At 67.3% G+C, this 223,745-nt stretch carries 206 protein-coding genes, 1 tRNA gene, 3 pseudogenes and 2 riboswitches (1 of these 212 running past the window's edge); of the genes and pseudogenes, 94 read left to right on the forward strand and 116 right to left on the reverse strand.

All coding sequences use genetic code 11. From position 1 onward, the window contains the following. Positions 1-426: 426 nt before the first annotated feature. The gene (tyrS, locus tag AC5P8J_RS10095; RefSeq protein ID WP_021203122.1) at positions 427-1,638 is read right to left on the reverse strand and encodes a tyrosine--tRNA ligase; all 1,212 of its coding nucleotides are present in this window, start codon (positions 1,636-1,638) and stop codon (positions 427-429) included. A 167-nt stretch (positions 1,639-1,805) separates the two neighbouring features. Here tyrS and AC5P8J_RS10100 point away from each other — a divergent pair, with 167 nt between their 5' ends. Further along, the gene (locus tag AC5P8J_RS10100) at positions 1,806-3,278 is read left to right on the forward strand and encodes a M23 family metallopeptidase (RefSeq protein WP_021203123.1); all 1,473 of its coding nucleotides are present in this window, start codon (positions 1,806-1,808) and stop codon (positions 3,276-3,278) included. A 65-nt stretch (positions 3,279-3,343) separates the two neighbouring features. Beyond that, positions 3,344-4,471, forward strand: a complete 1,128-nt coding sequence (locus AC5P8J_RS10105) for an anhydro-N-acetylmuramic acid kinase (RefSeq protein WP_180877591.1) — start codon at positions 3,344-3,346, stop codon at positions 4,469-4,471. Between the two features lie 79 nt (positions 4,472-4,550). On the opposite strand, the gene AC5P8J_RS10110 is transcribed toward AC5P8J_RS10105, so the two are convergent. The 3 genes from AC5P8J_RS10110 to AC5P8J_RS10120 all read right to left on the reverse strand — a co-directional run bounded on the left by AC5P8J_RS10110 (position 4,551) and on the right by AC5P8J_RS10120 (position 7,029). Continuing rightward, entirely contained in the window at positions 4,551-4,781 is a 231-nt protein-coding gene (locus tag AC5P8J_RS10110; RefSeq protein ID WP_005407775.1) for a hypothetical protein, read from the reverse strand. A gap of 77 nt (positions 4,782-4,858) precedes the next feature. Further along, positions 4,859-6,232: an AmpG family muropeptide MFS transporter gene (locus AC5P8J_RS10115; RefSeq protein WP_019661780.1), complete on the reverse strand. Its 1,374-nt coding sequence runs from the start codon at positions 6,230-6,232 to the stop codon at positions 4,859-4,861. Then, positions 6,229-7,029 (reverse strand): exodeoxyribonuclease III, encoded by an 801-nt coding sequence (locus AC5P8J_RS10120; RefSeq protein ID WP_005420469.1) that lies wholly within the window; start codon positions 7,027-7,029, stop codon positions 6,229-6,231. The genes AC5P8J_RS10115 and AC5P8J_RS10120 overlap by 4 nt, the downstream gene beginning before the upstream one ends. A 162-nt stretch (positions 7,030-7,191) precedes the next feature. On the opposite strand from AC5P8J_RS10120, the gene pyrE reads away from it, so the two are divergent. The 8 genes from pyrE (at position 7,192) to AC5P8J_RS10160 (ending at position 16,674) form a co-directional block, all read left to right on the forward strand. Next, the gene (gene pyrE, locus AC5P8J_RS10125; protein ID WP_005420471.1) at positions 7,192-7,851 is read left to right on the forward strand and encodes an orotate phosphoribosyltransferase; all 660 of its coding nucleotides are present in this window, start codon (positions 7,192-7,194) and stop codon (positions 7,849-7,851) included. A gap of 18 nt (positions 7,852-7,869) precedes the next feature. Then, positions 7,870-8,532 carry a hypothetical protein gene (locus AC5P8J_RS10130; protein WP_155028836.1) on the forward strand — a complete coding sequence of 221 codons (663 nt, stop codon included), beginning with the start codon at positions 7,870-7,872 and terminating at the stop codon, positions 8,530-8,532. Between the two features lie 221 nt (positions 8,533-8,753). Continuing rightward, on the forward strand, positions 8,754-8,846 hold the full coding sequence (locus tag AC5P8J_RS10135; RefSeq protein WP_005407770.1) for a potassium-transporting ATPase subunit F: 93 nt from the start codon (positions 8,754-8,756) through the stop codon (positions 8,844-8,846). A 12-nt stretch (positions 8,847-8,858) separates the two neighbouring features. Further along, positions 8,859-10,568: a potassium-transporting ATPase subunit KdpA gene (gene kdpA / locus AC5P8J_RS10140; RefSeq protein WP_021203127.1), complete on the forward strand. Its 1,710-nt coding sequence runs from the start codon at positions 8,859-8,861 to the stop codon at positions 10,566-10,568. 10 nt (positions 10,569-10,578) lie between these two features. Next, a complete protein-coding gene (kdpB, locus tag AC5P8J_RS10145; RefSeq protein ID WP_227854326.1) occupies positions 10,579-12,636 on the forward strand; it encodes a potassium-transporting ATPase subunit KdpB in 2,058 nt (685 codons plus the stop codon). Further along, entirely contained in the window at positions 12,633-13,283 is a 651-nt protein-coding gene (gene kdpC / locus AC5P8J_RS10150) for a potassium-transporting ATPase subunit KdpC (RefSeq protein ID WP_227854327.1), read from the forward strand. The genes kdpB and kdpC overlap by 4 nt, the downstream gene beginning before the upstream one ends. A 36-nt stretch (positions 13,284-13,319) precedes the next feature. Continuing rightward, on the forward strand, positions 13,320-15,980 hold the full coding sequence (locus tag AC5P8J_RS10155) for an ATP-binding protein (protein ID WP_021203130.1): 2,661 nt from the start codon (positions 13,320-13,322) through the stop codon (positions 15,978-15,980). Further along, positions 15,961-16,674, forward strand: a complete 714-nt coding sequence (locus tag AC5P8J_RS10160; protein ID WP_227854328.1) for a response regulator transcription factor — start codon at positions 15,961-15,963, stop codon at positions 16,672-16,674. The genes AC5P8J_RS10155 and AC5P8J_RS10160 overlap by 20 nt, the downstream gene beginning before the upstream one ends. Positions 16,675-16,989: 315 nt before the next feature. Here the strand turns inward: AC5P8J_RS10160 and AC5P8J_RS10165 are convergent, their stop codons facing one another. The 3 genes from AC5P8J_RS10165 to coaBC are packed head-to-tail and all read right to left on the reverse strand — an operon-like array spanning position 16,990 to position 21,080. Next, on the reverse strand, positions 16,990-19,335 hold the full coding sequence (locus AC5P8J_RS10165) for a phosphomannomutase/phosphoglucomutase (protein WP_478436162.1): 2,346 nt from the start codon (positions 19,333-19,335) through the stop codon (positions 16,990-16,992). Positions 19,336-19,347: 12 nt separating this feature from the next. After that, positions 19,348-19,821 (reverse strand): dUTP diphosphatase, encoded by a 474-nt coding sequence (dut, locus tag AC5P8J_RS10170; protein ID WP_478436161.1) that lies wholly within the window; start codon positions 19,819-19,821, stop codon positions 19,348-19,350. Next, positions 19,818-21,080 (reverse strand): bifunctional phosphopantothenoylcysteine decarboxylase/phosphopantothenate--cysteine ligase CoaBC, encoded by a 1,263-nt coding sequence (coaBC, locus tag AC5P8J_RS10175; RefSeq protein WP_111097663.1) that lies wholly within the window; start codon positions 21,078-21,080, stop codon positions 19,818-19,820. Before coaBC ends, dut begins: the two co-directional genes overlap by 4 nt. A 228-nt stretch (positions 21,081-21,308) precedes the next feature. Between coaBC and AC5P8J_RS10180 the strand changes: the two genes are divergently transcribed. The 4 genes from AC5P8J_RS10180 to AC5P8J_RS10195 all read left to right on the forward strand — a co-directional run bounded on the left by AC5P8J_RS10180 (position 21,309) and on the right by AC5P8J_RS10195 (position 25,434). Next, positions 21,309-21,935 (forward strand): response regulator, encoded by a 627-nt coding sequence (locus AC5P8J_RS10180; RefSeq protein ID WP_019661790.1) that lies wholly within the window; start codon positions 21,309-21,311, stop codon positions 21,933-21,935. Positions 21,936-22,005: 70 nt separating this feature from the next. Next, positions 22,006-22,710: a RadC family protein gene (gene radC, locus AC5P8J_RS10185; RefSeq protein WP_026347232.1), complete on the forward strand. Its 705-nt coding sequence runs from the start codon at positions 22,006-22,008 to the stop codon at positions 22,708-22,710. A gap of 114 nt (positions 22,711-22,824) precedes the next feature. After that, positions 22,825-24,513 (forward strand): arginine--tRNA ligase, encoded by a 1,689-nt coding sequence (argS, locus tag AC5P8J_RS10190; protein ID WP_021204748.1) that lies wholly within the window; start codon positions 22,825-22,827, stop codon positions 24,511-24,513. A gap of 21 nt (positions 24,514-24,534) precedes the next feature. Continuing rightward, entirely contained in the window at positions 24,535-25,434 is a 900-nt protein-coding gene (locus AC5P8J_RS10195) for an SPOR domain-containing protein (protein ID WP_021204747.1), read from the forward strand. Between the two features lie 128 nt (positions 25,435-25,562). Here AC5P8J_RS10195 and AC5P8J_RS10200 read toward each other — a convergent pair whose 3' ends face one another. Together AC5P8J_RS10200 and AC5P8J_RS10205 are read right to left on the reverse strand one after the other, a co-directional pair. After that, the gene (locus tag AC5P8J_RS10200) at positions 25,563-26,315 is read right to left on the reverse strand and encodes an SDR family NAD(P)-dependent oxidoreductase (RefSeq protein ID WP_478436160.1); all 753 of its coding nucleotides are present in this window, start codon (positions 26,313-26,315) and stop codon (positions 25,563-25,565) included. Positions 26,316-26,414: 99 nt separating this feature from the next. Next, positions 26,415-26,909 carry a hypothetical protein gene (locus AC5P8J_RS10205; protein ID WP_021204745.1) on the reverse strand — a complete coding sequence of 165 codons (495 nt, stop codon included), beginning with the start codon at positions 26,907-26,909 and terminating at the stop codon, positions 26,415-26,417. An 84-nt stretch (positions 26,910-26,993) separates the two neighbouring features. Here AC5P8J_RS10205 and AC5P8J_RS10210 point away from each other — a divergent pair, with 84 nt between their 5' ends. Beyond that, positions 26,994-27,461 carry a YehS family protein gene (locus AC5P8J_RS10210; RefSeq protein WP_019661796.1) on the forward strand — a complete coding sequence of 156 codons (468 nt, stop codon included), beginning with the start codon at positions 26,994-26,996 and terminating at the stop codon, positions 27,459-27,461. On the opposite strand, the gene AC5P8J_RS10215 is transcribed toward AC5P8J_RS10210, so the two are convergent. Further along, positions 27,430-28,317, reverse strand: coding sequence for a LysR substrate-binding domain-containing protein (locus AC5P8J_RS10215; RefSeq protein WP_428707766.1), 888 nt, complete (start codon positions 28,315-28,317; stop codon positions 27,430-27,432). The two genes, AC5P8J_RS10210 and AC5P8J_RS10215, sit on opposite strands and share 32 nt — an antisense overlap. 143 nt (positions 28,318-28,460) lie before the next feature. Between AC5P8J_RS10215 and AC5P8J_RS10220 the strand changes: the two genes are divergently transcribed. Beyond that, the gene (locus tag AC5P8J_RS10220; protein WP_329842601.1) at positions 28,461-29,609 is read left to right on the forward strand and encodes an MFS transporter; all 1,149 of its coding nucleotides are present in this window, start codon (positions 28,461-28,463) and stop codon (positions 29,607-29,609) included. Here AC5P8J_RS10220 and AC5P8J_RS10225 read toward each other — a convergent pair. Next, positions 29,606-30,304, reverse strand: coding sequence for a TorF family putative porin (locus AC5P8J_RS10225; protein ID WP_021204742.1), 699 nt, complete (start codon positions 30,302-30,304; stop codon positions 29,606-29,608). The genes AC5P8J_RS10220 and AC5P8J_RS10225 overlap by 4 nt on opposite strands. A 179-nt stretch (positions 30,305-30,483) precedes the next feature. Between AC5P8J_RS10225 and AC5P8J_RS10230 the strand changes: the two genes are divergently transcribed. Continuing rightward, positions 30,484-30,873 carry a DUF6165 family protein gene (locus AC5P8J_RS10230; RefSeq protein WP_031270855.1) on the forward strand — a complete coding sequence of 130 codons (390 nt, stop codon included), beginning with the start codon at positions 30,484-30,486 and terminating at the stop codon, positions 30,871-30,873. A 6-nt stretch (positions 30,874-30,879) separates the two neighbouring features. Here the strand turns inward: AC5P8J_RS10230 and AC5P8J_RS10235 are convergent, their stop codons facing one another. Beyond that, the gene (locus AC5P8J_RS10235) at positions 30,880-31,557 is read right to left on the reverse strand and encodes a response regulator transcription factor (protein ID WP_021204740.1); all 678 of its coding nucleotides are present in this window, start codon (positions 31,555-31,557) and stop codon (positions 30,880-30,882) included. Positions 31,558-31,747: 190 nt separating this feature from the next. After that, positions 31,748-32,320, reverse strand: coding sequence for an OmpO family porin (locus AC5P8J_RS10240; RefSeq protein ID WP_021204739.1), 573 nt, complete (start codon positions 32,318-32,320; stop codon positions 31,748-31,750). 281 nt (positions 32,321-32,601) lie between these two features. Here AC5P8J_RS10240 and AC5P8J_RS10245 point away from each other — a divergent pair, with 281 nt between their 5' ends. Continuing rightward, positions 32,602-32,961, forward strand: coding sequence for a DUF1428 domain-containing protein (locus tag AC5P8J_RS10245; protein ID WP_005407745.1), 360 nt, complete (start codon positions 32,602-32,604; stop codon positions 32,959-32,961). A gap of 15 nt (positions 32,962-32,976) precedes the next feature. Here the strand turns inward: AC5P8J_RS10245 and AC5P8J_RS10250 are convergent, their stop codons facing one another. Together AC5P8J_RS10250 and AC5P8J_RS10255 are read right to left on the reverse strand one after the other, a co-directional pair. Further along, positions 32,977-33,669, reverse strand: a complete 693-nt coding sequence (locus tag AC5P8J_RS10250; RefSeq protein WP_021204738.1) for a hypothetical protein — start codon at positions 33,667-33,669, stop codon at positions 32,977-32,979. A 106-nt stretch (positions 33,670-33,775) separates the two neighbouring features. Continuing rightward, positions 33,776-34,636, reverse strand: a complete 861-nt coding sequence (locus AC5P8J_RS10255; protein WP_134729671.1) for a histone — start codon at positions 34,634-34,636, stop codon at positions 33,776-33,778. A 490-nt stretch (positions 34,637-35,126) separates the two neighbouring features. Between AC5P8J_RS10255 and AC5P8J_RS10260 the strand changes: the two genes are divergently transcribed. The 9 genes from AC5P8J_RS10260 to AC5P8J_RS10300 all read left to right on the forward strand — a co-directional run bounded on the left by AC5P8J_RS10260 (position 35,127) and on the right by AC5P8J_RS10300 (position 43,040). After that, the gene (locus tag AC5P8J_RS10260) at positions 35,127-36,560 is read left to right on the forward strand and encodes a Do family serine endopeptidase (protein ID WP_019661805.1); all 1,434 of its coding nucleotides are present in this window, start codon (positions 35,127-35,129) and stop codon (positions 36,558-36,560) included. Between the two features lie 100 nt (positions 36,561-36,660). Continuing rightward, positions 36,661-37,026, forward strand: coding sequence for a hypothetical protein (locus tag AC5P8J_RS10265; protein WP_010486932.1), 366 nt, complete (start codon positions 36,661-36,663; stop codon positions 37,024-37,026). Between the two features lie 8 nt (positions 37,027-37,034). After that, on the forward strand, positions 37,035-37,505 hold the full coding sequence (locus tag AC5P8J_RS10270; protein ID WP_019661806.1) for a phage holin family protein: 471 nt from the start codon (positions 37,035-37,037) through the stop codon (positions 37,503-37,505). Next, positions 37,502-37,969, forward strand: coding sequence for a hypothetical protein (locus tag AC5P8J_RS10275; protein ID WP_021204736.1), 468 nt, complete (start codon positions 37,502-37,504; stop codon positions 37,967-37,969). Before AC5P8J_RS10270 ends, AC5P8J_RS10275 begins: the two co-directional genes overlap by 4 nt. A gap of 67 nt (positions 37,970-38,036) precedes the next feature. Then, positions 38,037-39,146: an AI-2E family transporter gene (locus AC5P8J_RS10280; RefSeq protein ID WP_019661808.1), complete on the forward strand. Its 1,110-nt coding sequence runs from the start codon at positions 38,037-38,039 to the stop codon at positions 39,144-39,146. Positions 39,147-39,177: 31 nt separating this feature from the next. Then, entirely contained in the window at positions 39,178-39,897 is a 720-nt protein-coding gene (locus AC5P8J_RS10285; RefSeq protein ID WP_005420554.1) for an HAD family hydrolase, read from the forward strand. A gap of 3 nt (positions 39,898-39,900) precedes the next feature. Further along, positions 39,901-41,268: a leucyl aminopeptidase family protein gene (locus tag AC5P8J_RS10290; RefSeq protein WP_053499499.1), complete on the forward strand. Its 1,368-nt coding sequence runs from the start codon at positions 39,901-39,903 to the stop codon at positions 41,266-41,268. 135 nt (positions 41,269-41,403) lie between these two features. Continuing rightward, positions 41,404-42,507, forward strand: coding sequence for a catalase family peroxidase (locus tag AC5P8J_RS10295; protein WP_478436158.1), 1,104 nt, complete (start codon positions 41,404-41,406; stop codon positions 42,505-42,507). After that, positions 42,504-43,040: a cytochrome b gene (locus tag AC5P8J_RS10300; RefSeq protein WP_019661813.1), complete on the forward strand. Its 537-nt coding sequence runs from the start codon at positions 42,504-42,506 to the stop codon at positions 43,038-43,040. Before AC5P8J_RS10295 ends, AC5P8J_RS10300 begins: the two co-directional genes overlap by 4 nt. 556 nt (positions 43,041-43,596) lie before the next feature. Here the strand turns inward: AC5P8J_RS10300 and AC5P8J_RS10305 are convergent. After that, positions 43,597-44,199, reverse strand: a complete 603-nt coding sequence (locus AC5P8J_RS10305; protein WP_058979816.1) for a response regulator transcription factor — start codon at positions 44,197-44,199, stop codon at positions 43,597-43,599. Then, a complete protein-coding gene (locus AC5P8J_RS10310; RefSeq protein ID WP_478436157.1) occupies positions 44,196-45,419 on the reverse strand; it encodes a sensor histidine kinase in 1,224 nt (407 codons plus the stop codon). Before AC5P8J_RS10310 ends, AC5P8J_RS10305 begins: the two co-directional genes overlap by 4 nt. A gap of 327 nt (positions 45,420-45,746) precedes the next feature. Between AC5P8J_RS10310 and AC5P8J_RS10315 the strand changes: the two genes are divergently transcribed. The 4 genes from AC5P8J_RS10315 to AC5P8J_RS10330 all read left to right on the forward strand — a co-directional run bounded on the left by AC5P8J_RS10315 (position 45,747) and on the right by AC5P8J_RS10330 (position 50,300). Further along, on the forward strand, positions 45,747-47,000 hold the full coding sequence (locus tag AC5P8J_RS10315) for an efflux RND transporter periplasmic adaptor subunit (protein WP_478436156.1): 1,254 nt from the start codon (positions 45,747-45,749) through the stop codon (positions 46,998-47,000). Between the two features lie 102 nt (positions 47,001-47,102). Then, entirely contained in the window at positions 47,103-47,792 is a 690-nt protein-coding gene (locus tag AC5P8J_RS10320) for an ABC transporter ATP-binding protein (RefSeq protein ID WP_005420572.1), read from the forward strand. A 14-nt stretch (positions 47,793-47,806) separates the two neighbouring features. Then, positions 47,807-48,964 (forward strand): ABC transporter permease, encoded by a 1,158-nt coding sequence (locus tag AC5P8J_RS10325; RefSeq protein WP_005420575.1) that lies wholly within the window; start codon positions 47,807-47,809, stop codon positions 48,962-48,964. A 13-nt stretch (positions 48,965-48,977) separates the two neighbouring features. Beyond that, positions 48,978-50,300 (forward strand): ABC transporter permease, encoded by a 1,323-nt coding sequence (locus AC5P8J_RS10330; RefSeq protein WP_005420576.1) that lies wholly within the window; start codon positions 48,978-48,980, stop codon positions 50,298-50,300. Positions 50,301-50,374: 74 nt separating this feature from the next. Here AC5P8J_RS10330 and AC5P8J_RS10335 read toward each other — a convergent pair whose 3' ends face one another. After that, positions 50,375-50,674: a YrhB domain-containing protein gene (locus tag AC5P8J_RS10335; protein WP_005420578.1), complete on the reverse strand. Its 300-nt coding sequence runs from the start codon at positions 50,672-50,674 to the stop codon at positions 50,375-50,377. A gap of 358 nt (positions 50,675-51,032) precedes the next feature. Here AC5P8J_RS10335 and AC5P8J_RS10340 point away from each other — a divergent pair, with 358 nt between their 5' ends. Next, positions 51,033-53,858: a TonB-dependent receptor plug domain-containing protein gene (locus AC5P8J_RS10340; RefSeq protein ID WP_494539902.1), complete on the forward strand. Its 2,826-nt coding sequence runs from the start codon at positions 51,033-51,035 to the stop codon at positions 53,856-53,858. Between the two features lie 116 nt (positions 53,859-53,974). Here AC5P8J_RS10340 and rarD read toward each other — a convergent pair whose 3' ends face one another. Together rarD and yedA are read right to left on the reverse strand one after the other, a co-directional pair. Then, the gene (rarD, locus tag AC5P8J_RS10345; RefSeq protein WP_019661822.1) at positions 53,975-54,871 is read right to left on the reverse strand and encodes an EamA family transporter RarD; all 897 of its coding nucleotides are present in this window, start codon (positions 54,869-54,871) and stop codon (positions 53,975-53,977) included. Next, complete coding sequence (gene yedA, locus AC5P8J_RS10350) at positions 54,868-55,773, reverse strand: drug/metabolite exporter YedA (RefSeq protein ID WP_019661823.1); 906 nt, start codon at positions 55,771-55,773, stop codon at positions 54,868-54,870. The genes rarD and yedA overlap by 4 nt, the downstream gene beginning before the upstream one ends. A 223-nt stretch (positions 55,774-55,996) precedes the next feature. Here yedA and AC5P8J_RS10355 point away from each other — a divergent pair, with 223 nt between their 5' ends. Both AC5P8J_RS10355 and AC5P8J_RS10360 read left to right on the forward strand, forming a co-directional pair. Further along, on the forward strand, positions 55,997-57,331 hold the full coding sequence (locus tag AC5P8J_RS10355) for an MFS transporter (RefSeq protein WP_021203842.1): 1,335 nt from the start codon (positions 55,997-55,999) through the stop codon (positions 57,329-57,331). A 67-nt stretch (positions 57,332-57,398) separates the two neighbouring features. Further along, the gene (locus AC5P8J_RS10360) at positions 57,399-57,698 is read left to right on the forward strand and encodes a hypothetical protein (RefSeq protein ID WP_111101777.1); all 300 of its coding nucleotides are present in this window, start codon (positions 57,399-57,401) and stop codon (positions 57,696-57,698) included. A gap of 170 nt (positions 57,699-57,868) precedes the next feature. On the opposite strand, the gene AC5P8J_RS10365 is transcribed toward AC5P8J_RS10360, so the two are convergent. From AC5P8J_RS10365 to AC5P8J_RS10380, 4 genes are all read right to left on the reverse strand, one after another. After that, positions 57,869-59,521 carry a M28 family metallopeptidase gene (locus tag AC5P8J_RS10365; RefSeq protein ID WP_111101776.1) on the reverse strand — a complete coding sequence of 551 codons (1,653 nt, stop codon included), beginning with the start codon at positions 59,519-59,521 and terminating at the stop codon, positions 57,869-57,871. 105 nt (positions 59,522-59,626) lie between these two features. Then, positions 59,627-60,559, reverse strand: a complete 933-nt coding sequence (locus AC5P8J_RS10370; protein ID WP_019661827.1) for an MBL fold metallo-hydrolase — start codon at positions 60,557-60,559, stop codon at positions 59,627-59,629. Positions 60,560-60,760: 201 nt separating this feature from the next. After that, a complete protein-coding gene (locus AC5P8J_RS10375) occupies positions 60,761-61,057 on the reverse strand; it encodes a hypothetical protein (RefSeq protein ID WP_134729806.1) in 297 nt (98 codons plus the stop codon). A gap of 168 nt (positions 61,058-61,225) precedes the next feature. Beyond that, positions 61,226-62,521: a tryptophan--tRNA ligase gene (locus AC5P8J_RS10380; protein WP_111101775.1), complete on the reverse strand. Its 1,296-nt coding sequence runs from the start codon at positions 62,519-62,521 to the stop codon at positions 61,226-61,228. 108 nt (positions 62,522-62,629) lie between these two features. Here AC5P8J_RS10380 and AC5P8J_RS10385 point away from each other — a divergent pair, with 108 nt between their 5' ends. Further along, positions 62,630-63,430 carry a hypothetical protein gene (locus tag AC5P8J_RS10385; protein WP_019661830.1) on the forward strand — a complete coding sequence of 267 codons (801 nt, stop codon included), beginning with the start codon at positions 62,630-62,632 and terminating at the stop codon, positions 63,428-63,430. Positions 63,431-63,500: 70 nt separating this feature from the next. On the opposite strand, the gene AC5P8J_RS10390 is transcribed toward AC5P8J_RS10385, so the two are convergent. The 3 genes from AC5P8J_RS10390 to rocF all read right to left on the reverse strand — a co-directional run bounded on the left by AC5P8J_RS10390 (position 63,501) and on the right by rocF (position 65,144). Continuing rightward, entirely contained in the window at positions 63,501-63,722 is a 222-nt protein-coding gene (locus AC5P8J_RS10390; RefSeq protein WP_019661831.1) for a CsbD family protein, read from the reverse strand. Positions 63,723-63,923: 201 nt separating this feature from the next. Continuing rightward, complete coding sequence (locus tag AC5P8J_RS10395; RefSeq protein ID WP_019661832.1) at positions 63,924-64,061, reverse strand: entericidin A/B family lipoprotein; 138 nt, start codon at positions 64,059-64,061, stop codon at positions 63,924-63,926. Between the two features lie 162 nt (positions 64,062-64,223). Then, entirely contained in the window at positions 64,224-65,144 is a 921-nt protein-coding gene (rocF, locus tag AC5P8J_RS10400; RefSeq protein WP_021203836.1) for an arginase, read from the reverse strand. 131 nt (positions 65,145-65,275) lie between these two features. On the opposite strand from rocF, the gene AC5P8J_RS10405 reads away from it, so the two are divergent. Continuing rightward, complete coding sequence (locus tag AC5P8J_RS10405) at positions 65,276-65,623, forward strand: hypothetical protein (protein ID WP_057503835.1); 348 nt, start codon at positions 65,276-65,278, stop codon at positions 65,621-65,623. A gap of 24 nt (positions 65,624-65,647) precedes the next feature. On the opposite strand, the gene AC5P8J_RS10410 is transcribed toward AC5P8J_RS10405, so the two are convergent. Continuing rightward, on the reverse strand, positions 65,648-66,418 hold the full coding sequence (locus AC5P8J_RS10410; RefSeq protein ID WP_227844241.1) for a DUF3011 domain-containing protein: 771 nt from the start codon (positions 66,416-66,418) through the stop codon (positions 65,648-65,650). A gap of 582 nt (positions 66,419-67,000) precedes the next feature. Between AC5P8J_RS10410 and AC5P8J_RS10415 the strand changes: the two genes are divergently transcribed. Further along, positions 67,001-67,402, forward strand: a complete 402-nt coding sequence (locus tag AC5P8J_RS10415; RefSeq protein WP_155028816.1) for a hypothetical protein — start codon at positions 67,001-67,003, stop codon at positions 67,400-67,402. Between the two features lie 168 nt (positions 67,403-67,570). Here AC5P8J_RS10415 and AC5P8J_RS10420 read toward each other — a convergent pair whose 3' ends face one another. The 6 genes from AC5P8J_RS10420 to birA form a co-directional block, all read right to left on the reverse strand. Next, positions 67,571-67,873, reverse strand: a complete 303-nt coding sequence (locus AC5P8J_RS10420; protein WP_058979789.1) for an addiction module antidote protein — start codon at positions 67,871-67,873, stop codon at positions 67,571-67,573. A 58-nt stretch (positions 67,874-67,931) separates the two neighbouring features. Then, positions 67,932-68,219: a type II toxin-antitoxin system RelE/ParE family toxin gene (locus AC5P8J_RS10425; protein WP_459389766.1), complete on the reverse strand. Its 288-nt coding sequence runs from the start codon at positions 68,217-68,219 to the stop codon at positions 67,932-67,934. 206 nt (positions 68,220-68,425) lie between these two features. Next, positions 68,426-68,501 (reverse strand) — tRNA-Thr (locus tag AC5P8J_RS10430). 40 nt (positions 68,502-68,541) lie between these two features. Beyond that, positions 68,542-69,390: an SPOR domain-containing protein gene (locus AC5P8J_RS10435; RefSeq protein WP_164144460.1), complete on the reverse strand. Its 849-nt coding sequence runs from the start codon at positions 69,388-69,390 to the stop codon at positions 68,542-68,544. Between the two features lie 9 nt (positions 69,391-69,399). Beyond that, on the reverse strand, positions 69,400-70,131 hold the full coding sequence (locus tag AC5P8J_RS10440) for a type III pantothenate kinase (RefSeq protein ID WP_164144458.1): 732 nt from the start codon (positions 70,129-70,131) through the stop codon (positions 69,400-69,402). Next, positions 70,128-71,096: a bifunctional biotin--[acetyl-CoA-carboxylase] ligase/biotin operon repressor BirA gene (gene birA, locus AC5P8J_RS10445; protein WP_459389767.1), complete on the reverse strand. Its 969-nt coding sequence runs from the start codon at positions 71,094-71,096 to the stop codon at positions 70,128-70,130. Before birA ends, AC5P8J_RS10440 begins: the two co-directional genes overlap by 4 nt. Before the next feature lie 144 nt (positions 71,097-71,240). On the opposite strand from birA, the gene AC5P8J_RS10450 reads away from it, so the two are divergent. Beyond that, positions 71,241-71,519, forward strand: a complete 279-nt coding sequence (locus tag AC5P8J_RS10450; protein ID WP_005411956.1) for a hypothetical protein — start codon at positions 71,241-71,243, stop codon at positions 71,517-71,519. Further along, positions 71,486-72,277, forward strand: a complete 792-nt coding sequence (locus AC5P8J_RS10455; RefSeq protein WP_459389768.1) for a M90 family metallopeptidase — start codon at positions 71,486-71,488, stop codon at positions 72,275-72,277. The genes AC5P8J_RS10450 and AC5P8J_RS10455 overlap by 34 nt, the downstream gene beginning before the upstream one ends. Before the next feature lie 127 nt (positions 72,278-72,404). Here AC5P8J_RS10455 and AC5P8J_RS10460 read toward each other — a convergent pair whose 3' ends face one another. The 4 genes from AC5P8J_RS10460 to dusA form a co-directional block, all read right to left on the reverse strand. After that, complete coding sequence (locus AC5P8J_RS10460) at positions 72,405-73,829, reverse strand: ATP-binding protein (RefSeq protein WP_032953760.1); 1,425 nt, start codon at positions 73,827-73,829, stop codon at positions 72,405-72,407. Between the two features lie 25 nt (positions 73,830-73,854). Further along, the gene (locus tag AC5P8J_RS10465; RefSeq protein WP_053520384.1) at positions 73,855-74,538 is read right to left on the reverse strand and encodes a response regulator transcription factor; all 684 of its coding nucleotides are present in this window, start codon (positions 74,536-74,538) and stop codon (positions 73,855-73,857) included. A gap of 73 nt (positions 74,539-74,611) precedes the next feature. Then, on the reverse strand, positions 74,612-74,986 hold the full coding sequence (locus tag AC5P8J_RS10470; protein ID WP_058979781.1) for a hypothetical protein: 375 nt from the start codon (positions 74,984-74,986) through the stop codon (positions 74,612-74,614). Positions 74,987-75,198: 212 nt separating this feature from the next. Next, on the reverse strand, positions 75,199-76,230 hold the full coding sequence (gene dusA / locus AC5P8J_RS10475) for a tRNA dihydrouridine(20/20a) synthase DusA (protein WP_111101768.1): 1,032 nt from the start codon (positions 76,228-76,230) through the stop codon (positions 75,199-75,201). A gap of 220 nt (positions 76,231-76,450) precedes the next feature. Between dusA and AC5P8J_RS10480 the strand changes: the two genes are divergently transcribed. Both AC5P8J_RS10480 and AC5P8J_RS10485 read left to right on the forward strand, forming a co-directional pair. After that, positions 76,451-76,870 carry a lysozyme inhibitor LprI family protein gene (locus AC5P8J_RS10480; RefSeq protein WP_024956209.1) on the forward strand — a complete coding sequence of 140 codons (420 nt, stop codon included), beginning with the start codon at positions 76,451-76,453 and terminating at the stop codon, positions 76,868-76,870. A 42-nt stretch (positions 76,871-76,912) separates the two neighbouring features. Then, on the forward strand, positions 76,913-78,694 hold the full coding sequence (locus AC5P8J_RS10485; protein ID WP_021203769.1) for a peptidoglycan-binding domain-containing protein: 1,782 nt from the start codon (positions 76,913-76,915) through the stop codon (positions 78,692-78,694). A gap of 222 nt (positions 78,695-78,916) precedes the next feature. Here the strand turns inward: AC5P8J_RS10485 and AC5P8J_RS10490 are convergent, their stop codons facing one another. Beyond that, positions 78,917-79,348 carry a hypothetical protein gene (locus tag AC5P8J_RS10490; RefSeq protein ID WP_146256770.1) on the reverse strand — a complete coding sequence of 144 codons (432 nt, stop codon included), beginning with the start codon at positions 79,346-79,348 and terminating at the stop codon, positions 78,917-78,919. Between the two features lie 1,000 nt (positions 79,349-80,348). Next, positions 80,349-80,528, reverse strand: coding sequence for a hypothetical protein (locus AC5P8J_RS10495; protein WP_021203768.1), 180 nt, complete (start codon positions 80,526-80,528; stop codon positions 80,349-80,351). Positions 80,529-80,632: 104 nt separating this feature from the next. On the opposite strand from AC5P8J_RS10495, the gene AC5P8J_RS10500 reads away from it, so the two are divergent. After that, complete coding sequence (locus AC5P8J_RS10500; protein WP_188250599.1) at positions 80,633-81,613, forward strand: cation efflux transmembrane domain-containing protein; 981 nt, start codon at positions 80,633-80,635, stop codon at positions 81,611-81,613. Positions 81,614-81,724: 111 nt separating this feature from the next. After that, positions 81,725-82,150 (forward strand): organic hydroperoxide resistance protein, encoded by a 426-nt coding sequence (locus AC5P8J_RS10505; protein WP_004153735.1) that lies wholly within the window; start codon positions 81,725-81,727, stop codon positions 82,148-82,150. A 229-nt stretch (positions 82,151-82,379) separates the two neighbouring features. Here the strand turns inward: AC5P8J_RS10505 and mmsB are convergent, their stop codons facing one another. Genes mmsB through AC5P8J_RS10530 form a run of 5 tightly spaced genes read right to left on the reverse strand, consistent with a single transcriptional unit; the run spans position 82,380 to position 87,919 of the window. Further along, positions 82,380-83,270, reverse strand: coding sequence for a 3-hydroxyisobutyrate dehydrogenase (mmsB, locus tag AC5P8J_RS10510; protein ID WP_021203766.1), 891 nt, complete (start codon positions 83,268-83,270; stop codon positions 82,380-82,382). Then, positions 83,267-84,442 (reverse strand): enoyl-CoA hydratase/isomerase family protein, encoded by a 1,176-nt coding sequence (locus tag AC5P8J_RS10515; RefSeq protein ID WP_021203765.1) that lies wholly within the window; start codon positions 84,440-84,442, stop codon positions 83,267-83,269. Before AC5P8J_RS10515 ends, mmsB begins: the two co-directional genes overlap by 4 nt. Next, on the reverse strand, positions 84,439-85,236 hold the full coding sequence (locus tag AC5P8J_RS10520) for an enoyl-CoA hydratase (RefSeq protein WP_021203764.1): 798 nt from the start codon (positions 85,234-85,236) through the stop codon (positions 84,439-84,441). Before AC5P8J_RS10520 ends, AC5P8J_RS10515 begins: the two co-directional genes overlap by 4 nt. Further along, on the reverse strand, positions 85,233-86,399 hold the full coding sequence (locus AC5P8J_RS10525) for an acyl-CoA dehydrogenase family protein (RefSeq protein ID WP_021203763.1): 1,167 nt from the start codon (positions 86,397-86,399) through the stop codon (positions 85,233-85,235). The genes AC5P8J_RS10520 and AC5P8J_RS10525 overlap by 4 nt, the downstream gene beginning before the upstream one ends. Before the next feature lie 14 nt (positions 86,400-86,413). Then, positions 86,414-87,919 carry a CoA-acylating methylmalonate-semialdehyde dehydrogenase gene (locus tag AC5P8J_RS10530; protein ID WP_019661851.1) on the reverse strand — a complete coding sequence of 502 codons (1,506 nt, stop codon included), beginning with the start codon at positions 87,917-87,919 and terminating at the stop codon, positions 86,414-86,416. Between the two features lie 114 nt (positions 87,920-88,033). Here AC5P8J_RS10530 and AC5P8J_RS10535 point away from each other — a divergent pair, with 114 nt between their 5' ends. Both AC5P8J_RS10535 and AC5P8J_RS10540 read left to right on the forward strand, forming a co-directional pair. Further along, complete coding sequence (locus AC5P8J_RS10535; RefSeq protein WP_019661852.1) at positions 88,034-89,401, forward strand: helix-turn-helix domain-containing protein; 1,368 nt, start codon at positions 88,034-88,036, stop codon at positions 89,399-89,401. Between the two features lie 382 nt (positions 89,402-89,783). Further along, positions 89,784-90,737 (forward strand): DUF1028 domain-containing protein, encoded by a 954-nt coding sequence (locus AC5P8J_RS10540; protein WP_019661853.1) that lies wholly within the window; start codon positions 89,784-89,786, stop codon positions 90,735-90,737. Between the two features lie 96 nt (positions 90,738-90,833). Here the strand turns inward: AC5P8J_RS10540 and AC5P8J_RS10545 are convergent, their stop codons facing one another. Then, entirely contained in the window at positions 90,834-92,708 is a 1,875-nt protein-coding gene (locus AC5P8J_RS10545) for a patatin-like phospholipase family protein (protein WP_276577079.1), read from the reverse strand. 127 nt (positions 92,709-92,835) lie between these two features. Continuing rightward, positions 92,836-93,050: riboswitch (cobalamin riboswitch) on the forward strand. A gap of 161 nt (positions 93,051-93,211) precedes the next feature. Between AC5P8J_RS10545 and AC5P8J_RS10550 the strand changes: the two genes are divergently transcribed. Next, positions 93,212-93,898 (forward strand): epoxyqueuosine reductase QueH, encoded by a 687-nt coding sequence (locus AC5P8J_RS10550; protein ID WP_494539901.1) that lies wholly within the window; start codon positions 93,212-93,214, stop codon positions 93,896-93,898. Between the two features lie 55 nt (positions 93,899-93,953). Further along, positions 93,954-94,580, forward strand: a complete 627-nt coding sequence (pncA, locus tag AC5P8J_RS10555; RefSeq protein WP_021203761.1) for a bifunctional nicotinamidase/pyrazinamidase — start codon at positions 93,954-93,956, stop codon at positions 94,578-94,580. 286 nt (positions 94,581-94,866) lie between these two features. Here the strand turns inward: pncA and purU are convergent, their stop codons facing one another. Then, complete coding sequence (purU, locus tag AC5P8J_RS10560; protein WP_026347242.1) at positions 94,867-95,718, reverse strand: formyltetrahydrofolate deformylase; 852 nt, start codon at positions 95,716-95,718, stop codon at positions 94,867-94,869. Between the two features lie 114 nt (positions 95,719-95,832). On the opposite strand from purU, the gene AC5P8J_RS10565 reads away from it, so the two are divergent. Continuing rightward, positions 95,833-96,744, forward strand: coding sequence for a LysR family transcriptional regulator (locus tag AC5P8J_RS10565; RefSeq protein ID WP_021203759.1), 912 nt, complete (start codon positions 95,833-95,835; stop codon positions 96,742-96,744). A gap of 3 nt (positions 96,745-96,747) precedes the next feature. Here AC5P8J_RS10565 and AC5P8J_RS10570 read toward each other — a convergent pair whose 3' ends face one another. The 3 genes from AC5P8J_RS10570 to AC5P8J_RS10580 all read right to left on the reverse strand — a co-directional run bounded on the left by AC5P8J_RS10570 (position 96,748) and on the right by AC5P8J_RS10580 (position 99,259). Further along, positions 96,748-97,848: an NADH:flavin oxidoreductase/NADH oxidase gene (locus AC5P8J_RS10570; RefSeq protein ID WP_494539900.1), complete on the reverse strand. Its 1,101-nt coding sequence runs from the start codon at positions 97,846-97,848 to the stop codon at positions 96,748-96,750. A gap of 159 nt (positions 97,849-98,007) precedes the next feature. Further along, entirely contained in the window at positions 98,008-98,814 is an 807-nt protein-coding gene (locus tag AC5P8J_RS10575; RefSeq protein WP_021203757.1) for an NAD-dependent protein deacetylase, read from the reverse strand. A gap of 43 nt (positions 98,815-98,857) precedes the next feature. Next, on the reverse strand, positions 98,858-99,259 hold the full coding sequence (locus tag AC5P8J_RS10580; protein ID WP_021203756.1) for an acyl-CoA thioesterase: 402 nt from the start codon (positions 99,257-99,259) through the stop codon (positions 98,858-98,860). A 90-nt stretch (positions 99,260-99,349) separates the two neighbouring features. Between AC5P8J_RS10580 and AC5P8J_RS10585 the strand changes: the two genes are divergently transcribed. Then, positions 99,350-99,985, forward strand: a complete 636-nt coding sequence (locus tag AC5P8J_RS10585; RefSeq protein ID WP_021203755.1) for a LysE family translocator — start codon at positions 99,350-99,352, stop codon at positions 99,983-99,985. Between the two features lie 134 nt (positions 99,986-100,119). Here AC5P8J_RS10585 and AC5P8J_RS10590 read toward each other — a convergent pair whose 3' ends face one another. From AC5P8J_RS10590 to AC5P8J_RS10605, 4 genes are all read right to left on the reverse strand, one after another. Beyond that, positions 100,120-101,139, reverse strand: coding sequence for a ribonucleotide-diphosphate reductase subunit beta (locus AC5P8J_RS10590; protein ID WP_005420683.1), 1,020 nt, complete (start codon positions 101,137-101,139; stop codon positions 100,120-100,122). Between the two features lie 147 nt (positions 101,140-101,286). Beyond that, a complete protein-coding gene (locus AC5P8J_RS10595) occupies positions 101,287-103,689 on the reverse strand; it encodes a ribonucleoside-diphosphate reductase subunit alpha (protein ID WP_019661866.1) in 2,403 nt (800 codons plus the stop codon). A 640-nt stretch (positions 103,690-104,329) separates the two neighbouring features. Then, positions 104,330-105,430 (reverse strand): cell division protein ZapE, encoded by a 1,101-nt coding sequence (gene zapE / locus AC5P8J_RS10600; protein ID WP_111097704.1) that lies wholly within the window; start codon positions 105,428-105,430, stop codon positions 104,330-104,332. Beyond that, positions 105,427-106,098, reverse strand: a complete 672-nt coding sequence (locus tag AC5P8J_RS10605) for an alpha/beta hydrolase (RefSeq protein WP_019661868.1) — start codon at positions 106,096-106,098, stop codon at positions 105,427-105,429. The genes zapE and AC5P8J_RS10605 overlap by 4 nt, the downstream gene beginning before the upstream one ends. A 43-nt stretch (positions 106,099-106,141) precedes the next feature. Between AC5P8J_RS10605 and AC5P8J_RS10610 the strand changes: the two genes are divergently transcribed. Continuing rightward, positions 106,142-106,999 carry an EamA family transporter gene (locus AC5P8J_RS10610; RefSeq protein ID WP_227854212.1) on the forward strand — a complete coding sequence of 286 codons (858 nt, stop codon included), beginning with the start codon at positions 106,142-106,144 and terminating at the stop codon, positions 106,997-106,999. A 301-nt stretch (positions 107,000-107,300) separates the two neighbouring features. On the opposite strand, the gene AC5P8J_RS10615 is transcribed toward AC5P8J_RS10610, so the two are convergent. The 3 genes from AC5P8J_RS10615 to AC5P8J_RS10625 form a co-directional block, all read right to left on the reverse strand. Further along, a complete protein-coding gene (locus AC5P8J_RS10615) occupies positions 107,301-108,746 on the reverse strand; it encodes an ExeM/NucH family extracellular endonuclease (protein ID WP_111101761.1) in 1,446 nt (481 codons plus the stop codon). A 210-nt stretch (positions 108,747-108,956) separates the two neighbouring features. Beyond that, positions 108,957-109,475, reverse strand: coding sequence for a c-type cytochrome (locus AC5P8J_RS10620; RefSeq protein ID WP_005407662.1), 519 nt, complete (start codon positions 109,473-109,475; stop codon positions 108,957-108,959). A gap of 218 nt (positions 109,476-109,693) precedes the next feature. Beyond that, positions 109,694-110,311 carry a TetR/AcrR family transcriptional regulator gene (locus AC5P8J_RS10625; protein WP_021203751.1) on the reverse strand — a complete coding sequence of 206 codons (618 nt, stop codon included), beginning with the start codon at positions 110,309-110,311 and terminating at the stop codon, positions 109,694-109,696. Between the two features lie 161 nt (positions 110,312-110,472). Here AC5P8J_RS10625 and AC5P8J_RS10630 point away from each other — a divergent pair, with 161 nt between their 5' ends. The 3 genes from AC5P8J_RS10630 to AC5P8J_RS10640 are packed head-to-tail and all read left to right on the forward strand — an operon-like array spanning position 110,473 to position 115,281. Continuing rightward, entirely contained in the window at positions 110,473-111,636 is a 1,164-nt protein-coding gene (locus tag AC5P8J_RS10630; protein WP_014035590.1) for an isovaleryl-CoA dehydrogenase, read from the forward strand. A 10-nt stretch (positions 111,637-111,646) separates the two neighbouring features. Further along, entirely contained in the window at positions 111,647-113,257 is a 1,611-nt protein-coding gene (locus AC5P8J_RS10635; protein ID WP_021203750.1) for a carboxyl transferase domain-containing protein, read from the forward strand. Positions 113,258-113,265: 8 nt separating this feature from the next. After that, a complete protein-coding gene (locus tag AC5P8J_RS10640; protein ID WP_425605142.1) occupies positions 113,266-115,281 on the forward strand; it encodes an acetyl/propionyl/methylcrotonyl-CoA carboxylase subunit alpha in 2,016 nt (671 codons plus the stop codon). Between the two features lie 19 nt (positions 115,282-115,300). Here the strand turns inward: AC5P8J_RS10640 and AC5P8J_RS10645 are convergent, their stop codons facing one another. After that, positions 115,301-116,467, reverse strand: coding sequence for a putative peptide maturation dehydrogenase (locus AC5P8J_RS10645; RefSeq protein ID WP_495216778.1), 1,167 nt, complete (start codon positions 116,465-116,467; stop codon positions 115,301-115,303). A gap of 138 nt (positions 116,468-116,605) precedes the next feature. Here AC5P8J_RS10645 and AC5P8J_RS10650 point away from each other — a divergent pair, with 138 nt between their 5' ends. Then, positions 116,606-116,902, forward strand: coding sequence for an NHLP-related RiPP peptide (locus AC5P8J_RS10650; protein WP_134735265.1), 297 nt, complete (start codon positions 116,606-116,608; stop codon positions 116,900-116,902). 7 nt (positions 116,903-116,909) lie between these two features. On the opposite strand, the gene AC5P8J_RS10655 is transcribed toward AC5P8J_RS10650, so the two are convergent. The 4 genes from AC5P8J_RS10655 to aceB form a co-directional block, all read right to left on the reverse strand. Further along, a complete protein-coding gene (locus AC5P8J_RS10655; RefSeq protein ID WP_495216779.1) occupies positions 116,910-119,402 on the reverse strand; it encodes a putative peptide modification system cyclase in 2,493 nt (830 codons plus the stop codon). 13 nt (positions 119,403-119,415) lie between these two features. After that, positions 119,416-120,456, reverse strand: a complete 1,041-nt coding sequence (locus AC5P8J_RS10660) for a GGDEF domain-containing protein (RefSeq protein WP_019661878.1) — start codon at positions 120,454-120,456, stop codon at positions 119,416-119,418. Between the two features lie 421 nt (positions 120,457-120,877). Further along, positions 120,878-122,179 carry an isocitrate lyase gene (gene aceA, locus AC5P8J_RS10665; RefSeq protein WP_019661879.1) on the reverse strand — a complete coding sequence of 434 codons (1,302 nt, stop codon included), beginning with the start codon at positions 122,177-122,179 and terminating at the stop codon, positions 120,878-120,880. A gap of 64 nt (positions 122,180-122,243) precedes the next feature. Beyond that, on the reverse strand, positions 122,244-123,866 hold the full coding sequence (gene aceB / locus AC5P8J_RS10670; RefSeq protein WP_021203746.1) for a malate synthase A: 1,623 nt from the start codon (positions 123,864-123,866) through the stop codon (positions 122,244-122,246). A 110-nt stretch (positions 123,867-123,976) separates the two neighbouring features. Between aceB and AC5P8J_RS10675 the strand changes: the two genes are divergently transcribed. Both AC5P8J_RS10675 and AC5P8J_RS10680 read left to right on the forward strand, forming a co-directional pair. Continuing rightward, complete coding sequence (locus AC5P8J_RS10675) at positions 123,977-124,945, forward strand: LysR family transcriptional regulator (protein WP_019661881.1); 969 nt, start codon at positions 123,977-123,979, stop codon at positions 124,943-124,945. Positions 124,946-125,240: 295 nt separating this feature from the next. Beyond that, positions 125,241-126,158, forward strand: coding sequence for a LysR family transcriptional regulator (locus AC5P8J_RS10680; protein WP_019661882.1), 918 nt, complete (start codon positions 125,241-125,243; stop codon positions 126,156-126,158). A gap of 128 nt (positions 126,159-126,286) precedes the next feature. Here AC5P8J_RS10680 and AC5P8J_RS10685 read toward each other — a convergent pair whose 3' ends face one another. After that, entirely contained in the window at positions 126,287-127,543 is a 1,257-nt protein-coding gene (locus AC5P8J_RS10685; RefSeq protein ID WP_188250590.1) for an MFS transporter, read from the reverse strand. 124 nt (positions 127,544-127,667) lie between these two features. Continuing rightward, complete coding sequence (lepB, locus tag AC5P8J_RS10690) at positions 127,668-128,294, reverse strand: signal peptidase I (protein WP_495216780.1); 627 nt, start codon at positions 128,292-128,294, stop codon at positions 127,668-127,670. Positions 128,295-128,551: 257 nt separating this feature from the next. Between lepB and AC5P8J_RS10695 the strand changes: the two genes are divergently transcribed. Both AC5P8J_RS10695 and AC5P8J_RS10700 read left to right on the forward strand, forming a co-directional pair. After that, positions 128,552-128,953 (forward strand): hypothetical protein, encoded by a 402-nt coding sequence (locus AC5P8J_RS10695; protein ID WP_021203742.1) that lies wholly within the window; start codon positions 128,552-128,554, stop codon positions 128,951-128,953. Positions 128,954-128,956: 3 nt separating this feature from the next. Continuing rightward, complete coding sequence (locus AC5P8J_RS10700) at positions 128,957-129,403, forward strand: 3-dehydroquinate dehydratase (protein ID WP_004153636.1); 447 nt, start codon at positions 128,957-128,959, stop codon at positions 129,401-129,403. Positions 129,404-129,520: 117 nt separating this feature from the next. Here AC5P8J_RS10700 and dcp read toward each other — a convergent pair whose 3' ends face one another. The 3 genes from dcp to arfB form a co-directional block, all read right to left on the reverse strand. Beyond that, on the reverse strand, positions 129,521-131,677 hold the full coding sequence (gene dcp / locus AC5P8J_RS10705; RefSeq protein WP_134735271.1) for a peptidyl-dipeptidase Dcp: 2,157 nt from the start codon (positions 131,675-131,677) through the stop codon (positions 129,521-129,523). A gap of 111 nt (positions 131,678-131,788) precedes the next feature. Continuing rightward, positions 131,789-132,391, reverse strand: coding sequence for a 1-acyl-sn-glycerol-3-phosphate acyltransferase (locus AC5P8J_RS10710; RefSeq protein ID WP_134735272.1), 603 nt, complete (start codon positions 132,389-132,391; stop codon positions 131,789-131,791). A gap of 4 nt (positions 132,392-132,395) precedes the next feature. Beyond that, positions 132,396-132,827 (reverse strand): alternative ribosome rescue aminoacyl-tRNA hydrolase ArfB, encoded by a 432-nt coding sequence (gene arfB, locus AC5P8J_RS10715; RefSeq protein WP_005420755.1) that lies wholly within the window; start codon positions 132,825-132,827, stop codon positions 132,396-132,398. A gap of 133 nt (positions 132,828-132,960) precedes the next feature. Here arfB and AC5P8J_RS10720 point away from each other — a divergent pair, with 133 nt between their 5' ends. Next, a complete protein-coding gene (locus AC5P8J_RS10720; protein ID WP_134735273.1) occupies positions 132,961-133,488 on the forward strand; it encodes a DUF2059 domain-containing protein in 528 nt (175 codons plus the stop codon). A 70-nt stretch (positions 133,489-133,558) separates the two neighbouring features. Here the strand turns inward: AC5P8J_RS10720 and AC5P8J_RS10725 are convergent, their stop codons facing one another. From AC5P8J_RS10725 to AC5P8J_RS10740, 4 genes are all read right to left on the reverse strand, one after another. Next, on the reverse strand, positions 133,559-134,302 hold the full coding sequence (locus AC5P8J_RS10725) for a pseudouridine synthase (protein ID WP_134735274.1): 744 nt from the start codon (positions 134,300-134,302) through the stop codon (positions 133,559-133,561). 155 nt (positions 134,303-134,457) lie between these two features. Continuing rightward, positions 134,458-135,036 (reverse strand): O-methyltransferase, encoded by a 579-nt coding sequence (locus AC5P8J_RS10730; protein ID WP_019661889.1) that lies wholly within the window; start codon positions 135,034-135,036, stop codon positions 134,458-134,460. Positions 135,037-135,041: 5 nt separating this feature from the next. Beyond that, on the reverse strand, positions 135,042-136,697 hold the full coding sequence (gene ubiB / locus AC5P8J_RS10735) for a ubiquinone biosynthesis regulatory protein kinase UbiB (RefSeq protein ID WP_495216781.1): 1,656 nt from the start codon (positions 136,695-136,697) through the stop codon (positions 135,042-135,044). Continuing rightward, positions 136,694-137,329, reverse strand: coding sequence for a ubiquinone biosynthesis accessory factor UbiJ (locus tag AC5P8J_RS10740; protein WP_021203737.1), 636 nt, complete (start codon positions 137,327-137,329; stop codon positions 136,694-136,696). Before AC5P8J_RS10740 ends, ubiB begins: the two co-directional genes overlap by 4 nt. A gap of 391 nt (positions 137,330-137,720) precedes the next feature. Between AC5P8J_RS10740 and ddlA the strand changes: the two genes are divergently transcribed. Then, positions 137,721-138,815: a D-alanine--D-alanine ligase gene (gene ddlA, locus AC5P8J_RS10745; RefSeq protein WP_031269342.1), complete on the forward strand. Its 1,095-nt coding sequence runs from the start codon at positions 137,721-137,723 to the stop codon at positions 138,813-138,815. 175 nt (positions 138,816-138,990) lie between these two features. Here the strand turns inward: ddlA and AC5P8J_RS10750 are convergent, their stop codons facing one another. From AC5P8J_RS10750 to oleC, 3 genes are all read right to left on the reverse strand, one after another. Next, on the reverse strand, positions 138,991-139,146 hold the full coding sequence (locus AC5P8J_RS10750; RefSeq protein ID WP_005407633.1) for a DUF1328 domain-containing protein: 156 nt from the start codon (positions 139,144-139,146) through the stop codon (positions 138,991-138,993). An 81-nt stretch (positions 139,147-139,227) separates the two neighbouring features. Beyond that, a complete protein-coding gene (gene oleD / locus AC5P8J_RS10755; protein ID WP_134735589.1) occupies positions 139,228-140,220 on the reverse strand; it encodes a 2-alkyl-3-oxoalkanoate reductase in 993 nt (330 codons plus the stop codon). Continuing rightward, entirely contained in the window at positions 140,217-141,875 is a 1,659-nt protein-coding gene (gene oleC / locus AC5P8J_RS10760; RefSeq protein WP_164144813.1) for an olefin beta-lactone synthetase, read from the reverse strand. Before oleC ends, oleD begins: the two co-directional genes overlap by 4 nt. 104 nt (positions 141,876-141,979) lie before the next feature. On the opposite strand from oleC, the gene AC5P8J_RS10765 reads away from it, so the two are divergent. Further along, positions 141,980-142,411 (forward strand): YkgJ family cysteine cluster protein, encoded by a 432-nt coding sequence (locus tag AC5P8J_RS10765; RefSeq protein WP_005407630.1) that lies wholly within the window; start codon positions 141,980-141,982, stop codon positions 142,409-142,411. A 114-nt stretch (positions 142,412-142,525) separates the two neighbouring features. Here AC5P8J_RS10765 and AC5P8J_RS10770 read toward each other — a convergent pair whose 3' ends face one another. The 4 genes from AC5P8J_RS10770 to AC5P8J_RS10785 form a co-directional block, all read right to left on the reverse strand. Next, positions 142,526-143,416: an alpha/beta fold hydrolase gene (locus tag AC5P8J_RS10770; protein ID WP_227844221.1), complete on the reverse strand. Its 891-nt coding sequence runs from the start codon at positions 143,414-143,416 to the stop codon at positions 142,526-142,528. A gap of 140 nt (positions 143,417-143,556) precedes the next feature. Next, on the reverse strand, positions 143,557-144,573 hold the full coding sequence (locus AC5P8J_RS10775; RefSeq protein ID WP_014035559.1) for a 3-oxoacyl-ACP synthase III: 1,017 nt from the start codon (positions 144,571-144,573) through the stop codon (positions 143,557-143,559). A gap of 103 nt (positions 144,574-144,676) precedes the next feature. Then, a complete protein-coding gene (locus AC5P8J_RS10780) occupies positions 144,677-144,994 on the reverse strand; it encodes a DUF4156 domain-containing protein (protein ID WP_019661896.1) in 318 nt (105 codons plus the stop codon). A gap of 194 nt (positions 144,995-145,188) precedes the next feature. Next, entirely contained in the window at positions 145,189-148,038 is a 2,850-nt protein-coding gene (locus AC5P8J_RS10785) for a M16 family metallopeptidase (protein WP_019661897.1), read from the reverse strand. Between the two features lie 415 nt (positions 148,039-148,453). On the opposite strand from AC5P8J_RS10785, the gene AC5P8J_RS10790 reads away from it, so the two are divergent. Further along, entirely contained in the window at positions 148,454-148,930 is a 477-nt protein-coding gene (locus tag AC5P8J_RS10790) for an XAC0231 family protein (protein ID WP_014035556.1), read from the forward strand. 69 nt (positions 148,931-148,999) lie between these two features. Continuing rightward, entirely contained in the window at positions 149,000-149,479 is a 480-nt protein-coding gene (locus tag AC5P8J_RS10795; protein WP_021202091.1) for a tRNA (cytidine(34)-2'-O)-methyltransferase, read from the forward strand. Positions 149,480-149,688: 209 nt separating this feature from the next. Here AC5P8J_RS10795 and AC5P8J_RS10800 read toward each other — a convergent pair whose 3' ends face one another. Both AC5P8J_RS10800 and AC5P8J_RS10805 read right to left on the reverse strand, forming a co-directional pair. Next, entirely contained in the window at positions 149,689-150,177 is a 489-nt protein-coding gene (locus tag AC5P8J_RS10800; protein ID WP_134729730.1) for a hypothetical protein, read from the reverse strand. Positions 150,178-150,259: 82 nt separating this feature from the next. Beyond that, positions 150,260-151,423: an acyl-CoA dehydrogenase family protein gene (locus AC5P8J_RS10805; RefSeq protein WP_021202093.1), complete on the reverse strand. Its 1,164-nt coding sequence runs from the start codon at positions 151,421-151,423 to the stop codon at positions 150,260-150,262. A 257-nt stretch (positions 151,424-151,680) separates the two neighbouring features. On the opposite strand from AC5P8J_RS10805, the gene AC5P8J_RS10810 reads away from it, so the two are divergent. Together AC5P8J_RS10810 and AC5P8J_RS10815 are read left to right on the forward strand one after the other, a co-directional pair. After that, complete coding sequence (locus AC5P8J_RS10810) at positions 151,681-153,357, forward strand: electron transfer flavoprotein-ubiquinone oxidoreductase (RefSeq protein ID WP_019661900.1); 1,677 nt, start codon at positions 151,681-151,683, stop codon at positions 153,355-153,357. Positions 153,358-153,421: 64 nt separating this feature from the next. Further along, positions 153,422-153,823 carry a c-type cytochrome gene (locus tag AC5P8J_RS10815; RefSeq protein WP_021202094.1) on the forward strand — a complete coding sequence of 134 codons (402 nt, stop codon included), beginning with the start codon at positions 153,422-153,424 and terminating at the stop codon, positions 153,821-153,823. Here the strand turns inward: AC5P8J_RS10815 and AC5P8J_RS10820 are convergent. After that, positions 153,817-157,416: an ATP-binding protein gene (locus tag AC5P8J_RS10820; protein ID WP_134729734.1), complete on the reverse strand. Its 3,600-nt coding sequence runs from the start codon at positions 157,414-157,416 to the stop codon at positions 153,817-153,819. The two genes, AC5P8J_RS10815 and AC5P8J_RS10820, sit on opposite strands and share 7 nt — an antisense overlap. Before the next feature lie 75 nt (positions 157,417-157,491). Between AC5P8J_RS10820 and AC5P8J_RS10825 the strand changes: the two genes are divergently transcribed. From AC5P8J_RS10825 to pnuC, 7 genes are all read left to right on the forward strand, one after another. Beyond that, positions 157,492-158,130 (forward strand): response regulator, encoded by a 639-nt coding sequence (locus AC5P8J_RS10825; protein WP_019661903.1) that lies wholly within the window; start codon positions 157,492-157,494, stop codon positions 158,128-158,130. Positions 158,131-158,508: 378 nt separating this feature from the next. Further along, positions 158,509-159,279 (forward strand): hypothetical protein, encoded by a 771-nt coding sequence (locus AC5P8J_RS10830; protein ID WP_134729736.1) that lies wholly within the window; start codon positions 158,509-158,511, stop codon positions 159,277-159,279. 112 nt (positions 159,280-159,391) lie between these two features. Beyond that, positions 159,392-161,377 (forward strand): XVIPCD domain-containing protein, encoded by a 1,986-nt coding sequence (locus tag AC5P8J_RS10835; RefSeq protein ID WP_494539898.1) that lies wholly within the window; start codon positions 159,392-159,394, stop codon positions 161,375-161,377. 246 nt (positions 161,378-161,623) lie between these two features. Beyond that, the gene (locus AC5P8J_RS10840) at positions 161,624-162,031 is read left to right on the forward strand and encodes a glycine zipper 2TM domain-containing protein (protein ID WP_021202098.1); all 408 of its coding nucleotides are present in this window, start codon (positions 161,624-161,626) and stop codon (positions 162,029-162,031) included. 125 nt (positions 162,032-162,156) lie between these two features. Continuing rightward, positions 162,157-163,281 carry a phosphotransferase enzyme family protein gene (locus AC5P8J_RS10845; RefSeq protein ID WP_111104927.1) on the forward strand — a complete coding sequence of 375 codons (1,125 nt, stop codon included), beginning with the start codon at positions 162,157-162,159 and terminating at the stop codon, positions 163,279-163,281. Between the two features lie 43 nt (positions 163,282-163,324). Then, positions 163,325-163,420, forward strand: a riboswitch (TPP riboswitch). A 70-nt stretch (positions 163,421-163,490) separates the two neighbouring features. Continuing rightward, a complete protein-coding gene (locus AC5P8J_RS10850) occupies positions 163,491-165,680 on the forward strand; it encodes a TonB-dependent receptor (protein WP_494539897.1) in 2,190 nt (729 codons plus the stop codon). 8 nt (positions 165,681-165,688) lie between these two features. Then, entirely contained in the window at positions 165,689-166,258 is a 570-nt protein-coding gene (pnuC, locus tag AC5P8J_RS10855; protein WP_031269344.1) for a nicotinamide riboside transporter PnuC, read from the forward strand. A gap of 105 nt (positions 166,259-166,363) precedes the next feature. On the opposite strand, the gene AC5P8J_RS10860 is transcribed toward pnuC, so the two are convergent. The 5 genes from AC5P8J_RS10860 to AC5P8J_RS10880 all read right to left on the reverse strand — a co-directional run bounded on the left by AC5P8J_RS10860 (position 166,364) and on the right by AC5P8J_RS10880 (position 169,874). Further along, positions 166,364-166,789, reverse strand: coding sequence for a TonB C-terminal domain-containing protein (locus AC5P8J_RS10860; protein ID WP_227854228.1), 426 nt, complete (start codon positions 166,787-166,789; stop codon positions 166,364-166,366). Between the two features lie 84 nt (positions 166,790-166,873). Further along, positions 166,874-167,848: a Dyp-type peroxidase gene (locus AC5P8J_RS10865; protein ID WP_058980203.1), complete on the reverse strand. Its 975-nt coding sequence runs from the start codon at positions 167,846-167,848 to the stop codon at positions 166,874-166,876. 121 nt (positions 167,849-167,969) lie between these two features. Continuing rightward, positions 167,970-168,338, reverse strand: a complete 369-nt coding sequence (locus AC5P8J_RS10870) for a VOC family protein (RefSeq protein ID WP_227854221.1) — start codon at positions 168,336-168,338, stop codon at positions 167,970-167,972. Positions 168,339-168,405: 67 nt separating this feature from the next. Beyond that, a complete protein-coding gene (locus AC5P8J_RS10875) occupies positions 168,406-169,173 on the reverse strand; it encodes a helix-turn-helix transcriptional regulator (protein WP_021202105.1) in 768 nt (255 codons plus the stop codon). A gap of 125 nt (positions 169,174-169,298) precedes the next feature. Continuing rightward, positions 169,299-169,874: an OmpO family porin gene (locus AC5P8J_RS10880; protein ID WP_004134798.1), complete on the reverse strand. Its 576-nt coding sequence runs from the start codon at positions 169,872-169,874 to the stop codon at positions 169,299-169,301. A gap of 215 nt (positions 169,875-170,089) precedes the next feature. Between AC5P8J_RS10880 and AC5P8J_RS10885 the strand changes: the two are divergent. The 3 genes and pseudogenes from AC5P8J_RS10885 to AC5P8J_RS10895 form a co-directional block, all read left to right on the forward strand. Then, positions 170,090-170,674: pseudogene (locus AC5P8J_RS10885) on the forward strand (DUF2268 domain-containing putative Zn-dependent protease); the annotation flags it as partial. A 274-nt stretch (positions 170,675-170,948) separates the two neighbouring features. Further along, positions 170,949-171,221 carry a hypothetical protein gene (locus AC5P8J_RS10890; protein WP_005407606.1) on the forward strand — a complete coding sequence of 91 codons (273 nt, stop codon included), beginning with the start codon at positions 170,949-170,951 and terminating at the stop codon, positions 171,219-171,221. Between the two features lie 157 nt (positions 171,222-171,378). Next, positions 171,379-172,071, forward strand: coding sequence for a L,D-transpeptidase (locus AC5P8J_RS10895; RefSeq protein WP_021204019.1), 693 nt, complete (start codon positions 171,379-171,381; stop codon positions 172,069-172,071). A 21-nt stretch (positions 172,072-172,092) separates the two neighbouring features. Here the strand turns inward: AC5P8J_RS10895 and arsH are convergent, their stop codons facing one another. Continuing rightward, the gene (gene arsH, locus AC5P8J_RS10900; protein WP_478432675.1) at positions 172,093-172,821 is read right to left on the reverse strand and encodes an arsenical resistance protein ArsH; all 729 of its coding nucleotides are present in this window, start codon (positions 172,819-172,821) and stop codon (positions 172,093-172,095) included. 17 nt (positions 172,822-172,838) lie between these two features. Between arsH and AC5P8J_RS10905 the strand changes: the two genes are divergently transcribed. The 5 genes and pseudogenes from AC5P8J_RS10905 to AC5P8J_RS10925 all read left to right on the forward strand — a co-directional run bounded on the left by AC5P8J_RS10905 (position 172,839) and on the right by AC5P8J_RS10925 (position 176,025). Next, positions 172,839-173,168, forward strand: coding sequence for an ArsR/SmtB family transcription factor (locus AC5P8J_RS10905; RefSeq protein WP_021204021.1), 330 nt, complete (start codon positions 172,839-172,841; stop codon positions 173,166-173,168). 1 nt (position 173,169) lies between these two features. Next, a pseudogene (gene arsN2 / locus AC5P8J_RS10910) lies at positions 173,170-173,589 on the forward strand (arsenic resistance N-acetyltransferase ArsN2); the annotation flags it as partial. A gap of 36 nt (positions 173,590-173,625) precedes the next feature. Beyond that, positions 173,626-174,129, forward strand: coding sequence for an arsenate reductase ArsC (locus tag AC5P8J_RS10915; protein WP_227852981.1), 504 nt, complete (start codon positions 173,626-173,628; stop codon positions 174,127-174,129). A gap of 8 nt (positions 174,130-174,137) precedes the next feature. Then, positions 174,138-175,169 carry an ACR3 family arsenite efflux transporter gene (gene arsB / locus AC5P8J_RS10920; protein ID WP_021204023.1) on the forward strand — a complete coding sequence of 344 codons (1,032 nt, stop codon included), beginning with the start codon at positions 174,138-174,140 and terminating at the stop codon, positions 175,167-175,169. A gap of 481 nt (positions 175,170-175,650) precedes the next feature. Continuing rightward, a complete protein-coding gene (locus tag AC5P8J_RS10925; RefSeq protein WP_494539905.1) occupies positions 175,651-176,025 on the forward strand; it encodes a hypothetical protein in 375 nt (124 codons plus the stop codon). Between the two features lie 60 nt (positions 176,026-176,085). Here AC5P8J_RS10925 and AC5P8J_RS10930 read toward each other — a convergent pair whose 3' ends face one another. Continuing rightward, the gene (locus tag AC5P8J_RS10930) at positions 176,086-176,760 is read right to left on the reverse strand and encodes an Ivy family c-type lysozyme inhibitor (protein ID WP_021204025.1); all 675 of its coding nucleotides are present in this window, start codon (positions 176,758-176,760) and stop codon (positions 176,086-176,088) included. A 59-nt stretch (positions 176,761-176,819) separates the two neighbouring features. On the opposite strand from AC5P8J_RS10930, the pseudogene AC5P8J_RS10935 reads away from it, so the two are divergent. Then, positions 176,820-177,107 (forward strand): annotated as a pseudogene (locus AC5P8J_RS10935) (YybH family protein); the annotation flags it as partial. 143 nt (positions 177,108-177,250) lie between these two features. Here AC5P8J_RS10935 and AC5P8J_RS10940 read toward each other — a convergent pair. The 5 genes from AC5P8J_RS10940 to AC5P8J_RS10960 form a co-directional block, all read right to left on the reverse strand. Then, entirely contained in the window at positions 177,251-178,276 is a 1,026-nt protein-coding gene (locus AC5P8J_RS10940) for an NAD(P)H-dependent glycerol-3-phosphate dehydrogenase (protein WP_021204061.1), read from the reverse strand. Positions 178,277-178,296: 20 nt separating this feature from the next. Beyond that, a complete protein-coding gene (gene secB / locus AC5P8J_RS10945) occupies positions 178,297-178,815 on the reverse strand; it encodes a protein-export chaperone SecB (RefSeq protein WP_005407596.1) in 519 nt (172 codons plus the stop codon). Positions 178,816-178,914: 99 nt separating this feature from the next. Further along, entirely contained in the window at positions 178,915-179,352 is a 438-nt protein-coding gene (locus tag AC5P8J_RS10950) for a rhodanese-like domain-containing protein (RefSeq protein WP_058980222.1), read from the reverse strand. Positions 179,353-179,409: 57 nt separating this feature from the next. Continuing rightward, positions 179,410-179,835 (reverse strand): hypothetical protein, encoded by a 426-nt coding sequence (locus tag AC5P8J_RS10955; RefSeq protein ID WP_058980224.1) that lies wholly within the window; start codon positions 179,833-179,835, stop codon positions 179,410-179,412. Between the two features lie 32 nt (positions 179,836-179,867). Beyond that, positions 179,868-180,335, reverse strand: coding sequence for a YiiD C-terminal domain-containing protein (locus tag AC5P8J_RS10960; RefSeq protein ID WP_227854224.1), 468 nt, complete (start codon positions 180,333-180,335; stop codon positions 179,868-179,870). A gap of 35 nt (positions 180,336-180,370) precedes the next feature. On the opposite strand from AC5P8J_RS10960, the gene AC5P8J_RS10965 reads away from it, so the two are divergent. The 3 genes from AC5P8J_RS10965 to AC5P8J_RS10975 all read left to right on the forward strand — a co-directional run bounded on the left by AC5P8J_RS10965 (position 180,371) and on the right by AC5P8J_RS10975 (position 183,564). Next, positions 180,371-181,180, forward strand: coding sequence for a uroporphyrinogen-III synthase (locus AC5P8J_RS10965; protein ID WP_021204065.1), 810 nt, complete (start codon positions 180,371-180,373; stop codon positions 181,178-181,180). Between the two features lie 104 nt (positions 181,181-181,284). Continuing rightward, positions 181,285-182,262 (forward strand): uroporphyrinogen-III C-methyltransferase, encoded by a 978-nt coding sequence (locus AC5P8J_RS10970; protein WP_207049749.1) that lies wholly within the window; start codon positions 181,285-181,287, stop codon positions 182,260-182,262. Between the two features lie 6 nt (positions 182,263-182,268). Beyond that, positions 182,269-183,564 (forward strand): heme biosynthesis HemY N-terminal domain-containing protein, encoded by a 1,296-nt coding sequence (locus tag AC5P8J_RS10975; protein ID WP_019661926.1) that lies wholly within the window; start codon positions 182,269-182,271, stop codon positions 183,562-183,564. A gap of 92 nt (positions 183,565-183,656) precedes the next feature. Here the strand turns inward: AC5P8J_RS10975 and AC5P8J_RS10980 are convergent, their stop codons facing one another. Next, a complete protein-coding gene (locus AC5P8J_RS10980) occupies positions 183,657-184,952 on the reverse strand; it encodes an acetyl-CoA C-acetyltransferase (RefSeq protein ID WP_099551602.1) in 1,296 nt (431 codons plus the stop codon). A gap of 93 nt (positions 184,953-185,045) precedes the next feature. Here AC5P8J_RS10980 and AC5P8J_RS10985 point away from each other — a divergent pair, with 93 nt between their 5' ends. Further along, positions 185,046-185,933, forward strand: coding sequence for a hypothetical protein (locus AC5P8J_RS10985; RefSeq protein ID WP_188250451.1), 888 nt, complete (start codon positions 185,046-185,048; stop codon positions 185,931-185,933). 213 nt (positions 185,934-186,146) lie between these two features. On the opposite strand, the gene AC5P8J_RS10990 is transcribed toward AC5P8J_RS10985, so the two are convergent. From AC5P8J_RS10990 to glnA, 11 genes are all read right to left on the reverse strand, one after another. Continuing rightward, entirely contained in the window at positions 186,147-186,773 is a 627-nt protein-coding gene (locus AC5P8J_RS10990) for a superoxide dismutase family protein (protein WP_134729766.1), read from the reverse strand. Positions 186,774-186,805: 32 nt separating this feature from the next. Further along, complete coding sequence (locus AC5P8J_RS10995; protein ID WP_019661930.1) at positions 186,806-187,375, reverse strand: superoxide dismutase family protein; 570 nt, start codon at positions 187,373-187,375, stop codon at positions 186,806-186,808. 93 nt (positions 187,376-187,468) lie between these two features. Beyond that, positions 187,469-188,917 carry a nitrogen regulation protein NR(I) gene (gene ntrC / locus AC5P8J_RS11000; RefSeq protein WP_495216782.1) on the reverse strand — a complete coding sequence of 483 codons (1,449 nt, stop codon included), beginning with the start codon at positions 188,915-188,917 and terminating at the stop codon, positions 187,469-187,471. Then, positions 188,910-189,971: a two-component system sensor histidine kinase NtrB gene (locus tag AC5P8J_RS11005; RefSeq protein WP_021204071.1), complete on the reverse strand. Its 1,062-nt coding sequence runs from the start codon at positions 189,969-189,971 to the stop codon at positions 188,910-188,912. The genes ntrC and AC5P8J_RS11005 overlap by 8 nt, the downstream gene beginning before the upstream one ends. 115 nt (positions 189,972-190,086) lie before the next feature. Next, positions 190,087-192,129 carry a TonB-dependent receptor gene (locus AC5P8J_RS11010; RefSeq protein WP_227852979.1) on the reverse strand — a complete coding sequence of 681 codons (2,043 nt, stop codon included), beginning with the start codon at positions 192,127-192,129 and terminating at the stop codon, positions 190,087-190,089. Between the two features lie 104 nt (positions 192,130-192,233). Beyond that, positions 192,234-192,548, reverse strand: coding sequence for a hypothetical protein (locus tag AC5P8J_RS11015; RefSeq protein ID WP_053461818.1), 315 nt, complete (start codon positions 192,546-192,548; stop codon positions 192,234-192,236). A gap of 84 nt (positions 192,549-192,632) precedes the next feature. Continuing rightward, positions 192,633-193,808, reverse strand: coding sequence for a murein transglycosylase A (gene mltA, locus AC5P8J_RS11020; RefSeq protein ID WP_155028772.1), 1,176 nt, complete (start codon positions 193,806-193,808; stop codon positions 192,633-192,635). A 67-nt stretch (positions 193,809-193,875) separates the two neighbouring features. Next, the gene (locus AC5P8J_RS11025) at positions 193,876-194,622 is read right to left on the reverse strand and encodes an N-acetylmuramoyl-L-alanine amidase (protein ID WP_494539896.1); all 747 of its coding nucleotides are present in this window, start codon (positions 194,620-194,622) and stop codon (positions 193,876-193,878) included. A gap of 221 nt (positions 194,623-194,843) precedes the next feature. Next, entirely contained in the window at positions 194,844-196,274 is a 1,431-nt protein-coding gene (gene amt / locus AC5P8J_RS11030) for an ammonium transporter (protein ID WP_180877367.1), read from the reverse strand. Positions 196,275-196,296: 22 nt separating this feature from the next. Then, positions 196,297-196,635, reverse strand: coding sequence for a P-II family nitrogen regulator (locus tag AC5P8J_RS11035; RefSeq protein WP_004134334.1), 339 nt, complete (start codon positions 196,633-196,635; stop codon positions 196,297-196,299). A 346-nt stretch (positions 196,636-196,981) separates the two neighbouring features. Then, positions 196,982-198,391: a type I glutamate--ammonia ligase gene (glnA, locus tag AC5P8J_RS11040; RefSeq protein WP_019661939.1), complete on the reverse strand. Its 1,410-nt coding sequence runs from the start codon at positions 198,389-198,391 to the stop codon at positions 196,982-196,984. 224 nt (positions 198,392-198,615) lie between these two features. Here glnA and AC5P8J_RS11045 point away from each other — a divergent pair, with 224 nt between their 5' ends. Next, complete coding sequence (locus AC5P8J_RS11045; protein WP_111097740.1) at positions 198,616-199,410, forward strand: undecaprenyl-diphosphate phosphatase; 795 nt, start codon at positions 198,616-198,618, stop codon at positions 199,408-199,410. A gap of 73 nt (positions 199,411-199,483) precedes the next feature. Beyond that, positions 199,484-200,311: an META and DUF4377 domain-containing protein gene (locus AC5P8J_RS11050; protein ID WP_155028770.1), complete on the forward strand. Its 828-nt coding sequence runs from the start codon at positions 199,484-199,486 to the stop codon at positions 200,309-200,311. Positions 200,312-200,466: 155 nt separating this feature from the next. Here AC5P8J_RS11050 and AC5P8J_RS11055 read toward each other — a convergent pair whose 3' ends face one another. The 9 genes from AC5P8J_RS11055 to AC5P8J_RS11095 all read right to left on the reverse strand — a co-directional run bounded on the left by AC5P8J_RS11055 (position 200,467) and on the right by AC5P8J_RS11095 (position 209,446). Further along, the gene (locus AC5P8J_RS11055) at positions 200,467-201,075 is read right to left on the reverse strand and encodes a YbhB/YbcL family Raf kinase inhibitor-like protein (RefSeq protein ID WP_058980253.1); all 609 of its coding nucleotides are present in this window, start codon (positions 201,073-201,075) and stop codon (positions 200,467-200,469) included. Positions 201,076-201,085: 10 nt separating this feature from the next. Next, positions 201,086-203,155, reverse strand: a complete 2,070-nt coding sequence (locus AC5P8J_RS11060) for a tetratricopeptide repeat protein (protein WP_111102907.1) — start codon at positions 203,153-203,155, stop codon at positions 201,086-201,088. 56 nt (positions 203,156-203,211) lie between these two features. Further along, positions 203,212-204,201 carry a YheT family hydrolase gene (locus AC5P8J_RS11065; RefSeq protein ID WP_026347255.1) on the reverse strand — a complete coding sequence of 330 codons (990 nt, stop codon included), beginning with the start codon at positions 204,199-204,201 and terminating at the stop codon, positions 203,212-203,214. 52 nt (positions 204,202-204,253) lie between these two features. Next, complete coding sequence (locus tag AC5P8J_RS11070; protein WP_134735569.1) at positions 204,254-205,045, reverse strand: lysophospholipid acyltransferase family protein; 792 nt, start codon at positions 205,043-205,045, stop codon at positions 204,254-204,256. A 121-nt stretch (positions 205,046-205,166) separates the two neighbouring features. Next, complete coding sequence (locus AC5P8J_RS11075; RefSeq protein ID WP_021204081.1) at positions 205,167-205,601, reverse strand: hotdog fold thioesterase; 435 nt, start codon at positions 205,599-205,601, stop codon at positions 205,167-205,169. Between the two features lie 10 nt (positions 205,602-205,611). Next, positions 205,612-207,663 carry a phospholipase D family protein gene (locus AC5P8J_RS11080; RefSeq protein ID WP_021204082.1) on the reverse strand — a complete coding sequence of 684 codons (2,052 nt, stop codon included), beginning with the start codon at positions 207,661-207,663 and terminating at the stop codon, positions 205,612-205,614. Beyond that, positions 207,660-208,286: a YceI family protein gene (locus tag AC5P8J_RS11085; RefSeq protein ID WP_019661947.1), complete on the reverse strand. Its 627-nt coding sequence runs from the start codon at positions 208,284-208,286 to the stop codon at positions 207,660-207,662. The genes AC5P8J_RS11080 and AC5P8J_RS11085 overlap by 4 nt, the downstream gene beginning before the upstream one ends. A gap of 4 nt (positions 208,287-208,290) precedes the next feature. Then, positions 208,291-208,767 carry a SixA phosphatase family protein gene (locus AC5P8J_RS11090; protein ID WP_019661948.1) on the reverse strand — a complete coding sequence of 159 codons (477 nt, stop codon included), beginning with the start codon at positions 208,765-208,767 and terminating at the stop codon, positions 208,291-208,293. Positions 208,768-208,816: 49 nt separating this feature from the next. Continuing rightward, positions 208,817-209,446 carry a nucleotide-binding protein gene (locus tag AC5P8J_RS11095; RefSeq protein ID WP_010487235.1) on the reverse strand — a complete coding sequence of 210 codons (630 nt, stop codon included), beginning with the start codon at positions 209,444-209,446 and terminating at the stop codon, positions 208,817-208,819. Between the two features lie 123 nt (positions 209,447-209,569). Between AC5P8J_RS11095 and AC5P8J_RS11100 the strand changes: the two genes are divergently transcribed. Next, on the forward strand, positions 209,570-211,054 hold the full coding sequence (locus tag AC5P8J_RS11100) for an AAA family ATPase (RefSeq protein ID WP_134735567.1): 1,485 nt from the start codon (positions 209,570-209,572) through the stop codon (positions 211,052-211,054). A 539-nt stretch (positions 211,055-211,593) separates the two neighbouring features. Here AC5P8J_RS11100 and AC5P8J_RS11105 read toward each other — a convergent pair. Next, positions 211,594-212,229 (reverse strand): tetratricopeptide repeat protein, encoded by a 636-nt coding sequence (locus AC5P8J_RS11105; protein ID WP_019661950.1) that lies wholly within the window; start codon positions 212,227-212,229, stop codon positions 211,594-211,596. A gap of 169 nt (positions 212,230-212,398) precedes the next feature. On the opposite strand from AC5P8J_RS11105, the gene AC5P8J_RS11110 reads away from it, so the two are divergent. Then, entirely contained in the window at positions 212,399-216,085 is a 3,687-nt protein-coding gene (locus tag AC5P8J_RS11110) for an indolepyruvate ferredoxin oxidoreductase family protein (protein WP_495216784.1), read from the forward strand. Between the two features lie 73 nt (positions 216,086-216,158). On the opposite strand, the gene AC5P8J_RS11115 is transcribed toward AC5P8J_RS11110, so the two are convergent. Then, the gene (locus AC5P8J_RS11115; protein ID WP_180832937.1) at positions 216,159-216,773 is read right to left on the reverse strand and encodes a DUF938 domain-containing protein; all 615 of its coding nucleotides are present in this window, start codon (positions 216,771-216,773) and stop codon (positions 216,159-216,161) included. Between the two features lie 668 nt (positions 216,774-217,441). Here AC5P8J_RS11115 and AC5P8J_RS11120 point away from each other — a divergent pair. The 5 genes in view from AC5P8J_RS11120 to AC5P8J_RS11140 are tightly spaced (at most 30 nt apart) and all read left to right on the forward strand, a layout consistent with a single transcriptional unit that may run on beyond the window. Beyond that, positions 217,442-219,073 (forward strand): TldD/PmbA family protein, encoded by a 1,632-nt coding sequence (locus AC5P8J_RS11120; RefSeq protein WP_167692751.1) that lies wholly within the window; start codon positions 217,442-217,444, stop codon positions 219,071-219,073. A 30-nt stretch (positions 219,074-219,103) separates the two neighbouring features. Beyond that, entirely contained in the window at positions 219,104-220,738 is a 1,635-nt protein-coding gene (locus tag AC5P8J_RS11125) for a TldD/PmbA family protein (protein WP_021203292.1), read from the forward strand. 21 nt (positions 220,739-220,759) lie between these two features. Then, the gene (locus AC5P8J_RS11130) at positions 220,760-222,094 is read left to right on the forward strand and encodes a TldD/PmbA family protein (RefSeq protein WP_019661955.1); all 1,335 of its coding nucleotides are present in this window, start codon (positions 220,760-220,762) and stop codon (positions 222,092-222,094) included. Then, positions 222,094-222,801, forward strand: a complete 708-nt coding sequence (locus AC5P8J_RS11135; RefSeq protein ID WP_019661956.1) for a DUF4159 domain-containing protein — start codon at positions 222,094-222,096, stop codon at positions 222,799-222,801. The genes AC5P8J_RS11130 and AC5P8J_RS11135 overlap by 1 nt, the downstream gene beginning before the upstream one ends. A gap of 16 nt (positions 222,802-222,817) precedes the next feature. Then, a protein-coding gene (locus AC5P8J_RS11140; RefSeq protein ID WP_019661957.1) for an AAA family ATPase crosses the window boundary here: on the forward strand, positions 222,818-223,745 show its 5' portion. It continues 56 nt past the right edge of the window; 928 of the gene's 984 nt are visible here — the first part of the coding sequence; the start codon lies at positions 222,818-222,820; its stop codon lies beyond the right edge, outside the window.

Here is a 223,745-nt window from a genome sequence, read left to right on the forward strand (position 1 = left end):
AAACGTCTGCAAGATGGACAATCATCCTTCCTGCAGGCGCCTTCACAAGATACCTGCGCATACTTTCAAAGATCCGGGGAAGTGGCCTCAGCGCCGTTCCCGTGTGCTGCGAAGTTTCCTTCGTAGCGAGCCGCCCATTATGCCAGACTTTTTCAGTCCGTCAACACCTTCGTTCGATCATCTCGTTCGGCGGTGGTGGGCGCCCTGTTGTCGCTGAAGCCCCTTGGTGGCGACCCCTGCGACGGGGGAGGAGAAGTATGTCCGCATTCCCATCATTTGTGAAGGGGGTGTGGCGATTTTTTTCACCGGATGTTGCATCTGTTCATGCGCCGCGCTGCGGTAGGAACCCGTGAAGAGCAGCCGAGCGTGGGCTTGGCTCTACAAGAGCATAAGGAAGGGCCGGCTGGCGCCGGCCCTTCCTTGATGTCAGCCAGCGATCAGGCGTACGCGGGCGAAGGTGCGCTTGCCTACCTGCAGCAGGCCTTCGAAGCCCGGCTGCAGCACCTGCTGGCCGTCTTCGACCACTTCGCCATCCACCTTCACCGCACGCTCCTTGAGCTTGCGGTTCGCTTCGGAGTTGCTCGGAGTCAGGCCGGCCGCGGTCAGCAACGCGGCGATGCGCAGGCCCTCGGCCGGAATCGCCACCTCCTGCAGGGGCAGCTGGGTGATGTCGCCCTGCCCGGTCACCGCCGCTTCCCAACCGGCGATCGCCTGTTCGGCCGCCGCGGCGTCATGGAAGCGGGTGGCTAGTTCACGCGCCAGGCGCAGCTTGACCACGCGCGGGTTCAGGCCGCCATTGGCCACCTGCTCGCGCAGCTGCACGGCCTCGGCCTGGCCGATGTCGAAGGACAGCAGCTCGATCCAGCGCCACATCAGGGTGTCGTCCACCTTCATTGTCTTGGTGACGATGTCGATGGCCGGCTCGCTGATGCCAATGTAGTTGCCCAGCGACTTGGACATCTTGTTGACGCCGTCCAGGCCTTCCAGCAGCGGCATGGTCAGCACCACCTGCGGCTTCTGGCCGTGGTGTTCCTGCAGGCCACGGCCCATCAGCAGGTTGAACTTCTGGTCGGTGCCGCCGAGTTCGACGTCGGCCTCCAGGGCCACCGAGTCGTAGCCCTGCACCAGCGGGTACAGGAACTCATGGATGGCGATGGACTGCTGGGCGGCATAGCGCTTGGCGAAATCGTCGCGCTCGAGCATGCGCGCCACGGTGTGCTGGCCGGCCAGACGGATCATGTCGGCCGCGCCCATCTTGCCGAACCACTCCGAGTTGAAGCGGACTTCGGTACGGCTGCGGTCCAGCACCTTGAAGACCTGCTCCTCGTAGGTGCGGGCGTTGGCCAGCACATCGTCGCGGCTGAGCGGCTTGCGGGTCAGGCTCTTGCCGGAAGGGTCGCCGATCATGCCGGTGAAGTCGCCGATCAGGAAAATGACCTGGTGGCCGAGGTCCTGGAACTGGCGCATCTTGTTCAGCAGCACCGTATGGCCCAGGTGCAGGTCGGGGGCGGTGGGGTCGAAGCCGGCCTTGATCCGTAGCGGGCGGCCTTCCTGCAGGCGCGCACGCAGATCCTCGAGCTTGAGGATCTCGTCGGCACCGCGGCCGATCAGGGCAAGGGCTTCTTCAATCGAGGACACGTGACTACTCCCGGCAACGCCGATTCTTGTGTGGGGTGTTAAAGCAAAGTTAACCCGATTGGCTTCACAAAAGCCAATGGGCACAAGGGTTTGACGCGCTTTTATCAGGTGTCTATGGTAACCGGCGATCAGGCCCGCGCTCCCGGGCTGCAAGGAAAGAACCGCCGATGCACAACTCCGAACAAGGGCGCGCACGCAAGCAGCGCTTCCAGGAACGCCTCCACGTCCTGCACGACAACGCCCTGCATCGGAAGCTCAGGCAACACCTTCCCGCGGCCTTCAATGAGCGCTGGACCCGCCGCCACTGGGTGCATGCCAGCCTGTTTGCCACCATCGGCGCACTGGTGGCGACGATCGTGCCGGGCTTCTCGCACACCATCGACGCCCCCTTTGCCGACAGCCATACCAGCCTGGCACTGCCGTTGCCGCCGCTGACCATGGCCCGCCAGCAGCAGGTGCCGGGCGACAGCTGGCAGGTGCTGCGCGTGCAGCGTGGCCAGACCCTGAGCGACCTGTTCGACAAGGCCGGCATTCCGGCCACCACCCTGCACCGGGTACTGGACCACCCGGGGGCGCGCGAGGCGCTGACCAAGCTGCGCCCCGGTGCCGAGATAGCCTTCGACATGCCGCTGTCCGGCGACCTGCGCAGCATCCGTTTCGACCGCGATGCCGACAACCGGGTGGAACTGAGCCTGGTTGGCGATGACATCAAGGAGAAGGTGACCCGACGCGAGACCTCCACGCGCACCGTGGTCACCAGCGGCGAGATCACCAGTTCGCTGTATGCCGCGGCCCGGCGGGCCGGGCTGTCGCCCTCGGCGATCGCGACGATGACCGACGAGATCTTCAAGTACGACATCGACTTCTCCAAGGACCTGCAGCCGGGCGACCGCTTCAGCGTGGTGATGGATGAAACCTGGCGCGAAGGCGAGAAGGTGGACACCAGCAAGATCCTGGCGGCGACCTTCACCACCGGCGGCAAGACCTATTCCGGCTTCCGTTTCGACCGCAACGGCAAGGCCGAGTACTACGACATCAACGGCCGTTCGTTGAAGAAGAGCTTCATCCGCATGCCGATTCCGTTCGCGCGGCTGAGCTCGACCTTCGGCGCGCGCAAGCACCCGGTGCTGGGCAAGATGCGCATGCACAAGGGGGTGGACTACGCCGCGCGCACCGGCACCCCGATCATGGCCGCCGGCGATGCCCGCGTGCAGTTCGCCGGCGTGCAGCGCGGCTATGGCAACGTGGTGATCCTCGATCACGGCCGCGGCCATACCACCCTGTACGGGCACATGTCGCGCTTTGCGAACATCAAGACCGGCCAGCGCGTGGCCCAGGGCACGGTGATCGGCTACGTCGGCTCGACCGGCCTGGCCACCGGCCCGCACCTGCACTACGAATTCCGCGTCAACGGCGAGCACCGCAACCCGCTGACCGTGACCATGCCGCCGCCGGAGCCGCTGAAGGGCGCCGAGCTGGTCGCCTTCCGCGCGCAGACCGCGCCGGCGATGGCCCGCATCCAGGGCATGGAGAAGCTGATCTACGCCGATGCCAGCCCGGCACCGACCAGCCGCGACGAGGCCGCCACCGAGGTTGCCAGCGCCAAGGACAAGCAGGCAACCGGCCGCAAGCGCGGCTGAGCCCCTTCGTTGACGAAGAAGGACGCGGCAGCACAAGCTTGCCGCGTCCTTTTTTTATGCCTGCCATGAACACACCTGCCGACGCTGACGCTCCCCTGTACCTTGGCCTGATGTCGGGCACCAGCGCCGACGGCATCGATGCCGCGCTGGTGCAGTTTCCCGCCGACGGTGGCTGCCGCTTCGTGCACGGGTTGACCGCCCGCTGGGAGCCGGTGCTGCGTGCGCGGCTGGTGGCGCTGGGTGAAGGCGGCCCGCTGGACTCGCTGGAGGAGCTCGGCGAGCTGGATGCGCGCATCGCGATCAACTTCGCCGAGTCGGCCAACCAGCTGCTGGCCGAAGCCGGCGTGGACCGCAGCCAGGTGCGCGCGATCGGCTCGCACGGCCAGACCGTGCGCCACCGCCCGCTGGCTGATCCGGCGTTCACCGTGCAGCTGGGCGACGGCAACCGCATCGCCGAGCTGACCGGAATCACCACGGTGTCCGACTTCCGCCGCCGCGACCTGGCAGCCGGTGGCCATGGCGCACCGCTGATGCCGGCCTTTCACCTGGGCATGCTGGGCACCGCCGATGAGGACCGCGCGGTGCTCAACCTGGGCGGCATCGCCAACCTGACCCTGATCCCGCGCGAAGGTGCGGTGCGTGGCTTCGATACCGGCCCGGCCAACGCGTTGATGGATGCCTGGTGCCAGCGCCATACCGGCCGCACCTTTGATGCCGACGGCGCCTACGCCGCCAGCGGCGCGGTGGACGAGGGCCTGCTTGCCGGCTGGCGTTCGGACCCGTGGTTCGCGCTGCCGCCGCCGAAGAGCACCGGGCGCGAGCAGTTCCACCTGACCTGGGCCGAGGCGCACATGGGGGAAGGCCAGTACGCCGCCGCCGATGTGCAGGCCACCCTGCTGGAGCTGACCGTGGCAACCGTGGCCGATGCGCTGCTGACGCAGCAGCCGCAGACCCGGCGCCTGCTGGTCTGTGGCGGCGGGGTACGCAACCGGCAGCTGATGACGCGCCTGGCGGCGCGGCTGCCGGGAGTGCAGGTGGAGTCCAGCGCGGTACACGGGCTGGACCCGGAATACGTGGAGGCGATGGGTTTTGCGTGGCTGGCGCAGCGGACCATGGAGGGACTGGCCGGCAACCTGCCGAGCGTGACCGGGGCCAAGGGGCCGCGGATCCTGGGGGCGATCCACCTGGCGTGAGGTGGCGCCATATACGCATGGCGTGGATCTACCGGGCAGCCGCGCGTGGGCTCGGCTCTACAGCGTTGCGGCGCGGCCGCTAATCGAAGCCCTGCCCTGCCGGCAGGGCCTGCAGGGCGGCGATGGCGTCGGAGAGTGCGTCCACTTCGGGATCGCCGAAGCCGGAGCGGACCTCCAGTTCACTGCTGAACAGGCCCTGCTCCAGCAAGGCGGCGCAGGTCTGTTCGTGAGTCCAGCCGCGGGCGACCGCGACGCGTTTGATGCGTTCCAGCAGCAGCGGGTCCAGGTCCCGCAGCACAACGTCGGCCATGCTCGCTTCCCCGTTCGCAAGGCACCGCCCCCTCGGCGCGTCGGGGCGATGATCCCGCAGACCGGACGGGCAGGCAATCAGGTCGAGCTGGCGGCCTGGCGACGACGCTGCTGCAGGATCAGCAGGGCGCACAGGATCACCACCGGGATCGCCACCAGCGCGGTACCGACGAAGAACAGCGCGTAGCCTTCCAGCAGCGTCCGGCCTTGTGCGAGCGCCTGTACCGACCACCCCGAGAGCCCCTTGAGCGCCTTGCCGGGCATCGCGTAGAACGAGCTCAGCAGCGCGTACTGGGTTGCCGTGTATCCGATGCTGGTCAGGCTGGACATATAGGCGATCAGCGCCGTACCGGCGAAACCGCTGGCGAAGTTGTCGATGGCCATGGCCACGGCGAAATGGGTTGTGTCCGGGCCGGAATAGGCCAGCCAGGCAAACGCCAGGTTGGAGGCCGGCCCCAGCACGGCGCCCACCATCAGCGCCGCCAGCACGCCCCAGCGCACCGAAACCAGGCCCGCCGCAGCAATGCCGACGAAGGTCGCGACCAGGCCCACCGAGCCACGCACGGCGCCCACGGTGTCCTCGTCCAGGCCGAGATCGACATAGAAGGGGTTGGCCATCGGCCCCATGACGAAGTCGGCCATGCGATAGATGCTGATGGCCACCAGGATCAGGATCGCGCCGCTGCGGTGTTCGCGGACGAAGGCGATGAACGGCCCGGCCACGGCGTCGAACAGACCGCGTGGCGTCCACAGCGAGGTCGCCTGTGCCTGCACGGCAGCCACTTCCCGCGCGGGCTCGCGGGCCATGAGCACGGCCACCACGCCAAGCGCCATCAGCACGGCCATGATCTCGTAGGAGACCTGCCAGCCGACACGGGCCGCGATGATCAGGATCAGCGCATCGGTGACCAGCAAGGCAGTGCGGTAGCCCAGCGCCGAGGATGAGGTCAGCAGGCCGAGCTGCTCGCTGTTGTCAGCGCTTTCGATGCGCCAGGCATCGATGACGATGTCCTGGGTGGCCGAAGCAAACGCCACGATCACGGCCATCACGCCGAATACGACGATGTGCTGCCAGTCGACACCCAGGAACTGGATCTGGCCGCCCTTGGGCTGGACCAGTGCCATGCCGACCAGCCCCACCACCACGACCAGCTGCGACAGCAGCATCCAGCCGCGGCGGCGGCCGAAACGACCGAACAGAGGCACGTCGGTCTTGTCGACGATCGGCGCCCACAGGAACTTCATGGTGTAGGCCAACCCGACCCATGACAGGAAACCGATCGTGCTCAGCTCGATGCCTTCCTTGCGCATCCAGAAGCCGAGCGTGTTGCCCACCAGATAGATGGGCAGGCCCGAACTGAAACCGAGCAGCAGCATCGCCAGCACCTTGCGCTGGCTCAGGTTGGACAACACCTGCTGCCACGGTCGGCGCGGCTTGGCGGCCTCGGTCACAGGTCGTAGTCCACGGTGAACGGGGCGTGGTCGGAGAAGCGCTCGTCGCGGTAGATCGAACAGCTACGCAGTTTGTCGCGCAGGCCCGGGGTGATGAACTGGTAGTCGATACGCCAACCGACATTGTTGGCACGGGCGGCGCCGCGGTTGCTCCACCAGGTGTAATCCTCGCCGGTGGGGTTGAGCAGGCGGTAGGCATCGGCCCAGCCACGGCCGGCGGCGACATCGGTGGCCTGGCCATGGTCGGCGCACAGGGCGTTGAGCCAGTCGCGCTCCTCCGGCAGGCAGCCGGAATTCTTCTGGTTGGACTTCCAGTTCTTGATGTCCAGCGCCGAACGCACGATGTTCCAGTCGCCGCACAGCACGTAGTCGCGGCCGCTGCGCGCCCACTCCTCCAGGATCGGCCGCAGCCATTCCATCACTTCGAACTTGAAGCCCTGGCGCAGGTCGCCCGAGCTGCCGGACGGGATGTAGAAGGAGACCACGCTGAGGTTGCCGTAGCGCGCCTCGATGTAGCGGCCTTCGTCGTCGAACGGCGCCCAGCCCAGCGAGGTGATGACCTGGTCCGGCTCGCGCTTGCTGTAGATCGCCACGCCGCTGTAGCCCTTCTTGGTGATGGCATCGCGATAGAAGCAGTGGTGCCCGTCCGGACGGAACATCGGGTCGGTCAGCTGGTCTTCCTGGGCCTTGGTCTCCTGGATGCACAGGACGTCGGCGTCCTGGGCACGGAACCAGTCGAGGAAGCCCTTGGTCGCGGCGGAACGGATGCCATTGGCGTTGAAACTGATGATGCGCATGCAAGGGACCTACGACAGGAAACCGGGCAAGCATACCGGTTGCCCGCGGGGCTGCGCAGTCTGCCCGGCCAGGCCGCGACGCCCTTCACACGGGTCCGGACGAGCGCGAAACGCCCAGCTGGATTAGGATTTATGCTCCAAATGAAGATGAATCGAGTTTTGATGAGCGACCACCGCCACCGTTTCCTGCAGCTGGCCCTGACCGCCGACGCCCTGCGCTTCGGCCAGTTCACCCTCAAGTCCGGCCGGCTGAGCCCCTATTTCTTCAACGCCGGTCGTTTCGACTCCGGTTCGCTGCTGTCGCAGCTCGGCGCCTGCTACGCCGATGCCATCGATGCCAGCGGGATCAAGTACGACGTGGTGTTCGGCCCGGCCTACAAGGGCATTCCGCTGGCCACCGCGATGGCCTGCGAGCTGGCCCAGCGTGGCCGTGACCTGCCGCTGTCGTTCAACCGCAAGGAAGCCAAGGACCATGGCGAAGGCGGCCAGCTGATCGGCGCGGACATGAATGGCAAGCGCGTGCTGATCGTCGATGACGTGATCACCGCCGGTACCGCGATCCGCGAAGCGCTGGGCATCATCCGCGCCGCCGGTGGCACCCCGGCCGGCATCGTGGTGGCGCTTGACCGCCAGGAGATCGCTTCGGAAACCGATCGCCGTTCGGCGGCGCAGTCGGTGGCCGAAGAGGCCGGCATTCCGGTGATTGCCGTGGCATCGCTGGCCGATCTGCTTGATTTCGCCTCCGGCAACCCGGAACTTGTGGGTTACCGTCAGCCGCTGGAAGCCTACCGGGCCCAGTACGGCGTTCGTTCGATCCGCTGACCGACCAGGGGAAAGGTCATGTCCCGAGTTCCTGCTGTTCTCCTTGCCGGCTTGCTGCTGGCCATGCCGTTCACGCTGCCGGCGCAGTCGCGGGGTGGCGACAAGGTGGAGAAGAAGCTGTACTGCTGGAACGAGGGCAAGGAGCGGATCTGCAGTGATTCGCTGCCGGCCGATGCGGTCAATCACGCCCGCGAAGAGTTCAACGCGAAGAGCGGCCTGCGCAATGCGCAGGTCCAGCGCGCGTTGACCGACGAAGAGCGTGCCGCCGCCAGCACGGTGGCCGCGCAGCAGCAGCTGGACCTGATGGCTGCGCAGACCCGCCAGCGCACCGAGCAGGCGATGCTGACCACCTATGGCAGCGAGGACGACCTGCGCCGGGTGTTCGCCGAACGCCAGGAAGTGCTGGACAACAACCTGAAGACAGCCGAGTACAACGTCACCAGCCTGCGCGAATCGCTGGTGGCGCTGCTGTCGGCCGCCGGTGACCGCGAACTGGCCGGTGGCAAGGTGGCCGACAAGCAGGCCGAGGCGATCCGCCAGCGGCATGTACAACTGCAGTCGCAGCAGCGCCTGCAGGCCGGGTTCCTGCAGCAGCAGCAGGCGTTGAAGGCCGAAATTGAAAGCACCCTCCAGCGCTATCGCGAGCTGAAGGGCGTGGCGCCGGCGAGCCAGGCCCCGTGATTCGCTTGTAGAGCCGAGCCCATGCTCGGCTCCGCGTGACCTTGGGAAAGAGCAGCCGAGCATGGGCTCGGCTCTACAGTAGTCGGCACCTGGTTACGGCTTGGCCCACGAAATTTATGCACTCTTTACGCGTCGACCCGGTCCGGCGCGTAGTGCGTTTATGGGCGGCAGGACGACGATGGCGGCCTGAGGTGGAGGGGTTCCACCAGGACGCTATTGCAATGTCCCCCTGGCTGTCGTTGTTGTGTGGCGTGCTGGTGCTGGTCGCCGCCGCCTATCTTCTTTATGTCGTGCTGCGGCCCGAGTCGTTCTGAGCGGAGCCGGCCATGACTGAGATGCTTGTGATTATTGCCGCCAGCCTGCTGCTGGCGTGGCCGCTGGGCCTGTACCTGGCCCGCGTGATGCGTGGCACGCCGATGAAGGTGGACGTGCTGTTCCACTGGATCGAGAAGCCGCTGTACAGGGTGTTCGGCGTCGATCCATCGCGCTCGATGTCCTGGCGCGGCTACGTGCTGGCCTTCGTGCTGAGCAACGTGGTGGTCGCGGTACTGACCCAGGCCGTGTTCATGACCCAGGCCTGGCTGCCGCTGAATCCGGACCAGATCCCGAACATGCGCTGGGACACCGCGCTGCATACGATGATCTCGTTCCTGACCAACACCAACCAGCAGCACTATTCGGGCCAGGCGCAGCTGTCCTACCTCTCGCAGATGACCGGCATCACCGGCCTGCAGGTGGTGACGCCGATGATGGGCCTGGCGCTGGCGGTGGCCACGCTGCGCGCGTTGTTCTCGCGCGCGCCGCAGGCTGCGGCGGCCACCGGTGCCGGCGACGACCGCCAAGTGGCGGTGGGCAACTACTATGTGGATGTGGTGCGCCTGTGCGTGCGCTTCCTGTTGCCGCTGTGCCTGGTGTGGACGCTGCTGCTGACCAGCCAGGGCGTGCCCTCGACGATGGCCGGTGGCCCGCAGGCCTCGCCGATCGATGCCAGCGCCGGCATGGCCCAGCAGAAACTGCCGCTGGGCCCGGTGGCAGCGATGGTCGCGGCAAAGCAGCTTGGCGCAAACGGTGGCGGCTGGTACGGCCCGAACAGCAGCTTCCCGCTGGAGAACCCCACCCCGCTGTCGAACGCGCTGGAGATCGTCGGCATCCTGCTGGTGCCGATGGCGGTGATCTTCATGATCGGTGCGTTCACCGGCCGGCGCCGGTTCGGCGCACTGGTGTTCAGCTGCATGCTGGGCATGTCGCTGCTGTCCACCGGCGCGATGATGTGGAGTGAAGGGCACAGTGCCAGCGCCGCCACGCCGCTGCTGATGGAAGGCAAGGAGGTGCGCTTCGGCGCCGACGGCACGGCGCTGTGGGCCGCGGTGACCACCCAGGTTTCCAACGGCTCGGTCAACGGCATGCATGACTCGCTGGCGCCGCTGAGTGGCGGCATCGCGATGGTCAACATGCTGGTCAGCGCGATCTGGGGTGGCATCGGCTGTGGCCTGCAGCAGTTCATCGTGTACCTGCTGCTGGGCGTGTTCCTGGCCGGGTTGATGACCGGGCGTACGCCGGAACTGTTCGGCCGCAAGCTGGAAACGCCACAGGTACGCCTGCTGGCCCTGCTGGTGTTGCTGCAGCCGATCACCCTGCTGGTGTTCACCGCGATCACCCTGGCCGTGCCCGGGCTGGCCGGTACCTCCAACCCTGGCTTCCATGGCATCAGCCAGGTGTTCTACGAGTACGTCTCGGCCTACGCCAACAACGGCTCGGGCTTCGAGGGGCTGGGCGACGCCACGCTGTGGTGGAACCTGAGCTGCTCGCTGGTGCTGCTGCTGGGCCGCTTCCCGCTGCTGATCATCCCGCTGGTGGTGGCCGCACAGCTGGCCGCCAAGCGCCAGGCGCCGGAGTCTGCCGGCAGCCTGCAGATCGAAACCCCGACCTTCGCCCTGACCCTGGTCTCGGTGATCGTCATCCTGACCGTGCTGCAGTTCATGCCGGCGCTGGTACTCGGCCCGATCGCCGACCACCTCAGCCTGGGACTGCACTGAGGACACCCCGATGAGTACCCACGCAAGTTCCACCCGTAGTTCCCTTGCCCCGCGCCCTGCGCTGCTTGATGGCGCCGGCCTGCGCCGTGCGTTGATCGAGGCGGTGCACAAGCTGTCGCCGATGCACCTGGTGCGCAGCCCGGTAATGGCGGTGGTGATGGCCGGTACGATCGTTGCCGCGATCGTCACCCTGACCGGCAATGCGCCGCTGGGCTTTGGCCTGGCGGTGACCGCGATCCTGCTGGTGACCGTGCTGTTCGGCAACTTCGCCGAAGCGGTGGCCGAAGCACGTGGCCGTGGCCAGGCCGCATCGCTGCGCCGCGCGCGCCAGGACCTGGTGGCGCGCCGCCTGGCCGCACCGCAGCCGGGGGCTGCCGAAACCCAGGTACCTGCCGCCGAGCTGCGCCCGGGCGACCATGTGATCGTCAGTGCCGGTGAGCTGGTGCCAGCCGATGGCGAGATCGTGCAGGGCCTGGCCACCATCAACGAGGCGGCGGTGACCGGCGAGTCCGCGCCGGTGCTGCGCGAGGCCGGTACCGACCGTTCCGGCGTGATCGGCGGCACCAAGGTGCTGTCCGACCAGATCATCGTGCGGGTGACCGCCGAGCCGGGCCACAGCTTCCTGGACCGGATGATTGCCCTGGTGGAGGGTGCCAACCGGCAGAAGACGCCGAACGAGATCGCGCTGACCCTGCTGCTGGCGGCGATGACGCTGACCTTCCTGGTGGTGGTGGCGACGCTTCCGGCGATCGGCGCGGCGGTAGGCGTGCAGGTCGATCCGCTGCTGCTGATCGCGCTGCTGGTCTGCCTGATCCCGACCACCATCGGCGGGCTGCTGCCGGCCATCGGCATCGCCGGCATGAACCGTGCGTTGGCCGCCAACGTGCTGGCCAAGTCGGGCAAGGCGGTGGAAGTCGCTGGAGACGTGGATGTGCTGCTGCTGGACAAGACCGGCACCATCACCTACGGCGACCGCCAGGCCAGCCATTTCCATCCGCTGGCCGGCATCGACGCCAGCCAGCTGCGCGAAGCGGCGCTGCTGTCTTCGCTGGCCGACCCGACCCCGGAAGGCAAGTCGATCGTGCGCCTGGCGCGCGAACAGGGCTGCGCCACCGCCGAGCCGGACCGTGCCGAGTACCTGGCCTTTACTGCCCAGACCCGGATGTCCGGCGTCGACCTGGAACATGGACGGCAGATCCGCAAGGGCGCCGCCGATGCGATCCGCGCCCACGTGAAGGCGCTGGGCGGCAACGTGCCCGCCGAGCTGGCCGGTCGCGTCGAGCAGGTGGCACGCAACGGCGCCACCCCGCTGGTGGTGGCCGAGGGTCGCCACGTGCTGGGCGTGATCGAGCTGTCGGACGTGGTCAAGCACGGCATGCGCGAGAAGTTCGCGCAGCTGCGAGCGATGGGCATCCGCACGGTGATGATCACCGGCGACAACCCGATGACCGCCGCCGCGATCGCTGCCGAGGCCGGCGTCGACGACTACATCGCCGAGGCCCGTCCGGAAGACAAGCTGGCACGCATCCGCCAGGAACAGGCCGGTGGCCGCCTGGTGGCGATGGTCGGCGATGGCACCAACGATGCTCCCGCGCTGGCCCAGGCCGACATCGGCCTGGCGATGAACTCCGGCACGCAGGCGGCGAAGGAGGCCGGCAACATGGTCGACCTCGATTCAGACCCGGCCAAGCTGCTGGCGGTCGTGGAAGTGGGCAAGCAGCAGCTGATCACCCGCGGTGCGCTGACCACCTTCTCGCTGGCCAACGACGTCTCCAAGTACTTCGCGATCCTGCCGGCGCTGTTCGCCGCGGCCGTTCCGACCATGGCCGCACTGAACGTGATGCAGCTGTCGAGCCCGCGCAACGCGGTGCTGGCGGCGCTGATCTTCAACGCCCTGGTGATTCCCGCCCTGATTCCGCTCGCCCTGCGTGGCGTGCGCTTCCGCCCGGCCACCGCAACGGCGCTGCTGCGCCGGAACATGCTGGTGTACGGCCTCGGCGGCGTGCTGCTGCCGTTCGCGGCAATCAAGGCAATCGACCTCCTTCTTGTCCTGGTATTCGGCGCATGAACCGTTCTGCTTCCACCTCTTCTTCCCTGTCCCGCGAACCGAAAGCCGAGGCCCGCGTGGCCAGCCTGCAGGACGGCGCCCGCTGGCGCCCGGCGATCGGCCTGGGCCTGGCCACCCTGCTGCTGGCCGGCGCGGTCTACGCCGGTATCGCCACCGGTTTCGCCGGCCTGGCCTACCCGACCCAGGCCGAGGGCAGCCTGCTGCGCGATGGCAACGGCCAGGTACGCGGCTCGGCATGGCTGTCGCAGCCGTTCATCGGTGACGGCTACTTCCAGGCGCGCCCGTCGGCCGCCAACTACGACCCGATGGCCGCGGCCGGCTCCAACATGGCGCGCAGCAACCCGGCGCTGGCCGAGCGCGTCGCCGCCAGCACCGCTGCGGTGGCCGCGCGCGAAGGCGTCGCCGCGGCGCAGGTACCGGCGGACCTGGTGACCCAGTCTGCCGGTGGCCTGGACCCGCAGCTGTCGCCGGCAGCGGCACAGCTGCAGGTGGCGCGCGTGGCGCGTACCCGTGGCCTGCCGGTGGAGCAGGTGCAGGCGCTGGTGCAGGCGCATACCGAAGGGCGCCAGTGGGGCCTGTTCGGCCAGCCGCGGGTGAACGTGGTGACGTTGAACTTCGCGCTGGACCATGCGGCCAAGGCACCGTGATGCCGGCCTGCACCGGCTGCGCGCACAATGGCACCCATGACTGATGCGCGTACCCGCCAGGCCGATGCCCTGGTCGAAGGCCTGCAACGCGAAGCCGGCGGCAAGCTGACCGTGTTCCTCGGCGCGGCGCCGGGCGTGGGCAAGACCTATGCCATGCTGACCCGCGCGCAGGAACAGCTGCGCCGCGGCGTGGACCTGGTGGTGGGGCTGGTGGAAACCCATGGCCGCGCCGACACCCAGGCCCTGCTGGAGGGCCTGCCGCAGCTGCCGCTGAAGGAAGTGGCCTACCACGGCCACACCCTGCAGGAGATGGACCTGGATGCCGTGCTGGCACGGCATCCAGCGCTGGTGCTGGTGGATGAACTGGCCCACCGCAATGCACCGGGCAGCCGCCATGAGCGGCGCTGGCAGGATGTGATGGAGCTGCTGGACGCCGGCATCGACGTCTGGACCACGGTCAACATCCAGCATCTGGAAAGCCTCAACGATGTGGTGATGCGGATCACCGGCGTGCGCGTCAGCGAGACCGTGCCGGATGGCGTGCTCGACCGGCTGCACGACATCGTGCTGGTCGATCTGCCGCCGCGCGAACTGATCGCTCGCCTGCAGCAGGGCAAGGTCTATGTGCCCGAACAGGCCGCGCAGGCACTGCAGGCATTCTTCTCGCCGGCCAACCTGACCGCGCTGCGCGAACTGGCCATGCAGGAAGCTGCCGACCGCGTCGACAGCAGCCTGCGCGAAGCACGCGCCGCACGCGGCGAGAGCAACCTGCCGCTGCGTCGCGGCGTGCTGGTGGCCATTGATGGCGGCGGCCAGAGTGAATACCTGGTGCGCGTGGCGAGGCGCATCGCCGAGCGGCGCGACGCACCGTGGACGGTGGTGACCGTGCAAGGGCGACGCCAGGACGAGGCGACCCGGCGCGAGATCGATGCTGCCTTCGCGCTGGCACGGCGCCTGGGCGGCGACGCCGAACTGCTGCACGGATCGAGCATCGCCGATGCCCTGCTCGACCATGCCGCGCACAATGGCGTATCGACCCTGGTGCTGGGCCGGACCCGCGAACGGCCGCTGGCGCGGATGTTCAACCGCACCCTGACCCAGCAGCTGATCCAGCGCGGCGCGCACTACGAGATCACCATCATCAGCACCCCGCAGGCACGTGCGCGCTCGCGCCGCGAGGGCCTGCTGCCGCCGATGCGCGGCATCAGCCATGAACCGGTGCAGGCACTGGTCGCCACCGCACTGGCCTGTGCGGTGGCGTGGCTGGCCGAACACTGGGTGGGCATGGCCGACCTGTCGATGGTGTTCATCGTGGCGGTGGTGCTGGTGGCCGCACGCACGCGCGCCAGCGTGGCGGTGATGGCGGCGATCCTGTGCTTCCTCGCCTACAACTTCCTGTTCATCGCGCCCCGCTTCACCTTCGCCATCGGTGCACGCCAGGGTGTGATCACCGTGTTCCTGTTCCTGGCTGCGGCACTGGTGGCCGGGCGCCTGGCCTCGCGCCTGCGCATGCAGGTCATCGCGCTGCGTGCGGCCAACCGGCATGCGCGTGCGCGCCAGCAGCTGGGGCGGCAGCTGGCCAGTGCGGCCGGCAATGGCGAGGTGGCACAGGCGGGTCGGCACGCACTGGAACAGGCCATGGACGTACCTGCGTGGCTGCGGATCGGCGCCGATACCGCAACCGGTGGCCGTTCGCAGCCGGGCGATACCGATCTGGCCGCCGCCGACTGGGCCCTGCGCCAGGGCCAGCCCAGCGGCCGCTTCACCGACACCCTGGCCGGTGCGCAGTGGTGGTTCCTGCCCCTGCTGGATGGCGAGGACCGCGCCATCGGCGTGGCTGGCCTGTACCTGCCCGGCGCGCAGGCGCGCCTGCTGCCCGAACAACGGCAGCTGGCCGAGGCGATGGTGGATGACATCGCGCAGGCCGCATTGCGCACCCGCCTGGTGGCCGAACTGGAGCAGGCGCATGTCAGCAACGAAACCGAGCGGCTGCGCTCGGCCCTGCTCTCTTCGGTATCGCACGACCTGCGCTCGCCGCTGGCGGCGATGATCGGTTCGGCCGACAGCCTGGCCAGCTATGGCGCGGCGATGGATACGGCCGATCGCCGTGCTCTGCTGGACACCATACTGATGGAAGGCGAACGGCTGGATCGCTACATCCAGAACCTGCTGGACATGACCCGCCTAGGCCACGAAGGGCTGAAAATCAACCGCGACTGGATCGGCGTGGACGAACTGATCGGCTCGGCGGCGCGGCGCCTGCAGCGCTACCAGCCGAAGGTGCGGCTGGAACTGGACATCCCGGCCACGCTGGCGCCGATCTGGGTGCACCCGGCGCTGGTCGAGCAGGCGGTGTTCAACGTGATGGAGAACGCGGCCAAGTTCTCGCCGCCCGATGCCGCCGTGCAGGTGCAGGCGCGCGAACTGGACGGCCAGCTGCGCATCGACGTGATCGATGCCGGCCCCGGCATTCCCGACGACGAACGCGCGCGCATCTTCGACATGTTCTACAGCGTCGAGCGCGGCGACCGCGGCCGCCACGGCACCGGCCTGGGCCTGACCATCTGCCAGGGCATGATCGGCGCACATGGCGGCAGCGTGCAGGCGCTGCCCGGACGCGACGGTCGCGGTACCCTGATCCGCATCACCCTGCCCCTGCTCAAGCCAGCCTCCCACGATGAGCCCGACCCCGATTGATGCCAGCGTGCCGGCCGCACGCGTGCTGGTGATCGATGATGAAACCCAGATCCGCCGGTTCCTGGACATCAGCCTGCGCGCGCAAGGCTACCAGGTGCGGCAGGCCGCCACCGGCCAGGAAGGCCTGCAGCTGGCCGCCAGCGAGGACATGGACTTGGTGATCCTGGATATCGGCCTGCCGGACATGGAAGGCCACGAGGTCCTGGAACAGCTGCGCCAGTGGAGCCAGGTGCCGGTGATCATGCTGACCGTGCGCGCCGGCGAAGCCGAGAAGGTGCGCGCACTGGATACCGGCGCCAACGACTACGTGACCAAGCCGTTCGGCACGCAGGAACTGATGGCGCGCGTGCGGGCGCTGCTGCGCACGCGCAGCGTACCGATTGATGGCACGCCACCGATTTTTGACGATGGCCACCTGCACGTGGATCTGGTGCGCCGCGAAGTGGCCCTGCAGGGTGAGCCGGTGGCGTTGACCCGCAAGGAATACGCGCTGCTGTCACTGCTGCTGCGCAACGCGGGCCGGGTGGTGACCCAGCCGCAGATCCTGCAGGAGATCTGGGGGCCGACCCACCAGCACGACACCCATTACCTGCGCATCCTGGTCGGCAAATTGCGGCACAAGCTGGGTGATTCAGCGCTGGATTCGCGCTACCTGTTCACCGAGCCGGGCGTGGGATTGCGGTTCAAGGGGTGAGGGTGTGCCGACCAACGGTCGGCACCTACCAAAGCAAATGCGGAAGAGCATCCACGCATGGCGTGGATCTCTGCTGTGTCGACCAAGGTCGACACCTACCAAGAGCAGTTCATGCGGTTCGGACAGATCGCGGGAATCTGTCGAAGGCGGGGTGGGTCCGGTTGCGGGGGCGTGAGCCGCATGGATGCGGCGACCGAGCTTACATGGACGTACTTGCAGCGTCCCCCGTAACCGGACCCACCCCGCATCCTACGGATAGCCGGCCTTTGACGTTGACGTTGATTCGGCGGGTGCCGGGCGCCGCCCGGCCCCACCTCAGAACCCCAGCGGGGTGTCGCCCAGCACCGGTTGCAGCTGGCTGCGGAACAGCGCCTGGATGCGTTCCAGTGCGGCCTCGTCGTTGCCCTCGAAGCGCAGCACCAGCACCGGCGTGGTGTTGGAGGCCCGCACCAGGCCCCAGCCATCGGGGAAGTCCACGCGCAGGCCGTCGATGGTCGACAGTCGGCCGCCGACATACGGGTTGTCCGGCGACTGTGCCGCCGCCACCAGCATCGCCACCAGCGCATGCGGCGTGCCGTCGGCCACCGGCACCTTCAGTTCCGGCGTGGCCACCATCTCCGGCAGCTCGGCCAGTACCTCGTCCGGGGTCTCCTCGCGCTGGGCCAGGATCTCCAGCAGGCGCGCCGCCGCATACAGGCCATCGTCGAAACCGAACCAGCGCTCCTTGAAGAAGAAGTGGCCGCTCATCTCGCCAGCCAGTTCGGCATCGGTCTCGCGCATCTTCGCCTTCATCAGCGAATGCCCGGTCTTCCACATCAGCGGGCTGCCACCATTGCGCAGCACGTGGTCGGACAGCTTGCCGGTGCACTTCACGTCGTAGATCACCATCGCGCCGGGGTTGCGCATCAGCACGTCGGCGGCGAACAGCATCAGCAGGCGGTCGGCATAGATGATTTTGCCGTCAGCACTGACCACGCCCAACCGGTCGCCATCGCCATCGAAGGCGACGCCGAGGTCGGCCCCGAAGCGCTTGACCGTCTGCACCAGGTCTTCCAGGTTGGCCGGTTCGCTCGGGTCGGGATGATGGTTGGGGAAGGTACCGTCGACATCGCAGTACAGCGGAATGACTTCAGCACCGATGGCTTCCAGCAGTTGCGGTGCCAGTGCGCCGGCCACGCCGTTGCCGGCATCGGCCACGACCTTCAGCGGACGGTCCAGCTGCAAGTCGTCGGCGATGCGCTGGATGTAGTCGGCACTGACATCGCGCTGCTGGTAATCGCCCGGCTCCGCAGCCTGTACCAGGCGGCCCTCGACGATGCGCGCGTAGAGATCGGTGATGGCATCGCCGGACAGCGTCTCGCCGCCGATGACCACCTTGAAACCGTTGTACTCGGGCGGGTTATGACTGCCGGTCACCGCCACGCAGGTGCCGGTACGCAGGTGGAAGGCGGCGTAGTACACCACCGGAGTCGGCGCCAGGCCGATGTCGATCACCGCACAACCGGCGCGGCGCAGGCCCTCGGCCAATCCTGCGGCCAGTTCCGGGCCGGACAGGCGGCCATCGCGACCGATCACCACCTCGCGCAGGCCCTGCTCCAGTGCCACGGTACCGATGGCCTGGCCGATCAGCGCGGCGGTCTTCGGCGTCAGTTGGCTGCCCACCACGCCGCGGATGTCGTAGGCGCGGAAGATACCGGCCGCCAGTTCCTCGGCCGGAACCGGCGGCGGGGGCGGCGGTGCACTTTCAGTGGTGCTGGCCCCGGCCACCGGCGGCGGCGCCATCTGCAGGCTCTCGCTCAGGGTTGGGCCATGATCCGCTTCCGCCACGGCCGCACGCCGCGGCAGCGGCAGCGTCTTCGGCAGGCGGCCGCGACCCACCACCAGCAGTACGGCGATGAACGCCAGCAGCAGCGCAACGATGGCGCTGACCAGCGAACCCAGGCCCAGCGGACCGGGTTCGATATTGGGTACCGCGGCCACCAGCCGCAACGGGGTACCCGGGATCGGCCGCGCCAGGACTTCGGCACTTTCGGCCAGGCTGGCATCGCCCAGGGCGACGAGGTCGTGCGCGCCCTGGCGCAGGCCAAGGAAACCGGCCGATGGCGCACTCACCTGGTCCAGCGGCGAGGTCAGGCGCAGCAATGGCTGGCGCACGTAGAGCACTGCCGGGCCCAGGCTGCCCAGCGGCACCGGTGCCGCCAGGCCAAGACGATTGCCACCCCCATCGCGGACCACGCGCAGGCTGGGGCCGGCCTCGGCAAGCGCTCCTTCCAGCAACGCCAGGCGGGCATAGCCGAACGTGGCCGGGTCGGCGTAGGCATTGGCCAGATCGGCGGTCAGCACTTCAGCATGCTCGACGCCGGTCCAGCTCTCGCGGACCGCGAGTGCCGCCGCAGCGGCATCGCCGGCCTGCAGCGCCTGCTGCACGCGCTCGTTCTTCAGCTGCTGCTGCAGCTGCTTCAGCTGGCCGGCGGCGGCCTCCTGCAGGCCCTGCACAGCCTGGTCGCGCGCAGCTTCCAGCGCCTGGCCGTTGGCCTCCTGGCGCCATTGCTGCACCGCGCTCCATCCGAACCAGCCGGCCAGCAGGACCAGCAGCACCCCCAGTAGTGGTGCACTGCGTCCCAACGACCGTCCCCGCTGTCCTTCCCCGATGCCGCTCATCGATGTCCCCTGTCAACGCACCCCGGTATGGCCGAATCCACCCGTTCCGCGCACGCTGTCGGTGAAAGTATCCACCACCTGCAGGCTGACGCGGGCAATCGGCACCACCACCAGCTGCGCGATGCGATCACCCGGCTCGATGGTGAATGCCTCGCGGCTGCGGTTCCAGACGCTGATCAGCAGCGGTCCCTGGTAGTCGGCGTCGATCAGGCCGGTGCCATTGCCGAGCACGATGCCGTGGCGGTGGCCGAGCCCCGAACGCGGCAGGATCACCGCGCACAGGTGCGGGTCGGCGATGTGGATGGCCAGGCCACTGGGCACCAGCGCGGTGTCGCCCGGCTGCAGGGTCAGCGCGGTATCCAGCGCCGCGCGCAGGTCCATGCCGGCGCTGGCTTCGGTGGCGTAGGCCGGCAGCGGCCAGCTGTCGCCAAAGCGCGGATCGAGCAGCTTGACCTGCAGGGGTTGGGAAGTGAAAGCCTGGGTCATGCCTGGAGTCTCCGCGCGATCAGCGCCAGCAGTTGTTCGGCCAGCTCGCGCTTGGAGGTGGCCGGGAATACCTGTTCACCGTCCTGCCAGAAGGCAGTGGCGGCATTGTTGTCGCTCTCGAAACCACCGCCGCTGATGCCGACTTGGTTGGCGATCACCAGGTCAAGGCGCTTGTCGACCAGCTTGCCACGCGCATACTTCTCCACGTCGTGGGTTTCGGCGGCAAAGCCGACCACCAGCTTCAGCGACTGCGTCTGCGCGGCAACTTCGGCCAGGATGTCCGGCGTGCGCACCAGCTCGATCACCAGCGACTGGCTCTCGGCGGTCTTCTTCAGCTTCTGCGGTGCAACCTGGCGCGGTGTGTAGTCGGACACCGCAGCGGCACCGATATAGATGTCGGCCGGCAACGACTTCAGCACGGCATCACGCATCTGCGCGGCCGAGCGCACGTCCACACGCTGCACGCCGGGAGGCGTCGGCAGCTGCACCGGGCCGCTGACCAGCACCACCTGGGCGCCCATCGTCGCGGCGGCCGCAGCCAGGGCAAAGCCCATCTTGCCGCTGCTGCGGTTGCCGACGTAGCGCACCGGATCGATGTCTTCATAGGTCGGGCCAGCGCTGATCAGCAGGCGCAGGCCCTGCAGCGCGTGGGTTTCCGGTGCGGCAACCGCCGCTGCAGCACTGCCATTGGCCGCCAGCGCGGCGACGATGTCGCCGGGCTCGGCCAGACGACCCGGACCGGATTCGCCTTCGGCCAGCGGACCGTCGACCGGGCCGATCACCTGCGCGCCGCGCTGGCGCAGCAGGGCGATGTTGGCCTGGGTGGCCGGATGCAGCCACATGCGGTGGTTCATCGCCGGGCAGATCGTCAGCGGCGCGGTGCTGGCCAGGCACAGCGTGCTGACCAGGTCATCGGCGTGGCCCTGGGCCAGCCGCGCGAGCAGATCGGCGGTACCTGGGGCGACCACGATGCGATCGGCCCAGCGCGCCAGTTCGATATGGCCCATGGCCTGTTCGGCGGCGCTGTCCCACAGCGTGGTGCGGGTCGGCTGCCCGGACAGCGCCTGGAAGCTGAGCGGAGTGACGAACTGCTGGGCACCGGCAGTCATCGCCACCTGCACCTGGGCACCGGCGTCGCGCAGGCGCCGCACCAGTTCCAGGGCCTTGTAGGCCGCGATCCCGCCTCCGACGCACAACAGCAGTTTCTGACCTTCCAGCGCGCGGGCCGGCGCGGGAGAAGCGTTGGGGGAGTCAGCCACCTGGAATTCCTGTGCAAACGAGGGCGCTAGCTTACCCGAAGGTCGGTAATGTCCCGGTGCCCGGTGCACATAGCGGGCGGCTATCAGCAGATGGAGCCCGCCTGCATTGACCCGGCATTCACCCGGTATCGGTTTCGGACCTTTCCTATACCTCCAGGGGCCTGCGCTTTTGCAGAATCAGGCATTGGCTGCCGCCCGCCGTGGCCTGTTCGATCTTCGAGGAACCGCGTGCGTCCACGCATCATCATTGCCGACGACCATCCCGTGGTCCTGCATGGCATCGCCATCGTGCTGCAGACCTACCTGATGGACATCGTCGGCAGTGCGCGTGACGGCGCCCAGCTGCTGGACCTGGTGGACCGCCACGACTGCGATGCAGTCCTGACCGACCTGTCGATGCCGGGTGCCGGCCCGGACGGTCCGGAGCTGATCGACGCGCTGCGCATGCGTCGCCCTGGCCTGCCGGTGGTGGTGCTCACCGGCGCCCGCCATCCCGGCCTGCTGGACGGCCTGCTGCGGGAGGGCATCAGTGGCCTGGTCGACAAGTGCGCCGATTTCGCCGAGCTGCCCCAGGCGCTGAACGCCGCACTGGCCGGGCACGTATTCGTCTCCCAGCAGCTGCGCCATCACCTGCAGGCCCGCGACCTGCTGTTCCCGCGCGAACCGGCACCGCTGTCGGCACGCGAGAAGGAAGTGCTGGATCTGCTGGCGACCGGGCTCAACGTGAACGAAGTCGCCAAGCGTTGTGGGCGCAGCCCGAAGACCATCAGCCGGCAGAAGGCCGAAGCCAAGCGCAAGCTGGGGCTGCAGAACAACCAGGAACTGTTCGACTACCTGCAGACCCGGCGCGACTGAGGTATCGACCGACCCGGGACCGCGGCAAGCCCCGATGGGAGACGCCGCCGAAGCTGGCGATGATGCAGGCATGCCCATCCACGACTGGCCCGAACAGGAACGTCCCCGCGAGAAGCTGATCGCGCGCGGGCCCACGGCACTTTCCGACGCCGAGCTGCTGGCCCTGTTCCTCGGCTCCGGCTTCGGCGGCCGTGATGCCGTGCAGACCGCGCGCGACCTGCTGCAGGCGCATGGCCCCTTGCGGGTGCTGCTCGACCGTCCCGCGGGCGAACTGGCCCGCTTGCCCGGGCTGGGCCCGGCGCGCAGCTGTACGCTGGCTGCCGGGCTGGAACTGGCCCATCGCTACCTGGCGGCTGAGCTGGAGCACGGCGAAGCGGTGGGTAACAACCCTGCCGCGGTCGGCCGCTATCTGCAGCACCGCCTGCGAGGGCAGGCGCGGGAAATCTTCATGGCCCTGTTCCTGGACAACCGCCACCGCCTGATCGCCTGCGAAGAGCTGTTCCACGGCACCATCAACGCCGCGCCGGTCTACCCCCGCGAGGTGGTCCGGCGTGCCCTGCTGCACAACGCGGCGGCGGTGATCCTCAGCCACAACCATCCTTCGGGCGACCCTGAACCGTCCAGCGCCGATACCCGCATCACCGATGAACTGCAGCAGGCGCTGGCGATGGTGGACGTGCGCCTGCTGGACCACTTCGTGGTCGGCGAGGGCCGTCCCGTTTCATTTGCTGAACGGGGCCTGCTGTCCCCGCCCCAGCCTCGGCTGTTCGGCTGAGCGCGCCCCCTTCAGGCGCCACCGGCCGCCCCCGCAGGCATGTTCTGGTCAGCGTGGGCGCGGGTACATGCGCTAAAATGGGCGATTCCGCCGCTCATTCTCACAGCAGGCCTCGTGAAAAATCTCCTCCGCGCCCTGATCAGCCAAGGCATCGAAGCCTTGCGCGCCAATGGCACCCTGCCCGCCGACTCCCTGCCGCCGGACTTCGTGGTCGAGCGCCCGAAGACCCGCGACCACGGCGACTTCGCCACCAACGCCGCGATGCTGCTGGCCAAGGCCGCGCGCAGCAATCCGCGCGCACTGGCGCAGGCGCTGGTCGAGGCGCTGCCGCGCAGCGAGGACCTCAGCAAGGTCGAGATCGCCGGCCCCGGCTTCATCAACTTCCACCTGGCCCCGGCCGCGTACCAGCGTGAAGCCGCGTCGGTCATCAAGGAAGCCCACGACTACGGCCGCAACCTGTCTGGCAATGGCCGCACGGTGGGCGTGGAGTACGTGTCGGCCAACCCGACCGGCCCGCTGCATGTCGGCCATGGCCGCGCGGCGGCCATTGGCGACTGCGTGGCGCGAGTGCTCGATGCCAACGGCTGGAACGCCAAGCGTGAGTTCTACTACAACGACGCCGGCGTGCAGATCGAGAACCTGGCGCTGTCCACCCAGGCACGGATCAAGGGCATCGCGCCGGACCAGGACGGCTGGCCGGAAGGTGGCTACCGCGGTGAGTACATCGCCGACGTCGCACGCGCCTACATGGCCGGCGCCAGCGTCGACCTGGAAGGCAGCACCGTGGTCGGCGCCAAGGACCCGGACGACATGCAGGCGATCCGCCGCTTCGCCGTGGCCTACCTGCGCAACGAGCAGAACCTGGACCTGGCCGCGTTCGGCGTCGACTTCGACATCTATTTCCTGGAAAGCTCGCTGTACGCCGACGGCAAGGTAGCCGAAGCGGTGGCCAAGCTGCAGGCGTCGGGTCATACCTATGAAGAAGGTGGCGCGCTGTGGCTGCGCAGCACCGACTTCGGTGACGACAAGGACCGCGTGATGCGCAAGTCCGACGGCACCTTCACCTACTTCGTGCCGGACGTGGCCTACCACCTGTCCAAGTGGCAGCGCGGCTACGAGCGCGCGATCACCGAACTCGGTGCCGACCACCACGGCTCGCTGGCGCGTGTGCGCGCCGGCCTGCAGGCGATGGAAGTGGGCATTCCGCAGGGCTGGCCGGAGTACGTGCTGCACCAGATGGTCACCGTCATGCGTGGCGGCGAGGAAGTGAAGCTGTCCAAGCGTGCCGGCAGCTACTTCACCCTGCGTGACCTGATCGAGGAAGCCGGCCGCGATGCCACCCGCTGGTTCCTGATCGCGCGCAAGCCCGATTCGCAGCTGACCTTCGACATCGACCTGGCCCGCCAGCAGAGCAACGACAACCCGGTGTTCTACGTGCAGTACGCGCATGCCCGCGTCTGCAGCCTGCTGCGCCAGGCGCAGGAGAAGGGGCTGGTGTATGAACAGGCTGATGGCCTGGCCAACCTCGGCCGCCTGGCCGACGACGCTTCGCTGCTGCTGATGAACGAGATCTCGCGGTACCCGGAAGTGGTGGAGGCGGCCGGCGTGGCGCTGGAGCCGCATCTGGTGGCGCAGTACCTGCGTGAATTGGCGCACGCGTTCCACACGTGGTATCACGGAACGCCGGTACTGGTGGAAGATGCCGCCGATCGCAACGCCAAGCTGACCCTGGCCTGCGCTGCCCGCCAGGTGCTGGCCAACGGCCTCGACCTCCTGGGCGTCAGCGCCCCGGAAAAAATGTAAGCATCAGGAGACGCAGTACCCATGGCAGCACGACGCGGCAAAAACCAGGCACGACGCAACAGCAGCAGCCAGGGCACACCCGGATGGGTGTGGCTGGTCGCTGGCGTGGCGATTGCGGCCGTGGTGTTCCTGGCGGCGCCGAACCTGTTCAAGGGCGAAGGCGATGGCTTCCTTCGTGCCGGACCGCAGCCGAACCCGAACGCGCAACCGGCCCCGGTCGCTGACGCCGACAGCGATGTCGGCACCCAGCCGGCCGCACAGCCGGCTACGCCGAAGCCGGCCGAGCCGGAAAAGCCGGCCGCGACCCAGTACGACTTCTACACCCTGCTGCCGGGCAAGGAAGTTGAAATGTCCGACGCCGAACTGGCCGCCAGCGCGCGTGCCGAAGACCAGCGCCGGGCCAGGGCCGAAGCGCAGCGCGCGCAGGCTGCACTGGAAGGCAAGCCGGTTCCGCCGCCCGCGGCGCCAGCACCCACAGCCACGGCCAGCGTGGCCAGCACCGCCCCGGTGACCGCGACCAGCCGTCCGCTGCCGGCACCGCTGAGCGAACGCCCGGCGGCGGCAACGCCTGCAGCCGGCACCCCAACGGCGTCGACCAGCAACGCCGCGGCCACGCCTGCAGCACGTGCGGAAGCCGCACCGGCAGCGACCGGTACTCCGGCAGCTGCTGCACCGGCTGCCGCCGACAACGCCCGCTACATCCTGCAGGCCGGTGCGTTCGGTGCCTCCGGCGATGCCGAGGCGACCAAGGCCAAGCTGGCGATGATGGGCCTGGCGGCACGCGTGGAATCGGCGCAGATCAACGGCAAGACCGTGTACCGCGTGCGCATGGGGCCGTATGGCAGCGCCGGCGAGTTGTCCGAAGCCAAGCAGAAGCTGGATGGCACCGGCCTGCAGGCGATGGCGATCAAGGCGCAGTAAGCCTGCCGCTGTGAACGAGGAAGCCGGGCATTGCCCGGCTTTTTTCGTTTCTGTAGAGCCGAGCCATGCTCGGCTGAATCCAGACGAAGCCGAGCATAGGCTCGGCTCTACGGGACCCGCGACGCAGGTCAGCCTTCGCGGGCGACCTGGAAACCGGCGAAGGACTGGCTGACCGGCATCAGCTCCAGGCGATTGATGTTCAGGTGCGGCGGCAGGCTGGCCACCCAGAACATCTGTTCGGCGATGTCTTCAGCGGTCATCGGGTTGGCGCCGGTATAGAGCTTGTCCGATGCCGCCTGGTCGCCATGGGTACGCACCACGGTGAACTCGGTTTCAGCCATACCCGGCTCGATCGTGGTCACGCGCACGCCGGTGCCGTGCAGGTCCGAACGCAGGCCCAGCGAGAACTGGCTGACGAACGCCTTGGTGCCACCGTAGGCGTTGCCACCCGGGTACGGGTAGACGCCGGCCACCGACGAGATGTTGATGATCGCGCCCTTGCGCTCCACCAGCTGCGGCAGCAGGCGATGGGTCAAGGTCACCAGCGCGGTGATGTTGGTGTCGATCATCGTGGTCCAGTCCGACAGCTTGGCGCTCTGTGCCGGCGCGGTACCCTGTGCCAGGCCCGCGTTGTTGACCAGCAGATCGATCTGGCCGAACGCAGGCGGCAGTGCCAGCAGGGCCGCCTCCATCGCCACCGGATCGCGGATGTCGAAGGCGGCGGCGTGAACCACGTCCTTGCCGTAGCGCTCGACCAGCGGCTGCAGGCGTTCGCCGCGGCGGCCGGTGGCGATCACCTTCCACCCGGCCTGGGCGAAGCGGTGGACGGCGGCGGCGCCGAAGCCGGACGTGGCGCCGGTAATCAGGACAGTTCGGGTCATCAGGCAACTCCAGGGGGAAAAACCGGACGCCCATTCTGGCACCGTCGGCCCGCCCCTGCGTTGCCGATGCCGGCTGACCACGCCCGAGGCGTGCGCGGCTCAGCGCACGCGGAATACCCGGGCCTTGGGCAGGTCTTCGTCGACCTGCAGGAACCAGCGCCCGGCAATTCCTGGAACAACGGCGATCTGCGGCGACTGCAGCACCTTGCGCAGCTTCATCTGCCCCTTCATCACCTGCCATTGCTGGCCGTTATCAAGGGTGAACAGCGTGCCGGGCTGCCAGCCTGCGACCTCTCCGACCACGCGTGCATTGACCGGTCCTTCTTCCAGGCCCAGATGCATTGCTGCCGGTGCCGGCACATTGGCAGGCAGCGGCGCAGCGGCGGGGGCCGGGGCCACCGCTGCCGTCGGCCCGGTGGCCGCGCGCTCTGCCTCGCGCAGTACCCGGTTCAGTGCCTGCAACTGCGCTGGACTGAGCCCGACCTCGGCCAGTTGGGATGCACTGAGGCGCCGCTCGACGGGTACGAAGCGGTCCTGGGCGAAGGCAGCGAAGCTGCTGGCGAGCAGCAGTGCGGAAAACAGATACCGGCGCATGCAAGGGTCTCAGCGAACGAGTGCCCACGATGCTGCAGTTCGATGACACTCCGGTGACACGCCAGGGGCCGCTACAATTGGACCATGATCAACAATGATGTCCTGCGCAGCGTGCGCTACTCCCTGGACCTGGGCGACCACCACGTGGTGGCCCTGTGCCAGATGGCCGACCCGGCCTTCGCCGTGGAGACCGAGCAGGTGAAGGCCTGGTTGCGCCGCGAGGACGAAGCCGGTTTCGAGGCGATGAGCGACAGCGCGCTGGCGCACTTCCTCGACGGCCTGATCGTGCACCTGCGCGGTCGCGACGAGAACCAGCCGCAGCGCGCGGTGGAGACCCGCATCGACAACAACCTGGTGCTGAAGAAGCTGCGCGTGGCGTTCCAGCTGCGCGACGTCGATCTGATGGAGATCTTCGCCAGCGCCGGTTTCAATGTCTCCAAGTCGGAAGTGGGCGCACTGTTCCGCCAACCCGGGCACGCCAACTACCGGCGTTGCCTGGACCAGATGCTGCGCAACTTCCTCAAGGGCCTGAGCCTGCGCCTGCGCGGCTGAGCACGGCCTCGACGAACGCCCGCGCCGCCGGTGTCGGCAGCCGCTGCCAGACCAGGTGCACGCGGCGGGTCGGGGTCGGCTGCAGCGGAATCCGCACCACGCCTTCAAAGCCTTCGGCGATCAACGCCGGCACGATGCCGACCGCCAGCCCATGGCGGACGAAGCGCTCGACCAGTTCCATCAGGTTGACCTCGAAGCGGACCGTGTGCGGCAGGCCGGCGGCGGCGAAGGCATCGTCGGTCTGCCGCCGCGCACCGGTGCCGCGCGGGAAGTCGACCAGCGCTTCATCCTGCAGTTCGGTCAAGGGCAGCCGCTTGCGCCGGGCCAAGCGGTGCGACGGCGCCAGCACCGCCACCAGGTCTTCTTCCTGCAGCATCTGGTGGCAGACCCCGTCCAGGCCGGCCGAGGGCGCCAACCCCACCAGTGCCACGTCCAATTCACGCGACTGCACCTGCGCGATCAGATCCTCGCTCTTGTCCACCCGCAGCTGGAACTCCACCTGCGGGTGCGCCTGCTGGAAGGCTGCCAGCATCGCCACCACGTCGATGCCGGTCAGCGAGGAAATCTGCCCGATCGCCAGCAGGCCACGCACCTCGCCACTCACCGCGGCCACGTCAGCGCGCAGGTGGCGCAGGCTGGCCAGCACCTGGCGTGCGTGCACCAGCAGCGCCTCACCGGCCGCCGTCGCCCGTACCTGGCGCGGCAGGCGTTCAAACAGCGGCGTGCCCAGTTCCTGCTCCAGGTAGGCAATCTGGTGGCTCAACGCGGACTGCACCACGTGGCAGCGTTCGGCGGCACGGGTGAAATTGCCCTCTTCGGCCAGGGCGACGGCAAATTCGAGCTGCTTGAGATTCATCCAGCTATCTCGTTTCCAGATGGCATGGATGATGATGATTCATTTCCATCATGGTCGCAGCAGGCGGACACTGTGCACCCCGCTTTGTGGAATACCGCGTGAGTCCGTCCCTCCCCCCCCTGCACCGCTGGCAGGTGCTGCTGATGTCGGTCGCCACCGGCGTGGCCGTGGCCAGCAACTACTATGCGCAGCCACTGCTGCATACCATTGCCGATGCCTTCGGTGTGCCGTTCGGCCAGGTCGGCATGGTGGTCACCGCCGCGCAGCTGAGCTATGCCGCCGGACTGATCCTGCTGGTGCCGCTGGGAGACCTGTTCGAACGCCGGCGCCTGATCGTGGTGATGAGCCTGTTGTCCGCCGGCGGGCTGGTGATCAGTGCCTGTGCGCCGTCGCTGGCCTGGCTGCTGGCGGGCACCGCGATCACCGGCCTGTTCTCCGTGGTCGCCCAGGTGCTGGTGCCGTTCGCGGCCACGCTGGCCGCGCCGGAACATCGCGGTCGCGTGGTCGGCACGTTGATGAGCGGCCTGCTGCTGGGCATCCTGCTGGCACGTACCGTGGCCGGCCTGCTTTCCAGCCTGGGCGACTGGCGCCTGGTGTACGCGATCGCCGCTGCCACCCTGGTGCTGACCGCACTGGCATTGCAGCGCGGCCTGCCGCGCTTCCACCACAGCGCCGGCCTTGGCTACTTCGCATTGCTGCGCTCGATCGGCGTGCTGTTCGTGCAGGAACCGGTGCTGCGCCAGCGCACCCTGCTGGGGGCCTGCAGCTTCGCCATGTTCGCGATCTTCTGGACGCCACTGGCGTTCCTGCTGGCACAGCCGCCGTATGCCTACAGCGACGCCACCATCGGCCTGTTCGGGCTGGTCGGCGCGGCCGGCACGCTGGCGGCCGGCCTGGCCGGCCGCATGTCCGACCGTGGCCAGACCGGGCGTGCCACCGCCATCGCGCTGGCGCTGCTGCTGCTCTCGTGGCTGCCACTGGGGCTGTCGGCCCACTCGTTGCTGGCGCTGCTGGTCGGCGTGGTGGTGCTGGACCTGGCCGCGCAGCTGCTGCACGTCAGTAACCAGAACCTGATCTATGCACTGCAACCGGCAGCGCGCAACCGCCTCAATGCCGGCTACATGACCGGCTACTTCATCGGCGGTTCGCTGGGTTCGCTGCTGTCGGCGCAGGTCTACCAGCGCTTCGGCTGGACCGGCGTCTGCGTAGCCGGTGCTGCGGTGGCGGTGCTGGCCCTGCTGCTGTGGCTGCCCGGCGCGCTGCATGCGCGCCAGGCCTCGGTGGCCGACTAGAAACTGCCCTGCAGCGCCAGCTCCCATCGTCCACCGGCATTGCCCGGGAACAGGCGCTTGGCCGCACTGTCGGTGTCATGCACGGTGGCACGCAGCTCCCATGCCGGGGCCAGCGTGGCAATGGCACTGAGCTGCCCATGCAGGTAGTCCGGGCCCTGCGCGGTGGCCAGCCAGTACTGGCCCACCGCTGCTTCCAGGCGGACGCGCTCGTGCAGCGGCACGCGCACGCCCAGCTGGGCATAGGTACCGCGATGGCCACCGGCCAACGCATCGTTGGAATGGGCGACCTGCAACCAGGCGCGCTGCTTCCAGCTCACCGTGGTGCTGAGTTCGGTCCAGTCCAGCGCGCGGCCGGTGCCCGGGTACATGTAGCGGGTCAGGTTGGCATCCAGTGTCCAGTCCGGGGCCAGCGCACCGGACCAGCCGGCCACCAGGTCGAACTCGCTGCGCGCGCCATTGTCCGGCTTGAACGAAACGTTGGAGCCCCACACGCTGGCGTACCAACCCGATGGGATCGAAACCTTCGCACCCGCCTGCACCGCCGGGTCGCCGTCGCTCTGCGAGCTGCCACGCCACACGTAGTCACTGGTCAACGCCGCACTGCCACTGACCTGTACCTGTGCCTGCGCGCTGCCGATCCCGAGCAGCCCTGCCAGGGCGGCCACCACCGCCGCCATCATCCCCTTGCTGTTCACTGCACTGTGTTCCTCGTCGAAGGCGGTTATGCCGCCGGGAACGCAGTGTCGAGGCGGTGGCCGTAACGGATCGAGGGTGCTGCCGGGGCCGCGGCGCAAATTCGGCGTAAATCCCGTGAATCGGGGCCACATGCCGGCAGCGCGGTATCATGGTGCCCTGTTTCCAGAGAACCAACCGCGTGGACGCCATCCTGACCCCGGTATCGATCGGCGAGCTGATCGACAAGATCACCATTCTCGAGATCAAGGCCGAACGCATCGACGATGCGGCCAAGCTGAGCAACGTGCGCACCGAGCTGGACGGCCTGCTGCCGTTGCTGCAGCAGCAGCTGCAGGCTCAGCCGGCGCTGGCCGTGCTGAAGCAGCAGTTGAAGGCAATCAACGAGCGCATGTGGGACATCCAGGACCAGCTGCGCGACAAGGAAGCGGCCCAGGTGTTCGACGATGGCTTCATCCAGCTGGCACGCGGTGTCTATGGCACCAATGGCGAGCGCGTGCAGGTGAAGAACGAGATCAACCGCGTGGCAGGTTCGGCCCTGGTGGAAGAGAAGCAGTACCAGGGCGAGTAAGCCCGCTCATCCGCATTCGAGCAGGTGCCGGATGCGGAACAGCTCACCATCGCTGTGAATGCCCAGCTTCTCGTACGCCGTCCGCTTCTGCGTGCTGACCGTACTGGCCGTGCGCCCGAAGCGCCGCGCCACCTCCCCGGTGGTGCAGCCCTGCAGGACCAGCCGGAGCACCTCGCGCTCACGTCGGCTCAAGGGCGTCAGCACCGGCGCCGGTGTGCGCCGCATGCGTGATCGGTTCAGCTGCGTGCGCAGCTCCGGGGGCACGAAGCGGCCGCCACGGGCCAGTACCTCCACCGCGCGCCGCAGCATCGCCGGCGTGGTTCCCTTTGACAGGAAGCCGCGCGCGCCGGCCTGCATCGCCATGGTCACCATGCTGGCATTGCAGTGCGCAGACAGCACCAGCACCGGCAGCAGCGGCCAGCGCCGCGACAACAGCCGCAACAGGGACAGGCCCTGTTCGGGACCATAGGGCGCCAGCAGGTCGATCAGCAGCAGGTCGATGCCATCCGGCTGGCGCTGCAGCAGATCGAGCAGATCAGCTTCGCGGGTGAAGCTGCCACAGACCTGCACGCCACCGTGCTGGCAAAGCACCACCTCCACCCCCAGACGCAGCACGGGATGCGGCGCCAGCATTGCCAGGCGGCGGGGCCGATCGAGGGGCAGAGCGGGAACGGCAGGCGGCATCACATGGATCCGACGATACGAAGTGCCCACCGTAGGGCCGCGCCGGGAGCAGCGGAATCCAATTTATTGCAACGCAGCAGCGGCCTCGGAACATGCTCAGCTGCGGTTTCGGGTCGTCACAACGCAACAGGCCCGGCATGAGCCGGGCCTGTCGAGGCATCTTCAGCGCGCAGGCGCGCCGAGGAAGCAATTACCAGCTGAAGCGCGGGCCGACGGTGTATTCCTTGTCGCCGTCGCGGTTCATCTTAAGCTCGCCGTTCAGGCCCCAGTTCTGGTTCAGCTTGACCTGACCACCCAGGCGGCCGTACCACTGGCCTTCCGGATTGATGCCGTGCTTCTTCGAGAAATCTTCGTAGCCGACCATGCCGTAGACTTCGGCGTGGGCACCGAAGGCGGTGCGGATACCGGCTTCAGCGCTGTAGCCGTTGAAGTCCAGGCCGTGCTTCTGGTCGCGCTTCTGGTAGGCAACGCGAGCAACGAAGTCGGTGGTCGGGGCGATTTCAACGTTGTAGCCGGCGCCGATCTTCCACTGGTCCAGCTTGATGTTGGTGTGGTCGATTTCCTGGCGGCTGTAATCACCGAAAGCGTGGAAGTTCGGCAGGAAGCCGTACGAGCCCTTCACGCCCCAGCCGTCGGCCTTGAACGCATCGATGTCGGTCTTGGCGTAGTCGGCTTCGGCATAGTTGTACGACAGGTTCTCAGCAGCCGAGGCGGTGAACGGCAGGGCAGCGGCCAGGGCCAGAGCAATCAGCGAATTCTTCATGGGGGTACACCTTTACTTTCTTATGGTGTGCAGCAGCGCCAAGGCGCCATCGCATCGGGAATGTAAATTCTCCGTTATTCGCCACAACGCTCCCTGAAAACAGCGGTCTTCGCATTGCTGAATTTTCTGGCTTGATTCAGGCTGTTTCTGGCATACGCGCGCGGCGCGCGTGCATTTCATCGGCACAACGACTGCCGGTTGCAGGATGTCGATCCACGACGCCCTGGTTCGTCGGGTACTTGAAGGCCGTGCATGCGGCACGGTCCATCCGGAGGCAGGCAATGAGCTACATCGATGGTTTCGTCCTGGCGGTGCCCACCGCCAACAAGGAGAAGTTCCTCGCCCACGCACGCACAGGAGATCCCGTTTTCATCGAATACGGCGCGCTGCGCGTGGTCGAGTGCTGGGGCGATGACGTGCCGCACGGCAAGACCACCGACTTCTTCGGCGCGGTGAAAGCCACGCCGGATGAGACGGTGGTGTTTTCCTGGATCGAATGGCCGGACAAGCCGACCCGCGACGCCGGCATGAAGAAGATGATGGAAGACCCAAGGTTTGATCCGGCGACGAATCCGATGCCGTTCGACGGCGCGCGGATGATCTACGGCGGCTTCGTGCCGATCTACGAACTGACGCGCTGAACCGGGCGGACGTGCTCAGCGCGCGTCCGTTTCATCGCTGGCAGCGGCATGGCCGGCGCCCAGTGCGGCGCCAGCGCCGAGGCCCACACCGCCCATCCCAGCGCCCATTCCGCCACCGCCACCTCCTCCACCCGCACGACCGCCCTTGGCGTCGCCGTCGTTGCGGCCCTTGCCGCCGACACTGGCGCCCCCCGGCCGGGTCGGCCCCTGCGGCGGTATCTGCAGGTCGGTCGGAATCGGCGCCAGATCCAGCGCTTCGCGCACGAAGTCGCGCAGCGAGACCACCAGTTCATGGGTATGTACCGGCCGCCCCTGTGCCAGTTCATTGGCGGCACGCGCGGCCAGCCGCACCTGTTCGTCGGTGCCCAGCAGCAGGATGTCCGACAACGCCGCTTCCACGGCATCACGGATGCGGCGCGCGCGATCCGAGCGGGGCTCGGCAATGCCCTCTGCATCCTCGCGCTGGCGAAGGTCACGGCGATGGCTGGGGTCCACACCCAGTTCGCCGGTGAACGAACCGCCCAGGGTCTTGTAGGCCGCCATCAGCGTGCGCAGCCGTTCGTTGATCTGCCGGTTCTCGCGCTCGCGGCGCTGCTGCAGGGTCTGCATCACCAGCAGGCGGATGCCCACGCCCAGCAGGGTGATCAGGACCAGGCCGGCCAAGGTGGACAGCACGCCCTGCCAGGAACTGAAGTCAATACCGCGCATGCCCCGGGCTCCAGCAGGAAGAACCTGCATCCTGCTCCATACCGCGTCCCTGAAACGCGAAAGGCCCCACCACCCGGGGGTGGCAGGGCCTTCGGTCACGGCGCGATTACTTGCGCTTGGCGACCTTGCGCACGGCCTTCTTGGCCGGAGCCTTCTTGGCGGCGACCTTCTTCAGCGGCGCAGCCTTCTTGGCAACCGTCTTGCGGGTGGCGGCAACCTTCTTGCCCACTGCCTTCTTGGCAACGGCGGTCTTCTTGCCGACGGCCTTCTTGGCGACGGCAGCCTTCTTGCCGACAGCCTTCTTGGCGGCCGTGGTCTTCCTGGTGGCGACCTTCCTGGTGGCGGCAACCTTCTTGCCGACGACCTTCTTCGCAGCCACGGCCTTCTTGCCAGCAACCTTCTTGGCGGCGACGGTCTTCTTGGCCACGGCCTTCTTGGCGGTAGCGACCTTCTTGCCAACTGCCTTCTTGGCAACAGCGGTCTTCTTGCCGACGGCCTTCTTGGCGACGGCAGCCTTCTTGGTGGCGGCCTTCTTCGCGGTGGCGACCTTCTTGCCGGCAGCCTTGGTGGCGGCCTTGGTGGTCTTCTTGGCAGCGGCGGCCTTCTTGGTCACAGCCTTGCCTGCAGCCGCCTTCTTCTTGGCCACTTCATTCTTCAGCGCAGCGGCTTCGGCCTTGGCGTTCTTCTTGGCGGCTTCCAGCTTCTTCTTGGCGTTGGCAACAGTCTTGCCGACCGACTTGGCAGCCTTCTCGGCCTTCTTGGCAACGGTCTTCTCGACCTTGGCCACGGCCTTCTTGGCCTTGGCAACGCGGGTACCGGCAGCCTTGGTGGCGCGCTTGACGGTCTTCTTGACCGACTGCACTGCGTCTTCGGCAGCGTGGGCGATGGTCTCGCCAACGTTGGTGGCGGTTTCTTTGACGTTCTCGACGGCGTCGGTCACGACCGACACACCATTACCGTTGCTCATGTTGCCCTCCTGGGGGCCTTAAGTATCAAAACGGGGCGATGCTATACCGACATTGACGATCGTGGAACGGGGCACGCACGAGCAATCGCATCTGATGCGACGGCAATGGTGTAGTCGGGTACCCTCGCGAGTACGATGTGTTGACGGGAAACCCCTTTTTTTCAGTGCTGCGCCGCACGATACGGGCAGCGGCAGGGGCTGCGTGCGCACACCCGCCCGGACGTAGCGAAAGGCATGCGATATGGCGCATCGCGGCATCGGGATGCGCAGAACTGCGCAAGCATCGGCCTGCATACCCACGCGCTTGGGCAGACGTCGGCACAGTGCGAGGAACCTCCGCCGTTGCCGCCTGCGGCCCACGGTAGCGATGTTGGCCCGGGTTCCGGGCATGGCGTTTTCATGGCGCATTTATCCAGATCGCGACACACTCATTCAGCTTGTTCTACCGTAGGGCCGTACCGCCCCCACCCACGCCAGCGAACCGACTCCCATGCGACCGCTTCCTACCCTGCTCACGCTCGCAATCGCCGCCGCCTTCGGTGGCTTCGTTGCCACCGGCATCAATGCCCACATGGACAACCGTGCCGACGCCGCGCCGCTGCCGGCGGTGTTGCCGACCACGGCGGCCTTGCCGGCTTCGGTGGCCGGTCAGGCGGTGCCGTCGCTGGCACCGATGCTGGAAAAGGCAATGCCGGCGGTGGTCAGTGTCAACACCAAGCAGGTGGTGCGCGTGCGCAACCCCTTCTTCAACGACCCGTTCTTCCGCCGCCTGTTCCCGGATATCCCACAGGAACGCATCAACGAATCGCTGGGCTCGGGCGTGATCATCGACGCCAAGGAGGGGCTGGTGCTGACCAACCACCATGTCATCGACAACGCCGATGACGTACAGGTGACACTGGCGGACGGGCGCACGGTCAAGGCCGAGTTCCTCGGCTCGGACCGCGATACCGACATCGCGCTGATCCGCATCCCGGCGCAGAACCTGACCGACATCAAGCTCGGCAACAGCGACCAGCTGCGCGTAGGCGACTTCGTGGTGGCCATCGGCAACCCGTTCGGCTTCAGCCAGACCGTTACCTCGGGTATCGTTTCGGCGGTGGGCCGCAGCGGCATCCGCGGGCTGGGCTACCAGAACTTCATCCAGACCGATGCGTCGATCAATCCGGGCAACTCCGGTGGCGCGCTGGTCGACCTGCAGGGCCAGCTGGTCGGCATCAATACCGCCAGCTTCAACCCGCAGGGCAGCATGGCCGGCAACATCGGCCTGGGCCTGGCGATTCCTTCCAACCTGGCGCGCAGCGTGGTCGACCAGCTGGTCAAGCACGGCGTGGTGGTGCGCGGCACGCTGGGCGTGGAAAGCCAGAACCTGACCGCGCAGATCGCGCAGGGCCTGGGCCTGGGCGAAACCCGCGGTGCGCTGATCACCCGCGTGCTGGCCGGCTCGGCCGCCGCCGCAGCCGGGCTGAAGCCGGGCGACGTGGTGGTGTCGGCCAACGGCCAGCGCGTGGACAGCGCCGAGGCCCTGCACAACGTGGAAGGCCTGGCGGCCGTCGGCAGCGCGATGACGCTGGACGTACGCCGCGAAGGCAAGCCACTGCAGATCAAGGCGACACTGAAGGAACAGGCGCGCGCGGTCACCGGTGAGAGCCTGGACCCGCGCCTGACCGGCGCGACCTTCGTCGACCTGCCCGAGTCACTGCGCCAATCCGGTGTCGGCGGCGTGCTGGTCAGCGAGGTCAAGCGCGGCAGCCGCGCTGCCAGCAACGGCCTGCAGCAGGGCGACATCATCACCGACGCCACCGTGGGCGAATTCGCCGACCTGGCCAGTTGGCGCGCCAACTTCCAGCAACGCCCGCCGACCCTGGTGGTGCGCGTGCTGCGCAACAACGGCCAGCAGCAGGGCCAGCTCGTGATGCGCTGATCGCCCTGCCGTAACACCCCCTATACCCCGGCAATGCTATTGCTGTCAGTCCAGGTCGGCACCGCCGACGCCGTTCCCCCATCGCAACAGGAGTGATTCGATGAGCCCCACCAATACCGAGAACCTGAAGGAACACCTGGGTGAAGCCGGTTCCCACCTGAAGCAGGCCGCCAGCGCCGCCGGCGGTGCGATCAAGGGCGCCACCGGTGCCGCGACCGACGAACTGCGCATCGGCAAGGCCAACGTCAAGGCTGAACTGTCCGACAGTGCACTGTCCGGCCTGGCCGCTGCCGAGTTTGGTGGTGCCGCCGCCAAGGAGCAGGTCGATGCGCTGATGGACAAGGGCAAGGACCTGATCGACAGCGCCGCCGAATTGATCCGTGAGCGTCCGCTGGCCTCGTTCGGTGTTGCCTTCGCGGCCGGCTGGATCATCGCCAAGCTGGCCCGCGGCAGCAGCGACAAGTAAGCCGCGGCGTGAGCGAAGACAACGCGCAAGCCCCTGATCCGGCGGCTACCCCGCCGCTGGATGAGAGCATCCGCCAGGTCGGCGCGGCCGGTCGTGCCGCTGCCGACTCGGCCAAGCACTCGCTGCGTTCGCTGCGCCGGTTGGCCTCGGCCGACTTCGCGCTGGCACGCAGTGCCTTCGGCCGCGCGCTGGCCTGGGCCGGCGTAGCGATCGTATTTGGTGCGTCGGCCTGGCTGCTGATGGCCGCCACCCTTATCGCGCTGCTGCAAAGCTGGGGCCTGAGCTGGCTGCAGGCACTGCTGATCACCTCGCTGCTGAGCCTGGCCGTCACCGGTTATGCGATCTGGCGGGTGTCCTACTTCTTCCACCACACCGGCATGCACGCCACCCGGCGCCAGCTGTCCCGCCTGGGCCTGTTCGACGAGCCCAGCGAAGACGACCCCGATGCCGATGTGGAGCTGCCAGAGGGCAAGCCATGAAGTTCGGTGCGCTGCAGCGTCGGGTGAAGCGCTGCGAACAGGTGGTAACCGTGCGTCTGGTCGAGACCCAGGACCACTGGTCCACGCTCGGCCAGGTCTGGCGCCAGGGCTGGTCGCCACTACGCATCGTGGTAGTGGGCCTGGCCGGTGGCTTCATTGCCGGCAAGCTGGAAATGCCGGGCAAGGTCAACGGTGCGCGCTGGCTGCAGATGGTGGGTTCGGTCTCGAACCTGTTCGCCAGTGCGCAGGCGGCGTTCGCCACGGCGATGGCGGCGCAGGCGGCGGCCACCGCCGACGATGCGGCCGAAGAAGCCGGCGATGCCAGCGAACAGGCACACGCAGCGGCCTCCGCCGCTGAAGCACGGCCCGCAGCGGCAGCGCGAGCTGTGCCGGAGCCGGAGCCGGAACCGGACCTGCGCGAACCGCGCCCGGCCGAGGCGGCCACCGAGCTGTCCGAACGTTGATCCCTGGAATCCGCCGCGCCGGTCGCGGCCGGCGGATAATGCGCTCCCCTTTCCGGCTGATGCGTCGATGAGCGAGTCCTCCCTGTCCCCGTCACCGGCCGGCCACGACGCATCCGAGGCACCGCTGCCGCCCCCGTCGCGCCCACGCGGACCGATGTCGCTGGTTGTGCTGGCGACCCTGGCCGTGGGCTATACGCTATGGGCGGCGCAGGACATCATCCTGCCGGTGCTGCTTGCGATGTTCTTCGCGCTGGTCGGCAATCCCATCCTGCGCCTGCTGCAGAAGCTGTGGATCCCGCGCGCGCTGGGCGCGCTGTTGATCCTCGGTGCGGGCCTGGGCGTGACCGGTTCGCTGGCCGTGCAGCTGATCGGACCGGCGATGGAATGGGCGCAGGAAGCACCGCAGCAGCTGCGCAAGGTCGCCCGCCAGGTGCAGAACCTGACCAAGCCGGTGCAGCAGGCCAACCAGGCGGCGGAAAACTTCGCCCGTGTGGCCGGCGGTGACAGCAACCACAAGGTGCAGGTGATCCGCACCCAGCTCGACGACCCCTACCGCATGCTGACCCGTGCACCGCGGCTGGCTGCCTCGGTGTTGGCCGTGGTGCTGCTGACGCTGTTCTTCATGATCTACGGGCAGAGCCTGCAGCGCGCGGCGATCGCCCTGTTCCCCAACCGCCAGCAGCAGCGCTTCACTACCGACATCCTGCGTTCGATCGAACGCGAGGTCTCGCGTTACGTGCTGACCATCAGCGTGATCAACACCTTGGTCGGGCTGGTGTTCGCCGGCGTGCTGATGCTGCTCGGTATCGGCCTGCAGGAAGCGCTGCTGTGGGGCACGGTGGCCGCGCTGCTGAATTTTGCGCCGTATGTGGGTCCGCTGATCGGCGTGGCGCTGATGCTGTTGATGGGCTTCGTCGAGTTCCGCGACCCGCTGCAGGCCCTGCTGCCCGCAGCCGCCTACCTGGGCCTGCACACACTGGAAGGGCAGATGGTGACCCCGATCGTGCTGGGCCGTCGGATGAAGCTGTCGCCGCTGGTGCTGATCCTGGCGCTGATGGTGTTCGGCTGGGCCTGGGGCATGATCGGGCTGCTGCTGGCGGTGCCGCTGCTGGTGTGCATCAAGCTGGTGCTGGCACGCCTGGACGGCATGCAGGGCTGGGCACGCCTGCTGGAATGAAAGCCCGCGCGGGCAGGGGTAGAATGGCGGGGTGAATTTCCCCGTCCAAGCCATCACCCTCGACCTTGACGACACGCTGTGGCCGTTCGCTCCGATCGGCGCCCGCATCGACCTGGTCCTGCACGAGTGGATGCGTGAAAACAGCCCCGCCACGGCCAAGATGTATCCGGTGGCGGCAATGCGCGAACTGCGCGAGCGCCTGTACCACGCCCATCCGCACCTCCATCACGACCTGAGCGCACTGCGCCGGCTGACCCTGCACGAAGCGCTGCACGCCAGTGGCGCCAGCCTCGATCTGCTGGAGCCAGCGTACGAAGCGTTCTACGCCGCACGCAATCAGGTCGAGTGCTATCCCGATGCGATCGATGCGCTGGCGCGGATTGCCGCGCGGGTGCCGGTGGCAGCGCTGAGCAACGGCAACGCCGATCTGGAGCGGATCGGCCTGGCGCATCATTTCGCCTTCCAGCTGGGCGCGCGCGAACACGGCGCGGCCAAGCCGGAGGCAAGCATTTTCCACGCCGCCTGCACCCGACTGGGTGTGGCGCCGGCACAGGTACTGCATGTCGGCGACCACGCCGAAATGGACGTGGCCGGGGCGATCGCCGCCGGCCTGCGCGGGTGCTGGATCAACCGCGAAGCAGCCACCTGGACCCATCCGAAACTGCAGCCGGACCTGCAGTTCGACACCCTCACCGGCCTGGCCGACTGGTTGGACGCCAACCTCGACGCCGCCGCATCCCGGAGTACCTGACGCATGAGCGAGATCACTGGTTTCACCGCCGACACCACCGCGGCGCTGCCGCTGTACGTGCTGGACCGCGAGCAGTTCGCCGCCTGGAAGGACGGCCAACCGGCCGCCACCCAGGCCTGGCTGGCCTCGCAGGGTTTCACTGCCGGTGCGCACAGCGTGGCCCTGCTGCCCGGCAGTGAGGGCCTGGCCGGCGCGGTGATCGGTGTCGGTGATCGCGCCGATGCCTACAGCTATGCGCATGCGCCGCACGCGCTGCCGGAAGGCAGTGTCTGGCAGCTGGCCAATGAACTGCCTGCCGCCGAACAGGCGCTGCTGCAGCTGGGCTGGGGCTTGGGCAGCTACCGCTTCGACCGTTACCGCAAGCGCAACCGCGCCCCGGCGCAGCTGGTGGCCGCACCGTCCGGCGAAGTGGCCGACCTGATCGCCGCCAGCCTGCGCGTGCGCGACTGGGTCAACACCCCGACCGAAGACATGGGGCCGCAGCAGCTGGAAGACGCCGCGCGTGCACTGGCCGATGCACATGGTGCGCAGGTCGAGGCGATCACCGGCGATGAACTGCTGAAGCAGAACTTCCCGGCCATCCACGCCGTGGGCCGCGCTTCGCACCGTGCGCCGCGCCTGGTGGTGCTGCGCTGGGGCAAGGAAACCGACCCGGCACTGGTGCTGGTCGGCAAGGGCGTGTGCTTCGATACCGGCGGCCTGGACATCAAGCCGGCCGACGGCATGCGCAACATGAAGAAGGACATGGGCGGCGCCGCGCACGCGCTGGCCCTGGCCGGCCTGGTGATGGCGCGCGGACTGCCGGTGCGGCTGACGCTGCTGGTGCCGGCGGTGGAAAATGCGATCGGTCCGGATGCGTTCCGCCCCGGCGAAGTGATCGCCACCCGCAAGGGGTTGAGCGTGGAGATCGACAACACCGATGCCGAAGGCCGCGTGATCCTGTGCGACGCGCTGACCTTCGCCGGTGAGCAGAAGCCGGACCTGGTGCTGGATTTCGCCACGCTCACCGGTGCCGCACGCATCGCGCTGGGTCCGGATCTGCCGGCGCTCTTCAGCAACGACGACACGGTGGCGCAGCAGTGGCTGCAGGCCGGCGACGCAACCCGTGACCCGGTCTGGCGCATGCCGCTGTGGCGGCCCTACCTGCGCTATCTGAGCAGCGGCATTGCCGACCTGGCCAATGCCGGTTCGCGCATGGCCGGCTCGGTGACCGCCGCGCTGTACCTGGAGCGCTTCCTCGAAGACGGCCAGCGCTGGGCGCACCTGGACGTGTACGCCTGGAACGACGGTGAACGCCCGGGCCGTCCGGCCGGTGGCGAAGCGCTGGCGCTGCGCTCGGCGTGGGCGATGTTGAAGGCGCGTTACAGCTGACCGGGTGGGTGCCGGCCTTGGTCGGCACGCCGTCCCCGGCAAACTTGACGAAAATTTGAATACCGGGCCTGGAAGGGTTCTGCGAGGATGTGTGGGTCGACCACCCACACGCTCCGTGAAGGCAGGACTCCGACCATGTCGCTCTTCGGCTACACCCGTGCCGGCCAGACGCCGGGCACACCGCGCAGGCATTCCCCCCTGCTCTGGATCGCGCTGATCGCGCTCATCCTGGGTGCCGTGGCGCTGGCCTTTGCCTGGCTGGCCGGCTGGATGGGCGACCGCCTCACCGCGCAGCACTTCACCGATACCATCGAGGCCACCGGCCCGGCCCACCCGGGCTTCCGCCGCGCGCACAGCAAGGGCATCTGCGTGAGCGGCTGGTTCGAACCCAGTGCGCAGGCCCGCACCCTGTCCAGTGCACGGGTGTTCTCGCAGCGCCGCGTGCCGGTGATGGGCCGCCTGTCGATCGGCGGCGGCGACCCGTACGGCGCCGACAACACTGCACGCGTGCGCAGCCTGGCGGTGCAGATGGTCAGCGATGATGGGCAGGAATGGCGCATGGCGATGAACAGCTTCCCGTTCTTCGCGGTGCCCAGCGCCGAGGCGTTCTACGAGCAGACCCGCGCTTCCATTCCCGACCCGGCCACCGGCAAGCCCGACCCGCAGAAGATGGCTGCGGTGCTGGCGAAGTACCCCAGTGCGCAGGCCTTCCAGCAGTGGGCCAAGACGGCGCCGTGGACCAGCAGCTGGGCCGACACCACCTTCAACAGCGTCAACAGCTTCTGGTTCGCCAATGCGCAGGGCCAGAAGCGCGCGGTGCGCTGGCGCTGGCAGCCGCAGGCGCCGGTGGTGGAGATGGATGCGGAAACGCGCAAGCAGGCCAGCGTCGATTTCCTCAGCCAGGAACTGCAGCAGCGCCTGGCCAACGGCCCGGTGCGCTGGAACCTGGTCGTGACCACCGCCGAGCCCGGCGATGCCATCGATGATCCGTCGGTGCCATGGCCCGAGTCGCGTGACCAGGTAGTGGCGGGCGTGCTCAGCCTGGACCGCATGCAGTCGCAGGAACAGGGCGCCTGCGGCCAGATCAACTTCGATCCGCTGATCCTGCCCAGCGGCGTGCGCGGCAGTGACGATCCGATCCTGGCCGCGCGCTCGGCCGTCTATTCGCAGTCCTTCAACCGCCGCGAACGCGAGCGCGCCACCGGCAACGTCGAACAACCGAAGGAGGCCGCACGATGAGCATCGGCAACGGCCACTTCAACCTGCTGGCGCGGGTGCTGCACTGGTCCATGGCACTGATGATCATCGCCATGCTGTTCATCGGCGTGACCATGGTCGCCTCACTGCACCTGCGGCCAATGCTGATCGACCTGCACCGCCCGCTGGGCATCGCCATCCTGGTGCTGGTGCTGCTGCGCCTGTACAACCGGCTGCGCCATCGCCCGCCGCCGCTGCCTTCCGACCTGCCCGCCTGGCAGGTGCTGGCGGCCAAGGCCTCGCACTGGATGTTGTATGCGCTGATGCTGGCGATGCCGTTGATCGGCTGGGCGATGCTGTCGGCAGGCGGTTACCCGATCGTGCTGTGGGGCGGCCTGCACCTGCCGCCGATCGTGCCACACACACCGGCGCTGTACGCCGCGTTGCGTAATGCGCACAGTCTGCTGGCCTACGTGCTGTTCGCAACGGTGCTGATGCACGTGGGTGCGGCGCTGTTCCACCTGTGGGTGCGGCGGGACGGGGTGTTCCAGGCGATGGCGCGCGGGAAGGATTGATCGGGTTCGCCGGGAATTCCCGGCGGATCGTTTCCGCGACTGCGGTGGGGTGTCACTTTTCTTTTCGCGCGAAAAGAAAAGTAACCAAAAGAAACGCGCCGCCAGAGCGCGAGCCGGTGCTGCGCACCGGTGCCCTGTGCTTCTCGGTGAATCAGGGGACGGCGCCGAACTCGCTACGCTCAAACACCGGCGCCTCTTCGCCCCTGATTCCCCTGCGATGCTCGGCTCGCTCAAGGCGGACCCAACATCAAGAGCGACAGCTGCACCCAGTAGATCCACGCCATGCGTGGATGCTGTTGCCGTTGATCTTGACCTTCCAGTCCGCCTTGAGCGAGCCGAGCACCGCAGGACCGGCGAGGGCGAAGAGGCGCGGGTGTCTGAGCGCAGCGAGTTCCGCGCCGTCCCTCGGCGGGCCGAGGAGCGCAGGGCACCGGCGTGCGCAGCACGTCGGCTCGCGGCCGGCGGAGCGTTTCTTTGGTTACTTTCTTTGCGCGCAAAGAAAGTGACACCCCTCCGCGGTCGCGGAAATGACATCACCGGGAAAAGCAGGCCGCCGCTACAACCACCCCTTCTGTCGCGCCAGCCGATAGGCCTCAATCCGGTTGGCCACACCCAGCTTGCCGATGCACTCGGACAGGTAATTGCGCACCGTACCGTGCGACAACCCCAGCTGCTCGGCAATCTCGCTGGCGGTTCGGCCCTCCCCTGCCAGACGCAGCACACGGCGCTCGCGGTCGGTCAGCGGATCGGCCTGCGACCACGCATCCAGCGCCAGCTGCGGGTCGATCGCACGGATGCCCTGTTTCACCTTGCGCAGTGCATCGGCCAGGTTCTCGGCCGGTGCGTCCTTCAGCAGGTAGCCCAGCACGCCCGCCTCCAGCGCGCGGCGCAGGAAACCGGCGCGGGCGAAGGTGGTCACGATCACCACCTTGATCGGCAGCTCATGGCGGGCGATGCGCTGCGCCAGCTCCAGCCCGGACAGGCCCGGCATCTCGATGTCGGTGACCAGGATGTCCGGCTTCAGCTGCTGCAGCATGCGCCACGCGGTTTCGCCGTCGGCGGCGCTGCCCAGCACCTCGATATCAGGCTCCAACCCCAGCAGCGCCGACAGTGCGCCGCGCACCATCGCCTGGTCCTCGGCCAGCAGGATGCGGATCATGCGGCACCGTCCTGCACCAGCGACGACGGCGTGCCTGGCGGCAACGGTGTGGTCGCGGCAGCCAGTGGCACGCGCACGGTCAGCAGCGTGCCCTCGCCCTTTGCGGACTGAACCTGAAGGTTGCCCCCCAGGGCGGCCACGCGTTCGCGCATGCCGCACAACCCGTTGCCCTCGGCCTGCACGCCGCCACGACCATCATCGCGGATCTGCATCGCCAGCATGCGTCCTTCCAGCATGAATTCCACCCGTGCCTGTGTCGCCTGTGCATGGCGCACGATGTTGGTCGCGGCCTCGCGCAGCACCAGCGCCAGACCGCGTTCGACATCCACCGGCATCGCCGGTGGTGGTGCGTATTGAAGGTGGACCTGCTGGCACTCCAGCAGCAGCCGCGCCGACGCCAACTCACCGGCCAGGTCACTGGCGCGGATACCGGTGACCGCGCTGCGCACCTGCGCCAGCGCTTCGCGGGCGATGGCCTCGGCCTCGCCGATTTCCTGCCGCGCCCGCGCGTCGCCACGATCGTGCAGCTTGCGGGCCAGTTCCAGCTTCAACGTGATCAACGACAGGGTATGGCCGAGCAGGTCGTGCAGGTCGCGGCCGATGCGTTCGCGCTCGGCGGTGGCTGCGAGCCGCCGCACCTCGTCCTGCGACAGCTGCAGTGCCGCATCCTTCTGCTGGTTGAGTGCCTCCACGTTCACGACCAACCCGACGATATAGGACACGGCGGGGATCCAGACCAGGCTCTGCCACGGGTACTGGAACAGCAGTGCGAGGCCGCAGAACAGGAGGTTCAGGCCAGTGAGCTGCAGCAGGTACTGCCACCAGCCACCGCGTCCGCTCACCCGCAGCAGCACGCAGCCGAACACGAAGTAGGTCAACCCGGACGGGTACCACGGCAGCAGCACCAGCGACATCCCGATCAGGCCCAGGGCATAGCGCGGCGCGTGATGGCGTGGCGCCACCATCACCTTGGCGTACAGCAGCAGGAACACCGGATAGCTGGCCACTGTAAGCAGCAGCCAGCGCAGGGTGAAGCCATGGCCGAGCAAGGGCGTCAGGAAGATCCACACCGACCACAGCAGGTGGATCGCCTCGCTCCAGGGTGATTTTCCCCGGCGCAGCGTCTCGGCCACCGCCGAGTCCGGCGCGGGGCGCAGCAGGGAGGCAAGCCAGGTGGACGGCACAGGCGGTTCCAGGCGGGGATGATCGCCGCCGATCATGCCAGTTCGGCTGGCTGCGCGCAGGCGCCACCGCCGGCAAGGTGGCACCGGCGCAACCCGCCGCAGATCACGGTACGCTTGGCGGTACCGCTGCAGCGGGCCAGCGATGGGGTGGTCGGATCCATGAGCGGTACCGGCAGCGGGGACGTTGCCATCCTGTGCCGCCGCGGTCACATTTCGCAGTTGCCGCCGTCAGTGTCATCGGGTGACAGCTGTCACTGCCGTCATCGCTGTGCCTGCCTTCATGCTGTGCCGCACGCTCCACCGCCGGAACCGCCGCCGTCCGCGCTTCCGGCCACACCCGCCCGAACGCCTGTGATGGAACGAATGAACGCTTCTGCCGAGCTGTTGAAGGAACTCCGTATCGACCGCAAGTCGCCGCCGCCCGCCTCCGGTGGTGGCAGCAACGGCGGTGGTCGCCGTTGGTTGTGGATCGCGACCATCGTGGTCGTGCTGCTGATCGCCGCTGCCGTGGCGTTCCTGTTCGGCCGTGCGCCGGCCGTGGAGGTGGAAACCGCGCCGGCCGTGGCCATCCAGCAGGGTAGCGCCAGCAGTTCGGTGCTCGACGCCAGTGGCTACGTGGTCGCCCGGCGCATGGCCACGGTCTCGGCCAAGATCACCGGCAAGGTGCGCGAGGTGATGATCGAAGAAGGCATGCGGGTCGAGGCCGGCCAGGTGATGGCCACGCTGGACCCGATCGATGCCGATGCGCAGCGCAGCCTGTATGCCTCGCAGCTGCAGGCCGCACGCAGCCAGGTGGCCGGGCTGGAGGCGCAGCAGAAGCAGGCCGCCGCCGAAGCCAGCCGCCTGCAGGCACTGGTCGGCCAGCAGCTGGTGTCACGTTCGCAGTACGACCAGGCCGTGGCCCAGCGCGACAGCCTGCGTGCGCAGCTGGAAACGGCTCAGCGCAACGTCAAGGTCGCCCACGACCAGCTGGCCATCGCCGACCTGGGTGTGGACAACAACATCGTGCGCGCGCCCTTCTCCGGCGTGGTCACCGCCAAGGCGGCGCAGCCCGGCGAGATCGTTTCGCCGCTGTCGGCGGGTGGTGGGTTCACCCGTACCGGCATCGGCACCATCGTGGACATGGACTCGCTGGAGATCGAAGTCGAGGTCGGCGAGGCTTTCATCGGCCGCGTGCAGCCGAAGATGCCGGTGGAAGCCACGCTCAACGCCTACCCGGAATGGAAGATTCCCGGCGAGGTGATCGCCATCATCCCCACCGCCGACCGCGGCAAGGCCACGGTGAAGGTGCGCGTGGCGCTGAAGGTGAAAGACCCGCGCATCGTGCCGGAGATGGGCGTGCGGGTCAGCTTCCTGGAACAGGCGCAGCCGCAGGCCGTGGCCAAGCCGCAGGGCGTGCGCGTGCCGGGCGGCGCCGTGGTCCAGCGCGACGGTGCCTCGGTGGCCTTCGTGCTGGGTGACGAGAGCCGCGTGCAGCAGCGCACGGTCGAGGCCGGCCAGGCGATGGGCAAGGACCGCCAGATCCTCAAGGGCGTGAGCGCAGGTGAATCGGTGGTGGTGAACCCGCCGGACACCCTGCGCGATGGCGCCAAGGTGCAACAGAAACAAGCGCAGTAACGGCCTGGCGCCCGTGGGCGCGGCCAGCAGCATCGCTCGACGCACGCCTGCGGCCGCCGCAGGTGCGCTTCCCCGTTTCCCGCCTCCCGTGGAGAACCACCCATGTCGACCCTGGTTTCACTGCGCAACATCACCAAGACCTACCAGCGTGGCCCCGAGCAAGTGCAGGTGTTGCATGGCATCGACCTGGACATCGCCAGCGGCGACTTCGTCGCGCTGATGGGCCCGTCCGGTTCGGGCAAGACCACCCTGCTCAACCTGATCGGCGGCCTGGACAGCCCCACTGGCGGCGAGATCAGCATCGAGGGCGAGCGCATCGACCAGATGAGTGGCGGCCAGCTGTCGACGTGGCGCAGCCACCATGTCGGCTTCGTATTCCAGTTCTACAACCTGATGCCGATGCTGACCGCGCAGAAGAACGTGGAACTGCCGCTGCTGCTGACCCACCTCAGTGCGGCGCAGCGCCGCCGCAATGCCGAAATCGCGCTCACCCTGGTCGGCCTGGCCGACCGTCGCAGCCACCGCCCGAATGAACTGTCCGGCGGCCAGCAGCAGCGCGTGGCGATCGCCCGCGCGATCGTCTCCGATCCGACCTTCCTGATCTGCGACGAACCAACCGGCGACCTCGACCGCCAATCGGCCGAGGAGATCCTCGGCCTGCTGCAGCAGCTCAACCGCGAGCACGGCAAGACCATCATCATGGTCACCCATGACCCGAAGGCCGCCGAGTACGCCACGCACACGGTGCACCTGGACAAGGGCGAGCTGGCCGACGCGCCGCTGGCCCACTGACGGAGGCCACAGCGATGAAATACTTCTCGTTGGTGTGGGCGCAGCTGTTCCGCAGCCGCACGCGCACCTTGCTGACCCTGCTGTCGGTGGTGGCCGCGTTCCTGCTGTTCGGCATGCTCGATTCGGTGCGCGTGGCGTTCTCGTCGGGTGGCAGCGTGGAAGGCGCCAACCGCCTGGTGGTGGCCTCGCGGCTGTCGATCACCCAGTCACTGCCGATCCGGCTGGAAGCACAGGTTCGGCAGGTGGCCGGCGTCCGTGACGTGGCTTATGGCATGTGGTTTGGTGGCATCTACCAGGACCCGAAGAACTTCTTCCCGAACTTCTCGGTGTCACCCAACTACTTCGATGTCTACCGCGAGCTGCAGATCGATCCGGCACAACTGGAGGACTGGAAGCAGACCCGCACCGGCGCCATCGTCGGCGAAACCCTGGCCAAGCAGTTCGGCTGGAAGATCGGCGATACCATCCCGCTGCAGGCGACGATCTTCCCGCGTGGCGGCAGCAACGACTGGCCGCTGGTGCTCAAGGGCATCTACCGTTCCAAGGACCGTGCGCTGGCCGCCAACGAAGAACGCCAGTTGATGATGAACTGGAAATACTTCGATGAATCCAACGACTACATCAAGAACCAGGTGAGCTGGTACACGGTGACGCTGGACAACCCGGACCATTCCTCGCGGGTGGCACAGGCGATCGATGCGATCTCGGCCAACTCCGACCACGAGACCAAGACCCAGACCGAATCGGCGTTCCAGCAGGCCTTCGTCAAGCAGTTCGCGGATATCGGCATGATCGTCACCTCGATCATGGGCGCGGTGTTCTTCACCCTGCTGCTGTTGACCGGCAACACCATGGCGCAGGCCGTGCGCGAGCGCGTGCCGGAGCTGGCCACGCTGAAAACGCTGGGCTTCAAGGACAGCACTGTGCTGACCCTGGTGATGGTGGAGTCGGTGCTGCTGATCGGCCTGGGCGGCCTGATCGGCATGGGCCTGGCCGCCCTGATCCTGCCGGCCATCGGCCCGAAGAGCATGGGCATGCTGCCGCCGCACGTGCCGACGCCAACCTGGCTGATGGGGCTGGGCCTGATCGTGGTGATCGGCATCATCGTCGGCCTGTTGCCAGCGCTGCGTGCCAAGCGCCTGAAGATCGTCGACGCACTGGCCGGTCGCTGAGGAGAACACAGACATGTTCAAGAGCAAACTCAAGAAGTGGCTGGGCAACGGCGTGACGGTGCTGCTGCTGGCGGTCGGCCTGGTGCTGTGGATCAGCCTGCCGTGGATCGGCGTGCTGGCCGTGGCCGTGCTGGTGGCCCTGTGGTTGCTGCTGACCCGCGGTGGACGGCTGGCGTTGGCCGCCACCCGCATCGGCGTTGCCAGCCTGCCGCAGCGCTGGGGCGCGTCCTCGGTGATCGTGGTCGGCATCGCTGGCGTGGTCGGCGTGCTGGTGGCGATGCTGGCGATGGGCGAAGGCTTCCAGGCCACGCTCAACAACACCGGCGATGACACCACTGCCATCGTGCTGCGCGGTGGCTCGCAGGCCGAGACCAACTCGGTGATCACCCGCGAACAGGTACCCATGCTGTCCACCCTGCCCGGCATCAGCCGCGATGCGCAGGGCCGGCCGTTGTTGTCACCGGAGCTGTCGCAGGTGGTCAACCTGGTGTCCAAGTCCGATGGCACCGACGTCAACGCGCAGTTCCGCGGCGTCGGCCCGCAGGCGTGGGCGGTGCATGACAAGGTCAAGATCGTTGAGGGCCGCAAGTTCGCCACCGGGCTGCGCGAGATCGTGGTCGGCCAGGGCGCCAAGGGCCAGTTCCGCGACATGGAGGTCGGCAGGACGCTGACGCTGGGCAACCAGACCTGGACCGTGGTCGGTGTGTTCGCCACTGGCGATGCGCATGATTCGGAACTGTGGACCGACGCCGATACGCTGGCCACCACCTACCAGCGCAGCGCCTGGCAGTCGATCAGCGTGCGTACCGATGGCAAGGCCGGCTTCGATCAGTTCAAGGCGGCCGTCGCTGCCGACCCACGCCTGAAGCTGGACGTGGAAACCACCCGCGTCTACTACAGCAAGCAGGGCGGCGGGCTGACCAAGCTGATCGACATCCTGGGCAAGGTGATCGGCACGATCATGGCGGTCGGTGCGGTGTTCGGCGCGCTCAACACCATGTATGCGGCCGTGGCCACGCGCGCCCGCGAAATCGCCACCATGCGTGCGATCGGCTTCCGCGGCCTGCCGGTGGTGACGGCCGTGATGCTGGAAACGATGCTGCTGGCGCTGCTCGGTGGCCTGCTCGGCTGTGCGGTTGCATGGCTGCTGTTCAATGGCTACAGCGTGTCCACCATCGGCAGCAACTTCAGCGCGGTGGTGTTCAAGTTCCACGTATCACCGGAACTGCTGTGGACCGGCCTGAAATGGGCACTGGGCATCGGCCTGGTCGGCGGCCTGTTCCCGGCGCTGCGCGCGGCGCGCTTGCCGATCACTACGGCGCTGCGCGAAACCTGAGCATCATGCAGCGGTGGACTGCGCATCACGCAGGGGGACGGAGCGAAGGCTTCGTCCCTTTTTCGTTGCTGAACTCAGGCATCCATCGCCGCAACATCGGATGGTGGGTGCCGCAGGGCCAAATGCCGGCGAACAGCCTCCTCCGGCGCGTACGCCGTGCCCAGCGCGTGCTGCTCACCCGTATGCCTGTCGACGAAGATCGGGCCATTGCCGGCCAGTGCGTCCGAGATCTCGCCGGATTGCAGGTAGCGCAGCGACTGGAAGCAGAACAGCCAGCCTTCGACCATCTCATGCTCGTGCGTGATGGCAACCGGCTCATCGTCGCTGGCAAGTGCAGCCTGCACGCGACGGCGTGCTTCGTCGAGCTGGATCATTCCTTCGTCTCTTGTTTTCGATGACAGCGCGAAGAGCATTTCATGCGGGTGGATGCATCGCAACGGATAGGCACCTGCGTACAAGTGCGCACTGCGGCGTGTTGTCACAACCGCTCAAGCGTGGCGGTTCTGTGCCGCTATCGATGCCTCTACTCATCGCAAACGCAGCGCGCGTGACGCTGCGCACAGTGCATCTGTGGATTGTTGGTTGCGATTCATCTTCGCGCACTTCCAGCGGCGTCGAGACAAACAGTTACGAATGGAAACATTCTAGAATCGCGCCCCCCACGTTGGTTTGCAGCACCTCACGCGCCCATAAAACGGGCGCATGTTTTTACTGAAACACGAGATTTCACGGATGTCCCTGAAAACCAATCCGCTGCGCAACGCGATCGTCATCGCGCTGGCCGCCAGCTGCACCACCCCCGCCTTCGCACAGAGCGCCGGCGATACCCCGACCAACCTCGACCGCATCGAAATCACCGGCTCGCGCATCCGCCAGGCCAGTGTCGAAACCGCACAGCCGGTGGTCGCGCTCAACCGCGCCGAGATCGAGAAGAAGGGTTACGTCAACGTCGCCGACATCCTGCAGGACATTCCTGCCGCCGGTGCGCCGAGCATGAGCCGCGCCTCGTCGCTGACTTCTTCGCGCGATTTCGGCGGCATGTACGTCAGCCTGCGCAACCTTGGCCCGGAACGCAGCCTGGTGCTGATCGACGGCCGCCGCATGGGCGTCAGCGCCGGCGGCTACTCCGACCTGGCCTCGATCCCGTCGTCCATCGTCGAGCGCGTGGAAGTGCTGACCGACGGCGCCTCCGCGCTGTACGGCTCCGATGCCATCGCCGGTGTGGTCAACATCATCACCCGCAAGAATTTCGATGGTGGCGAGGCCAGCGTCTATGTCGGCCAGTACGGCCAGGGTGACGGCCAGAAGCGCGCATACAGTGCAACCTTCGGCAAGACCTTCGAGCGCGGCTGGTTCAGCGTGGGCGCCGAGCGCACCAAGGAAGACGAGGTGCTGGGCAAGGACCGCGAGTTCAGCCGTTACACCAACGGCCCGCGCCACCCGAACGATGGCCTCAACGGCAACACGCCGTGGGGCTACGTCACCGTCGGTGGCAAGAACCTGACCGTGGGTCCGGGCGGCGACCCGAGCAAGGCCGGCAACTTCCATGCGCCGGACCCGGCCGATGGTGCCAACACCAAGTCGAACATGAGCCTGCTGACCGGCCTGGAGCGCACCTCGGTGTTCGCCAACGGTGGCTTCTCGATCACCGACAACCTGCGCATCGTCGCCGACGCGCTGTACAGCAAGCGCGAGTCGACCAAGCACCTGGCCGGCTACCCGTACTCGGTCAGCGCCGCGCAGGCCCGCAATGGCAGCCGTGCCGCCCTGTCCAAGGACAGCGCGTTCAACCTGTGGGGCCAGGATGCGCTGTTCGCGCACCGCACCGAGGAACTGCCGCGCGGCACCGAGAACAACCTGGAAACCAAGCGCGCCAGCATCGGCCTGGAAGGCAGCTTCGAAACCGGTTCGCGGTACTGGGACTGGAACATCAACTACATGTACAACCGCAACGAAGGCGAGCGCATCGGTACCGGCAGCATGTACCAGCCGCACGTCAACCTGGCCGTCGGCCCGTCCTTCATGGACGGCAACGTGGCCCGTTGCGGTGCGCCGGGCGCGGTGATCGCCGGCTGCGTGCCGTGGAACCCGGCTGCCCCGATGGGTTACACCGGCCCGGGCTCGCTGAGCAACCAGGACGTGCAGGACTACCTGTTCACCCGCTTCGTCGACAAGATGCAGAGCACCACCAAGGTCGCCAGCGGCAACATCTCCGGTTCGCTGTTCACCCTGCCGGCCGGCGACATCCTGGCCGCGATGGGCTTCGAGCACCGCAGCGAGGAGGCCAGCTACACGCCGGACATGAAGGTGCAGAAGGGCGAGATCGCCGGCACCAGCGGCCAGCCGACCCGCGGCAACTACTCGCTCAACGAGGCCTACCTGGAACTGCAGGTGCCGTTGCTGGCCGACCTGCCGTTCGCCCGCGAACTGTCGCTGGACGTGGCCGGTCGCTACTCGGACTACAACAACTTCGGTTCCACCACCAACAGCAAGTTCGGCGTGAAGTGGAAGCCGATCGACAGCCTGCTGGTGCGCGCCACCTACGGCACCGGCTTCCGTGCGCCGACCGTGGACGACCTGTACGGCGGCACTGTCAGCAGCCGTGACTCGTTCACCGACCCGTGCGATACCTCGTTCGGCACTGCCGCCACCAGCGCCGCCGTTGCCGCACGCTGCAAGGCCCTGAAGGTGCCGGCCAACTTCCGCCAGCTCAACAGCGACGGCAGCGTGGCCAGCAAGCCGGGCCAGCAGGCCACCACCGATTTCAACTCCGGTTCCAACCCGAACCTGAAGCCGGAAACCGCCAAGACCTGGACCGTGGGCCTGGTCTACAGCCCCGACTTCGTGCAGGGCCTGGACGTCAGCCTGGACTGGTGGAAGATCCGCATCGACAACGCCATCGTTGGCGAGTCGGCCACCAACATCCTGGAACAGTGCTACGTGCAGGGCTCGGACGCCGCCTGCGGCCGCTTCACCCGTAGCAGCAACGGCCAGGTCAACACGCTGGACCGTTCGCTGGTCAACGCCGGCTACCGCGAAACCGCCGGCTATGACATCAGCGCGCGCTACCGCCTGCCGGAAACCGCGTTCGGCAAGTTCGCCGTTACCTGGAACACCACCTATACCGACTATCTGGAGCAGCGCAACGACAACGCCGCGACCACGCCGGTGGAACAGCTGACCAGCTGGGGTGGCAACTTCCGTGTGCGCTCTACCCTCAACCTGGACTGGCAGTACGGCAACCTGGGCATCGGCTGGACTGCACGCTACTACTCCAGCATGAAGGAGAAGTGCTCCTACATGGACGAGTGCAACATGCCGGGCTTCAGCTCGGCCTACACCGATGCCTCGCCGACCAACAAGGTGGGTTCGAACACCTTCCACGACCTGCAGGTGCGTTACGCCCTGCCGTGGGACGGCACCGTCTCGCTGGGCCTGAACAACGTGTTCGACCACCAGGGTCCGATCATGTACAGCCAGCCCAACAGCAGCTTCGTCTACTACGGCGGCTTCGACATCGGTCGTTTCATGTACATGAAGTACCAGCAGCGCTTCTGAGCCTGCACCCGCGTTCCCGCCACCGCCATCTCTCTCCTGGCGGTGGATGGAAGCAGGGCGGCGCCCCCCGGGGCGCCGCTCTTTTTTTCATGCGTGCCAGTCGATCCGGCCCGGTGCTACCGCTTGGCGCGCATCGTGCGGATGTTGTCGCCGACGAACAGGATCAGGCCGGCCCAGATCGCGGCAAAGCCAATCGCCTTGCCGGCGTCGAAGGCTTCGTGGAAGAAGAACACGCCCAGCAGCAGCTGCAGGCTCGGCGCGATGTACTGCAGGATGCCGACCAGTGACAACGGAATGCGCTTCACGCCGTAGGCAAAGCCAATCAACGGTACCGCCGTCACCACACCGCCGAAGATCAGCAGCAGGTCGTTGCGCCAGCCCCAGCCGTGGAAGAACGCGCCACCATGACCATTTTCGGCCCAGATCGCGAAGCCCAGCGCCGGCAGGAACAGGTACATGCTCTCCACGCCAAGGCCCGCCACCGGGTCGACCGAAACCAGCTTGCGCAGCAGGCCGTACAGGCCGAACGAACAGGCCAGGCCCAGCGCGATCCATGGTGGTGTGCCGGCATCGATGGTCAGCCAGGCCACGCCCACTGCCGCCATCGCCACCGCCACCCATTGCAGGCGGCGCAGCCGCTCCTTCAGCACCAGCACGCCCAGCAGCACGTTCACCAGCGGGTTGATGAAATAGCCCAGGCTGGTCTCGATCACATGGCCGGCGTTGACCGCCCAGATGTACAGGCCCCAGTTGAAGGCGATGGTCAGGCTCGAGACCAGCAGGATCGGCAGCGCGCGCGGCTGCGCAGCGATCTTCCGCCACCAGCCCAGGCGTGCGCTGAGCAGCAGCCAGCCCAGCACCAGCACGGTGCTCCAGATGATGCGGTGGGCGATGATCTGGAACGATGGCACCTCATTGAGCAGGTGCCAGTACACCGGCACCAGACCCCAGATGACGAAGGTGGAAGCCGTGACCAGCAGGCCACGGCGCTGTTCTTTCTCGTCCATGCTCATTTCTTGCGCGTCCTTGCCATCGTCAGTACCACCACACCCAGGAGAATCACCGCCATCGCCAGCAGGTCGCGCCAGCCGAAGCGCTCACCGTTGAGCAGCGCGCCCAGCAGCACCGCAATGACCGGATTGACGTATGCATAGCTGCCAGCCAGCGCCGGGCGCACGTTCTGCAGCAGCCACACGTAGGCGGTGAACGCGACGATGGAGCCGAACACGCACAGGTAGGCCATCGCCAGCAGGCCACCGGTATCGGGCAGCGTGGTCGGGCGCTCGCCGACCGCCAGGCCGATCAGCACCAGCAGCACACCGCCACAGATCATCTGCCCGGCGGCGGTCATGAACGGGCCCGGCAGGTCCAGTCCGCGTGCCCACACCGAGCCGAATGCCCAGCCGACCGGCGCGATCAGCAGCAGCACCAGCCCGGTCGGCGAGGCGGTCAGGCTGCTGCCTGCGTTGAGCCAGACCACGCCGAGGAAGCCGATGGCGATGCCCAGCCACTCACCGCGGCTGGCGTGCTGGCCGCGCAGCGCCGAGAACAGCGCCATCCACAGCGGCACCGAGGCCACCGCAGTGGCTGCCAGTCCCGAGGACACCTCGCGCTCGGCCAGCACCACCATGCCGTTGCCCAGCACCAGCATGGTCACGCCCATGATGCCCAGGTTGCGCCACTGCCGCAGGGTCGGGTTCGGCATCTTCCAGAACAGGCGCAAGGCCAGGAACATCAGGCCACCGGCAATGATGAACCGGCTGCCGGACACCATCGTCAGCGGCAGCGCGCCCCCGTGCAGGGCCTTGGCGATGCCCAGGTAGGTCGACCCCCAGACCACGTAGACCAGCAGCAATGCCAGCGCAACAAGGCCACCCCGGGGGGCAGCCGCAGACGAAGAGGGGGGAGCCGACATGACACACCAGGGAGCCGGGGGAAGGCGGATTCTAGGACGTTTTGAGTATGGTCCGGGACCCCATACGGTGGCACGCTGTCATCCATCCATGCACCCTGCTCTGGTCTGCTACCCCGTGTTGACGGCCCATGCAGTACCAAGAGGGCTGTCCGGCCGCGCCGCCCCAAGGCCGGGCGCCGTTTTCCCTGCGCACGGACGCGCCGCATCGAGGATTCCCACCCAGATGAGCACCACGTCCCATCCTGCCGTACCCGCGAACGACCGTGCCGCCCTGCGGCGTTCGATCTCCAACACCCTCAAAGGCTCCGCCGGCAACCTGGTGGAGTGGTACGACGTCTACGTGTACTCGGTGTTCGCCGTGTACTTCGAATCGCAGTTCTTCTCGCCGGACGACAAGAACTCCACCCTGTACGTGTGGGCGATCTTCGCCGCGACCTTCCTGATGCGCCCGATTGGTGCCTGGTTCTTCGGCCGCTTCGCCGACCGCCATGGCCGTCGCCTGGCGCTGACGGTCTCGGTCACGCTGATGGCACTGTGTTCGTTCCTCATCGCCATCACCCCCACCGCCGCCAGCATCGGCATCTGGGCCGCCGTGATCCTGCTGTTCGCGCGCCTGCTGCAGGGCTTCGCCACCGGCGGCGAATATGGCGCCAGCGCCACCTACATGTCCGAGGCCGCCATCCCGGGCCGCCGCGGCTTCCTGTCCTCCTTCCACTACGTCACCCTGGTCGGCGGCCATGTGCTGGCCCAGCTGACCCTGCTGCTGATGCTGACCTTCTGGGGCAAGCCGGAGATCTCCGAGTGGGGCTGGCGCATCGCATTCGGCATCGGTGGCGTCGCCGCAGTGGTGGTGTTCTGGCTGCGCCGCGGCATGGACGAATCGCTGTCGGAGTCGTCCATCGAGGCCGCGCGCGAGGGCAAGGCACAGAAATCCGGTTCGATGTACGAACTGTTCGTGCACCAGTGGCGGCCGCTGCTGCTGTGCTTCCTGATCACCGCTGGTGGCACCGTGGCCTTCTACACCTACTCGGTGAACGGCCCGAAGATGATCCAGAGCGCCTTCGCCGGCAACGATCCGATGACCGGCACCCTGATCAACCTGGGCGTGCTGGCCTTCCTGATGGTGCTGCAGCCGGTCGGCGGCTGGCTGTCTGACATCATCGGCCGCAAGACCCTGCTGGTGTTCTTCGGCGCCGGCGGCGTGCTGTACAGCTGGTACCTGATCACCCAGCTACCGCACCAGCATGACGCCACCCTGGCCTTCCTGACCCTGGCACTGGCCTTCGTCATCCTCACCGGCTACACGTCTATCAACGCGGTGGTGAAGGCCGAGCTGTTCCCCACCCACGTGCGTGCGCTGGGCGTAGGCCTGGGTTACGCGCTGGCCAACTCGCTGTTCGGCGGCACCGCCCCGTTGCTGTACCAGGGCGCGCTGAAGACCGGCCACGTCGACTGGTTCGCCATCTACGTGACCGCAACGATCGCGGTATCGTTGGTGGTCTATGTGTTCTTCCTCACAAACAAGGGCCCGAACTGGCTCGACGGCACCCGCAAGTAAGCGCGTTGCCCTGATCGCGGCCACCGGTGCACTGCCGGTGGCCGCTGCGTCTCCCGCTCCTCCACTGATGTGGATCGCGGTGACGCTGGCCGCAGCCACGGCACTGGCCTGGCTGCTGCGCCGCCCCAGCGCACAGGCCGCATGGCCACGCATCGGTTTCGGGGTCGCCCTGCTGCTGTTCTGCGCCGCACTGGCGCTGCAGCTGGCAGTGGACCTGGGCAGCGGCCACAGCTCGCTGCAGCTGCGCCTGCATCGCGGCGTCAACGGCGGATCGCTGGTCGGCCTGCGCACGATGGTGGCGTGCTATCTGGCAGCGCTCGCCACCGGCGGCTGGGGCGCATGGAAGCTGTTGCGCCGGCGCAGGTAGTGCCGGCCGCTGATCGGCAATCGGTAATCGGCAATCGGCAATCGGTAGAGTCGACTGTTAGTCGACTGCTCTCTCGGTCGGCACCGAAAAACCCGCGCTGCGCGCGATAGTCGACTATCAGTCGACTCTACCCGCGGCGGAATGACATGACACCCCGCCGATCCCGATCCTCAACGGCGGGCCGCTTCGCTCTTGTCGCGCGCGCCGCGGAACTCCGATTCCTTTTCCCACGTCGGCCAGCGGCGGCTGTTGGCCAGCTCGGCGCCCAGGTCGTAGACCAGCAGCGTGTCGGCAGCGTGGCCGCTCGGGTCCCAGCTCGGCGTCCAGGCATCGCAGGCCTGGTGGTAGCAGTCGGCGAAGTACTTCTCGCGCAGCGCGCGCCCGGCTTCAACCCCACCTTCCAGCTTGTCCAGGCCCGGGCCGATGGTGATCGCTGGCACGCCCAGGCGGGCAAAGGCGAAGTGGTCGGCGCGGTAGAAGAAGCCGGCTTCCAGGTTCGGATCCGGGCTGTAGCTGCGGCCGCGGGCCTTGGCCACGCGTTCCAGGTCGCCTTCCAGCGACACCCGGCCCTTGCCCCACGAGGCGATGTCGCGGGTCGGGCCATCCGGGCTGAACATTTCGATGTTCAGCACCGCAGCGGTCTTGTCCAGCGGCGCCAGCGGATGCGCGGCGTAGTAGCTGGCGCCCAGCAGGCCCTTCTCTTCGGCGGTCAGTGCTACGAAGTACAGCGTGCGCTGCGGCTGCGGGCCAGCGGCGAACACGCGGCCCAGTTCCAGCACCGTGGCCACGCCGGTGGCATTGTCGATCGCACCACGACGGATGCGGTCACCCTTGGCGTCGGGCTGGCCGACACCGAACGCATCCCAGTGCGCGGAGAAGATCACCGCCTCGTCGCCATGCTCGCCACCGGGCAGCTTGGCCACCACGTTGCGGGTCACCACCTGCTCGCGCTTGAGCGCGAAATCCACGCTCAGCTTGGCGTTGTCCAGCGCCACCGGGCGAAAGTCGGCACGCATTGCCTTGCGCTTCTCCGCATCGAAGTCGAGGCCGGCGTCGGCGAAGATCGCCTCGGCCAGCTCGCGCTGCATCCAGCCGCGCAGCGGCGTGTGCTGCGCCATCGCCTCGGCCTGGCTGCGTTCGATGTCGAACAGCGGCGAGGTACCCGAGCTCTTCACCGTGGCCCAGCCATAGGCGGCTGGCGCGGTCTCGTGCACGATCAGCACGCCCTCGGCGCCACGGCGTGCGGCTTCCTCGAACTTGTAGGTCCAGCGGCCGTAGTAGGTCACCGCCTTGCCGTCGAACGCGCCCGGCGCATCGGCTTCGAAATCGGCGTCGTTGATCAGCACCACGGCGATCTTGCCGTGCAGGTCCACGTCCTTGTAGTCGTTCCAGTGGCGTTCCGGCGCATCAATGCCGTAACCGACGAACACCAACGGTGCATCCTTGATCTGCACGCGCTTGCGCGGCTGCAGGCTCTGCAGGGTTACGTCCACGCCATTGGCCAGCGCACGCTTGCCCTGCTTCAGCGACAGGCTGGCCTTGGCCGCGCCCTCCAGCTGCGCGCGCACCAGCGGCACCGGCTGCACCCAGCTGCCGTCCACGCCGCCCGGCTGCAGGCCATAGCTGCGGAACTGCTCGATCAGGTACTGCACCGTGCGCTCTTCGCCCTCGGTGGCCGGTGCGCGGCCCTCGAACTCATCCGACGCCAGCACGCGCACGTGCCGCGACAGTGCCTGCGGATCGATGCCGCCACCGGGAAGGTCATTGGCCGCATGGGCCAGGCCACCGACGAACAGGCAGGACGACAGCAGCAACACGCGCATCGGATTCACGGCAGTACCACGGCTAGCTTGGAAGTCACCAGAGTGTAACGTGGTCGTGACATCGCGGTGCAGCGTGAGCTTGCGTCATCCACGCATGGCGTGGAGCTACCGACGGATGCGATCCAGCCAGCAGGCCAGGCCCTGCGCGTTGAGTTCGATGTCCATCGCCAGCACCGCAGTCACCGCCGCATCGTCCAGCGCACAGCCATGCAGCTGCGCACGTTCCAGGTACAGCGCCTGCAGTGCAGCCAGCAGGCAGCGGTGACGGTCCGGCCGGCCGTCGCACTGGCGGCCGATGGCGGCCATCGCATCGATCTGCTCGAACAGGTCGTTGGCCAGTTTCTCCACCTGTTCCACACGACCGTAGTGGGTCAGGTACATCGCCTGCGGGCCGTAGCCCAGCATGCGCCGGATCGAGGCCTTCATCGCTTCCGGGTCGAACTGTACCGGCGACGACGTCGGGAAGATGAAGGCCCCCTGCGCGCTGTCCAGCTCGCGGTAGGAAATGCCGAAGGTATCGCCGGTGAACCAGCTGCGGCTTCGTGCATCCCATACGCAGTAGTGGTGCAGTGCGTGGCCCGGCGTGTGCAGCAATACCAGCTCGCGGCCGGCCAGGTCGATACGGTGGCCGTCCTCGGCCACCACCACACGATGTTCGGGAATGGCCTCGATACGACCATAGCTGCGAGCGATTTCCTCGGCGCCATACACCGCCGTAGCACCGGCGATCAGCCGGGTCGGGTCGATCATGTGCGGTGCACCGCGCGGGTGCAGCACCGCCTTTGCGTTCGGCAGCTGCTGCATCAGCAGGCCGGCGCCGCCGGCGTGGTCCAGATGCACGTGCGTGAGCAGCAACCAGTCCACCGCGTCCACGCCCAGGCCGGCATCCGCCAGCGCCTGCAGCATCGCCGGCACCGACAGGCCGGTACCGCAATCGACAAAGGCCGCGCGGCCGCTTTCAACGATCAGGTAAGCCGCGTCGAAGTCCGGGCGCTGGAAACCGGTATCGATGGTATGGATGCTGGGGTCGGCGGTCATCGGCACGCACCTGGCAGGATCGGGAACAGACACCATGGTAGGCGCGCAGGCGACCCGGGTTCGATGCGGCTTTGGTCGGAGGGCGCTTCTGTAGAGCCGAGCCCACGCTCGGCTGCCATTCTGTCAGGCATCAGCCGAGCATAGGCTCGGCTCTACAGCGGCACGCGAAGTCGAGCATGGCTCGACTCTACAAAGGCGGGACTACCGGTCCAGCCATCGCGGCCGCAGCAGCAGCGCCAGCACCAGCACCGCCAGGAACGCGCCGTAGGCGTAAAGCACCGCCAGCACCTGCGGCCAGATCGGGCCGGCACCGGGTTGCATCACGCCGATACGGTAGCCCCACAGCATCGACACGATGCTCAGCGCGAAAGCCAGCAACAGGGTGGTGCCATCGAACAGGCGCCGCCGCGGGGTGCGCGGCTGGCGCGGGAACAGCCAGTACAGGCTGCCCAGCAGCAGGAACCAGGGCAGGAACAGCAGCAGCGACAACCAGGCCATCGCAGACTCCATGTCATCGCGCCGGAGGCGCGCGGACATCATGCCACGGGCGCTGTGCCACGGTCGTGCCGGCGGAGTGCTTCCCTGTAGAGCCGAGCCCATGCTCGGCTGCTTTGCAGCCCAGCCGAGCATGGGCTCGGCTCTACAGAGGGCAGGCAGGCCCGGCGATCAGGTCCCTTCGCGCAGCACGGCCAGCGCGGCCAGTACCGCGTCCACCTCGGCGTCCAGCTTGAACAGCTCGCTCTGCAGCTGGTCGCCCTGCTCGGCCTGCTTGATCACGGCAATCAACTGCCCGGCATCACGCGGCGAATCGAAGCCTTCGCTCTGGATCAGCAGCGTGCCGTCACCGGCGGTCAGCTTGAAGTAGAACCGGCCGTCCTTCTCACGGTACTGCTTGAACTGCGGCGGCGCCACGCGGGCCACGCCGGCATCTTCGCTGGCGATGTCGCCCGCCGTGGACAGGTCGCGCAGGCCCACGGCGTGGCGCAGTTCTTCCAGCAGCGGTGCCGCCAACTGCTCGCGCAGCTGCTGGCCACGGCGCTTGAGCAGCGCTTCGATTTTCTCCGGCTTGGCCATCAGCGCGTTGTAGCGCTCGCGCAGCGGCGACAGTTCGCTGTCGATGCGCTCGAACAGCTGCTGCTTGGCATCGCCCCAGCTGATGCCCGCAGCGAACGCCCTAGCGAATTCGGCGGTCTGTTCCGGGGTGGCGAAGGCCTGGTACATCTGGAACAGTGCCGAGCCCTCGGTGTCCTTCGGCTCGCCCGGTGCGCGCGAATCGGTCAGGATCGAGAACACCAGCTTCTTCAGCTCCTCGCGCGGCACGAACAGCGGAATGGTGTTGTGGTAGCTCTTGCTCATCTTGCGGCCATCCAGGCCCGCCAGGGTCGCCACCTGTTCGTCGATTACCACCTCCGGCAGCGGGAAGTACTCCTTGCCGTACACGTGGTTGAAGCGCTGGGCAAAATCGCGCGCCATTTCGATGTGCTGGATCTGGTCACGGCCCACCGGTACCTGGTTCGCCTTGAAGATCAGGATGTCGGCAGCCATCAGCACCGGGTACATGAACAAGCCGGCGCTGACACCTGCGTCCTCGTCCAGACCTTCCTCGCGGTTCTTGTCCACCGCCGCCTTGTAGGCATGCGCGCGATTGAGGATGCCCTTGCTGGCGATGGCGGTCAGGAACCACATCAGCTCCGTCGTCTCGCGGATGTCGCTCTGGCGGTAGAACCACACGTGTTCCGGGTCCAGGCCGCAGGCCAGCCAGCTGGCTGCGATCTCCAGGGTCGCGCGCTGGGTGCGCTGCGGGTCCTGCGACTTGATCAGGCTGTGCAGGTCGGCCAGGAAGAAGAAGCTCTCGATCCCCGGCGCGCGGCTGGCCGCGATGGCCGGACGGATGGCGCCAACGTAGTTGCCCAGGTGGGGCGTGCCGGAGGGGGTGATGCCGGTAAGGACTCGGGTGGTCATGACTGCGTGGGGTAACCTTCGATGAACGGGGCCAGTTTACCTTGCACGCCACCAACCCCGTCAGGGCCCGCGGCGCGTTCATTCACGCAACCCCGCTGGAGACGCCCGATGAAACGCCTGCTGCCCCTGCTGCTTATCCTGCCTCTGGCCGGCTTCCGCCCGGCCCCGATGCCGCCGCCGGTCTACGAGGGCGGCCCCGTGCGCATGGCCCTGGTCGACCGCGACCGCGGCACCGAACTGCGCAGCTACCCCGCCGAGGGCCAGCGCTGGGTGGCCGGTGAGCGCGGGCACCGCTACGCCGTGCGCCTGTACAACGACAGCCCCCGCCGGGTGCTGGTGGTGCTGTCGGTGGACGGCGTCAACGCCATCTCCGGCGAAGATGCCGATCCCTCGCAGACCGGTTACGTGCTCAACCCCGGACAGCGCGCCGACATCACCGGCTGGCGCAAGAGCCAGGACGAAGTGGCGCAGTTCGTCTTCAGCAGCCCCAGCGGCAGCTATGCCAGCCGCACCGGCCGCCCGGACAACATCGGCGTGGTGGGCGTGGCCGTGTTCGAGGAAGCGCGCCGCTGGCGCCCTGAGCCGATCCTGCGCCGCGGCCTGCCACCGCCGGCGCCGGCTGCACAGGCCGAAGCGGCCGCCGATGCCAGCGCCAGCCGCATCGAGGGCTACGCCAGCAAGCCGCAGGCGCCGGCGCTGGGCACCGGCCACGGCGCGCGCGAGCAGTCCTCGGTGCGCGATACCGAGTTCGAGCGCGCCAGCCGCAGCCCGGCGCAGGTGTTGCAGCTGCGCTACGACAGCGCCCGCAACCTGCGCGCGCGCGGCATCCTGGTCGATTCGCCGTCACGCCTGCCGCGCGAACCACAGGCGTTCCCCAACCGCTACGTGCCGGACCCGCCGGCACGCTGATCCTCCGCGCAGACAACACAACGCCCGCAACCTTTCGGCGCGGGCGTTGTGTCGTGGGGGAAACCGGGGCTTACTTGTAATCCGGGTAATCCTTGCGCACGCTGTCTTCGAAATCCCGGACTTCCTTCTCGGCGCGGTCCTTGGCCCAGCCATAACGCTCCTGCAGGCGACCGGCCAGGTATTCGGCATTGCCTTCGGCCACATCGAAATCGTCGTTGGTCAGATCGCCCCACTTGGCCTGGGCCTTGCCCTTCAGCTGCGACCACTTGCCGGAAATGATGTCTTTGTTCATTGCTGGGAGTCCTCGGTTGCAACGGCGTTCTTACCGTGGTTCCAGCTTCGCGCAGTCGCTGTTGAGTACCGGTCAACCAGCAATGAAATGCGTGCTCACCTGCTTGAATGGTTCACTCCGCTTGCACAGCCGTGTGCGGCAGCGTGCAAGAAAAAGGCCGGGGATCATCCCCGGCCTTCTTCCTTCCGTTCCGCGCCGGGCTCAGTTGCCCTTGGCGGCATCCTCCACCTTCTCACCGGCCTTCTGCACGTCCTTGCCAGCACCGGCCACAGTGTTGCAACCGGCCAGCAGGGCCACCGAGAACATCGACAACAGCATCAGGGCAACTACGCGCTTCATGGGCTTCTCCTTGGGTTTGCCGCTACACCGCTTCATTCGCGGATGGGATTCTTTCGCTCAGCGGGAGAAGGCCAATGCCCGCCGCCGCCGCGTGAAGTGCAATCTGGCGGCAGGGGCGTGGAGCGGGTGTGAACGGATCGGCGATCCGTTCAGGCGGTTGCCTTAGTCGCGCATCAGGGTGGACTTGCCGAACAGGCTCTCGACCAGGTCCACGGCCAGTTCGGCGGTGGCATTCTGCTTGTCCAGCAAGGGGTTGAGCTCGACGATGTCCAGCGACCCCATGCACCCGGTGTCAGCGATCATCTCCATCACCAGCTGCGCCTCGCGGTAGTTCACCCCACCCGGCACGGTGGTGCCCACGCCCGGCGCGATGCTCGGGTCGAGGAAATCCACATCGAAGCTGACATGCAGGTGGGTGTTCTCGTCGATGCCCGCCAGTGCTGCTTCGACCGTGCGCTTCATGCCGTTCTCATCGATGTAGCGCATGTCATAGACATCCACGTTGTGGGTCTTGATCAGGCGCTTCTCTTCCGGGTCCACCGAACGGATGCCGATCTGGTGCACCTGGGTGGGAGTGATCGCCGGTGCGCTGCCGCCGAGGTGGGTCAGCGCCTCCGGGCCGAGGCCGCACAGGCAGGCCACCGGCATGCCGTGGATGTTGCCCGAGGGGGTGACATCGCTGGTATTGAAATCGGAATGTGCATCCAGCCACAGCACGCGCAGGGTCTTGCCCTGCTCGCGGCACCAGCGTGCCACGGCAGTGATCGAACCGATTCCCAGGCAGTGGTCGCCGCCGAGCATGATCGGCATGCGGCCGGCCTGCAGTTCGGCATAGCTGGCTTCCATCAGTGCATGGTTCCACGCCACCACTTCCTCCAGATGGCGGTAGCCCTGCACCGGCGCGGTCCACGGGTTGCGCGGGCCATCCAGGTTGCCCAGGTCGCGCACGTCCACGCCGCGCGCTTCCAGCGCCTCCGGCAGGCCCGCCACGCGCAGCGCCTCCGGGCCAAGCCGTGCACCGCGATGGCCCGCACCGACATCGGTGGGAACGCCGATCAGGGATACGGAAATGGGATGGGCCATGGGTGCCTCCTTGCGGGGGAAAAAGAAGCACAGTCTAGCCAGAGCTGTGTGACACCACTCGCGGCGGTGCAGCAGGGCATTGGCATGGCATGATGCCGCGCGGACCCGACCGTCCTTCATGGAAGATTGCGATGTCGCCCTTCATCAATACCGCGTGGCCACGCTTTTTCACCGTGGCGCTGCCGGTCGCCGTTTTTGCGGTTTTTTTGAGCAACTCGATCGATGCGTCGCCGAATGGCTGGCTGATGCAGGCGACACTGCTGCTGGTGCCGTTCTCGACCCTGGTATTCCTCGGGTTGGGCTGGCAGCGTCTGCGCAAGGCACACGCTGAATACCCGATTCTGAAAAGCGAACTGCACCGTATGCTGGCGGCGTTGATCGGCAACGTGAAGGTGGCCGCGCTGTGGTTCGGCCTGACCTTCGTTGGTATGTTCACCCTGATGCTGGCGTGGGTGTTGCTGTATAGGTCCTGCGGCTGAAGCCTGTCCCAACCCGCTGCGCGCTCAGCGTCCGCGGCGGCGCACCGGCGTCACGCTCTGCACCTGGCCGTTGTTGCGCATCATGCACAGGAAGCGGCCATCGGGGTAATCGATGATCAGTTCCTGGTAATCGCTGCCCACAGGCATCTGGGTGACCAGGGCGCCCTGCGCGCCCTTGCGCATGTTGCAGGCGCCCAACGCGGTATCGCCTGTCGGCGCGGGGGTAGTCACCGAGGACACATTGCGGAACACCGCGCGGCAGCCGCCATTGACCCACACCGAGTGCCGCGACAGGCCCCAGTTCTTGCCTTCCTCGCAGCGTGTGCGGCTGAGCTGGCGCACGATTTCCACATTGCCGCGGGTATTCAGATCGCACGACACCTGCTGCTCGCCGGTGGACTCGCAGGTGACTTCGCGCGGCAGCGCGGCATCGCCGGCGGCAGCGTCGCGAGGGCGGGCGCTGCTTTCAGCGGGCGCGGGCGTGCCGCTGGTACTGACCTGACAGATGCCATTGGTGCCGCCTCGGCCGGTGTAGCTGATCTGCGGCGTACCGTCATCGCTGCGGCTGATCGACAGGGTGATGCCGCTGTTGGCGTCGCGGGCTTCGAAATAGCGGTCGTTGAAATGTTTCAGCGTGGCCTCGCGGCCCTGCACATAGACCGGCCCGCCCTCGTCTGCGTGAACATCGATGCCGCCCGGGCAGCTGGCGTTGAAGAACGGCACAGCGGCCATGGCCGGGGCTGCGAACGCGGCGGACAACAGTGCGACGGTGAGCGGCAGGGCGTGGCGACGCATGGGGAGGTCCCGAATGGTATGTGCCCGAACTATGCGGTGGGGAGCCGGGAACGGTGTGTGAGGAGAATCAGTATCCGGGTGCGCGTTTTGGGGGGTGTGTTTGCTATGGTGGCCGTGACGCTCTGTCCGGGCTGTTAAGCCAGCTTTACTTGGTAGGCGGTTCCCCGCCTTGCAACAGCGCCGACGCCCGAGATTTCCAGCGGATGATCGCACTGCGCGATATGTCGCTTTCTGCATCACAGCGGCGCGAACAGGCCAATCGCGATAATTCATTTTTCCTTTCAGATCACCCGATGCCATCGAAACAATCGACTGGCAGGCGGGGGTTTGGCGTGCGCATGATGAATCGCCACCTGCAGAGGTGGCCGGGTCTTCCAAGCCCGATTGATTGAAGCTGTATACGCTTGCCAGCCGGCGTCGTCCTTTCAAGGGCGGCGCCGGCTGGCAATCCGTTCGCCGATCGACGGCGGGCGGTGCGTGGGGGCCCTGTGCCCGCCGGCTCATCGATCTCCGGTCTTGGAAGCCACGCATCGCCCGCCACCCTATCGTGGCGGCGCCTCTGTGCCTGACGAGGATGCCCGTATGTCTAAGACGCTCTACCCGTATCTGACCGCCACGTTGGGCGACGCCGCCCTGCATCTGCCGCTGGAACTGGCGCAGCCGCTGGAAGCCGCCTTTGCCGCCGCCAACGATGCACCCGCGCCCATCAACCTGCCCGTCTGCCTGCGCCGCATCCAGGCCGGAGATGCCGCCGACGGGCAGCCGTGGCAGGGGCCGGCAAGCACAGCCGGCGACGCCGTGGCTGCCGCACGCAGGGATCGCGCCGCCGTGGGCCTGGTGTCACTGCTGGAGCTGTACCACGCCAACGAGCGCGTGCGCGTGGATGGGGATGAGAAAGATGATATCGGCGACGGCGTGCGCGAAGGGCTGATGCTGGCCTGCCGGGGGCTGGCCGAGTATGTGGCGTTGCAGGTACGCAACTGAGGCTGCGTTGGCAGTGTCAGCGGCGTTGATCGAAGAATCTGCCCACGTCATGCATTGAGCTGACTCACCGGTTTGGGACGAAGAAACCGCCGAGAGGCGATTTTTTCATGTTCTTCCCTTGCGCTTACCTCCAGCGACGTGCCGACGCGTCAACGTCGGCACATGTTCTTATGCTGCACTGGCATGCAAGCGCACACCCAGCGCGCGTGTCACCTTCAGGATGGTCGCGAAATCGGGACTTCGCTCACCCGACAGGGCGCGATACAGACTCTCCCTAGACAGGCCCGCCGCACGCGCAACCTTGCTCATGCCCTGAGCGCGAGCGATGTCGCCCAGCGCCTTGGCGATGAAGGCAGAATCGCCATCGCTTTCCTCGATGCAGGCATCGAGATAGGCGGCCATTTCTTCGGGTGTCCGAAGATGTTCGGCCACATCAAATGCTTTGAGTTCGACTTTTTTCTTGGTAGCCATGGTGGGACAGCTCCAGTGCTTCGGTATTGAGTCGTTTCGACTACAGCCGGTTCGATGCTTACAGGGCACGCGCAATCTCCCTGGCCTTCTCGATATCGCGCTGCTGCGAACCTTTGTCGCCGCCGACCAGGAGAATCACCAGCTGCCTGCCGCGCTGGGTGTAGTACACGCGGTAGCCCGGCCCTGCATCGATACGCAGTTCGGAAATACCGTCCCCCAGACGGCGGTGATCACCCGGATGGCCTTCGGCGAGCCGACCGATACGGGCCAGGATGCGAGCGCGTGCAGTTACGTCCTTGAGAGCGTCAATCCATGTCGCGAACTGACGGGTACGCTGGATCTTCATGGAAAAATGTAGCCTACTGGCTACACATTTTCAACTACGAGAAACGCGCATCAACCACGAAGCACGCGCACAGGCAGGTGGGACGCGCCTCGTCAGGTGCAAGATGAGATAACAGCAAGGAAGGAAAAGAACGGGAGAGACGCAGCAGGGAGCAGTGCTCGACCGATTACTGCGCCGCCATGTCGAGCTGCACAACTGGAGTGTGGTGGTGCCGCTTATCCGAATCGAACGGATGACCTACTGTTTACAAGACAGTTGCTCTACCAACTGAGCTAAAGCGGCATGGGTGGTGCACCGGCGGCAGCGCCGCGGTCCGGGGATTCTAGCGCAACCGCGTGCATTCCAGCGACCGGCTCTGTGCCGCCCCGCTGCGCTGCTGGGCCTGGGCCGGCTGCGTGCCCGCCGCCAGTTGCCCTTCCAGCCACCACTGGCCGGAGTCGCCGCTGGCCACCAGGCGCGGCTGGAAGCCGGCGGCCTGCACCGCCGCCATGCGCCGCTCGGCGCCTTCGCGGTTGCGGTACTGGCCCAGCGCCACGGCGTTGGCCTCCTCGCCCTGGCTGATGATGTAGTAGTCGCTCAGGCCAGCGGCGACGATGCGTTTCACGGTGGCCTGGGCTTCTTCGCGGTTGGCGGCGGCCGGCAGCATCACCCGGTAACGGGCACTGCCGCTGGCAGCGGGCTGTTCGCGCAGGCGCACCTGGCTGAGCAGCGTGCCGGCCTTGCCTTGCGCATTGGCCGCGGCGGCGCGGTCGGCAAACGGGCCCAGTGCGACGCAGCGCGGCGGTTCGGCAGCCTCGGGCGGGGTTGCGGGTTTTCCCGGCGCTTGGGCTGATGCAGGCGGTGTTGCCGGCATGGCAGCGGCAGCAACCGGCGTAGCCTCAGCCGCCTGCGGCTTGGCAATCTCCGGCTTGGCCGGGGCGGCGGGCGCCGGCGTTACAGCCACGGCCGTCTTCTCCGCCGGCTCGCGCTCCATCAACGGCGCGGTCGGCGCGGCAGCCGTGGCTTCGGCGGCCGCGGCGGCATCCACGCCACCGGGCACCCAGCGCAGCTCGGCCACGCCCGCGGGTTGCGGTGGCGGCGCAGGCTTCTGTGGTGCATCGCGCAGCAGCCACCAGCAGGCGACGCCAAGATTGAGGATGGCCAGTACGACGATCAGGGCACGGGTCAGCATGCGCGGATACTAGCCTGCGGGCTGGTGCACCGCCCAGCGGGCGAGGCCATCCAGCACCAGCGAGGGGTGGTAGTCGGCGCCGGGGAGCAACGGCATCAGCGCCGGTGCGCCGCCACCGTGCACCAGCAGCGACGGTGCAACGCCCAGCAGCGCGTGCCCCTGCTGGACGCTGCGTTCGATCAGCGCCACGGCCGCACCATCGCAGCCGGAGGCGAGCGCGTCGGCGGTGTCGTTGGCGAATTCGCTGTAGTCACCGCCGGTAGCCGGCAGCTGCACCGCACGGGCATGCAGTGCTTCGCGCATGGTGGTGGGCGATGCGGAAATGCGGCCACCGTGGTGCTGGCCGTCAGCGTCGAGCAGGTCAATCGTCAGTGCGGTGCCCACGCCCACCACCAGCACCGGGCGCTGCGCCTTGGCAGCGGCCAGCAGCGCCAGGAAGCGGTCGACGCCGAACTTTTCCGGCTTGGCATAGGCAATGCGCACACCGGCGCATTCGGCGCTGGTACGCACCACGTGCACGTGCTCGAAGCGACGCTGCAGCTGGTCCAGCATCGCGCTGGTCAGCGACGGTGCGGCCACGCTGGCCACGAACGCGGTGGTGCCGCTGGGCAGGCTGTGCGGCGGCTGTCCGGCCATGCCTTCGGCGCCATGCGCCCAGGCCTGCACGTCACCGGCACGGTCGCCCTGCAACGGCGCGAACTTGAAGCGCGAGTTGCCGAGGTCGAACAACCAATCGCTCATGCCGCCCTCACGCTGACTTCGCCGGCGTGCAGCAGGCGCTCACGGCCATCGATGCGCACGCGCAAGGCGCCGTCATCGGCCAGGCCGAGCGCGGTGCCATGCTGCCACTGCCCTTCCAGTTCCACCCGTACTTCGCGACCGGCCAGCATGTCGAACGCGGCGTAGCGCGGCAGAAAGGGAGCGAGGCCTTCGCGATCGAATTCTTCCAGTGCCGGCAGCAGGCGCGCCAGCACGGCAGCAACCACCACGTTGCGGTCCACCGGCTTGCCGGCCAGCGTGTCCAGGTCCACCCACGGCTGGGTGATCTGCTCGGCGAAGGATAGCGGCATGTGCGTGTTGATGCCGATGCCGATCACCGCGCGCGCCGGGCCGGCATATTCGCCACCGCCCTCGGCCAGCAGGCCGACCAGCTTGCGCTTGCCATCGACGATCAGGTCATTCGGCCACTTCAGCTGCGCCTGGGTATAGCCCAGGTCGTGCAGCGCTTCGGCCACGGCGATGCCGGCCACCAGGCTCAGCCCGGCCAGGCGGCCGAGGCCACCGGAGAACAGCCGCAGCACCGACAGGTACACATGCGCGGCCAGCGGCGACGCCCACGTACGGCCGCGACGGCCGCGGCCGCCGGTCTGGCGTTCGGCCAGCAGGACGCTCACCCCGCGCTGGGGCGCGCTGCAACGCAGCAATTCGGCATTGGTCGAGTCCACCGTCCAGGCCACCTGCAGGTCGTACAGCAGCGGCAGCACCTCGGCGGGCAGGCCGGCACGGATCGCATCCGGGTCCAGCAGGTCGACCGGGCGGGTCAGGCCATAGCCCTCACCTGCACGGCCTTCGATGTCCACACCGGCGGCTCTAAGTCCTTGAATACGCTTCCAAATGGCCGCCCGGGTCTGGCCCAGCTCACGGGCCAGGGCGTCGCCGGAGAGGCGACCGGCAGCGAGTTTGGCCAGCAATTGGCGGTCGTCCACGGCAGCTTCCACGAAGTCAGGAAGGAATTATGCGGGAAAGCCGCCAGCGGCGCCCGCCACGCTGGGTTCTGCGGGGGCTTCCAACGGGGCGCCGGGTTCGGGCTAGAATCGGGAACTCACCTTCCCTTAACGTGGATGTCGTCAATGCGCCGCTATGCCCATTGCCTGATCCTGCTGACGATGCCCTTCGCGGCGTCTGCGACGGCAGCGCTGGACGACAGCCGCGGCGCCTGCGTGTCCTCCAACGGCGATGCCGCCTCGCAGCGTGCACCGACCGCGACCGCTTCGGCCGCCACCACCAAGCCGGCACCGGTCCGCCCGGCAGCCAACACAAGCACGGGCGGCGGTGGCAGCGACGACGACGTGCTGCAGCGCATCCGCGCACCGAAGTGGCACAGCTACCTGCCGGGAATGTTCCGCTGATCAAGTCGTTGCTGCAGTGGCTGCGACCTGCGCCGCGGCCTATCGACGATGTACTGTGGAATGAGGCCTGCCGCCGTGCGGCCTGGCTGCGCGGTCTGGACGACGAACGCCGCGCACGCCTGCGCGTGCTGGCCACGCGCTTCCTGCACGAGAAGACCATCACGCCGATCGGCGAGCTGCAGCTGGAGGCCGGCGATGGCGTGCTGCTGGCGGCGCTGTGCTGCCTGCCGCTGCTGGAGTTCGGCGAGGTGGGTCTGGAAGGCTGGTCGCAGCTGATCGTCTACCCCGATGCATTCCGCGTACATCGCAGCCACATGGATGCGGCCGGCGTACTGCATGAGTGGGATGACGAACTGATTGGCGAATCGTGGGACAGCGGTCCGCTGATCCTGTCGTGGGCCGATGTGCAGGCCGACCTGGCGACGCCGCACGAGGGCTACTGCGTGGCGGTGCACGAGATGGTGCACAAGCTGGATGCACTGGATGGCGCGATGGACGGCACGCCGCCGCTGCCGCGCGAATGGCAGCGTGAGTGGGCGGCCATCTTCCAGCGCGCCTACGATGCGTTCTGCGCGCAGGTGGATGCGGGCGAAGAAACGCTGATCGATCCGTATGCGGCCGAAGCGCCGGAAGAATTCTTCGCGGTGACCAGCGAGTATCACTTCTCGGCACCGGATCTGCTGCAGCAGGCGTTGCCGGAGGTGGCCGCGCAGCTGCGGCGGTTCTATGGCGAGCCGCCCAGGATCGCAATACGGTAGTGCCGGCCGCTGGCCGGCACCTTGGCAATGCCACCGAGGATCATGAGGTTGCCGGCCAGCGGCCGGCACTACCGGAACACCACGCGTTGTTGCGCCAGGCGATGCCCGGCGGACAGGAACGTGCGGCTTACGGCCCCGGCGGCAAGCGCACTTCGAAACGGGCGCCGCCCAGTTCGCTGGAACGGCCGACGGCCAGTTCGCCGCGGTAATCCTTGATCAGGTCCTGCACGATCGACAGGCCGATGCCGTGGCCCTGCACGCGCTCGTCGCCACGCACGCCACGCTGCAGCACCTTGCCGATGTCGTCCGGGGCAATGCCCGGGCCATCGTCGTCCACCGCCAGCAGCAGGCCGGCGCGGCGCGCGTTCGGTGCCGGCAGCGGCTGCGCGGTCAGCAACACGCGGCGGTTGGCCCACTTGAAGGCATTTTCCAGCAGGTTGCCGAGCAGTTCCTGCAGGTCGCCCGGTTCGCCGTGGAAGCGCGCGGCCGGGTCAATGTCGAATTCGCACAGCACGCCCTTGGAGGCATAGACCTTTTCCAGGCCGCGCACGATCTCCTCGGCGTTGGATTCAATCGGCAGCGGCGCGGAGAACAGCTTGTGGCCCGACGATGCAGCACGTGCCAGCTGGTAGGAGACCAGGTTGTTCATGCGCTGCAGCTGCACGTCCAGCTCCTCGCGCAGGGCGCCATCGCCGGCACCGCTGTCCATCTGCGTGCGCAGCACGGCGATGGGCGTCTTCAGGCTGTGCGCCAGGTCGGCCAGGGTATTGCGCTGGCGCTCGAGGTTCTCGCGCTCGCTTTCAATGAAGGCGTTGATGCTGTCGGTCAGCGGCTCCAGCTCGCGCGGGTGGCGCTCGCTCATGCGCTCGGTTTCGCCGCGCTGCACCTTGGTCAGCTCGGTGATCACGCGACGCAGCGGCCGCAGGCTCCACTGCAGGATGACGGTCTGCAGCAGCAGCAGGATCAGGCCGATGCCACCCAGGTAGAACCAGACCCGGCCACGGAACACGCGCAGCTGCGCGCCCAGCGCGCGCGAGTCTTCCATCACGTAGATGGTGTAGGGGAATTCGGTGGCCGGGTCGGCGTCGGCGTCCCACACCAGGCCCAGGCCATAGCGGTACACCGAGCCCTGGCTGCCGTCGATCTGGATCATCGGCAGCGGGCCTTCGAACACTTCCTGGCGCGGTGCCAGCAGGCCGCCGCCGACGGTGGGCAGCATCGGGCCTTCGGCGGACATCGAATTGCCCTTGCCGTGCGGCATCACCACTTGCAGGTACAGGCCACTGCCCGGCACGTCAAAGCGCGAATCCGGCGGCTGCTCGCGGATGTACAGCGAGCGGTCGCGGGTGAAGTCGATGCCGGCCGCGTAGGCGGTGGCGTAGTTCTTCAGGCGCTCACGCAGGTTCGCCTTCGCCGTATCGGCGAAGGCGGCGTCGAGTGCGTAACCGGCCAGGGCCAGGAACGCGACCAGGCCCACGGACGCGGCAAGCATCTGGCGCGCCTGCAGCGAGCGCGGCCGCCAGCGTCGGAAGAACCACAGACGGCCGGACATCATGGTTTCGCCAGGCTGAGCCGGCTCAGCCCTCGTTGCGCGGAATCGCGAAACGGTAGCCGCGGCCGCGCACGGTCTCGATCGGCTTCAGTTCGCCATCCGGGTCCAGCTTCTTGCGCAGGCGGCCGATGAACACTTCCAGCACGTTCGAATCGCGGTCGAAGTCCTGCTGGTAGATGTGCTCGGTGAGGTCGGCCTTGGAGACCAGTTCACCGGCGTGCATCATCAGGTACTCCAGCACCTTGTACTCGTAGCTGGTCAGGTCCACATTGCTGCCAGAGACGCTGACGGTCTGGGCGGCGAGATCCAGTGCAACGGGACCGCATTCCAGCGTCGGCTTGCTCCAGCCGGCGGCGCGGCGCAGCAACGCGTTGACGCGGGCAAGCAGCTCTTCGACGTGGAATGGCTTGACCAGGTAATCGTCGGCACCCTGCTTCAGGCCCTCGACCTTGTCCTGCCAGCTCGAACGCGCGGTCAGGATCAGCACCGGGAACTTCTTGCCTTCGTCACGCAGGGCCTTGATCAGCTCCATGCCCGACATCTTGGGCAGGCCGAGGTCGATGATGCCGACATCGAACGGAACTTCACGCCCCATGTAGAGGCCTTCCTCGCCGTCCTGCGCAGCATCGACGGCAAAGCCTTCGCGCTTGAGCCGGGCTGCCAGGGTCTCACGCAGCGGGGCTTCGTCTTCGACCAGAAGGATACGCATGAACTCTCCCTAGTGTCCTGGGTGTGGCCCGGAGGCCTGTGGGGTACGGGTTGATAGCGACAACTATCCCTGTTCAGGGGTTATCGCCGCGTAGTGATGACATATCCGACCGCGGCGTGCGCGGCTGTGAACGCGACGGGGCGGGGTCGTCCATGTAGCGGACACGGCCCCGGTCGTCCATGTACTTCACCCGGTTGATGTCACGCCCATCGAACGGCACGCGCTCGGCGCCGAGGATGTGGCCGCCGGTGGTGCGCTGCACGCGGCGCACGGCATCGGACAGCGAGCGCTCGTCGCCACGGCCACCGCGCTCGCCCCGCTCCATCATCTCCGCGCGCCCCTGGTCGCCGCGCGGCGGCTGCTGCGCAAGCGCCGACGACAGCGGCACAGCCGACAGCGCCACGCAGGTGGCCAGGGCAATGCGGCGATGGAAGGGAGCGGAAGACATCGATGCGATCCTAGCCGAGCACGGCGATTCGTTCAAAAGTCGTAAATCCGGAAGCCGGGTGCGGGACCCGGCCTTTACAATTCCTTTGCAAATTCTTGGTTTGGGGCAGTGAATCCGATCTGAACTTTTCCGGGCGATGCCGCGAGTTGTTCATCTAGGTGAACATTCGGGACGAATCGCCGCCCCTTGTCAAGTCAGGACCGTGACCGACGTCACGCTGCGGCGCGATCAGCTTCGCGTTCGGTGACCGCCAAGGCCTGTTCGACCAGGCTCCAGTCGGCGCCCGGGCGGTGTGCGCCCTCGCTCAGCACCTGACGGAATGCGCGGCCGCCGGGTTGGCCGTGGAACAGGCCGAGCAGGTGGCGGGTGATGTGCTTCAGCGCCAGGCCTTCGCCCAGACGCGCCTCGACGTAGGGGCGCAGCGCGCGCAACAGGTCACCACGGGCCTGCAGCGGGGCGCCGGTGTGCAGCGCCTCCAGCTGATGCAGCAGGTAGGGGTCGTGGTAGGCCGCGCGGCCCAGCATCACACCATCGACGTGCGCGGCCTGCGCCTGCACCGCCTCGATGCTGGCCAGGCCGCCGTTGATCACCACCGGCAGTGCCGGGCGCTCCTGCTTGAGGCGGTAAGCCCAGTCGTACTTCAGCGGCGGAACCTCGCGGTTCTCCTTCGGCGACAGGCCCTTCAGCCACGCGTTGCGCGCATGCACCACCACCATTGCGGCACCGGCGGCGACCTGGCGGTCGACGAAGGCGGCGAACACGTCGTAATCGTTGTCCTCGTCCACGCCCAGGCGGCATTTCACCGTCACCGGGATGTCGACCGCATCGACCATCGCCGCCACGCACTCGGCCACCAGCACCGGCTCGCGCATCAGGCAAGCGCCGAAACGCCCGGCCTGCACGCGGTCGGACGGGCAGCCGCAGTTGAGGTTGACCTCGTCGTATCCCCACTCGGCGGCAATGCGCGCAGCCTGCGCCAGCAGGGCCGGATCGCTGCCACCCAGCTGCAGCGCCAGCGGCTGTTCGCTGCGGTCGAAGCCGAGCAGGCGCTCGCGGTCGCCGTGGATGACCGCGTTGGCGTGCACCATTTCCGTGTACAGGCGCGCACCCGGCGCCAGCACGCGATGGAACACGCGGCAATGGCGATCCGTCCAGTCCATCATCGGGGCAACGGACAGGCGCAGGGAATCAGCGTAACGGGCGGTGGCGGACGTCATCGGGGCGTTGATCGTGGAGACTGGCATTGCCAGTGAGATCAATAGTTTACACCGCTCGGCTGAATGGCGGCGGCTGGCGCCCGGACAGCGCTGGGGCGCCCGGGCCCGAGGGCCGTCCGCAAGCCGGGCGGCGCCACCCCACAATGACGGGCAACCGGTCACAGTTGTCGCGATTCGTTGACGACGACGAAATATTGACGCCGTTATAGTCCGTCGCTCGCAATGGATTGGACGTGTGGAGCAGATGATGCAGCACAAGCGTTTGAGCAGGACCCTCGCCACCGCGCTGGCGGTCGCCGTACTGGCCATCGGCACGGCAACCGCAGCACCGGCTGCCACCGGGCTGAGCCCGACCTTCACCACCTGCCGTGACAAGGCACAGGGTGCGATCGAGCAGGCCGCCTGCCTGACCTCGGAAAGCGCACGCCAAGACCAGCGCCTGAACCAGGCCTACCGCCAGCTGCAGGCAAAGCTGACTGGCGCAAAGAAGACCAAGCTGGTGAATGCCCAGCGCGCGTGGCTGCAGTCGCGCAGCCGCGATGGCGAACTGGATACCGCGCTGTACGACGATTCGCAGCCCGGCAACCTGCAGGGCGAGCTGAACGATGTGATGCGCCTGAGCGCGCGTGCCGACCAGCTGCAGAAGTATCTGCAGCTGCTGGACTGACCCTTGAGGGGCAGACCCTCTGACTGCACAAGGATGTAAGACATGCCAACCAACATCGATACCCATGATCTCGATGCCACCTCCGGCGCCGTGTATTTCGCCGTCGGCCGTGGTACCGAAGGTGGCCCCGCCTCCTACCATCTGGCCATCGCCGGCATCACCCAGGGCGTGACCGAACCGCACTGGGGCACGGTGAACAAAGTCGCGCAGAACAGCGGTTACAGCCTGGGCGCGATCCAGGTCGACTTCGGCCAGCGCGGCGAGTGGGCGCTGGGCGCCATCGACGGCCACGCACTGAAGGCGGGCGAGACGACCTATGTCGACGCCGTGATCGATCAGGCCAGCACCTATGCCAAGGCGCACAACCTGCCCTTCACCCAGGACCACGCCGACCTGCGCCGCGACCTGCTCAGCCACGGCAATGGACTGAGCGGGCGCAGCTCGATCCAGTTCATCGATACCAACACGCGCGACAGCATCAACGCCTGGGCCGGTTCGGCCGAGGGCAAGCAGTGGATCCACGCGAACATCGACTACCCGCAGGTGCGCAACGCCACCCGGATCGGCATGGCGATGGTGGACGCACACGGCAGCGGCATCGCCGAGGAAAACCGCTTCGAAGCGATCAGCCTGATCGCCAAGACCGCCAACCAGTTGCCCAGCCAGCTGCCCAAGCTGCAGAAGGTGCTGGAAGAAGGCGGTGACTACGAGGCGCTGCGCGCGAAGGCCGGGCAGATCCGCGAGACCTACCAGTACTTCGACGCGCCCAAGGCCGGCGACATCGCCGTGCGCTACGAAAATGCCTACGCCAACAACAAGGACGCAATGGACCGCGCCCATGCCAAGGTCAGCAGCCGCGACTACTCGCCCGCCGGTGAGCACAACGATGCGGACATCAAGGTGGCGCTGGACCAGATCGGCGCACCGCGCCAGCAGGCCGGTTCGCAGACGTTGAAGGAAGGGTCCAGCGGCCGTGACGTGCTGAAGCTGGAAAGCAACCTGGTCACGCTGGGCTATGCCAGTGCTGACGGCCAGCAGACACTGAATCCGGACCGGCGCTTCGATGCCACCACCCGCAAGGCGGTGGAAGACTTCCAGCGCGCACACAACCTGGACCCGGTGGACGGCAAGGCCGGGCCAGCCACGCTGGCCGCGATCGACCGCGACGCGCGCGAACTGCAGGGCAACCTGGCCGCGCTGGGGCTGACCGACGCCAAGGGCCAGGCCATCGGCAGCGATGGCTATCTGGGCGGTGGCAGCCGCCATGCGATCAATGCTTTCCAGCAGCAGCATGGCCTGCCTGCGACCGGCATTGCCGATGCGGAAACCCGCCAGGCGCTGGCCAATGAAGTGCAGCAGCGTGCGCAGGCGCAGGGCAACACCCCGGAACAGCAGGCAGCGGCCGAGCCTGCACGCGAGACGGTGTACCCGATGTCCGACCCGCGCAGCCCGCAGAACTGGCTGTACACCGAGACCCTGGTGCAGGTGAAGTTCGCCGAGGAAGCGCGTGGCCTGCCCTCCGGCGAGCACAGCGAGAAGCTGGCCGCTGCCCTCACCGTGGAAGCTGCGCGTGCCGGCCTGTACCGGGTTGATCGCGTTGAGCTGAACCAGGATGGCTCGATGGCGCGCGCGGTGCAGGCCAATGCGCTGCACGACGAAAGCGCGTTGAACCGCAATACCGCGCCGGTATCGACCGCTGACGCGATGCGCCAGAGCGTGCAGGAGAACAGCGAGCGGGCATTGCAGGTGAGCGATCAGCAGCGCGAGCAGCAGAAGATCGACCAGCAGACCCAGCATCACGGCCCGCGGGCCATGATGGCGTAAGAGAGCGGGCCAACTGGCCCGTGAGTGCCATTGCCTTGCTCACCCCTCGTCGGCTTGAGGCCGACGAGGGCGTTGGTTGAGGTGCGTCGAGGATTGTCGCAAATGCGAGGTCTTGCGCCCCGGAGCGTGCCCACGCTTCGAGGTAGTGGGCCTCGAGGTGTAGTCGATCCGGTTTGATCGCGTCGACGCTTTGACGACAGATAAGTCCGTCCGGAGCTTTCCCTAAGTGGTCAGTACCCGCCATCCATAGGCGGTCTGCTTCCAGTAGGCGTCCTGGCCATCTCCGGTCCATGCGAACGTCCACGTCTCGCGTGCGCATCCTGGAAGATCGTTGGTAATAGTGATCTTCTCTCCGGAAGCACCATGATGGAAAAGGGCGCGGATGGCTGGCGTCCGAGGTGAATCCCGCTCCCCCCTACAGCGATGGCGAATGGTCAGTGTCCCAAGTGCAAGCGTCCGCTGGTGGACATCCTTGCGTGCGTCCAGCCATCGAACGACTTCGTTCGCTTCGTCAGTTCCGGCGCTGTAGCGCGTGGTCCGATCGACGGCAACCGCAAGGCGGTCCAACGCCATCACTCCCGGCCATGTCGTCGAACCAAGCGCAAGCGCAAAAGCCAACAGACATTTGAATGACACCGAAAAATTCGATTTCATGGATGCTGCTTCCTTGAACACAGAATCGCGTGTCTCCAGCCTGCTTCCATACTCAGAAGATTGGCAATGAGAAAAGCTGCAATCTGCATCATGCGATCCGACGTCTTTCGGGTTTTGCGAACCAGGGAACGACGGCCAAACAACAACTTTTGTTGATAGCGACAGCTACTGACGTCAATGCCAGTTACCGCTCCCAGCCAAGTCGACACACTCATTGCCTCGCACCGGCTTACCCAGTCTGAGAGGCCTCGCCTGCAATCATCCTCCCTCCTGATGCTCGCCTCATGACCGCTATCACAAAGCGCGCCCTGAGCATCGTCTACGCATCCTTGAAGGACGCAGGATTTGTCCGAAGTGGAGCAACTTTTACGAGATGCCACGAGAGTTTCATCGATGTGTGTGCTCGCCCGCTTCATCCCGCGGCGTTGCATGGATTGGACCACCAATCTCAGCGAAACCGACTGCGACGTGAGATGCAGGCCGCTCCCCCAGGCAACAGCGACCATTGGATAGCCGTTGAAAAGGACGCTGATCTGCTCAGGACTGAGGTGGATGCTCTATTGATAGAGAGTGCCCTTCCATTTTCTCAAAGTTCCAGGACATCGATTTCATCTGTGAAGCTCTGACGGTCGCGGCCATTCAGGCTGACACGACGCCGGCACACTTCAGTTCGATCACGCGCGTCGGCAGGGCCCTGCTCGCTGCCCGTGGCAGGCAAAGGCTGACACCGAATCTGCCAAGGCGTTGGCCACATATGGACTCCCCATCTGTAATGGCGCTACCTCACTGAGAAGCCGATTCAGGAAAATTCTGGAAGCTTAGCCGGCCCCAGAACCGACGCAGGCATTGAAACACTGCCGCCTCAGTACCCGCCGCGCGCGCCGCCCACCTGCTCGATCAACGTCTGGCTGGCAGCATTCAGCCCCACCACCGTCACCTTCGCCCCATGTGCGGCCAGCTATTCCTGCGCGCGTTCCAGCGCGGCCGCGGCGGTCAGGTCTCACAGGTGGGCGTCGCGCAGATCAATCTGTACCTTCGGCGTCACGTGCTGGTAATCGAACACCGCACCCAGATGGCCGGCCGAGGCAAGGAACACCTGCCAACGCACGCGGTAGACCTGCGTGTCACCGGCATCGTAACGCTGCATATCCCGCATGCGGCCGAGGAATTCGATGACCATGTTGGCCAGGCCCTGGGCGACGCATTCGCGGTCACGCTCGCTGGGCCTCTCGTCGATGTCCTCAACGTTCTGCGACGATGCCAGACAGCGGAAGGCAGCGAGGCATGCCGCCGCTCTACAATCGGGCCATGGCCACCCACCGCCCGCAGTTCTTCGACCCCACCACCGAACAGGGCGTGCTGCGCCTGTCGATCGCCGCTTCGCTGCTGCTGGCCGCGGCGGCGGTGGTGTTCGGCCTGCTGGCCAATTCCTCGCTGATCATCTTCGATGGCATCTACGGCCTGATCGACGTGGTGATGACCTGGCTGTCGCTGCTGGTGGCACGGCTGATCGCGCTGTCCACCCAGACCGACGCGCTGCAATCGCGGCTCAACCAGCGCTTCACCATGGGCTTCTGGCACCTGGAGCCGATCGTGCTGGGGGTGAGCGGCACGCTGATGATCGGCGCAGCGCTGTATGCGCTGGTCAATGCGGTGGATGCGCTGATGTCCGGTGGCCGCCACATTGCGCTGGGCCCGGCCATCGCCTTCGCCGGGCTGTCCATCGTCGGCGAAGGCGCACTGGCATGGTTCATCCTGCGCGCCAACCGCCGCATCGGCTCGGAGTTCATCGCACTGGATGCGAAGAACTGGGTGATCGCGGCCAGCATGTCGGCCTGCTACCTGCTGGCCTTCCTCGGCGGCGTGCTGGTGCAGGGCACGTCCTGGGCCCGGGTCGGGCCGTACATCGACCCGGCCATCCTTGCCTTCGTCTGCGTGCTGGTGATGATCGCCCCGCTCGGCACCGTGCGCCGGGCGCTGGCCGGCATCCTGCTGGTCACCCCGCCGGAGCTGCAGGCGCACGTGGATGCGGTGGCGCGCGACATCGTCGCCAAGCACGGCTTCGTCGAGCACCGCAGCTACGTGGCGCAGGTGGGGCGAGGCGAGCAGATCGAGCTGTTCTTCGTGGTGCCGGAAAACGACCCGCCGCGGCCGCTGGTGGAATGGGACCAGTTGCGCGACGAGATCGGCGATGCGCTGGGCGAGGCCTCGCCGGACCGCTGGTTGACGATCATGTTCACCACCGACCGCGAGTGGACGATCTAGGCCCGCAGGACGATCGATCAATTTTTTAGTACGTTCTGCAACCCAACGTACGCGGAAAGCGGGCAAAGTAGTCTCCATCGCACCACCCACCCACCGACCAGGAGCATCCCGATGTCCATCGAAAAGGTTCTGTACACCGCCCAGGCCACCTCCACCGGCGGCCGTGAAGGCCGTTCCGTCTCCTCCGACAACGTGCTGGACATCCAGCTGTCGACCCCGCGCGAGCTGGGCGGCGCCGGTGGCCCGGGTACCAACCCGGAGCAGCTGTTCGCGGCCGGTTACTCTGCCTGCTTCCTGGGTGCGCTGAAGTTCGTGGCCGGCCAGGCCAAGGTCGCGCTGCCGGCCGACACCACCGTGACCGGCAAGGTCGGCATCGGCCAGATCCCGACCGGCTTCGGCATCGAAGCCGAGCTGACCATCAACGTGCCCGGCGTGCCGCGCGAGCAGGTGGAAGAGCTGGTGCAGAAGGCGCACATCGTGTGCCCGTACTCGAATGCCACCCGCGGCAACATCGACGTGACGCTGATCGTTGCCTGATGGGGTGCTGCCGGCCAGCGGCCGGCACTACCAACGTGAAGAGCAAAAAAATGGGCGGATGCCGGTCGAAACCGAACATCCGCCCATCCCACCTCGGGTGGGCCCCGGCGCGCAGCCGGGGACGCATTCGCTTCTGTAGAGCCGAGCCCCTGCTCGGCTGATCCGTCCGGCGCGGGAACATCCGGCGGAAAAGCAGCCGAGCACGGGCTCGGCTCTACATATCCAAGCCTTACTTCTCGCTGGTGATGAGCTGCACGACGCTGGAGAAATCCAGCTTGCCGCGGCCGGCCTGGTGGTTCATCGAGTACAGGTTGCGGGCCACTTCGCCCAGCGGGATCGAGGCGCCGACACTCATCGCTGCTTCCACTGCCAGGCCCATGTCCTTCAGCATCAGATCGCTGCCGAAGCCACCGCTGTAACCGCGCGACGCAGGCGCGTTTTCCAGCACGCCCGGCCACGGGTTGCACACTTCGGTGGCCCAGCTGCGGCCGGTGCTGACCGCCATCATCTGCGACAGCACCTTCGGGTCCAGCCCGTGTGCCACGCCCAGCGCAATGGCTTCACCGGTCACCGCCATGATCACGCCCAGCGCCATGTTGTTGCACAGCTTGGCGACCTGGCCGGCGCCGCTGGCGCCCACGTGGAAGATGTTTTTGCCCATCGCCTGCAGCACCGGACGGGCACGCTCCAGCGCGTCCTCTTCGCCACCGACGATGAAGGTCAGCGTGCCGGCCTGGGCGCCTGCGGTACCACCGGAGACCGGTGCATCGATCATCTGCAGGCCACGTGCGGCGGCGGCCTCTGACACCTTGCGCGCGCTGGCCGGTGCGATCGTGCTGCAGTCGATGACCAGTGCGCCATCCGGGATCGCGGCCAGGATGCCGTCATCGCCCAGGTAGACGCCTTCGACGTGGCGGCTGGCCGGCAGCATCGAGATCACGACTTCCGCATCGGCCAGGGTGTCGCGTGCCGACGACGCCGCGCTGGCACCGGCATCGACGGCGGCCTGGACCGCGGCCGGAACCAGATCGAACACGCGCACGCTGTGGCCGTTCTTGACCAGATTGGCGGCCATCGGGCCACCCATGTTGCCCAACCCGATGAATGCAATGCGGCTCATGCAAGGCTCCTTTCAACAAGGGGAGTGCCCAGGTCGGCCAGCGGATGCGCGGCATCGGCCCAGGGGGAAGCAAAGAAGGTGTCGGCCCACGCGCCGGTGGCCCCGGCCAGGGTGGCCGGGTTCCACTGCGGATTGCGATCCTTGTCGATCAGCAGCGCGCGGATGCCTTCGGCGAAATCTCCGTGGGCGGCGCAATGCAGGGCGACGATGTACTCCAGGCGGTAGATCGCGGCCAGATCCTGGCCGGCGCTGCGACGCTGAAGCTCGAAGGCCAGCCGCGCCGAACCCGGCGCACCGGCAGCAAGGGTCTTCTGTGCCGCCTGCAACCACGCATCATCGGTCTGCAGGCCGGCAATGCGCGCAACGATGGCCTGCAGGTCATCGCCTTCGCACAACGCATCGACCTGCGCCGCATTGGCCAGCAGCGGACCGGTGGCGGCATCGCTGGCATGCGCCTGCAGCAGATGGGTCAGGCGTTCGTGGTTGTGTGCGGAGTCACTGGACCAGGCCACCTGCAGCAGCGCATCGAACACCGCACTGCGGCGCTCTTCGGGCACATGTACATCGGCCAGGCCAGCGTAGATGGCATCGCCCGGGTTGAGCAGCGCGCCGGTCAGCGCCAGGAACAGCCCGCCCTTGCCCGGCACGCGCGGCAGCAGCCAGCTGCCACCGACATCAGGGAACAGGCCGACGGTGATTTCCGGGAAGGCCAGCCTGGAGCGCTCGCTGACCACACGGTGGCTGGCGCCGGACATCAGACCGATGCCGCCGCCCATCACGATACCGTGGCCCCAGCACAGGATCGGCTTGGCGTAGGTGTGGATGAGGTAATCGACGCGGTATTCAACGTCGAAGAACTCGGCGGCGTAGTCGTTCTCGCGGATGTCGCTGCGGCCGTCCTCACGGAAGGCGACCATGGCCTTGTACAGGCTGTGCAGGTCGCCGCCGGCGCAGAACGCCTTTTCACCGGCGCCCTGCAGCACCACCATGGCGATGCCGTCGTCGTCGGCCCAGGCATTCAACTGCTTCAGCAGCAGGTGCGCCATCGGCAGCGAGAATCCGTTGAGCGTGCGCGGCGCGTTGAGCGTGGCGATGCCGATGCGCGTGCCATTGCCGGCCACGCGCTCCTCGAACAGCACCGGTGCGTCGTCGGCAGCGGTGTCGGCGCTCATGCGTTCTTCCACTGCGCGGCGCGCTTTTCCAGGAAGGCAGTCACGCCCTCGACCTGGTCGGCGGTGTCGAACAGGTCGACGAAGGCTTCGCGCTCGGCCACCAGCGCCGAGGCGTGGGTGCCGGTGCGGGTGGACTGCACCAGCGTCTTGCAGGCGGCGATGCTGGTCGGGCTCTGCTTGCCGGCCTTTTTCGCCCATTCCAGCGCCAGTGCCTTGGCTTCGCCCTTGCCGACCTTTTCTTCGGCCAGCCCGATGCGCAGCGCGGTCTCGGCGTTGATGCGCTCACCCAGCAGGATCATGCGCTTGGCCCAGCCCTCGCCGACCAGGCGCGGCAGGTTCTGGGTGCCACCGGCGCACGGCAGCAGGCCGACGGTGGCCTCAGGCAGCGCCACCTGGGCGTGCTCTTCGATGATGCGCAGGTCGCAGGCCAGTGCGCATTCCAGGCCACCGCCCATGGCGTAGCCGTTGATGGCGGCGATCGACACGCCACGGAACCCGGACAGCGCTTCGAAGGCTTCACCGAAGCGACGCGCGGCCTCGCGCGCAGCGGCCTTGTCGCCGGAGGCGAACTGGTTGAGGTCGGCACCGGCGGAGAAGAACTTCTCGCCGTTACCGGTAATCACCAACGCGTAGATGTCGCGGTCTGCGTTGAGCGCGCCCACCAGGTCGCGCAGCGCCGACAGGCTGTGCACGGTCCAGGTGTGCGCCGGCGGGTTGTTCAGGGTGACCACGGCGGTATGGCCGTCGGCCTCCACCTTCAGGCCCACGTGCTCCTGGGTACGCCAATCCTTCATCGCAGTTCCTCTTCGGTGTTGAGCAGGTGACGGGCAACGATCACCCGCATGATCTCATTGGTGCCTTCCAGGATCTGGTGCACGCGGCAGTCACGCAGCAGGCGCTCGATCGGGTACTCGCGGATGTAGCCGTAGCCACCGTGGATCTGCAGCGCTTCATTGCAGACGTTGAAACCGGCATCGGTGGCGAAGCGCTTGGCCATCGCGCACCACACGTTGGCATCGCTGGCCCCGGCATCGAGCTTGCGTGCGGCGGTGTGCACCATCTGCCGCGCGGCCACCAGCTGGGTGACCATGTCGGCCAGCTTGAACTGCAGCGCCTGGAATTCGGCCAGCGCCTTGCCGAACTGGCGGCGCTCGCCCATGTAGCGGCGCGCGGCATCCAGCGCGCCCTGCGCGGCACCCAGCGAGCAGGCGGCAATGTTGATGCGGCCACCATCAAGCCCCTTCATCGCCAGCTTGAAGCCGCCGCCTTCCTCTCCCAGAAGGTGGCTGACCGGTACGCGGACGTTTTCGAAGGTGATGCCACGGGTGGGCTGGCTGTTCCAGCCCATCTTCTCTTCCTTGCGGCCGAAGCTGATGCCCGGCAGGTCCGACGGCACTGCAATGGCGCTGACGCCGCCAGCACCGGCACCGCCGGTACGTGCCATCACCACCAGCAGTTCGGTGGCACCGGCGCCGGAGATGAAGGCCTTCGAGCCGTTCAGCACGTAATGATCGCCGTCGCGCACGGCGGTGGTCTTCAGCGAGGCCGCATCGGAGCCGGCACCCGGTTCGGTCAGGCAGTACGAGGCCAGCTTGTTGCCCGAGGACAGGTCAGTGCCCCAGGCATCGCGCAGTGCCGGCTGACCCCACGTGGACACCATCCACGAGGCCATGTTGTGGATGCTGATGTACGCCGCCGTCGACGGATCGACGCTGGCGAGCTCCTCGATGACGACGGCGGCGTCCAGTCGGCTCAGGCCGCTGCCGCCCACTTCCGGGTCCATGTACAGACCGCAGAAGCCCAGTTCACCGGCCTTGGCGATCGCCTCGCGCGGAAAGATGCCCTCCGCATCCCATCGCGCGGCGTGTGGCGCCAGTTCGGCCTGTGCGAAGTCGCGCGCTGCCTCGCGGTACGCCTGCTGCGCTTCTTCCAGTTCCGTCGTCATCGAGTGGCTCATGGCTGCTCCTGCCGTTACTTCAGGCTGATCGTGGTGTTGACGCCGTGGCTCAGCGTTTCGTCATCGAACCAGCGCGCGGTGACCGTCTTGGTCTGGGTGTAGAACAGCACCACCTGCTTGCCGTATGGGCCCAGGTCACCCAGCTTGGAGGCGCGCGAACCGGTGAACGAGAACAGCGGCACCGGCACCGGGATCGGCACGTTGATGCCCACCTGGCCAACGTCGATGTCTTCCTGGAACTTGCGCGCGGCCGCGCCGGACTGGGTGAACAGTGCGGTGCCGTTGCCGTTCGGGTTGCTGTTGACCATCGCGATGGCGTCTTCCAGCGTCTCCGCTTCGAGGATGACCAGCACCGGCCCGAAGATCTCTTCCTGGTAGATGCGCATGTCGGTGGTGACACCGGCAAAGATGGTCGGGCCGACGAAGTTGCCCTTCTCGAAGCCATCGACCTGCGGCTTGCGGCCATCCAGCACCAGCTTGGCACCCTGCTCCACGCCCGAGGCGATCAGGCCTTCCACGCGCTCGCGGGCGCTGCAGGAGATGACCGGGCCGACGTCGGTGCCGGCCACGGTGCCGGCACTGACCTTCAGGGTCTTGGCCTTTTCAACCAGATCCTGCACCCAGTTGCGCGCTTCACCGACCAGCACCAGGGTGGAGGCGGCCATGCAGCGCTGGCCGGCCGCACCGAAGGCGGCGCCGACCATCGCGTTGAGGGTCTGTTCCTTGTTGGCGTCCGGCAGCACCACGGCGTGGTTCTTGGCGCCCATCATGCACTGCACGCGCTTGCCGGCCAGCGAGGCACGGTTGTACACGTGGGTGCCGACGCGCGTGGAACCGACGAACGACACGGCCTTGATGTCCGGGTGGTCGCAGATCGCGTTGACCACTTCTTCGCCGCCGTGGACGACGTTCAGCACGCCCTTCGGAATGCCGGCTTCCAGGGCAAGCTCGACCAGGCGCATGGTGACCATCGGGTCCTGCTCGGACGGCTTGAGGATGAAGGTGTTGCCGGTGGCGATCGCCATCGGGAACATCCACAGCGGAATCATCGCCGGGAAGTTGAACGGGGTGATGCCAGCGCACACGCCCAGCGGCTGCATGATCGTGTAGGTATCCACGCCATTGGCCACGTTGTTGGCCAACTCACCCAGCTGCAGGTTGCCGATGGCGGCCGCATGCTCGACCACTTCCAGGCCGCGGAACACATCGCCTTCGGCGTCGGGCAGGGTCTTGCCCTGTTCGGCGGTGAGGATGTGGGCCAGCTCGCTCATGTTCTCGCGGATCAGCTGCTGGTACTTCAGGAAGATGCGCGCGCGGGTGCCGATCGGGGTCTTGCGCCAGGTCTTGAAGGCTTCCTTGGCGGCGGCGACGGCGGCGTCCACTTCTGCGGTGGTGGCGAACGGCACCTTGGCCAGCACGTCCTGGGTGGCCGGATTGATCACGTCCTGCCAGTGGGAGGTGGCCGATTCGATGAACTGGCCATCGATCAACATGCGGATACGGGGCGCTTCAACAGTCATGACGACAATCCCACGGGCTCGAAAGATGCTTGGCATTATTCACAGCAGCCACCTCGATTTCCGGCCTGAATCCGCTTAATCTGGCCAACACGCCAGACGATTCATGTTAATTCTGTGAATTATTCATCCAGCCAGCGGCAGCTTGGCCTTCGCTTGCTGCGGCTGCGCGAGCAGCGCGGCTACAGCCAGGTGGATCTGGCCCGCGCCTTGGGCCTGTCGGCCAGTTACCTGAACCAGATCGAGCGCAACAAGCGCCCGCTGACCCCGGCCGTGCAGAAGAAGCTGGGCGAAGTATTGGGCGACGTTTCCTCACTATTCGACGAAGATGAGCCTGCCGCGCTGCAGGAAGCGCTGGGCGAAACCCTGCGCGACCTGGGCCTGGCGGAGGTCAGCGCGACCGAGCTGCGCGCCTTGGCCGGCAACCTGCCGCAGGTCAGCCGCGCCCTGCTGGATCTGCACCGCCGCCACCTGGCGCTGCGTGAGCATGCCGCCGCCCTGGAGTTCCAGCTGGGCGAGCCCGGCGCCGGCAGCATCCTGCCCGCAGGCGACCAGGTGCGTGAGTTCTTCAACCGCATGCACAACCACATTCCCGAACTGGACGAGCTGGCCGAGCGTCTGTTCGCCGAGTGGGGGCTGTCGCCCGGGCACGTGGCACCACGCCTGCGCCAGCTGTTGGCCGACCGCCACGGCGTGCTGGTGGAAGTGGCCGCGCTGCAGGCCGGGCGCGAGAAGCGCCAGTACGATGCCGAAGCACGGCGGCTGTGGTTGCCGGACTACCTGGAGCCAGGCCAGCAGGCATTCCAGATGGCCGCCGAGCTGGCCCTGCACGGCTACCTGCCGCAGATCGATGCGGTGGTGGCACGTGCCGGCTTCACCGATGAGGCACGCATCGCTCAGGCCCGCATCGGTCTGTCGAACTATTTCGCTGGCGCCTTGGTGATGCCGTACATGCGCTTCCTGCGTGCGGCCGAGGCCAGCAGCTACGACATCGAACTGCTGGCACACCAGTTCGGCGTCGGCTTCGAGGCGGTCTGCCATCGGCTGAGCACACTCGCGCGGCGCAGCGCGCCCGGCCTGCCGTTCTTCTTCATCCGCGTGGATCGCGCCGGCAATGTGTCCAAGCGCCATTCGGCAACCGATTTCCACTTCTCGCAGGTAGGTGGATCGTGCCCGCTGTGGATCGTCTACGAGGCCTTCAACCAGCCCGGGCGCATCCTTACCCAGACCGCACGCATGCCCGACGGCCGCCGTCATTTCTGGCTGGCGCGGCAGGTCAGCAGCGGGCCGGTCGGCCATGGCCAGCCGCGCAAGACCTTCGCGGTGGCACTGGGCTGTGACCTGCAGCATGCCGAACGTCTGGTGTATTCGCTGGGGCTGGATGTGCAGAGCCCGGGCAATTCGGTGTCGATCGGCCCGGGGTGCCGGGTGTGCCCGCGCGAGGACTGCATGCAGCGCGCGTTCGCGCAGTTGCCGGGGCGGTAGGGTTGGTTCGGCAGGGCTGCGCCCTGCACCTGCAGAGGCCGAAGCAACGGCAACGGCCACGGCAAAAGCCGGCATTCCGTGGGATGCGGGATGGGTCCGGTTGCGGGGGACGCCGTGAATACGTCCATGTAGGCTCGGTCGCGCCATCCATGGCGCTCACGCCCCCGCAACCGGACCCACCCCCGCCTTCGACAGTTTCCCGCTGCTGTTGGTGGGTGCTGACCTTGGTCGACACCGTAGATCCACGCCATGCGTGGATGGAATCCGATCGAGATCGAATATTTCGAGCCTTCATCGAAGCGCATCCACGCATGACGTGGATCTACTAAACCTTTCGTGCGTAGGCTGCATCCCAATGCAATGCCTGCCCATGGAGACACCCATGTCCCTGTTGCGCTCTTGCCTGGCCCTGCTGCTCGCTGCCGTCGCCGCGCCGGCGTGGGCGACCTTTTCCATCGCCGCCTGCAACGAGGCCGGCGACTGCGGGGTGGCGGTCGCCACGCACAACCTGGCGGTCGGGGGCGTGGGGGTGCCGTGGGCGCAGGCGAAGGTCGGCGCGGTCGCCAGCCAGTTCGAGACCAACCCGACCTATGGGTCCAAAGGCCTTGAACTACTGGCCAAAGGTCGTACACCTGCACAGGTGCTGAAGCAGCTGTTGGATGAAGACGGCAACTTCGATGGCACCACGCTCGCCGAGCGCCAGGTGGGGCTGATCAGTGCGCGCGGTGGCAATGCGCAATACACCGGCGCCACCGCGCAGCAGGCCAGCTGGGCCGGTGCGCACGGCGACGGCATGTTGAGCGTGCAGGGCAATGGCCTGGCCGGACCGGACGTGCTGACGGCAATGCAACGTACCTTTACGGCTTCGCACGGAGCGCTTGCCACACGCTTGCTGGCGGCGCTGGAAGCCGGCCAGGCCGCGGGCGGCCAGCGCAGTGGGCAGTGGTCGGCCGCGCTGCTGGTGCGCACGCCGGGGGGCGACTGGCAGGACACCGATCTGCGCGTGGACGCCGACCCGCGCGCGGTCGCGAGGCTGCGCGAGCTGTACGACATGCGCCTGTCCAACGAGGCGATCATCCGCGCGGAGGAGCGCTGGGAGAAGGGTGATGTGGCGGGTGCGCGCGCTGCGCTGGCGACCTCGTTGTCACTGGCCCACGGCTGGGACCGCACCTGGGCGCGCGCTGCGCGCCTGGCGATGCGGCAAGGGGATATCGCACTGGCCCGCGAATACCTGGCCGGCCTGCGTGCGCTCAATCCGGGCTGGGTGAAGCAGGAGCTGGCGCTGCCGTTGTATGCACCCTTGCAGGATGATGCGGTGGTTGCCCCCTGGCGATGAGCCACCGCAGGGGTCAGATCCATTTTCCATAGGAGAACGGATCTGACCCCGATTCGAGATGCATCCACGCACGGCGTGGATCTACCAAGAACCGGCTCAGTAGATCGGCGTCACCTTCATCTGCGGCAGCGGACGCGGTGCGCCGTCGGTCAGGTCAGGGCCCAGGTCCTCCCAGGTTCGGCCCTGCTCGACCATCTGCGCCCACAGCTGCTGCGAGCCGCGACGCTTGTCTTCCGAGCCCAGCTTGTACGACGGCGGTGTCGGTTCGCCGCGGGCGACCATCGAGTACGCCGCGCGATAGGCCAGTACCTGCTGCGCCGGGTCGTCGGTACGGGCCACTTCCAGCGTGTACCGTTGGTAGGCCGAGGCCAGGTTGCGCCAGCGGATCCAGTAGTGGTTCTCGAACGAGAACGAACAGAACCGCGCACCGGCCAGGCTGCCCTTGTCGGCGATGCGGGTCAGCACCTCCTGCGGCATGTCCAGGTTCATGCCACCTTCGTCGCCCTGCAGGCTCACATGCACGATGCGGTCGCGATAACCCGGCGCGCGCGCCTGCAGCAGGTCGCGCCAGTTCTGCATGGTCGCCACCACCGCGAACAGGAAACGCCCCAGCTCGGCTGCGGCCAGCGGCGTGGCAATGGACTGGTAATGCCGTTGCCAGCCGTGGCGGTTCTCGGTGGGCAGGAACACGGCATGCTCCAGTGCCTGCCGGCTACCGCTGCCCTGGCTCACGTCTTCGGCGTGCTGCGGGTAGACCAGGTTGATGGCGAAGGTCGGCCAGCGCGGCAATGCGGCGTCAAACAGATGGATCGGGAAGTTGCTGCTGATGCCACCATCGGAGAACCAGCAGATGCGGAAGGCGGTGATCACCGGACCGCAAGCCTGCCCGGCGCTGGTCAGCCCTTCCATGCTGTCGGCCACGTTGTGCTCGGGGTCGGCCGCCGGCGCGGTGGGTTCGCAGCGGCGCTCGCGGCGCGAGGGTTCGTGCAGTGGCACCGCGCTGATCAGCAACGGGAAGCTCAGGCTCATGCGTGTGGCCACCAGCACCGGCAGCTTCGGGCCCTGCGGCAGGTGGTAGTACTGCCGCCCCTCCACGTCCAGCGGCGGGCCAGCCTGATCCACCAGCCACTGCACCACGCTGGCCGGGAACAACTGCTCGAACTCTTCGCGCAGGAACCAGAACTGCGCGCCGCCCAGTGGCAGCGTACGCGGCTCGTTGTGCGAGACGCAGGTGGTGATCATCTGCAGGCTGATCGCGTGCGGGCTGTCCGGCTCGCCGGCATAGCGCGGTGCGTCGTGCAGGTCGGCGAAGGTCAGCGGTGCATCAAGTGGCTTGCCTGACAACTGCTGCAGGCACTCATGCAGCCACTCGGTCAACGCCGGTTTGCGTGCATCGCGGCCGAGGCCACTGCACAGGCCCAGCAGGTTGCGCCGTGCCACGCGGGCCACGCGCAGCACGGCACCGGCCACACCGGCACCGTAGGCGCACAGCAGCGACGGCAGCAGCGTGGCGGCCACACCGCTCCAGCCGCCGCCCCACCCGCCCAGGCCCAGCAGCAGCGCCAGCGACACCAGCACTTCCAGCGGCGCGATCTCGAATACCGCCACCGCCAGGCACAGCAGCTTGTGTGGCAGGCCCGCATTGCCGGTCAGCACCACCAGCAGCCGATAGGCCGCACGCGCGCCCCGCGCCGGTTGGAACAGGCTGTAGATGAACCCGCGCCGCGACAGCTGCGCCGACACCGCCGACAGCCCCCCATAACCGGCATCACTGGGCAGGTGCTCGCCGGCCTGCTGGCGACGATCGCCGCATGCCGCCGCAGCCGCCACCGCCGCAGCAATGGCGCCGGCCGAGGTGCCGCCGATGCTCTTGAAGCGATACTGGCGCGCCAGCGCCAGTACCGCATTGGGGTACACGATGCCGCTGGTGATGCCGCCTTTCATGACCAGATCGCAGTACTTCGCCGCCACGAGCCACCTCCCGTCTGTCGATGCCCAGTATGGCAAGCGGCGCTCTCACGGCCTGAGAAACGGACCACAGCCCCGAGCTTTCATTGACCCTTGACCATTGCCCTCGACGCGTCCACCGTGGGCACGCCGAAGGTATCCCCGCCGCAGCGTTGATGGCGACAGGGATTTGAACGGGAATCCGGTGAAGGCGCCTGGCGCGCCCATTCCGGAGCTGCCCCGCAGCGGTGAATGGAAACGAATCCTGCCAACAGCACTGGGCTCGCGCCTGGGAAGCGGCAGGTAGTAGGTGGGCTGCGGCCCGTGTCCATCAGCCCGAATACCGGCCCCGGCCGGGGGACACGACCGTCCCCTGACTCGACCTGGACTCTCCGCGGGGAGGGTGCCGGGGCCGTCGCTGACCTGCGCGTGCGGGCAGTGCGGCCGCGTGCGTCCTTTTCACGGTATCCGGCCAGCCCTGTCCACCCACGCACAGATGCATGGGCCACCGCCGTTGCCGGCGGTCCATGCGGTACCTGACGATGACCGAGTTCCAACGCCCCACCCTGATCCTGCCTGCCAACGGCAAGCGCCTGCTGCTGCATTCATGCTGCGCGCCCTGCTCCGGCGAGGTAATGGAGGCGATCACCGCCTCCGGGATCGACTACGCGATCTTCTTCTACAACCCCAACATCCATCCGGTGAAGGAATACGAACTGCGCAAGCAGGAAAACATCCGCTTCGCCGAGCAGCATGGCATTCCCTTCATCGACTGCGACTACGACACCGACAACTGGTTCAGCCGTGCGCGTGGCATGGAGAACGAGCCCGAACGCGGCATCCGCTGCACGATGTGCTTCGACATGCGTTTCGAACGCACTGCGCTGTACGCGCACGAGCACGGCTACGACACCATCAGTTCGTCGCTGGGCATCTCGCGCTGGAAGAACATGGCGCAGATCAACGATTGCGGCATCCGCGCCGCCTCGCGCTACGAAGGCCTGCAGTACTGGGACTACAACTGGCGCAAGGGCGGCGGTGCCAGCCGCATGATCGAGATCAGCAAGCGCGAGCAGTTCTACCAGCAGGAGTACTGCGGCTGCGTGTATTCGCTGCGCGATGCCAACCGCCACCGTCGCGAGAACGGCCGCGAGCGGATCAAAATCGGCCTGCTGTACTACGGGCAGGACGCTGGGACGCCGCAGGGCGATTGACGTGTGAGCGAGGGGCGGCCACGCTGGTCGCCCCTTCTCTTGTAGTGGATCTGCCATGACCGCCCTGCCCGCCGACGTCGCCCTGCTGGTGATCGACCTGCAGCCGGACTTCATGCCGGGCGGCGCGCTGGCCTGCGACCAGGGTGATGCGCTGGTGGCACCGATTGCCGGACTGCTGGCGCAGCGCCGCTACCGCACGGTGGTGGCCACCCAGGACTGGCACCCGGCCGATCACGCCTCGTTCGCCAGCCAGCACCCCGGCCAACGCCCGTTCGAGACCATCCTGCTGCACGCGCAGCCGCAGACCCTGTGGCCCGACCATTGCGTGCAGGGCAGCGATGGCGCCGCTCTGCACCCGGGCGTGGACTGGGCCATGGCCGACCTGATCCTGCGCAAGGGCACGCGCCAACAGGTGGATTCGTACAGCGCCTTCCGCGAGAACCACGGTCCCGATGGCGAGCGCCCGGCCACCGGCCTGGCCGGCTGGCTGCATGAGCGCCGCATCCGCGAAGTGCACGTGTGCGGCCTGGCCCGCGATTACTGCGTGCTGTGGAGCGCGCAGGACGCAGTGAAGTCCGGCTTCAAGGTGAAGTTCCTGTGGGAGCTGACCCGGCCGGTGACCGAGGCCAACGATACGATGGTACGCGAGGCGCTGGGCAAGGCGGGGATTGCGCTCGCCTGACGCGCGACCGCCGGGCATGGCCCGGCGCTACCGGGCACGTCGCTTATGCCGCTTGCGCGCTCCTGCCCACAACAACACAATTGATTCATCCAGCCCCTAACTACGCCCCCCTACAGATCGCGGGACGGCCGAACCGGGGGCTTTTCATTGGATGAAATCAGGATTCGGTAGTGCCGGCCGCTGGCCGGCAACCTCGGGATCTCTGCAGTTGCCGGCCAGCGCCCGGCACTACCGGATAGCACCCGTGGTAGCGCCGGGCCATGCCCGGCGGACGCGGGATGGGCGATTACCGGAACACCACCGTGCGATGCCCATTGAGCAGGATGCGGTGTTCCACATGGCGGCGCACCGCACGCGCCAGCACCAGCGATTCGGTATCACTGCCCAGCCGCACCAGTTCGCGCGGCGCCATCGCATGGTCAACGCGGGCCACGTCCTGTTCGATGATCGGGCCTTCGTCCAGGTCCTCGGTGACGTAGTGCGCGGTGGCACCGATGATCTTGACCCCGCGCGCGTGCGCCTGGTGGTACGGCTGCGCGCCCTTGAAGCTGGGCAGGAAGCTGTGGTGGATGTTGATCGCACGTCCGGCCAGCGCGCGGCACAGCGTGGGTGACAGGATCTGCATGTAGCGCGCCAGCACCACCAGGTCGATGCGCTCACGCTCGACCAGGTCGATGATCTGCTGCTCCTGCACCGCGCGCGTATCGGCGGTCACCGGCAGGTGGTGGAACGGCACCTGGTAGGAGGCGGCCAATGGCGCGAAGTCGGCGTGGTTGGACGCCACCGCCGCAATGTCGACCTTCAGCTGGCCGCTGTGGGCGCGGAACAGCAGGTCGTTGAGGCAATGCCCCTGTTTGCTGACCAGCACCAGCAGGCGTGCGCGGCGGCGGCCATCGTGCAGCTGCCAGTCCATGCCGAAGTCCTGGGCGAGCGTGGCCATCGCGGCATGCACGGTCTCCAGCGGCAAGCCGGCATCGCGATCGAAATGCACGCGCAGGAAGAAGCGGCCGCTTTCCTCGTCGCCGAACTGCTGGGCGTCGAGGATGTTGCAGCCGTGGTCGAACAGCAGGCCGGACACGCGATAGACGATGCCGGTACGGTCGGGGCAGGACAGGGTAAGAATGGAATCGGGGCGCATCGCCACAGTGTAGGGCAGCGCCCTGCCCAGCGGCCGGATGATCACGGGTGCAACCGACCTGCTTGGTTCAGTACCAAGCGATACTTGGATCTTCCCGTGGCAAGCTGGTCGGTCATGAACCTGTTGCAACTGATCCGCAGCTTCACCCGCACCGCAGAGACCGGCAGCATTGCCGCCGCGGCCCGCATCCTTGGCATCAGCGCCACCGCGGTCGGCCAGAACATCAACCGGCTGGAGGCCCATCTGGGCGTACGGTTGCTGAACCGGAGCACGCGGCAGCTGGCCCTCAGCGAGGCCGGCGCGCTGTACCTGGCGCAGGTGCGCCACATCGAAGCCGACCTGGCGCGCGCGCAGGCGATGGTCACCGCCGGTGACATCGAACCGGCCGGGCCGCTGCGCATCGCCAGCAGCAGTGCGTTCGGCCGCCATGTGCTGGCGCCGTTGCTGCCTTCGCTGCAGCAGCGCTACCCGCAACTGCAGCTGGAGCTGCGCCTGACCGACCGCGCCGTGCAGCATGGCCCGGAAGCGGTGGATGCCAGCATCCGCATCGGGGCCCAGCTGGAGGACGGGGTGGTCGCGCGGCAGCTGGCGCGTGTTCCGTTCGTGTTCTGCGCCTCGCCGGCCTACCTGAAGGCACGCGGCACCCCGCAACAGCCATCCGAGCTGGGCGGTCATCGCGGGCTGCTGCACCGCTTCCCCACCGATGGCCGGCCATTGCGCTGGGGCCTGCTGAAGGATGGCCAGCGCGTGGACGCCGCGCTGCCACCGAGCATGGTCTGCGATGACATCGATGCGCTGGCGACGCTGGCGGCGGCCGGTGCCGGCATCACCCGGCTGGCCGCCTTCGTGGCCGAGCCGTACCTGCGCGATGGCCGCCTGCAGGCGGTGTTCGGCGCCGACACCGCGTGGCGCCCGGAACCGATGGAGGTCTACTTCTGCGTCAGCGACCGCCGCGATTTCACCGCCAAGATCCGCGCGCTGTTCGATCACCTTCAGGCCGGCATCGCGCCGGCTTGGCGGGTGTGAGCCTCAGCGCGCCTTGAACACGCCGCGCGCATCGCGCGGTTCGCAGCGCAGGTACTGCGGCGCCGGCTCCACGCTGTCGCGCAATGCGGCAGCAGCGTGCCACGGCCAGCGCGGGTCGTAGAGGATGCCGCGTGCCAGCGCTACCGCATCGGCGTGGCGATGGCGCAGGATCGATTCGGCCTGCTCCGGTTCGGTGATCATGCCCACCGCGATCACCGGCATGCGCACCTTGGCCTTGATCGCTGCTGCGAACGGCACCTGGTAGCCCGGGCCGACGGTGATCTTCTGGCGCTCGTCCAGGCCACCGCTGGAAACGTGCAGGAAGTTGCAGCCGCGCGCGTCCAGCACCTGGGCCAGCGCTTCGCTCTGCACCAGATCCCAGCCGCCATCGACCCAGTCGCTGGCGGAGATGCGCACGCCCACGGCGACCTTGTCCGATACCGCCGCACGCACGGCGTCGAATACTTCCACGAGCAGGCGCAGGCGGTTCGGCAATGAGCCACCGTAGCCATCGGTGCGGCGGTTGCTCAGCGGCGACAGGAACTGGTGCAGCAGGTAGCCGTGCGCGGCATGCAGCTCGATCAGCTCGAAGCCCAGGCGCTCGGCGCGCACCGCACTGGCGGCGAAGGCAGCAACGAGCTCGGCGATGCCGGCCTCGTCCAGTTCCTGCGGCGCCGGATCGGCAGCATGGAACGGCAGCGGCGACGGCGCCACGGTGGCCCAGCCACGCGCATCGTCGGCCGGCAGCTGGCCACCGCCGTCCCAAGGGCGCTTCACCGAGGCCTTGCGACCGGCATGGCCGAGCTGGATGCCCAGCGGCATCGGCGACCAGCGGCGGACGCTGGCCAGCACCTGCGCCAGCGCTGCCTCGGTGCCGTCATCCCAAAGGCCCAGGTCGGCCCAGCTGATGCGGCCACGCGGCTCGACTGCGGTGGCTTCCAGGATCAGCAGGCCGGCGCCGGATTGCGCCAGGTTGCCCAGATGCATGGCGTGCCAGTCGCTGGCGCGACCGTCTTCGGCGGAGTACTGGCACATCGGCGCGATGACGATGCGGTTGGACAGGTTCAGGGGGCCGAACGAGATCGGCGAAAACAGCTGGCTCAAGACAGTGATGGGACGACGTAGGGGGGCATTTTGCACCGCTGCGCGGCTCCCGGATCAACCATCTGGATGGATCGCTGTTTCGCGTGACCCGCAGCAGCCGAGCGTGCGCCCGGCTCTACAGAAGCCCTCGCCCCTTGTAGAGCCGAGCCCGTGCTCGGCTCAGCGCGCAGCCCACGTGGCCAGCGCTTCAGCGCAGTCCCGCTCATCCTTGAACAACAGCAGGTCGTCGGCTCGGGTGCGGCCTCGGTTCAGCGCCACCACCGGCAACCCTGCCTTCGCCGCCGCCTGCACGAAGCGGAAGCCGGAATAGACCATCAGCGACGAGCCCACCACCAGCACGGCGTCGGCCTGCTGCAGGTGCTCGTGCACCGCCTCCACCCGCTCGCGCGGCACGTTCTCGCCGAAAAACACCACGTCCGGCTTCAGCAGGCCGCCGCAGTAAGGGCAATCGGGCACCACGAACGTGGAGAAATCGGTCTCCAGATCGGCATCGCCATCGGGCGCGATACCGGCCTCCAGCGCATCCCAGCCCGGATTGGCGTCCAGCAGCCGCTGCTGGAAATCCTCGCGGCCACTGCGGCGCTCACAGCCCATGCAGCGCACCCGGTCCAGGCGGCCATGCAGGTCGATCACCTTGTGGCTGCCGGCGCGCTGGTGCAGGCCGTCCACGTTCTGGGTCAGCAGCAGCTGCAGCTTGCCGTTGTTTTCCAGGGCGGCCAGGGCCTGGTGGGTGCCGTTGGGCCGGGCCAGGCCGAAGCGCGGCCAGCCCAGCAGGCTGCGCGCCCAGTAACGCTGGCGGGTACCCGCTTCGCCCATGAACGCCTGGTAGGTCACCGGCGGCGTGCGTTTCCACTGGCCGTCGGTATCGCGATAGTCGGGAATGCCCGAGGCGGTGCTGCAACCGGCGCCGGTCAGCACGAACAGGCGCTGGGTGCGGTCGATGAAGTCGGTCAGCGGCGAGGTCATGGCTGCCAGATGGGGGCGCCGCAGCGCCCGTGCAAGCGCCGGCTCAGGCGGCCGGCAGCGGCGGCACCGCGATCGGGTGGCCGTCCTCGTCCAGCGCGATCATCACGAAGTGGCCGCGGGTACACAGCTTGCGCTCACCGCTGTGCAGGTCCTCGGCGACCAGTTCGACCTCGACCTTCATCGAGCTGCGCCCGACTTCGACGATGCGGCCGATGGTTTCCACCATCTGGCCGATGCGGATCGGCAGCTTGAAGTCGACCTGGTCGCTGCGCGCGGTCACCACGGTGCGGCGCGAATAGCGGGCGGCGGCCAGGAAGGCGGCCTTGTCCATCCACGCCAATGCCTGGCCACCGAACAGGGTGCCCAGGTGGTTGGTGTGGTTGGGGAAGACGATTTCGGCCATGCGCACTTCAGTGGGCGGCACGGTCTCGGGGATCGGGGTCATGGGGGTGCTTCGGTGTGGGGTCCGTCAATTTTAAGCCAGGCCCCGTGCAGGCGGCGCTACACTGCGCCACGCCCACTGCCAGGACCGCCCATGCCCGCCACTTCCGACCTGCTGGCCTTCGCGCTGGTTTCCCTGGCCATGGTGCTCACGCCCGGGCCGAACATGATCTACGTCATCTCGCGCTCGATCTGCCAAGGGCCGCTCGCCGGGCTGATCTCGCTGGCCGGGGTGGCGCTGGGCTTCGTGTTCTACATGCTGTGCGCGGCGCTGGGCATCACCGCCCTGCTGATGGCCGTGCCGTTCGCCTATGAGGCGCTGCGCATCGGCGGCGCGCTGTACCTGCTGTACCTGGCGTGGCAGGCGCTGAGGCCCGGCGGCCGTTCGCCGTTCGCGGTGCGCGACTTGCCGCAGGACAGCCCGCGCAAGCTGTTCACGATGGGCTTCCTGACCAACCTGCTGAACCCGAAAATCGCGGTGATGTACCTGTCGCTGCTGCCGCAGTTCCTGCATCCGGACAGCGAAGGCAGCGTGCTGATGCAGTCGATCGTGCTGGGCTCCACCCAGATCCTGGTCAGCGTCAGCGTGAACGGCCTGATCGCGCTGACCGCCGGCAGCATCGCCGGCTTTCTGGCCGCGCGCCCCACCTGGCAGAGGGTGCAGCGCTGGCTGATGGGCACGGTGCTGGCCGGGTTGGCGGTGCGCATGGCGATGGAAGGGCGGCGCTGATTGTAGAGTCGAGCCATGCTCGACTTTCTTGCGAACAGCAGTCGAGCATGGTTCGACTCTACAAAAGCGGGCGCGCAACAAAAAACCCCGGCATTGGCCGGGGTCTTTCGTTGCGACAGGCCTGACCGGTTCGATCAGAAGTTCATGTCGAAGGCGACTTCGCCCTGCACGCCGACCTGGTAGGCCGAGACGCGGCGTTCGAAGAAGTTGGTCAGTTCCTGCACGTCCTGCAGTTCCATGAACGGCAGCGGGTTGCGCACGTTGTACTTCTTTTCCATGCCCAGCTTGGCAAAGTGCTGGTCGGCGCAGTGCTGCAGGTACTGGCGCATGTCGCGGGTGGAAATGCCAGCCACGCCACCGGACAGCACGTCCTCGGCGAACTGCACTTCGCATTCGATGGCTTCGGCCAGCATGTCGTAGACCTGCTGCTTCATTTCATCGTCGAACAGGTCCGGCTCTTCCTCACGCACCACGCGCACCGACTCGAAGGCGAACTCCATGTGCGCGCTTTCGTCGCGGAACACCCAGTTGGTGCCCGAGGCCAGGCCTGGCAGCAGGCCGCGCGAACGGAAGTAGTACACGTAGGCGAACGCAGCGAAGAAGAACAGGCCTTCGATGCAGGCGGCAAAGCAGATCTGGTTGAGCAGGAACTGGCGGCGCTGCTCGCGGGTCTCGATGCGGGTCAGGTCCTGGATCGAGTCGATCCACTTGAAGCAGAAATCGGCTTTCTTCTTGATCGAGTCGATGTTCTCCACCGCCGAGAACGCCTTGGCGCGCTCTTCCGGGTCCGGCAGGTAGTTGTCCAGCAGGGTCAGGTAGAACTGCACGTGCAGTGCTTCTTCATACAACTGGCGCGACAGGTACATGCGCGCTTCCGGCGCATTGAGGTGCTGGTACAGGTTCAGCACCAGGTTGTTGGACACGATCGAGTCGCCGGTGGCGAAGAACGCGACCAGGCGGTGGATCAGGTGGCGCTCACCCGGCGACATCTTGCTGTGCAGGTCGGTGATGTCGATCTGGAAGTTGATCTCTTCCACCGTCCAGGTGTTCTTGATCGCGTTCCGGTACATGTCATAGAACTGCGGGTAGCGCATCGGGCGCAGGGTCAGTTCAAAACCGGGATCGAGCAGCATCTGCTTGGGCTTGTCGGCCATGGGTGTTTCCTTGTCTTCTCGGGTCAAAACGCCGGGCGTGGCCCGGCGCTACCTGGGTGTTTCCGTGCTGTGGCCGAGCGTGGCTCGGCTCCACAGGTGCGAGGTGCTCGAGTGCCGACCAACGGTCGGCACCCACCGCGCGGCGTGTTATTGGCAGGCCTCGCAGGCTTCCGGGTTTTCCAGCGAGCAGGCGATGGCTTCGTCCGGGCTGAACACCTTGGCCGGGGCCGCGCTGCTCACCGTGGTCTTGGCGATCTTGGTGGCCGGGCGCGAACGCAGGTAGTAGGTGGTCTTGATGCCCTGCTTCCAGGCGTACATGTACATGGAGGACATCGCGCCGATGTTCGGGCTTTCCATGAACAGGTTGAGCGAGGCCGACTGGTCGATGAAGGCGCCACGTTCGGCGGCCATGTCGATCAGCGAACGCATCGGCAGTTCCCACGCGGTGCGATAGACCTCGCGCAGCGTTTCCGGGATCTGTGGCAGACCCGCGATGGAGCCTTCGGCCAGCTTGATGGCATCGCGCATTTCCGGCGTCCACAGGCCCAGCTTCTTCAGCTCGTTGACCAGGTAGCGGTTGACCTGCAGGAAGTCACCGGACAGGGTCTCGCGCTTGAACAGGTTGGACACCTGCGGCTCGACGCACTCGTAGCAGCCGGCGATCGAGGCGATGGTCGCGGTCGGCGCGATCGCGATCATCAGCGAATTGCGCAGGCCGTGTTCCTTGATGCGCTCACGCAGGGCATCCCAGCGCGCAGTGTCTTCCGGCACCACGTTCCAGGCATCGAACTGCAGTTCGCCACTGGCGGCACGGGTGTCGTTGAACGACGGGTGCTTGCCGCGTTCCTGGGCCAGCTCGCAGGAGGTTTCCAGCGCGTGGAAGTAGATCGCTTCGGCAATCTTCTTCGACAGGGCGCGGGCCTCGGCGCTGTCGAACGGCAGGCGCTTGCGGAAGAACACATCCTGCAGGCCCATGCAGCCCAGGCCGACCGGACGCCAGCGCAGGTTGGCGCGGCGGGCGGTTTCGATCGGGTAGAAGTTCAGGTCAATGACGCGGTCGAGCTGGCGCACGGCCAGGCGCACGGTCTCGGCCAGCTTCTCGAAGTCGAACTCGTTGTGCTCGTCGAAGTGGTTGCCCAGGTTGATCGAACCCAGGTTGCACACTGCGGTTTCATCGTTGGAGGTGACTTCCAGGATTTCCGTGCACAGGTTGGACAGGTGGATCACGTTGCCCGGACGCAGGGTCTGGTTGCTTGCGCGGTTGCACTTGTCCTTGAAGGTCATCCAGCCGTTGCCGGTCTCGGCCAGCGTACGCATCATGCGGGCGTACAGCTTGCGCGCGGGGATGGTGCGGTTGGCCTTGCCCTGGGCTTCGGCCTGCAGGTAGGCGGCCTCGAAGGCTTCGCCGAACAGGTCGGTGAACTCCGGCACCACGCGCGGATCGAACAGCGACCATTCCTGGTCGGCCTCGACGCGCTTCATGAACAGGTCCGGTACCCAGTTGGCCAGGTTCAGGTTGTGCGCACGGCGGGCTTCGTCACCGGTGTTGTCACGCAGTTCGAGGAAGTCCTCGATATCGGCGTGCCAGGTTTCCAGGTACACGCAGGCTGCGCCCTTGCGCTTGCCGCCCTGGTTCACCGCGGCCACGGACGAATCCATGGTCTTCAGCCACGGCACGATGCCGTTGGAGTGGCCGTTGGTCGACTTGATGAGCGAACCACGCGAACGCACGCGGGTGTAGCTGACGCCGATGCCGCCGGAGAACTTCGACAGCTGGGCGATGTCGCCGTACTTGGCGTAGATCGACTCCAGCGAGTCCTGCGGCGAATCCAGCAGGAAGCACGAGGACAGCTGTTCGTGGGTGGTGCCGGAATTGAACAGGGTCGGGCTGGACGGCAGGTAGTCCAGGTTGCCCATGCGCTTGTACAGCGCCAGGGTCTCGGACACGTCCTCGCTGAGCGCACTGGCGATGCGCAGGAAGAACTGCTGCGGGGTCTCGATCACCTTGCGGGTGTGCGGGTGGCGCAGCAGGTAACGGTCATACAGGGTACGCAGGCCGAAGTAATCGAAGTTCAGGTCCAGCGAGATGTCGATGGCGTCGTTGAGCTTGCGTGCATTGGTCTGCACGAAGTTCAGCAGGCGGTCGTTGATCAGGCCGACTTCATGGCCACGGCTGACCGACTGCGAGAAGGCGTAGATTTCCTGGCCCGAGACTTCCTTGGCAATGTAGTTGGCCAGCAGGCGCGCAGCGAGGCGGCCGTACTCGGGCTCTTCACCGATCAGCAGGGCGGCGGTGCGGATGGACAGCTCGTCCAGCTCGCGGGTGGTGGCGCCGTTGTACAGGCCGGAAATGGTGCGGGTGGCCACGCGCATCGGATCGACGGCGTGCAGGCCTTCGGAGGAACGCTGCACCGCGCGCACGATCTTGTTCAGGTCCACCAGCTCGGTGGTCCCGTTGCGCTTGGTCACACTCATCGCGTTGGCCGTCGGCGGCGACGTCAACAGGAATTCGCTTTCCTTCTCGATGGTGGCGCTGGATTCGGTGCTCACGGCGTATGTCCTCTTGGCGTGATTTGGGGGTGCTCGATGCATCGGGGTGACGCAGCCCGGGACATGACGGCCCAGGATGGCAGGGCGGCGTCGCAGAGGATGAGACCCTGCGCCTGCCACTGCCGTTGACGATCGCGGATGGGTGCTGCTGCCACCCCCAGACCTGGGGTTGCTGCGACCGACGGCCACAAGATAGTGGGGGTAATGGGGTCCGTCAACGCCAAATGTAGTGAAATTCGGCAATCCCTTGCGCCGCAAGGATCGTGCCATCGGCGCCCTGATCAGACGCTTCAGACCCGCCGGAACGGGCTGCGCAGTCAAGCCCGAAAGGCGTCACTGCGGTGGCACAACGCACCGCAGAAACGGAACAATGACAGCTTCACATGACAGTGATGAAGCTGGCTAGGGACAACCCTGTGGATAGGTGGTGGGCAGCCGGTGGGAATGCGGTGGACGTCGGGGATCACCCGCCGGGCAGCGACTCGAGGCCGCATGTGTCGGCCGGGCCGGAGGAGCGGCCGCAGGTAACGCCGTTTCGCCCTCCCCCCCCCCGAATCATTGCCGGCCAGCGGCCGGCACTACCGGAATTCCGGGGTGGTCGTGCCGGCCGCCGGCCGGCAATGCACGCCCGCAGCGTCGCTCACGCCCGGTGCGGGGTACCCAGGTACTCGGCGCTCTGCATTTCGATCAGGCGCGAGGCGGTACGCTCGAAGGCGCCCTGCAGGCGCTGGCCGGTGTACAGCTCGATCGGCGAGGTGCTGGCGGTGCAGACCAGGTTGACGTGGCGGTCGTACAGCTCGTCGATCAGGTTGACGAAGCGGCGCGCGGCATCCTCATTCAGGCGGTCGAAGGCGGGAATGCCGCCCAGCAGCACCGTGTTGAACTCGTGCGCGATCTCGATGTAGTCCGAGGGCCCGCGCGGGCCTTCGCACAGCGCGGCGAAATCGAACCAGGCGATGCTCTTGCCACGGCCGCGCACCGGAATCTTGCGGCCCTCGATCTCGATGTTGCCGGGCTTGGCCGGCTGGCCGCCGCTCAGCTCGCTCCAGCGCGTGGCCAGCCACTCATCGCTGTCGGCCGCCAGCGGTGCGCGGTATACCGGCGAGCGGGTCAGCGCGCGCATCCGGTAATCCTCGGTACCTTCGGCGTACAGCTCGACGCAGAAGCGCTGCAGCAGGGCAATGGCCGGCAGGAAGCTCTCGCGCTGCAGGCCGTTGAGGTACAGGTTCTCCACTGCGGTGTTGGAGGTGGTGACCAGGGTCACGCCCTCGGCGAACAGGCGCTCCAGCAGCCGCGCCAGCAGCATCGCATCGCCGATGTCGGTGACAAAGAACTCGTCCAGCACCAGCACGCGCAGGTTGCTGCGCCATTCCTGGGCGATCTTCGCCAGCGGGTCGCTCTGGCCCTGGTGCTCGCGCAGGCGCTCGTGGACGCTGCGCATGAAGCGGTGGAAGTGGGTGCGGTACTTCTGCTTGATCGGCAGCCCGTCGTAGAACAGGTCGACCAGGAAGGTCTTGCCGCGGCCGACACCGCCCCAGAAGTACAGGCCCTTGACCGGCTCGGGCTTCTTCCAGAACGAGGACAGGCGGTCCAGCCAGCCATCCTCGGCACTGTCCAGCAGGCCCAGGTGGATGCGGTCCAGCTCGGCCAGCGCCGCATGCTGGGCCGGGTCGTTCTGCCAGTCGCCACGGGCAACCCCTTCCGCATACCGCTGCGACGGGGTCAGCTCGGTTGCACTCATGCCGCCGCGCCCAACCAATGCTTCACGCCGTGGGTCAGCGCGCCACGCAGGTCGATCAGCTTGCGGTGGAAGAAGTGGCTGGTCTCGGGCATGCGCACCAGCTCATGCGGGAAGTCCAGCGTGTCCAGCCACTGGTAGACGGCCTGCGGGTCGACGATCTCGTCCTGCTCGCCCTGGATCACCAGCCAGCGGGCCGGCGGTGCGATACCGTCGAAATCCCAGCGACCGGCCGGTGGCGCGATCGAGATCAGCGCCTCCGGCTGCAGCGCGGCAGCCGCCTTCAGCGACACGAACGAACCGAAGCTGAAACCGGCCAGCCACAGCCGGTCGTGCGGGCGCTGGCTGCGCACCCAGGCGGCGACCGCCTTCAGGTCATCCTGCTCGCCCACGCCGCCGTCGAAGGTACCAGCCGAAGCGCCGACGCTGCGGAAATTGAAGCGCACCGTGGCGATGCCCAGCTCGCGCAGGGTGGTGGCGGTCATGGTGACCACCTTGTTGTGCAGGGTGCCACCCTCGGTGGACAGCGGATGGCAGACGATGGCCACGATCGGCTGCACCGGTACATCGGCCTTGGGCAGGTCGACGACCACTTCCAGCGGGCCGGCCGGGCCGTCCAGTTCGAGGCAGGCGGTTTCGCCGGGGGCGACGGGGAACGAAGGCTTGTGCATGGCACCATGATACCGTCCCCCGCCCCTGCCCTGTGCCCGCCCCATGCTCTACCTGTCTTTGGCCGTGATCTGCAGCGTGCTGGTTTCGGTGCTGTTGAAGGTGGCCGGACGCCGCCAACTGGATGTTGCGCAGATGGTCACCTGGAACTATCTGGTGGCTGCGACCCTGACGGCCGTGGTGCTGCAGCCGCCGCTGGATGCGCTGCGCGCGCCGCATGCGCCGTGGCTGTCATTGCTGGCGCTGGCGGTGGTGCTGCCGTCGATCTTCCTGGTGCTGGGCCGCGCGGTGGCGGTGGCCGGCATCGTCCGCAGCGATGTCGCGCAGCGGCTGTCACTGCTGCTGTCATTGGCGGCGGCCTTCCTGTTCTTCGGCCAGACCGCCACGCCGTGGAAGCTGGCTGGGCTCGCCCTGGGCCTGCTGGCGATGGTGGCCATCAGCCTGCGTCCGCGCGGCCCGACCGTAGCGTCCTCGCCCGGTGCCTGGGGCTGGCTGCTGGGCGTCTGGGCCGGGTTCGCGGTGGTGGACGTGCTGCTCAAGCAGGTGGCGCTGTCGGGCACACCGTCGATGGCGGCGGTGCTGGCCAGCTTCAGCGTGGCCTTCGTGCTGATGCTTGCGTTGCAGCTGTGGCGGCATTTCAGTGGCTGCAGCCGGCTGGCCTGGCGCAACCTCGGCGCGGGTGCACTGCTGGGCCTGCTCAATGGCGGCAACATCCTTTTCTATGTGCAGGCGCACCAGGCGATGCCGGACAGCCCGGCTACCGTGTTCGCCGGCATGAACATCGGCGTGGTGGTGCTGGGCGCGCTGGTAGGCATGTTCGTCTTCGGCGAGGCCACCACGAAGTGGAACCGCGCCGGCCTGGCACTGGCGGTGCTGGCGATCGGACTGATCGCCTGGGGGTGAGCGTTGGTTGCGGCGGGCCATTTCCGCGCCCGCGGTGGGATGTCGCTTTTCTTTTCGCGCGAAAAGAAAAGTAACCAAAAGAAACGCGCCGCCAGCCGCGAGCCGGTGCTGTGCACCGGTACCCTGCGCTTCTCGGTGAACCAGGGGACGGCGCCGAACTCGCTGCGCTCAGACATCGGCGCCTCTTCGCCCCTGATCCACTTGCGATGCTCGGCTCGCTGGAAGGCGGACTGGTAGATCAAAAGCAAAGGCGGCATCCGTGCCGATCAAGGTCCCTACCAGAGCAGATCCCCGGCGAACCCTATCTGTCGAAACCCAGCAGCAGCGGGTCGTGGTCGGAGCTGCGCCACGGGCCCTGCACGTTGCGGCCCTGGTAGCCGCTGGCGTCCTGCTCGTCGGCATTGCTGTGCCATTCGGCGGCACCGCGCAGGCGCTTGGCCATGCCCGGGCTCAGCAGTGCATGGTCGAGGCGGCCGGTATAGCCGTTGTAGACGTAGCTGTAGGGATGCTCGACCTTGGCGACCTTGAATGCGTCCTGCCAGCCCAGGTCACGCAGGGTGCGGATCGGGTCTTCCATCGCGTAGGCATTGAAATCGCCCAGCAGCACCGCGTCCCTGGCACCGGTACCGGTCGGGTCGGTCTGCAGCCAGGCATGCAGCTGCTGCGCCGAGGTCACGCGGGTCGCGTTCCAGCAGCCCTGGTTGTCGTTGCGGTCGGCGTCGGCACCGGCGGCGTCGCGGCAGCCCTTCGACTTGAAGTGGTTGGCAACCACCACGAACGGCGCGCCCTGCTTGCCCTGGAAGGCCTGCGCCAGCGGCACGCGGCTGTGTTCGACGAACGGACCACCGGTCAGCGTGGCCGGCTTGCCCAGCGGCTGCAGGCGGCTGCTGCGGTAGATGATGCCAACCCGGATCGGATTGTCGCCGGGGCCGTTGCCGGCATCGACGAAGCGCCAGTCGCCCTGCGCGCCACGGTCGCGGTTGAGCGCATCGACCAGTTCGGCGATGGCCGACTGCGGACCATAGCCATCGTTCTCCAGTTCCATCAGCGCGGCGACATCGGCGCCCAAGGCGTTGACCGTGGTGACCAGCTTGGCCACCTGCGACTTGTGCTCGTCCAGGGTGCGCGCGCCGCGCAGGGTCGGGAAGCCACCGCCCTGGCCGTCACCATTGAAGAAGTTCTCCAGGTTGAAGGCCGCCACATGCAGGCTGCCCGGCACGGTCGGCACCGCCGGGCGCTTCAGCTCCGGCAGCTTCAGCGCTCCCTCGACCTGCAGGCGCGGATGGCCCTGCGCATCCACGCGCACGATGCCCTCCACGTTGCGCAGCTGCATGCCGGTGCGCAGCACCGGGTTGCCCGGCAGGTAGGGCACGCTTGCGGGGTCGCGGGCGTCACTGCCATTTTCCAGTACCAGCCGGCGACGCTGGTTGTCGGCCATCACCTGCTCGTAGCCGGCGGTGCCCGGCGCAGCCACTTCGGTCGGCTGCCAGAGGCGGCCGTCGAAGGCCACGGTGAGCTGGCCGAAGCGCTCCAGGCCATCGGTACCGGCCAGGGTCAGCGGTGCGGCGATGCGCACGCGCTGGCCATCCAGCGCGCGCCAGTCGGCCGGTGCGGCGGTCAGCACCACGGTGGCGCTGCTGCGCGCGACAGCGGGCGTCGTAGCTGATGCGGCCTGCGGCTGGGCCTGGGCAAAGGCGCTGGCCGGCAGCAGCAGGGACAGGGCAAGAGCAAGGGAACGGCGGCGCATCGACGGGCGATTCCAGTGAAGAGGGCGCACAGACTAACCCTGAAATGCGGAGATCCGCCTGCGCGGCGGGGGCACAGGGGCAATCAGGCCTCGGTGGGCAAAGCTTAGTAGGTGGTAGAGCCGAGCCCACGCTCGGCTGCGCCTGGCCACACCGTGCGCAGAGCAGCCGAGCGTGGGCTCGGCTCTACAGGAAGCGGCGCGTTGCGGCGGCTATTTCAGGTTGCCCAGCATCCAGTCCACGGTGGCGTGGATCTGTTCTTCGGTCAGGGCCGGGTTGCCACCCTTGGGCGGCATGATGCCGCCATCCGGGCCGGTATAGCCCTCGATGGCGTGCTTGTAGAGGGTGTCCTTGCCCTGCGCGATGCGCTTGTCCCAATGCGAGTGGTCCAGCGTCGGTGCCATGCCCACGCCGGTGGTATGGCAGGCGGTGCACAGGTTGTCGAAGATCACCTTGCCATCCTTGGTGCCGCCGTAAGCCACCTGCGAAGCAGCCTTGGCCAGCGCGGCGGCCTTGGCCGCAGCCTGCGCGGCGGCGCCGGTGCTGCCGGCATAGACCGCGCCGGTGGGCGAAATGCGCTGTTCGGTGCGCTTGGCCGCGGTCGGCGATACTTCGGGTGGAATCCGGGTGTGGATGTAGGCGGCAAGGAGGATGAGGCCGAGGGTGATGGTCGCCAGCAGCGCGATCACCATGGAGAAGCGTTTCAGGAACTCCAGATCGTAATTCCGCACTCTTCGTTACCCCTGGCTGATAGTCGTTGGACCACGGCTGAGCGACTGCGTGATGGGCCGAGTATAGAACGCGCTATGCGTGCGACAACAGGCGTCATGCTGGTGCGGCGCAGCATGCGGCCGTGGCCGCATGCGGGTAGCGCCGGGCCGTGCCCGGCGAGCGCGAAGCGCGGCAACAACGGTCGAGGATGGCAACAGCCGCCGGGCATGGCCCGGCGCTACCGAATTGCCGGGGCACCGATCGCGCGCAGGCAGAAGCTGCAGATTGCGTTCACCAGTGCATCTTCGTCGCGGTGTGCTTCGCGGCTTGGCGCGGTCGGGCCGACCATCGCCTCGGTGAAGGCGCCGACCAGGCACGCAGCGGCCACATGCGCGTCCTGCGCAGGCAGCTCACCGGCCGCCACGCCCTCCTCCACCAGCCGCAGGAACACGTCGCCGAAGGCGCGACGACCGCGCATGCGCTCGGCTTCCACGTCCGGGTCGACCGGTTCGACGATGAAGGCGTGCGCCAGCCCCGGCCCAGCCAGGGCACGGCGTACGAAGGCGGTGATCGCCAGCCGCAGGCGCTCGCTGGCCGCCTCCGGGCCACTGGCGATGCGCTCCATGATCGCCACCTCGTGGGCCACCGCGGCGTTGAGCACCTCCACGAACAACTCGGCCTTGGACGGGAAGTGCCGGTAGATCAGGCCGGTGGACACCCCCGCCAGGGTCGCCACGGCGGTCACCGGGGCATTGCGCCAGCCGCCAGTGGCGACCAGTTCACGGGTGGCCAGCAGGATCCGTTCACGGGCCCCGGCCAGGCGTTCTTCCATCAGTGCAGAGCGTTTGTAGGCCATGTTTTGATTCTGGTTTCAATTTTTGAATTTGTATTCACTTCTTATCCGAACCCCGCTACGCTGGGGTCCAATCGCCCGTGCGGGCAGCGGTCCTGCAGACCGCCGCCCGCTCCCCCGCCGGGTGCGTCCATTTCCTGCCATCCCGTCGTGGAGCCACCACAATGCACGTGCCATCCCTGAACTTCGACCTTGGCGAAGACATCGACCTGCTGCGCCAGAGCGTGGCCCATTTTGCCGCCGCCGAGGTCGCGCCGCTGGCCGCCGAGGCCGATGCCAGCAACCAGTTCCCGCTGGCTCTGTGGCCGAAGCTGGGCGAACAGGGCCTGCTCGGCCTCACCGTGGAAGAAGCATACGGTGGTACCGGCATGGGCTACCTGGCCCACGTGGTGGCGATGGAAGAAATCTCGCGCGCTTCCGGTGGCATCGGCCTGTCCTATGGCGCGCACTCCAACCTGTGCGTGAACCAGCTGCGCAAGAACGGCAACGAAGAACAGAAGCAGCGCTTCCTGCCCGGCCTCTGCAATGGCAGCCTGGTCGGTGCGCTGGCGATGAGCGAGCCGGGGGCCGGTTCGGACGTGGTGTCGATGAAGCTGCGCGCCGACAAGCGCGGCGACCGCTACGTGCTCAACGGCAACAAGATGTGGATCACCAACGGCCCGGATGCTGACGTGCTGGTGGTCTATGCCAAGACCGACATGGAGGCCGGCGCCAAGGGCATCACCGCGTTCCTGGTCGAGAAGGGCATGAAGGGCTTTTCCACCGCGCAGAAGCTGGACAAGCTGGGCATGCGTTCTTCGCCCACCTGCGAGCTGGTGTTCCAGGACTGCGAGATTCCCGAAGAGAACGTGCTGGGCCAGGTTGGCGGTGGCGTGCGCGTGCTGATGTCCGGCCTGGACTACGAACGCGTGGTGCTGTCCGGTGGCCCGCTGGGCCTGATGGCCGCGGCCATGGACGTGGTGATGCCGTACGTGCACGAGCGCCACCAGTTCGGCGAGCCGATCGGCAGCTTCCAGCTGATCCAGGCCAAGATCGCCGACATGTACGTGGGCCTGGGTGCCTGCCGTGCGTATGTCTATGCCGTGGCGCGCGCCTGCGACCAGGGCCGCACCACCCGCCAGGACGCCGCCGGTGCCATCCTGTACGCCGCCGAGAAGGCCACCTGGCTGACCGGCCAGGCGATCCAGATCCTCGGCGGCAACGGCTACATCAACGAATACCCGACCGGCCGCTTGTGGCGCGACGCCAAGCTGTATGAAATCGGCGCCGGCACTTCGGAGATCCGCCGCATGCTGATCGGCCGCGAACTGTTCCAGCGCACCCTGTAAGGCCAACGCGATGACCGTCCTGAACAGCCAGCTGCAACCGGGCAGCGAAACGTTTGAAAGCAACCGCGCGGCGATGCAGGCCGTGGTCGACGACCTGCATGCCACCCTCGCGCGCACCGCGCTGGGTGGCAGCGAAGCCGCACGCGCCAAGCACACCGCGCGCGGCAAGCTGCTGGTGCGTGACCGCATCGACGCCCTGCTCGACCCCGGCAGCGCCTTCCTGGAAATCGCGCCGCTGGCCGCTCACGGCATGTACGAAGACGCCGTGCCGGCCGCTGGCGTAGTGGCCGGCATCGGCCGCGTGAGCGGCGTGGAATGCGTGATCGTGGCCAACGATGCCACGGTCAAGGGCGGCACCTACTACCCGATGACGGTGAAGAAGCACCTGCGCGCGCAGGAGATCGCCGAACAGAACCACCTGCCGTGCATCTACCTGGTCGATTCCGGTGGCGCGTTCCTGCCACTGCAGGACGAAGTCTTCCCCGACCGCGATCATTTCGGCCGGATCTTCTACAACCAGGCCAACCTGTCGGCGCAGGGCATTCCGCAGATCGCCTGCGTGATGGGCAGCTGCACCGCCGGTGGTGCGTATGTGCCGGCGATGAGCGACGAGACGGTGATCGTGCGCGAGCAGGGCACGATCTTCCTCGGCGGCCCGCCGCTGGTGAAGGCGGCCACCGGTGAAGTGGTGACGGCCGAGGAACTGGGCGGTGCCGACGTGCACACGCGCATCTCCGGCGTGGCCGACCACATGGCCGACAACGATCTGCAGGCGCTGGCACGGGTGCGCGCAATCATCGCCCAGCTGAACTGGCGCAAGCCGGAACCGGCGATGGCGGTACAGCCTTCCGAGGAACCACTGCTGCCGGCGCATGAACTGTATGGGGTGATTCCCGCCGATACGCGCAAGCCCTACGACGTGCGCGAAGTGATCGCACGCCTGGTCGATGGCTCGCGCTTTGACGAGTTCAAGCCGCGCTATGGCGCAACACTGGTTACCGGCTTCGCGCATCTGAACGGCTACCCGATCGGCATCATCGCCAACAACGGCATCCTGTTCTCCGAGTCGGCACTGAAGGGCGCGCACTTCATCGAGCTGTGCACCCAGCGCAACATCCCGCTGGTGTTCCTGCAGAACATCACTGGCTTCATGGTCGGCCGCAAGTACGAACAGGGCGGCATCGCCAAGGACGGCGCCAAGCTGGTATTGGCGGTGGCCTGCGCCAAGGTTCCCAAGTTCACCGTGGTCATCGGCGGCTCGTTCGGTGCCGGCAACTACGGCATGTGCGGCCGTGCGTACTCGCCCAACTTCCTGTGGATGTGGCCGAACGCGCGCATCGGCGTGATGGGCGGCGAGCAGGCCGCCAGCGTGCTGGCCACGGTCAAGCGCGATGGCATCGAGGCCAAGGGCGGCCAGTGGCCGGCGGCGGAGGAAGACGCGTTCAAGGCACCGATCCGCGAGCAGTTCGAGCAGCAGGGCCACCCGTACTACGCCAGCGCGCGCCTGTGGGACGACGGCGTGATCGATCCGGCCGACACCCGCCGGGTACTGGCCCTGGCGCTGTCGGCCAGCCTCAACGCCGCCCCGCAGCAGACGCGCTTCGGCGTGTTCCGCATGTAACCCGTGCCATGACCGAGCACGCTCCCATGAAGCCCGTTGCCATGTTCACCAAAGTCCTGATCGCCAATCGCGGCGAAATCGCCTGCCGCGTCATCGCCACCTGCCGCCGCCTCGGCATCGCCACCGTGGCGGTATATTCCGATGCCGACCGCAACGCGCGCCACGTGCGCCTGGCCGACGAAGCCATCCACATCGGTCCGGCCGCTGCACGTGAAAGTTACCTGCGCGGCGATGCCCTGCTCGACGCCGCACGCCTGACCGGCGCGCAGGCGATCCACCCCGGTTACGGCTTCCTGTCAGAGAATGCCGACTTCGCCGATGCCTGCGCCGCCGCCGGCATCACCTTCATCGGGCCGCCGGCCAGCGCCATCCGCGCGATGGGCGACAAGAGCGCGGCCAAGGCATTGATGGCGAAAGCCGGCGTGCCGCTGACTCCGGGCTACCACGGCGACCAGCAGGAACCGTCCTTCCTGCGCGAACAGGCCGACGCCATCGGTTACCCGGTGCTGATCAAGGCCAGCGCCGGTGGCGGTGGCAAGGGCATGCGCAAGGTCGAGCGCAGCGAGGACTTCGTCGATGCGCTGGCCAGCTGCCAGCGCGAGGCGGCCTCGGCGTTCGGCAATGACCACGTGCTGGTCGAGAAGTATGTCGAGCGCCCGCGCCATATCGAGATCCAGGTGTTCGGCGACAGCCACGGTGATGCGGTCTACCTGTTCGAACGCGACTGCTCGGTGCAGCGCCGCCACCAGAAGGTGCTGGAAGAAGCGCCGGCCCCGGGCATGAGCGCCGAGCGCCGCACCGCGATGGGCCAGGCGGCGGTCGATGCCGCGCGCGCGGTGGGCTACGTCGGTGCCGGCACGGTGGAGTTCATCGCCGGCCCGGACGGCGATTTCTACTTCATGGAAATGAACACCCGCCTTCAGGTCGAGCACCCGGTGACCGAATACATCACCGGCACCGACCTGGTGGAATGGCAGCTGCGCGTGGCCTCGGGCTTGCCGCTGCCGCTGCGCCAGGAGCAGCTGGCCATCCACGGCCACGCGATCGAAGCGCGGCTGTATGCCGAGGATGCCGATCGAGGCTTCCTGCCGTCCACCGGCACCCTGCGCCGCCTGCGCCTGCCGGCGCCGTCGGCCCATGTGCGCGTGGATACCGGCGTCGAGGAAGGCGACAGCATCACCCCGTACTACGATCCGATGATCGCCAAGCTGATCGTCTGGGACGTGGACCGCGACGCTGCACTGCGCCGCATGAGCCAGGCACTGGCCGACTGTCAGGTGGTGGGCGTGACCACCAATGCCGGTTTCCTGCGCCGCCTGGTGAACACCGATTCGTTCGCGCACGCCAAGCTGGATACCGCGCTGATCGAACGCGAACAGGCGGCATTGAGTGCAGCGGGCGATACGGATGATGCCCTGTGGCAGCTGGCCGCCGTGGCCGCTGTTGCAAGCACTGCCGGTGCCGGCAGCGATGCGCGCGACCCGCATTCGCCGTGGCAGGCGCAGGACGGCTGGCGCCTTGGCGCGTCCGCGCCGCGCGTATTGCCGCTGCAGCAGGGAGAGCGCCGGCACACGCTGAAGGTGTGGGCGCAGGCCGATGGCTGGCGCGTGCAGTGCGACGATGCGGCGCCGGTGCAGGTGATCGGCACGGCCAATATGCAGGGCCTGACGGTGCACCTGGGCGAGCGCCGCTGGTCGTTGCAGCTGCTGCGCGACGGTGACCAGCTGTACCTGTTCGGCGCCGACGGCCAGCACCGTTTCACCCTGCACGATCCGGTGGGTGAATCGGACCACGCCGTGGCCGACGCCGGCAGCCTGCTGGCGCCGATGCCGGGCAAGATCGTTGCGACGCTGGTCGCCGCCGGTACCGAGGTCAAGCGCGGTACGCCGCTGGTGGTGCTGGAAGCGATGAAGATGGAGCACACGCTGCAGGCACCGGCGGACGGCACGGTGAAGGGTTACCGCGCCAAGGCCGGCGACCAGGTGGGTGACGGTGCAGTACTGGTGGACTTCGAGGCGGCGTGAACGCCGCGGCGGCGACCGCTCAGCGGTCGTCGCCCACCACCACCCGGCCAGCAGGATCGAATTCGGCCGTGTCCAGCGTGGCACTGCGCCAGCCCAGGCCGCAGATGGCCATCGCGCTCTGCCCGATGCCGTCGAAACCGAAGGCACGATCAACATCGGCATCGTTGATGGCCGCCGTCACGAACGCCGCCAGCCCGCGCTCGGTCGCACACAGGTACAGCAGCTGCGAGATGTGACCGACATCCAGCGTCACCGCACGATGCGCCTTGGCGTGGTTGCGGTACTTCCAGAAGCAGCGGTCATAGCGCGGCGCCAGCACCAGCAGCGCCGGCGCATCGGCGAACCACGCCTGCCCGGACAGCATCCGCCGCGCCAGCGCCGGCAGTGCCTGCGGCGGTGGCGAGGGCAGCGGCAGCACGGCGTGCTGCACCGGGTGGTAGTGGTACAGGCCCGGTGCCAGTCCTTCCACGTTCTGCACCAGCAGGAAGCCTTCGGTGGGATGCAGGCCGCCACCGGAAGGCACGTTCTTCTTCAGGAACTCGGTATCGCGCTCGACCTTCTGCACCGCGTGGGCCATCAGCGTGCGCTGCAGCACCTGGGCCAGCAACGGCAGCGGCAGCGCGCGCTGGGTATCGAAATTGCGGCAGGTGCTGCGGCGCGCCAGCAGTGTGTCGAACGGCGCCTCTTCGCTGCGCGGCAGCGGCTGGTAATCGCCCTGCATCGGCTGCACCACCGGCGGTGGCGGCCCGAGGCGCTGGCGCAGGCCGGCAGCAGTGTCCAACCCTTGCCGACGCATGTCCTCCACGCTGTCCACGGCCTGCCAGCGCGCATGACGATGGGCCAGCGCCGCCAGCGGCCACCACTGGCTGCGCCGCAAAGCCTCGTCGCGCAGCTGGTGCCCCACCTCGCTCGGTGGGTCGGTCAACAGCAGGCCCTGCTCGACCAGGCGGGCCAGCATGGCCGGGCAGGCATCGGCGGGCGGTTCGCACCAGCGGTGCGCACTGAGCTCGCCGAGCAGCTGGCGCTCCTCGGCGTCCACCGGCAGTGGCTGGTCCAGATGCGCGGCCAGGGCCACCCAGCTGATCTGGCTGTCCATCTCGGCGTGGCCGGCCAGCATCGCGCGCAGGTCGAGGGTGATCGCCTCGCGGGGCTCGAACATCAGGCTGGCGCAGCGGCGCAGGCGCATGGGATTCCTTCCTTCTGCCGCACAACCGGCATAGCAGCAACGACCGCAGCGCGGCCAACTTTAGCGACGTACGCAGCGCGGCCCTCAATGGCAGGCTGTCGCGGCCGATACGAGAACTTCAGCCTACGGACGATCCCCATGAGCACCCATCCCCGCCTTTCCGCCGCAGACGCCAGCACCCTGCTGGACCACCTGATCGGCAACGATGACTTCCGCAGCCACTTCACCACCTCGCCGGCCAAGGCCCTGGCCTCGATCGGGCTGGACGGTGCGGTCGGCGAAAGCGACTGCATGAAGATCGGCACCCTGGCTTCGGTCGAGGAGCTGAGCCAGGTGCGTGACAGCCTGCAGGCCCACCTGTCCGGGTCGGTGGCGGCGATGACCGTGGTGTTCTGCTTCGAAGCGGGCAAGGTCGGCGAGCGCATCGACGGCTGACCCGTCATCAGGGCGCGCCGGCCGCGGCCGGCGATGCCCACGTGGACACGTCGTGCACATTCAGTGGTTGCCAGACCTGCATGGCGGTGACCTCGGCAATGGCCTGGCCGCGATGCTGGGACAGCCAGGCCTGCTCGCGGCGTACGGCAGCTTCATTGCCCTGTGCGCGCAGCGCGAGCAGCAGCACGACGTGTGCCTGCACCGGCTCGCTGCCATCGAGCATTGGCTCGATCAGGGCGCGGGCAGCTTCGGGCCGCTGCATCTGCAGTTCATCCACGGCGCTGACAATGCGCAGCCAGCGATCGGCGACCGGACTGCGCAGGCTGCGCAGCAGCGGCCGCTGCTCGTCCAGCCAGCGTTTGGCCAGCTCGAACTGGCCCTGTCGCTGGGCCAGATGGACCAGAGCCAGCCATTGCAGGCCGCGGGCGTGCAGCATGGGATCATCGCGCTGCTCCAGCAACGGATGCAGCAACGCAGCGATGGCCTGCAACTCGGCGCGGTCCGCGCTCGGGCACAGAGCTGCCACGCTGGCGTGCTGCAGCCGCTGCTGCACCTGGAAGTCGACCAGCGCCGGTGCCGACGCGTCGTCGCGTACCGCCTGCTGCATGGCCGCGCAATCGCGCTGCGTGGCCGCCAGCAGCAGCTGCGCACGCAGCTTCATGCGCTGCTGCAGGGCATCGTTGGCACGGATCTGCGGCAGCAGTTGGGCGGCCTTGGCGTACTTGCCCTGCGCGACCAGTACGTCCACGCCGGTCTCATCGGCATCATCACGACCGCGCAGGACCTGTGCCTGGGCCAGTGTCTCGGCCGCAAGCTGCGGTTGGTTGGCGGCGATCTGTATCCGCACCAGGTGGATCAGCGGATACAGGCGCAGCGGATCCTGCGGCACCGCAGCCGCACGCGCGTAGGGTTCGGCCTCGCTGAACTGGTTGGCCTGCAGCAGGTACCAGGACGTGTTGGACAGCCCGGCGAACGAATCCGGGTAGACCTTGGCCAGCGTGCGCCAGTGCTCCAGCGCCCAGCCACCAGGCTCCAGTTCGGCCATCCAGGCCTTCAGGTACAGGCGCTCGCGTGGCGGCAACCGATCCTGCAGGTCCAGCGCGTGCTGCATGGCTTCGCGTGCGCGCCGCCCTTCATCGACGCGCGCATGCAGTTTGGCCACGCCCATGTAGGCCAGGGCGAAACCGGGATCAATATCGATTGCAGCCTGATAGAGGTTGCGCGCCTCCTCGAAGCGACGCTGGCCCAGTGCATTCTCGGCCAGCGCGAACGCTCGCAGTGCGCGAAGGTCCTGGGTCGATGCCCGCGGCAGCGGCAACGACTGTTCCAGGCTCGCCACCGATTCGCCCAGTCCGCGACGCAGGCGCCCGACCACGTCGTCCACCGCGAATACCATCTGGTCGGATCGATCCGTGGTGGCGGTGAACGTCTGGATCACCTGGCCGGTGCCGGGTGCGGCGACATCAATGGCCAGCTCGTAGCCACCGATCTTCTGCCGCACCGTCGGCAGCAGCACGGCGCGCGCGCCCTCCCGCACCGCCACGTTGGCCGCGGTATCGCGGCTGAGCCGGGTATCGCCCGAGAGCCGCGCCATTTCCAGGCTTTCGCGGATCTTGCCCTCCGACAGCACGTTCACGTAGCGCGACTGCTCCAGCGCGATCCGGATCGCGTGCCGCATCGAGTCGTCGAAAATCGGGTCGCCGGTGAGGTTGTCGACATCGCCAAGCACCACCCAGTCCCGCTCGGCGAACGCGATCGCCGGTTCCGACCGCAGCAGCAACCAGCCGCCCAGCACGGCCACCGTCAGCACCAGGCCCTCGGCGGCCAGCACCAGCGGCTGCCGCCACAGCGGCAGGTCACGGCGTGCCTTGGCAGTGGCGCGTGGCATGCGCAACGGCGCTGAACCGATCTCACCCACTTCGATCACTTCCTGCACCACCGGCATTCCCTTGAAGCGCCAACGGCCGTGCGACTTCCACAGCAGGCGCGCACCCCGTTCCCCTAGCGCACCGGTGGCGCGACGGGTCAGCGATTCGGCCACCGCCGACAACAGGATCTGGCCAGGGCGGGCCAGCGTCATCAGGCGCGCTGCCATCGGCTTGGCCAGGCCTTCCACTTCCATCGACTTGGCGCCGGCACGGACCGCCTCGGCACTGTTCTCCCAGGTCAGCACGTCACCCACATGCAGGCCTGCACGCGCGCGCAGTTCGATCGCCCGCTGCTGGCCCAGCGCGTGCAGTTTGCGCTGGTAGTCCAAGGCGAAGCCCAAAGCATCGATGGCCCGCTCGAACAGCATGAACAGGCCGTCGGAGCGATCGATCAGCTGGCCGTTCCAGCGCTGCTGCAGGACCAGCACCAGGCGGTCGTGTTCCTGGAACAGGCTGGCGGCCGCCACATCGCCGATCCGCTCGACCAGTTGCAGCGAATCACACAGATCGGTGAACAGCAGGGCGCGTAGCTGTGGGCTATGCGGGGCTGACGTTCCGTTGTCGCCGTCCATCGCCTGCCTCTCCCTATTGGCCGTCCGGATCATTCGCCCAGCGCAGGCAGTTGCCGCCATCGCGCTTGGCCTGGTACAGCGCGCGATCCGCGCGCGCGTACCACTCGCTCCAGCCTGCCTCCGGCGCCAGCAGGCACGCACCGATGCTGACCAGGCTGACATGCGGCGTACCGGGGCTGCGTTCGAGCAGGCCATGCACCGCGCTGAGGATGAACTCGGCCGCGTGCTGCACGATCTCGTGGTTGCCGCGGCGCAGGATGAGGCAGAACTCATCACCGCCAAGGCGGCAGGCCAGGTCATGCTCGCCGGCCATCGAGCGCAGGATGTTGCCCATGCTCTGCAGCACGCGGTCGCCGGCCTGGTGGCCGTGGCGGTCGTTGATCTGCTTGAAGCGGTCACAATCAATCAGCAGCAACGCCTGCGGCAGCCCCTCGGCACGCTCGCGGCACTCCTGCAGGTACAACGTGAGGCCACGGCGGTTGTGCAGCCCGGTCAGTTCATCGGTGCGCACCAGCTCGCGGGTATGGGTCAGCTGATGAGTGGTGATGTACAGGTTGTCCAGCGCGGTTTCCAGATCGTGGTTGCGGCGCCGCAGCTGGCTGATCAGGGCCTGTTCGTTGGTCAGCACGCGCATGATCGTGCGACGCAGGAAGTACGCCACCAGCCCGGGATCGGATTCGACCAAGCGGTGGAAATCGGCCGGCCCCAGCTCCAGGACATCGCAATCGACCAGCGCGCGCGCGCTGGCGCTGCGCAGGTGGTCGCCAACCAGCAGGCCCAGTTCGCCGAAGAACTCATACTGCCCGAGTGTCTTGATCACCAGGTCCTCGCCGAAGTCCAGTTCGATCTGGCCGTCGAGGATCACATACATGCGCTCGCCGCGGTGGCCCCGCTGGAACAGCCACTGTCCGGCATGAAGCTTGCATGGGCGGGCGAATCTGGCAAACAATGCCACCTCGGCATCCGACAACAGCGCATGCACGATCTCGGCCATCGCCACCCGGGCGATACCTGTCGTCATATCACTGTTCTCGGCCGCACCCCTGCCGGTCATTCCCTGCACCCGCCGCCAGCGTCCCCTGGTGAGCCGCGGAGCATAGCACCGCTTTAAAGTGTGCGCCCTATCTCATTTTGAGCCTCAGGGCGCTCTTGTGTGATGTGAAGATCGGTGGTGGCCCGTTCTGGTCACCCATGTCCGGGCAAAACCCCTGCTGGATCAATCCGATGCCGGGTTTCACAGGATTTCGGCCAAGTTGCGGCCAAGGGGGTGCGCCTGATTGACGCTGCCTGCCGGCCGCCGCGCCTTTGCACCGATACAACAACGCCGGCAGGTCCCCCGACCGGCCGGCGTTGTCTGGCCCTTCCCTGGCCACCCTGATCAGATTTCGAGGCTTCGGTAGAGCCGGCCGCTGGCCGGCTTCCCTGTGGTGCCCGAAGGATCACGTGGTTGCCGGCCAGCGGCCGGCACTACCGCATCACGCCGCGCGTTCGCTGCGCCCGCCATGGAACTGCTCTTCCTCGGTGGAGCCGGTCAGCGCGGTGGTCGACGACTGCCCCTGCTGGATCGCCTGGGTCACCGCATCGAAGTAGCCGGTACCGACTTCACGCTGGTGCTTGACCGCCGTGAAACCGCGCTCGGCCGCTTCGAACTCGGCTTCCTGCAGCTCCACGAAGGCGCTCATCTGGCGGCGTGCATAGCCGTGGGCCAGGTTGAACATGCCGTAGTTCAGCGCGTGGAAACCGGCCAGGGTGATGAACTGGAACTTGTAGCCGTAGCTACCCAGTTCGCGCTGGAACTTGGCAATGGTGGCGTCGTCCAGGTTCTTCTTCCAGTTGAAGCTGGGCGAGCAGTTATAGGCCAGCAGCTTGCCCGGGAACTTCGCGTGGATCGCCTCGGCGAACTTGCGGGCGAACTCCAGGTCCGGCTTGCCGGTCTCGCACCACACCAGATCGGCATAGGGCGCGTAGGCCAGGCCGCGGCTGATCGCCTGGTCCAGGCCATTGCGGGTCTTGTAGAAGCCTTCCACGGTGCGCTCGCCGGTGGTGAACGGCTTGTCGTTGCCGTCGATGTCGCTGGTCAACAGATCAGCCGCTTCGGCATCGGTGCGCGCCACCAGCAGGGTCGGCACGCCCAGCACGTCGGCAGCCAGGCGCGCGGCGTTGAGCTTCTCGATGGCCTCGCGGGTCGGCACCAGCACCTTGCCGCCCATGTGCCCGCACTTCTTCACCGAGGCCAGCTGGTCTTCGAAGTGCACGCCGGCCGCACCGGCCTCGATCATCGCCTTCATCAGTTCGAAGGCGTTGAGCACGCCGCCAAAACCGGCCTCGGCATCGGCCACGATCGGCTGCAGGAAGTCGATGTCGTCCTTGCCTTCGGCATGATGCAGCTGATCGGCACGCAGCAGGGTGTTGTTGATGCGCTTGACCACCGCCGGCACCGAATCGGCCGGGTACAGCGACTGGTCCGGATACATCTGCCCAGCCAGGTTGGCGTCGGCCGCCACCTGCCAACCGGACAGGTAGATCGCCTTCAGGCCCGCCTTGACCTGCTGCATGGCCTGGTTGCCGGTCAATGCACCCAGCGCGTTGACGAACTCGCGCTCATGCAGCGACGCCCACAGCTTCTCCGCACCCAGGCGGGCCAGCGAGTGCTCGATGTGGACGGTGCCGCGCAGGCGCACCACGTCGGCGGCGCTGTAGTTGCGCTGGATGCCTTCCCAGCGCGGGTTGGTGTCCCAGTCGTGCTGGATCTGTTCGGCAGTGGGCAGCTTGCTCATGTCTTTCTCCAGTTCGGTTCGTGCGTGCAGCGGGGAGGGAAACGGCAGGAGGGCCGGCAGTCGGTCAATCGATGCGCGCGTAGGCCGGCAGGGTCAGGAAATCGGTCAGTTCGTCACTGCGGCTCAGTTCGCCGAGCAGGGCGATGGCCTCGCCGATGCGCGCACCACCGGGCAGTACGGCGGTATCGCCCAGCCGTGCCGGCAGCTGCGAGAGGGTGGAATCCAGCAGCGCCAGATCGATCGCAGTGCCATCGTCCAGCTGCTGGCCCGGCGTATGCAGCCACTGCCACAGCTGGCTGCGGCTGATCTCGGCGGTGGCCGCGTCCTCCATCAGGTGATGGATCGGCACGCAGCCGTTGCCATCCAGCCACGCCGCCAGATAGCGCACGCAGACTTCCACGTTGCCCTCGAAGCCGGCGCGGGTGACGGTGCCCGGCGGCCGTGCGATCAGTTCGTCGCGGCCGACGCGCACATCCTGGCGCAGCACGCTGTGCTGGTTCGCACCGGGCATGTGTTCGTCGAAGATCGCCATCGCCACCGGAATCAGCGCCGGGTGCGCAACCCAGGTGCCGTCATGGCCGGCGGTGACTTCGCGCAGCTTGTCGGCGCGCACCCGGGCCATCGCCTGTTCGTTGGCGGCGGCATCGTTGTTGATCGGGATCTGCGCGGCCATGCCACCCATCGCATGCGCACCGCGGCGGTGGCAGGTCTGGATCAGCAGTTCCGAATAGGCCTTCAGGAACGGCTGGGTCATGGTCACCTGGCCGCGCTCGGGCAGCACGCGGTCGGCGTGGCGGCGGAAGGTCTTCAGGTACGAGAAGATGTAGTCCCAGCGCCCGCAGTTCAGGCCGACGATGCGATCACGCAGCGCGTGCAGGATCTCGTCCATCTCGAACACCGCCGGCAGCGTTTCGATCAGCACGGTCACCTTGATCTGGCCGTGCGGCAGGCCGAGCATGCCCTCGATATGCGAGAGCGCGGTCTCCCACAGCGCCGCCTCTTCCATGCTCTGCAGCTTGGGCAGGTAAAAGTACGGGCCACGATCCTTCGCCTGCAGGGTGCGGGCGTTGTGGAAGGCGAACACCGCTGCGTCGAACAGGCCACCGGCAAGGAACTGGCCGTCGATGCGCACGTGCTTTTCATCCAGGTGCCAGCCCCGCGGGCGCACGATCAGCACCGCCTGCTCGTCGTACGGGCGCAGCGTGTAGTGCTTGCCATTGGGGGCGGTGTATTCCAGATCGCCGCGCACCGCCGCCGCCAGCGACTGCTGGCCGGCCAGCAGGTTGCGCCAGGTCGGCGAGGTCGAATCCTCGAAGTCGGCCATGAACACCTTGGCGCCGGAGTTCAGCGCGTTGATGACCATCTTCGGGTCGGTCGGGCCGGTAATCTCGACGCGGCGGTCCTGCAACGCGGCCGGCAGCGGGGCCACGCGCCAGTCGCCGCTGCGGATGGCGGCGGTGTCCTCGCGGAAGTCTGGCAGGCCGCCCTGGTCGAAGAATGCCTGGCGTTCACGGCGGGCCTGCAGCCTCGCCTGCCGGCCCGGTTCCACCGCACGGTGCAGCGACACCAGCAGGGCCAGCAGCGGCGCCGGCAGCAGGGTGTCCTGGCCGGCCACGCGGGTCGCCAGGGCGATGCCGGGGGTAGCCTTCGCGGCGGGGGTGGGAACAGCGGAAGCGACGGCGGACATGAGGCGACTCCAGCGGTGGGGGAACGGCTCCACGGTGCCGCCGGGCCTGAGTATTTGGCAAAACAGTTTTTGCAATGTTCTACATAAGTTGTGCTAATACTCGTGACACGATGAGCACACGCACCCCGCCAAGTCCGCGTTTTTCCTACAAATCCGACCGGCTGAAGCCGTTGCGTGCGTTCTGCCAGACGGTGCGCCTGGGTTCGGTCTCACGGGCGGCTGAGGCACTTTTCGTCAGCCAGCCGGCGATCAGCCTGCAGTTGCAGGCCTTGGAACGGGAGCTGGGGGTGCCATTGTTCGAACGCAGCGGGCGGCGCCTGGTGCCCAGCCGCGAGGGCCAACTGCTGTACGAGATGGCGCAGCCGCTGGTGGAGAGCCTGGACGGGCTGGAGGCGCGCTTCCGCGACAAGGTACGCGGCCTGGACGCGGGCGAGCTGAACATCGCCGCCAACAGCTCGACCATCCTGTACCTGCTGCCGAAGATCGTCGAACGCTTCCGCCTGCACCATCCGGATGTGCGCCTGACCCTGCACAACGCGATCAGCGCTGACGGCACCGACCTGCTGCGCGAGGATGCCGCCGACCTGGCCATCGGTTCGATGACCGATGTACCGGCCGACCTGACCTACGCCCCGGCCTACCGCTTCGAACAGGTGCTGATCGCGCCGCACGACCATCCGCTGGCCAGCGGCGGCGAGCTGGAGCTGGCCGACATCGCGCGCTATCCGCTGGTACTGCCGCCGAAGCGGCAGATCACCTACCGCCTGGTCGACCAGGTATTCCAGCGCCACCGCATTGCCTACACCGTGGCGCTGGAAGTGGGTGGATGGGAAGTGATCAAGCAGTACGTGGCGATGGGCATGGGCATTTCCATCGTGCCGGCGCTGTGCCTGCACGAAGCCGACCGCGAGCGGCTGGCGGCGCGGTCGATGAAGCGCTGGTTCCCCGAGCGCAGTTACGGGGTGATCGTGCGCCGCGGCAAGGCACTGTCGGCGCAGGCGCGGGCGTTCATCGAGCTGATCCAGCCGGAGTTGTTCAGTCCGCGCGATTACGACCAGAGCGGGCATTCGGAGCGGTGAGGGGTGTTCGGCAGGGCTGCGCCCTGCACCCGCCGAAGCCGAAGCAACAGCAAAAGCCGGCTATCCGTGGGATGGCGGGGTGGGTCCGGTTGCGGGGGACGCTGTAAACCCGTCCATGGGGGCTTGGTCGCGGCATCCATGCCGCTCACACCCCCGCAACCGGACCCACCCCGCCTTCGACAGTTGGTCGCTGCTGTTGGTGCCAGCTGCTGTTGGTGGGTGCCGACCGTTGGTCGGCACGGGATCGGATCCCATCTCTGATTCATTTCCGGCTGACGATGAATAAACTGGCCCCATGTCCATCGAACTGCGCCACCTGCGCTACTTCCTCGCTGTTGCCGATACGCTGCACTTCGGCCAGGCGGCCGAGCGCCTGGGCATGTCACAGCCGCCGCTCAGCCAGCAGATCCGGCAGCTGGAGGAACTGATCGGCGCGCGCCTGTTCGTGCGAAGCCATCGCCGCGTGCAGCTGACGCCTGCTGGGGAGCTGCTGCAGGAACGCGCGCGCGCAATCGTGCAGCAGGTGGAAACCGCGGTGGACGAGGTGCAGCGTGCGCAGCGCGGCGAGCAGGGTGAACTGCATATCGGCCTGACCCGGGCCACGCCGCTGTCGCCACAGATCCCGCGTTCGATCCTGCATTACCGCCAGCAGTATCCGCAGGTGCGGCTGCAGCTGAGCGAGATGAATACGCTGCAGCAGATCGACGCGCTGCTCGATGGTTCACTGGACGTGGGCATCATCCGCAAGCGTGCGTTGCCGCCGGAACTGGTGGCACACAGCCTGTTCGTCGATCCGCTGGCGCTGATCGTGCATGCCGACCACCCTGCCCTGCGCAGGCTGTCGAAGCAGGGCACGGTGTCGTTGCGCGACTTCGCGCAGGAGCCGTTCGTGGCATTCCGGCGCAGCGCGGGCGCGGGCATCCACGACCACATGATCGCGTTGTGTGCGGCGGCGGGCTTCACGCCGCGCATCGTGCAGGAAGCCGGTGAAGCATCGACGTTGATCAGCCTGGCCGCTGCGGGCCTGGGTGCGGCGATCCTGCCGTCGTCGTGCGATCACATCCGGGTGGAAGGATCGCGCTTCGTGGCGTTGGCCGATGCTGGCGCGCATTCGGAAGTGCAGCTGGCGTGGCATCGCGAACGGGTGACGCCGCTGATCCGAAACTTCGCCGGGCTGCTGCGCGGGGCGTTCGCCGGTAGAGTCGACTGTTAGTCGACTATCGCGCGCAGCGCGGGTTTTCTCGATCTGATGGAAGAGCAGTCGACTGACAGTCGACTCTACCTCGGCAAAGCCGCTACACCGTGGTTGCCGGCCAGCGGCCGGCACTACCGTGCGTTGGGTCACGCGGTCACCGGCTGCGGGGCGCGGTGCTGCAGCGCCCAGACGATGCCACCACCGATCAGGGTCAGCACCGCGGCGAACGCACACACGCCCCACCAGTCCCAGGCCGCGTAGGCCAGGCCGCCGACCCCGCCCAGCACGCTGGAGCCCAGGTAGTAGGCGAACAGGTACAGCGCCGACGCTTCCGCGCGCATCGTACCGGCACGGCTGCCGACCCAGCTGCTGGCCACCGAGTGGCCACCGAAGAAGCCGAACGTGACCAGCGCGATGCCCAGTGCCATCGTGCTCAGCCACGGCATCGCCAGCAGCGCGATGCCGGCGCCGATCAGCGCGAACGAGATCGACAGGATGCGGCCGCGCCCGTACCGCGTAGCCTGCTGGCCCATCCACGCCGAACTGAAGGTGCCCACCAGGTACACGCTGAAGATCAGCCCGACCACGGTCTGGCTGAGGTGGTACGGCGGCGCCAGCAGGTGATAGCCCAGGTAGTTGTAGAGGGTGACGAACACGCCCATCAGCACGAACGAGGTGGCGAACAGCCACGGCAGGCCCGGGTCGGCGAACAGCAGGCGCCAGCGCGACGGCAACTCGCGCAGGCCATCGCGGCGGGGATGGAAATGGCGCGACGGCGGCAGTTGCAGCCACAGCAGCACGGTACTGGCGATGGCGATGATCGAGACCACGCCAATGCCCCAGCGCCAGCCCCAGTGATCGGCGATGATGCCGGCCAGCAGGCGCCCGCTCATGCCACCGATGGCGTTGCCGCCGATGTACAGGCCCATCGCCAGGCCCAGCGCGCGGCTGTCCATTTCCTCGACCAGGTAGGTCATCGCCACTGCCGGCACGCCGCTCAGCGCCAGGCCAAGCAGGGTGCGCAGCACCAGCAGCGTGGTCCAGTCGTCCACCAGCGCCGTGCTCAGCGACAGCATGGCCGACGCCAACAGCGCAACGATCATCAACGGGCGACGGCCGACCGCATCGGACAGCAGGCCGGCCAACAGCATCGCCACCGCCAGCGTACCGGTGGTCAGCGACAACGACATCGCGCTGCCTGCGGCCGACACGCCGAAGTGGCGGCTGAACTCGGGCAGCAGCGGCTGCACGGTGTACAGCAGGCCGAAGGTGGAGAAGCCGGCCAGGAACAGTGCCAACGCGGTGCGGCGGAAGGCCGGGGTGCCCTGCTGGATGCGGGTGTCGGTGCCGGTATCGAGAGTGGAGGGACGGCCTTCAACGGCCGCCGCAGTTTCGCCAGTCATGGAATCGAAGGGCCGGTGGGGACGGCCGGGCGTGGGAGGGAACGGGCCTCAGACTAGGCCCGTCGATCCAGTCGATCCATAACCTGATAGATCAGGATTGATATATAGGAAGTATCAATTCAGCTTACAGGCGTTGCCACTCGAAACCGTCACCGCGGCGGTAATACACAGCCACCGCCCGGCCGTAGACCTTGTCTGCATCGACGAAACCGAAGAAGCGGCCGTCGAAGCTGTTGCCACGGTGGTCACCCAGCACCAGCACCTTGCCCGCCGGCACCACCAGGTCAGCGATGTCAGGACCGCCCCCCATACCCAGATCGAGGCCGGCTCGGCGCTCGCCGAAGGCTTCCACGTCCTGCAGGTCGGCGGTCTGCAGCGGCTGGCCGTTGATGCTCAGGTGCCCTTCGTGCAGCTGCACATGGTCACCGGCCACCGCCGCCACGCGCTTGATCAGCCGGGTGCCGTCGGCCGGTGAATCGAACACCGCCACTTCACCACGCTGCGGAACGCCGGTGGACATCAGTTCCCTGCCGGTAAACGGCAGGCGCAGGCCATAGGCACGCATGTCCACCACTACCCGGTCGCCGGGCTGCAGGGTTGGCTGCATCGAGCCACTGGGCACCACGTAGTGGTTGGCCAGGGTATCGCGGGCGGCGGCGAGCAGGCCGAGCATCACCAGCAGCGGCAATGCTTCCTTCTTCAGCCAGAGCAGCGCGCGTTCGGGAAGGGGAGGACGGGCAACAGCATCCATGACAGGCTCCGGGTGGGTGGTCGCTGCATCAGACCACACTCGGGCGGGAGAGGTTCCCGCGCCGGCTTGTTGTAGAGCCGAGCCCGCGCTCGGCTGCTCTTCGAGTGTCGGTGCACGCCAGCCGAGCGCAGGCTCGGCTCTACAGGAAGGGTTACGCAGGTTTTACGCGCGCACCCGGCCACGGGCATCGCACCTTTACGGCCAGCACGTGCATCGTGTGCCCACCGCGCCGCAGGGCGCATTCCGCAAGGTGTTGTATGACCCTCCTGGTGATCCGCCACGCCTCTTCGTCGGCACCGCGTCCCCAACTGCCGGCACAGTTGGCCGGCCATCGCGTGCTGTGCAGCGACTGCGCCAGCCTGTCCGAAGTGCGCCAGTGCCTGTGCCAGCCGCAGGCGCGTTCGGCCGACTGGGTGCTGCTGGATGTCGGCGTGGCCGACGAGGCGCAATGGCAGGCCGAGGGTGGCGCACTGCAGGCGGCGCTGGAACGGCTGCCGGCGCAGTACATCGAGCTGCAGTCGCCCAGCGAGCCCGGCCTGGATGCGCGGCTGCGCCTGCAGCACGGCCCCGCCGCGGTAGTGGTCGACCAGCGCAGCCAGCAGGCCGGCTATCCGCTGTCGCTGGCCATCGTCGGCCGTCGCCTGGCGCAGGAGGGCTGAGCCATGTCGATCTTCATCATCCGCGGCCCGGAAGCCGCCGGCGCCTTGATCCGCACGGCAATGCCACTGCCGGCGCCGGTCCTGAAGTCGCTGGTGCATCGCGCGATCGATGCCGGCACCAGCGTGGCGATCCGTGCCTGCGGTTCGGAGCAGGAACTGCTGGATGCGCTGCGCGTGGCCGATCACAGCCGTGGCGAAGTGACACTGCTTGACCCGGGTGCGTGCGCCAACAGCCTGCGCCTGCAGCGCCTGCTGCCCTACCTGCACAATGCCTACGTGGAGGTCCACGACGACGGCGCGGTGGCCGAGCCCTGCCTGCCGGCCGGTGTCGGCCAGCGCTTGGGCATCGCCGCCGGCTATGGCGCGCAGAGCTATGTGCTGGCGTTGGATATCGCGCTCGATCACCTCGGGTTGGCCGAGCAGGCCAACCGGGTGCACGTGGGGACGTGATCCGCTTGTGTAGAGCCGAGCCCATGCTCGGCTGCGTCTCCAGAAAAAGCCAGCCGAGCATGGGGTCGGCTCTACACAAAGAAAAACGGCGGGGTTTCCCCCGCCGTTTTCGATTTCTTACTTCAGCCCGCGGAACTTCAGCAAAGGTTCCACCGACGGGTCCTTGCCGCGGAAATCGCGGTACAGGGTCGACAGCTCCACGCTGTTGCCGCGCGAGAGGATCTTGTCGCGGAACTCCTGGCCGTTGGCCGCCGTCAGGCCACCGTGCTCGGTGAACCACTGGTAGGCGTCATGGTCGAGCACTTCGGCCCAGAAGTAGGCGTAGTAGCCGGCCGAGTAACCGCCACCCCAGATGTGGTCGAAGTAGGTGGTGCGGTAGCGCGGCGGCACCTGCGGCAGGTCGACCTTGAACTTCTTCAACGCGCTGGCTTCAAAGGCGCCGACATCCTGCAGCGGCGCGTCGGCCTTCTGGGTGTGCCAGGCCAGGTCCAGCAGCGCGGCAGACAGGTACTCGGTGGTCGCATAGCCCTGGTTGAAGCTGCGCGCCTTGAGGATCTTGTCGACCAGTTCCTGCGGCATCGCCTCGCCGGTCTTGTAGTGCTTGGCGTAGTTGGCGAACACCTTCGGATCCAGCGCCCAGTGCTCGTTGAACTGCGACGGGAACTCGACGAAATCACGCGAGGTGGCGGTGCCGGCAATCGACGGGTACTTCACGTTCGAGAACATGCCGTGCAGCGCATGGCCGAACTCATGGAACATGGTGGTGACGTCGTCGAAGCTGATCAGCGCAGGCTGGCCGGCGGCCGGCTTGGTGAAGTTGCAGACGTTGTAGACCACCGGCTTGGCACCGGTCAGGCCGTCCTGTTCGACGAACACGTCCATCCAGGCGCCGCCGGACTTGCTGTCACGCTTGAAGTAGTCGGTGTAGAACAGCGCCAGCGAGGTGCCGTCCTTGTCGAACACTTCGTACACCTTCATGTCCGGGTTGTAGGTCGGAATGTCGGTACGTGGCTTGAAGGTGATGCCGTACAGCTGGGTGGCGGCGTAGAAGACGCCGTTCTGCAGCACATTGTCCAGTTCGAAGTACGGCTTGATCTGCGATTCGTCCAGATCGTACTTGGCCTTGCGCACCTGCTCGGCGTAGAAGTCCCAGTCCGAAGCGGCGACCTGGAAACCACCCTTCTGCGCGTCGATCACCTTCTGGATCTCGCCGGCTTCGGCGCGCGCCTTGGCGGTGGCGGCCGGCACGGTGTCGGTCAGCAGCTTGAGTGCCGCAGCCGGGGTCTTGGCCATCTGGTCGCCCAGCTGGTAGTCGGCGAAGGTCTCGAAGCCGAGCAGCTTGGCCTTCTGCGCACGCAGCTGGGCCAGGCGCTGCACGGTCTGCCGGGTGTCGTTGGCATCACCGCGCTCGGCGCGGGTCTCCGAGGCCTTCAGCACGGCGGCGCGCTGGTCGCGATCGCTCAGCGAGCCGAGCACCGGCTGCTGGGTGGTGTTCTGCAGCGGCAGCAGGAACCTGCCGTCCAGCTTGCGTTCCTTGGCGGCGGCTGCGGCGTTGTTGATCGCATCCTCGTCCAGGCCGGCCAGCTTGGCCTTGTCGTCGACGACGACGGCCGCAGCGGCGGTGGCGGCCACCAGGCGGGTATGGAACTGGGTGGAGAGGGTGGTCTCTTCCACGTTGAGCTTGCGCAGGGTCGCCTTGTCAGCGTCGGACAGCTGCGCACCGGCGCGCACCAGGCCGTCGTAGTAGTGCTCGACCAGGCGCTTCTGCACCGGATCCAATTCCAGCGTGTCGCGCTGGTCATAGATCGACTTCACGCGCGCGAACAGCTTCGGATCGAGATTGATCTCGTCCTGGTGCGCAGCCAGCTTTGGCGCCACTTCTTCCTGGATCTTCTGTCGTGCATCGTTGGTATCGGCCTGGACCAGGCCGAAGAAGATGCGCGAGACGCGGTTCAGCGTCTCGCCGCTGCGCTCCATCGCCACGATGGTGTTGTCGAAGGTGGCCGGCTCGCTGCTGTCGGCGATCTTGCGCACGTCGGCCAGGTGCTGGCGCATCCCCTCTTCGAACGCCGGCAGGTAGTCGCTGTCCTTGATCTTGTCGAACGGCGGGGCCTGGAACGGCAGCGTGCTGGCGCTCAGCAGAGGGTTGGTGGAGGCTTCGGCCGGCTGCTGGGCCGGGGTCTTCTGGGCATCGGACACGGGGGTGGACTCCTTGCCGGAACAGGCCGCCAACGCCAGGCTGATGGCGGCGGCCAGGACTACGGTACGCGACATGTAAAACACTCCTTGGGCAGACGGTACGGGATACCAGCCCTCCACCCTACTCCTGTCGCGCTCGCCCGGCATGTGCCGGACGTGGCGTCTATGCAGCGGCCTGCGGCAGGCTCAGACCGTACCGCGGGTCTTGCCGATCCAGGGCCGGTAGAACTCGCGGATCGCGGCCATGTCGGCAGCGTCATCACCACTGGGCGTGAACAGCGGGCCGATACCGATGGTCTTTTCCGGGTAGTGGAAGTACGCGGCAAGGATCGGCACGTCAGCCATCCGGGCGATCTTCAGGAAGCCGGCCTTCCACTCCTTCACCGCCTTGCGGGTGCCCTCGGGCGTGATGGCGAACCACATCTTCTCGTTGTTGCGCAGCAGGTCCACGGCCTGTCCGACGGTGCCCTGCGGCGAGCTGCGATCGAGCGGGATCACGCCCAGCCTGTGCAGCAGCGGGCCCAGCGGCCACCAGAACAGCGACGCCTTGCCCAGTACCTTCACTTTCATGCCCAGCGCGATCTTGGCCGCCATGCCCCACAGCCCATCCCAGTTGGACGAATGCGGGGCGATGATGAAGACCAGCCTGGGGATGTCAGGCAGGGTGCCGGTCACCTTCCAGCCGCCCATGCGCAGGGTGCAGCGCGCCAGCCAGCGCAGGAAGGCGTTGGGTTTGACCTGCGGCATCTGCGGCGGCACGGCCGGCAGCAACGAAGTCGGGTTGTTCAAGCAATCACTCCCAGTCACGTGATGAGCGACCGCGCTTGATCTGCGCGCGCCCGCGTTTGGCGTCCAGACGACGCAGTTTCGACCCGAGGGTCGGCTTGGTGGCCTTGCGCGGCTTGGGCACGCTCAGCCCGGCCTGGATGAAGGCCGCCAGCCGCTCGCGCGCATCCTCGCGATTGCGATCCTGGGTCCGGAAACGTTGCGCATCGATGACCAGCACGCCTTCGCCGGTCATGCGCCGGTCACGCCGCGCCAGCAGGCGTGCGCGCAACGGTTCGGGCAACGAAGGCGAGTTGGCCACGTCGAAACGTAGTTCCACCGCGGTGGAGACCTTGTTGACGTTCTGGCCACCGGCACCGCTGGCACGCACGAACCGCTCGACGATCTCGCCGTCGGGGATTTCAAGCTGCGCGCTGATGGTGACCGGTCCGCTGCCCATCCGCGCATTGTAGCGGCAGCCACGTGCCGGAGTGCGGCATCGCGCGCCGTATGCCGCCGATCAGGTACCGAACACGCCGCCTTCGCCTTGGCTGCGGGTATGCTGGCCGTCCCATGTACCGCAGGAAGCCCGCATGACCCGCACCACACCCGCCCTGCCGTCCCTGCTGCGCCGCGCCGCCCTGCTGCTGGCGCTGGCCGTGGTCAGCGTTCCGGCCCTGGCCGCGCCACCGACAGACGGCGACATCAACCGCCTGCTGTCCGCGTCACGGGCGCAGAGCATGATCGACACCATGCTGCCGCAGATCGAGGCGATGCAGCAGCAGCAGTTCCAGCAGGTGGCCGCACAGCGCCAGCTCAACGCCCAGCAGCAGGAACAGCTGAAGCGGATCCAGGCGCGGACCAGCCAGACCCTGCGCCAGGCCCTGTCCTGGCAGCAGCTGCGGCCGATGTACGTGGACCTGTACAAGAAGACGTTCAGCAAGGAAGACGTGCTGGCGATGGCCGAGTTCTACGAGAGTTCGGCCGGCCAGAGCCTGCTGGACAAGACCCCGGCGCTGATGCAGAACGTGATGGTGGCCATCCAGGCGCGCATGCAGCCGCTGTTCGCGGATCTGCAGAAGGATCTGGAAGCCATCGTCAACGAGCCGGAAAAGAAATAACGGGGTGCGCCGGGCCACGCCCGGCCGCTGGCTGTAGAGCCGAGCCCACGCTCGGCTTACGGCAGCAGCATCAGGCGTCGTCCACCTGCCAGCCAAACAGGTCCAGCGCCTTCTGGAACCCGCCGTCCAGCGGTGCCCTGACATCCACGTCGCCGCCCTCCGGATGCGGGAAGCGCAGGCGCTCGGCGTGCAGCAGCATGCGGTGCACGCCCTGCATGCGGAAGATGCGGTTGTGGCGGCCATCGCCATGGCTGGTGTCGCCAATCATGTGGTGCGAGAGGTGCTTGAGGTGCCGGCGGATCTGCCGGAAGCGCCCCGTCTGTGGCTGGCAGCGCAGCAGTGCATAACGCGAACGGGTGAACTCACCGACCGGCACCGACAGCTCGCCCGTCGCCAGGCGCTGGAAGTCGGTGATCGCTGGCTTCTTCACCGGCTTGCCCGGGCCGCCATCCAGATCATGGTCCACCCGCCAGGACAGTTCCGCCGGCCATCCCCGGCAGACCGTCAGGTAGTCCTTCAACACTTCGCCGCCCATCAACGCCTTGCCCAGCGCGCTGGCGGTCTCGCGGTCGAAGGCCAGCAGCAGGCAGCCACTGGTGGCCCGGTCCAGGCGGTGCACGAGGAAGATCGGCCGCCCCAGCTGCTCGCGCAGGCGGTCGGCCAGGAAGTCGTCTTCGCCACGGGCCAGCTTGCTGTCGTGGACCATCAGCCCGGCAGGCTTGTTGACCACGGCCAGGCGCTCATCCAGGTGCAGCAACTGCAGGGGCGCGGTGTCGGTCTCGACCGCGGCGAGGGTATCGGGTTCGGTGCTCACCGCGGGATTATCGGGGCTGGGCACTGAATGGGGTAGAGCCGGCCGCTGGCCGGCTGCCTCAGGGTCGTCTGGCTGCTGGGGTTGCCGGCCAGCGGCCGGCACTACCAGATCAGGCGCGGCCGGCCCTGCCGGATCAGGCGCGGGCAACGCTGCAGTCAGGCGCTGCGTACGGCCAGCAGCTCGCCGTTGCCCACCGGCACCAGGCTGACGCTGAAGTCCGGATCAGCGTCCAGCAGCACGCGCAGCGGTTCCATTTCCTGCGCATGCGAGGTGGCGTTGTCCACCACCAGCAGGCCCCCCGGCCGCAGCACGCGGCGCAGCTGCGGCCACCAGCCGGCGTACTGCCCGCGGTCCGAATCGAGGAACAGCAGGTCAATGCTGGCATCGACGGCCTGTGCCAGCCACGGCCCTGCATCGTCGTGAACCAGCGTGATGCGATCGGCCAGGCCACTGCGCGCGAAGGTGTCACGCGCCATCGCCGCCTTGTCCTGTGCGTATTCCAGCGTGATCACGTGGCCGTCGATGGCGGCGGCAGCCTCGGCCAGCCACAGCGTCGAATAGCCGTTGGAGGTGCCGATCTCCAGCACCCTGCGCGCGGCGCCGAAGCGGACCAGCACGGACAGGAATTCACCCGTGTCCGGCGTGATGTTGAGCATGCGGCGGCCACGCGCGCTCTCGCGGGCGTCGTTGTCGGCGCCGAAGCGTGCCAGTTCGTCCTTGAGCGCTTGCAGCATGGGACCTACTTCCACCACGCGCGCGCCAGCGCCACTGCGCCCAGCGCACCGGACAACCAGCTCCACATTGGCAGGTCGCCCCAGTACCAGCCCGGCGGCTGCAGCACGTACATGAGCGCGGCAATGGCCAGCAGGCCCACGCCAGTGATCGCCCCCACCGCGCGCTTCTGCAGGCGCTGCACGCTGGCGTCCAGAGCGGCCAGGTCGCGCGAGCGCATCGACAGTTCATGGCGGCCTTCCACCTGCTGGGTCAGCCAGGCGTGTACCAGACGTGGCATGTCCGGGGCATGGGTCATGATTTCCGGCAGGCGCTTGCCGATCTCGCGTACCACCCGGCGCGGGCTGTAGCGCTCGCGCAGGATCTTCGCCAGCACCGGCTTGGCCACCGCCCAGATGTCGATCTGCGGGTCCAGCTGGCGGCCGACGCCTTCGATGTTCAGCAGGGTCTTCTGCAGCAGGATCAGCTGGGGCTGCAGGGTCAGCTGGTAACGCTGCGCCACGCGGAACAGCTTCATCAGCACTTCGGCCAGCGAGATCTGCGACAGCGGCCGGGTGAAGTAAGGTTCGCAGACCGATCGCACCGCCGCTTCCAGATCGTCGATGCGTACGTGGTCCGGCATCCAGCGCGCCTGCACGTGCAGTTCGGCAATGCGGCGGTAGTCACGGTTGAAGATGGCCATGAAGTTCTCGGCCAGGTAGTACTGATCTTCCTGCGAGAGCTGGCCCATGATGCCGAAGTCCAGCGCGATGAAGCGCGGGTTGGCGCGACGCGCCGGATCGGTGTCGACCCAGATGTTGCCGGCATGCGCATCGGCATGGAAGAAGTTGTCGCGGAACACCTGGGTGTAGAACACCCGCACGCCCTTGGCGGCCAGCGCCTTGCGGTCGATGCCGGCCTTGTCCAGCGCGGCGATGTCGTCGGACGGAATGCCCCACACGCGCTCCAGGGTCAGTGCGCGCTCGGCCGTATGGCTCCAGATCACTTCCGGCACGTACAGGTCGTCGCTGTTTTCCCAGAAGCGGCGCAGCACGCTGGCATTGGCGCCTTCGCGCTGCAGGTCCAGCTCGGCGGCCAGGGTGTTCTCGACCTCGGCCACCACTTCGCGCGACCGGATTTTGTCGGCGCGCGGGTGGGTGCGCTCGACCAGCGCGGCCAGCGAATTGAGCAGGGCGATGTCGGCGTCGATCTGCTTCTCGATGCCCGGGCGAAGTACCTTGACCACCACCTGGCGGCCATCGGCCAGCGTCGCCGCGTGCACCTGCGCGATCGAGGCCGAGGCCAGCGGTTCGGTGTCGAAGCTGGCGAAGGCCGCACTGACCGGCAGGCCGAGCGCGTCCTCGACGATGCGGCGCGCGGTCTCGCCATCGAACGGCTTGACCCGGTCCTGCAGCAGGGTCAGTTCATTGGCCACGTCCGGTGGCACCAGGTCGCGGCGGGTGGACAGGATCTGGCCGAACTTGACGAAGATCGGGCCGAGGTCCTGCAGCGCCAGGCGCAGGCGTGCACCGCGCGACTGTGCGGCGATGTCGGCCGAGGCCCGCGGCACGAACGGCTTGGCCAGGCGCAACCAGCGCTCGGCCGGTGTGCCCTGCAGCAGGTCGTCGAGGCGGTAACGCAGGATCACCCGGCCGATGCGGCTGGCCCGCAGCACGGCCTTCATGCGGCACCCCGCAGGCGCTGCACGCGAGCACCCAGACGCTCGACGTCGTCGCGCAGCACGTCCACGTCATCGTGGAAGGCGTCCAGCTCGGCACGCGGCACCACATCGCGCGATTCCTCGGTGATGAACTCGGCGGCGCTGTGGGCCAGATCGATCGCGCCCTGGCGCGCGTGCTGCAGGCCGTTGCGCAGGGTGTTGGCAACCTGCACGCCCAGTACCTCGCCGAATACGCTGACGAAGGGCTGCTGCCAGTCCGGGTCGAAGCCCTTGGCCAGCTGCTGCAGGCGTCGCGCCAGTTCGGCATCGCCGGCCACGCGCACGCGACCCTTGCCGTTGCTGTCACCGCGCCGCGCGTTGGCCAGCAGCGGCAGCTGCGCCAGCACGCCGGCCAGGCTGCTGCGCACGGCCAGGTCGGCTTCCTGCGCGTCCACCGGACCGACCCGCAGCTGGTCGCCGTCGACGCTGATGCGCATCGCCAGCGACGGCGCTTCCAGGGTCAGGTCGATGTGGCGGCCGTCGAGGCTGGCCAGGGCATGGCGGGTATCCGGATCCAGCGCCAGGGCGCGGTTCAGGGCGATCTGCAGGGCGCGGCCAGCGACCGGCTTGAGGGACTTGAGCAGGGAAGGAGCCATGGGCGCATTCTACCTGCGTGGGTGGGGGGCTTGGGCCGGGCTGCCGCCCGGCACCCGCAGATGCAACAGCCAGGGCAACATCAAAAGCTGGCTATCCGTGGGATGGCGGGGGGGGTCCGGTTGCGGGGGACGCTGCAAGTACGTCCATGTAAGCTCGGTCGCGCCATCCATGGCGCTCACGCCCCCGCAACCGGACCCACCCCGCCTTCGACAGCTTGCTGCGATCTGTCGGGACGGCGTTCTGTGTTGCTGTTGGTGGGTGTCGACCTTGGTCGACACGGTAGATCCACGCCATGCGTGGATGGATTTCTGGTTCATCTGTGCCTCACGCGGTGGGCCGATGAAGGTTCATGCTATGGGGTCACGCAACGCACAGGACATCGCATTCCCCATGGCACGGACCCGGGTCGGCATCATTTTCGGAGGCAAGTCTTCCGAGCACGAAGTTTCGCTGCAGTCGGCGAAGAACATCCTCGATGCACTTGATCGCGAGCGCTTCGAGCCGGTGCTGGTCGGTATCGACAAGCAGGGTCAGTGGCATCTGAGCCAACCCGATACCTTCCTGATCAATGCCGATGATCCGTCGCGCATCGCGCTGCATCGGTCCGGTACGTCGCTGGCGGTGCGCCCGGGCGCCGAGCAGGCGCAGCTGCAGCCGTGCGATGCGGCCAGCGCGCTCGGCCAGATCGATGTGGTGCTGCCGATCGTGCACGGGCCGCTGGGCGAGGACGGTGCGCTGCAGGGGCTGCTGCGCATGGCCAACCTGCCCTTCGTCGGTTCACCGGTACTGGGTTCGGCGGTGGCGATGGACAAGGACGTGACCAAGCGCCTGCTGCGCGACGCCGGGCTGCAGGTGGCACCGTGGCTGTGCATCCGTCGCCATCAGGCGGCGGCAGTCGATGTCGATGCGGTGATCGCGCAGCTCGGCCTGCCGTTGTTCGTGAAGCCGGCCAACCAGGGTTCGTCAGTGGGGGTGAGCAAGGTCAAGGATGCAGCGGGCTTCGCCGAGGCGCTGGCATTGGCGCTGCGCTACGACCACAAGGTGCTGGTGGAATCGGCGGTGGTCGGCCGCGAGATCGAGTGCGCGGTGCTGGGCAATGCGCATCCGCAGGCCAGCCTGTGCGGCGAGGTAGTGGTACACGACGAGTTCTACGCCTACGACACCAAGTACATCAACGACGATGGCGCCGACGTGGTGGTGCCGGCAGACATTGATGGCGCAACGCAGGCGCGTATCCAGCAGATCGCGCTTCAGGCCTACCGGGCGCTGGAGTGCGCGGGCATGGCGCGCGTGGATGTATTTCTTACCGAAGCGGGCGGGATCGTCATCAACGAGGTCAACACGCTGCCGGGCTTCACCCGCATCAGCATGTACCCGAAGCTATGGGGCGCCAGCGGCGTGGACTACACCACGCTGATCACGCGCCTGATCGAACTGGCGCTGGAGCGCCACGAGGCCGATCGCGGACTGCAGAGCGCTGTGTAGCGGCGCTGTGTGTAGCGTCGAGCCATGCTCGATGATCCTCTGTAGAGTCGAGCCATGCTCGACTCACGAGAAGCAGTCGAGCACGCTCGACTCTACAAAGGGGCGTGCCGACCAACGGTCGGCACCCACCGGAAAGAGCAGTGCCGGCCGGCGGCCGGCACTACCCTGCGGTCTACTAGCCTCGCTTGCGGAACATCGAGATCACCGCAAGGATCAGGAACACCACGAACAGGATCCAGGCGATGTTCGTTGCGGCGCCGGCGATACCGGAGAAACCCAGAACGGCGGCGATGATGGCGATGACAAAGAAGATGATGGCGTAGTGCAGCATGGCGCTCCTCGCGGGTGGTCGAGCCTTGGATGGCGTGGGTCCATCCTCCCGATCCTGCGGTGTGCAACCAGTGATGGCGATCTATGCAGCAGATGAAGCCTTCAGCCTGCGCAGCCCTTCTTCGATGCTGACTTGCGGCACGTAGCCGAAGTCACGGCGCGCCGGTTCCATGCTGTACCAGTGTGGCGTACACAGCTGTTCGGCCAGGAAACGGGTCAGCGGCGGCTCCCCGCGCAGTCGCAGCAGCGGCCACAGCCGCTCGCAGACAGCGCCGATGCGGTAGGCGGTCTTGAAGCTGATCGCCTTGTCCACCGTCGGCGCACCCACCGCAGCCAACAGCTTGTTCACCAGCTCGCGCATCGGCAACGGCTCGCCATTGGAGATGAAGTAGGCCTTGCCCGCGCACGCAGCGCCCGGTGCCAACGCTTCGAAGGCGAGGAAGTGCGCCAGCGCGGCATTGTCGATGTAGGTGGTATCGACCTTGTTGCTGCCATCGCCCACCAGGCGCAGGCGGCCCTGCCGCGCACGCTCGGCCAGGCGCGGCACCAGCTGCTGATCGCCAGGGCCCCAGATCAAGCGCGGACGCAACGCCATCGTCGCCAACGCGGCATCGTTGGCGGCCAGCACGCGCTGTTCGGCGATCGCCTTGGTGGCCGCGTACGGCGCCTGGAAATCTTCGCCGTACGGCACCTCGTCGGCGCCGAGGCCTTCCACCGGATGGGTGGCGCGATGGGTCACGCTGGGCGTGGAGGTGTAGACCAGCCTGCCGATGCGGTGCGCGCGGCAGGCTGCGATGACGTTGTCGGTGCCGACCACATTGGCCTGGTGGTAGCTGTCATAGCTGCCCCACGCGCCGGCCTTGGCACCATTGTGGAACACCGCATCGACGCCGGCCACCGCATGCAGCACCGCCTGCGCATCGGCCAGATCACCGCGGATCTGGCCCACGCCCATCGCCTGCAGTTCGGGGTAGTGGCTGCGGTTGAACGCCAGCACCTGGTGGCCACGCTCAACCAGCCCGCGGCACAGCGCCTGACCGAGGAAACCACCGCCGCCGGTGACCAGGATTTTCATGCGCGCTTCTCCAGTTCGGCGCCGGCCCAGACGGCGAGCTTTTCGCGGCCGATCTTGGCGTTGTGACGGATATCGACGGGGAACGCCGGATGCACCAGGACGTGCTGCAGGTTCGCATCGGGCAACCGTGCGGCGGCTTTCGCACGCAGGGCCTCGCGCAAGGCCGGGCTGTCGCTCTGCCCGCGCTGCAGTTCCACGCACAGCACCGGTACCTGTGCACCGGCCGGGCCAACACCCACCAGGGCCGTGCGCGCCACGCCGGGCACGGTGTTGAACACCGGCTCGACCTGTTCGGTGTACAACGGCCCCTGCGCGGTTTCCACGCGATGGGTCTTACGGCCGCAGAACCACAGACGGCCCTGTGCATCAAAGTAGCCCACGTCGCCCATGCGATGGACGATGCGGGTGCTGCCATCGGCCAGCGTCTCGCGGATCTTCGCCGCCGCGGTGGCCTGCGGGCGGTTGAAGTAGCTGTCGGTGGCGGTTGGGCCGGCCACAGTGATTTCCCCCACCTCGCCGGTGGCCAGCACACGTGCCTGCGACCAGTCGGCCAGCGGCGCGTCATCGATGGCGATGATGCGGACCTCGTTCGGTTCCACCACGCTGCCCACGCAGGTGCCAGCGCCGGCCTCGGTGGCGGCGCGGGTGCGCTCCAGCTCACGACCCTCCACCACTGCCACCGGCAGGCACTCGGTGGCGCCGTACGGCGTCCAGAACTGCGCGTCGGCCGGCAGCAGGCTGCGGATGGTGGCGACCACGTCCGGCGGCACCGGTGCACCGGCCGAGGTCACCCGGGTCACCGTCGGCAGCGGCCGGCCATGCTTCGCCAGCACCCGCATCAGCGCGGGCGAACCAAACAGCTGGGTCACGCCGAAGCGCTGGATGGCATCGTGCAGGCGTGCCGGGTCGGCCTGCGCCGGCCGCGTCGGGTCCATGTCCGGGATCACCGAGGTCAGGCCCAGCGCCGGGTCGAACAAGGCAAACGGCGGGAAGGTCGGCAGGTCCACCCCGCCCGCTTCCATGCCGAAGGCACTGCCCAGCAGCTGGATCTGGCCGACGAAATGGCGGTGGCGGTAGACCACGCCCTTGGGCACGCCGGTGGAGCCACTGGTGAACAGGATCGCGGCCATGTCCTCGCCATCGGTGTCGGCCAGCATCGGCCCAGCGCTGGCGCCGGCGCGCTCCAGCGCGGCCAGGCTGGTGCCGCCCCAGCCGAGGCGGCGGCCGACAGTGACCAGGCGGGTCGCCGAGGGCGCCCAGCGCAGCGCCAGCCGCGCCACATGCGCCAGTGGAATGCCGATGAAGGCCTGCGGCTGCGCCTCGTCCAGGCACTGCTTCAGGGCGCGCTTGTCGATGCCCGGGTCGACCAGCACCGGCACCGCCCCCAGCTTGAACAGCGCGAACATCAGCAGGAAGAATTCCGGCGAGGGCCGCACCATCACCACCGTGCGCACCCCGCGGCCGATCCCGTAGCCGGCCAGACCGGCGGCCATGGCGTCGCTGCGGGCATCCAGCTGGCGGTAATCGAGGGTGACGTCGTAGGCGGCCATGCCGTTGCCGGCGCCTCGGCGGCCCGGGCAGCGGATGGCGATCTGATCGGGGCGTTCACGCGCCAGTTCAGGCAGGCGCGCGGCAATGTTGCAGGGTCGGTTCATCCGTTCATTGTCGCCGCTTACGGAATTTCTTGCGCGGCGGCCGACTTCGTGGAAAATCCGCACCCTCGTTCCCGATTCCGACTGCCGCCCGAGGCGGCTTGCCCATGCAACATCCCTGCATGACCTGCGGCGCCTGCTGCACCCAATACCGCGTGGCCTTCCACTGGATGGAATCGGACGAGGTCACCCCCGGCGGCGTGCCGCACCAGCTTACCGAGGTGCTGGACCCGCATCGCCTGTGCATGCGCGGCACCCATTCCAAGCCGGTGCGCTGCGTCGCGCTGGATGCGCAGATCGGCGTGTATTCACGCTGCACCATCCACCCCAACCGGCCCAGCGTGTGTCGCGAGGTGGATGCATCGTGGGAGTATGGCAAGGCCAGCCCGCAGTGCGACAAGGCGCGCATCGCCTATGGTCTGGATCCGTTGACGCCGGCCGACTGGCGCTGGCGCGATGACGCCGACAATGACGACGACCACCCGGACGACAACGGCAACAGCCCTTCCTCGCCGCCGCAGGCGCCGGTCGCCGCGTAATGGTAGTGCCGGCCGCTGGCCGGCAACCTCATCAACCCTTCGGGTGTGCCGACCAACGGTCGGCACCCACCGGAAGAGGAAGGGGGGGGTGCCGACCGTTGGTCGGCACACTTCTCAGATCGGGTTCTTGTCCAGGAACGCCCGGATTTCCGGCACCAGCACCTCGTGCTTGTCTTCCAGCACGTAATGCCCGGCGTCCTCGAACGCATGTACCTGGGCCTTCGGCAGCGCGGCCTGGAAGCCCTTCAGGAAATGATGGTCGAACACGAAGTCGCGCAGGCCCCAGCCGAGAAAGGCGGGACGGTCGGCGAACGACGGCAGCGCCTTGCCGGCGCGTTCCAGCAGCGACCAGGCCTTGTCGGCCGGCGACAGCGGGATGTCCTGCATGAAACGGATGGTGCTGATGCGGTTGGCCCAGCTGTTGTACGGCGACACGTAGGCGCGGCGCACGTCGGCCGGCATCTTGCGCTCCACGCCCAGCCACGAGGCACCGGAGGAGAACGCGTTGAAGCTGCGGATGATCCACTCGCCGATCTTCCAGTGACGGCCCAGCGCGATCTGCCACGGCATCTTCTTCGCCGCCGGCATCGGGAACGCGGCGGTGTTGAGCACCACCAGGCGCTTGACCTGGTCGTGGTGCGACAGCGCCCAGCCGAAACCGATCATGCCGCCCCAGTCGTGCACGGCCAGGGTCACCGGTCCGGTGATGCCCAGGTGCTTGAGCAGCGCATCGAGGTCGTCCACGCGCGACTGCAGCGTGTACTCGTAGCGGCTGTCATCAGGCTTGTCCGACAGGCCCATGCCGATATGGTCCGGCACGATGCAGCGGTAGGTGTCCGACAGGCCGGCCACCAGCGTGCGCCAGTAATAGCTCCACGACGGATTGCCGTGCACCATCACCACTACCTCGCCGTCGCGCGGGCCTTCGTCGAGATAGTTCATCGACAGGCCCGGGCGCACTTCGAAGCGCTGCGGGTGGGCGGGGTAACCGGGAAGATCGCGCATGCGGAGCACCTTGGAAGAATCGCGGCGCGGTGTAGCGCCGAGCCATGCTCGGCGGCTCTCCGGTCAGGCCGCGGAAGAACCGCGCTGTGCGCGTGAGCCGAGCATGGCTCGGCTCTACAGGAGGTCGGGCAGCGGGCTGCTTACCAGACCACTTCAGCCATCGAACAGTTCAGGCCGGAACCAATGCCCAGAAGCGCGATGCGATCACCCTTCTTCAGCTTGCCCAGCTGCTTGAGCTTGCTCAGCACGATCGGCACCGAGGCCGGGCCGATGTTGCCGTGCTCGCCGAAGATGGTCATGACCTTCTTCGGATCGATGCCGAAGTTCTTGATGAACGCAGCGGTGTGCGGCTGGCTCACCTGGTGGATCACGAACTGGTCCAGCTCTTCCACGGCCCAGCCGAGTGCGATCTTGGCGGCGGTGAAGGTCTTCTGTGCCAGCTTGATGCCTTCGATCAGCAGCAGGCGGGTGTCAGTGACCATGCGGTCCAGGTTGCCCAGGCACAGCTGGTTCCACTCGGTCGCCGAGCGGGTGACGCCACCCTTGTAGCGCGGCGCGTCCGGCACCAGCTCCGAGCGCGCCATCACCATCGCCGCAGCACCCGAACCGGTGGTCAGGGCCGCCAGTTCGTTGCGGAAGTCGTCGGCGGTGACGTCCGGAGCGGTCATGCGCTCCAACGTCTTCTCGTACACCAGGTTGGCGGTCTCGCCATCCACCACCAGCGCGTAGTCGATGTCACCGCGCTCGATCATGCGCGCGGCGATATCCATGCCGTTGATGAAGGCCAGGCAGGCGTTGGCGACGTCGAAGGTCATGCATTCGTCGCTGACGCCGAGGTTGCCCGACACGATGGAGGCGGTGGACGGCTCCAAGTAGTCGCGGCTGACCGAGGTATTGACCAGCAGGCCCACCTGCGTCGCATCGATTCCAGCGTCTTCCAGCGCCTTGCGGCCGGCCATGGTGGCAGCGTCGGACGCCAGCACGCCGTTGTCCCACAGGCGGCGCGCGTGGATGCCGGCGATATCGCCGAGCACGTCGGTGCGGATGCCCAAGCGATCCAACGTCGGCTGCAGGCGTTCGTTGATTTCCTTGGTGGTCAGCGTATGCGGTGCGTCGACGTGTGCCAGGCCGGCGATCGAGACATTCTTGAAGAGCATCGAGGTTAGCGCCAAGGCTCAGGCAAAAGGGGGCGCTATTCTATAACCCCGGGGGCCTTCACCGCATCTTTACGAATTCAGCGCTGGCCGTATGGTGAAGCGTTCAGCGCGGTGGGCACTGGAACGCGGCGAAGCGCTGGCTGCCATCGGCCGGGGCCGCAGCGGCCTGCACGGCATTGGCACCTGCGCTCGGGGCCTCGTTGCGGGCCAGCGTTTCCAGCTCTTCCTGCACGCGCAGCGGGTTGCGGTTGTAGAAGCCGACCTTGCTCTTCACGGTGACGACCACTTCGCCCCTGGCGATGCAGCCAGCGGGAACGGGGCCTGCCGGCAGTACGCGGGTCGCCTTGCCGGCCGGTTCGATCGGCACCCAGGTACAGGCGGTGACGGTGAGCAGCAGGGAGGAAAGCAGCAGAACGCGCATGGGCAGATCCTGGAAGGGTATGGGGGGATTCTGCCTGAACAGCCTGAATCGGGGGTAGCCGGGGCGGAGCCCAGGTAGCGCCGTGCCATGCCCGGCGAGCGCACAGCGCGGCATGGCTGGCCGCCGGAAAGCCGCCGGGCATGGCCCGGCGCTACCACGGGAGACCTGCCCGCCGTGGCGGGCAGGCACATCCCTTATTTCTTGACCGGGTTGCCTTCGGCATCGATTACGGTCACCTCGCCCAGGTTCAGCGCACGCACGGCCGCTTCGGTCTGCTTGAGATCACCCACCACCACCCAGGTCAGCGCCTGCGGCTTGATCTCGGCGGCGGCCTGCTGCACCTGCGCCGGGGTCATCGCCTCGATCTCGGCCTTGCGACGCAGCACGTAGTCGTCCGGGCGCTTGAACTGCACGATCGAGCCGATGGTCGAGGCCACCGCGCTGGCGGTCTCGTAGGCACCGGGCAGGCTCAGGGTCTGGATATTGCGGATGCGGTTGACCTCGGCAGCGGTGGCCGGCTTGCTGCCATCGGCGAACGCGGCGATTTCCTTGCGCATTTCCGCCAGTGCCGGGCCGGTCTTGTCGATCTGCACCGGCGCGCTGGCCATCCACGGGCGCTGGCCCACCGAATTGACCGCGCTGCTGCGCGCACCGTACGACCAGTGCTTGTCTTCACGCAGGTTCATGTTCAGGCGCGAGGTGAAGTCGCCGCCGATCACACCGTTGGCGATGTCGAAGCGGGTCGAGCTGGTGGCGCTGGAAGGTGCCACCACCTGGCCGGCGAACAGGTTGGCCTGCACCGCGCCCGGCTGGTCGATCAGGAACACGCGCGGGCCCTTCGGCAGCGCCACGTCGGTGGCCGCCTTCACCTGCGGGGCATCGCCGGCAGCCTTCCAGTCGCCCAGCTGCTTGTCCAGCAGCGGCACGATCTCGGCCAGGGTGGTGTCGCCGACCACGATCAGGGTGCCGTTCTGCGGGCGCAGCCAGTCGTGGTGGAAGTCGACCAGGTCCTCGCGGGTCAGGCCGTTGATCGCCGCCTCGTCGCCGCTGCCGGTGAACGGAATGGCATACGGGTGGCCCTTGCCGTACAGCAGCGGGGGCAGCACGCGCATCGCCACCGCACCCGGGTTGACCTTCTCCTGCTGGATGCCCGCGATCCAGCTCGCCTTGACCCGGTCGATCTCGCCCTGCTCGAAGCGCGGTTCGCGCAGCAGGTCGCGGTACAGCGCCAGCGACGGCACCAGGTTTTCCTTCAGCGCCGACAGGTCCACGCTCATCGAGTCCAGGCCGGCCGAGGCATCCAGGCTGGCGCCCAGCGCATCCGCCGCATCGGCGAAGGCCAGCGAGCCGAGCTTGCCGGCACCTTCGGTCATCAGGCTCATGGTGAAGTTGGCGGTGCCCGGTTTGCGGCCCTGGTCGGCACTGAAGCCGCCCGGGAACTGGTAGCTGAACTGCACCACCGGAATCTCATGGCGCTCGGCCAGGATCACCTGGGTACCGTTCTTCAGTGTCGCGCGCTGCAGCGCCGGGAACTTCAACTGCGGGAACTCGCGGGTCTGCGGCACGCCGGCCTTGCGGTCGACCTGCTCCGGCAGCGTGCTGTACTTCGGGTCCACCGCTGGCACGGTGAACGGCTTCGGCGCCTGGCTCGGATCTTCCTTCAGCGCCACGCGCTCACCCGGTGCGATCACCAGGGTGTGGCTGCCCTTGTCCAGCCACTGCGCGCCGAGCCGGCTCAGATCGGCGGCACTGGCCTTCTCGATGTTGGCCAGCGAGGTGCGGAAGCAGCCCGGGTCGCCGGTGAACACCGCACATTCTGCAAGGGCGTCGGCCTTGCCGCCGAAGCCACCGATGCGCTCGATGCCGCGGATGAAGCCGGCGCGGGCGCCGGTCTTGGCGCGCTCCAGTTCCGCGGCGGTCGGGCCCTGCTTGATCAGCCGGTCCAACTCCTCGTCGATGATCTTCTCGACCTTGGCCGGGTCCTGGCCCTGCTTGACCGTGGCCATGATCACGAAGTTGGAGCCCAGCTGCGAGGTAGAGAGTCCGGCAGCAATGCTGTCCACCAGCTTGTCCTGGTGCTGCAGGCGCTGGCTCAGGCGCGAGGACTTGGCACCGCCCAGCACCTGCGCGAACAGCTGCAGCTGATCGACCTCGGTGGTGCCGACCTGCGGCACGTTCCAGGCGCGGTAGATACGCGCCTGCGGCACCTTGTCGGTCATCGTCTCGCGCGTATCGGCGCTGCGCTTGGCCACGTTCACCGCCGGCTGCGCCATGGTCGGGCCGGCCGGGATGCTGCCGAAGTACCTGGAGACCTTTTCCTTGGCGGTGGCCAGGTCGATGTCGCCGGCCAGCACCAGCACCGCATTGTTCGGGCCGTACCAGGTGCGGAACCAGGTCTTCACGTCATCCAGCGAAGCCGCGTTCAGATCGTTCATCGAACCGATCACGCCGTGGTGGTACGGGTGGCCCACCGGATACAGCGCCTTGTTGAGCTGGTCCCAGGCCTGGCCGTAGGGCTGGTTCTCGCCTTGGCGCTTCTCGTTCTGCACCACGCCACGCTGCTCGTCCAGCGCAGCCTGGTCGATCGCACCGACCAGATGGCCCATGCGGTCCGATTCCATCCACAGTGCCATGTCCAGCGCGGTGGTCGGCACGTTCTCGAAGTAATTGGTGCGGTCGGTGTTGGTGGTGCCGTTCTGGTTGGTGGCACCGACCTGCTTGAATGGCTCGAAGAATTCGCCGTCGTGGTTTTCGCTGCCCTGGAACATCAGGTGTTCGAACAGGTGCGCGAAGCCGGTACGGCCGGCCGGCTCGTCCTTGCTGCCCACGTGGTACCAGACGTTGACCGCGACGATCGGCGCCTTGCGATCGGTGTGCACGATCACGCGCAGGCCGTTGGGCAGGGTGAACTGCTCGTACGGGATATCGACCTTGGCCGGTGCGGCCGGCTTGGCCGCCAGCGCATGGGAAGGCACAAGCGTGCCCAGGGCGGTGCTGAGGGCGACAGCCAGCAGTGCAGCGCGCGGGCGAAGGGCGATAGACATATCCGGATCCTTGGTCACGAAGGTGAACCCCGATCCTAGCCTGCGCGCACAGCGGCCGGAATCGGCCAGCAGTCACTGGGGGTGTTTGCCTCCTTGCCCCTCCACCCCTGCTTTGCGGCCCGGGAGGGGCGGTCACAAGCGCCCGCAGGCAACGTCCGGACAGTGTCCGCGGCCCGAGGAATGGACAGGTGTCCGCCCACCGGACACTTCTCTACCCGAACAAACCCCTTCTAAATCAACAACTAAAAGTTGGCACGCGGATTGCTTGGTAGTTCCTGCGCCAGGAAGGGCTTCAGACGAAAGCTGACTGAAGACTGAACAAATGCAGGAAATCGGAAATTTTCCTTGCAAGCCCAGAATTGGTGTACTACCTTACTACCACACCACTGATCACCAACACTAAACAGGCCCCGTCATGAACGCCAAGACCATTGCCATCGCCATCGCCCTGATTGCCGGCACCGCGGTTGTTTCGTCGGTGCAGGCCTCCGAATCCATCAAGACGCTGTCCACCGTGCAGGTCCGCCCTGCCGCCGACCAGCTGGCCCAGCAGGCCTGGGAACAGGCCAGCGGCATCCCGACCCTGGCCACCGTGGAAGTGCGCCCGAGCGCCGACCAGCTGGCCGAGCGCAACGGCTACGTCGCCGCCCCGGTTGCGGCCGCGATGCCGATCACCACCCTGGCCTCGGTGGAAGTGCGCCCGAGCCTGGAACAGCGCGTCGCCCTGGCCGCCGAGCTGGAAGCCCAGCGCTACGCCGCGACCCTGGCTGCCGCCGCCACCAACGTCGCCAACTCGGTCATCGTCAACCTGCCGGCCCTGCAGGTGCGTCCGAGCGCCGCCGACCTGCAGGCCCTGGCCACCGAAACCGCCCAGGTCCTGCTGCGTCCGTAACCGGTGCCGCCCTGCCTCGCGCAGGGCGTGCGCCGTAAAGGCGGCCGCCGTCGCAGGTACACTGCGCCGATGAATGCCGCGCCCCAGTTCCACGTGATCCTGTTCCAACCGGAAATCCCGCCCAACACCGGCAATGTGATCCGGCTCTGTGCCAACACCGGCGCGCAGCTGCACCTGGTCGAGCCGCTTGGCTTCGCACTGGAAGACAAGCAGCTCAAGCGCGCCGGGCTGGACTACCACGAGTATTCACGCCTGCAGGTGCACCCCGACCTGGACACCGCGCTGGCGCGGATCGCACCGAATCGGTTGTTCGCACTCAGTACCCGCGCCAGCGTGCGCTACGACAGCGTGGCCTTTGAAGAGGGCGATGCCTTCCTGTTCGGGCCGGAAAGCCGTGGCCTGCCGCAGGACGTGCTCGATGCCCTGCCCGACGGCCGCCGCCTGCGCCTGCCGATGCGGCCGGGCAACCGCAGCCTCAATCTTTCCAACACCGTTGCGGTGGTGATGTACGAGGCGTGGCGGCAGCATGGGTTTGCCGGCGGCGCGTAGCGCCACGCGCCTCTCTTCTGCCTGATTGTTGCTGTGGCGGGCGCATGCGTTCATGGGCGTTACTTTTCTTTCCGCGCGGAAAGAAAAGTAACCAAAAGAAACGCGCCGCCATCCGCGAGCCGGTGCTGCGCACCGGTACCCTGCGCTTCAAGGCGGACCCGACAGCCGCGCAGTGGATCCATGCCATGCGTGGATGCCTTCCGCCTGGATCAATCAGGAGCGCTCGCCATCGCGTTGCCGGAACGCGTGCGATTGCCCACAGAAGAAAACTCCAGGCCATCAATATCGGCATGCGCACCGCACATGCCCAAGCCCGTTGCCGTCGGGTCGATCCCGCCGGATGAGACTCTCAGTGCACCTGCATGTTTCTCGATAGCCACTGTGCCAGGTTCGGACTGATGAATCAGTTTTCCGCCTTCTGGCTTCATATGCAGCACGAAGGAGCAGACGTGCTGCATCGCCTGGGTACTGTGCAGCTCAACCGTATAGCCCAGTGATTCTTCGACAATCGACAGGCTGTCCCTGAACCCATCGCGGCAACTACGTCCGCTGCCCGGTTCGGTACACAGATCGCTCGCCTGCGAATAACTGCCTGCCCATGCCCCATCCCTGTTGCCTGCCCACGCCATCTGCAGCACGGAGGCTTGTAAGAGCAGCGGGAGGCACAACAGCAGCCTCACAGCGGGATTGTTCTTCATTCAGCTTGCATCTCCGGATAGGCGTCCCTTACCGCCCACCCTACCCGGCAATGCCGGCCAGCGACCGGCACTACCGGTGCACTCAGAACGCGTTGATGCCGGTCAGTTCGCGGCCGATCACCAGCTGGTGCACGGTCTCGGTGCCTTCATAGGTGATCACCGATTCCAGGTTCAACGCGTGACGGATCGCCACGTGTTCGGTGGTGATGCCGGCCCCACCGAGCAGATCGCGACACTCGCGGGCGATGTCGATGGCCATGCGGCAGTTGTTCCACTTGGCCAGGCTGACCTGCTGCGGCTGCAGCTGGCCGGCTTCCTTCAGGCGGCCCAGCTGCAGGGCCAGCAGCTGGGCGGTGGTGATGCGGCGGGCCATCTCGGCCAGCTTGATCTGCGCGCTCTGGGTGGCGGCCAGCGGGCGGCCGAACAGCACGCGCTCCTTGGCGTAGCCCAGCGCTTCATCCAGGCAGGCGATGGCCGCGCCGATCGGGCCCCAGCTGATGCCGTAGCGGGCCTGGGTGAGGCAGCCCAGCGGTCCCTTCAGGCCCTTCACGTTGGGGAGGCGGTGGCTGTCGGGCACGCGCACGTCATCGAAGTACAGCGCGCCAGTGAGCGAGGCACGCAAGCTCATCTTGTGCTTGATTTCCTGGGTGCTGAAGCCGGCCATGCCCTTCTCCAGCACGAAGCCCTGGATCCCGTCCTCGGTCTGCGCCCAGACGATGGCCAGGTCGGCCACCGGGCCGCTGGTGATCCACATCTTGCTGCCGCTGATGCGCCAGTCACTGCCGTCGCGCACGGCGCGGGTCTTCATGCTGGCAGGATCGGAACCCCCATGCGCCTCGGTCAGGCCGAAGCAGCCGATCAGCTCGCCGCGCGCCATCGCCGGCAGCCACTGCTGGCGCTGTTCCTCGCTGCCATAGGCGTAGATCGGGTACATGCACAGCGAGCTTTGCACCGAGACGAAACTGCGCAGGCCGGAATCGCCGCGCTCCAGCTCCTGGCAGATCAGGCCATAGCTGACCGCGCCGAGGCCACCGCCGCCGTACTCGGTCGGCAGCGTTGCGCCGAGCAGGCCCAGTGACGCGATCTCCGGCACCAGTTCAGACGGAAAACGGGCCTGGTCGAAGGCATCGCCGATGATCGGCAGCACGCGCTCGTCGGTGAAGCGGGCGACACTCTCCTGCACCGCACGCTCTTCCTCATTGAGCAGGGAACGGACATCGAACAGATCGTACGGATGCAAAGCCATGGCACTCACACGCAGTCAGGACCCGGCCATTGTCGGTCATCCGGGCAGCGCGTGCCGGCCAGGGTTGGCCCCCACCAGGGCTGAGGCACTACGCTGCGCTGCAGCAATCGTGCGGTGAACGGCGTCTATCTAGCTCGATCACGCGCGTCCCGGTACCCTGACACATTCAAACAACCGTTTCGCCCGTGGCCGCACGCGCGATTCCCAGGCACCGCCGGTGGCCCCGATGCCGGCCCTACCCACGAGTCATGCAATCGATGAGCGCTGAAGCCAACGCCCTGCCCCCGCGTGAAGTAATGGAGTTCGACGTGGTGATCGTCGGCGCCGGTCCTGCCGGCCTGGCCACCGCGATCCGCCTGCGCCAGCGCGCGATCGAAGCCGGCCGCGAGCTGTCGGTGTGCGTGCTGGAAAAGGGCTCCGAACCGGGCGCGCACGTGCTCTCCGGTGCGGTGATGGACCCGCGCGCACTGACCGAACTGTTCCCGGACTGGGCCGAACGCGGCGCACCGCTGAAGCAGAAGGTCACCCGCGACGAATTCCTGTTCCTCAGCGAGACCGGCGCACGCAGCACGCCCAACGCGCTGCTGCCGGAGTGCTTCCACAACGAAGGCAACTACATCATCAGCCTGGGCGAAGTGACCCGCTGGCTGGCGCAGCAGGCCGAGGCGCTGGAAGTGGCGATCTTCCCGGGCTTTGCCGCCGCCGAAGTGCTGTTCGGCGACAACGGTGAAGTGATCGGCGTGGCTACCGGCGACATGGGCATCGAGAAGGACGGCAGCATCGGCCCGGCCTTCGAGCGCGGCATGGCGCTGCACGCCAGGTACACGGTCTTCGCCGAAGGCGCGCGCGGCCACCTCGGCCGCCAGCTGATCGCCCGCTACAAACTGGACGAAGGCAAGGACCCGCAGGCCTACGGCATCGGCATCAAGGAACTGTGGCAGATCGACCCGGCCAGGCATGAGCCGGGGCTGGTGGTGCATGCGGCCGGCTGGCCGCTGGACAGCGACACCTACGGCGGCGCGTTTCTGTACCACGCCGACGGCGGCAAGGTCGCCATCGGCTACGTGGTCGGCCTGGACTACAGGAACCCATGGCTGAGCCCGTTCGAGGAGTTCCAGCGTTTCAAGACCCATCCCTCCATCCGCAAGCACCTGGAGGGCGGCACCCGCATCGGTTACGGCGCCCGTGCAATCACCGCCGGCGGCCTGCTGTCGCTGCCCAAGACGGTGTTCCCCGGGGGCGCGCTGGTCGGCTGCGAGGCCGGTTACCTCAACGCCAGCCGCATCAAGGGCAGCCACGCCGCAATCAAGACCGGCATGCTGTGCGCCGACGCCGCGTTCGACGCGCTGGCTGCTGATCGCCAGCACGATGAACTGAGCGCCTACCCGAAGGCGTTCGAAGCCAGCTGGCTGTTCACCGAACTGCAGCAGGCCAAGAACTTCAAACAGTGGTTCAAGAAGGGCCAGACCGTGGCCACGCTGATGACCGGCGTGGAGCAGTGGCTGCTGCCCAAACTGGGCGTGCGCAACCCGCCGTGGACCCTGCATCGCACCCAGCCGGATCATGCCTGCCTGGAGCCGGCGGCCAAGCACACCCGCATTGCCTACCCGAAGCCGGATGGCGTGCTGACCTTCGACCGCCTCAGCTCGGTGTTCCTGAGCAGCACCAACCACGACGAGAACCAGCCCAGCCACCTCACGCTGAAGGACCCGAGCATTCCGGTGAAGGTGAACCTGGCCGAGTACGCCGGTCCGGAAGCGCGCTACTGCCCGGCCGGCGTGTACGAGTTCGTCGGCGAAGCCGACAGCGCGCGCCTGCAGATCAACGCGCAGAACTGCGTGCACTGCAAGACCTGCGACATCAAGGACCCCACCCAGAACATCGTGTGGGTGACCCCGCAGGGCGGCGGCGGCCCGAACTACTCTGGCATGTGATCGCCCCGGGCTGCGACCGCGTGTCGCAGCCCGGCGGCTCGACCGCACCGCTATCCTGCCGCCCATGCGCGCCGACCGCCTGCTCATTGCCATTGCCGTGTCCCTGCTCGCCACGGCCTGCCAGCGCCCGCCTGCTGCGCCCGCCACGCCCGAACAGGCCCGGCAACAGGCCATGCAGCGCGCGTTCGAACTGTGCGCCGGTTGCCACACCGTGCAGCCCGGCGGCATCCACCGCTTCGGGCCGAACCTGCATGGCGTGATCGGCCGCCGCGCCGGCAGCTTGCCCGACTACGGCTATTCCGAGGGCATGCGCCGCGCCGACATCACCTGGAGCGCGCAGACCCTGGATGCCTTCCTGCAGTCGCCCACCCACGTGGTGCCCGGCACCCGCATGTACAACGCCTTTCCCAGCGCCGAACGCCGCGCGCTGGTGATCGCCTACCTGCAACAGCAGTCGGCTCAGTGAGCGAGGCGCTGCAGCTGATGCTGCAGCCGGGCCACGAACGCCGTTACGGCTGCGAACACCGGTGCCGGATCGGTTTCGCCCGCATCCTGCAGGCGCTCGACCAGTGCGTTGGCCTGCCCGGCCAGCACCGTCGCCCCAACCGCACCCAGGCCGCCGGCCAGGCGATGCAGGTGCAGCGCCGCGGTTTCGCGGTCGCCGGCCTGCACGGCGCGTTGCACGGCCGCCAGATCGCCCTCGCTGGCCTGCAACAGGCTGTCGCGCAGCTGCTCGGCCACCACGCGTGAGCCGAACCGCCGCTGCAGGCTGGCCAGATCAGGCAGCGTCCCGCCATCGTCGGCAGCGGGTCCGGCCTGCGGCTCCGCAACCGATAGTCCCTGCGCCTGCGGCAACCAGCGCAGCAGCGCGGCGCGCAGGGTTGCCAGCGACAGCGGCTTGGACAGTACTTCGTCCATGCCGGCCTCGCGGCAGCGCCGTGCATCGTCGTCCAGTACGCTGGCGGTGAGCGCCAGTACGGTCAGCCGCGGCTGGCCGTTGCGACCCTCGCGTTCGCGCAGCAGGCGGGTGAAGGCGAAGCCATCCAGCACCGGCATCCGGCAATCGGTGATGACCAGATCGAACGGCTCCGACGCCAACCGGTCCAGCCCCTGCTGGCCATCGCCGACCAGCACATGCGGCACACCCAGCTGCTGCAGGCGCCAGGCCATCATCGCCTGGTTGGTCGGATGATCTTCGATCACCAGCACGCGTGCCTCGCGCAACGCCGGCGGCAGCAGCGCCGCCTGTTCCTCCTCGGCGGCAAGCGCTTCAACATCGCCACGGCCGGCTTCCACCAGCGACAGCCGCACCTCGGCGCGGGTACCCTCGCCCAGCGTGCTGTGCAGCTCCAGTTCGCCGTCCATCATCTGCACCAGGCGCTGGCAGATGCTCAGGCCCAAGCCGGTACCACCATGGTCACGCTGGATGTATGCACCGGCCTGGGTGAACGGCGCAAACAGGTGCTGCAGCTGTTCCGGCGCGATTCCGATGCCGGTGTCGGTGACGCTCAGGCACAGCGGCTGGCTGCCGTCTTCGGCGGTCGGCCCCAGCACTTCCAGCTGCAACCGCACTTCGCCGCGCACGGTGAACTTGATGGCGTTGCTGAGCAGGTTGAACACGATCTGGCGCAGGCGCACGCCATCCACTTCGTGCGCCGCTGCCAGCTGTGGGTCGATCTGCACGTGCAGGTCCAGCCCACGTGCACTGGCCTGCGCCGACAGCAACCGGCACACGCTCTCCAGCAAGGGCCGCAGCGGCTGCGGCACCGGTTCCAGGCGCAGTGCGCCGGCCTCCAGCCGCGAGTAATCGAGAATATCGTCGAGGATCTGCCGCAGCATCTGCGCGGAATCCTCGATCACGTCGAGAATGCGCTGCTGCTCGGCATCCAGCGGCGAATGGGCCAGCACCTCAAGCATGCCCAGCACGCCGCTCATCGGCGTGCGGATCTCATGGCTCATGGTTGCCAGGAAACGCGACTTCGCCTCCGCGGCCTGTTCGGCCTCTGCCTTGGCCGCAGTCAGGGCCTCGGCCTGCGCACGCGCCTCGCTGACGTCCACCCAGTAACCACTCCAGATCACCGCGCCCGCTTCCGCAGCATAGGGATGGGCCTGGCTGCGCACCCAGCGCGCGCCGGTGCCTTCAGGACGCAGCCGGAACTCGAGAATGAGCGGCGCGAACTGCCGCGCCGCCTGCTCGACCGCATGCAGGATGTGCTCGCGGTCATCTTCCTCGATGCGCTCCAGCAGGCAGGTTGCATCCTGTTCGGCCTGCTGCCGGCTGATCCCGAACAACGCCTGCAGGTCGCCGGCAATGAACGGGAAACTGAGGGTTCCGTCAGCCGCACGGCGTGCCTGATAGACCACGGCGGGCAGGTTGTCGGTGACTTCGGCCAGGCGCTGTTCCAGATGGCGACGCCCGGCTACCTCACGGCGCAGCCGCCAATGCCCGATGGCGTGCACCAGCAGCGCGGTAAGCAGCACCAGCAGCAGCGGCACGCCCCAGCGCGCCACGCGGGTCCACTCGAGGCCGTTGCGGTATTCGACGGCCAGCCAGTCGCCGCGCAGGGCTTCGCGCTTGCGTGGGGTCATCTGCAGCAGCAGGCGGTCGAAGGTGGTGGCCAGGGCGGCATGGCGACGCTCGACAGCCAGCACCAGCTGATCGTTGAAGCCGGCCGGTGCGGCCACCTGCAGGCGCCCCGGGAAGCGGTTGCGCAGCAGGTGGTCCACCACGGCCAGATTGCCTATATAGGCGTCGGCGTCGCCATTGATCAGGCGCTGCAGGGCCTGTTCCGCGCTGCGCGCCGCGATGATCCGGGCCTGCGGTGCCTGCTGCAGCACATAACCACGCACGCGCTCCGGATCGGACAGCAGCACCCGCTTGCCCTGCAGGTCTGACAAGCCCAGCAGCGCCGGGCTGTCGCGCCGGCTGACGATCACGTTCGGCACGCTGATGAAGGGCTGGCTGAACACCCAGTCCGGGCCCAGGTAGCGCGAATCGGCCGGAATGCCCATTACCGCCTGCAGCTCGCCGCGGCGCGCCTTCTCGCGCACTTCGTACCAGTCATGGCTGTTTTCCACCTGCAGGTTGGCGCCGGCCTGCAGCAGGCGGCGCAGGTATTCGCTGGCCAGGCCGCTGGGGTTGCCATCCTGGTCGGCGAACGACAGTGGCGCCGCGTTCGGCGCGAAGCCGATCCTCAACGGTTGCTCCAGTACCCGCTTCTCGGCCTGGCTCAGCGCCAGCTGCGCCGATGCCGACCACCGCGGAGGTGGCAGCCAGCGCTGCGCCAGCGCATCGCGCTGGGCCTGGCTGGTCGCGGCCAGCGCCAGGTCCAGCGCTTCGGCCAGTGGCTGCTTGCCGTTGGGAATGCCGAAGTGCAGTCGCTCCGGCGGGAGATCGCTGGGGCGCAGCAGCACGACGCCCTGCAGGTCCTCGCGGGCGATCAGTTCGGTGGCCACATAGGCATTGCCGATGTAAACGTCGGCCTTGTCGTCTCTGACCATCTCCAAGGCCGCCAACGAGTTGTTTGCGACAAGCTGGCGCGCATGCGGAAAGCGGGCGCGCACCTGGGGCCCGGTCAGGAAGTCCTGCTCGATCACCACCCGCAGTCCGTCCAGATCGGGATTGTCGGAGGCACGCAGGTCATCCGGGCGCCCCACCAGGGCCAGCGGGGCCTCGCCATAGGCGGCGGTGTAGACCATGCAGCGGGTGCGGTCGGCACTGAGCCCGACGTTCATCACCACATCAATCTCGCCACGACATGCCGCATCCAGCACGGATGTCCAGTCGGAGTAGCGCCTTGCCTCCACCTTCACGCCCAACTGACGGGCAAGAAGCGACAGATAATCCGGACCCAGGCCAACCTGTTGACCATCACGGAGGGACTCGAACGGTGGCCAGCCACTGTCATACTGACCCACGACGATGCTCGGATGGGCGGCCAGGTACTCGCGCTGCAGGGGGCTGAGCGGCAACGGCCCGGGCACCGCCTGCGCCAACGCTGCCGGCAGCGCCAGTACGACCAGCAGCAGGACCAGCCCGCGAACAGCCCAGCTACGCATCGGCGTCGATCTCCTAGAATCCTGCCAGGGACCGCGATGGTCGCGGCCCAGCCAGCCCGGTGGCCATACTAGAGCATGAGCTTGCGCATCATCATCGCAGACGACCACCCGGTGGTCCGTATCGGTACCCGCGCCGTCATCGAATCGAGCGGGGTGGGCCGCGTGGTCGGCGAAGCCGACAGCGCGCAGGCGCTGATGGCCCTGCTCGGCAGCCAGCCCTGCGACCTGCTGGTGACCGACTACTCCATGCCGGGCAGCCCGCAGGCCGACGGCTTCGCCATGATCGGCATGATCCGCCGCCGTCATCCAGACCTGCCGGTGCTGATGCTCAGCGTCTCCAGCAATCTGGCGATCCTGCGCATGGTGCTCGACAGCGGCGTGCTCGGCCTGGTCGACAAGAGTTCGTCGATGGACGAGCTGCCGCAGGCCATCCAGTCGGTCTACCGCGGCCAGCCCTACATCAGCCGCAGCCTGCGCGAGCGGGTCGAGGCTGCCGGCAGCTGGCGCATGCGCGAGGGTGACGGCAAGCCGCTGTCGCCACGCGAGGTGGAGGTGCTGCGGCTGCTCGGCACCGGCATGACCGTGAAGGAAATCTCGCTTCAGCTGCACAAGAGCGTCAGCACCATCAGCCGGCAGAAAGGTGATGCCATGCTCAAACTGGGCCTGAAGGGCGACGCCGAGCTGTTCGATTACCTGCGCGACGGCAAGATCTGAGAGCCAGATCGCACAAGAAGGGCATCTGGCACTGCCCTCTTTGACGGACCGCCGATCTGTGCCAAGATGGTGGGGCATGAGTTCCCAATGCGAGGTCGAAGGAATCGACCGGCTCATGTCCTCGCTCCCGTCCCTGGTGGACGTGGCGCGGTTCCCTGCCGGCCGTCTGGCCCGGCAACGCTGACCATGGAGAGGCGCATGCAACATCCCCCCAAGCTACGCTGGACCCTGCCGTTGCGGCCTCTGCGCGCATTCGCGGCGTGCCTGCTCGTCTCTCTTTCCGCTGCCGCCTGCAGCGCCGCCGATCCGGTCCCCTCGTCCTCCCAGCCCGGCGCCCCTGCGCAGGCTGCCAATGCGCCCCGACAGGATGTTGCCACGATGCAGAACACCTCTCCCGACACCGCCGTTACCCCGCCCGACGCGCCGACCGTGATGTATTTCACCTATCAAGTGGATGGCGATGGCGCGACCTCCTATGAGGTCCAGAACGGCAGCGTGGCGACCTTCTGGTTCGGCCATACCTTCACCCTCGACGGCACCACGTATTACACGGGTTTCTCCTGGGATACCCGCGAGCACTACGGCAAGCCGGGCGAGCAGTCGCCGGCCGGCCCGGATGACCGCGCCAACCTCGCCGAGGCCACCTTCGTGCTGGCCGGCAGCGACGCGAACAAGCCCTGGAAGTTCCGTGGCCAGGAATGGACCATCGGCGCACTGGGCGCTTACGACAAGGCCGACGATATCGATACCCGGCGCAAGCTGCTTGAACATCGAACCGCCGACGGTCGCCTGTTGCTGGCGGTGCCGACCAGCAGCTTCGACCGCGGCATCAGCAGCACCGGCTATGCACTGCTGCTGTTCAACCCCAAGCGCAGCGAAGACGACGTGGACAGCAAGGTCTGGCGCTATGTCGGTTCGGTGCGTACGGGCGAGGACAACAGCGCCGCCTGCGACGAAGGCAACGTGATGCCCTGCACCGGCAGCGACGGCGAACTGGCCTTCGCTGCCGACGGCAACGGCCTGCCGCGACTGACCGTGACCTTCAAGGGCACCACCCTCGAAGGCCCCGGCAGGACCCGCACCCTGGGTGCCGGCGACACCGTGCACTACACCTTCGACAGCGCGACCCAGCAGTACCTCGCGCGCTGAAAGCACCCGCCACGCGCGGGTCCCCTGTTGACCGACATGTTCTTGACTCACGGATGAGTCCGGTTGGCGATTCGCGGCATGCGCCGCTCCATCAACCCCGAGGAAAAACGTCATGGCACAGCATGACTACAGCAGAAAGGAAGTCCTGGACATCGTCGAGCAGGTCGCCAGGCAGAAGAGCATTCCGGTCGACGACTTCATGCGCTTCGCGTACATCGAGACCGGTGGCACGTTCAACGAGCGCGCCCACAACGCGTCATCCGGCGCCAAGGGCCTGTTCCAGTTCGTGCCCGGGTCCGCACGCCAGTACCACCTGACCGGCCACGAGTTCGACCCCACCCGCAACACCGAAGCGGCCGCGCAGATGTACCAGGACAACCTGGACTCGATGGCACGCCGCAACGAGCGCACCGGCCACCCGTACCTGTCCGGCGGCAGTACGCCGACCGGGCTGGACCTGTACCTGGCCCACCAGCAGGGCAGTGCCGGCTATGGCTCGGTGCAGACCGCCATTGCCACCGGCACCTTCGGCGTGGTCCGCAACAGCCACGGCGACGAGATCAACATGCGCCGCAACGTGCTGAACCAGATCGGGTCGGACGCGAAGGCGCTGACCGGCCACAGCCTGGCCGAAATGCGCGGCATGAACGATGGCGACCTGGCACGGGCCTTCTCCAGCTACTACATCCACAAGTACGCAGCGATCAGCATCCCGGAAAAGAACATCGAACCGCAGGCGGTGGCACAGGGCCAGGCCCCGGCCGCGCCTGCACAGGCCAGCGCAGCCGTGGCGGCCGGTGCTGCCACGCTGGCGGCAACCGCAACAGCCGCTGCCGCGCCGAAACCGGGCATCGAACTGCAGGCCGCCTACGAGGCCGGCGTGAAGTACGACGATGTGAAGTACGCCATCAACATTCCGGGCCACGCGCTGTACGTACCGGGCAAGACCGGCAAGAACGTGGACCAGGGTTACATCGATTGCTCCGGCTGGGTCGGCACGCTGCAGAACCGGACCATGGACGAGATCAACCAGAAGGCCGGGCATGCGGTGTTCAGCAAGGCCGATCGCATCGACCTGGGCAACCTGGGTTCCGGCGGCATCGTGCGCAAGGCATTCGACCAGTCCGGCGTGCTGCTTGACCGCGACGCGATCCTCAAGCCCGGTGCGCTGAAGGAAGGCATGATCATCGGCCTGGATACGGCCAGGACCCGCCATGAACACTGGAACGGCATCGACCACATCGTGATGGTGGTGCGCGACCCGAACACCGACAAGCTGCTGATCAGCCAGTCCACCGGCAGCAAGGGCGTGCACACCATGCCGGTGGAGGACTACCTCAAGCAGGTGAAGGACCACCCGCACTGGAAGCTGTTCGCGTCCGATCCATTGTCCAAGGCCCGTGACCTGCTGGAAAACCGTACCCAATCGCACGAGCAGACCCAGGGCAAGGCCAACGCCGAGCACAAGGCGGCCGCCACGCCGCACGCCGAACTGTACAAGCAGGGCGCACACAGCGAGGGCGTGCGCAAGGTGCAGGAGCAGCTGGGCCACCTGGGCTACGTCGGCGCCGACGGCAAGCCACTGGCCGAGGATGGCCGCTTCGGCCGCAACACCGACGCGGCAGTGCGCCAGCTGCAGAAGGACAACGGCCTGGTCGTCGACGGCATCGTCGGTCCGAAGACGCTGGAAGCGATCAAGGAAGCACGCGAACGACCCTTGCTGAACGACGAGCGGCACCCACGCAATCCGATGTACCTGCAGGCCACCGAGGGCCTGGAGCGGCTGCCGGCAGGTACCTTCAAGGATCGCCACGCGCTGGAAAGCGCCGCCGCGGCCCTGACCAAGGAGGCGCATGCCGCCGGCCTGCAACGCATCGACACAGTGGTGCCGAGCCCGAACGGTGAGCGCCTGTTCGCCGTGCAGGGCACGATCGGTGACCCGGCGGCCAGCCGCGTGGCGGTGGAGACCCGTGCCGCCAGCGAGCAGAGCCTGGCGCTCAGCAGTGGTGCCGTGCAGGGCGCCCCAAACGTGCTGCACCAGCAGCAGGATGCCCAGCAGGAGCAGGCCCGGCAGGCACAGAAGGCGATGGGCGTCTAAGCCCGCAGCGCCTTGGGAGAGAAGGGAGGGCCACGTCCGCGTGGCCTTTTCCCTTTCTGCCAGCTGAGCGGCCGGGGCCGCTTTCAGCCTTGCTTCATGCCGCCTGCCGCTAGATGAATGCGCAAGCCGCACGGTGGACCAGGCAATGTTCCGGCAATGTTGGAACGCCAGCGTGGACACCACGGCAGCCGGGGCGCCCCGCGCCCTCCCTGCCCAGCGTGGCATGCACCTCACAGGAGAACGAACATGCTCAGTACTTCCGCACTCAGCTTCCGTGGTCTGGCGATGGCTCTGGCATTGGTGGCCAGTGTGGCCGTGGTCAGCGATGCCAGCGCGATGTCGAGGAAGGACAAGCGCACCCTGGTCGGCGCCGTGGTCGGTGGCGTGGCCGGCAACCTGCTCTCCAACGGTGATCCTGCCGCCACCGTGGGCGGCGCCGTGGCCGGCGGCGCGATCGGCAACCTGACCACCTCCGACCGCCGCGACCGTCGTTACTACGACAACCGCCGCTATGACGACCGCTACGATCGTCGTTACGACCGTGGCTATTACCGCAGCGGCTACTACGACCGCGGTGACAACCGTCGCTGGCAGCGCGAGCGCTACTACGACAACCGCTACTACCACGACCGCGGTCGCCATCGCGGCTGGTAAGCGGCACGGCATCTCCCGTGCCGATGCACGGACGGGCGGGTCGATGACCCGCCCGTTTGCGTTGGCCACGTGCATGGCGTTGAATGCGCAGCCTTGGATGCGACTTTCCCCACCGGGGCTGCGGCATGACTTCTTCCTCCCACCGCGTGCAGGGCCTCAACAACGACGAGGTTGCTGCCGACTGGCCACCGATCAGCGCGGCGGACATTGCGTGGCTGCGCCAGCGCTACCCTCAGCTGGACGAGCAGAGCCAACCGCGCTGGCACAGCCCGCGGCCACTGTCGGCCGCCGCCATCGTCAATGGCAGGGACGGCGCGGTGTTCATCAAGCGCCACCACCACAGCGTGCGCAGCGCGGCCTGCCTGGAAGAAGAACACCACTTCATCGCCCATCTCGCCGCCGCCGGCGTGCCGGTAGTACAGGTGCTGCCGGCCACCGATGGCCACACTGCCGTCGAGCATGGCGAATGGACCTTCGAGCTGCATGCGGTTGGCGTCGGTGAGGACCTGTATCGCGACGCGGTGTCGTGGTCGCTGCTGACCGATATCGCGCAGGCCCGTGAAGCCGGACGCGCACTCGCACAGCTGCACCGTGCCGCCGCCAGCTACCACGCGCCCCAGCGCAGCACCCATGTGCTGGTCGCGCGCGACGATCTGATCCGCGCCGACGATCCGATCGCGGCCATCAAGGCAGGGCTGCACGAGCGCCCCGCGCTGGCCCGCTATCTCGCGCGCATTCCGTGGGAAGCGCAGCTGCAGCGTGACGTGCTGCCGTGGCATGCCGGCCTGGCCAAGCGCCTGCGCGACGAGCCGCGGCTGTGGGCCCACAACGACTGGCATGTTTCCAACCTGCTGTGGCGCGATGGGCAGATCAGCACCGTGCTGGATTTCGGCCTGGCCTCGCCCACCAGCGCACTGTTCGACCTCGCCACCGCGATCGAGCGCAACGCGGTGGCGTGGCTGGAGCTGGAGCGCGGCATGGAGGCGGTGCGCATCGATATCGCGCTGGCCCTGCTCGACGGCTACCGCCAGGTACTGCCGCTGTCGGCGGCACGCGTGCACCTGCTGGCCGACCTGCTGCCGATGGTCCATTTCGACTTCGCACTGTCCGAAGTGGAGTACTTCGAAGGTGTCACCGGCTCGACCGCGAATGCCGACGTGGCGTGGCAGCCCTTCATGCTGGGGCACCCGGCGTGGTTCCACAGCGCGCCGGGACAGGCATTGCTGCAGGCCCTGCACGCGGCAGCCTGAAGGGCGCCGGCTCGCAAATCCGTACCATTTGTAGTGAAATGGTCACCTGAAGCGGGGGTGCCTGGATCTGCTAGGCTGAGAGAGTCCCTTGGAACCTGATCCGGTTTGCACCGGCGTAGGGAGCTTTGAGCCGCAGCCACACCCCCGTCATGGGCAGGTGCACCTGCGCGCCGTCGCTTCGTCTCCCTTGTTGTCCGAAGACGAATCGAATGAACCGCTGCCTGCGCCCCACCCTGCTCTCCCTCGCCCTCTGCGCCGCGCTGCCGCTGCACGCCAGCGAGGCCGAGGCGTCCCCCGATGCGGCTGCCACCGGCGCCGAGCGCTCGCCGACCGAACTGGCAGCGGTGCGCGTGCAGGCCGGCAAACCGAAGGCCGATACCTCGCGCGTGAATGCCTTCGGCGGCGGTTCGTGGAAGGACACGCCGGCGTCGGTGAACGTGCTCGAGCGCGACTATCTCGACCGTCGCCAGGTACGTTCGCTGTCCGAGCTTGCCAGCAACGATGCCTCGCTGGGTGATGCGTATGCACCTGTGGGCTACTACCAGAACATCGCCATCCGTGGCTTCGCGCTGGACGCCGCCACCGGCTACCGCTTCAACGGCCTGTCCATCGCCGGCGAACAGCGCCTGGCGCTGGAGAACGTGCAGTCGGTTGAGATCCTCAAGGGTGAAGCCGGCCTGGCCGCAGGCGTGATGGCACCGGGTGGCATCATCAACTACATCGGCAAGCGCCCGGCCGAAGTGCGCACCGCCACGCTCGGCACCGATTCGGAAGGCTCGCGCTACGTCGCCGTCGATGTCGGCCACTGGATCACCCCGCGCTTCGGCCTGCGCCTGAATGCCGCGTGGGATTCCAGCAATTCCTATGTCGAGCACGCCGATGGCCGCCGCAATTTCTACTCGCTGGCGGCCGACTGGCTGATCGGCGAACGCGGCAAGCTGGAGGTGGACGCCAATTACCAGACCAGTTCGCAGCGTTCGGTGTCCGGTTACCAGCTGCTGGGCGCACGCGACCTGCCGCGCGGCGTCGACCGCGAGCACCTGCTCGGCTACCAGCCGTGGCAGCGTCCAGTGGATATCGCCAGCACCAACATCACCGCCCTGCACACCTACGACTTCAACGAGGCCTGGCAGTCGCGCGTCTCGGTCGGCCACAGCCGGTCGGTGATCGATGACAACGTCGCCTTCGCCTACGGTTGCTACTACGCCGTGCAATGCGCCGATGGCAGCGTGCCGGGCAACTACTTCGCGCCCAACGGCGACTACGACGTCTACGACTACCGCAGCCCGGACGATACCCGCCGCAACCAGCAGGCCCGTGCCGAGCTGCGTGGCCGTTTCGAGACCGGCAGCGTCGGCCATGAGCTGACCCTCGGCGCCGACTACTTCCGCCGCACCGTGGACAGGCGCCCGAGCGTCAACGAGTACGTCGGCACCACCAACATCCACGAAGCACCGGTGCCGGTATTCGCGCCGTCGCCGAAGATGCCTGGCCCGTCCGCACGTCGCCTGGACAGCCGCCAGACCGCCTTCTTCGCGCTGGACCGGATGAGCTTCGGTGACGACTGGCAGTGGCTGGCCGGTGGCCGCTTCGTGCGCCTCGATGAGCGCTCCTACGACAAGCGCGGCACCCCGCAGCGCCACAGCCGCCTGTCACGCTTCCTGCCGCAGACCGCGCTGGTGTGGAAGGCCACCGACCAGCTCAACGCCTATGCCAGTTACGTGCGCGGCATTTCGCTTGGCCAGGAAGCGCCGTTCTGGACCAGCAATGCCGACACCTTCCTGCCGTCGGTGCAGTCGCGCCAGCTGGAAGTGGGCGTGAAGTACGTGCCGGTCGAGGCGTTGACCCTGGGTGCGGCCGTGTTCCGCATTTCGCAGCCGTACCAGTACGCCAGGCCGGACAACAGCGACGTGGGCTACACCTTCGTCGAGGAAGGCACCCAGACCCACACCGGCCTGGAGCTGACCGCCAACGGCCAGCTGACCGACGCATTGCAGATCGTGGCCAGTGCCAGCGTGCTGCAGGCGCGTGCGCGCGACACCGGCACGCCGGCTTATGAAGGCCATCAGCTGGTGAATGTGCCGAAGGTGCGGGCCAGCGTGCATGTGGCCTATGCGCTGCCGTTCGTGCAGGGCCTGGATGTCACTGGCGGCTGGCGTTATGCCGGTGCCAACGTCGCACGTGCCGACGGCGGCGTGCGCGCACCGGACTACTCGGTGTTCGACGCTGGTCTGCGCTTCCAGCATCGCCTGCACGAGCGTGCGGTGACCTGGAACCTGTCGGTGGACAACGTGTTCAACCGCTTCTACTGGCGCGATACCGGCAGCAGCGGCGGTGACTACTACCTGTTCCCCGGCGCACCGCGACAGGCCCGCCTGTCGGTGACGTTCGCGCTGTGAGCGGCGTGATGCTCGAGTGGACCGCCGCACTGTGCAGCATCCTTGGCGTCTGGCTGATGGCCCGGCGCCGGCTGGTGGCGTGGCCGGTGGGCCTGCTGTCGGTGACGCTGTACGGGCTGGTATTCGCCGAGGCCAAGCTGTACTCGGACACCCTGCTGCAGGTCGCCTTCGGTGGCTTCCTGGTCTACGGCTGGCTCAACTGGCGGCAGCATGCCGCCGATGAGGGCAGCATCCGCATCGTGCCGCTGGCACGCGGCACGCTGCTGCGTGACCTGGCCATCGGCCTGTGTGGTGGCGTGGCGCTGGGTGCAGCCATGCACAGCTTCACTGATGCCGCCCTGCCGTGGTTGGACGCGCTGCTGACCGGCCTGAGCCTGGTCGGGCAGTGGTGGCAGGCGCGCCGCCACGTGGCCTGCTGGTGGGTGTGGATCGCGGTGGACGTGGTCTACGTGGGCGCGTACCTGTTCAAGTCGCTGCACGTGACCGCCGCGCTGTACGTGTTCTTCCTCGGCCTGGCCGTGTTCGGCCTGCGCGCATGGAGCGCCGCCGCGCGCGAGCCACAGGTGGCAACGCAGTAGAGCCAGGCCATGCGTGGCGGGCTACCGGTAGTCGCCAACCCGGGTTGGCGCGCGCCTGCCGACCAAGGTCGGCATCTACCCACCACATCCACGCATGGCGTGGATCTACTTCGGCTCCAGCACCAGCACCAGCCCCAGCCGCAGCGGCTGGCGCATGTCGGCCGGCGGGGCTGCCTGCAACGGCGCGCCCTGCAGCGTCGCGCGCAGGTCGGCGTCGACCTGGGCATCGCCCAGGCTGTCGAATTCCAGCTTCGAGATGCGGCCATCCGCCGCGATCCACACGCTCACCGGCAGCGGCGTCGGTGCGTCCGGATGTGCCTGCAGCCATTCCAGCACGCGCTGCGCCTGCGGGTCCTGCTCCTGCTGCAGGCGCTGCTGCAGCTGGCCACCGACCGCAGCGGCGTAGGCCATCCAATGCGCAGGGGCGTCCTGCGCGGACACCGCGGCGCTCCCCAGTGCCAGCGCACCGAACACCGCGGCCAGCGGCCGCCACCAGCGGCGTGCGCCGGTTGTGTTCCTTGCCATCGCGATCGCCCGCCCCTGCGCTCTCATCCAACGGCTGATGGTCGGGGCGGTAGATGACAGGCAGATGGCCGTCGCCGCTGCCCGGCGCGATCAATCGCCCAGATCGGCCAGCACTTTGCGCGAGGGCGCGAAGAAGGTCACGCCGGTGGTGGCGGTGGAGAAATCGAGGATGCGGTCATGCAGCGGTGCGGGATTTCCGATGAACATGCGCTCGAGCATCTTCTCGATCACCCACAGGCGGCGCGTGTAGCCGATGAAGTAGGTGCCGTATTCGCCGCGGCCCGGGTTGGCGAACGGCATGTTGTCGCGCAGGATCTCGTGCTCGCCGTCGGCGTCCTCGATGGTGCACAGGGTCTTGTGCGATTTCTGCGCATCGGCCGGTGCATCGTCCAGCTCGATGTTGTCGTGCTTGGTGCGGCCGATGATCGCCTCCTGCGCCTCGGTCTTCTGCGCGCGCCAGGCATCGAGATTGTGCAGGTACTTCTGCACCACCACGTAGCTTCCGCCGGCATGTTCCGGGTCTTCCTCACCCACGATCGTGGCTTCCGGCAGCGACAGCCCTTCCGGGTTGGCGGTGCCGTCGACGAAATCGAGCAGGTCGCGGCCATCGAAATAGCGGAAGCCAGCCACGTCATCGACCGCTTCCACCGCATCCCCGAAGGCCATCAGCAGGTTGCGCTCGAAGGCCACGATCAGGTCCATCGTGCGCGCCCGGATGTGGTACAGCAGGTCGCCCGGCGTGGACACGGCGGTGTGGGTGGCGCCCTTGATCTCGCGGAACGGCTTCAGCTCGCGCGGCGGCGTGGTGCCCACCAGCGGCTGCCACACACGGTGGCCGATGGCCACGTTGCAGGTGAAGGTGCGTTCGATCTCGCGGATGGCGGTGTTCTTGATCAGGTCGTCGGTGCTGGCCAGCACCTCGCGCGCCCTGGCGATCGACGCCTCATCATCCTTCACCTTCAGCACCAGGAACGCCGCCGAATGGGTCAGTGGCGCGGTGATCTGCTGCGGCTCATTGTCGAGCGTGTGGTTGACGGCGGTGATCTGGGCGGGCTGGGTGTTCACGGTATTCCTGCGGGCTTGAGGCGGGCGCGTCGCGTGTGGCGATGTGCGGGCGATCATAGCGGAACCGCCTGACCGTGGACGGAGCGGTTCTCGTTCCGTCCACCGGCAATGGTACGAAGACTCAATCCAGATCGCTCCACACCGCCAGCTCGTAGCCATCCAGGTCGCGGAAGTGGAAGCGGCGGCCGCCGGGGAATGCGAACACCGCCCGCACCACCTCGCCACCGGCAGCGACTACGCGCTGCTGCGCGTCGGACAGGTCCGCGCAATACACGATCACCAGCGGCCCGCCGTGGGCACGCACCGGCACGTCGGCCACGAAGCCGCCCTTCAGGCGGCCATCGTCGAATTCGGTGTAGGCCGGGCCATAGTCGGTGAAGTGCCAACCGAACACCTCGCCGTAGAAGCGTTTGCTGCGGGCAATGTCGGCGACGTTGAATTCGATGTTGTCGATGCGGCGTTCGGCATCGCGGGATGCGGCGTGGCTCATGGCGTGGCTCCGTGTTGGGAGCCCAGCATCGATCAATGCAGCACCGTGGTCTTGAACAAAACGGCCATCATTGGCCCCATTCCAGGCGCAGCTCGCGTGCTGTCATGCTGGCAAGCTCACGTGCCTCGCGGCTGAGATGGGCCTGGTCGGCATAGCCGGCCTCGGCGGCCAGCATCGCCAGGGAGTGCTGCGGCAGCGCGCGGCTGTGGCGCAGAAAACGTTGCAGCCGCAGGATCCGTTCCAGCGTCTTGGCGCCGTAGCCGAACTGCGACTGGCTGAAGCGTCGCAGGCTGCGCGGGCTCAGGCCGACGTGCGCCGCGAGCGTGTCCAGCGTGGCGTGGCCGGCGGCGAGCGCCTGGAACAGGGCATGTGCGCGCTTGGCGGGGGTGTCGAGCGCGACCGCACCCATATGCTGTTGCAGGCAGTGCGCCATTCGCTGCAGGCGCTGTGCAGGCGCGGTGTCGCCGATGGAGGCCGCCGCCTTGTTCGCCCACGCGCCCTTCAGGTCAGCCAGGGGCACGGCCTGGCCGATGATCCCGGCCAGGGGCAGGCCCAGCGCGGCCAGTGCCTGGCCGGGACGGAAACGTGCGCCCAGCACCTGCGCACCGGGTGCCAGCCCCGGGTGCGCGGCCACGCGGTCCGGCCCGACCACGAACAGCACGCCGTCGCGCCAGAGAATGTCCACGCAACCGTCAGGCAGTACGGTGACGTGCCCATCGGCATCGGCAGGAAGCTGGCTCTGCCACAGCTGTCCAAAGTGGCCACGCAGCGGCGCGGGTGCCAGATGCTCCTGGTAGGCCGTGCCAGTGCATGCGAGGGAAGAAGAGTCGCCCATGCCGCATTGTCGCGCTACAGGGCCCATAAAAGTGAAGCCCGGCGCGAGGCCGGGCTTCGGTTGGCGTGTGGGAGAGAGAGAGAGAGTCACACGCCAGCACAACACGCACTAACGACAGGCGTTTGTTACCAGGTGAAGCGCGGGCCCACGAACCACTCGCGGTCGCCAGCCTTGGCCAGCTTCACTTCGCCGCTCAGGCCCCAGTTCTGGTTGAACTTGGCGGTGGCGCCGACACGGCCGTAGAACTCGCCGTCCGGGTTGTAACCGTGCTTCTTGCTGAAATCTTCGTAGCCGGCCATCACGTAGCCTTCCACGTACGGGTTGAACGCGGTGCGCACGCCCACTTCGGTGGAGTAACCGTTGAAGTCCAGGCCGCGCTTCTCGTCGTACTTCTGGTACGCAACACGGGCCACCAGGTCGGTGTTCGGTGCGATGCCGTAGTTGTAGCCGACACCCAGGCGCCACTGGTCGACGTCATTCTTGAACTTGTCGGTTTCCTGGGCGCTGTAGTCGCCAAAGACGTGGAAGTTCGGGTGCACCGCAACGGAACCCTTCACCTTCCAGCCATCGGCGTCGCCGCCCTTGGCATCGGTGTTCACGTAGCCGCCTTCAACGTAGTTGTACGACAGGCCATCGGTTGCCGATGCAGCGAACGGCAGGGCAGCCAGAAGACCCAGGGCAAGCAGCGAATTCTTGTTCATCGGGACACACCTTTAATTATTTTGGTTTCGTCGGCCGCCTCCCGGGAGGGGAAGAGAGAGGAGGCGATCGACAGGTGTGAATTATCCGTTAGGGGGTCTAATCAACCCTGAATATTGAACTGACTGGTATATAAATATGGGCGACGTTCAGGGAACTCCGCATGCCGCACACATCCGCCGCGTCACTGCTGTTGCGGGGACGTGCCCGCCGTAGGGTGCGCGAGCTGCTGCTCATCATCCTTGCGATGATGCTGCAGGCGGCCGAGCGCAGCCAGCCTCCTGCGCGCATCGTGATTCAGACGGACGATGTCACGCGTTTCTTCCATGTGCTGGATGCCAGCGCTGGAAAGCCGAGTGCCGACGATCTGCAGCGCAGCTATCTGGATGCTGGCACAGACGCTCTGCGCAGCTTCACCGACAGCCGTATCGGCTCGATGGAGCGGCTGGCCAGGGCCATCCAGGACACGCCGGCATTGTTTGCGAAAGCGAGAACCTGCGCGACAGCATTGCCATCGATCCGCATGCGCGTCGCCGCTGCCGTCGATCAGCTGGGCACCTTGTTGCCGTCTGCGGCGCTTTCCCCGGTCACCGTACTGGTGGGCCGCGGCAACAGTGGTGGCGTGACCGCCGAAGCAGGCGTGGTCAGTGGACTGCAAGCGCTGTGCGACGCCGACTGGATGCAGGCCGATGTCGGCGACCGTTTCGTGCACCTGATTGCCCATGAGTACGTGCACGTGCAACAGCCAAGTGCACGCGTGGAAGTCGAGCAGCCCACCCTGCTCTATCAGGCGCTGCTGGACGCCAGCCGGTGGCGGCCCGCGTGCGCTGGCATCGAGGCGGTGCCGACGGCACTTCGATGAACTCCGCTTCATGCTGATGAATACGTGCTTCTGAACAGGCACAAGGCAAGCCGGCCGATGCACGTCCGCCCGCGTGATCCTGCTTGTTAAGTTTTGTTGATCGAACGTCTTCACAGCGCTTCCACGTCTTCCAATTCCAGCTGAAAGCACGGGCTAGCGCCGGGAACAAACGCCGCTATATTCCAGCTTCCCCAGACGAAGGAGGGAGTTGGAAATGAAACTGACCAAGCAGCACATCAACGCAGCACGCGCCATCACCGTCGCCATCGTGGCCACCGTAAGCCTCGGCGCTTGCGCCACCTACAAGGACGAGTTCGCAACCATCAACTCGCGCCTCGATCAGCTCGACGTAAAGGTGCAGGGCGCTGCCCAGAGTGCCGAGTCCGCCAACCAGTCGGCGCAGCAGGCCAACCAGCGTCTGGACCAGATCGAAGGCCGCGTACAGCAGCTTGAAAGGGCACCGGCCGGTCGCAAGCCGCGCGGCTGATAGCTCTCTCACCCTTTGAATTGATCCACCTCTGTATCGGGAACCAGTGGCCTTCGCCGGCCACTGGCATCCTTCCACCCAGAATTGCATTGCAAGGAGCCGTCCCATTCGTACCTCCTCCTCCCCTGCACGCCGCGTCTTCCATGCCGCACTGGCGTTGGCACTGGCCGTTGCGTGCAGCGGCGCAGCCAGCGCCAAGGGCAAGGACAAGGAAGCGCCTGAACAACGCATTGCCGCCGTTGACGAACTTCCGCCCGACCAGAGCGTGTCCGAAACAGTGATCGAGCTGGCCGGCTGGGTGGTCGCCAGCAAGGACAACCAGGGCTATCCGTTTGCGGTCATGGACAAGGCGGCGGCGCAGGTTCTGGTCTTCGGCGGTGATGGCAAGCTGCGCGGCGCAGCACCGGCGCTGTTTGGGTCGGCGATCGGCGACCACTCCGCACCGGGCGTCGCCAAGCTCGCACTGAGCGCGATTCCCGGCCACGACCGTACCACGCCTGCCGGCCGCTTCATTGGCGGTTACGGCCCGTCCGACGATGCCGGGCGCGTGCTGTGGGTGGACTACGATTCCGCAGTCTCGATGCACCCGCTGCCGCCGGGCAGCCCGAAGGAAAAGCGCGCCGAGCGGTTGGCATCGCCCTCGCCGGACGACAACCGTGTCACCCACGGTTGCATCAACGTTTCGCCTGCGTTCTACGAGCAGATCGTGCACTCCACGTTTGAGAAGGGCGGTGTGTTCTACATCCTGCCGGACAAGGATTCGATCGCGAAAACCTTCCCGGAGTTCGCACAGAGCCGTGGGAATGCGAAGGAAGAAGACGAGAAGGGCGCGCGGCGCGCGAGCAAATAGAGCGCGTTTGCGTAGCGGAACTCAGGAGGCGGTAGCGCCAGCAGCCTGCGCCAATGCGGCCGCGAGCGCGTCGCCCTTCCTCTCGCTGTAACGGTCTACCAGGTAGTCCGACCGGCCCCGCGTCAGCAGCGTGAACTTCACCAACTCTTCCATCACATCCACCACCCGGTCGTAGTACGGCGAGGGTTTCATCCGCCCGTCGTCATCGAATTCCTGCCAGGCCTTGGCCACCGATGACTGGTTGGGGATGGTCAGCATGCGCATCCAGCGACCGAGCACGCGCAACGTGTTGACGGTGTTGAACGACTGCGAGCCGCCGCTCACCTGCATCACCGCCAGCGTCCTGCCCTGCGTGGGCCGCACGCTGCCATCTTCCAGCGGCAACCAGTCGATCTGGTTCTTGAACACGCCGGTGACCGTGCCATGCCGCTCGGGGCTGACCCAGACCTGGCCTTCCGACCACTGCGACCATTCGCGCAATCGCTGCACTTCAGGGTGGCTCGTGTCCACGCTGTCCAGCATGGGCAGCGCATGTGGATCGAACATGCGGGTTTCGCACCCCAGATGGCGCAGCAATCGCTCGGCTTCGAGCGCCAGCTTGCGGCTGAAGGACTGCGGCCGCAGCGAGCCGTAGAGCAGGAGGATGCGTGGCGGCCCCAGATCTGCCGCGGCGAGTTTGTGATGATTGGGCTGGGGCAATGACGATTCCACCAGATTGGGCAGGTCAGGGCTTGTGACTGGCTTATTCATTCGATTATTCTAGAAATATGGAAACGTTAAATGCAATCACCGCCCTCACCGCGCTCGGTCATGCCACCCGCCTGGCTTCTTTCCGCCTGCTGGTGGAGGCTGGCCCGGCAGGGCGCATGGCGGGCGACATCGCCACGGCCCTGCAGGTGCCCCCAGCCACGCTCAGCTTCCACCTGAAGGAGCTGGTGCAGGCCGGGCTGGTGGAGAGCGAAAGCCAGGGCCGCCATGTCTGCTATCGCGCCAACTTCGATGCGATGAACGGCTTGATCCAGTACCTGACGCACAATTGCTGCGCGGGTTCGCCGGACCAGCAGTGCGCGGCAAGCGAACCGGCCTGCAGGTGCTGAGATGAAGCCAGACCCCGTGATTCGTGCCGGCACACGCGACGACCTGTCCTGCATCCGAGACCTTCTGCAGCGGGCGCAGTTGCCCGTGGCCGATCTGGAAAGCAGCGAGGTCGTGTTTCTCGTCGCAGACCTCGACGGCGTCCCCGTGGGCGCCGTTGGATTGCAGGTTTTCGGCGCCTCGGCGCTGCTCCGCTCCCTGGTGGTGTCTGATGACCGACGCGGCACCGGCCTTGGACGCGCATTGCTGGCAGCGGCCGAAGAGATGGCCCACCGTATGCAGGTCAGGGAACTGGTGCTGCTGACAACATCGGCAGGCTCGTGGTTCGCGCGGCACGGCTATGCCGGATGCGATCGCGCGCAGATAGCGGAGGCGATCCGCAGCTCTGCCGAGTTCACCCGTCTCTGTCCGGGCAGCGCGCTTTGCATGTCCAAGCCACTCACTGACCACGGAAGCCACATGACCCGTAATGTCCTGTTCCTCTGCACCGGCAACAGCGCCCGCAGCATGCTTGCTGAAGCCACCCTGCGCGCCTGGGGCGGCGATCGCTTCAGCGCATTCAGTGCGGGCAGCCAGCCCACTGGCCAGATCAACCCCTTCGCGCTGGCCCAGCTGCAGGCCGAAGGAATGCCCATTGAAGGGCTGCGCAGCAAGTCGTGGGATGAGTTCGTGGATTCACCGCCGATGGACCTGGTGATCACCGTGTGCGATTCAGCCGCAGCGGAGGCCTGCCCGGTGGTGTTCGGTGACTTCATCCGCAGCCACTGGGGCCTGCCCGATCCGGCGGCCGTAGCGGGTAACGATGCCGACAAGACCGCAGCCTTCGCGCTGGCTCATGCCATCGTGAAGGCGCGACTGCGTGCATTGCTCGCCTTGCCTGACTCATTGTGGTCCGACCGCGAAGCGCTGCAGCACGCGCTGGATCAGATTGGACAGTTGCAGCCGACCGACAGCATGCCGTGACTTCCCGCATGAATCTGTTCGAACGCCACCTGACGCTTTGGGTCGGGCTTTGCATTGCGGTCGGCACGCTGCTGGGCCACTTCCTACCCGGTGCTTTTGCCGCGCTGGCATCCGCAGAGATCGCCAAGGTCAACCTGCCGGTTGCGGTACTGATCTGGCTGATGATCATCCCGATGCTGCTGAAGGTCGACTTCACTGCGATGCGCCAGTTGCAGCAGCACTGGAAGGGCATCGGCGTAACGCTGTTCATCAACTGGGCGGTCAAGCCATTCTCGATGGCGCTGCTGGGCTGGCTGTTCCTGCGCCATGCCTTCGCCGACTGGTTGCCCGCAGCACAGATCGACAGCTACATCGCCGGGCTGATCCTGCTGGCGGCCGCGCCCTGCACCGCCATGGTGTTCGTGTGGAGCAACCTGTGCCGTGGCGATGCCAACTTCACCCTGAGCCAGGTGGCGTTGAACGACGCGATCATGGTGGTGGCCTACGCGCCGGTGGTTGCACTGCTGCTGGGCCTGTCGGCGATCACCGTGCCGTGGGATACCCTGCTGCTGTCCGTTGGCCTCTACATCGTGGTGCCGGTGCTGCTGGCTGCGTTGCTGCGGCGCTGGATCCTGATGCATCGTGGCGAGGCGGCGTTGCAGCAGATGCTTCGCAAGCTTGGGCCCGTCTCGCTGTGTGCGCTGCTGCTCACACTGGTGCTGCTGTTCGGCTTCCAGGGCCAGCAGATCGTGAAGCAGCCGCTGGTGATCGCACTGATTGCGGTGCCGATCCTGATCCAGGTCTATTTCACTTCCGGCCTGGCCTACCTGCTCAATCGTCGCCTGGGCGTGGCGCATTGCGTGGCCGGCCCTTCGGCGTTGATTGGTGCCAGCAATTTCTTCGAACTGGCGGTAGCCACCGCGGTGGGGCTGTTCGGCGTGCATTCGGGGGCTGCGCTGGCGACGGTGGTGGGTGTACTGATCGAGGTGCCGGTCATGTTGTCTGTGGTGCGGATCGTGAACCGTACTCAAGCCTGGTACGAGAGACGCGAAGAGCACTGACACACCGGAGTGCGCCGAAGTCGATTTACGTTCTTCGCCCCGCACTGTCGTCATCGGCCTGGTGGGGTACCCGTACGCCACGTCATCAACTTCGACCCATGTCGCATATTCCCCATGCCGCTACGGACGTTGCGGCGCCTGCGTCTGCGACGGCTTAACAGCATGCAAAAATGCCAAAAGCGTCTTTGATCAAGCATTGAATGCAACTGTTCTGATTGGCACCGCGCAGCAGCACGCGTACAGATGACGTGCCATCGAAAAAGGATGGCCGGGCTTCGAAAACCCGTGCGCTTGTTTGACAACGCTTGCCCGCCGGCGTCACCCCTCGTGGCGCCGGCGGGCATTCCGTCTGCCGGTCATGGCGGGCGGAGCGTGGAGGCCTTGTGCCTGCCGGTTTCAACAAGCGCCCGGTTTTCGAACCACGTCTCCGCCCGCCACCTTTGCGTGGCGGCTGCCGTCTGTCCTGCACGGAGCCCTTGCCATCAGCACACCCGAATCCTCCCGGCTGCGCACGCAGTACGTACCCGCCAACGCGGACGCGCCTTCGGAAGCGGCGCACGCGCGCGATCCTCTCGGTTTCATCGCCACGCTCGACCGCATCGGCAAGGGCGCTGCCGCCGACGGCCAGCCCTGGCCCGAACGTCATCAGATGCCTGGCCGCCGCATGGCCTTGGCCGACGCGGATTTCGCATTGACCGGCCTGCGCGTGGCGTTGGAAATGCTGCTGGCTGCCGAGCGCGTGCGCCAGAACGGACCCGACGAGGAGTACGTGGGCGACCGCGTGATGGAGGGCCTGATGATGGCCAGCCTGTCGCTGGCCGCACAGGTCAGCGCACGCATGCGGCCGGAAGGGTAATACGGGGAACAACGCACACTGCAGCGCCGTGCGCGGCCCGGCGCTGCGGAGCGCGCCACATCACTCGCAGAGCGCGCTGTCTTCCTTCAACGCGGCATCCTGCAGTGGTTGGCGCTGTTCGATCTGCTCACGTTGTTCCGCCGTCGGCTCACCCAGCCACCACACACGGCAGCGTGCGGTGAGACGGCCGACCATCTTCGACTGGTCGGGTGAATACAGCATCGCCAACGCGGTACCGGGGCAGTCATGGGCCTGGCAGGCGGTATAGAACCACCACGGCTCGCCCTGCAGCACCACCAGATCGCCAGGACCGCTGGGCCCGCTCAACAGGCGTTCGCGCAGCGATGGAATCTCCTTGTCAGCGGATTCGGCTGCAGCTGTGTTCTTCATCAGGGCGTTGAACGCGGCCAGTACCTTCGGGTCCTCGCGGCCGCAGTCGTCCACGGTATTGCCGCCCACCAGGGTGAAGAAATGCGTCGCCAGCGGGTTGTCCGCGCAGGTGAGTTCGCCGCCGGCACTCGGGTCTTCCGGTTCGCCTTCGTTGTCCCACACCGAGGGGTCCACACCGTCTTCGGCGGGCGGTTCCTTCTCGACCACCGTCGCCGCGGCGGCCGGCGCTTCGGCGGTCGGCGCTGGCGCCACAGCAGGTGCAGTCTCGCCAGTCTTTTCCGGTGCCTGTCCGCAGGCTGCCAGCAGCGCGGCCATCATCGCCATCCCTGTGATTCGCATCTTCATCGCGTGTCCTTGTCTGATCTGCGCTGCGTCCGCCGAATCGACGGCCGCGTGATTCTAATGCGCTGTTCGCCGAAGATGGCTTTGTGCTGCAGAGCAACCAGCTGCCGATGCGCGGCCGCAGCGCGATCGAGGCCGCGTATGCCGGCCGGGGTGGCAGTCCGTTGCGGCTGCGTACGTTGCCGTATTCGATGGAGGGCAGCACGGGCTACATCATTGGTGCGTACAGCTACGGCAGCAACGTGAGGGATACCGGCAAGTTCACGCTCATGCTGAAGCGCGAGGGGGATGGGCCGTGGTTGATTTTATCGGACATGGACAACAGCAACGCGCGGCCGCGCGCGCGGTGATGAATGCCGCCGGGCATGGCCCGGCGCTGCTGGGCGCCAACCAAGGTTGGCCGCTACCAGAAGCGGGATCCGTCCTGGATCTACGCCATGCGTGGATGGGGCGCGCATAAAAAAACCCCGGCGCGTGGCCGGGGTTTTTCGATTCACTTGAACAGCGTGTCCGGGTATTCCGGTTTCTGTTCCCGCGCCAGCAGCGCGCGCAGACCTTCTTCCGGCGTCTGCTCGCCGTGCAGCACGGCACGCACGCGGTCGGAGATCGGCAGGTCGATGCCATGGCGGCGCGCCTGTCGCATCACTTCGTCGGCGGTCTGCACCGACTCGACCACCTGGCCGATTTCGCGCACGGCATCCTGCAGCGTCTGGCCGCGGCCCAGGGCCAGGCCCAGGCGGCGGTTGCGCGACAGGTCGCCGGTGCAGGTCAGCACCAGATCGCCCAGCCCGGCCAGACCCATCAGCGTTTCCGGCTTGGCGCCGATCGCAGCGGCCAGGCGCAGCATCTCGTTCAGACCACGGGTGATCAGGCCGGCACGGGCGTTAAGGCCCAGCTGCATGCCATCGGCCACGCCGGTGGCCACGGCCAGCACGTTCTTCATCGCGCCGCCCAGCTCGGCACCGACCATGTCGTCGCCGGTATAGGCGCGGAACGCCGGGCCGTGCATCGCCTCGGCCACCGTCTGCGCGAACTCGGGCACGTCGCCGTGCACGGTGATCGCGGTCGGCAGGCCCTGGGTCACTTCCTTGGCGAACGACGGCCCGGTGACGACGGCCAGCGGCACGTCCTCACCCAGCACTTCGCGCGCCACTTCATGCAGGAAGCGGCCCGAACCGGGTTCGAAGCCCTTGGTGGCCCAGGCCACGCCGGCACCGGCCGGGCGCAGCGGCGCCAGCGCGCGCACGGTTTCGCCGAAGGCATGCGAGGGGGTCACCACCAGGATCCAGGCCGCGCCCTCCACCGCCGACGCCAGGTCGGTAGTGGCACGCAGGCTGTCCGGCAGCGGGATGCCCGGCAGGTAACGCGGGTTCTCGTGGCGCTGGTCGATGGCGTCGACCACGGCAGCATCGCGCCCCCACAGCACGGTCGGGTGACCGTGCCGTGCGAGCAGGCTGGCCAGCGCGGTTCCCCAGGAACCGGCGCCCAGCACGGCGATCTTGTCAGCGGGAGTGCTCATCCGTGACGTCGCGGCAGGAATCAGGCGTTGCCGGCCGGCTCGGAGTCAGCCAGCGACGGTGCGTCGCCCTGCTCCTGGCGCTGGCGCAGGGTTTCTGCGTACAGGCCTTCGAAGTTGATCGGCTGCAGGAAGAACGGCGGGAAGCCGCCGGCCTGGATCAGGTCGCTGATCAGCTGGCGCACGTATGGGAACAGGATGTTCGGGCACTGGGTGCCGAGCAGCACGTCGATCGACTGCGGGTCCAGGCCGACCAGGCCGAACACGCCGGCCTGCTTCACTTCGGCCACGTAGGCGGTGCGCTCACCGGCCTGGCAGGTCAGGGTCACGGCCAGCACGACTTCGAAGGCGTTCTCACCCAGGCGCTGCACCTGCTGGTTCAGGTTCAGCTGCAGCTCCGGCTGCACCTGGTCATTGAAGATGGTCGGGGCGTTCGGCGACTCGAAGGAGACGTCCTTGACGTAGATCTTCTCGACGGTGAAAGCGGGGCCGGTGGCGGCATCGACCGGCGCAGCAGCGCCGTTGGTGATCTCTTCGGACATTTCCAGTAACTCCAATGAATGCAATGAAAACGATGGTCGAATTACTGCGATGGGGGCGGGATCAGGCCCATACAAGGCCGGATCCGCCACCTGCGGCAATCAGTTGCGGCCCTTGACCAGCGGCAGCTCGGCCTGCTGCCAGGCAGGAATGCCGCCGTCGAGCACGTAGACCTTCTCGAAGCCGGCCTTCTTCAGCGCCTTGGCGGCGGTTTCCGAGGCGTTGCCGCTGCGGCACACCAGCACCACCGGCGACTGCCTGGCGTTGGCCACCAGCTTGTGCTCCGGGCCGAAGGCACTGGCCTGGGCGTTGCGGCTGCCGGCAATGTGGCCCTTCTCGAAGTCACCGCTGGCCGACAGGTCGACCACCACCGTGCCGCCCGCGTTGATCAGCTGGGTCAGTTCGGCGGGCTTGATGCCCTTGAAGCCCCGGAACAGGCGGCGGATCTCGGTGACGATGATGGCCACGGTCAGGCCGACCAGGGCCGCGGACAGCATCGGGTTTCGGCCTGCAAAGGCCAGCAACTCTTCGTAATTCACTCAGGTCACGGGTCGATTAAGCGGGCGCCGATTGTCGCACAAGCCGGACGCGGCCCGTCACTGCCCCTTCCACAGGTCCGGCAGGCCGGCGGTCTGCCACCACCGCTTGGCCTCCGGGTCCCAGCGCCAGCGCTCGACCACGACCACGGTGCGCTCGGCCTGGGTGTTCTGGTTGATCACCCCGATTTCGACCCGGCGCTCGACCAGGCCGCCATCCAGCGCGGCGCTGCTGCGCTCGCGATAGGACGACACGCGCAGCTGTGCGTAACGGTTGAGCTCGAACTCGGTCGGCGGCTTTTCCTTGCGCAGCTTCGGGTCCAGATAGCCGATCGCATCGTCCATGCTGCCCCAGCGGATGGTGGCGCCGTAGGCGATCTGGGTCTCTTCCAGCAACTTGCGCTGCTTGCGGCTGAGGTCGTCGGCCGAAGCCACGGCGCTGACCAGCAGCAGGGAACACATCAGGAACTGGATGAGGCGGCGCATCGGTGGTTTCCCCAGGACGTCAGCCTGCCATCCTACCCTTTGGCGAAGGCAACGAAGCGACCGCTGAACTCGGCGGCCGGCTTGCCATCGGCGCCGGGCTGGGTGGCGATGATGCTGATGCGGGCCTTGCGGCGCTGGCGGAAGGTATTCAGGAAGGCATCCCAGCCGCTGGCTTCGGCCGCTTTGGCATGGGCATGCAGGTCTTCGTAGACCGGGGCCAGGTAGCGCAGGTTGCTGTCGGCCACGTAGACCTCGGCATCGTGGCCGGCCAGGCGCAGGCGCAGGCTGACCAGTGCCCAGCCGGACAGGGTCAGCACCGAGGCCAGGCTGCCACCGAAGGCGTTGCCCTTGTCGTTGACGTTGGCGGCCAGCGGCGCGGTGATGCGCAGCACGCCATCGGCATAGCCATCGAGCTGGATCTGCATGGCGCGCACCGCCGGCATGCAGTCCAGCACGTCCTGCAGGGCGGCCAGCGAGGAAGTCAGAGCATCAACGGACATCGGAGCAGCGACCACGACAACGAAGGGCCCGCATAATGCAGGCAATGGCCGACCATACGATACCCACTGGCGCCGCCGGTTCCGAGCCGGGCTGGACCTTCATTTCGCTGCGACCGCAGGGCCAGAATTCCGCGCTGCGCCGCGCCGTTGCTGGGCTGGGCGGGCATGTGGTGGCCCTGCCGCCCTGGCGCCTGCAGCGCTTGAACGGCATGCCAGTGGTGCGTCAGCTGCAACGCGCGCTGAACTGCGACCGGGTGGTGTTCACCAGCCCGGCCGCGGTTACCGCGGCCGCCACCCTGCTGCCGCTGGCCAAGGCGCAACGCAGCCCGTGGCTGACCGTGGGCGAAGGCACCGCGCGCGCGCTGCGGGAGCACGGCGTCGCCGGGGTGCATGCGCCGCAGCGGATGGACAGCGAGGGGCTGCTGGCGCTGCCGGTGCTGGCGGACGTCCGCGGCCTGCGCATCGGACTGGTCACCGCGCCCGGCGGACGCGGCCTGATTGCTGCACACCTGCAGGCCGCCGGTGCCGCGATCGAACGTGCCGATGTCTACCAGCGTCGCCTGCTGCGCCTTTCGCCCCGCACGCTGGCGCGATTGGCGCATTCAGCGCAGCCGTGGGTGCTGGCGGTCAGCAGTGGCGAGGCGCTGCTGCATTTCTGGCAGCAGCTTCCGCCGACTTGGCAGCAGCGCCTGCGGGCGTCTGCCCGCGTGGTGGTTGCCAGCGACCGCCTCGGCGAACAGGCGCGGTCGCTCGGCCTGCGGCACATCTCACGCAGCGCCGGCCCCACTGCTGCGCAGCTGGTGGCCGCTGCACACGCCACGCTCACCGTCCCGGCAGCGAACTGAACAGGGACGTGGATCACGCTTGCCGCTGTGGTCGGCAACAGTGATGCTGTGCACCATGCGGCCTGCCGGACCCTGACCGGCGACGTTGCCGACAAGGAAGCCCCATGAACGAGACTTCGCCCGTTTCCCCGCCCCGTAGACCCGTGCGCTGGTTGCTGCCGCTGGCCGGTGCGGTCGTGCTTGGCGCGGGCGGCTATGCCGGCTGGTACGTCTGGCAGCAGCAACAGCATGAGCAGGAAGCGCAGGCACAGACCACGGCCGTCCAGCTGAAGGGCCTGGAGGCCACGCTCGATGCGCTGCGTCGTGACCAGCGCGCAACCAGCCAGCGCCTGCAGGACGCGGCCACCACCAACCGCGTGCTGCGCGACGAGATGCTGGGCCTTTCGCAGCGCAGTGCGCTGCTGGAAGAGAACCTGGCCAAGCTGGCCGACAGCGCCAACCAGGGCCGCCAGGCGGTACAGCGCGATGAGGCCGAACTGCTGCTGACCCAGGCGGCGCAACGGCTGAATTATGCCGACGACGTGGAGGGCGCACGCCGCCTGTACGCACAGGCGGCCACCGCACTGGCCGAACTGCCCGACGCTGATGGCCTGAACCTGCGCCAGGCGCTGGTGCAGGAGCGCGAGGCACTGGACGCGCTCGGCAGCGGCCCGCGCGTGCAGTCGCTGCAGCGTCTGGATGCTGTGGCCGGGGCGCTGCAGGGCCTACCGTCACAGATCACCGGCACGACCGGCGGCAATGCTGCCAAGCCGTGGTGGCAGGCCACCCTGGCCCCGTTCGTGGACATCACCCCCAGCCGCCAGAACGGCCCACTGACGGCCGCCGAACAGCGCAACGCCGACGATGCACTGCAGCTGGAACTGACGCTGGCACGTGCCGCCATCGAGCGTGGCGACCGCGCGGGCCGCAACTCCGCCCTGGACCGGGTGGAACACTGGGCACAGCGACGCTGGCCGGATTCACCGGCCCTGCGCGCGCAACGTGCTGAACTGAAGGCCTTGCGCGAACTTCCACTGCAGGCCAACGACGCTGTCCTTGGCAGCACCCTGCAACAACTGCGCACCCAGACCGACCGGAGGTAAGCCCGCATGAAACCCCTGCAATCCCTGGTCGTGCTGTTGCTGGCCGTGGCCATCGGCGTGGTCGCCGCGCAATGGCTCGGCGCCGATGACCTGAACCGCTTCGGCGAGGTGACCCTGCGCTACGGCGGCTACGACTATCACAGCAACCTGCCGAAGGTAGCGCTGCTGGCGGTGATCACGGTCCTGGTGCTGTGGCTGCTGTGGAGCCTGATCGCTGCACCGTTCCGTGCCTGGGGCCGCTACCGCCGCAAGCAGGGCAGGGTGCGCCTGATCGACGGCCTGCAGGCCTACGAGCATGGCCAGTGGCAGCGTGCCGAGAAACTGCTGGACGGTGCGGCCAAGGACCCGGAGGTGAGCGCGGTGGCACTGGCCAATGCGGTGCGCAGCGCACAGGCGCGCGCCGACGGCCCCGCCGGTGAAGCACTGCTGCAGCGCCTGGGCGAAAGCGATGCCACGCTGCAGGCGCTGCTGCGCGCCGAACAGCTGTTGGCGCGCGACCTGCCGGTGGATGCGATCAACGCATTGGACGTAGCCGCGATCCAGCCGCTGCCGCCGCGCGGCCTGTGGCTGCGTACCGAAGCGCTGGCGCGTGCCGGCCGCGCACACGAGGCCTATGGCCAGCTGGGTGCGCTGCGCCAGAGCAAGGTACTGCCGGCCGAATCAAACAGCGAACTGGAAGCCCGCCTGGCCGCACAGGCGCTGCTGGAAGCGGCCGACGTCAACGCATTGGCCGCACAGTGGGAAGCCACGCCGAAGGCGCTGCGGCCGACCCCGGACGTGGTGGGCGCCTATGCCAGCCGCGCGGTGGCCCTGAACTGGGATGAGCCGGCGCTGCTGGCGCTGGAACAGGCGCTGGACCAGCGCTGGGACGACGAACTGGTGGCGCTGTACGGCCGCCTGCCGGCCGAGCGCCTGGCCACCCGCCAGGCCAACCTGGCGCGCTGGCGCAATGTGCATGATGGCTCGGCCGCACTGCATCTGGCGCAGGGCCGCGTGGCCCTGGCCCAGCAGCAGTGGGATGCCGCCGATACGTTCCTGCACGAGGCCATCGCCGCCGGCGCCGGTGCCCCAGCGTGGGAGGCACTGGGTGAACTGTTCGCGCAGCGTGGCGAACACGCGCTGGCGGCACAGTGCCTGGCCAATGCGCTGCGCCTGCAGCGCGGCGAGGACAGCGTGGAACTGGTACGCGGCAGCGAAGCGCCGCTGCGTGCCACGGTGGAAGAGCAGCCGATCGCGGTCCAGCCCCCGGTGTATGACGCCAACGAAGAGCGCGACGAATTCGGCAACCCGCGGTTGCCGTGAAGCGTGCCGACCAACGGTCGGCACCCACCGGAGAAAAAGAACGCCGCCCACCGGGCGGCGTTTTCATATGTGGAACCCGGTAGTCGCAGCGATCAGCGTTCGACGATCGCCACCACGCCCATGCCGCCGGCGGTGCAGATCGACACCAGCGCGCGGCCACCGCCGCGTTCGGCCAGCTGCTTGGCGGCGGTAGCGATCACGCGTGCGCCGGTGGCGGCGAACGGGTGGCCGGTGGCCAGCGACGAGCCCAGCAGATTGATCTTGTCCGGGTCGATGCGGCCCAGCGGCGCGTCCAGGCCCAGGCGGTTGCGGCAGTAATCCTCGCTCTCCCACGCACGGAGGGTGCACAGCACCTGCGCGGCGAAGGCCTCGTGGATCTCGTAGATGTCGAAGTCCTGCAGGGTCAGGCCATTGCGCTTGAGCATCTCGGGCACGGCCACGGTCGGTGCCATCAGCAGGCCTTCGCCATGCACGAAGTCCACCGCAGAGACATGCGCATCGCGCAGATAGGCCTGCGGCTCATGGCCGTGCGCGCGTGCCCACTCTTCGCTGGCCAGCAGTACCGCAGCGGCACCGTCGGTCAGCGGGGTGGAGTTGGCGGCGGTGAGCGTGCCACGGCCGGAGACCTTGTCGAACGCCGGCTTCAGCGTCGCCAGCTTTTCCAGCGAGGTATCCGGGCGCAGGATGTTGTCACGCTCGACGCCACGGAACGGTGCGATCAGGTCGTTGAAGAATCCGCGCTCATAGGCGGCAGCCAGCTTCTTGTGCGAGGACACCGCCCACTCGTCCTGCGAGTCGCGCGAGATGTTCCACTCCTTGGCCATGTCCTCGCAGTGGTCGCCCATGCTCTTGCCGGTGCGCGGCTCGGCCACGCCCGGGAACTCGGGCTTGAGCTCGGAGAACTTGAAGCCAGCGGTGAGTGCGCGGATCTTGTCGCCGGTGCTCTTGGCGCGGTTGGCGGCCAGCAGGCGTGCACGCAGCTTCTTGCCGTAGACGATCGGCACGTCGGAGGTGGTGTCCGAACCACCACCGATGCCCGATTCAATCTGGCCCAGCGCGATCTTGTTGGCCACGGTGATGATGCTGTCCAGCGAGGTACCGCAGGCGCGCTGCAGGGTGATGCCCGGGGTCAGCGGCGACAGGCCGGAGGACAGCGTGGCTTCGCGGCCCAGGTTCCAGTCGCTGGAGTGCTTGATCACCGCACCCATTGCCACTTCACCCAGCTGCTGGCCATGCAGGCCGAACCGTTCGACCAGCGCACCCAGCGTACGGACCGACATGCCGAGGTTGCCGACATCCGAATACGCGGTGTTCTGGCGACAGAACGGAATGCGGACGCCACCGAGGATGGCGACGGGACGAGCGTTGGGCATGGAGATACCTGGCATGGATGAGGGTGTCTGCAACATGGCCTGCACGGCGGAGCAGGCATAATGGAGCCAAGTGTAGCTGCCGCCCTGTGATGGGCCAACCGTGGAACCATGAGCAAACCCGACCCCGCGATGAATGCCCTTGGCGTGCTGGCCCTGGAACTGGCCGGCGGTGAAATCCCCCGCCAGGCGGTGCTCAGCGCAGAACAGGCCGGTGAACTGGCCGAACGCGTCGGCCGTGACCTGTCCAAGCTGGTGCCGCAGGTAGCCGAGCTGGACCTGGTGTTCGCCGCCGCCCATTTCGACCCGGCCGAAGTGCTGCGCCCGGGCTGGCCGATCCATCGCCGCCTGGAAGAACTGCAGATGCGTGCTCCGGGCCGCAACCAGGGCCCGCGCCTGCTGGCCTTCGGTACCGATGCCGAGGGTGATGTGCCGCTGCCGTTCCAGGCCGATGCCAGCCTGGTTGGCGGTGGCCTGCGCGTGGTGCCGTTCCTGCTGACCGGCAGCGATGTGGCCACCACCAACGCGGTCGCGCATGCGCTGGAAGACACCTTGCTCGCCAACGGCATGGCGCATGCCGACACCGCGCTGATGGCGCAGAACAGCTTCGGTGCGCGGATCGAACACGCACGCTACTTCACCGTGAACGATCTGGCCGCGATGATGTCGATGCAGTACGACAACCAGGGCCTGGCCGCGCTGTGGCCGCTGATCGAGACCGCGATCATGGCGCCGGGCGAGGACGAGTGGCTCAATGCCGCGCCCGAGCCGCTGCTGCGCTATACGCACGGCGAAGCACGCATGGCACTGTTCGACCCGGCCGGTTGGTGCGCGCACTACAACCACAGCAAGAACGATTGCGACCGCCTGAAGGGCATCTACGAACAGTTCCTGATGCGCCAGCGGCAGATGGCTGCGGTGCTGGAGGCACACGGCGTGCCGGTGCTGTTCGTGCACTGCGAGGCCGGGCACGACGCGCGCGAGCTGCTGGCGCGCTGATCTGCGGATGCGCACCGCCGGGCATGGCCCGGCGCTACCGTGCAATTGCGTTTCGCCGGGGCGCGACCGCCGCGCGTATTGCTGTAGCGCCGGAGTCCATGCTCGGCTCAGGTCCACCGAAGAGCAGCCGAGCATGGGCTCGGCTCTACAGGAAGCGATGCAAAGAAAGACGCCGGCTTGCGCCGGCGTTTTCCGTTTCCAGCAAAAGCGTCCTTACGGCGCCTTCTGGATCACCGCACACGCCAGGCGCGCGCCGGCGTTGCCGGTCGGCTGGGTCTTGTAGTCATCCGCATCGGCGTGGACGATCAGGCCGCGACCGATGATGTCGAAGTCATCACCCTTGCCGATGTTGACGTTGCTCGACACCGGGCCGTCGATGGTGGCCACGCCCTTGTCGTCGGCCTTGATGTTGGGCATGTCGCCGCCGTGGTGCGGATCGGTGGCGACGTTGCCGTGATCCTGCTTGCCGGGATTGAAGTGGCCGCCGGCACTCATGCCGTCCGGCGCGCTGCAGTCGCCCTTCTCGTGGATGTGGAAACCGTGCTCGCTACCCGGCTTCAGGCCCGTAACCTGGCCGGTCACGTGCACCTTGCCATCAACCACCTTGAAGGTGACGCTGCCCTTGGTCTCGTTGCCCTGGGTCGGTGCCAGCTCGGCCGTTGCCGAAGCATCGGCCGCCGGTGCCGCAGCCGGTTCCGGAGTTGCCGCCGGTCCGGTGGTGGCGCCGTCGGCCGGCGCGGCCGGCGGAGTTTCAGTCTGCGGCGTGGCGGGCTGCTGATTACAGGCCGCCAGGCCCAGCGCGGCGATGGCCGCAAACAGCGAAGTGTGGATCAGACGCATTGGAATCTCTCCCTCGATGATGCCTGCAGTGATCAGCGGACGACCCGGATCACGCCACAGGCGATGCGGACGCCGGCATTGCCGGCGGGCTGGCTGCGATAGTCGTCGGCGTTGGCATGCACGACCAGTGCACGTCCGGCGATATCGGTGGCGGCGCCTCCGCCAAGGGTAACGCCCTTGAGGTGGATATCGACGTTGGCGCGGCCCTGGGCGTCGGCACGCAGGTTGTCCATGTCGCCCAGGTGGTGCTTGCCGGTGCCGGCGCGGCCATGCGCAGCGCCACCGGGATTGAAATGATTGCCGGCACTGCTGGCATCCACCGCACTGCAGTCGCCGCGCTCATGGATGTGGAAGCCGGCCTGCTGCATCGGCTGCAGGCCACCGACCAGGCCGGTGATGTGCATGCCGCCGGGCTCCACCATCAGTGCGATGCGGCCACTGACAATGCTGGCCGAGGCCGGCGCGAGATTGGCCTCGCCCTGCTTCGCAGCGCTGACCACGGTCGGCGGCGGCGGGGTGGGCTCGGCCTTCTTCGGCGTACTGCCACAGGCAGACAGCAGCACGGCGGCGGACAACGGCAGGATGGCAAAGGACAGACGCATTGAAGACTCCTTGCAGGTGACACTAAGCGTTGCATCGTCCATGAACGATCAACAGTTCGGCAAGCAGGCGCGAGGACCGCGTGCAGGGACCGTTCAATGGCCCCCGCGGCGGCGGCCAGCGCCCAGCTTGCGGGTAAGGGTATTGCGGCCCAGGCCCAAGCGGGCGGCGGCTTCGGCGCGGCGGCCATGGGTGATCTGAAGTGCCGCTTCCAGCAGCGCATGGTCGACCCGCTGGCGCACCTGCGCATGCAGCCCTTCCACGCCTTCGGCGAGCTGGCGGCGCGCCCATTCGGCCAGCAGCGCTTCCCACTGGCCTGGATCGGCACCGCTGATGCTGCCGCGACCGCCCCGCGTACGGTTCAGCGCGGTATCGACGTCGGCCACGCCGATGGTGTCGGCGGCGGCCAGCGCGGCCATCCGCCAGCACACGTTTTCCAGTTCGCGCACGTTGCCGGGCCAGTCGTGTTCGCGCAGCGCCTGCAGTGCGGCGGCGGTCAGGCGCTTGGGTGGCGTGTCCAGCCTGCGTGCGGCGGCGGCCAGGAAGGTGCTGGCCAGTTGCGCGATGTCTTCACGGCGCTCGCGCAGCGGCGGCAGCTGCAGGCGCACCACGTCGAGGCGGTGCAGCAGGTCCGCGCGGAACTTCCCCTGCGCGACCAGCCCTTCCAGGTCCTGGTGGGTGGCGGCCACCACGCGCACATCGACGCGGATCAGTTCGCGGCCACCGACGCGGAAGAACTCGCCCTGCGCCAGCACGCGCAGCAACCGGGTCTGCAACGGCAGCGGCATGTCGCCGATCTCATCCAGGAACAGCGTGCCGCCATCGGCCTGCTCGAAGCGGCCGGTATGGCGGCGCTGCGCGCCGGTGAAGGCGCCGGCTTCATGGCCGAACAGCTCACTTTCCAGCAGCTCGGACGGAATGGCAGCAGTATTGAGCGCGACGAACGGCCCATGCGCACGCGGCGATTCGCGATGCAGTGCATTGGCCACCAGCTCCTTGCCGGTGCCGGTCTCGCCGGTGATCAGCACCGCCAGCGGCGCCTGCGCCAGGCGACCGATGGCGCGGAACAGCGCGCGCATCGGTGGCGTCTCACCCACCAGTTGCGGCGGTTGGTCGCCATGCGCTTCCGGCGCAGGCGTGGGCGCTGCCAGTGCCGGCGCCACCGCCGGCAGCACGCGCTGCGCCAGCGCCACGGCATCGTCCAGGTCGAACGGTTTGGACAGGAATTCATGCGCGCCGCCGCGGAACGCACCGGCCGTGCTGGCCACATCGGTATAGGCCGACATCACGACCACCGGCAGCTGCGGCAACGCGGCCTTGAGCTTGTCCAGCAGCACCAGGCCATCGTCGCCAGGCATGCGCACATCGGTGAACAGCAGCGCCGGCGGCGCGCCTTCGCCCAGGGCCTGCAGGGCTGCCGCAGCGCTGTCGAAATCGACGACCTGATAGCCCGCCTCGCGCAGCGCGGTGCACAGCACGAAGCGCACGGCACGATCGTCATCGACCACCCAGATGCGCTGCGGGGACGAAGAAGACTCAGACATCGCGCGGGGCCTCCTCGGCCGGGGCGGCGCCGCTGACGATCGGCAGCAGCAGGGTGAACACGGTGTGGCCCGGGCGCGAGCGGTAGGTCAGCGTGCCGCGATGCTCGCGCGCGACCTGCTGGGCCAATGCCAGGCCGAGTCCAGTGCCTTCGGCGCGGCCACTCACCAAGGGCAGGAACAGGTGTTCGGCCAGTTCCTCGGGCACGCCACGGCCGTCGTCGGCGATTTCCAGGCGCAAGGCCAACGTGTGCAGCTGTTCGGCAATGCGCGCGCCATGCTCCACGCGGGTGCGCAGGGTGATGCTACCGGCACCGGCCTGGATTGCGTTTCGCACCAGGTTCCACACCGCCTGGGTAAGACGGTCGGCGTCGCCACGGAATTCGGGAATGCTGGGGTCGTAGTCGCGCTGCAGGCGTACTGCCCAGCCGGCCTCGTTCTCGGCCAGGCGCAGCACGCGTTCCAGCGCGGCATGGATGTTCAGTTCGGCGTGGGGTGCGGCCGGGGCCGGCGACAGCAGCTGGTCGAGCAGGCCGTTGAGGCGCTCGATCTCCGAGCCGATCAGTTCGATCAGTTCGCGCTCGCTGGCCTCGCGCTGGGCCGCGCGGCGGGCCAGCAGCTGGGCCGCACCCTTCAACCCGGCCAGCGGGTTGCGCAGCTCGTGGGCCAGGCCCTTCAGCGCCGCGCTGAGCGCGCTGGGCAGGGCCTGCGTCGGGTCCAGCCCAGGGAATTCGTCGACCGGATGTGCCTCCAGCAACCAGCCGCCATCGTCGCGGCGGCTCATCCAGCCCTCGGCGAAGCGCGGCGCCTCGCCGGGCACCGCCAGCGCCAACCGGTTCAGGCGCAGGCTGTCGCGCTCATCGCGTGCCAGGAAGTGGGCCAGCGCTTCGCCCTGCACTTCCAGTGCAGCCAGCGGCTGGCCCAGCAGGCGGCGCCCGCTGACACCCAGCCAGCGGCCGAAGGCCGGATTGCAGCCGATGATGCGGCCATCGGCCCCGGCCCAGGCCAGCGGCGTGCCCAGGGCATCGAGGGACGGCGGGGGTGCGGGGTCGGACATTGCACCAATGTAGTGCAAAATGCGGGGTTCGGGGTCAGAGCACGTTCCGCCAGAAAAGGGCTCCGGCCCCCGCCGCAGGTCGAGCGAGCTCGACCACTACCAGATGCGTGGCCGGTTACAGCTTCATGTTGAGGCCGACGAACACACTGCGTCCCGGGGCCGGCGAAAACATCGGGCGGGCGCTGTCCCAGAAGAAGCTGTCGTACCAGGCGTAGGCGTACTGGCGATTGGTGGCGTTCTTCAGCTGCAGGTCCACGCTGAATCGCGGGGTGAGCTGGTAGGCAGCACTGAGGTCGAGCACGGCGAAGCCACCGAACTTGCCGGCTACGTTGCGCTCCTCCAGGTAGTAGTCGCCCTGTGCACGCGCCTGCAGGCCCAGCCGCAGCGCATCACCGGCGCGGTAATCCACGCCCAGATTGCTGATGTGGCGCGGGGTGGCAGCCACTTCGCGTCCCTGCAGGGAAACGCCGGCATCGCGGTCGTCGCGGGTGATCTTCGCTTCCTGGTAGGCGTGCGACGCCCACACCGTCCAGTCGTCGCCCAGTTGCAGGCTCAACTGCGCATCCACGCCGCGCCGGCGGGTCTTGCCCAGAATGACCGTGGTTCCGGTGGCCGGCATGTTGGATACCTCGTTTTCCGCGTCCTGCTGCCACACCGCCAGACGTGCCTGGGCGCCCGCGAACGGCTGGAACTTCAGGCCCAGCTCCATGCCGGTGTTGGTGGACGGCTGCATCGGTGCCTGCCCCGGGGTGAGGTAGGCCGGTGCGGTGGAGCCGGTCAGTACCTGGAAGGTGCGGCCCCAGTTCGCGTAGACGTGGGTGGTCTGGCCCAGGGTGTGGATGATGCTCAGCTTGGGCTGGCCGATCGTGCCGTAGTCCTGCAGGCGGCCGCTGACGCCGTTCACCAGGTGGGTGCGGCCGCTGAAGCGGTCGACGCGATAGGCCGGCACGACCTTCCAGGCTTCGACGGGCTGGTAGACCGCCTGCACGTAGGCGCCCCAGTTGTCGAAGCTGTGGCGATCATTGTTCTGCACCCGCGCCGGTGGCTGCCTGAAGTCGGTGGGTTCGGCGTAGGCGTAGCGCTCGCGGATGTAGCCGTTGTCCTGCTGCTCGTAGTTCAGGCCACCCTCGACGGTAAGCGTGGGCCTGGCCTGCCAGGTGAGCGTGGTGAGCAGGCCATGCTGCCGCTCGTCCCACACGCGGCGCTGGCGCGGCAGGTTGCCGTTGGGCACGTCGCTGAAGGTCACGCGGCGGTCGTCTTCATAGCGGTTGTAGTACAGCCGCGTGCCGAAGGTGAGCGCGTCGGACAGTTTCATGTCCAGGTGCGCGGCGATCTGGCGCATGTCGCGTTCATCGCCATCGTTGCCGTTGCGCAGGTCGCTGCCACGGCGGTGCGTACGCAGTTCCTCGGCGGTCATGAAGCCGGGTTCGTCGGCTTCGTGGTGGTACGCGCGCGCGGTCAGGCCCACGCGCAGGCCGTCGTCCAGCGAGCCATGGAACCACTTGCCGCCCAGCGAATACTTCTTCGAGGCATCGTGATCGCGGTAGCCGTCGCTGGCCTGGGTGCCGACGAAATAGTTCTGCGCGAAGCCATTGGCTTCACGGCCGACTGCCAGCTGTGCATCTCGGGTGTTGTAGCTGCCATAGGCCAGTCGCGCGTCGGTGTAGGTGCCGCCCTGGCGCGTACCGAAGTTCACGTTGCCGCCGATGTTGTGCAGGCCGTAGCGCGGGTCGTTGGTACCGCGCACCACTTCGATGTAGCTGATGTCCAGCGGGAACAGCATGTCGATGAAGCGCTGGTTGCCGCTGTTGACGTTGCTGGGGATGCCGTCAATGAGGGTCTTGATCGCGTTGAGGTAGCCCTCGCCGTTGAAGGCGCGGAAGCTGACCTTGCCCGATTCGGCACCCTGCCGCGTTTCGGTGAGCTGGATGCCGGGCATCTGCCCCAGCAGCTCCCAGCTGTGCGAGACGTTGCGGTCTTCGATCTGGTCCGCGCCGAGCACGTCCACCGAAGTCAGTACCTGGTGCGCACTGAGCTGGCCTTCGCCGTGCTGGTGCACCTGCACCTTGCCGAGGGTGAGCGCGGCATCGGCGGACTGTGCGAAAGCTTCAGGGGCGAACGGCGCGGCCGCCAAGGCGGCCAAAAGGGTGGGAGTCATGGGAAGGGGCGGTTACGGTGAAATGTAATCATATAACATTTCACGTGCCCGCTTTTGCAGCGTCGAGCAAAGCTCGGCGCTACAAGGGCGGGAGCCGGGGGGGATTACACCGGGTAGCCGGTGGCTTCCCGTGCCTTCTTCCAGGCGGCTTCGAATTCACGCGCGGAGATTTCGTCGTCCTCGTCGAAATCCAGGAACGACACCGGCTGGTCGGCCAGCAGGAAGCGGTCGTCGCTGTGGGCATGCTCGTCGGCCCAGACCATCTTGGTCCCGTAGATTTCCACCTGCCGCACGATCTTCTCGCCACGCGCTTCCATCAGCACGTTGCCCTTGCCCAGGCCCGATTCGGCCCAGTGCTTGTAGTACTTCTTTGCGGCGGATTTCGCGCCGGATTTTGCGTTGTGCTTTGCGTAGGTCATTGCAGAGGTCCTGGCCGCAGACGCGGCCGGAAAGTTCGGAATGGCGCCATTATCGCCCGACCTCGCAGCGCGCAGGTGGGCGCTTCAGCGGGCCGGCGCTGGCAACGCCACGCCCTTCGGCCACAACATCCAGATGTTGCCCTTCTGCTTCATGTCGCCGGCCAGCTTGCCGGCGGCTTCGCCGCTGCCCCAGTACAGGTCGGCGCGCACTTCGCCGGCGATGGCACCGCCAGTGTCCTGCGCGGCCACCGGGCGCACCACCGGGCTGCCGTCCGGGCGCGTGGTGGACAGCCACAGCAGGCTGCCCAGCGGTACCACGGTGCGATCCACCGCCACGCTGTAGCCGGCGGTGAGCGGTACGTTCAGTGAACCACGCGGACCTTCCGGGCTGTCCGGAGTGCGCACGAAGAACACGTAGCTGGGGTTGCTGCGCAGCAGTTCCGGCACGCGCGCGGGATGGGCCCGGGCCCAGGCGCGGATCGCGTCCATGGTGACGTCTTCCTTCTTCAGCTGGCCCTGGTCCACCAGCCAGCGACCGATCGCGCGATAGGGGTGGCCGTTCTGCTCGGCATAGGCCAGCCGCACCTGCGTGCCATCAGCCAGGCGGACGCGGCCGGACCCTTGGATCTGCAGCAGCTGCAGGTCCATCGGGTCGGTCAGCCAGGCCAGCACCGGCGCCTTTACGCCTTTGGCGGCGATGGTGCCGGCATCGTCATAGGGCTTGAGCACCTTGCCCTCAACCCGCCCGCGCAGGCGCTTGCCCTTCAGTTCCGGGTAGAGGCTGTCCAGCTGCACCACGATCAGATCATCCGGCGTGCCGTACACCGGCACCGTGGCCTTATCGGTACGGGTAAGGCTGCCGGGGTAGATCGGCTCGTAGTAACCGGTGATCAATCCGTCGGCCTGACGGCCACCGGCACGCAGCGCATAGGCATCGAGGTCGCGCTGCAGGAACTGGCGGATCGCGGCCGGGTCCTTGTCTGACACGGCTGCGGCGGTGGCACAGGGCTTGGCCCAGGCGGCGTCGTTCTTCAGGCGGGTGCAGCTGCTGCGCCAGGCAACGAAGCCGGCCTGCAGATCAGCATCGGAGACTGCGGGCAGGGCTTTCCAGTCGACCTTGGCGTAGGTGGCCGCCGGCGGCGAGGTCGGCGTGGGCGCTTCGGAACCCGTGCGGGGAGCGGTGGTGGCGCAACCGGCGAGCACCGCCGCTGCCAACAGGGTCCAGTGCTTGCGCTTGAAGAAGGTAGCGGAATCGATCATGCCGCCATGGTGGCGGGCCGGCCGCTGGGCGGCAACCCGGCGCGGGGTCAAGCGTTCATGCGCGGAGTCACGGCATCTGCAGCAGCAACGAATGCAGGATGCGGGCGTCCTCGGCATCCAGCGTCTTGGGCAGGTCGTCGCGGCCACGGAAACGGCGGTGGAAGGCGGCGACGGTGGCTTCTCGGTTGTCCAGTGGATAGCCGAAGCGGGCCAGCGCATTCCACGCGTCGAAGCCTTCAGGTGCCGCGCCGTCGGCCGCGCGCGGCCACACGCCGAAGCCGGCCTCGGCCAGCTGTTGCCACGGGAAGAAGCGGCTCGGATCCTGCTTGCGCGTCGGTGCCAGGTCGGCGTGGGCGATCACCTGGCGCGGCGGGATGTTCAGGCGGGTGGTGAGGTCGCGCAGCAGCACGATCAGCGATTCGATCTGCGCCGCACTGAACGGGCTGCGGCCATCGTTGTCGAGCTCGATGCCGATCGAGGCCGAGTTGAGATCGGTGATGGTGCCCCATCGCCCGGCGCCGGCATGCCAGGCACGGCGCTCATCGGCGACGAGCTGGTAGCGATGGCCATCGGCGCCGATCAGGTAGTGCGCGCTGACCGGTCCACCGCTGTTGGCGGTACGCAGCGTATGCAGGCTCTGCTGCACCGATTTCTGCTCGGTGTGGTGGATGACGATGATGACCGGCGTGCGCGCGTTCTGGTTGGGCGAAGGCACCCAGGTGGCGAGCGGGTTGCGCGTTTCCCGTGGCGTGGAAGCGCAGGCGGCCAGCAACAGGCAGGCCGAGAGCATCAGGGGGGTGCGGATCGGAGGCATGGCCTGATTGTGCGCGATCTGGCGCGAGGGTGCATGTCACAAGAAAGATTCGGTAGATCCACGCCATGCGTGGATGCGCCACTCCGGCCGTGCCAGCCAACGGTCGGCACCCACCAGAGCAGACCCGGACCCTGTGCCAAGCAAGCTTGGCACCTACCAGAACCAGGACAGGAGAAGTGCCGACCAACGGTCGGCACCCACCACGTCAGTACGCCGCTACCTCAGGCCTCGTAGGCAGACTCGCCGTGCGAAGTCACATCCAGGCCAGTGCGCTCTGCTTCTTCGGTCACGCGCAGGCCCACCACGACCTTTACCAGCAGCAGGATGACCGCGGTCACCACCGCCGACCACAGCACGGTCAGGCCGACGCTGACCACCTGCACCCACACCTGGTGGCCGATATCCAGATCGGCCTTGGTGCCGCCCAGCGACTGCGCGCTGAACACGCCGGTGAGGATCGCGCCGACGATGCCGCCGACACCATGCACACCGAACACGTCGGCGGTGTCGTCCACCTTCAGCAGGCGCTTGAGGCCGGTCACGCCCCACACGCAGATCACGCCGGCGACGAAGCCGATCACGATCGCGCCAAGCGGGCCGACCGTGCCACAGGCCGGGGTGATGCCGACCAGGCCGGCCACCGCACCCGAGGCTGCACCCAGCGCCGACGGCTTGCCCTTGCCGATCGCTTCCACCAGGGTCCAGCCGAGCACGGCGGCGGCGGTGGCCAGCACGGTATTGAGGAAGGCCAGCGAGGCCACCGTATCGGCCGCAGCGGCGGAACCGGCGTTGAAGCCGAACCAGCCTACCCACAGCAGCATGGCGCCGATGTAGGTAAACGGTACGTTGTGCGGCTTCAGCGCGGTCTGGCCGTAGCCCAGGCGCTTGCCGACGAGCCACGCGCCGACCAGGCCGGCCACGCCCGCATTGATGTGGACCACGGTGCCACCGGCGAAGTCGATCGCGCCCAGTTCACCCAGGTAGCCGCCGCCCCAGACGATGTGCGCCATCGGGATGTAGCTGAGGGTGAACCACAGTGCCGAGAACAGCAGTACCGCACGGAACTTGATGCGCTCGGCGAAGGCACCGACGATCAGCGCGGTGGTGATGCCGGCGAAGGTCGACTGGAAGGCGACGAACAGGTAATCCGGCAGGCCCTTGATCGGCGTATTGCCCACCGACTCCGGAGTGAAGCCCTTGAGGAAGGCGAATTCGGTGAACGAGCCAAAGAACGGATTGCCGGCGCTGAACACCGCACTGTAGCCATAGGCCACCCACAGCAGCAGCACCAGCGAGAACACCACCAGGATCTGGCTGAGTACCGACAGCACGTTCTTCGAACGCACCAGGCCGCCGTAGAACAGGGCAAGGCCTGGCACCACCATCAGCAGCACCAGCAGGGTGGAAGTGAGCATCCAGGCGACGTCGCCACGATCATAGGCAGCGGCCGCTTCGGCCACGGCCGGCGCGGCGGCGGTGGCGGCCGGATCGTGCAGCGGCTCGACCGCCACGGTTTCGCTCGGCAGCGGCGACACCTGTGCCTGGGCGTGGGCGCTGCCCGGCCAGGCACCAGCGGCCAGCGCGCTGAGCAGCATCAACAGCCACACGACATGGAACCGGGCTTGCCACCCGGTGAGAAGGCGCATCTTCATGGGGGAGTCTCCGGAAGGGGGCTTACAGCGCGTCGGCGCCGATTTCGCCGGTGCGGATGCGGATGACCTGCTCGACAGCGGTCACGAAGATCTTGCCGTCACCGATCTTGCCGGTGCCGGCAGACGACTGGATCGCTTCGATCACCGCGTCGGCACGTTCGTCGGTGACGACGGTTTCGATCTTGATCTTGGGCAGGAAGTCGACAACGTACTCGGCACCGCGATACAGCTCGGTGTGGCCCTTCTGGCGACCGAAACCTTTCACTTCGGTCACGGTGATGCCCGACACGCCTGCATCGGACAGGGCCTCGCGGACCTCGTCGAGCTTGAACGGTCGGATGATGGCGGAGATCAGTTTCATGCGCATGTCCCGAGGGTGGATGGGGCCAGCGCGCCAGCGCGCGTTGGCATCAGGCAACCACGGGTCATCAGGATGATGACCGTGGCTGTTGCACCGGACACGTACAGGGCCGGGACGGCCGTGCCTCTCTCCTTGCACGACCGACGCGGGAGGGAGGGCGGCCCTGGTCGCGTATCCGGTCTCTCTCTTGCCCCTGGATAAGCGGGCCAATGGCTCGCGTTCCAATGCAGCGGACTGACAGTCCGCTCTACAACGGCGGGCCTGCGCCCGCCCTGCGGCTCCCCAGCCGCGAGAACGGAAGCGATGGCGGCGGGTGGGAGGGGGAACCCACCGCCATCGCGCCCGGTCAGCTCGCGTAGTACAGCTGGTATTCCAGCGGGTGGGTGGCCGCGCGGAACTTGGTCACTTCCTGCATCTTCAGCGCGATGTAGCCGTCGATGAAGTCATCGCTCATCACGCCGCCGGCCTTCAGGAACTCGCGGTCCTTGTCCAGCGCTTCCAGCGCCTGGTCCAGCGAGGAGCAGACCTGCGGGATCAGCTTCTCTTCCTCCGGCGGCAGGTCGTACAGGTCCTTGTCGCTCGGTGCGCCCGGGTCGATCTGGTTCTTGATGCCGTCCAGGCCGGCCATCATCAGCGCGGTGAAGGTCAGGTAGCCGGACTGGATCGGATCCGGGAAGCGCATTTCGATGCGGCGCGCCTTCGGGTTGGACACCCACGGAATGCGGCACGAGGCCGAACGGTTGCGGGCCGAATAGGCCAGCATCACCGGCGCCTCGAAGCCCGGCACCAGGCGCTTGTAGCTGTTGGTGCCCGAGTTGGCGAAGGCATTGATGGCCTTGGCGTGCTTGAAGATGCCGCCGATGTACCACAGCGCCAGCTGGCTCAGGCCACCGTAGCCGTCACCGGAGAACAGGTTGGTGCCGCCCTTGGACAGCGACTGGTGCACATGCATGCCGCTGCCGTTGTCGCCGACGATCGGCTTGGGCATGAAGGTGACAGTCTTGCCGTTGCGATGCGCGACGTTCTTGATGACGTACTTCATGCGCAGCAGCTCGTCGGCCTTCTGCACCAGGGTGCTGAACTTGGTGCCGATCTCGCACTGGCCGGCGGTGGCCACTTCGTGATGCTGCACTTCCACTTCGATGCCGACCTGTTCGAGGGTCTTGCACATCTCGGCGCGCAGGTCGTGCAGGGTGTCGGTCGGCGGAACCGGGAAGTAGCCGCCCTTCACGCCGGGACGGTAGCCGCTGTTGGCGCCGTCATACTTGGCGCCGCTGTTCCATGCCGCTTCTTCCGAGTCGACCTTGAAGAAGGTGTTGCCCATTTCGTTGGCGAAACGGACCGAGTCGAAGATGAAGAATTCCGGCTCCGGGCCGAAGAACGCGGTTTCGGCGATGCCGGAGGACTTCAGGTAGGCCTCGGCACGCTTGGCGATGCCGCGCGGGCAGCGGCCATAGGCCTGCATGGTGGCCGGATCGAGGATGTCACAGCTGATCACCAGGGTCGGATCGGCGTAGAACGGATCGACGTAGGCGCTGGACGGGTCCGGCAGCAGCACCATGTCCGATTCGTTGATGCCCTTCCAGCCGGCGATCGAGCTGCCGTCGAACATCTTGCCTTCTTCGAACAGCGACGGCTCGACGATGCTGACCGGGAAGGTGACGTGCTGCTCGACGCCACGCATGTCCACGAAACGCAGATCGACGAATTCGATCTGGTTGTCCTTGATCAGCTTCTCAACGTTTTCCACGGACATCGGTACGACCTCGGATGGGGATGAATGCCTGCTGAGGTACAGCAATGACCGTGCCAACTTTTTGCGACCCGCAAGTCGTTGATTTACCTGAGCCCGCCCCGCACCGGTGCGGAACAGCGCGCACCAAACAGGTGCAGTCGGCAGCAGGCGCACCCGTTTGGTGCAGCAGGGATCGTCTATCCTCTCGACCTTCTTCCTTCCTGCCGCGCGTGCCCGCACCGTCCATGTCCGACCTGCTCTCCGCCCTGCTGCTGGGCATCCTCGAAGGCTTGACCGAATTCCTGCCGATCTCCAGCACCGGCCATCTGCTCATTGCCCAGCACTGGCTGGGTGCCCGCTCGGACTTCTTCAACATCGTCATCCAGGCCGGCGCGATCGTCGCGGTGGTGCTGGTGTTCCGCCAGCGCCTGCTGCAGCTGGCCACCGGCTTCAACCAGCGTGAGAACCGGGAGTATGTATTCAAGCTGGGGGCTGCGTTCCTGGTCACCGCCGTGGTCGGCCTGGTGGTACGCAAAGCCGGCTGGTCGCTGCCGGAGACGGTCAGTCCTGTGGCCTGGGCGCTGATCATCGGCGGTGTCTGGATGCTGCTGGTGGAGGCCTACACCGCGCGCCTGCCTGACCGCGACCAAGTGACCTGGACCGTGGCGATCGGCGTCGGCCTGGCGCAGGTGGTGGCAGGCGTATTCCCCGGTACCTCGCGCTCAGCCTCGGCGATCTTCCTGGCCATGCTGCTGGGCCTGAGCCGCCGCGCGGCGGCGGCCGAATTCGTGTTCCTGGTCGGCATTCCCACCATGTTCGCCGCCAGTGCCTACACTTTCCTGGAACTGGCCAGGGACGGGCAGCTGGGCAGCGAGAACTGGACCGAGGTGGGCGTGGCCTTCCTTGCCGCGGCCGTCACCGGCTTCGTCGTAGTGAAGTGGCTGATGGGCTACATCAAGTCGCACAGGTTCACGGCCTTCGCCCTCTACCGCATCGCGCTGGGCGCGGCGCTGCTGCTGTGGTTGCCCTCCGGCAGCTGAACAGCACCGGGGCACGGTAACCCCAATGCCAGCCCCACCCCGTTTCCCCCACGGTTCCCCAAGGAGAATCACCATGAACCGCAAGCTCACCCTGCTCCTCCCGCTGGCCCTGATGGCCGCGTGCAGCCAGACCCCGGCCCCGGCCGGCACCGGCGGCGATGACGTGGCCCCGGCCGCGGCCAAGGCAGCGGACCAGCAGACGCTGGCGCATCTGGACGCGCAGCGCCTGCAGAGCCAGCACTGGCTGCTGCAGCAGGCCACCGGCGCCGATGGCAAGCGCATCGACGCGCTGTTCGCCCGCCAGGACAAGCCGGTCACCCTCGACTTCGCTGACGGCCGCCTGTCGGTCAGCAACACCTGCAACCGCATGGGCGGTGGTTATACCTTCGACGCTGGCAAGCTGGCCGTCAGCGCGATGGCCTCGACCATGATGGCCTGCACCGACAAGGCGCTGATGGCGCTGGACGAGGCCGTGTCGAGCCGGCTGCAGGGCGAACTGAAGGCCGAGCAGGACGCTGATGGCAGGCTGACCCTGACCACCGCCAAGGGCGACACGCTGGTCTTCAACCCGGAACCGACCGCTGAAACCCGTTACGGCGGCGCCGGCGAAACCGTGTTCCTGGAAGTGGCCGCGAAGACCGAGAAGTGCTCGCACCCGCTGATCCCGGACTACCAGTGCCTGCAGGTGCGTGAAGTGAAGTTCGACGACAAGGGCCTGAAGCAGGGCGAGCCGGGCAAGTTCGAGAACTTCTACGGCACCATCGAGGGCTACACCCACGAAGACGGCGTGCGCAACGTGGTGCGCGTGAAGCGCTACGAGGTGAAGAACCCGCCGGCCGATGCGCCGTCGCAGGCGTACGTGCTGGACATGGTGGTCGAGTCGGCCATCGAGAAGAAATAAAACGATGGAAGGGCGGCCGAGAGGCCGCCCTTCTTCGTTGTGCGTTGTAGAGCCGAGCCCATGCTCGGCTGCTGTCTATCGGGAAAAGCAGCCGAGCATGGCTCGACGCTACCGAAAGCAACGCCGGCCAGCGGCCGGCGCTACCGGGGTTGCGGTTACAGCGCCGGGTTCAACGTGTAGGTGCCGTGCAGTGCGGCTTCGGCCAGCACGTGGCCGTGCATGGCGCGGTACGCGTCGGCGGCGGTGAAGCGCTGCGGCAGGTCCAGCGACGCCACGTCCAGCGCGAATACCCGGAAGAAATAGCGGTGCATGCGCTCGTCGTTGAACGGCGGATACGGGCCGTCATAGCCCAGGTAATCACCGGCCATGTCCGGGTTGCCCGCGAACCAGCCGGTGAAGTCGTTCAGGCCCTGGCGGCTGCCGGCCGGACCGGCGGGTGCGGGCTTTCCCTTCACCACGAAGCCGTCGCTGCAGCTGCCAGCGGCGATCTCCTGCACCGAGGCCGGAATATCGGCCATCACCCAGTGCACGAAATCGCAACGTGGCTGGTCACGCGGCACACTCATGTCGCTGCGGCCAACCGTCTCCGGCACGGTCGGCACGTCCGGGTCCACGCACACCAGCAGGAACGAGCGGGTGCCGGCCGGCGCCCCGTTCCAGGCAAGGTGCGGGTTGCGGTCGGGCGCAAAACCATTGGCATCGCCGGCGGCGAACTCACGATCAATCGGTGCGCCATTGGTCAGGCTGTTACTGGTCAGCTGCATCAGGATCTCCTCACTCTTCCGGGTAACCCAGGCGCACCGCAACCGGGGTGAGCTGGGCGAAGGCGGCGCTCATCACGTCGCGGTAGTTGCGCCAGTGGCCGGGCGGGAAGCGCGGCGCGCCCAACTGCGCCGCCGGCGGCATCGGCCGCTCGAACAGGCGGCCCAGCAGTTCGGCCATCGCCTGCGGATCGTTGCCGACCTGGTCGATGCGCAGCAGCACGTGGGGGTACAGGTCGTCCTCATGCAGCGTGGCAATCTGGTTCAGCGCGCGGGTCAGCCATTCACTGGCTTCGGCCAGCGAGGTCATCGCCAGCGGCGCGGCGGCACCGTAGGCCACCCAGTCCAGCAGCATGTCGCGCGGATCACGCAGCACCAGCACCAGTCGCCCCTGCGGCAGCTGCGGGCGCAACGCCCACAGCAGGGCGTTGTCCCACCACAGCAGCCAGTCGATGACGGTATCGCTCTGCAGGCCACGCGCCGGCAGCTGTTCGCGCCAACGCTGCACCAGCCGCTCCGGCGTCAGTACGCCCGAAGCGAGATCCTGCAGCGTGTTGTAGTTCTGGAACGCATCGTCGGGCGGGTTGCTGGTGTAGCGGTCGCTTCGCAGCACCGGGCTGGCGGCCGCCAGGCCGGTCGCCACGCGCTCCACGCCCGAGCCCGGCGCGCCCCAGAGGAAGATCGGCGCGGAACTGGTGTTGCCGTCAATCTCACCCTTCTCCGGCCAGCTTGGCGGAGACTTGGCCTGCGGTGGCAGCGGCAGGCGTTGCGGGGCCTGGTCGGCCTGCAGCGACAGCCAGGTACGCAGGGCCTCCTGCGGCTGGCCGGCACGGTCCTGGATCTCGCCCATCCAGGTGCGCAGATCGGCGCGATGCGCTTCCGGCGCCTGCTCGACCAGCGCCTGCACGCGGGCCACCGCAGCAGGCGGATCACGCTGCAGCAACCCTTCAACCAGGCGGGTTTCGCCACTGACACGCCCCGGTTCAATGCTGACGATACGCTCGGCAATGGCTTCGGCCTGCTCGTGCTCGCCCACCATGTCGTGCAGGCGCAGGCGTGCTTCCAGCGCCGGCAGGTGGCCCGGCATGGCGTCCATCCAGCGTTCAACGGTCGCCGCGGCAGCGGGGCTGCCAACTTCTTCCACGGCCAGGCGCGCCAGCCACAGATCATGCAGCTGCGGGTGCTGCTCCAGGGCAGCGTCGAGGCGTGCACGCGCCTCGTCTTCGCGGCCAAGGCGCTGCCAGGACATCAGCAGCAGCTGCAGCAGCTGGCGGTCATCGGGGATCGCTTCCAGCAAGGGCAGCAGATGGTCCAGCGCCTGCAGCGGCTGGCCGTTGCGCAACGCCAGCTCACCGGCCAGGCGCCGCATCGCCGGCACGTCCAGCTCCGGCTGCCGCAGGGCCACCTCCATGGCTTCGGCCGCCGCCGGCACGTTGCCCTGGCGCAGCGCCAGCTGCACCACCAGGCCATGCAGCGAGCTGATGGCCGGGTTCAGTTCCAGCACGCGGCGGAACGCCTGCTCGGCGAATGCCAGCATGTCCTTGCCAAGGTAGGCAAAGCCCAGCGCATAGAGCACGCGGGTGTCATTCGGCTGGGCCTTGTTGGCTGCCGACAGCAGCACCAGCGCACGGTCCGGGTCATCGCGGCGCAGCGCGATCATGCCGTCGATGGTCAGCAGCTCGGGGTGGTCCGGCTCCACGCGCGAGGCCAGGGTGGACAGGCGTTGTGCCTCGTCGAAGTCATTGCGGCCAACCGCCAGGTGCGCCTGCATCAGGTAGGCGGAGAAGGAGTTCGGGTCGAGCCCGGTGGTGCGCGCCAGCGCTTCGTCGGCGCCTTCGTACTGGCGCAGGGCCAGCAGCAGGCCAGCATGCTGCAGGTGCAGCTGGGCGTCGTCCGGTGCCAGCTGCAACGCCTGCTGCAGGGCTTCCATGGCATCTTCGGCCTTGCCCTGCTGCTGCAGCGCAAGCGCCAGCCAGCGGTGGGCCCCGGCCTGGCCGGGTTCGTCACGGGTCCACGCCTGGGCCAGCTGCACGGCCTGGTCGGCCTGGTTCTGGCGCAACGCTTGGATGATCTGGTCTTGCATGGCGGTCCGGTTCGAGTGCAAACCCGCATTGTAGCGGTCCACGCGCCGGTGCCGGTTCAGCCCGCCAGCACCCGCTGCAGGCGCTGCGCCACCCACCGTTCGGAGAAGCCGTCGCCCCGCCAGTTTTCCAGGAAACCGCAGTGGCCTCCCCAGCAGGCGGTCTCCAGGCGCGCGTGGCGCGGCAGCTGCCAGTCGCTGAAGGTCGCATAGGGAATCACCGGGTCGTCCTGCGCCATCAGGATGTCGGCCGGCACCTGCAGGGCCGACAGGCGGTCACCGGCAATCGAGTAGCCATCGAAATAGGCCTGCAGCGAGCCAAAGCTGGTATGCCGTTCAACCAACCAGGCGGTCAGCGCACGGATATCCAGCTTCAACACGCGGTCGTCGCAGTCGCTCAGCTCGGGGAACAGATCGCGCTTGCGGCGCAGCGAGCCGGCCCATTTGCGTCGGAAGTACCAATCGTACATTGCCGGACCATTCTCGATGCTCTCCATGGTCAGCCCCGGGTCCAGCACCGGGCACACCGAGGCCACGCGCAGCAGCGGCACGCCGGCGGCCGGCGCGCGCAGGGCCAGGCGCAGCACGAAATTGCCGCCCAGTGAGTAGCCGGCCGCCACCAGCGGCAGCTGCGGCCAGCGCTGGGCGATGTCTCCTGCGGCATGCACCACTTCATCGATCAGGTTGGAGTGGAAGATGCCGGGGTTCAGGTGATGGGTGTTGCCGTGGTCGCGGAAGTTCAGGCGCACGACATCGAAACCCTGTTCGATCATGCGCGCGGCCGCCATGCGCATGTAGCTGGATTCGGCACTGCCCTCCCAGCCATGCAGCAGCAGGGCCATGCCCTTGGGTTCGCGGCCTTCGACATGGCTGTGCCAGCCCTGCAGGCGCACGCCATCGCCGCCGTCGAGGATCAGCTCTTCGCTGACCGCGCCGGTGGCCGCCAGCAGCAGCAGGCCGCGCTGCAGGCGCATGCGGCTGGAGCTGAGCATCGACTGCAGGTGCGGGTTGCGCAGCCAGCGCGGCGGCTGGTAGTCAGCCGCATGCAACGTCGGCGTACCGGCGTCCAGGACAGGTGGCGGAACCAGGGCCACCGTGCCCTCAACCGGTGCTCATGGCCGCCACGATGCGCGCGCGCGAGGTCTCCGCGATGCGCCGACGGCCTTCCAGGTCCTGTGCACCGATCGGTGCCAGGAAGTGCACTTCCGCACGCCGCGCCGGCTCACCGAGCAGGCGCAGGAAATTGGCGAAGAAGCTCTCGCCGGGGCCGAATGCCACGATGGTCTGTGCGTCACCCTTGAGCCCATAGACCAGCGCCACCGGCTGCACCGGAACGCCGGTTTCAACCGCGGCCTGGAAGATGCGGGCATGGAACGGCCCCACTTCGTGGCCACCGCGGGTGCGCCCTTCCGGGAACACGCCCACTGCCTTGCCGCCACGCAGGCGATCGGCCATCACCTGCATCACCCCGCCCAGCGACTCGGTGTTGCCACGCTGGTGGAAGATGGTCTGCCCGCGCGCAGCGAGCCAGCCGACCAGGGGCCAGCTGGCGATTTCGCGCTTGGCGACGAAGCCCATCATGCGCTGGCTGTGCAGGATGCAGATGTCCACCCAGCTGACATGGTTGGCCACGAACAGCACGGCACCGGGCAGCGGCGCGCCCATCTGCACCAGGCGGAAGCCGAAGATCCACATCAGGCCCCCCTGCCACCAGTTCACCACCTTCGCCCCGAGGGTATCCTCGCCCACGCGCAGCTCGCCCCACGGCGGAAGCATGCCGATCAGGATCAGCGGCAGGAACACGGTGATGTGGACCAACAGCAGCGGTACGCGGTACAGGTAACGGCACGCACGCGCCACGCCGCCACGGGGGGCCGGAGTGGGGGAAGTCATCCGCGCACGATACCGGAGCGTCGCAGCAGCTGCCAGCCGATTTAGGCCATAACCGCCATTGACCGGGGCAATCGGTGGGGAACGCTGGGTTCTGCCGTCGTCAACACGCCCGACCGGGGGCTCAACCGTGGCCGGCCGCCACCACCGCCAGGGTCAGCCGCGAAATGCATACCAGGCGACCCTGCTCGTCCTCGATGCGGATCTCCCACAGCTGGGTGCTGCGGCCCACATGCAGTGCGCGGGCGGTGCCGGTGACAATCCCCGAGCGCACCGCCCGCACGTGGTTGGCATTGATCTCCAGGCCCACGCAGACCTGCTTTGCGGTATCCACGCACAGGTTGCCGGCGCTGCTGCCCAGCGTCTCGGCCAGCACCACCGAGGCCCCGCCGTGCAGGATGCCGTAGGGCTGGCGGGTGCGCTGGTCCACCGGCATGGTGGCCTGCAGCCAGTCTTCGCCCGCTGCGCTGAAGACGATGCCCAGGGATTCGATCGCCGTGTTGCGGCTGAGCGCATTGAGCTGCTCGAGGGAAACGGCTTCGCGGAACACCTGGGTCATGCGGTCACCTTCAGAGAATGGGAACGAGGCCGGCACCGAATGCGGTCAGCATGCGCACCAGCAGCCACTTCGGGCCGACGTTGACTTCGGGGAAGTCGCCGACGGCAACGTAGCAGCGATGGAACTCCGGGTCCTGCCGTGGCAGCGGCTGCGGGCAGTCCGGGCCGGGCTTGAACTCGTAGTCGGTGGCATAGCGCCATGGCCAGAAGTCGAGGATCGGCAGCGCTTCGGAGGCTTTGCCGACGCTGTAGTTCAGCCCCGACAGCACCGGCGGCTTGGCCCGCGGCGCCACCGTCCAGGAGTTCTGCGGATGGGTATCGCGCAGGATGCTCTCGGCCAGCTGCTCGGCAAACACCGGATCATCGATGATCACCGCGCCTTCGGTGTTGTAGTTCTCGCTGCGCGGATCGAAGTTGTGGGTGCCGACCACGCCGATGCGGCGGTCGACCACCAGCGACTTGGCGTGCAGGCCCATGCGCGCGCCCTTGCGGGTGACCGGCAATGGCTTGTTGACCGCCTTGCTGCCCAGGAACGAGGGCCGCGTTTCGGTGCGCAGCAGGCGCGTTTCCACCTCGCTGCCGGCCGCGCGGCGGCGTTCGCGCGCGTTCTGGTAGGCACTGCCGGTACGCGGATGATTCACCACTGCCTGCCTGCGCGTTGTTGCCCGGTCCCCCTCGCTGCCCCCCCCGGCATTGCTGCCGGCGGCGCTGCCGCCGATCAGCGGGTTGCGGCCGCCGTCGTCGTCTGCCCCGGGGGCGGCGATCGGGTCGGGCAGCAGGTTGCGGTAATCAACCGGCGCATCCAGCGGGAACGGCTTGTATTCGAAGATGTTGAAGCCCAGTTCGCGCATGTTGCGCCGCTTGTACTTGTACGACAGCGCATACACGATGGGATTGTCGGTGGCCGCCAGGCTGTTGCTCGACACCACCACGCGCGGTGGCTGCGGGCGCTTGCGCAGCTCGCGGAACAGCTTCTGCGCGGGCTTGGACAGCACCAGGTACGGCGTCTGCAGGATCACTTCCTTCTGCGCACCGGCAATGAGCGCATCCAGCTGGGGCTCGGTCACGTGCTGGCCGGCCAGCGGGGCATCGGCCTTCTCGCGCCGGTGCTTGCGCGGCAGGTCGGCGACATAGCGCACCGAGGCCACCGGCAGCGCGGTATCCACGAAGGAACGGGTGACGAAGTCCATGTCATTGGCTTCGGCACTGACCCGCTGCACCCGTTCCGGGCGGCGGAACGTGGCGGGGGGCAGCGCCGGCACGCCCTCGCGCAGCAGGGTGCGGCCGACATCATTCAGGCGCTCGGCCGGCACGCTGCGCTGGGCACGCCAGAAGGCATCGAAGTTGGCCGCCATCGCACGCGCCTCGGGGCCGGCAATCAGCACGTCGCGGTCGCGGAAGTTGTACTCGCGGTCCCAGTCGTAGTAGTCGTCCTGGTAGTTGCGGCCTCCGACCACGCCGATTGCGTCGTCGATCACCAGCAGCTTGTTGTGCATGCGCTGGTTGAAGCGCCGGAAGCAGCACAGCACGCTGCCGGCATAGTCGAAGTAATTCAGCCGGGCCTTGCCGAACGTCGGGTTGTACACCCGCAGCTGGAAGTTCTGGTGGGCGCCGGACAGCGCGCCGAGGATCTGCAGGTCGGAGATCGCCGAGAGCTGGTCGATCAGCACCCGCACCTTCACCCCGCGCCGCGATGCAGCCAGCAGTTCGTCGATGACCAGCCGGGCGCTGTCGTCCTTGTCGAAGATGTAGGTCTGCAGGTCGATGCTGCGGGTGGCGCTGCGCAACAGGTTCAGCCGCGCCACCAGGGCGCCTTCTCCCTCGTCCAGCAGGGTGGCGTAGTGGCGCGGCTGCTCCGGGGTGGATTCGGTGAACGCCCGGCCAGCCAGCGCCCGCAGCGGCGAGTCCTGCGCGCAGCGGTCGGCGCGCTGGCAGTCGACCTGGGTCGAGCGCGCCTGCACGGCGATCGCTTCGGCGCGGTCGCGCTCGGTATTGGACAGCGATGCACAACCGCTGCCCAGCAACACGGTTGCCAGCGCCAGTACACGCAGCAGGAGGTTCACGGTTTCGGCGCCTCGCTCAGGCGCGCTCGCAATACGAAGGTCACACGATCACTCAAGGCAAGCTGCCAGCTGTCCATTCCATACCGGCCTCGCTGCACGGTACCGCGGCTGACGACGTCGCAATCATAGCCGGGTCGGGCGCACTCCGCCTTCTCCACCCTCAGCTTCTCGGGATGGCTGACCCCGCGCAGGGTCAGCCGGCCGTTGATGTCACCCCCCTCTTCCACGGTCTCCGGCCAGTACGGCAGCGAGTCGAACTCGACCACCGGGTGGCGGCCCGCGTCGAAGAATTCCTCGCCGCGCATCCAGCCGGTATAGCGCGCCTTGCCGGGGATCTCGACCGAGCGCGTGAACATCTTGAGGTGCACCTGGTGGCGGCCATCGGAGAGGATCTCGATGCGGCCCTCGAAGTGCGGGAACACACCTTCGATGCGCTGGCCGAAGCGGGTGCGCACCTCGAAACCGATCTGCGAGCGTTGGGTGTCCAGGCGCAGGACCCGATGCGCTTCGGCGACCACCGGCGGCAGGGGCGTTGGCGTTGGCGGAGGAGGCGCGGCAGGCCAGGCCGCGCCGGAAGCCAGCAGCACGGGCAGCAGAAAGCGGCTGCGCCGCGCCAGGCTCATTGGATCACGGCCACCAGAACGCGTTCAGGCTGGCCACGCCCGGCTCGATCGAAGCCTCGCGCGGGAAGCCGAGCACGGCAATGCCGGCCGGCGGCATGCCGCGGTAGTCGCTGCTGGTGCCGTCGGTCATCAGGGCCACCAGCTGCTCCAGGCCCGGGTTGTGGCCCACGATCAGCACCCGGTCCAGGTCGCGACGCTCGTCCACCAGCGCCGCCAGGGTGCCCGGGGTGGCTTCGTAGATCCGGTCTTCCAGGCGCTTCTCGACATAGCCGATGGCCGTCATCACCGCTTCCAGGGTCTCACGGGTACGTCGCGCCGGCGAGCACAGCACGCAGTCCGGCAGCAGGTTGTTCTCCTTCAGCCACTTGCCGGCGGCTTCGGCTTCGGCCAGCCCCACCGGCGACAACGGCCGGTCGAGGTCGGCCTGGCCGGGGGTCGCCGGCTCGGCATGGGCATGGCGCAGCAGGATCAATTCACGCATCGCGGGTTTCCATGAAGAAGAGGATGCAGCAGGAAGGGTGATGCAGGCATCAAAGCTTCAGCCAGGACAGCAGCGGCTCCCAATCGGCCTGGTGCTCGCGCACCTGGGCCGAGCGGTAGTCGAACAGGCTGCGGCCAAGGCCGGTCATGACCACATAGCTCTGGCTGTCGCGCAGCTGCGCGACCACCGGGTACGGCCATTCACCCAGCATCTGCAGCGCCTGCTGCGAGGTCTGGGTCCAGGGCTTGGTACGGTTGAGCACCAGACCCACTGGCAGCTTGCGGCTGTGCACGCGCGGGTTCTGGGCCAAGCTGTTGAGGAAACCGACGATGGCTTCGATATCCAGCGCCGAGGGCAGCACCGGCACCACCACCGCGTCGGCAGCGTCGAGGAAATGGGGAATATCGTCGGCCAGGGCGCCGGCCGGCGCATCGATGATGACGGTGTCGGTACCGTCGGGCAGCTTCTGCGCCCACTGCTTCTTCCGATATACGTCGATCGGCAGCACCGCACTTTCCAGCCCGGCACGGCGTTGTGCCCAGCGGGTGCTGGAGCCCTGCGGGTCGGCATCGGCAATCACCGTGGCCTTGCCCTGCAATGCCGCGTACGCGGCCAGGTGGGTGGCGACGGTGGTCTTGCCCACCCCGCCCTTGGAACCGGCCACCAGGATCGTCTTCATGCCAGCCTCGCTTCCGGGTACGTTCCCCGAGCGTACACCGGCGATGGTGACGGGAGGTAGCGTCGTGCTGAACCAGCGGCCATCGCCTTTGCTATCGTGGCGCTTCCGAAGGATCGAACCGGCATGAGCGAACTGCAGGACCTGAGCGCGTTGATCCGCGCCAATACCCCACTGATCGTGATCGAGACCCAGGACGAGGGTCGCATCGTCGAGCTGTTCCGGCAGACGCTGATGCACGTATGGCGGGCGCTGCACCGCTGGTCGATCACCGAGGGCCTGCGCCGCATCGACCTGGACAGTGAAGACCCGCCGGTCGGGCCACCCGATGCCAGCGCGGCCCTGCAGATGATCCGCCAGGCCGACCAGCGCGGGGTCTACCTGCTGCTCGATTTCCACCCGTACCTGGGCTATGCCAGCCATCAGCGCGCCCTGCGCGACCTGATCCAGCGCCGCCACAGCGAGCCGCATGTGCTGGTGCTGATCGGTGCCAAGGTGGAGCTGCCGGCCGAGCTGGAAGCGTTGGCGGTGCGCTTCAACCCGCGCCTGCCTGATGCCAACGCCCTGTTGAAGATGCTGCGCGAAGAGGCCGACGCCTATGCGCGCGAGCACGGCGGCCGCCGGGTCGAAGTCGACAGCGAGGCGGTGAAGAAGATCCTGAAGAACCTGCAGGGCCTGAGCCTGGTCGATGCCCGGCGCATCGCGCGCCAGCTGATCTACGCCGATGGCGCGCTGCGCGACGACGACCTGCCGCAGCTGGCACGGCTGAAGTTCGAGCTGCTCAACCGCAGCGGCCACCTGTTCTTCGAGCATGACAGCGCGCGCTTCGGCGATGTGGCCGGCGCCAACCGGCTCAAGCGCTGGATCAGCCAGCGGCGCGTGGCCTTCATCGCCGGCTCGGCGCCGGCCGGGCTGGACCCGCCGCGCGGCATGTTGCTGCTGGGCGTGCAGGGCTGCGGCAAGTCGATGCTGGCCAAGGCCACCGCCGCCGGCTTCGGTGTACCGCTGCTGCGCCTGGACGTGGGCGCGCTGTACAACAAGTACCACGGCGAGACCGAGGCCAACCTGCGCCAGGCACTGGCCTCGGCCGAGCAGCTGGCGCCCTGCGTGCTGTGGATGGACGAGATCGAGAAGGGCCTGGCCAGCGGTGGCGAGGACGGCGGCGTGTCACGCCGCGTGCTCGGTTACCTGCTGACCTGGATGGCCGAGCGCAAGGCGCCGGTGTTCATCGTGGCCACTGCCAACCAGGTGCACGAGCTGCCTGCCGAACTGCTGCGCAAGGGCCGCTTCGACGAGATCTTCTTCGTCGACCTGCCCTCGCCTGACGTGCGCGTGGAACTGCTGCGGCTGCACCTGGGCCGGCGCCAGCTCAATGGCGACGACTTCGCGCTGCCGGCGCTGGCGGCCGCGGCCAATGGTTTCTCCGGCGCGGAGATCGAGCAGGCGATCGTGGCCGGGCTGTATGCAGCGCACGCCGAAGGCCGGCCGCTGGACACCGAGCTGATGATGAACGAGATCCGCGCCACGCGGCCGCTGTCGGTGCTGATGGCCGAGCAGGTGGAGGCATTGCGGGCGTGGGCGTCGGGACGGACGGTTTCCGCGGACGACTGAGGTTTCCCGCGAACGGCGCAGCCCCTCGTGGCGGCTGGTTGACCGTGAACGTCAAAAGCCGCGCTTGGCCGGGCGGGATGGATTCGCGGGGGACGCCGTCAACCCGTCCATGGGGGCTTGGCCGCGGCATCCATGCCGCGGACACCCCCGCGAACCCACCCCGCCCGGCCTCTGACAATTTCCGAGTGCGTCCGCCACGGAAAAGAAAAAAGAAAAGCAGAAGCAAAAGCAAAAGCAAAAGCCGGTTGGTTGGCCGCCTTCTGTAGAGCCGAGCCCACGCTCGGCTGCTCTTCGATCAGATATCGAATAGTCGATTCCGATACAGATTCATCCACGCATGGCGTGGATCTACCGTGTCGACCAAGGTCGACACCTACCCACAGCTGCGAAAATCTGTCGAAGGCGGGGCACTGTGGGTTTACGGCGTCCCCGCAAACCCACAGTGCCCCGCCATCCCACCGGAAGACCGCTGTTGCTGTTGCTTTGGCTTTGGCTGTTGCCTCTGCGGGTGCCGGGTGCAACCCGGCCGAACCCCTCCCTCAGGGCCAGGCAGGCGGTGCGGCCGCCCAGGCCTGCTGCACTTCGGCCAGCGACGCACGCTCATCCTCGCGCCACTGCGGCAGCAGCTGCGCATAGTTGGCCGTGGTATTCCACTGCGTCGGCTCGGTGCGTACCGCAGCCGCATACCACTGCACCGCCTCCTGCTTCTGCCCCATCCGCCACAATGCCAGCGCATAGGTCGGCGGCACCCAGCTCGGCTTGGTACGCGCATTGGCGGCCGAGGCCAGCCACTGTTCCAGCGCCGCCTCTGGCTTGCCCTGGCGCAGCAGGTCCCAGCCGTAGTTCCAGCGCACGCTGCGGCCACTGCTGCTCTGTGCCGGGGCCTCTTTCATCGCCTCGGCATACAACTGCTCGGCCAGCTCGCCACGGCCCTGCGCACCGGCCACCGAGGCCAGTTGTACCGTGGCCTCGACCGCACGGCGGCCGCGTTCACGCAGCTTGACCAGCTGGGCGACCAGATCATCGCCCCCGCCCTGCACCGCCACCATCGGCGTGGCCGCCGGGTCATTGTCGAAGTAGAACTCCTGTGGTGCCGGCATGGCCGGCGCGGCCCACGCCGTGGCCGCTCCCGAGGCCAGCAGCACGCTGGCCAGGATCTTTCCTGGAACTGACATCCCTTCTCCCCAGGCCGCGACTGCAGCCTCCCTCTCTCTCCCCGATCCTAACCCCAGCACCGCCACGGGCGCGAGTGCCGGGGCCTGCGCGGCCCCGCTGCTACAATTCGCGCCTTTCCCGCTGCGTGCGTGCACGCGGCCGGTGCCAGCCGATCCTACCGGGCCAGCCATGACCAGTACCGCGCAACTCACTTCGCCCTCTTCCGCCGACCTGCTCGACCGTGACTACACGCTCGACCACAAGTACACCCGCAACGAGGGGCGGATCTACCTGAGTGGCGTGCAGGCGCTGGTGCGGCTGCCGCTGATGCAGCGCCTGCGCGATGCCGCCGAAGGCATCGACAGCGCCGGCTTCGTCAGCGGCTATCGTGGCAGCCCGCTGGGTGGCTTCGACCTGGAACTGTGGCGCGCGCGCAAGCATCTTGAAGCGGCGAAGGTGAAGTTCACCCCGGGCCTGAACGAGGACCTGGGCGCCACCATGGTGTGGGGCACGCAGCAGACCAACCTGTTCCCCGGCGCCAACGTGCAGGGCGTGTTCGGCATGTGGTACGGCAAGGGCCCTGGCGTGGACCGCTGCGGCGACGTGTTCAAGCATGCCAATGCCGCCGGCACCTCGCGCTACGGCGGCGTGCTGGCGCTGGCCGCCGATGACCATGCCTGCCGCAGTTCGACCCTGCCGCACGGCAGCGAAGACGAATTCGTCAGCGCGATGATGCCGGTTCTCAACCCCGCCGGCGTGCAGGACATCCTCGACATGGGCCTGCTGGGCTGGGCGATGAGCCGTTACACCGGCCGCTGGGTCGGCTTCAAGACCATTGCCGAGACGGTGGAATCGTCGGCCTCGGTGCAGGTCGATCCGATGGCGCGCCGCATCGTGCTGCCGGAAGACTTCGAAATGCCCCCGGGTGGCCTCAACATCCGCTGGCCGGACCCGCCGCTGGACCAGGAGATGCGCCTGCACCGCTATGCGGTGAAGGCCGCACAGGCGTTCGCCCGCGCCAACGGCATCGACAAGGTGGTGATGGACGCGCCGCGCGCGCGGCTGGGCATCGTCACCACCGGCAAGAGCTACCTGGACGTGCTGCAGGCGCTGGAATACCTGGGCCTGGATGAAGCCGCATGCGCTGACATCGGCATCCGCGTGTACAAGGTCGGCATGACCTGGCCGCTGGAGCCGGAAGGCATCGCCCGCTTCGCGCAGGGCCTGGAAGATATCATCGTGGTGGAGGAGAAGCGTGCCTTCATCGAGCGCCAGATGAAGGAACAGTTCTTCAACTGGCCGGCCAGCTGGGGCCAGCGCCCGTCCATCGTTGGCAAGTACGACGAGAGCGGCGAATGGATCCTGCCGTCCACCGGTGAACTGACGCCGGCCACCATCGCCGGCGTGATCGGCCGCCGCATCCAGAAGTTCTTCAACAACGAATCGATCGAGCAGCGCCTGCAGTGGATGCAGGAGAAGGAAGCCGAGCTTGCGCTGCCGCGCGCCAGCTTCCCGCGCGTACCGCATTACTGCTCGGGCTGCCCGCACAACACCTCCACCCAGGTGCCGGAAGGCTCGCGGGCGCTGGCCGGCATCGGTTGCCATTACATGGTGACCTGGATGGACCGCAGCACCGATACCTTCACCCACATGGGTGGCGAAGGCGTGACCTGGGCCGGGCAGGCGCCGTTCACCGACACCCCGCACGTGTTCCAGAACCTGGGCGACGGTACCTACTTCCACAGCGGTTCGCTGGCGATCCGCCAGGCGGTCGCCGCCGGCGTCAACATCACCTACAAGATCCTCTACAACGATGCGGTGGCGATGACCGGCGGCCAGCCGGTGGACGGCCCGCTGAGCGTGCCGGACATCGCAAAGCAGATGCGCGCCGAAGGCATCCACACCATCGTGGTGCTGTCGGACAACATCGGCAAGTGGACCGGCCAGCGCGAGCACTTCCCCAGCGATGTCGAGTTCCACGACCGCAGCGAACTGGACGAAGTGCAGAAGCGCCTGCGTGAAGTGAAGGGTGTTTCGATCCTGATCTACGAACAGACCTGCGCCACCGAGAAGCGCCGCCGCCGCAAGCGCGGCAAGCTGGAAGACCCGCAGAAGCGCGTGCTGATCAACTCGCTGGTCTGCGAAGGCTGCGGCGACTGCGGCAAGAAGAGCTTCTGCGTGTCGGTGCTGCCGAAGGAAACCGAGTTCGGGCGCAAGCGCGAGATCGACCAGTCCAACTGCAACAAGGACTATTCCTGCGTGAACGGCTTCTGCCCGAGCTTCGTCACCGTGCACGGTGGCCAGCCGCGCAAGGGCAGCAAGCGCGATGCCTCCACGCTGCTGGACAACCTGCCGGCGCCGACGATCCGCGGCACGCTTGAGCAGCCCTGGAACATCCTGATCACCGGCGTCGGCGGTACCGGCGTGGTGACCATTGGCGCGCTGCTGGGCATGGCCGGCCACCTGGAGGGCAAGGGCGCGACCGTGCTCGACCAGACCGGCCTGGCGCAGAAGGGTGGCGCGGTGACCACGCACATCCGCATCGCACGCCGCCCGGATGACATCCACGCCGTGCGCATTGCCGCCGGTGAAGCCGACCTGGTGCTGGGCTGCGACATGGTGGTGGTCAACGACTACTGGGCGCTGTCGAAGGTGCGTGCCGGCCGTTCGCAGGTGGTGCTGAACACCTACGAAGCGATGCCGGGTACCTTCACCACCCGCCCGGACATGCAGTTCCCCGCCGCCGACATCATCGCCGGTGTGCGTGTGGCACTGGGCGGCCAGGAGCCGTTGCTGCTCGATGCCACCCAGCTGGCCACCGCGCTGCTGGGCGATGCCATCGCCGCCAACCTGTTCATCCTCGGCTACGCCTGGCAGCAGGGCCTGGTGCCGCTGTCGTTCGAGTCGCTGATGCGCGCCATCGAGCTCAATGGCGCTGCGGTGGCCATGAACCAGCAGGCCTTCGCCTGGGGCCGCCTGGCCGCGGTCGATCCGCAGGCCGTGCAGCAGGCCGCCGGCCTGGTGCGCAACCGCCACACCGATACCGAATCCACCCCGGGCCCGCTGCATCCGCTGCCGCCGGGCGAATGGGAGGGCAACGAATGGGGCGCCACCGCTGCACCGCGCAACACCGGCGACGAACGCGAGCTGCGCGGCCTGCCCTCGCACGGTGGCGACGTGGCATTCCTGCCGCTGGACGACGCGCGCCTGTCGCGCTCGCTGGATGAAATGATCGAGCGCCGCGCCGCCTTCCTGGTCGAGTACCAGGATGCTGCCTACGCCACGCGTTACCGTGATCTGGTGGCACGCGTGCGCGCTACCGAAGCCGAGCGTATCGGCGGCTCCACCGCGTTGACCGAGACGGTGGCCCGCTACCTGTTCAAGCTGATGGCCTACAAGGATGAGTACGAAGTGGCCCGCCTGTACACCAGCGGCGACTTCCAGCGACGCCTGCAGCAGCAGTTCGAGGGCGACTATCAGCTGCGCTTCCACCTGGCGCCGCCGCTGTTCGCCAGGAAGGACGAGCAGGGCCGGTTGCTGAAGAAGGAATACGGCCCGTGGATGTTCAAGGCGTTTGGCTTGCTGGCGAAGCTGAAGTTCCTGCGTGGCGGCCGCTTCGACGTGTTCGGCCGCACCGAAGAGCGGCGCATGGAGCGCAAGCTGATCAGTGATTACGAGGCCACTGTGCAGGTGCTGCTGGATGGCCTGGATGACGACCGCCTGACGCTGGCGGTGGAGATCGCCAGCATTCCCGAACACATCCGCGGCTTCGGCCACGTCAAGGAAGCGCATTTCGAGCAGGCCAAGGCGCGCGAAGCGGCCCTGCTGGCGCAGTGGCGCAATCCGAAGGCGCTGCATATCGTGCAGGTGGCCTGATGGTAGTGCCGGCCGCTGGCCGGCATTCCTCCTGGCAATCGGTTGCCAGCCAGCGGCCGGCGCTACCGGCGGTTCAGCCCAGCCGCCACAGCAGAAGGCGGTTGTTGGCCGGCATCGCCACATCCCCCAGTCGGGTGAATCCGTGGTCGGCGGCCAGCGCCTGCACCGCTTCGCTGTCGCGGATGCCGCTGCGCGGATCACGTGCCTTCAGCCAGGCATCGAACTGCGCATTGCTGTCGCTGGTGTAGCGGCCGCCGTAGTTGAACGGGCCATACACCGCCAGCAGCGCACCGTGGCGCAACAGGGGCGGCAGCGCCGCGAACAATGACTGGACGTGTGCCCAGCTCATGATGTGCAGGGTGTTGGCGCTGAATGCGGCATCGAACGTACTGCCCGGTGCCAGGTTCAGGCCGGGCGCTGGCGGCAGTTCCACCTGCAGCGCTACCGGCGGCAGCAGATTCAGCAACGCCGTTTCGGCACGCCATGCCTCGATGCCTGGCAGGTGGTCCGGATGATCACTGGGCTGCCAGCGCAGCCAGGGCCAGCGCTCGGCAAAGAAGGCAGCATGCTGGCCGGTGCCGCTGCCGATCTCCAGCACCCGGTGGCGGTCGCCCATCCACGGGTCGAGCGCGGCGGCGATGGGTTCGCGGTTGCGTTCGCAGGCTTCTGAATACGGCTTGCTCGACATCAGGACGGGGTCCAGGCGGGGTCGGCCCCATTGTGCACGAGGGGGTGTTGCTCGGCAGGGCGGCGCCCTGCACCCGCCGAAGCAACGGCAACAGCAACAGCGGGCTTCCTGTGGGATTGCGGGGTGGGTCCGGTTGCGGGGGACGCCGTAAATCCGTCCATGGAGGCTCGGTCGCCGCATCCATGCGGCTCACGCCCCCGCAACCGGACCCACCCCGCCTTCGACGGTTTCCTGCGGTCTGTTGGAACGGCTCTTGGGGTCAGATCCGTTTTCCACAGGAAAACGGATCTGACCCCGGATACATTTCGATATCTGACAGATTGTGTCGACCAAGGTCGACACCCACCAACAGCACACGAAATCTGTCGAAGGTGGGGCGGTGTCGGAGTGCGGGGTGTCAGCCGCATGGATGCGGCTGCCAAGCCTCCATGGACGGATTCACGGCGTCCCCGCAATCCGACACCGCCCCACCCACCCACGGAATGCCCGCTTTTGACGTTGACGTTGCCCTGGCTTGAAGCAGGTGCAGGGCTGCAAGCCCTGCCGAAACCCCCACCAACCATGACTGCAGTCACTTGCCCGCACGCGCCGCGCTGGCGAAAGTCGAGAAGTTGACGTGATCGGCTCGACCCATTGTCGGCCGCACGCAAGCGAGAGAGAGAAACGCTGTGCAACGACGTGAGTTCCTGGCTTTTTCCGGTCTGGGCCTGGCGGGCCTGCTGCTGCCGCATTCCCGTGCCATCGCCGCCGAGCAGTTGCTGGCCCCGGTCGACACCGCCCAGCGCAGGCGGCTGGCCGAGGTCGCGCTGGCCGCCGCACGCACCGCCAAGGCCAGCTACTGCGATGTCCGTATCGGCCGCTATCTCAACCAGTCGGTCATCACCCGCGAACACCAGGTCGGCAATGTAACCAACCGCGAATCATCCGGTGTGGGCGTGCGGGTGATCGTCAACGGCGCGTGGGGCTTCGCTGCAACCCATCAGCAGACCGAGGCCGCCGTGCGCGCCGCGGTCGAGCAGGCAGCGGCAATCGCCCGCGCCAATGCCGGCATCCAGACCCGGCCGGTACAGCTGGCGCCGACGCCGTCGGTCGGCGAAGTGCGCTGGCAGACGCCAGTGCGGAAGAACGCCATGGCGGTGCCGATCCAGGACAAGGTCGAACTGCTGCTGGCGCTCAACGCCGCCGCGCTGGATGCGGGCGCCGACTACATCAATTCCACGTTGTTCCTGGTCAACGAACAGAAGTACTTCGCCTCCAGCGACGGCTCGTTCATCGACCAGGACATTCACCGCATCTGGCTGCCGTTTACCGCCACCGCCATCGACAAGGCCAGCGGCAGGTTCCGTACCCGCGCCGGCCTCTCCTCGCCGATGGGCATGGGCTACGAGTTCCTCGATGGCGATGCGCGTGGAAAGGTCCAGCTGCCCGGCGGCATCACCGCCTACCGCGATTCCTACGACCCGGTCGAAGACGCCATCGCCGCCGCCCGCCACGCGCGCGAGAAACTGAAGGCGCCGTCGGTGAAGCCCGGCAAGTACGACCTGGTGCTGGACCCGTCCAACCTGTTCCTGACCATCCACGAGAACGTCGGCCACCCGTTGGAGCTGGACCGCGTGCTCGGCTACGAAGCCAACTACGCCGGCACCAGCTTCGCCACGCTGGACAAGCGCGATGCCGGCTTCCGCTGGGGCAGCGACATCGTCACTTTCTTCGCCGACAAGACCCAGCCGGGCAGCCTCGGCGCCGTCGGCTACGACGATGAAGGGGTGAAGACGCAGCGCTGGGACCTCGTACGCGACGGTATCCTGGTTGACTACCAGGCCACCCGCGACGAGGCCCATATCCTCGGCCGCGATGCATCGCACGGCTGCAGCTACGCCGATTCCTGGTCCAGCGTGCAGTTCCAGCGCATGGCCAATGTCTCGCTGGCACCGGGCAAGCAGCCGCTCAGTGTCGAGGACATGATCAAGAACGTGGAAAACGGCATCTGGATCCACGGCCGCGGTTCGTATTCGATCGACCAGCAGCGCTACAACGCGCAGTTCGGCGGCCAGCTGTACTACCAGATCAAGGATGGGAAGATCGCCGGCATGGTTGAGGATGCGGCCTACCAGATCCGCACGCCGGAATTCTGGAATGCCTGCACCGCCATCTGCGATGAACGCGACTTCCGCCTGGGCGGTTCGTTCTTCGACGGCAAGGGCCAGCCCGGCCAGGTCTCGGCGGTCTCGCACGGTTCGTCCACCACCCGCTTCAACGGCATCAACATCATCAACACCGCGCGCAGTCTCGGCGCATGAGCCACCCATCCTTCGACGTGGAGAGCAGCCTTGCAAAGACGTGACTTCCTGGCCCTGACCGGGCTTACCGCGGGCGGGCTGATCGTGCCCTCCTTCTTCGGCAAGGTGATCGCCGCCGAGCAGCTGCAGTCCAGCCTGGACCCGGCGCTGAAGAAGCGCCTGGCTGACGCTGCGTTGCAGGCCGCACGCAGCGCCGGCGCCACCTACTGCGACGTGCGCATCGGCCGCTACCTGCGGCAGTTCGTGATCACCCGCGAAGACAAGGTGCAGAACGTGGTGAACACCGAGTCCACCGGCGTGGGCATCCGCGTGATCGTCAACGGCGCCTGGGGCTTTGCCGCCACCAATGCGCTGGGTACCGCCGATGTGGCCAGGGCGGCGCAGCAGGCCGCGGCGATCGCCAAGGCCAATGCTGGCGTGCAGACCGCGCCGGTGCAGCTGGCCAAGGCGCCGGGTGTGGGTGAGGTGAGCTGGCGCACGCCGATCCGCAAGAATGCGATGGAGGTGCCGATCAAGGAAAAGGTCGATCTGCTGCTGGACGTCAACGCCGCGGCGATGGGCGCCGGCGCCAGCTTCGTCAATTCGATGCTGTTCCTGGTGAACGAGCAGAAGTACTTCGCCTCCACCGACGGCTCCTACATCGACCAGGACGTGCACCGCATCTGGGCGCCAATGACGGTCACCGCCATCGACAAGTCCAGCGGCAAGTTCCGCACCCGCGAGGGCCTGTCCTCGCCGATGGGGCTGGGCTACGAGTACCTCGACGGCGCCGCCGCCGGCAAGGTGCACAGCCCCAATGGCGTGGTCAACTACAGCACCTCCTACGACATGAAGGAGGACGCCGTCGCCGCCGCCAGGCAGGCGCAGGAAAAGCTGAAGGCACCGTCGGTGAAGCCGGGCAAGTACGATCTGGTGCTCGACCCGTCACACACCTGGCTGACCATCCACGAGTCGATCGGCCACCCGCTGGAGCTGGACCGTGTGCTCGGCTACGAAGCCAACTACGCCGGCACCAGCTTCGCCACCCTGGACAAGCGCGAACAGCAGTTCCAGTACGGCAGCGAGCTGGTCAACATCTTCGCCGACAAGACCCAGCCGGGCAGTCTGGGCGCGGTGGCGTACGACGATGAAGGCGTGAAGTGCAAGCGCTGGGACCTGATCAGCAACGGCAAGCTGGTGGATTACCAGACCATCCGCGACCAGGCCCACATCCTCGGCAAGAGCGAGTCCGACGGCTGCTGCTATGCCGACTCGTGGTCCAGCGTGCAGTTCCAGCGCATGGCCAACGTGTCGATGGCACCGGGCAAGAAGCCGCTGAGCGTGCCCGACCTGATCAAGGACGTGGAGAACGGCATCTACATCATCGGTGACGGTTCGTTCTCGATCGACCAGCAGCGCTACAACGCGCAGTTCGGCGGCCAGCTGTTCTACGAGATCAAGAACGGCCAGATCACCCGCATGCTGGAAGACGTGGCCTACCAGATCCGCACGCCGGAGTTCTGGAATGCCTGCACCGCCGTGGCCGACGAGCGCGACTACCGCCTGGGCGGTTCGTTCTTCGACGGCAAGGGCCAGCCGGGCCAGGTCTCGGCGGTCTCGCACGGTTCGTCCACCGCGCGCTTCAACGGCATCAACGTCATCAACACCGCACGCAGCCTCGGCTGATCGGTCAGGAGCCCTTACACCATGAGTATCTTCACCGAAGCCCAGGCCAAGGCCATCCTCGACAAGGTCATCGCCCTGTCCAAGGCCGACGAGTGCACCGCCGTGCTGTCCGGCGCGATCAGCGGCAACATCCGTTTCGCGCTGAACAATGTCTCCACCAGCGGCATCGTCGACAACACCGAGCTGGCGGTCACCGTCGCCTTCGGCAAGCGCGTCGGCACCGCCTCGATCAACGAGTTCGACGACGCCGCGCTGGAACGCGTGGTGCGCCGTGCTGAAGACCTGGCGCGCCTGGCCCCGGAGAACCCGGAGTTCATGCCGGCCATCGGCAAGCAGAGCTACCGTCCCAGCCCGACCTTCAGCGAATCCACCGCCGCGATCGATCCGGCCTTCCGCGCGAAGGTTGCCGCCGATTCGATCGCCCCGTGCCGTGGCAACGGGCTCATTGCCGCCGGCTTCCTCGAGGACGGCCAGGGCTTCCAGGCGACCGCCAACAGCAACGGCAACTTCGCCTACCAGCGCACCACCAACTTCGATTACACCTGCACCGTGCGTACCGAAGATGGCCGCGGTTCGGGTTGGGTCGGCCGCAACCTGAAGGATGCCGCCGACTTCAAGGCCGACCAGGACATCCGCATCGCCATGCGCAAGGCCACCGAATCGGCCGAAGCCAAGGCGCTGGAACCGGGCAAGTACACGGTGATCCTGGAGCCGGCCGCAGCGGCAGGCCTGATCAGCTTCATGATGAACTTCTTCAGCGCACGCTCGGCCGATGAAGGCCGCAGCTTCCTGTCAAAAAAGGGTGGCGGCAACAAGCTGGGCGAGCAGGTCTACGACCCGCGCGTGACCATGATCGCCGACCCGTGGCATCCGGAGGCGCCGGTGCTGCCGTGGGACAACGAAGGCCTGCCGCGCGAACGCATGGCGATCATCGAGAACGGCAGGATCGCCAACCTGGACTACTCGCGTTTCTGGGCGCAGAAGCAGGGCAAGACCGCCAAGGCCTCGCCGGGCAACCTGCTGATGAGTGGTGGCGACAAGAGCACCGCCGAGCTGGTACGCGGCACCCAGAAGGGTATCCTGGTCACCCGCACGTGGTACATCCGCATGGTCGATCCGCAGACCGTGCTGCTGACCGGCCTGACCCGCGACGGTACCTTCTACATCGAGAACGGCCAGATCAAGCATCCGGTGAAGAACTTCCGCTTCAACGAATCGCCGGTGATCATGCTCAACAACATCGAAGAGCTGGGCAGGCCGGTGCGCGTGGCCGGTGATGAATCCAGCTTCGTGATGATGATCCCGCCAATGAAGCTGCGCGATTTCACCTTCACCTCGCTGTCCGACGCGGTCTGATGGATCGCCGGGCCTGCCTGCGCTGGTTGGCTGCTGCCGCTTCGGCGGCGGCGCTGCCGGCCTGGGCACAGGCAGGCCCGCGCAGTTCGCGCTACGACTTCTGGTTCACCCGCCTGCAGTACGACTCCGGTGACTGGGACGTGGACGCGCGCATGCCGTCCAACCTGATCACCTCGCTGATCGACTACACCTCGCTGCGCGTGGACCCGCAGGAGCACGTGGTGGCACTGGCCGACCCGCGCATGCTGGAAGCGCCGTTCTGCTACCTGGCCGGCCACACGCTGGTGGAGTTCAATGCCGCCGAGCGGCAGAACTTCGTGCGCTATGTGCGCAATGGCGGCTTCGTCTTCGTGGACGACTGCAACCACGACATCGATGGCCTGTTCGCCACCTCGTTCGAGGCGCAGATGGGTCGCCTGTTCGGCCCGAAGGCACTGCAGAAGCTGCCCAACAGCCACCCGCTGTACCGCAGCTTCTTCCGCTTCCCCGACGGCCCGCCCGCCACCAGTTTCGAACTCAACGGCTGGGGCGACGACCTGGTGCACGACTACCTGAAGGGCATCGAGGTCGATGGCCGCCTGGGGCTGCTCTACAGCAACAAGGACTACGGCTGCGAGTGGGACTACGACTGGCGCAACAAGCGTTTCCTGGCCGAAGACAACACCCGCTTCGGCGTCAACATCGTGATGTACGCGTTGAACAACTGATAGGACCTGCACGCCCATGACCTCCCCCGACCTCGATTCCCTGCTGCCGCGCCTGGATGCGCTGCGCGCCGCGCTTGCACGCGCAGTGGTGGGCCAGAACACCGTGGTCGAGCAGCTGCTGATCGGCCTGCTGGCCGGCGGCCACTGCCTGCTGGAAGGCGCGCCCGGGCTCGGCAAGACCCTGCTGGTGCGCTCGCTCGGGCAGGCGCTGGAGCTGCAGTTCCGGCGCGTGCAGTTCACCCCCGACCTGATGCCCAGCGACATCCTCGGCACCGAGCTGCTGGAAGAAGACCACGGCACCGGCCATCGCCATTTCCGCTTCCAGCAGGGCCCGATCTTCACCCACCTGCTGCTGGCCGACGAACTCAACCGTACCCCGCCCAAGACCCAGGCCGCACTGCTGGAAGCGATGCAGGAGCGCACGGTCAGCTACGCCGGCACCACCTACGCGCTGCCCGCGCCGTTCTTCGTGCTGGCCACGCAGAACCCGATCGAGCAGGCCGGCACCTACCCGCTGCCGGAGGCACAGCTGGACCGCTTTCTGCTGCACGTGCTGGTGGATTACCCCAGCGAAGACGAGGAGCGGCAGATCCTGGAACAGACCACCGGCGGTACCACCGACGCGGTGCCGAAGGTGATGGATGCCGAAGCGGTGACCGCACTGCAGGCGGCCGTGCGCCAGGTGCATGTCAGCCCCGATGTGCTGGCCTGGATCACCCGCCTGGTGCGTGCCAGCCGGCCGGGCGAAGGCGCACCGGCAGCGATCAACCAGTGGGTGAAGTGGGGCGCCGGTCCGCGCGCCGGCCAGTCGCTGGTGCTCGCGGCAAAAGCGCGCGCACTGCTGCAGGGCCGCTTCGCCGCCACCCGCGAGGACGTGCAGGTACTGGCCGCACCGGTGATGCGCCATCGCCTGCTGCTGTCGTTCGCCGCCGAAGCCGAGCAGA

It is taken from the genome of Stenotrophomonas sp. YJH_SMC_37, from assembly GCF_059370035.1.

Excerpts from the sequence above, each read along its gene's own strand:
- AC5P8J_RS10100 (WP_021203123.1), top strand. The coding sequence starts at position 1,806 with ATGCACAACTCCGAACAAGGGCGCGCACGCAAGCAGCGCTTCCAGGAA.
- AC5P8J_RS10105 (WP_180877591.1), top strand. The coding sequence starts at position 3,344 with ATGAACACACCTGCCGACGCTGACGCTCCCCTGTACCTTGGCCTGATG.
- AC5P8J_RS10110 (WP_005407775.1), bottom strand. The coding sequence starts at position 4,781 with ATGGCCGACGTTGTGCTGCGGGACCTGGACCCGCTGCTGCTGGAACGC.
- AC5P8J_RS10120 (WP_005420469.1), bottom strand. The coding sequence starts at position 7,029 with ATGCGCATCATCAGTTTCAACGCCAATGGCATCCGTTCCGCCGCGACC.
- pyrE (WP_005420471.1), top strand. The coding sequence starts at position 7,192 with ATGAGCGACCACCGCCACCGTTTCCTGCAGCTGGCCCTGACCGCCGAC.
- AC5P8J_RS10130 (WP_155028836.1), top strand. The coding sequence starts at position 7,870 with ATGTCCCGAGTTCCTGCTGTTCTCCTTGCCGGCTTGCTGCTGGCCATG.
- AC5P8J_RS10135 (WP_005407770.1), top strand. The coding sequence starts at position 8,754 with ATGTCCCCCTGGCTGTCGTTGTTGTGTGGCGTGCTGGTGCTGGTCGCC.
- kdpA (WP_021203127.1), top strand. The coding sequence starts at position 8,859 with ATGACTGAGATGCTTGTGATTATTGCCGCCAGCCTGCTGCTGGCGTGG.
- kdpB (WP_227854326.1), top strand. The coding sequence starts at position 10,579 with ATGAGTACCCACGCAAGTTCCACCCGTAGTTCCCTTGCCCCGCGCCCT.
- kdpC (WP_227854327.1), top strand. The coding sequence starts at position 12,633 with ATGAACCGTTCTGCTTCCACCTCTTCTTCCCTGTCCCGCGAACCGAAA.
- AC5P8J_RS10155 (WP_021203130.1), top strand. The coding sequence starts at position 13,320 with ATGACTGATGCGCGTACCCGCCAGGCCGATGCCCTGGTCGAAGGCCTG.
- AC5P8J_RS10160 (WP_227854328.1), top strand. The coding sequence starts at position 15,961 with ATGAGCCCGACCCCGATTGATGCCAGCGTGCCGGCCGCACGCGTGCTG.
- AC5P8J_RS10165 (WP_478436162.1), bottom strand. The coding sequence starts at position 19,335 with ATGAGCGGCATCGGGGAAGGACAGCGGGGACGGTCGTTGGGACGCAGT.
- dut (WP_478436161.1), bottom strand. The coding sequence starts at position 19,821 with ATGACCCAGGCTTTCACTTCCCAACCCCTGCAGGTCAAGCTGCTCGAT.
- radC (WP_026347232.1), top strand. The coding sequence starts at position 22,006 with ATGCCCATCCACGACTGGCCCGAACAGGAACGTCCCCGCGAGAAGCTG.
- AC5P8J_RS10195 (WP_021204747.1), top strand. The coding sequence starts at position 24,535 with ATGGCAGCACGACGCGGCAAAAACCAGGCACGACGCAACAGCAGCAGC.
- AC5P8J_RS10200 (WP_478436160.1), bottom strand. The coding sequence starts at position 26,315 with ATGACCCGAACTGTCCTGATTACCGGCGCCACGTCCGGCTTCGGCGCC.
- AC5P8J_RS10205 (WP_021204745.1), bottom strand. The coding sequence starts at position 26,909 with ATGCGCCGGTATCTGTTTTCCGCACTGCTGCTCGCCAGCAGCTTCGCT.
- AC5P8J_RS10210 (WP_019661796.1), top strand. The coding sequence starts at position 26,994 with ATGATCAACAATGATGTCCTGCGCAGCGTGCGCTACTCCCTGGACCTG.
- AC5P8J_RS10215 (WP_428707766.1), bottom strand. The coding sequence starts at position 28,317 with ATGAATCTCAAGCAGCTCGAATTTGCCGTCGCCCTGGCCGAAGAGGGC.
- AC5P8J_RS10220 (WP_329842601.1), top strand. The coding sequence starts at position 28,461 with ATGTCGGTCGCCACCGGCGTGGCCGTGGCCAGCAACTACTATGCGCAG.
- AC5P8J_RS10235 (WP_021204740.1), bottom strand. The coding sequence starts at position 31,557 with ATGCCGCCTGCCGTTCCCGCTCTGCCCCTCGATCGGCCCCGCCGCCTG.
- AC5P8J_RS10240 (WP_021204739.1), bottom strand. The coding sequence starts at position 32,320 with ATGAAGAATTCGCTGATTGCTCTGGCCCTGGCCGCTGCCCTGCCGTTC.
- AC5P8J_RS10245 (WP_005407745.1), top strand. The coding sequence starts at position 32,602 with ATGAGCTACATCGATGGTTTCGTCCTGGCGGTGCCCACCGCCAACAAG.
- AC5P8J_RS10250 (WP_021204738.1), bottom strand. The coding sequence starts at position 33,669 with ATGCGCGGTATTGACTTCAGTTCCTGGCAGGGCGTGCTGTCCACCTTG.
- AC5P8J_RS10255 (WP_134729671.1), bottom strand. The coding sequence starts at position 34,636 with ATGAGCAACGGTAATGGTGTGTCGGTCGTGACCGACGCCGTCGAGAAC.
- AC5P8J_RS10260 (WP_019661805.1), top strand. The coding sequence starts at position 35,127 with ATGCGACCGCTTCCTACCCTGCTCACGCTCGCAATCGCCGCCGCCTTC.
- AC5P8J_RS10265 (WP_010486932.1), top strand. The coding sequence starts at position 36,661 with ATGAGCCCCACCAATACCGAGAACCTGAAGGAACACCTGGGTGAAGCC.
- AC5P8J_RS10275 (WP_021204736.1), top strand. The coding sequence starts at position 37,502 with ATGAAGTTCGGTGCGCTGCAGCGTCGGGTGAAGCGCTGCGAACAGGTG.
- AC5P8J_RS10280 (WP_019661808.1), top strand. The coding sequence starts at position 38,037 with ATGAGCGAGTCCTCCCTGTCCCCGTCACCGGCCGGCCACGACGCATCC.
- AC5P8J_RS10290 (WP_053499499.1), top strand. The coding sequence starts at position 39,901 with ATGAGCGAGATCACTGGTTTCACCGCCGACACCACCGCGGCGCTGCCG.
- AC5P8J_RS10295 (WP_478436158.1), top strand. The coding sequence starts at position 41,404 with ATGTCGCTCTTCGGCTACACCCGTGCCGGCCAGACGCCGGGCACACCG.
- AC5P8J_RS10300 (WP_019661813.1), top strand. The coding sequence starts at position 42,504 with ATGAGCATCGGCAACGGCCACTTCAACCTGCTGGCGCGGGTGCTGCAC.
- AC5P8J_RS10305 (WP_058979816.1), bottom strand. The coding sequence starts at position 44,199 with ATGATCCGCATCCTGCTGGCCGAGGACCAGGCGATGGTGCGCGGCGCA.
- AC5P8J_RS10310 (WP_478436157.1), bottom strand. The coding sequence starts at position 45,419 with ATGATCGGCGGCGATCATCCCCGCCTGGAACCGCCTGTGCCGTCCACC.
- AC5P8J_RS10315 (WP_478436156.1), top strand. The coding sequence starts at position 45,747 with ATGAACGCTTCTGCCGAGCTGTTGAAGGAACTCCGTATCGACCGCAAG.
- AC5P8J_RS10320 (WP_005420572.1), top strand. The coding sequence starts at position 47,103 with ATGTCGACCCTGGTTTCACTGCGCAACATCACCAAGACCTACCAGCGT.
- AC5P8J_RS10325 (WP_005420575.1), top strand. The coding sequence starts at position 47,807 with ATGAAATACTTCTCGTTGGTGTGGGCGCAGCTGTTCCGCAGCCGCACG.
- AC5P8J_RS10330 (WP_005420576.1), top strand. The coding sequence starts at position 48,978 with ATGTTCAAGAGCAAACTCAAGAAGTGGCTGGGCAACGGCGTGACGGTG.
- AC5P8J_RS10335 (WP_005420578.1), bottom strand. The coding sequence starts at position 50,674 with ATGATCCAGCTCGACGAAGCACGCCGTCGCGTGCAGGCTGCACTTGCC.
- AC5P8J_RS10340 (WP_494539902.1), top strand. The coding sequence starts at position 51,033 with ATGTCCCTGAAAACCAATCCGCTGCGCAACGCGATCGTCATCGCGCTG.
- rarD (WP_019661822.1), bottom strand. The coding sequence starts at position 54,871 with ATGAGCATGGACGAGAAAGAACAGCGCCGTGGCCTGCTGGTCACGGCT.
- yedA (WP_019661823.1), bottom strand. The coding sequence starts at position 55,773 with ATGTCGGCTCCCCCCTCTTCGTCTGCGGCTGCCCCCCGGGGTGGCCTT.
- AC5P8J_RS10355 (WP_021203842.1), top strand. The coding sequence starts at position 55,997 with ATGAGCACCACGTCCCATCCTGCCGTACCCGCGAACGACCGTGCCGCC.
- AC5P8J_RS10360 (WP_111101777.1), top strand. The coding sequence starts at position 57,399 with ATGTGGATCGCGGTGACGCTGGCCGCAGCCACGGCACTGGCCTGGCTG.
- AC5P8J_RS10365 (WP_111101776.1), bottom strand. The coding sequence starts at position 59,521 with ATGCGCGTGTTGCTGCTGTCGTCCTGCCTGTTCGTCGGTGGCCTGGCC.
- AC5P8J_RS10370 (WP_019661827.1), bottom strand. The coding sequence starts at position 60,559 with ATGACCGCCGACCCCAGCATCCATACCATCGATACCGGTTTCCAGCGC.
- AC5P8J_RS10375 (WP_134729806.1), bottom strand. The coding sequence starts at position 61,057 with ATGGCCTGGTTGTCGCTGCTGCTGTTCCTGCCCTGGTTCCTGCTGCTG.
- AC5P8J_RS10380 (WP_111101775.1), bottom strand. The coding sequence starts at position 62,521 with ATGACCACCCGAGTCCTTACCGGCATCACCCCCTCCGGCACGCCCCAC.
- AC5P8J_RS10385 (WP_019661830.1), top strand. The coding sequence starts at position 62,630 with ATGAAACGCCTGCTGCCCCTGCTGCTTATCCTGCCTCTGGCCGGCTTC.
- AC5P8J_RS10390 (WP_019661831.1), bottom strand. The coding sequence starts at position 63,722 with ATGAACAAAGACATCATTTCCGGCAAGTGGTCGCAGCTGAAGGGCAAG.
- AC5P8J_RS10395 (WP_019661832.1), bottom strand. The coding sequence starts at position 64,061 with ATGAAGCGCGTAGTTGCCCTGATGCTGTTGTCGATGTTCTCGGTGGCC.
- rocF (WP_021203836.1), bottom strand. The coding sequence starts at position 65,144 with ATGGCCCATCCCATTTCCGTATCCCTGATCGGCGTTCCCACCGATGTC.
- AC5P8J_RS10405 (WP_057503835.1), top strand. The coding sequence starts at position 65,276 with ATGTCGCCCTTCATCAATACCGCGTGGCCACGCTTTTTCACCGTGGCG.
- AC5P8J_RS10410 (WP_227844241.1), bottom strand. The coding sequence starts at position 66,418 with ATGCGTCGCCACGCCCTGCCGCTCACCGTCGCACTGTTGTCCGCCGCG.
- AC5P8J_RS10415 (WP_155028816.1), top strand. The coding sequence starts at position 67,001 with ATGTCTAAGACGCTCTACCCGTATCTGACCGCCACGTTGGGCGACGCC.
- AC5P8J_RS10420 (WP_058979789.1), bottom strand. The coding sequence starts at position 67,873 with ATGGCTACCAAGAAAAAAGTCGAACTCAAAGCATTTGATGTGGCCGAA.
- AC5P8J_RS10425 (WP_459389766.1), bottom strand. The coding sequence starts at position 68,219 with ATGAAGATCCAGCGTACCCGTCAGTTCGCGACATGGATTGACGCTCTC.
- AC5P8J_RS10435 (WP_164144460.1), bottom strand. The coding sequence starts at position 69,390 with ATGCTGACCCGTGCCCTGATCGTCGTACTGGCCATCCTCAATCTTGGC.
- AC5P8J_RS10440 (WP_164144458.1), bottom strand. The coding sequence starts at position 70,131 with ATGAGCGATTGGTTGTTCGACCTCGGCAACTCGCGCTTCAAGTTCGCG.
- AC5P8J_RS10450 (WP_005411956.1), top strand. The coding sequence starts at position 71,241 with ATGCGCCGCTATGCCCATTGCCTGATCCTGCTGACGATGCCCTTCGCG.
- AC5P8J_RS10460 (WP_032953760.1), bottom strand. The coding sequence starts at position 73,829 with ATGTCCGGCCGTCTGTGGTTCTTCCGACGCTGGCGGCCGCGCTCGCTG.
- AC5P8J_RS10465 (WP_053520384.1), bottom strand. The coding sequence starts at position 74,538 with ATGCGTATCCTTCTGGTCGAAGACGAAGCCCCGCTGCGTGAGACCCTG.
- AC5P8J_RS10470 (WP_058979781.1), bottom strand. The coding sequence starts at position 74,986 with ATGTCTTCCGCTCCCTTCCATCGCCGCATTGCCCTGGCCACCTGCGTG.
- dusA (WP_111101768.1), bottom strand. The coding sequence starts at position 76,230 with ATGCCAGTCTCCACGATCAACGCCCCGATGACGTCCGCCACCGCCCGT.
- AC5P8J_RS10480 (WP_024956209.1), top strand. The coding sequence starts at position 76,451 with ATGCAGCACAAGCGTTTGAGCAGGACCCTCGCCACCGCGCTGGCGGTC.
- AC5P8J_RS10485 (WP_021203769.1), top strand. The coding sequence starts at position 76,913 with ATGCCAACCAACATCGATACCCATGATCTCGATGCCACCTCCGGCGCC.
- AC5P8J_RS10490 (WP_146256770.1), bottom strand. The coding sequence starts at position 79,348 with ATGAAATCGAATTTTTCGGTGTCATTCAAATGTCTGTTGGCTTTTGCG.
- AC5P8J_RS10495 (WP_021203768.1), bottom strand. The coding sequence starts at position 80,528 with ATGGTCATCGAATTCCTCGGCCGCATGCGGGATATGCAGCGTTACGAT.
- AC5P8J_RS10500 (WP_188250599.1), top strand. The coding sequence starts at position 80,633 with ATGCCGCCGCTCTACAATCGGGCCATGGCCACCCACCGCCCGCAGTTC.
- AC5P8J_RS10505 (WP_004153735.1), top strand. The coding sequence starts at position 81,725 with ATGTCCATCGAAAAGGTTCTGTACACCGCCCAGGCCACCTCCACCGGC.
- mmsB (WP_021203766.1), bottom strand. The coding sequence starts at position 83,270 with ATGAGCCGCATTGCATTCATCGGGTTGGGCAACATGGGTGGCCCGATG.
- AC5P8J_RS10515 (WP_021203765.1), bottom strand. The coding sequence starts at position 84,442 with ATGAGCGCCGACACCGCTGCCGACGACGCACCGGTGCTGTTCGAGGAG.
- AC5P8J_RS10520 (WP_021203764.1), bottom strand. The coding sequence starts at position 85,236 with ATGAAGGATTGGCGTACCCAGGAGCACGTGGGCCTGAAGGTGGAGGCC.
- AC5P8J_RS10525 (WP_021203763.1), bottom strand. The coding sequence starts at position 86,399 with ATGAGCCACTCGATGACGACGGAACTGGAAGAAGCGCAGCAGGCGTAC.
- AC5P8J_RS10530 (WP_019661851.1), bottom strand. The coding sequence starts at position 87,919 with ATGACTGTTGAAGCGCCCCGTATCCGCATGTTGATCGATGGCCAGTTC.
- AC5P8J_RS10540 (WP_019661853.1), top strand. The coding sequence starts at position 89,784 with ATGTCCCTGTTGCGCTCTTGCCTGGCCCTGCTGCTCGCTGCCGTCGCC.
- AC5P8J_RS10550 (WP_494539901.1), top strand. The coding sequence starts at position 93,212 with ATGCGGTACCTGACGATGACCGAGTTCCAACGCCCCACCCTGATCCTG.
- pncA (WP_021203761.1), top strand. The coding sequence starts at position 93,954 with ATGACCGCCCTGCCCGCCGACGTCGCCCTGCTGGTGATCGACCTGCAG.
- purU (WP_026347242.1), bottom strand. The coding sequence starts at position 95,718 with ATGCGCCCCGATTCCATTCTTACCCTGTCCTGCCCCGACCGTACCGGC.
- AC5P8J_RS10565 (WP_021203759.1), top strand. The coding sequence starts at position 95,833 with ATGAACCTGTTGCAACTGATCCGCAGCTTCACCCGCACCGCAGAGACC.
- AC5P8J_RS10575 (WP_021203757.1), bottom strand. The coding sequence starts at position 98,814 with ATGACCTCGCCGCTGACCGACTTCATCGACCGCACCCAGCGCCTGTTC.
- AC5P8J_RS10580 (WP_021203756.1), bottom strand. The coding sequence starts at position 99,259 with ATGACCCCGATCCCCGAGACCGTGCCGCCCACTGAAGTGCGCATGGCC.
- AC5P8J_RS10585 (WP_021203755.1), top strand. The coding sequence starts at position 99,350 with ATGCCCGCCACTTCCGACCTGCTGGCCTTCGCGCTGGTTTCCCTGGCC.
- AC5P8J_RS10590 (WP_005420683.1), bottom strand. The coding sequence starts at position 101,139 with ATGGCCGACAAGCCCAAGCAGATGCTGCTCGATCCCGGTTTTGAACTG.
- zapE (WP_111097704.1), bottom strand. The coding sequence starts at position 105,430 with ATGAGTGCAACCGAGCTGACCCCGTCGCAGCGGTATGCGGAAGGGGTT.
- AC5P8J_RS10605 (WP_019661868.1), bottom strand. The coding sequence starts at position 106,098 with ATGCACAAGCCTTCGTTCCCCGTCGCCCCCGGCGAAACCGCCTGCCTC.
- AC5P8J_RS10610 (WP_227854212.1), top strand. The coding sequence starts at position 106,142 with ATGCTCTACCTGTCTTTGGCCGTGATCTGCAGCGTGCTGGTTTCGGTG.
- AC5P8J_RS10615 (WP_111101761.1), bottom strand. The coding sequence starts at position 108,746 with ATGCGCCGCCGTTCCCTTGCTCTTGCCCTGTCCCTGCTGCTGCCGGCC.
- AC5P8J_RS10625 (WP_021203751.1), bottom strand. The coding sequence starts at position 110,311 with ATGGCCTACAAACGCTCTGCACTGATGGAAGAACGCCTGGCCGGGGCC.
- AC5P8J_RS10630 (WP_014035590.1), top strand. The coding sequence starts at position 110,473 with ATGCACGTGCCATCCCTGAACTTCGACCTTGGCGAAGACATCGACCTG.
- AC5P8J_RS10635 (WP_021203750.1), top strand. The coding sequence starts at position 111,647 with ATGACCGTCCTGAACAGCCAGCTGCAACCGGGCAGCGAAACGTTTGAA.
- AC5P8J_RS10640 (WP_425605142.1), top strand. The coding sequence starts at position 113,266 with ATGACCGAGCACGCTCCCATGAAGCCCGTTGCCATGTTCACCAAAGTC.
- AC5P8J_RS10645 (WP_495216778.1), bottom strand. The coding sequence starts at position 116,467 with ATGCGCCTGCGCCGCTGCGCCAGCCTGATGTTCGAGCCCCGCGAGGCG.
- AC5P8J_RS10650 (WP_134735265.1), top strand. The coding sequence starts at position 116,606 with ATGAGCACCCATCCCCGCCTTTCCGCCGCAGACGCCAGCACCCTGCTG.
- AC5P8J_RS10655 (WP_495216779.1), bottom strand. The coding sequence starts at position 119,402 with ATGGACGGCGACAACGGAACGTCAGCCCCGCATAGCCCACAGCTACGC.
- AC5P8J_RS10660 (WP_019661878.1), bottom strand. The coding sequence starts at position 120,456 with ATGACCGGCAGGGGTGCGGCCGAGAACAGTGATATGACGACAGGTATC.
- aceA (WP_019661879.1), bottom strand. The coding sequence starts at position 122,179 with ATGAGCAAGCTGCCCACTGCCGAACAGATCCAGCACGACTGGGACACC.
- aceB (WP_021203746.1), bottom strand. The coding sequence starts at position 123,866 with ATGTCCGCCGTCGCTTCCGCTGTTCCCACCCCCGCCGCGAAGGCTACC.
- AC5P8J_RS10675 (WP_019661881.1), top strand. The coding sequence starts at position 123,977 with ATGAGCACACGCACCCCGCCAAGTCCGCGTTTTTCCTACAAATCCGAC.
- AC5P8J_RS10680 (WP_019661882.1), top strand. The coding sequence starts at position 125,241 with ATGTCCATCGAACTGCGCCACCTGCGCTACTTCCTCGCTGTTGCCGAT.
- AC5P8J_RS10685 (WP_188250590.1), bottom strand. The coding sequence starts at position 127,543 with ATGACTGGCGAAACTGCGGCGGCCGTTGAAGGCCGTCCCTCCACTCTC.
- lepB (WP_495216780.1), bottom strand. The coding sequence starts at position 128,294 with ATGGATGCTGTTGCCCGTCCTCCCCTTCCCGAACGCGCGCTGCTCTGG.
- AC5P8J_RS10695 (WP_021203742.1), top strand. The coding sequence starts at position 128,552 with ATGACCCTCCTGGTGATCCGCCACGCCTCTTCGTCGGCACCGCGTCCC.
- AC5P8J_RS10700 (WP_004153636.1), top strand. The coding sequence starts at position 128,957 with ATGTCGATCTTCATCATCCGCGGCCCGGAAGCCGCCGGCGCCTTGATC.
- dcp (WP_134735271.1), bottom strand. The coding sequence starts at position 131,677 with ATGTCGCGTACCGTAGTCCTGGCCGCCGCCATCAGCCTGGCGTTGGCG.
- arfB (WP_005420755.1), bottom strand. The coding sequence starts at position 132,827 with ATGGGCAGCGGACCGGTCACCATCAGCGCGCAGCTTGAAATCCCCGAC.
- AC5P8J_RS10720 (WP_134735273.1), top strand. The coding sequence starts at position 132,961 with ATGACCCGCACCACACCCGCCCTGCCGTCCCTGCTGCGCCGCGCCGCC.
- AC5P8J_RS10730 (WP_019661889.1), bottom strand. The coding sequence starts at position 135,036 with ATGCTGCAAGCGCTCAAGGACGAACTGGCACGCTTCGGCGCCGACAAC.
- ubiB (WP_495216781.1), bottom strand. The coding sequence starts at position 136,697 with ATGAAGGCCGTGCTGCGGGCCAGCCGCATCGGCCGGGTGATCCTGCGT.
- AC5P8J_RS10740 (WP_021203737.1), bottom strand. The coding sequence starts at position 137,329 with ATGGCTCCTTCCCTGCTCAAGTCCCTCAAGCCGGTCGCTGGCCGCGCC.
- ddlA (WP_031269342.1), top strand. The coding sequence starts at position 137,721 with ATGGCACGGACCCGGGTCGGCATCATTTTCGGAGGCAAGTCTTCCGAG.
- AC5P8J_RS10750 (WP_005407633.1), bottom strand. The coding sequence starts at position 139,146 with ATGCTGCACTACGCCATCATCTTCTTTGTCATCGCCATCATCGCCGCC.
- oleD (WP_134735589.1), bottom strand. The coding sequence starts at position 140,220 with ATGAAAATCCTGGTCACCGGCGGCGGTGGTTTCCTCGGTCAGGCGCTG.
- oleC (WP_164144813.1), bottom strand. The coding sequence starts at position 141,875 with ATGAACCGACCCTGCAACATTGCCGCGCGCCTGCCTGAACTGGCGCGT.
- AC5P8J_RS10765 (WP_005407630.1), top strand. The coding sequence starts at position 141,980 with ATGCAACATCCCTGCATGACCTGCGGCGCCTGCTGCACCCAATACCGC.
- AC5P8J_RS10770 (WP_227844221.1), bottom strand. The coding sequence starts at position 143,416 with ATGCGCGATCTTCCCGGTTACCCCGCCCACCCGCAGCGCTTCGAAGTG.
- AC5P8J_RS10775 (WP_014035559.1), bottom strand. The coding sequence starts at position 144,573 with ATGCTCTTCAAGAATGTCTCGATCGCCGGCCTGGCACACGTCGACGCA.
- AC5P8J_RS10780 (WP_019661896.1), bottom strand. The coding sequence starts at position 144,994 with ATGCGCGTTCTGCTGCTTTCCTCCCTGCTGCTCACCGTCACCGCCTGT.
- AC5P8J_RS10785 (WP_019661897.1), bottom strand. The coding sequence starts at position 148,038 with ATGTCTATCGCCCTTCGCCCGCGCGCTGCACTGCTGGCTGTCGCCCTC.
- AC5P8J_RS10790 (WP_014035556.1), top strand. The coding sequence starts at position 148,454 with ATGAACGCCAAGACCATTGCCATCGCCATCGCCCTGATTGCCGGCACC.
- AC5P8J_RS10795 (WP_021202091.1), top strand. The coding sequence starts at position 149,000 with ATGAATGCCGCGCCCCAGTTCCACGTGATCCTGTTCCAACCGGAAATC.
- AC5P8J_RS10800 (WP_134729730.1), bottom strand. The coding sequence starts at position 150,177 with ATGAAGAACAATCCCGCTGTGAGGCTGCTGTTGTGCCTCCCGCTGCTC.
- AC5P8J_RS10805 (WP_021202093.1), bottom strand. The coding sequence starts at position 151,423 with ATGGCTTTGCATCCGTACGATCTGTTCGATGTCCGTTCCCTGCTCAAT.
- AC5P8J_RS10810 (WP_019661900.1), top strand. The coding sequence starts at position 151,681 with ATGAGCGCTGAAGCCAACGCCCTGCCCCCGCGTGAAGTAATGGAGTTC.
- AC5P8J_RS10815 (WP_021202094.1), top strand. The coding sequence starts at position 153,422 with ATGCGCGCCGACCGCCTGCTCATTGCCATTGCCGTGTCCCTGCTCGCC.
- AC5P8J_RS10820 (WP_134729734.1), bottom strand. The coding sequence starts at position 157,416 with ATGCGTAGCTGGGCTGTTCGCGGGCTGGTCCTGCTGCTGGTCGTACTG.
- AC5P8J_RS10825 (WP_019661903.1), top strand. The coding sequence starts at position 157,492 with ATGAGCTTGCGCATCATCATCGCAGACGACCACCCGGTGGTCCGTATC.
- AC5P8J_RS10830 (WP_134729736.1), top strand. The coding sequence starts at position 158,509 with ATGCAGAACACCTCTCCCGACACCGCCGTTACCCCGCCCGACGCGCCG.
- AC5P8J_RS10835 (WP_494539898.1), top strand. The coding sequence starts at position 159,392 with ATGGCACAGCATGACTACAGCAGAAAGGAAGTCCTGGACATCGTCGAG.
- AC5P8J_RS10840 (WP_021202098.1), top strand. The coding sequence starts at position 161,624 with ATGCTCAGTACTTCCGCACTCAGCTTCCGTGGTCTGGCGATGGCTCTG.
- AC5P8J_RS10845 (WP_111104927.1), top strand. The coding sequence starts at position 162,157 with ATGACTTCTTCCTCCCACCGCGTGCAGGGCCTCAACAACGACGAGGTT.
- AC5P8J_RS10850 (WP_494539897.1), top strand. The coding sequence starts at position 163,491 with ATGAACCGCTGCCTGCGCCCCACCCTGCTCTCCCTCGCCCTCTGCGCC.
- pnuC (WP_031269344.1), top strand. The coding sequence starts at position 165,689 with ATGCTCGAGTGGACCGCCGCACTGTGCAGCATCCTTGGCGTCTGGCTG.
- AC5P8J_RS10870 (WP_227854221.1), bottom strand. The coding sequence starts at position 168,338 with ATGAGCCACGCCGCATCCCGCGATGCCGAACGCCGCATCGACAACATC.
- AC5P8J_RS10875 (WP_021202105.1), bottom strand. The coding sequence starts at position 169,173 with ATGGGCGACTCTTCTTCCCTCGCATGCACTGGCACGGCCTACCAGGAG.
- AC5P8J_RS10880 (WP_004134798.1), bottom strand. The coding sequence starts at position 169,874 with ATGAACAAGAATTCGCTGCTTGCCCTGGGTCTTCTGGCTGCCCTGCCG.
- AC5P8J_RS10890 (WP_005407606.1), top strand. The coding sequence starts at position 170,949 with ATGAAACTGACCAAGCAGCACATCAACGCAGCACGCGCCATCACCGTC.
- arsH (WP_478432675.1), bottom strand. The coding sequence starts at position 172,821 with ATGAATAAGCCAGTCACAAGCCCTGACCTGCCCAATCTGGTGGAATCG.
- AC5P8J_RS10905 (WP_021204021.1), top strand. The coding sequence starts at position 172,839 with ATGGAAACGTTAAATGCAATCACCGCCCTCACCGCGCTCGGTCATGCC.
- AC5P8J_RS10915 (WP_227852981.1), top strand. The coding sequence starts at position 173,626 with ATGACCCGTAATGTCCTGTTCCTCTGCACCGGCAACAGCGCCCGCAGC.
- arsB (WP_021204023.1), top strand. The coding sequence starts at position 174,138 with ATGAATCTGTTCGAACGCCACCTGACGCTTTGGGTCGGGCTTTGCATT.
- AC5P8J_RS10930 (WP_021204025.1), bottom strand. The coding sequence starts at position 176,760 with ATGAAGATGCGAATCACAGGGATGGCGATGATGGCCGCGCTGCTGGCA.
- AC5P8J_RS10940 (WP_021204061.1), bottom strand. The coding sequence starts at position 178,276 with ATGAGCACTCCCGCTGACAAGATCGCCGTGCTGGGCGCCGGTTCCTGG.
- secB (WP_005407596.1), bottom strand. The coding sequence starts at position 178,815 with ATGTCCGAAGAGATCACCAACGGCGCTGCTGCGCCGGTCGATGCCGCC.
- AC5P8J_RS10955 (WP_058980224.1), bottom strand. The coding sequence starts at position 179,835 with ATGCGCCGCCTCATCCAGTTCCTGATGTGTTCCCTGCTGCTGGTCAGC.
- AC5P8J_RS10960 (WP_227854224.1), bottom strand. The coding sequence starts at position 180,335 with ATGTCCGTTGATGCTCTGACTTCCTCGCTGGCCGCCCTGCAGGACGTG.
- AC5P8J_RS10965 (WP_021204065.1), top strand. The coding sequence starts at position 180,371 with ATGCAGGCAATGGCCGACCATACGATACCCACTGGCGCCGCCGGTTCC.
- AC5P8J_RS10970 (WP_207049749.1), top strand. The coding sequence starts at position 181,285 with ATGAACGAGACTTCGCCCGTTTCCCCGCCCCGTAGACCCGTGCGCTGG.
- AC5P8J_RS10975 (WP_019661926.1), top strand. The coding sequence starts at position 182,269 with ATGAAACCCCTGCAATCCCTGGTCGTGCTGTTGCTGGCCGTGGCCATC.
- AC5P8J_RS10980 (WP_099551602.1), bottom strand. The coding sequence starts at position 184,952 with ATGCCAGGTATCTCCATGCCCAACGCTCGTCCCGTCGCCATCCTCGGT.
- AC5P8J_RS10985 (WP_188250451.1), top strand. The coding sequence starts at position 185,046 with ATGAGCAAACCCGACCCCGCGATGAATGCCCTTGGCGTGCTGGCCCTG.
- AC5P8J_RS10990 (WP_134729766.1), bottom strand. The coding sequence starts at position 186,773 with ATGCGTCTGATCCACACTTCGCTGTTTGCGGCCATCGCCGCGCTGGGC.
- AC5P8J_RS10995 (WP_019661930.1), bottom strand. The coding sequence starts at position 187,375 with ATGCGTCTGTCCTTTGCCATCCTGCCGTTGTCCGCCGCCGTGCTGCTG.
- ntrC (WP_495216782.1), bottom strand. The coding sequence starts at position 188,917 with ATGTCTGAGTCTTCTTCGTCCCCGCAGCGCATCTGGGTGGTCGATGAC.
- AC5P8J_RS11005 (WP_021204071.1), bottom strand. The coding sequence starts at position 189,971 with ATGTCCGACCCCGCACCCCCGCCGTCCCTCGATGCCCTGGGCACGCCG.
- AC5P8J_RS11010 (WP_227852979.1), bottom strand. The coding sequence starts at position 192,129 with ATGACTCCCACCCTTTTGGCCGCCTTGGCGGCCGCGCCGTTCGCCCCT.
- AC5P8J_RS11015 (WP_053461818.1), bottom strand. The coding sequence starts at position 192,548 with ATGACCTACGCAAAGCACAACGCAAAATCCGGCGCGAAATCCGCCGCA.
- mltA (WP_155028772.1), bottom strand. The coding sequence starts at position 193,808 with ATGATCGATTCCGCTACCTTCTTCAAGCGCAAGCACTGGACCCTGTTG.
- AC5P8J_RS11025 (WP_494539896.1), bottom strand. The coding sequence starts at position 194,622 with ATGCCTCCGATCCGCACCCCCCTGATGCTCTCGGCCTGCCTGTTGCTG.
- amt (WP_180877367.1), bottom strand. The coding sequence starts at position 196,274 with ATGAAGATGCGCCTTCTCACCGGGTGGCAAGCCCGGTTCCATGTCGTG.
- AC5P8J_RS11035 (WP_004134334.1), bottom strand. The coding sequence starts at position 196,635 with ATGAAACTGATCTCCGCCATCATCCGACCGTTCAAGCTCGACGAGGTC.
- glnA (WP_019661939.1), bottom strand. The coding sequence starts at position 198,391 with ATGTCCGTGGAAAACGTTGAGAAGCTGATCAAGGACAACCAGATCGAA.
- AC5P8J_RS11045 (WP_111097740.1), top strand. The coding sequence starts at position 198,616 with ATGTCCGACCTGCTCTCCGCCCTGCTGCTGGGCATCCTCGAAGGCTTG.
- AC5P8J_RS11050 (WP_155028770.1), top strand. The coding sequence starts at position 199,484 with ATGAACCGCAAGCTCACCCTGCTCCTCCCGCTGGCCCTGATGGCCGCG.
- AC5P8J_RS11055 (WP_058980253.1), bottom strand. The coding sequence starts at position 201,075 with ATGCAGCTGACCAGTAACAGCCTGACCAATGGCGCACCGATTGATCGT.
- AC5P8J_RS11060 (WP_111102907.1), bottom strand. The coding sequence starts at position 203,155 with ATGCAAGACCAGATCATCCAAGCGTTGCGCCAGAACCAGGCCGACCAG.
- AC5P8J_RS11070 (WP_134735569.1), bottom strand. The coding sequence starts at position 205,045 with ATGACTTCCCCCACTCCGGCCCCCCGTGGCGGCGTGGCGCGTGCGTGC.
- AC5P8J_RS11075 (WP_021204081.1), bottom strand. The coding sequence starts at position 205,601 with ATGACCCAGGTGTTCCGCGAAGCCGTTTCCCTCGAGCAGCTCAATGCG.
- AC5P8J_RS11085 (WP_019661947.1), bottom strand. The coding sequence starts at position 208,286 with ATGAGCCTGGCGCGGCGCAGCCGCTTTCTGCTGCCCGTGCTGCTGGCT.
- AC5P8J_RS11090 (WP_019661948.1), bottom strand. The coding sequence starts at position 208,767 with ATGCGTGAATTGATCCTGCTGCGCCATGCCCATGCCGAGCCGGCGACC.
- AC5P8J_RS11095 (WP_010487235.1), bottom strand. The coding sequence starts at position 209,446 with ATGAAGACGATCCTGGTGGCCGGTTCCAAGGGCGGGGTGGGCAAGACC.
- AC5P8J_RS11100 (WP_134735567.1), top strand. The coding sequence starts at position 209,570 with ATGAGCGAACTGCAGGACCTGAGCGCGTTGATCCGCGCCAATACCCCA.
- AC5P8J_RS11105 (WP_019661950.1), bottom strand. The coding sequence starts at position 212,229 with ATGTCAGTTCCAGGAAAGATCCTGGCCAGCGTGCTGCTGGCCTCGGGA.
- AC5P8J_RS11110 (WP_495216784.1), top strand. The coding sequence starts at position 212,399 with ATGACCAGTACCGCGCAACTCACTTCGCCCTCTTCCGCCGACCTGCTC.
- AC5P8J_RS11115 (WP_180832937.1), bottom strand. The coding sequence starts at position 216,773 with ATGTCGAGCAAGCCGTATTCAGAAGCCTGCGAACGCAACCGCGAACCC.
- AC5P8J_RS11130 (WP_019661955.1), top strand. The coding sequence starts at position 220,760 with ATGAGTATCTTCACCGAAGCCCAGGCCAAGGCCATCCTCGACAAGGTC.
- AC5P8J_RS11135 (WP_019661956.1), top strand. The coding sequence starts at position 222,094 with ATGGATCGCCGGGCCTGCCTGCGCTGGTTGGCTGCTGCCGCTTCGGCG.